The sequence below is a fragment of the Streptomyces sp. NPDC053079 genome (genome assembly GCF_044546695.1).
Classification (GTDB): Bacteria; Actinomycetota; Actinomycetes; order Streptomycetales; family Streptomycetaceae; genus Streptomyces.
In genome coordinates this window covers 1-224,526 of the sequence record NZ_JBITZJ010000005.1, presented here as the reverse complement: position 1 = coordinate 224,526, position 224,526 = coordinate 1, and the positions used below count along the sequence as shown (strand labels likewise).

Annotated in this window: 201 protein-coding genes, 6 tRNA genes, 1 rRNA gene, 1 other RNA gene, 1 pseudogene and 1 riboswitch (1 of these 211 only partly in view); of the genes and pseudogenes, 78 read left to right on the top strand and 132 right to left on the bottom strand. The window is 72.0% G+C overall.

All coding sequences use genetic code 11. The features are described from left to right. The 4 genes from iolD to iolC all read right to left on the bottom strand — a co-directional run. Positions 1–341, bottom strand: partial view of a 3D-(3,5/4)-trihydroxycyclohexane-1,2-dione acylhydrolase (decyclizing) gene (iolD, locus tag ACIGXW_RS20030; RefSeq protein WP_071963558.1) — the start only. Its footprint begins 1,537 nt before the window's first position; the window shows 341 of its 1,878 coding nt (coding positions 1–341); the start codon lies at positions 339–341; the stop codon falls past the left edge of the window. Next, positions 338–1,225, bottom strand: coding sequence for a 5-deoxy-glucuronate isomerase (iolB, locus tag ACIGXW_RS20025; protein ID WP_399574229.1), 888 nt, complete (start codon positions 1,223–1,225; stop codon positions 338–340). The genes iolD and iolB overlap by 4 nt, the downstream gene beginning before the upstream one ends. Positions 1,226–1,382: 157 nt before the next feature. Next, positions 1,383–2,273 (bottom strand): deoxyribose-phosphate aldolase, encoded by an 891-nt coding sequence (locus tag ACIGXW_RS20020; protein WP_360909713.1) that lies wholly within the window; start codon positions 2,271–2,273, stop codon positions 1,383–1,385. Continuing rightward, the gene (iolC, locus tag ACIGXW_RS20015; RefSeq protein ID WP_399574227.1) at positions 2,270–3,295 is read right to left on the bottom strand and encodes a 5-dehydro-2-deoxygluconokinase; all 1,026 of its coding nucleotides are present in this window, start codon (positions 3,293–3,295) and stop codon (positions 2,270–2,272) included. The genes ACIGXW_RS20020 and iolC overlap by 4 nt, the downstream gene beginning before the upstream one ends. A 216-nt stretch (positions 3,296–3,511) precedes the next feature. Between iolC and ACIGXW_RS20010 the strand changes: the two genes are divergently transcribed. The 5 genes from ACIGXW_RS20010 to ACIGXW_RS19990 all read left to right on the top strand — a co-directional run bounded on the left by ACIGXW_RS20010 (position 3,512) and on the right by ACIGXW_RS19990 (position 7,315). Further along, entirely contained in the window at positions 3,512–4,438 is a 927-nt protein-coding gene (locus ACIGXW_RS20010) for a TIM barrel protein (protein WP_071963555.1), read from the top strand. A 35-nt stretch (positions 4,439–4,473) separates the two neighbouring features. After that, complete coding sequence (locus ACIGXW_RS20005) at positions 4,474–5,511, top strand: Gfo/Idh/MocA family protein (RefSeq protein WP_399574225.1); 1,038 nt, start codon at positions 4,474–4,476, stop codon at positions 5,509–5,511. A 66-nt stretch (positions 5,512–5,577) separates the two neighbouring features. Beyond that, positions 5,578–6,579 (top strand): Gfo/Idh/MocA family oxidoreductase, encoded by a 1,002-nt coding sequence (locus tag ACIGXW_RS20000; protein ID WP_399574642.1) that lies wholly within the window; start codon positions 5,578–5,580, stop codon positions 6,577–6,579. A 205-nt stretch (positions 6,580–6,784) separates the two neighbouring features. Then, complete coding sequence (locus ACIGXW_RS19995; protein ID WP_071963552.1) at positions 6,785–6,991, top strand: MerR family transcriptional regulator; 207 nt, start codon at positions 6,785–6,787, stop codon at positions 6,989–6,991. Positions 6,992–7,102: 111 nt separating this feature from the next. Then, entirely contained in the window at positions 7,103–7,315 is a 213-nt protein-coding gene (locus tag ACIGXW_RS19990) for a heavy-metal-associated domain-containing protein (protein WP_079273942.1), read from the top strand. A gap of 501 nt (positions 7,316–7,816) precedes the next feature. On the opposite strand, the gene ACIGXW_RS19985 is transcribed toward ACIGXW_RS19990, so the two are convergent. The 5 genes from ACIGXW_RS19985 to ACIGXW_RS19965 all read right to left on the bottom strand — a co-directional run bounded on the left by ACIGXW_RS19985 (position 7,817) and on the right by ACIGXW_RS19965 (position 14,978). Continuing rightward, positions 7,817–9,106 (bottom strand): citrate synthase, encoded by a 1,290-nt coding sequence (locus ACIGXW_RS19985; RefSeq protein WP_071963550.1) that lies wholly within the window; start codon positions 9,104–9,106, stop codon positions 7,817–7,819. 169 nt (positions 9,107–9,275) lie between these two features. Beyond that, on the bottom strand, positions 9,276–11,504 hold the full coding sequence (locus ACIGXW_RS19980) for an ATP-dependent RecD-like DNA helicase (RefSeq protein ID WP_071963549.1): 2,229 nt from the start codon (positions 11,502–11,504) through the stop codon (positions 9,276–9,278). Positions 11,505–11,830: 326 nt separating this feature from the next. Further along, positions 11,831–12,664 (bottom strand): sugar phosphate isomerase/epimerase family protein, encoded by an 834-nt coding sequence (locus ACIGXW_RS19975; protein ID WP_399574223.1) that lies wholly within the window; start codon positions 12,662–12,664, stop codon positions 11,831–11,833. Next, on the bottom strand, positions 12,661–13,812 hold the full coding sequence (locus ACIGXW_RS19970; protein WP_399574221.1) for a dihydrodipicolinate synthase family protein: 1,152 nt from the start codon (positions 13,810–13,812) through the stop codon (positions 12,661–12,663). The genes ACIGXW_RS19975 and ACIGXW_RS19970 overlap by 4 nt, the downstream gene beginning before the upstream one ends. Beyond that, the gene (locus ACIGXW_RS19965; RefSeq protein WP_071963546.1) at positions 13,809–14,978 is read right to left on the bottom strand and encodes a Gfo/Idh/MocA family protein; all 1,170 of its coding nucleotides are present in this window, start codon (positions 14,976–14,978) and stop codon (positions 13,809–13,811) included. The genes ACIGXW_RS19970 and ACIGXW_RS19965 overlap by 4 nt, the downstream gene beginning before the upstream one ends. 67 nt (positions 14,979–15,045) lie before the next feature. Between ACIGXW_RS19965 and ACIGXW_RS19960 the strand changes: the two are divergent. Beyond that, a pseudogene (locus ACIGXW_RS19960) lies at positions 15,046–15,828 on the top strand (sugar phosphate isomerase/epimerase family protein); the annotation flags it as partial. Here the strand turns inward: ACIGXW_RS19960 and ACIGXW_RS19955 are convergent. Next, entirely contained in the window at positions 15,710–16,684 is a 975-nt protein-coding gene (locus tag ACIGXW_RS19955; RefSeq protein ID WP_399574220.1) for an EamA family transporter, read from the bottom strand. The pseudogene ACIGXW_RS19960 and the gene ACIGXW_RS19955 sit on opposite strands and share 119 nt — an antisense overlap. Before the next feature lie 95 nt (positions 16,685–16,779). On the opposite strand from ACIGXW_RS19955, the gene ACIGXW_RS19950 reads away from it, so the two are divergent. The 3 genes from ACIGXW_RS19950 to ACIGXW_RS19940 all read left to right on the top strand — a co-directional run bounded on the left by ACIGXW_RS19950 (position 16,780) and on the right by ACIGXW_RS19940 (position 19,328). Further along, positions 16,780–17,685 carry a LysR family transcriptional regulator gene (locus ACIGXW_RS19950; RefSeq protein ID WP_399574218.1) on the top strand — a complete coding sequence of 302 codons (906 nt, stop codon included), beginning with the start codon at positions 16,780–16,782 and terminating at the stop codon, positions 17,683–17,685. Positions 17,686–17,744: 59 nt separating this feature from the next. Then, positions 17,745–18,386 (top strand): TetR family transcriptional regulator, encoded by a 642-nt coding sequence (locus ACIGXW_RS19945; protein WP_071963542.1) that lies wholly within the window; start codon positions 17,745–17,747, stop codon positions 18,384–18,386. Positions 18,387–18,695: 309 nt separating this feature from the next. Then, positions 18,696–19,328 carry a hypothetical protein gene (locus ACIGXW_RS19940; RefSeq protein ID WP_399574216.1) on the top strand — a complete coding sequence of 211 codons (633 nt, stop codon included), beginning with the start codon at positions 18,696–18,698 and terminating at the stop codon, positions 19,326–19,328. Between the two features lie 32 nt (positions 19,329–19,360). Here the strand turns inward: ACIGXW_RS19940 and ACIGXW_RS19935 are convergent, their stop codons facing one another. The 5 genes from ACIGXW_RS19935 to speB all read right to left on the bottom strand — a co-directional run bounded on the left by ACIGXW_RS19935 (position 19,361) and on the right by speB (position 28,689). After that, positions 19,361–20,791, bottom strand: coding sequence for a S28 family serine protease (locus ACIGXW_RS19935; RefSeq protein ID WP_399574214.1), 1,431 nt, complete (start codon positions 20,789–20,791; stop codon positions 19,361–19,363). Between the two features lie 66 nt (positions 20,792–20,857). Next, positions 20,858–21,442: a dihydrofolate reductase family protein gene (locus tag ACIGXW_RS19930; RefSeq protein ID WP_399574212.1), complete on the bottom strand. Its 585-nt coding sequence runs from the start codon at positions 21,440–21,442 to the stop codon at positions 20,858–20,860. A 36-nt stretch (positions 21,443–21,478) separates the two neighbouring features. Then, complete coding sequence (locus tag ACIGXW_RS19925) at positions 21,479–25,327, bottom strand: ABC transporter ATP-binding protein (protein ID WP_399574210.1); 3,849 nt, start codon at positions 25,325–25,327, stop codon at positions 21,479–21,481. Between the two features lie 138 nt (positions 25,328–25,465). Further along, positions 25,466–27,577 carry a potassium-transporting ATPase subunit KdpB gene (gene kdpB, locus ACIGXW_RS19920; protein WP_399574208.1) on the bottom strand — a complete coding sequence of 704 codons (2,112 nt, stop codon included), beginning with the start codon at positions 27,575–27,577 and terminating at the stop codon, positions 25,466–25,468. A 140-nt stretch (positions 27,578–27,717) separates the two neighbouring features. Further along, the gene (gene speB / locus ACIGXW_RS19915; RefSeq protein WP_190020641.1) at positions 27,718–28,689 is read right to left on the bottom strand and encodes an agmatinase; all 972 of its coding nucleotides are present in this window, start codon (positions 28,687–28,689) and stop codon (positions 27,718–27,720) included. 187 nt (positions 28,690–28,876) lie between these two features. Here speB and ACIGXW_RS19910 point away from each other — a divergent pair, with 187 nt between their 5' ends. Next, entirely contained in the window at positions 28,877–29,659 is a 783-nt protein-coding gene (locus tag ACIGXW_RS19910; RefSeq protein ID WP_399574206.1) for a phosphatase, read from the top strand. 76 nt (positions 29,660–29,735) lie between these two features. Here the strand turns inward: ACIGXW_RS19910 and ACIGXW_RS19905 are convergent, their stop codons facing one another. The 4 genes from ACIGXW_RS19905 to ACIGXW_RS19890 all read right to left on the bottom strand — a co-directional run bounded on the left by ACIGXW_RS19905 (position 29,736) and on the right by ACIGXW_RS19890 (position 32,946). Beyond that, positions 29,736–29,987 carry a hypothetical protein gene (locus ACIGXW_RS19905; protein ID WP_399574205.1) on the bottom strand — a complete coding sequence of 84 codons (252 nt, stop codon included), beginning with the start codon at positions 29,985–29,987 and terminating at the stop codon, positions 29,736–29,738. A 57-nt stretch (positions 29,988–30,044) separates the two neighbouring features. Continuing rightward, the gene (tesB, locus tag ACIGXW_RS19900; protein WP_399574204.1) at positions 30,045–30,932 is read right to left on the bottom strand and encodes an acyl-CoA thioesterase II; all 888 of its coding nucleotides are present in this window, start codon (positions 30,930–30,932) and stop codon (positions 30,045–30,047) included. Between the two features lie 48 nt (positions 30,933–30,980). Next, on the bottom strand, positions 30,981–32,189 hold the full coding sequence (locus ACIGXW_RS19895; protein ID WP_399574203.1) for an acyl-CoA dehydrogenase family protein: 1,209 nt from the start codon (positions 32,187–32,189) through the stop codon (positions 30,981–30,983). Between the two features lie 139 nt (positions 32,190–32,328). Then, positions 32,329–32,946 carry a TetR/AcrR family transcriptional regulator gene (locus tag ACIGXW_RS19890; RefSeq protein ID WP_071965806.1) on the bottom strand — a complete coding sequence of 206 codons (618 nt, stop codon included), beginning with the start codon at positions 32,944–32,946 and terminating at the stop codon, positions 32,329–32,331. 87 nt (positions 32,947–33,033) lie between these two features. On the opposite strand from ACIGXW_RS19890, the gene ACIGXW_RS19885 reads away from it, so the two are divergent. The 7 genes from ACIGXW_RS19885 (at position 33,034) to glmS (ending at position 42,132) form a co-directional block, all read left to right on the top strand. Continuing rightward, entirely contained in the window at positions 33,034–34,665 is a 1,632-nt protein-coding gene (locus ACIGXW_RS19885; RefSeq protein ID WP_071965805.1) for a carboxyl transferase domain-containing protein, read from the top strand. Between the two features lie 8 nt (positions 34,666–34,673). Further along, a complete protein-coding gene (locus tag ACIGXW_RS19880) occupies positions 34,674–36,752 on the top strand; it encodes a biotin carboxylase N-terminal domain-containing protein (RefSeq protein WP_399574202.1) in 2,079 nt (692 codons plus the stop codon). After that, a complete protein-coding gene (locus ACIGXW_RS19875; RefSeq protein ID WP_399574201.1) occupies positions 36,749–37,687 on the top strand; it encodes a hydroxymethylglutaryl-CoA lyase in 939 nt (312 codons plus the stop codon). Before ACIGXW_RS19880 ends, ACIGXW_RS19875 begins: the two co-directional genes overlap by 4 nt. A 9-nt stretch (positions 37,688–37,696) precedes the next feature. Continuing rightward, positions 37,697–38,857 carry an acyl-CoA dehydrogenase family protein gene (locus ACIGXW_RS19870; protein WP_399574640.1) on the top strand — a complete coding sequence of 387 codons (1,161 nt, stop codon included), beginning with the start codon at positions 37,697–37,699 and terminating at the stop codon, positions 38,855–38,857. A gap of 65 nt (positions 38,858–38,922) precedes the next feature. After that, complete coding sequence (locus ACIGXW_RS19865) at positions 38,923–39,843, top strand: DUF4429 domain-containing protein (protein WP_399574200.1); 921 nt, start codon at positions 38,923–38,925, stop codon at positions 39,841–39,843. A 96-nt stretch (positions 39,844–39,939) separates the two neighbouring features. Next, complete coding sequence (locus ACIGXW_RS19860; protein ID WP_071965213.1) at positions 39,940–40,215, top strand: hypothetical protein; 276 nt, start codon at positions 39,940–39,942, stop codon at positions 40,213–40,215. A gap of 102 nt (positions 40,216–40,317) precedes the next feature. After that, the gene (glmS, locus tag ACIGXW_RS19855; protein WP_399574199.1) at positions 40,318–42,132 is read left to right on the top strand and encodes a glutamine--fructose-6-phosphate transaminase (isomerizing); all 1,815 of its coding nucleotides are present in this window, start codon (positions 40,318–40,320) and stop codon (positions 42,130–42,132) included. A gap of 351 nt (positions 42,133–42,483) precedes the next feature. Here glmS and ACIGXW_RS19850 read toward each other — a convergent pair whose 3' ends face one another. Beyond that, on the bottom strand, positions 42,484–43,005 hold the full coding sequence (locus ACIGXW_RS19850) for a universal stress protein (RefSeq protein ID WP_071965807.1): 522 nt from the start codon (positions 43,003–43,005) through the stop codon (positions 42,484–42,486). A 334-nt stretch (positions 43,006–43,339) separates the two neighbouring features. On the opposite strand from ACIGXW_RS19850, the gene ACIGXW_RS19845 reads away from it, so the two are divergent. The 9 genes from ACIGXW_RS19845 (at position 43,340) to ACIGXW_RS19805 (ending at position 51,147) form a co-directional block, all read left to right on the top strand. Then, the gene (locus ACIGXW_RS19845) at positions 43,340–43,672 is read left to right on the top strand and encodes a hypothetical protein (RefSeq protein ID WP_399574198.1); all 333 of its coding nucleotides are present in this window, start codon (positions 43,340–43,342) and stop codon (positions 43,670–43,672) included. A 368-nt stretch (positions 43,673–44,040) separates the two neighbouring features. Continuing rightward, positions 44,041–45,378 (top strand): helix-turn-helix domain-containing protein, encoded by a 1,338-nt coding sequence (locus tag ACIGXW_RS19840; RefSeq protein WP_399574197.1) that lies wholly within the window; start codon positions 44,041–44,043, stop codon positions 45,376–45,378. A 5-nt stretch (positions 45,379–45,383) separates the two neighbouring features. Next, entirely contained in the window at positions 45,384–45,992 is a 609-nt protein-coding gene (orn, locus tag ACIGXW_RS19835; RefSeq protein WP_360909660.1) for an oligoribonuclease, read from the top strand. A gap of 98 nt (positions 45,993–46,090) precedes the next feature. Continuing rightward, positions 46,091–46,163: transfer RNA gene (locus tag ACIGXW_RS19830), tRNA-His, on the top strand. Positions 46,164–46,309: 146 nt separating this feature from the next. After that, positions 46,310–46,516, top strand: a complete 207-nt coding sequence (locus ACIGXW_RS19825) for a cold-shock protein (RefSeq protein ID WP_071965921.1) — start codon at positions 46,310–46,312, stop codon at positions 46,514–46,516. Further along, complete coding sequence (locus ACIGXW_RS19820; RefSeq protein ID WP_399574196.1) at positions 46,513–47,850, top strand: ABC transporter substrate-binding protein; 1,338 nt, start codon at positions 46,513–46,515, stop codon at positions 47,848–47,850. Before ACIGXW_RS19825 ends, ACIGXW_RS19820 begins: the two co-directional genes overlap by 4 nt. Continuing rightward, a complete protein-coding gene (locus ACIGXW_RS19815; protein ID WP_079273945.1) occupies positions 47,847–48,836 on the top strand; it encodes a carbohydrate ABC transporter permease in 990 nt (329 codons plus the stop codon). The genes ACIGXW_RS19820 and ACIGXW_RS19815 overlap by 4 nt, the downstream gene beginning before the upstream one ends. Positions 48,837–48,845: 9 nt before the next feature. Continuing rightward, complete coding sequence (locus ACIGXW_RS19810) at positions 48,846–49,712, top strand: carbohydrate ABC transporter permease (protein WP_071963563.1); 867 nt, start codon at positions 48,846–48,848, stop codon at positions 49,710–49,712. Positions 49,713–49,749: 37 nt separating this feature from the next. After that, entirely contained in the window at positions 49,750–51,147 is a 1,398-nt protein-coding gene (locus ACIGXW_RS19805; protein ID WP_399574195.1) for a GH1 family beta-glucosidase, read from the top strand. A 7-nt stretch (positions 51,148–51,154) separates the two neighbouring features. On the opposite strand, the gene ACIGXW_RS19800 is transcribed toward ACIGXW_RS19805, so the two are convergent. Continuing rightward, positions 51,155–52,036 carry a spermidine synthase gene (locus tag ACIGXW_RS19800; RefSeq protein ID WP_399574194.1) on the bottom strand — a complete coding sequence of 294 codons (882 nt, stop codon included), beginning with the start codon at positions 52,034–52,036 and terminating at the stop codon, positions 51,155–51,157. 31 nt (positions 52,037–52,067) lie between these two features. After that, on the bottom strand, positions 52,068–52,532 hold the full coding sequence (locus ACIGXW_RS19795) for a hypothetical protein (protein ID WP_399574639.1): 465 nt from the start codon (positions 52,530–52,532) through the stop codon (positions 52,068–52,070). 269 nt (positions 52,533–52,801) lie between these two features. Between ACIGXW_RS19795 and ACIGXW_RS19790 the strand changes: the two genes are divergently transcribed. Continuing rightward, a complete protein-coding gene (locus tag ACIGXW_RS19790) occupies positions 52,802–54,178 on the top strand; it encodes a tetratricopeptide repeat protein (RefSeq protein WP_399574193.1) in 1,377 nt (458 codons plus the stop codon). Between the two features lie 26 nt (positions 54,179–54,204). Here ACIGXW_RS19790 and ACIGXW_RS19785 read toward each other — a convergent pair whose 3' ends face one another. After that, complete coding sequence (locus tag ACIGXW_RS19785; RefSeq protein ID WP_360909646.1) at positions 54,205–54,798, bottom strand: histidine phosphatase family protein; 594 nt, start codon at positions 54,796–54,798, stop codon at positions 54,205–54,207. Between the two features lie 207 nt (positions 54,799–55,005). Between ACIGXW_RS19785 and ACIGXW_RS19780 the strand changes: the two genes are divergently transcribed. The 7 genes from ACIGXW_RS19780 (at position 55,006) to ACIGXW_RS19750 (ending at position 61,362) form a co-directional block, all read left to right on the top strand. Continuing rightward, positions 55,006–55,995 carry a phosphatase PAP2 family protein gene (locus ACIGXW_RS19780; RefSeq protein ID WP_399574192.1) on the top strand — a complete coding sequence of 330 codons (990 nt, stop codon included), beginning with the start codon at positions 55,006–55,008 and terminating at the stop codon, positions 55,993–55,995. Beyond that, a complete protein-coding gene (locus ACIGXW_RS19775; protein WP_399574191.1) occupies positions 55,916–57,112 on the top strand; it encodes a hypothetical protein in 1,197 nt (398 codons plus the stop codon). The genes ACIGXW_RS19780 and ACIGXW_RS19775 overlap by 80 nt, the downstream gene beginning before the upstream one ends. Then, complete coding sequence (locus tag ACIGXW_RS19770) at positions 57,103–58,689, top strand: hypothetical protein (protein WP_399574190.1); 1,587 nt, start codon at positions 57,103–57,105, stop codon at positions 58,687–58,689. The genes ACIGXW_RS19775 and ACIGXW_RS19770 overlap by 10 nt, the downstream gene beginning before the upstream one ends. Continuing rightward, positions 58,686–60,038 (top strand): AAA domain-containing protein, encoded by a 1,353-nt coding sequence (locus tag ACIGXW_RS19765; RefSeq protein WP_399574188.1) that lies wholly within the window; start codon positions 58,686–58,688, stop codon positions 60,036–60,038. Before ACIGXW_RS19770 ends, ACIGXW_RS19765 begins: the two co-directional genes overlap by 4 nt. Before the next feature lie 109 nt (positions 60,039–60,147). Continuing rightward, complete coding sequence (locus tag ACIGXW_RS19760) at positions 60,148–60,516, top strand: hypothetical protein (RefSeq protein WP_071963630.1); 369 nt, start codon at positions 60,148–60,150, stop codon at positions 60,514–60,516. Between the two features lie 134 nt (positions 60,517–60,650). Then, the gene (locus ACIGXW_RS19755; protein ID WP_399574187.1) at positions 60,651–61,232 is read left to right on the top strand and encodes a bifunctional DNA primase/polymerase; all 582 of its coding nucleotides are present in this window, start codon (positions 60,651–60,653) and stop codon (positions 61,230–61,232) included. A gap of 56 nt (positions 61,233–61,288) precedes the next feature. Next, positions 61,289–61,362, top strand: a tRNA-Lys gene (locus tag ACIGXW_RS19750). Positions 61,363–61,432: 70 nt separating this feature from the next. Here ACIGXW_RS19750 and ACIGXW_RS19745 read toward each other — a convergent pair. Continuing rightward, positions 61,433–62,674 carry a M6 family metalloprotease domain-containing protein gene (locus ACIGXW_RS19745; RefSeq protein ID WP_399574637.1) on the bottom strand — a complete coding sequence of 414 codons (1,242 nt, stop codon included), beginning with the start codon at positions 62,672–62,674 and terminating at the stop codon, positions 61,433–61,435. A 430-nt stretch (positions 62,675–63,104) separates the two neighbouring features. Here ACIGXW_RS19745 and ACIGXW_RS19740 point away from each other — a divergent pair, with 430 nt between their 5' ends. Beyond that, on the top strand, positions 63,105–64,862 hold the full coding sequence (locus tag ACIGXW_RS19740) for a putative bifunctional diguanylate cyclase/phosphodiesterase (protein ID WP_399574186.1): 1,758 nt from the start codon (positions 63,105–63,107) through the stop codon (positions 64,860–64,862). Between the two features lie 9 nt (positions 64,863–64,871). Here ACIGXW_RS19740 and ACIGXW_RS19735 read toward each other — a convergent pair whose 3' ends face one another. Beyond that, positions 64,872–65,981, bottom strand: a complete 1,110-nt coding sequence (locus ACIGXW_RS19735; protein WP_399574184.1) for an LLM class flavin-dependent oxidoreductase — start codon at positions 65,979–65,981, stop codon at positions 64,872–64,874. Between the two features lie 248 nt (positions 65,982–66,229). On the opposite strand from ACIGXW_RS19735, the gene ACIGXW_RS19730 reads away from it, so the two are divergent. The 5 genes from ACIGXW_RS19730 (at position 66,230) to ACIGXW_RS19710 (ending at position 69,378) form a co-directional block, all read left to right on the top strand. Continuing rightward, positions 66,230–66,988: an IclR family transcriptional regulator C-terminal domain-containing protein gene (locus ACIGXW_RS19730; protein WP_071963568.1), complete on the top strand. Its 759-nt coding sequence runs from the start codon at positions 66,230–66,232 to the stop codon at positions 66,986–66,988. Positions 66,989–67,097: 109 nt separating this feature from the next. Next, a tRNA-Lys gene (locus ACIGXW_RS19725) sits at positions 67,098–67,171 on the top strand. Between the two features lie 108 nt (positions 67,172–67,279). Beyond that, entirely contained in the window at positions 67,280–67,708 is a 429-nt protein-coding gene (locus ACIGXW_RS19720) for a hypothetical protein (protein WP_399574183.1), read from the top strand. Positions 67,709–67,783: 75 nt separating this feature from the next. After that, positions 67,784–68,548: a DsbA family protein gene (locus ACIGXW_RS19715; RefSeq protein WP_079273947.1), complete on the top strand. Its 765-nt coding sequence runs from the start codon at positions 67,784–67,786 to the stop codon at positions 68,546–68,548. Further along, a complete protein-coding gene (locus ACIGXW_RS19710; RefSeq protein ID WP_071963571.1) occupies positions 68,545–69,378 on the top strand; it encodes a cytochrome c biogenesis CcdA family protein in 834 nt (277 codons plus the stop codon). The genes ACIGXW_RS19715 and ACIGXW_RS19710 overlap by 4 nt, the downstream gene beginning before the upstream one ends. Positions 69,379–69,444: 66 nt before the next feature. On the opposite strand, the gene ACIGXW_RS19705 is transcribed toward ACIGXW_RS19710, so the two are convergent. Next, complete coding sequence (locus ACIGXW_RS19705; RefSeq protein WP_399574182.1) at positions 69,445–70,035, bottom strand: lytic polysaccharide monooxygenase; 591 nt, start codon at positions 70,033–70,035, stop codon at positions 69,445–69,447. Positions 70,036–70,181: 146 nt separating this feature from the next. Continuing rightward, positions 70,182–70,949 (bottom strand): C40 family peptidase, encoded by a 768-nt coding sequence (locus tag ACIGXW_RS19700; RefSeq protein WP_399574180.1) that lies wholly within the window; start codon positions 70,947–70,949, stop codon positions 70,182–70,184. A gap of 180 nt (positions 70,950–71,129) precedes the next feature. Between ACIGXW_RS19700 and ACIGXW_RS19695 the strand changes: the two genes are divergently transcribed. The 3 genes from ACIGXW_RS19695 (at position 71,130) to ACIGXW_RS19685 (ending at position 75,357) form a co-directional block, all read left to right on the top strand. Continuing rightward, positions 71,130–71,203 (top strand) — tRNA-Lys (locus tag ACIGXW_RS19695). A 336-nt stretch (positions 71,204–71,539) separates the two neighbouring features. Then, positions 71,540–73,396, top strand: a complete 1,857-nt coding sequence (locus ACIGXW_RS19690) for a glycosyltransferase family 2 protein (protein ID WP_399574179.1) — start codon at positions 71,540–71,542, stop codon at positions 73,394–73,396. Next, the gene (locus tag ACIGXW_RS19685; protein ID WP_399574178.1) at positions 73,393–75,357 is read left to right on the top strand and encodes a galactose oxidase-like domain-containing protein; all 1,965 of its coding nucleotides are present in this window, start codon (positions 73,393–73,395) and stop codon (positions 75,355–75,357) included. Before ACIGXW_RS19690 ends, ACIGXW_RS19685 begins: the two co-directional genes overlap by 4 nt. Before the next feature lie 36 nt (positions 75,358–75,393). Here ACIGXW_RS19685 and ACIGXW_RS19680 read toward each other — a convergent pair whose 3' ends face one another. From ACIGXW_RS19680 to ACIGXW_RS19655, 6 genes are all read right to left on the bottom strand, one after another. Then, positions 75,394–76,443, bottom strand: a complete 1,050-nt coding sequence (locus ACIGXW_RS19680; protein ID WP_399574177.1) for a glycoside hydrolase family 6 protein — start codon at positions 76,441–76,443, stop codon at positions 75,394–75,396. Between the two features lie 141 nt (positions 76,444–76,584). After that, entirely contained in the window at positions 76,585–77,250 is a 666-nt protein-coding gene (locus tag ACIGXW_RS19675) for a class F sortase (protein ID WP_071963581.1), read from the bottom strand. 31 nt (positions 77,251–77,281) lie between these two features. Continuing rightward, complete coding sequence (locus tag ACIGXW_RS19670) at positions 77,282–77,941, bottom strand: hypothetical protein (protein ID WP_399574176.1); 660 nt, start codon at positions 77,939–77,941, stop codon at positions 77,282–77,284. A gap of 121 nt (positions 77,942–78,062) precedes the next feature. Then, positions 78,063–78,842, bottom strand: a complete 780-nt coding sequence (locus ACIGXW_RS19665) for an HAD-IIA family hydrolase (protein ID WP_399574175.1) — start codon at positions 78,840–78,842, stop codon at positions 78,063–78,065. A 136-nt stretch (positions 78,843–78,978) separates the two neighbouring features. Continuing rightward, a complete protein-coding gene (locus tag ACIGXW_RS19660; RefSeq protein WP_399574174.1) occupies positions 78,979–79,821 on the bottom strand; it encodes a hypothetical protein in 843 nt (280 codons plus the stop codon). 104 nt (positions 79,822–79,925) lie between these two features. Beyond that, positions 79,926–81,074 carry an ROK family protein gene (locus ACIGXW_RS19655; RefSeq protein ID WP_399574173.1) on the bottom strand — a complete coding sequence of 383 codons (1,149 nt, stop codon included), beginning with the start codon at positions 81,072–81,074 and terminating at the stop codon, positions 79,926–79,928. A gap of 57 nt (positions 81,075–81,131) precedes the next feature. Between ACIGXW_RS19655 and ACIGXW_RS19650 the strand changes: the two genes are divergently transcribed. Continuing rightward, positions 81,132–82,238 carry a Gfo/Idh/MocA family oxidoreductase gene (locus tag ACIGXW_RS19650; protein ID WP_399574172.1) on the top strand — a complete coding sequence of 369 codons (1,107 nt, stop codon included), beginning with the start codon at positions 81,132–81,134 and terminating at the stop codon, positions 82,236–82,238. On the opposite strand, the gene ACIGXW_RS19645 is transcribed toward ACIGXW_RS19650, so the two are convergent. The 4 genes from ACIGXW_RS19645 to ACIGXW_RS19630 all read right to left on the bottom strand — a co-directional run bounded on the left by ACIGXW_RS19645 (position 82,235) and on the right by ACIGXW_RS19630 (position 85,011). Then, a complete protein-coding gene (locus ACIGXW_RS19645) occupies positions 82,235–83,107 on the bottom strand; it encodes a polysaccharide deacetylase family protein (RefSeq protein WP_399574171.1) in 873 nt (290 codons plus the stop codon). The two genes, ACIGXW_RS19650 and ACIGXW_RS19645, sit on opposite strands and share 4 nt — an antisense overlap. A 17-nt stretch (positions 83,108–83,124) precedes the next feature. Beyond that, positions 83,125–83,397 carry a DUF6255 family natural product biosynthesis protein gene (locus ACIGXW_RS19640; protein WP_399574170.1) on the bottom strand — a complete coding sequence of 91 codons (273 nt, stop codon included), beginning with the start codon at positions 83,395–83,397 and terminating at the stop codon, positions 83,125–83,127. Beyond that, a complete protein-coding gene (locus tag ACIGXW_RS19635; protein ID WP_399574169.1) occupies positions 83,394–83,690 on the bottom strand; it encodes a hypothetical protein in 297 nt (98 codons plus the stop codon). Before ACIGXW_RS19635 ends, ACIGXW_RS19640 begins: the two co-directional genes overlap by 4 nt. A 109-nt stretch (positions 83,691–83,799) precedes the next feature. After that, positions 83,800–85,011: a helix-turn-helix domain-containing protein gene (locus ACIGXW_RS19630; protein ID WP_399574168.1), complete on the bottom strand. Its 1,212-nt coding sequence runs from the start codon at positions 85,009–85,011 to the stop codon at positions 83,800–83,802. A 109-nt stretch (positions 85,012–85,120) separates the two neighbouring features. Here ACIGXW_RS19630 and ACIGXW_RS19625 point away from each other — a divergent pair, with 109 nt between their 5' ends. From ACIGXW_RS19625 to ACIGXW_RS19615, 3 genes are all read left to right on the top strand, one after another. Further along, a complete protein-coding gene (locus tag ACIGXW_RS19625; protein ID WP_177337959.1) occupies positions 85,121–85,522 on the top strand; it encodes an AraC family transcriptional regulator in 402 nt (133 codons plus the stop codon). 62 nt (positions 85,523–85,584) lie between these two features. Beyond that, positions 85,585–85,995 carry a VOC family protein gene (locus ACIGXW_RS19620; protein WP_071963591.1) on the top strand — a complete coding sequence of 137 codons (411 nt, stop codon included), beginning with the start codon at positions 85,585–85,587 and terminating at the stop codon, positions 85,993–85,995. A gap of 48 nt (positions 85,996–86,043) precedes the next feature. Continuing rightward, positions 86,044–86,346 (top strand): hypothetical protein, encoded by a 303-nt coding sequence (locus ACIGXW_RS19615; protein WP_399574167.1) that lies wholly within the window; start codon positions 86,044–86,046, stop codon positions 86,344–86,346. A 19-nt stretch (positions 86,347–86,365) separates the two neighbouring features. Here the strand turns inward: ACIGXW_RS19615 and ACIGXW_RS19610 are convergent, their stop codons facing one another. The 7 genes from ACIGXW_RS19610 to ACIGXW_RS19580 form a co-directional block, all read right to left on the bottom strand. Further along, positions 86,366–87,712, bottom strand: a complete 1,347-nt coding sequence (locus ACIGXW_RS19610; RefSeq protein WP_399574166.1) for a choice-of-anchor A family protein — start codon at positions 87,710–87,712, stop codon at positions 86,366–86,368. Positions 87,713–87,802: 90 nt separating this feature from the next. Then, positions 87,803–88,660: a fumarylacetoacetate hydrolase family protein gene (locus tag ACIGXW_RS19605; RefSeq protein WP_071963594.1), complete on the bottom strand. Its 858-nt coding sequence runs from the start codon at positions 88,658–88,660 to the stop codon at positions 87,803–87,805. Between the two features lie 150 nt (positions 88,661–88,810). Continuing rightward, positions 88,811–89,590: a YidC/Oxa1 family membrane protein insertase gene (locus tag ACIGXW_RS19600; protein WP_399574165.1), complete on the bottom strand. Its 780-nt coding sequence runs from the start codon at positions 89,588–89,590 to the stop codon at positions 88,811–88,813. Positions 89,591–89,730: 140 nt separating this feature from the next. After that, on the bottom strand, positions 89,731–90,036 hold the full coding sequence (locus ACIGXW_RS19595) for a DUF6412 domain-containing protein (RefSeq protein WP_071963632.1): 306 nt from the start codon (positions 90,034–90,036) through the stop codon (positions 89,731–89,733). Positions 90,037–90,090: 54 nt separating this feature from the next. Further along, positions 90,091–91,572, bottom strand: a complete 1,482-nt coding sequence (locus ACIGXW_RS19590) for a sodium:solute symporter (protein ID WP_399574635.1) — start codon at positions 91,570–91,572, stop codon at positions 90,091–90,093. A 41-nt stretch (positions 91,573–91,613) separates the two neighbouring features. Further along, positions 91,614–91,814, bottom strand: a complete 201-nt coding sequence (locus ACIGXW_RS19585; RefSeq protein ID WP_399574164.1) for a DUF3311 domain-containing protein — start codon at positions 91,812–91,814, stop codon at positions 91,614–91,616. Positions 91,815–91,875: 61 nt separating this feature from the next. Beyond that, entirely contained in the window at positions 91,876–93,156 is a 1,281-nt protein-coding gene (locus ACIGXW_RS19580) for a DUF445 domain-containing protein (RefSeq protein ID WP_399574162.1), read from the bottom strand. A gap of 263 nt (positions 93,157–93,419) precedes the next feature. On the opposite strand from ACIGXW_RS19580, the gene ACIGXW_RS19575 reads away from it, so the two are divergent. Next, entirely contained in the window at positions 93,420–94,745 is a 1,326-nt protein-coding gene (locus ACIGXW_RS19575; protein ID WP_399574161.1) for an SGNH/GDSL hydrolase family protein, read from the top strand. Positions 94,746–94,773: 28 nt separating this feature from the next. On the opposite strand, the gene ACIGXW_RS19570 is transcribed toward ACIGXW_RS19575, so the two are convergent. From ACIGXW_RS19570 to ACIGXW_RS19555, 4 genes are all read right to left on the bottom strand, one after another. Continuing rightward, positions 94,774–95,460 carry a DUF1707 domain-containing protein gene (locus ACIGXW_RS19570; protein ID WP_399574160.1) on the bottom strand — a complete coding sequence of 229 codons (687 nt, stop codon included), beginning with the start codon at positions 95,458–95,460 and terminating at the stop codon, positions 94,774–94,776. Positions 95,461–95,491: 31 nt separating this feature from the next. Further along, on the bottom strand, positions 95,492–96,457 hold the full coding sequence (locus ACIGXW_RS19565; protein ID WP_399574159.1) for an ATP-binding cassette domain-containing protein: 966 nt from the start codon (positions 96,455–96,457) through the stop codon (positions 95,492–95,494). 38 nt (positions 96,458–96,495) lie between these two features. Continuing rightward, positions 96,496–97,260, bottom strand: a complete 765-nt coding sequence (locus tag ACIGXW_RS19560; RefSeq protein ID WP_079273957.1) for an ABC transporter permease — start codon at positions 97,258–97,260, stop codon at positions 96,496–96,498. Between the two features lie 79 nt (positions 97,261–97,339). Beyond that, entirely contained in the window at positions 97,340–98,143 is an 804-nt protein-coding gene (locus tag ACIGXW_RS19555) for an ABC transporter permease (RefSeq protein ID WP_399574158.1), read from the bottom strand. Positions 98,144–98,454: 311 nt separating this feature from the next. On the opposite strand from ACIGXW_RS19555, the gene ACIGXW_RS19550 reads away from it, so the two are divergent. Then, positions 98,455–100,797, top strand: a complete 2,343-nt coding sequence (locus ACIGXW_RS19550; protein ID WP_399574157.1) for a transglycosylase domain-containing protein — start codon at positions 98,455–98,457, stop codon at positions 100,795–100,797. Position 100,798: 1 nt separating this feature from the next. On the opposite strand, the gene ACIGXW_RS19545 is transcribed toward ACIGXW_RS19550, so the two are convergent. From ACIGXW_RS19545 to ACIGXW_RS19535, 3 genes are all read right to left on the bottom strand, one after another. Next, a complete protein-coding gene (locus tag ACIGXW_RS19545; RefSeq protein WP_360909556.1) occupies positions 100,799–101,119 on the bottom strand; it encodes a multidrug efflux SMR transporter in 321 nt (106 codons plus the stop codon). A 32-nt stretch (positions 101,120–101,151) separates the two neighbouring features. Continuing rightward, positions 101,152–101,217, bottom strand: a riboswitch (guanidine-III (ykkC-III) riboswitch). A 44-nt stretch (positions 101,218–101,261) separates the two neighbouring features. Beyond that, entirely contained in the window at positions 101,262–101,564 is a 303-nt protein-coding gene (locus ACIGXW_RS19540) for a co-chaperone GroES (RefSeq protein ID WP_048831771.1), read from the bottom strand. A gap of 112 nt (positions 101,565–101,676) precedes the next feature. Beyond that, a complete protein-coding gene (locus tag ACIGXW_RS19535; protein ID WP_071963603.1) occupies positions 101,677–101,997 on the bottom strand; it encodes a DUF3618 domain-containing protein in 321 nt (106 codons plus the stop codon). A gap of 144 nt (positions 101,998–102,141) precedes the next feature. Between ACIGXW_RS19535 and bcp the strand changes: the two genes are divergently transcribed. Next, entirely contained in the window at positions 102,142–102,609 is a 468-nt protein-coding gene (bcp, locus tag ACIGXW_RS19530; RefSeq protein ID WP_399574156.1) for a thioredoxin-dependent thiol peroxidase, read from the top strand. Here the strand turns inward: bcp and ACIGXW_RS19525 are convergent. Further along, on the bottom strand, positions 102,590–103,882 hold the full coding sequence (locus ACIGXW_RS19525; protein WP_399574154.1) for a sensor histidine kinase: 1,293 nt from the start codon (positions 103,880–103,882) through the stop codon (positions 102,590–102,592). The genes bcp and ACIGXW_RS19525 overlap by 20 nt on opposite strands. Beyond that, complete coding sequence (locus tag ACIGXW_RS19520) at positions 103,882–104,412, bottom strand: hypothetical protein (RefSeq protein ID WP_399574153.1); 531 nt, start codon at positions 104,410–104,412, stop codon at positions 103,882–103,884. The genes ACIGXW_RS19525 and ACIGXW_RS19520 overlap by 1 nt, the downstream gene beginning before the upstream one ends. Before the next feature lie 206 nt (positions 104,413–104,618). On the opposite strand from ACIGXW_RS19520, the gene ACIGXW_RS19515 reads away from it, so the two are divergent. Then, positions 104,619–104,702 (top strand) — tRNA-Leu (locus ACIGXW_RS19515). A 52-nt stretch (positions 104,703–104,754) separates the two neighbouring features. Here ACIGXW_RS19515 and rdgB read toward each other — a convergent pair. The 4 genes from rdgB to ACIGXW_RS19495 form a co-directional block, all read right to left on the bottom strand. Next, positions 104,755–105,357 carry an RdgB/HAM1 family non-canonical purine NTP pyrophosphatase gene (rdgB, locus tag ACIGXW_RS19510; protein ID WP_399574152.1) on the bottom strand — a complete coding sequence of 201 codons (603 nt, stop codon included), beginning with the start codon at positions 105,355–105,357 and terminating at the stop codon, positions 104,755–104,757. A 52-nt stretch (positions 105,358–105,409) separates the two neighbouring features. Next, a complete protein-coding gene (locus tag ACIGXW_RS19505; protein ID WP_399574151.1) occupies positions 105,410–105,802 on the bottom strand; it encodes a hypothetical protein in 393 nt (130 codons plus the stop codon). Between the two features lie 95 nt (positions 105,803–105,897). Continuing rightward, on the bottom strand, positions 105,898–106,629 hold the full coding sequence (gene rph, locus ACIGXW_RS19500; RefSeq protein ID WP_071963606.1) for a ribonuclease PH: 732 nt from the start codon (positions 106,627–106,629) through the stop codon (positions 105,898–105,900). 100 nt (positions 106,630–106,729) lie between these two features. Continuing rightward, positions 106,730–106,963, bottom strand: coding sequence for a PTS glucose/sucrose transporter subunit IIB (locus ACIGXW_RS19495; RefSeq protein WP_071963607.1), 234 nt, complete (start codon positions 106,961–106,963; stop codon positions 106,730–106,732). Between the two features lie 193 nt (positions 106,964–107,156). Between ACIGXW_RS19495 and ACIGXW_RS19490 the strand changes: the two genes are divergently transcribed. Both ACIGXW_RS19490 and ACIGXW_RS19485 read left to right on the top strand, forming a co-directional pair. Continuing rightward, positions 107,157–108,470, top strand: a complete 1,314-nt coding sequence (locus tag ACIGXW_RS19490; RefSeq protein WP_399574150.1) for a PTS transporter subunit EIIC — start codon at positions 107,157–107,159, stop codon at positions 108,468–108,470. A gap of 195 nt (positions 108,471–108,665) precedes the next feature. Next, positions 108,666–109,946, top strand: coding sequence for a PTS transporter subunit EIIC (locus ACIGXW_RS19485; RefSeq protein ID WP_071963609.1), 1,281 nt, complete (start codon positions 108,666–108,668; stop codon positions 109,944–109,946). Positions 109,947–110,026: 80 nt separating this feature from the next. Here ACIGXW_RS19485 and ACIGXW_RS19480 read toward each other — a convergent pair whose 3' ends face one another. The 8 genes from ACIGXW_RS19480 to clpS form a co-directional block, all read right to left on the bottom strand. After that, positions 110,027–110,779, bottom strand: a complete 753-nt coding sequence (locus ACIGXW_RS19480; protein WP_071963610.1) for an MBL fold metallo-hydrolase — start codon at positions 110,777–110,779, stop codon at positions 110,027–110,029. Positions 110,780–111,141: 362 nt separating this feature from the next. Then, positions 111,142–111,261: a hypothetical protein gene (locus ACIGXW_RS19475; RefSeq protein ID WP_360909538.1), complete on the bottom strand. Its 120-nt coding sequence runs from the start codon at positions 111,259–111,261 to the stop codon at positions 111,142–111,144. Between the two features lie 109 nt (positions 111,262–111,370). Continuing rightward, complete coding sequence (locus tag ACIGXW_RS19470; protein ID WP_399574149.1) at positions 111,371–112,321, bottom strand: PLP-dependent cysteine synthase family protein; 951 nt, start codon at positions 112,319–112,321, stop codon at positions 111,371–111,373. Then, complete coding sequence (locus ACIGXW_RS19465) at positions 112,321–112,608, bottom strand: MoaD/ThiS family protein (RefSeq protein ID WP_399574148.1); 288 nt, start codon at positions 112,606–112,608, stop codon at positions 112,321–112,323. Before ACIGXW_RS19465 ends, ACIGXW_RS19470 begins: the two co-directional genes overlap by 1 nt. Before the next feature lie 165 nt (positions 112,609–112,773). Beyond that, on the bottom strand, positions 112,774–113,196 hold the full coding sequence (locus tag ACIGXW_RS19460; RefSeq protein ID WP_399574147.1) for a Mov34/MPN/PAD-1 family protein: 423 nt from the start codon (positions 113,194–113,196) through the stop codon (positions 112,774–112,776). Positions 113,197–113,275: 79 nt separating this feature from the next. Next, positions 113,276–114,724, bottom strand: coding sequence for an amino acid permease (locus ACIGXW_RS19455; RefSeq protein WP_399574146.1), 1,449 nt, complete (start codon positions 114,722–114,724; stop codon positions 113,276–113,278). Positions 114,725–115,057: 333 nt separating this feature from the next. After that, a complete protein-coding gene (locus ACIGXW_RS19450) occupies positions 115,058–115,657 on the bottom strand; it encodes a DUF2017 domain-containing protein (protein WP_399574145.1) in 600 nt (199 codons plus the stop codon). Further along, positions 115,657–115,968, bottom strand: coding sequence for an ATP-dependent Clp protease adapter ClpS (gene clpS / locus ACIGXW_RS19445; protein ID WP_071963615.1), 312 nt, complete (start codon positions 115,966–115,968; stop codon positions 115,657–115,659). The genes ACIGXW_RS19450 and clpS overlap by 1 nt, the downstream gene beginning before the upstream one ends. A 96-nt stretch (positions 115,969–116,064) precedes the next feature. On the opposite strand from clpS, the gene ACIGXW_RS19440 reads away from it, so the two are divergent. Beyond that, positions 116,065–117,393: a nicotinate phosphoribosyltransferase gene (locus tag ACIGXW_RS19440; protein WP_399574144.1), complete on the top strand. Its 1,329-nt coding sequence runs from the start codon at positions 116,065–116,067 to the stop codon at positions 117,391–117,393. 108 nt (positions 117,394–117,501) lie between these two features. Further along, positions 117,502–118,095: an isochorismatase family protein gene (locus tag ACIGXW_RS19435; protein ID WP_071963620.1), complete on the top strand. Its 594-nt coding sequence runs from the start codon at positions 117,502–117,504 to the stop codon at positions 118,093–118,095. A gap of 17 nt (positions 118,096–118,112) precedes the next feature. Here the strand turns inward: ACIGXW_RS19435 and ACIGXW_RS19430 are convergent, their stop codons facing one another. Together ACIGXW_RS19430 and ACIGXW_RS19425 are read right to left on the bottom strand one after the other, a co-directional pair. Continuing rightward, complete coding sequence (locus ACIGXW_RS19430) at positions 118,113–118,439, bottom strand: hypothetical protein (RefSeq protein WP_071963621.1); 327 nt, start codon at positions 118,437–118,439, stop codon at positions 118,113–118,115. A 136-nt stretch (positions 118,440–118,575) separates the two neighbouring features. Next, positions 118,576–120,996, bottom strand: a complete 2,421-nt coding sequence (locus tag ACIGXW_RS19425) for an immune inhibitor A domain-containing protein (protein WP_399574143.1) — start codon at positions 120,994–120,996, stop codon at positions 118,576–118,578. Positions 120,997–121,399: 403 nt separating this feature from the next. On the opposite strand from ACIGXW_RS19425, the gene ACIGXW_RS19420 reads away from it, so the two are divergent. After that, the gene (locus ACIGXW_RS19420; RefSeq protein WP_399574142.1) at positions 121,400–121,609 is read left to right on the top strand and encodes a hypothetical protein; all 210 of its coding nucleotides are present in this window, start codon (positions 121,400–121,402) and stop codon (positions 121,607–121,609) included. On the opposite strand, the gene ACIGXW_RS19415 is transcribed toward ACIGXW_RS19420, so the two are convergent. Both ACIGXW_RS19415 and ACIGXW_RS19410 read right to left on the bottom strand, forming a co-directional pair. After that, positions 121,595–122,245, bottom strand: coding sequence for an RDD family protein (locus ACIGXW_RS19415; protein WP_071963617.1), 651 nt, complete (start codon positions 122,243–122,245; stop codon positions 121,595–121,597). The two genes, ACIGXW_RS19420 and ACIGXW_RS19415, sit on opposite strands and share 15 nt — an antisense overlap. Before the next feature lie 68 nt (positions 122,246–122,313). Next, the gene (locus ACIGXW_RS19410; RefSeq protein WP_399574141.1) at positions 122,314–123,687 is read right to left on the bottom strand and encodes an RDD family protein; all 1,374 of its coding nucleotides are present in this window, start codon (positions 123,685–123,687) and stop codon (positions 122,314–122,316) included. A 321-nt stretch (positions 123,688–124,008) separates the two neighbouring features. Here ACIGXW_RS19410 and ACIGXW_RS19405 point away from each other — a divergent pair, with 321 nt between their 5' ends. Further along, positions 124,009–124,425 carry an SsgA family sporulation/cell division regulator gene (locus ACIGXW_RS19405; protein WP_399574140.1) on the top strand — a complete coding sequence of 139 codons (417 nt, stop codon included), beginning with the start codon at positions 124,009–124,011 and terminating at the stop codon, positions 124,423–124,425. Here ACIGXW_RS19405 and ACIGXW_RS19400 read toward each other — a convergent pair. Together ACIGXW_RS19400 and hppD are read right to left on the bottom strand one after the other, a co-directional pair. Continuing rightward, positions 124,422–125,789 carry an FAD-binding oxidoreductase gene (locus ACIGXW_RS19400; RefSeq protein ID WP_399574139.1) on the bottom strand — a complete coding sequence of 456 codons (1,368 nt, stop codon included), beginning with the start codon at positions 125,787–125,789 and terminating at the stop codon, positions 124,422–124,424. The genes ACIGXW_RS19405 and ACIGXW_RS19400 overlap by 4 nt on opposite strands. A gap of 68 nt (positions 125,790–125,857) precedes the next feature. Then, positions 125,858–127,000 (bottom strand): 4-hydroxyphenylpyruvate dioxygenase, encoded by a 1,143-nt coding sequence (hppD, locus tag ACIGXW_RS19395; protein ID WP_071963625.1) that lies wholly within the window; start codon positions 126,998–127,000, stop codon positions 125,858–125,860. Between the two features lie 124 nt (positions 127,001–127,124). Here hppD and ACIGXW_RS19390 point away from each other — a divergent pair, with 124 nt between their 5' ends. Next, the gene (locus tag ACIGXW_RS19390) at positions 127,125–127,589 is read left to right on the top strand and encodes an Lrp/AsnC family transcriptional regulator (RefSeq protein WP_399574138.1); all 465 of its coding nucleotides are present in this window, start codon (positions 127,125–127,127) and stop codon (positions 127,587–127,589) included. Between the two features lie 21 nt (positions 127,590–127,610). Here the strand turns inward: ACIGXW_RS19390 and ACIGXW_RS19385 are convergent, their stop codons facing one another. The 3 genes from ACIGXW_RS19385 to ACIGXW_RS19375 all read right to left on the bottom strand — a co-directional run bounded on the left by ACIGXW_RS19385 (position 127,611) and on the right by ACIGXW_RS19375 (position 131,363). Beyond that, complete coding sequence (locus ACIGXW_RS19385; RefSeq protein ID WP_399574137.1) at positions 127,611–128,438, bottom strand: S16 family serine protease; 828 nt, start codon at positions 128,436–128,438, stop codon at positions 127,611–127,613. A 156-nt stretch (positions 128,439–128,594) separates the two neighbouring features. After that, positions 128,595–129,236, bottom strand: a complete 642-nt coding sequence (locus tag ACIGXW_RS19380) for a helix-turn-helix domain-containing protein (protein ID WP_360909501.1) — start codon at positions 129,234–129,236, stop codon at positions 128,595–128,597. 339 nt (positions 129,237–129,575) lie between these two features. Continuing rightward, positions 129,576–131,363 carry a DEAD/DEAH box helicase gene (locus ACIGXW_RS19375; RefSeq protein ID WP_399574135.1) on the bottom strand — a complete coding sequence of 596 codons (1,788 nt, stop codon included), beginning with the start codon at positions 131,361–131,363 and terminating at the stop codon, positions 129,576–129,578. A 387-nt stretch (positions 131,364–131,750) separates the two neighbouring features. Here ACIGXW_RS19375 and ACIGXW_RS19370 point away from each other — a divergent pair, with 387 nt between their 5' ends. Beyond that, a complete protein-coding gene (locus ACIGXW_RS19370; protein WP_399574134.1) occupies positions 131,751–132,359 on the top strand; it encodes a hypothetical protein in 609 nt (202 codons plus the stop codon). Between the two features lie 70 nt (positions 132,360–132,429). Here the strand turns inward: ACIGXW_RS19370 and ACIGXW_RS19365 are convergent, their stop codons facing one another. The 3 genes from ACIGXW_RS19365 to ACIGXW_RS19355 form a co-directional block, all read right to left on the bottom strand. Beyond that, positions 132,430–133,503, bottom strand: a complete 1,074-nt coding sequence (locus ACIGXW_RS19365) for a YeiH family protein (protein ID WP_399574133.1) — start codon at positions 133,501–133,503, stop codon at positions 132,430–132,432. Continuing rightward, positions 133,503–134,060 (bottom strand): cysteine dioxygenase family protein, encoded by a 558-nt coding sequence (locus ACIGXW_RS19360; protein WP_360909491.1) that lies wholly within the window; start codon positions 134,058–134,060, stop codon positions 133,503–133,505. Before ACIGXW_RS19360 ends, ACIGXW_RS19365 begins: the two co-directional genes overlap by 1 nt. A 98-nt stretch (positions 134,061–134,158) precedes the next feature. After that, on the bottom strand, positions 134,159–135,064 hold the full coding sequence (locus tag ACIGXW_RS19355) for a LysR family transcriptional regulator (protein ID WP_360909489.1): 906 nt from the start codon (positions 135,062–135,064) through the stop codon (positions 134,159–134,161). Positions 135,065–135,151: 87 nt separating this feature from the next. Between ACIGXW_RS19355 and ACIGXW_RS19350 the strand changes: the two genes are divergently transcribed. Then, positions 135,152–136,006, top strand: coding sequence for an alpha/beta fold hydrolase (locus ACIGXW_RS19350; protein ID WP_399574132.1), 855 nt, complete (start codon positions 135,152–135,154; stop codon positions 136,004–136,006). A 113-nt stretch (positions 136,007–136,119) separates the two neighbouring features. After that, positions 136,120–136,191, top strand: a tRNA-Cys gene (locus ACIGXW_RS19345). Positions 136,192–136,197: 6 nt separating this feature from the next. Here ACIGXW_RS19345 and ACIGXW_RS19340 read toward each other — a convergent pair. Further along, the gene (locus ACIGXW_RS19340; protein ID WP_399574131.1) at positions 136,198–136,605 is read right to left on the bottom strand and encodes a hypothetical protein; all 408 of its coding nucleotides are present in this window, start codon (positions 136,603–136,605) and stop codon (positions 136,198–136,200) included. A 124-nt stretch (positions 136,606–136,729) separates the two neighbouring features. Beyond that, a complete protein-coding gene (locus ACIGXW_RS19335; protein ID WP_399574130.1) occupies positions 136,730–137,428 on the bottom strand; it encodes a rhomboid family intramembrane serine protease in 699 nt (232 codons plus the stop codon). 145 nt (positions 137,429–137,573) lie between these two features. Between ACIGXW_RS19335 and ACIGXW_RS19330 the strand changes: the two genes are divergently transcribed. Next, entirely contained in the window at positions 137,574–138,332 is a 759-nt protein-coding gene (locus ACIGXW_RS19330; RefSeq protein ID WP_399574129.1) for a DUF4190 domain-containing protein, read from the top strand. 24 nt (positions 138,333–138,356) lie between these two features. Then, on the top strand, positions 138,357–138,704 hold the full coding sequence (locus ACIGXW_RS19325; protein WP_399574128.1) for a hypothetical protein: 348 nt from the start codon (positions 138,357–138,359) through the stop codon (positions 138,702–138,704). Here ACIGXW_RS19325 and ACIGXW_RS19320 read toward each other — a convergent pair. Then, positions 138,689–138,925, bottom strand: coding sequence for a DUF6255 family natural product biosynthesis protein (locus ACIGXW_RS19320; RefSeq protein ID WP_399574633.1), 237 nt, complete (start codon positions 138,923–138,925; stop codon positions 138,689–138,691). The genes ACIGXW_RS19325 and ACIGXW_RS19320 overlap by 16 nt on opposite strands. A gap of 1 nt (position 138,926) precedes the next feature. Next, positions 138,927–139,424, bottom strand: a complete 498-nt coding sequence (locus ACIGXW_RS19315; RefSeq protein WP_399574126.1) for an ATP-binding protein — start codon at positions 139,422–139,424, stop codon at positions 138,927–138,929. A 290-nt stretch (positions 139,425–139,714) separates the two neighbouring features. Here ACIGXW_RS19315 and ACIGXW_RS19310 point away from each other — a divergent pair, with 290 nt between their 5' ends. The 3 genes from ACIGXW_RS19310 (at position 139,715) to ACIGXW_RS19300 (ending at position 141,236) form a co-directional block, all read left to right on the top strand. Next, a complete protein-coding gene (locus ACIGXW_RS19310; RefSeq protein ID WP_399574125.1) occupies positions 139,715–140,566 on the top strand; it encodes a helix-turn-helix domain-containing protein in 852 nt (283 codons plus the stop codon). Between the two features lie 14 nt (positions 140,567–140,580). Continuing rightward, entirely contained in the window at positions 140,581–140,775 is a 195-nt protein-coding gene (locus ACIGXW_RS19305) for a hypothetical protein (RefSeq protein WP_399574124.1), read from the top strand. A gap of 98 nt (positions 140,776–140,873) precedes the next feature. Further along, a complete protein-coding gene (locus tag ACIGXW_RS19300) occupies positions 140,874–141,236 on the top strand; it encodes a cupin domain-containing protein (RefSeq protein ID WP_399574123.1) in 363 nt (120 codons plus the stop codon). A 316-nt stretch (positions 141,237–141,552) separates the two neighbouring features. On the opposite strand, the gene ACIGXW_RS19295 is transcribed toward ACIGXW_RS19300, so the two are convergent. From ACIGXW_RS19295 to ACIGXW_RS19230, 14 genes are all read right to left on the bottom strand, one after another. Then, the gene (locus ACIGXW_RS19295; RefSeq protein ID WP_399574122.1) at positions 141,553–142,134 is read right to left on the bottom strand and encodes a hypothetical protein; all 582 of its coding nucleotides are present in this window, start codon (positions 142,132–142,134) and stop codon (positions 141,553–141,555) included. Continuing rightward, on the bottom strand, positions 142,127–144,013 hold the full coding sequence (locus ACIGXW_RS19290; protein WP_399574121.1) for an alpha/beta hydrolase: 1,887 nt from the start codon (positions 144,011–144,013) through the stop codon (positions 142,127–142,129). Before ACIGXW_RS19290 ends, ACIGXW_RS19295 begins: the two co-directional genes overlap by 8 nt. Before the next feature lie 9 nt (positions 144,014–144,022). Continuing rightward, on the bottom strand, positions 144,023–144,433 hold the full coding sequence (locus tag ACIGXW_RS19285; RefSeq protein WP_399574120.1) for a hypothetical protein: 411 nt from the start codon (positions 144,431–144,433) through the stop codon (positions 144,023–144,025). Between the two features lie 37 nt (positions 144,434–144,470). Then, positions 144,471–145,538, bottom strand: coding sequence for a type VII secretion-associated serine protease mycosin (gene mycP, locus ACIGXW_RS19280; protein WP_399574631.1), 1,068 nt, complete (start codon positions 145,536–145,538; stop codon positions 144,471–144,473). 1,758 nt (positions 145,539–147,296) lie between these two features. Then, complete coding sequence (locus ACIGXW_RS19275) at positions 147,297–147,770, bottom strand: hypothetical protein (protein ID WP_399574119.1); 474 nt, start codon at positions 147,768–147,770, stop codon at positions 147,297–147,299. Positions 147,771–147,855: 85 nt separating this feature from the next. Then, positions 147,856–150,240, bottom strand: coding sequence for a xanthine dehydrogenase family protein molybdopterin-binding subunit (locus ACIGXW_RS19270; RefSeq protein ID WP_399574118.1), 2,385 nt, complete (start codon positions 150,238–150,240; stop codon positions 147,856–147,858). Further along, positions 150,237–152,027, bottom strand: a complete 1,791-nt coding sequence (locus ACIGXW_RS19265; protein ID WP_399574117.1) for a 2Fe-2S iron-sulfur cluster-binding protein — start codon at positions 152,025–152,027, stop codon at positions 150,237–150,239. Before ACIGXW_RS19265 ends, ACIGXW_RS19270 begins: the two co-directional genes overlap by 4 nt. Then, on the bottom strand, positions 152,024–152,938 hold the full coding sequence (locus tag ACIGXW_RS19260; RefSeq protein ID WP_071961974.1) for an FAD binding domain-containing protein: 915 nt from the start codon (positions 152,936–152,938) through the stop codon (positions 152,024–152,026). The genes ACIGXW_RS19265 and ACIGXW_RS19260 overlap by 4 nt, the downstream gene beginning before the upstream one ends. Before the next feature lie 305 nt (positions 152,939–153,243). Continuing rightward, complete coding sequence (locus ACIGXW_RS19255; RefSeq protein WP_399574115.1) at positions 153,244–154,875, bottom strand: beta-N-acetylhexosaminidase; 1,632 nt, start codon at positions 154,873–154,875, stop codon at positions 153,244–153,246. A gap of 2 nt (positions 154,876–154,877) precedes the next feature. Beyond that, positions 154,878–155,720 (bottom strand): carbohydrate ABC transporter permease, encoded by an 843-nt coding sequence (locus tag ACIGXW_RS19250; protein WP_399574114.1) that lies wholly within the window; start codon positions 155,718–155,720, stop codon positions 154,878–154,880. Further along, a complete protein-coding gene (locus ACIGXW_RS19245; RefSeq protein WP_399574113.1) occupies positions 155,717–156,634 on the bottom strand; it encodes a carbohydrate ABC transporter permease in 918 nt (305 codons plus the stop codon). The genes ACIGXW_RS19250 and ACIGXW_RS19245 overlap by 4 nt, the downstream gene beginning before the upstream one ends. Next, complete coding sequence (locus ACIGXW_RS19240) at positions 156,631–157,959, bottom strand: extracellular solute-binding protein (protein WP_399574112.1); 1,329 nt, start codon at positions 157,957–157,959, stop codon at positions 156,631–156,633. Before ACIGXW_RS19240 ends, ACIGXW_RS19245 begins: the two co-directional genes overlap by 4 nt. Positions 157,960–158,136: 177 nt before the next feature. Next, positions 158,137–158,427, bottom strand: a complete 291-nt coding sequence (locus ACIGXW_RS19235) for a DUF3039 domain-containing protein (protein WP_109281359.1) — start codon at positions 158,425–158,427, stop codon at positions 158,137–158,139. Between the two features lie 30 nt (positions 158,428–158,457). Further along, positions 158,458–159,051 (bottom strand): YqgE/AlgH family protein, encoded by a 594-nt coding sequence (locus ACIGXW_RS19230; protein ID WP_071961971.1) that lies wholly within the window; start codon positions 159,049–159,051, stop codon positions 158,458–158,460. A 262-nt stretch (positions 159,052–159,313) separates the two neighbouring features. Here ACIGXW_RS19230 and murA point away from each other — a divergent pair, with 262 nt between their 5' ends. Continuing rightward, positions 159,314–160,654 carry a UDP-N-acetylglucosamine 1-carboxyvinyltransferase gene (gene murA / locus ACIGXW_RS19225; RefSeq protein ID WP_399574111.1) on the top strand — a complete coding sequence of 447 codons (1,341 nt, stop codon included), beginning with the start codon at positions 159,314–159,316 and terminating at the stop codon, positions 160,652–160,654. Between the two features lie 295 nt (positions 160,655–160,949). Here the strand turns inward: murA and ACIGXW_RS19220 are convergent, their stop codons facing one another. The 13 genes from ACIGXW_RS19220 to ftsE form a co-directional block, all read right to left on the bottom strand. Further along, positions 160,950–161,231 carry an HU family DNA-binding protein gene (locus ACIGXW_RS19220; RefSeq protein ID WP_071961969.1) on the bottom strand — a complete coding sequence of 94 codons (282 nt, stop codon included), beginning with the start codon at positions 161,229–161,231 and terminating at the stop codon, positions 160,950–160,952. A gap of 273 nt (positions 161,232–161,504) precedes the next feature. Next, a complete protein-coding gene (locus ACIGXW_RS19215; protein ID WP_399574110.1) occupies positions 161,505–162,938 on the bottom strand; it encodes an NAD-dependent malic enzyme in 1,434 nt (477 codons plus the stop codon). A 425-nt stretch (positions 162,939–163,363) separates the two neighbouring features. Next, positions 163,364–165,700, bottom strand: coding sequence for a HelD family protein (locus ACIGXW_RS19210; RefSeq protein ID WP_399574109.1), 2,337 nt, complete (start codon positions 165,698–165,700; stop codon positions 163,364–163,366). Positions 165,701–165,826: 126 nt separating this feature from the next. Continuing rightward, positions 165,827–166,546 carry an anti-sigma factor family protein gene (locus ACIGXW_RS19205; RefSeq protein ID WP_399574108.1) on the bottom strand — a complete coding sequence of 240 codons (720 nt, stop codon included), beginning with the start codon at positions 166,544–166,546 and terminating at the stop codon, positions 165,827–165,829. Beyond that, positions 166,543–167,082: a sigma-70 family RNA polymerase sigma factor gene (locus ACIGXW_RS19200; protein WP_071961965.1), complete on the bottom strand. Its 540-nt coding sequence runs from the start codon at positions 167,080–167,082 to the stop codon at positions 166,543–166,545. The genes ACIGXW_RS19205 and ACIGXW_RS19200 overlap by 4 nt, the downstream gene beginning before the upstream one ends. Positions 167,083–167,222: 140 nt before the next feature. Next, positions 167,223–167,819, bottom strand: a complete 597-nt coding sequence (locus ACIGXW_RS19195) for a CGNR zinc finger domain-containing protein (RefSeq protein WP_399574107.1) — start codon at positions 167,817–167,819, stop codon at positions 167,223–167,225. A 109-nt stretch (positions 167,820–167,928) separates the two neighbouring features. Continuing rightward, positions 167,929–168,900 (bottom strand): LysR family transcriptional regulator, encoded by a 972-nt coding sequence (locus ACIGXW_RS19190; RefSeq protein ID WP_399574106.1) that lies wholly within the window; start codon positions 168,898–168,900, stop codon positions 167,929–167,931. Positions 168,901–168,961: 61 nt separating this feature from the next. Then, positions 168,962–170,128: a hypothetical protein gene (locus ACIGXW_RS19185; protein WP_399574105.1), complete on the bottom strand. Its 1,167-nt coding sequence runs from the start codon at positions 170,126–170,128 to the stop codon at positions 168,962–168,964. 222 nt (positions 170,129–170,350) lie between these two features. After that, positions 170,351–170,720, bottom strand: a transfer-messenger RNA (tmRNA) gene (gene ssrA, locus ACIGXW_RS19180). Positions 170,721–170,821: 101 nt separating this feature from the next. Continuing rightward, positions 170,822–171,325 (bottom strand): SsrA-binding protein SmpB, encoded by a 504-nt coding sequence (smpB, locus tag ACIGXW_RS19175; RefSeq protein ID WP_071961961.1) that lies wholly within the window; start codon positions 171,323–171,325, stop codon positions 170,822–170,824. Positions 171,326–171,343: 18 nt separating this feature from the next. Continuing rightward, complete coding sequence (locus ACIGXW_RS19170; RefSeq protein ID WP_399574104.1) at positions 171,344–172,564, bottom strand: S41 family peptidase; 1,221 nt, start codon at positions 172,562–172,564, stop codon at positions 171,344–171,346. Between the two features lie 89 nt (positions 172,565–172,653). Continuing rightward, positions 172,654–173,565 carry a permease-like cell division protein FtsX gene (ftsX, locus tag ACIGXW_RS19165; RefSeq protein ID WP_071961959.1) on the bottom strand — a complete coding sequence of 304 codons (912 nt, stop codon included), beginning with the start codon at positions 173,563–173,565 and terminating at the stop codon, positions 172,654–172,656. Positions 173,566–173,584: 19 nt separating this feature from the next. Beyond that, positions 173,585–174,274 (bottom strand): cell division ATP-binding protein FtsE, encoded by a 690-nt coding sequence (gene ftsE, locus ACIGXW_RS19160; protein ID WP_071961958.1) that lies wholly within the window; start codon positions 174,272–174,274, stop codon positions 173,585–173,587. 275 nt (positions 174,275–174,549) lie between these two features. On the opposite strand from ftsE, the gene ACIGXW_RS19155 reads away from it, so the two are divergent. After that, complete coding sequence (locus ACIGXW_RS19155) at positions 174,550–174,744, top strand: hypothetical protein (protein ID WP_399574103.1); 195 nt, start codon at positions 174,550–174,552, stop codon at positions 174,742–174,744. Between the two features lie 81 nt (positions 174,745–174,825). On the opposite strand, the gene ACIGXW_RS19150 is transcribed toward ACIGXW_RS19155, so the two are convergent. From ACIGXW_RS19150 to ACIGXW_RS19135, 4 genes are all read right to left on the bottom strand, one after another. Further along, on the bottom strand, positions 174,826–175,842 hold the full coding sequence (locus ACIGXW_RS19150; RefSeq protein ID WP_399574102.1) for a hypothetical protein: 1,017 nt from the start codon (positions 175,840–175,842) through the stop codon (positions 174,826–174,828). A gap of 252 nt (positions 175,843–176,094) precedes the next feature. Beyond that, entirely contained in the window at positions 176,095–177,201 is a 1,107-nt protein-coding gene (gene prfB, locus ACIGXW_RS19145; RefSeq protein WP_399574101.1) for a peptide chain release factor 2, read from the bottom strand. A gap of 158 nt (positions 177,202–177,359) precedes the next feature. Continuing rightward, positions 177,360–178,727 carry a serine/threonine-protein kinase gene (locus tag ACIGXW_RS19140; protein ID WP_399574100.1) on the bottom strand — a complete coding sequence of 456 codons (1,368 nt, stop codon included), beginning with the start codon at positions 178,725–178,727 and terminating at the stop codon, positions 177,360–177,362. A 171-nt stretch (positions 178,728–178,898) separates the two neighbouring features. After that, complete coding sequence (locus ACIGXW_RS19135) at positions 178,899–180,695, bottom strand: serine/threonine-protein kinase (protein ID WP_399574099.1); 1,797 nt, start codon at positions 180,693–180,695, stop codon at positions 178,899–178,901. Positions 180,696–181,163: 468 nt separating this feature from the next. Here ACIGXW_RS19135 and ACIGXW_RS19130 point away from each other — a divergent pair, with 468 nt between their 5' ends. From ACIGXW_RS19130 to ACIGXW_RS19115, 4 genes are all read left to right on the top strand, one after another. Next, positions 181,164–184,358, top strand: a complete 3,195-nt coding sequence (locus ACIGXW_RS19130; protein ID WP_399574629.1) for an FtsK/SpoIIIE domain-containing protein — start codon at positions 181,164–181,166, stop codon at positions 184,356–184,358. Positions 184,359–184,515: 157 nt separating this feature from the next. Then, positions 184,516–185,925 carry an ABC transporter substrate-binding protein gene (locus ACIGXW_RS19125; protein WP_399574098.1) on the top strand — a complete coding sequence of 470 codons (1,410 nt, stop codon included), beginning with the start codon at positions 184,516–184,518 and terminating at the stop codon, positions 185,923–185,925. 18 nt (positions 185,926–185,943) lie between these two features. Continuing rightward, on the top strand, positions 185,944–187,290 hold the full coding sequence (locus tag ACIGXW_RS19120; RefSeq protein ID WP_399574097.1) for a carbohydrate ABC transporter permease: 1,347 nt from the start codon (positions 185,944–185,946) through the stop codon (positions 187,288–187,290). Further along, positions 187,290–188,174 carry a carbohydrate ABC transporter permease gene (locus ACIGXW_RS19115; protein WP_399574096.1) on the top strand — a complete coding sequence of 295 codons (885 nt, stop codon included), beginning with the start codon at positions 187,290–187,292 and terminating at the stop codon, positions 188,172–188,174. Before ACIGXW_RS19120 ends, ACIGXW_RS19115 begins: the two co-directional genes overlap by 1 nt. Before the next feature lie 100 nt (positions 188,175–188,274). On the opposite strand, the gene ACIGXW_RS19110 is transcribed toward ACIGXW_RS19115, so the two are convergent. After that, positions 188,275–189,723 carry a glycosyltransferase family 39 protein gene (locus ACIGXW_RS19110; RefSeq protein ID WP_399574095.1) on the bottom strand — a complete coding sequence of 483 codons (1,449 nt, stop codon included), beginning with the start codon at positions 189,721–189,723 and terminating at the stop codon, positions 188,275–188,277. Positions 189,724–189,928: 205 nt separating this feature from the next. Here ACIGXW_RS19110 and ACIGXW_RS19105 point away from each other — a divergent pair, with 205 nt between their 5' ends. Continuing rightward, complete coding sequence (locus ACIGXW_RS19105) at positions 189,929–191,575, top strand: glycosyltransferase family 2 protein (protein WP_399574627.1); 1,647 nt, start codon at positions 189,929–189,931, stop codon at positions 191,573–191,575. 101 nt (positions 191,576–191,676) lie between these two features. On the opposite strand, the gene ACIGXW_RS19100 is transcribed toward ACIGXW_RS19105, so the two are convergent. The 6 genes from ACIGXW_RS19100 to ACIGXW_RS19075 form a co-directional block, all read right to left on the bottom strand. After that, positions 191,677–192,831, bottom strand: coding sequence for a glycosyltransferase (locus ACIGXW_RS19100; RefSeq protein ID WP_399574093.1), 1,155 nt, complete (start codon positions 192,829–192,831; stop codon positions 191,677–191,679). Continuing rightward, positions 192,828–195,656 carry a CDP-glycerol glycerophosphotransferase family protein gene (locus ACIGXW_RS19095; RefSeq protein ID WP_399574092.1) on the bottom strand — a complete coding sequence of 943 codons (2,829 nt, stop codon included), beginning with the start codon at positions 195,654–195,656 and terminating at the stop codon, positions 192,828–192,830. The genes ACIGXW_RS19100 and ACIGXW_RS19095 overlap by 4 nt, the downstream gene beginning before the upstream one ends. Positions 195,657–195,664: 8 nt before the next feature. After that, the gene (locus ACIGXW_RS19090) at positions 195,665–196,909 is read right to left on the bottom strand and encodes a glycosyltransferase family 87 protein (RefSeq protein WP_399574091.1); all 1,245 of its coding nucleotides are present in this window, start codon (positions 196,907–196,909) and stop codon (positions 195,665–195,667) included. Continuing rightward, positions 196,906–198,399 (bottom strand): hypothetical protein, encoded by a 1,494-nt coding sequence (locus tag ACIGXW_RS19085; RefSeq protein ID WP_399574090.1) that lies wholly within the window; start codon positions 198,397–198,399, stop codon positions 196,906–196,908. The genes ACIGXW_RS19090 and ACIGXW_RS19085 overlap by 4 nt, the downstream gene beginning before the upstream one ends. A 15-nt stretch (positions 198,400–198,414) precedes the next feature. After that, the gene (locus tag ACIGXW_RS19080) at positions 198,415–199,251 is read right to left on the bottom strand and encodes a polyprenol monophosphomannose synthase (RefSeq protein WP_399574089.1); all 837 of its coding nucleotides are present in this window, start codon (positions 199,249–199,251) and stop codon (positions 198,415–198,417) included. Positions 199,252–199,332: 81 nt separating this feature from the next. After that, a complete protein-coding gene (locus ACIGXW_RS19075) occupies positions 199,333–200,412 on the bottom strand; it encodes a sugar phosphate nucleotidyltransferase (RefSeq protein WP_399574088.1) in 1,080 nt (359 codons plus the stop codon). A 117-nt stretch (positions 200,413–200,529) separates the two neighbouring features. Between ACIGXW_RS19075 and ACIGXW_RS19070 the strand changes: the two genes are divergently transcribed. Then, positions 200,530–201,084, top strand: a complete 555-nt coding sequence (locus ACIGXW_RS19070; protein WP_399574087.1) for a GtrA family protein — start codon at positions 200,530–200,532, stop codon at positions 201,082–201,084. Here ACIGXW_RS19070 and ACIGXW_RS19065 read toward each other — a convergent pair. From ACIGXW_RS19065 to ACIGXW_RS19050, 4 genes are all read right to left on the bottom strand, one after another. Then, the gene (locus ACIGXW_RS19065) at positions 201,012–202,169 is read right to left on the bottom strand and encodes a hypothetical protein (RefSeq protein WP_143170298.1); all 1,158 of its coding nucleotides are present in this window, start codon (positions 202,167–202,169) and stop codon (positions 201,012–201,014) included. The genes ACIGXW_RS19070 and ACIGXW_RS19065 overlap by 73 nt on opposite strands. Before the next feature lie 83 nt (positions 202,170–202,252). Further along, positions 202,253–207,223 carry an NAD-glutamate dehydrogenase gene (locus ACIGXW_RS19060; RefSeq protein WP_399574085.1) on the bottom strand — a complete coding sequence of 1,657 codons (4,971 nt, stop codon included), beginning with the start codon at positions 207,221–207,223 and terminating at the stop codon, positions 202,253–202,255. A 328-nt stretch (positions 207,224–207,551) separates the two neighbouring features. After that, entirely contained in the window at positions 207,552–208,214 is a 663-nt protein-coding gene (locus ACIGXW_RS19055; protein WP_399574625.1) for an HAD family hydrolase, read from the bottom strand. 49 nt (positions 208,215–208,263) lie between these two features. Further along, positions 208,264–208,767 carry a DUF6912 family protein gene (locus tag ACIGXW_RS19050; RefSeq protein ID WP_399574084.1) on the bottom strand — a complete coding sequence of 168 codons (504 nt, stop codon included), beginning with the start codon at positions 208,765–208,767 and terminating at the stop codon, positions 208,264–208,266. A 294-nt stretch (positions 208,768–209,061) separates the two neighbouring features. Between ACIGXW_RS19050 and ACIGXW_RS19045 the strand changes: the two genes are divergently transcribed. Continuing rightward, entirely contained in the window at positions 209,062–209,502 is a 441-nt protein-coding gene (locus ACIGXW_RS19045; RefSeq protein WP_071964885.1) for an Rv3235 family protein, read from the top strand. A 66-nt stretch (positions 209,503–209,568) separates the two neighbouring features. On the opposite strand, the gene secA is transcribed toward ACIGXW_RS19045, so the two are convergent. Next, the gene (secA, locus tag ACIGXW_RS19040) at positions 209,569–212,391 is read right to left on the bottom strand and encodes a preprotein translocase subunit SecA (RefSeq protein ID WP_399574083.1); all 2,823 of its coding nucleotides are present in this window, start codon (positions 212,389–212,391) and stop codon (positions 209,569–209,571) included. 224 nt (positions 212,392–212,615) lie between these two features. On the opposite strand from secA, the gene ACIGXW_RS19035 reads away from it, so the two are divergent. Both ACIGXW_RS19035 and ACIGXW_RS19030 read left to right on the top strand, forming a co-directional pair. Beyond that, a complete protein-coding gene (locus ACIGXW_RS19035; protein WP_399574082.1) occupies positions 212,616–213,209 on the top strand; it encodes a GNAT family N-acetyltransferase in 594 nt (197 codons plus the stop codon). 44 nt (positions 213,210–213,253) lie between these two features. After that, a complete protein-coding gene (locus tag ACIGXW_RS19030) occupies positions 213,254–214,480 on the top strand; it encodes a winged helix-turn-helix domain-containing protein (protein WP_399574081.1) in 1,227 nt (408 codons plus the stop codon). 5 nt (positions 214,481–214,485) lie between these two features. Here the strand turns inward: ACIGXW_RS19030 and ACIGXW_RS19025 are convergent, their stop codons facing one another. From ACIGXW_RS19025 to mtnA, 7 genes are all read right to left on the bottom strand, one after another. After that, on the bottom strand, positions 214,486–215,229 hold the full coding sequence (locus ACIGXW_RS19025) for a response regulator transcription factor (RefSeq protein WP_360909380.1): 744 nt from the start codon (positions 215,227–215,229) through the stop codon (positions 214,486–214,488). 226 nt (positions 215,230–215,455) lie between these two features. After that, complete coding sequence (gene hpf / locus ACIGXW_RS19020; protein WP_071964881.1) at positions 215,456–216,145, bottom strand: ribosome hibernation-promoting factor, HPF/YfiA family; 690 nt, start codon at positions 216,143–216,145, stop codon at positions 215,456–215,458. Positions 216,146–216,482: 337 nt separating this feature from the next. Next, complete coding sequence (locus ACIGXW_RS19015; RefSeq protein ID WP_071964882.1) at positions 216,483–217,208, bottom strand: phosphoribosyltransferase family protein; 726 nt, start codon at positions 217,206–217,208, stop codon at positions 216,483–216,485. Between the two features lie 140 nt (positions 217,209–217,348). Next, entirely contained in the window at positions 217,349–219,178 is a 1,830-nt protein-coding gene (locus ACIGXW_RS19010; RefSeq protein ID WP_399574080.1) for an LpqB family beta-propeller domain-containing protein, read from the bottom strand. Further along, positions 219,162–221,216 carry an MtrAB system histidine kinase MtrB gene (gene mtrB, locus ACIGXW_RS19005; RefSeq protein WP_399574079.1) on the bottom strand — a complete coding sequence of 685 codons (2,055 nt, stop codon included), beginning with the start codon at positions 221,214–221,216 and terminating at the stop codon, positions 219,162–219,164. Before mtrB ends, ACIGXW_RS19010 begins: the two co-directional genes overlap by 17 nt. Before the next feature lies 1 nt (position 221,217). Beyond that, a complete protein-coding gene (gene mtrA / locus ACIGXW_RS19000) occupies positions 221,218–221,895 on the bottom strand; it encodes a two-component system response regulator MtrA (protein ID WP_055539974.1) in 678 nt (225 codons plus the stop codon). After that, entirely contained in the window at positions 221,892–223,022 is a 1,131-nt protein-coding gene (mtnA, locus tag ACIGXW_RS18995; protein ID WP_399574078.1) for an S-methyl-5-thioribose-1-phosphate isomerase, read from the bottom strand. Before mtnA ends, mtrA begins: the two co-directional genes overlap by 4 nt. A 196-nt stretch (positions 223,023–223,218) precedes the next feature. Here mtnA and ACIGXW_RS18990 point away from each other — a divergent pair, with 196 nt between their 5' ends. Beyond that, entirely contained in the window at positions 223,219–224,292 is a 1,074-nt protein-coding gene (locus ACIGXW_RS18990; RefSeq protein WP_399574076.1) for a glycerophosphoryl diester phosphodiesterase membrane domain-containing protein, read from the top strand. A 141-nt stretch (positions 224,293–224,433) separates the two neighbouring features. On the opposite strand, the gene rrf is transcribed toward ACIGXW_RS18990, so the two are convergent. Next, positions 224,434–224,526 (bottom strand): 5S ribosomal RNA (gene rrf, locus ACIGXW_RS18985); the annotation flags it as partial.

Sequence of the window (224,526 nt, the reverse complement as noted above, 5' to 3'; positions counted from 1 at the left end):
AGCAGGAGCACCGGCAGGCGGTTGATCGTGGCGAGGGCGGCGCCGGTGACGAGGTTGGTGGCGCCGGGGCCGATGGAGGTGGTGACGGCGTGGGCGGAGAGCCGGTCGCAGTGGCGGGCGTAGCCGACGGCGGCGTGCACCATGGCCTGCTCGTTGCGGCCCTGGAGGTAGGGGAGCGCGTCCCCGGTCTCCAGCAGCGCCTGGCCGACGCCGGCGACGTTGCCGTGGCCGAAGATGCCCCAGCAGGCGGCGATCAGGCGCCGGCGGCGGCCGTCGCGTTCGGTGTACTGGTGGGCCAGGAACTCCACCAGGGCCTGGGCGACGGTGAGACGGCGGGTCATCGTCCTCGTTCTCCCTCGGGGTACAGGGGCAGCCGCGGGTCGACCGGCGTGTCCGGCCATGTGGTGCGGATCCAGGCGTGGTCGGGGTGGTCGCGGATGAGCCACTCCCGCTCGCCGGGCCCGGCCATGACGTTGAGGTAGTACAGGGTGTGGCCGGGCGCGGCGATGGACGGGCCGTGCCAGCCGTCGGGGATCAGCACGGCGTCGCCGCTGCGGACCTCGGCCAGGACGTCGGTGCCCTTCTCGCGGGACGGCGAGACCCGCTGGTAGCCGAGGCCGGGCCGGCCGCCGGGCGCGTCGGCGACCTCGAAGTAGTAGATCTCCTCCAGCTCCGACTCCTCGCCGGGGCAGGGCTCGTCGTGCTTGTGCGGAGGGTAGGAGGACCAGTTGCCGCCCGGTGTGAGGACCTCCACCGCGATGAGCCTGTCGCAGGCGAAGACGTCGGCGGCGGCGAAGTTGTTGACCTGCCGCGAGCAGGTGCCGGTGCCGCGCAGTTCGACGGGGACGGCGGAGGCGGGAACGTAGCGCGCGGGCAGGGCCTGCTCGCAGCGGGCCCCGGTGAGCGCGAAGCGGCCGCCGCCTGCGGAGGTCACGGTGGCGTGGGCATCGCGCGGCAGGTAGGCGAAGTCGGTGACGGCGGTGAAGACGCTCTCGCGGCCCTCCAGTTCGAGGGTCACCTCGTCGGTGACGACGGTGCAGCCGCCGTTCAGCGGCAGCACGATCCATTCGCTGTCGCCGGTGGAGAAGGTGTGGCTGCCGCCGGGCGCGAGGGTCAGCACGCGCAGGGAGGAGTAGGCCCAGCCGGCGCGCTCGGGTGCGACGTCCAGGTCGTACGCGCCGCCGGCGGCGGTGCCGGCCGGTAGGTGCCGGTCACTTCGTGTCATAGCTTCCTCGTCTTCCGGTGCCCGGTGGTCCTCAATCTCCCCCAGCTAACGCTGGGAGGTGCCCCCCAGACGGGCTCGGTTCGAGCCCGTCCGGCGATTGAGGACAGGAAATGGTGAAAGGGCGGGTAGGGGAAGGATCCGCCCGGCACGCGGCCGCTCACAGCAGTCCCACCGCCGTGTCCACCGCCGTCGCCACATCGCCGTCCGGCGGGTACAGCAGGGCCCGCCCCACCACCAGCCCCCGCACGGTCGGCAGCCGCAGCGCCGCGCGCCAGCGTTCGTACGCGGCCTCCTGCCGGGCCGCGTCGCCGCCGACGTCGCCGCCGAGCAGCACCGCCGGGAGCGTCGACGCCTCCATCACGCGCTCCATGGCGGCGGGGTCGTCGGTGACCGGGACCTTCAGCCAGGTGTACGCGGACGTGGCGCCGAGCCCCGAGGCGATGGCGAGGGAGGTGGTGACGGCCTCCGCGCCGAGGTCGTTGCGGACCGTGCCGCCGACGCGCCGGGACAGGAACGGCTCCACGAAGACCGGCAGCCGGCAGGCGGCCATCTCGTCGATGGCGCGGGCGGCGGACTCCATCGTGGTCAGGGAGCCGGGGTCGTCGTAGTCGATGCGCAGCAGCAGCTTGCCGGCGTCGAAGCCGCGCCGGACGAGGTCGTGCGCGCGGGGCCCGGTGAAGCGGTCGTCCATCTCGAAGGAGGCGCCGAGGAGGCCGCCGCGGTTCATGGAACCCATGACGACCTTGTTCTCGAGGGCGCCGAGCAGCAGCAGGTCGTCGAGGATGTCGGCGGTGGCGAGCACGCCGTCGACGCCGGGGCGCGAGAGGGCGAGGCAGAGCCGCTCCAGCAGGTCGGCCCGGTTGGCCATCGCCAGGCTCCGGCCGGCGACGCCGAGGGCGCCGCGCGCGGTGTGGTCGGCGGCGATGATCATCAATCGGCCGCTGTCGCCGAGCAGGGGCCGGCGCCCGCGCCGCGCGGCGGCCTCGGCGATGGCCTCGGGGTGCCGGCTGCGCACCGTCGGCAGGTCGGCGATACGGATGGGCGTCACGAGGTGCCCTCGGCTTCCATGGGGCGGTCGGGTCGGTCGGCGAGGAGGACGGCGACCTCGTCGTCCGTCGGCATGGCGGACGAGCACGCCAGCCGGGAGGCGACGATCGCGCCCGCCGCGTTGGCGTAGCGCACGGCGCGCTCCAGGTCCCAGCCGGCGAGCAGCCCGTGGCACAGCGCGCCGCCGAAGGCGTCGCCCGCGCCCAGGCCATTGACGACCTCCACCGGCACGGGCGGGACCTGCGCGGTGGTGCCGTCGCGGTGGACGGCGAGGACGCCCTGGGGGCCCTGCTTGACGACGGCGAGCTCCACGCCCGCGGCCAGCAGTGCCCGGGCCGCGGCGTACGGTTCGCGCTCGCCGGTGGCGACCTCGCATTCGTCGGCGTTGCCGACGGCGACGGTGGCGTGGGCGAGGGCCGCGGCGTAGTGGGGCCGGGCGGCGGCCATGGCGGCCGGGCCGGTGGCGCCCCCGGCGCCGGAGGCGCCGCCCTCGCCGCCCCAGAACATCGGCCGCCAGTCGAGGTCGAAGACGGTGGTGCCGCGCTTGGCCCGCGCCGCGAGCGCGGCGAGGGTCGCCGACCGGCTGGGCTCCTCGCTCAGGCCCGTACCGGTCACCCAGAAGATCCGGGCCGCCCGGACGGCGTCCAGGTCCAGTTCGGCGGCGTGGATCTCGAGGTCGGGCGCCTTGGGGCGGCGGTAGAAGTACAGCGGGAAGTCGTCCGGCGGGTGGATCTCGCAGAACGTCAGGGGCGTGGGGTAGGCGGCCACGGGCGTCACCCAGCGGTCGTCGACGCCGAAGTCGCGCAGCGCCCGGCGGACGTAGCCGCCGAAGGGGTCGTCGCCGGTGCGGCTGATCAGGGCGGTGCGGCGGCCCAGCCGGGCCGCGGCGACCGCGACGTTGGCCGCCGAGCCGCCCAGGAACCTCCCGAACGTCTCGACCTCCGCCAGCGGCACCCCGGTGCGCAGGGGGTAGAGGTCCACCCCGGCCCGGCCCATGGTGACGAGGTCGTACGGACCGGTCATGATCTCCCCTCCGCCCTTCGGTTCCGGGCTCAGGTCTAGCCGGGGGCGCACGGCGGTGTCAAGCATTTGTCCTTACATAAGGACGTCGCGGGGCGGGTATTGACGTTACGTCTATATGTCCGGACGAAACCTTGACACTCCCGGCCCGCACCAGGAAGCTACGGGCATCCCCAGCCTTGCCCGGTCAACGCCGACCGGCGAGAGGAGAGCCGCCGCATGGACGCCGCCGCCCCATCGCCCCTGTCCCCCGTCCTGAACCGGATCCGCGTCGGCTCCGCACCGGATTCGTGGGGCGTCTGGTTCGCCGACGATCCGGCGCAGGTTCCCTGGGAACGCTTCCTGGACGAGGTGTCCGAGGCCGGCTACGAGTGGATCGAGCTGGGCCCGTACGGCTATCTGCCCACCGACCCGGCCCGGCTGCGTGACGAGACCGGCCGCCGGGGCCTGAAGGTCTCCGCCGGTACGGTCTTCACCGCCCTGCACCGCGGCCCCGCCGTCTGGGACGAGACGTGGGCGCAGGTGGCCAGAGTGGCCGAGCTGACCCGGGCCACGGGAGCGCACCACCTCGTGGTCATCCCCTCCTTCTGGCGCGACGACAAGACGGCCGAAATCATCGAGAGCCCCGAGCTCACCGCCGAGCAGTGGCGCCATCTCAACACCGGCATGGAACGCCTGGCGCGCGAGGTCATGAGCAGGTACGGGCTCTCCATCGCCGTCCACCCCCACGCCGACACCCACATCGACACCGAGGCGCACGTCGAGCGCCTCCTCGACGCCACCGACCCGGGCCTGGTCAACCTCTGCCTGGACACCGGGCACTACGCCTACTGCGGCGGCGACAGCGTCAAGCTCATCAAGACCTACGGCGAGCGGATCGACTACCTCCACCTCAAGCAGGTGGACCCGGCGGTCCTGGCCGACGTGCGCGCCCAGGGCATCCCCTTCGGCCCGGCCGTGCGGCAGGGCGTGATGTGCGAACCGCCGCGCGGCATCCCTGCGCTGGAGCCCGTCCTGGCCGCCGCGCAGGGGCTCGGCGTGGACCTGTTCGCCATCGTCGAGCAGGACATGTACCCCTGCCCGCCCGAGGCGCCGCTGCCCATCGCCCGGCGCACCCGCGCCTTCCTGCGCTCCTGCGGCGCCTAGCGACGACACCCACCGAGGACCAGCGAGGACCAGCGATGACGCGAGACGGAACACTCGGCGTGGCCGTGATCGGCACCGGCAGGATGGGCTCGGACCACGTCCGGCGCCTCGACGAGGTCATCAGCGGGGCACGGGTGGCCGCCGTCGTCGACATCGACGGCGAGCGCGCCAAGACGGTGGCCGCCCGCGTCGACGGCTGCACCGCCTACACCGACCCGGCCGCCGCCATGGCCTCCGCCGACGTCGACGCCGTGCTCGTCGCCTCCCCCGGCCCGGCCCACGAGGCCGCGCTGCTGGAGGCGTTCGCGCACGACCTGCCCGTGCTGTGCGAGAAGCCGCTCACCCCGGACGCCGCGTCCGCCCTGCGGGTGGTCCAGGCGGAGGAGCGGCTGGGCCACCGGCGGGTGCAGGTGGGCTTCATGCGCCGCTACGACGCGGAGTTCGCCCAGCTGAAGGCGCTGCTGGACGCGGGCGGGCTCGGGCGGCCGCTGATGCTGCACTGCACCCACCGCAACGCCTCGACGCCGCCGGGCTTCACCAGCCGCATGATGATCAACGACTCGGTGGTGCACGAGATCGACGTCACGCGCTGGCTGCTGGAGCAGGAGATCACCGCCGTCACCGTCCTGCGGCCGGCCCCCTCCTCTGCCGCGCCCCAGGCCCTGAGCGACCCCCAGCTCGTACTCCTGGAGACCTCCGGCGGCGCGGTCGTCGACGTCGAGATCTTCGTCAACTGCGGCTTCGGCTACCAGGTGCGCTGCGAAGCAGTCGGCGAGAGCGGCACCGCGCGGGCCGGCGACGCCCACGGGCTGTACGTCAACGCTGCCGGGCGGTGGGGCGGGGAGATCGCCCAGGACTACGTGGTGCGCTTCCGGGACGCCTACGACCGCCAGGTGCAGGCCTGGGTGGACGCCACCCGGCGCGGTGAGACGACCGGCCCGAGCGCCTGGGACGGTTACGCGGCGGCGGCCGTCTGCGAGGCGGGCGTACGGGCCCAGGAGAGCGGCGGGCGCACGACGGTCGCGCTCGCCGAACGCCCGGCCCTGTACGCGCCGGGCCCCGCCGGGCGGTGACCGCCACCGCGAGCCGGCCGCAGCGACGACCATGGAACGGACGGGGAGACCATGACCGGTGACCGCCTGCGCGTCGGCCTGCTCGGCGCGGGCCGGATCGGATCGTTCCACGCGGGGGCGCTGGCCGCGACGGAAGGGGTCGGCGAGCTGGTGATCGCCGACGCCGAGCCCGCCAGGGCGCGGGCGCTGGCGGGGCGCGTGGCCGGAGCCCGTGCCGTCGGGTCGGCGGAGGAGGTCCTCGCGGCGAGCGACGCCGTGGTCATCGCCACCGCCACCAGCGCCCACGCGGAGCTGATCACCCGGGCGGCCCGGGCCGGGCTGCCCGCCTTCTGCGAGAAGCCGCTGGCGCTGGACCCGGCGGGCACGGCCGCCGCGCTGCGCGAGGTGGAGGCGGCGGGCACGCTGCTGCAGATCGGCTTCCAGCGCCGCTTCGACGCCGGCTTCAAGGCGGCGCGCCAGGCGCTGCGGTCGGGGGCGCTGGGGCGGGTGCACACCATCCGGTGCGTCAACTCCGACGCCGTGCCGCCGCCGGCGGAGTTCGTGCCGCTGTCCGGCGGGCTGTTCCGCGACTGCCTGGTCCACGACGTCGACGCCGTGCGCTGGATGACGGGCCGTGAGGTGGTGGAGGTGTACGCGCGGGGCTCGAACGGCGGCGCGGCCTTCTTCCGGGAGGCGGGCGACGTGGACACCGCCACCGCCCTGCTCACCCTGGACGACGGCACGCTGGTGACGGCGACCGCCACCCGTTACAACGGCGCGGGGTACGACGTGCGGATGGAGCTGTCGGGCGAGCGCGACCAGTGGGTGGCCGGGCTCGGCGCACGGACGCCCATGACGTCGGCGGAGCCGGACGGTCCGGCGGGGCCCGAGCGGCCCTGGCCCAGCTTCCTGGAGCGGTTCGCGGACGCCTACCGCGCGGAGCTGGCCGCGTTCGCCCGGGCCGCGCGGGGGATGGCCGGCAACCCCTGCCCGGGCCGGGAGGGGCTGCGGGCGCTGCTCGTCGCGGAGGCCTGTGAACTCTCCCGCCGGGAGAACCGGCCCGTGCGGGTGGAGCCGTTCGCCGGCTGAGGCCCGCCGCCTGCTGTTACCGAGTCACCTTCCCGTCACGGTCGTCACGCCCGCGCGAGCTTTCCGTCACAGAAGGCCGACAGCGCTCCGCCACAGTCACTCTCCGTCGTTGTCCGGGGACAGGCTAGCGATCAAGAACGGCCGCGCCGCAGCTCCCCCAACGGACCCCCCTCCGTGGCTGCGGCGCAGCGGAGAGGCGCGAGAGATGACCGACCGTCGACTCTGGTCCTACAAGGAAATCGCGGCACACATCGGCGTCCAGACCGATACCGTGCGCTCGTACCGCAAACACGGGATGCTGCCCGCTCCCGATCTCACCGAGGGCGGCAGACCGTTCTGGTTCGCCGACACCATCCGGACGTGGGTGACGCAGCGTCCCGGCCGCAACGGCCGTGCGCGCGGCAGGTCCTGACCCCGAAGAAACCTTAAATCCCTGCCCTTTACCCTCCGGGGAATACCCCCGGGGGGTAAAGTGCTGTCCGCACCAGAAAGCACGGCACGACACTTTCCGAGGAGTACGCCCATGACCACCACCGTCTACAAGGTGACCGGCATGACCTGCGGCCACTGCGAGTCCGCGGTCACCAGCGAGATCTCCGCGATCGGCGGCGTCACCTCGGTCGCGGCCGTCGCCGCCACGGGCGAGGTCACCGTGGTCTCCGAGGCCCCGCTGGACGACGCGGCCGTCCGCGCCGCGGTGGACGAGGCCGGCTACGAGCTCGTCGGGCAGGGCTGAGCCGGACCGATTTTCACGCAATCCCTACAAGTAGGGTCTTGCCCTTTTACGTCCACTTGCTCCGGGAGACCTAGATCACAGCGATTGGGAGGTAACCATCGCGGGGGGACATTGGTCTAACCAGGCAGTGCTGGGTCGTCTTGGGGGACGGACCGGCCACGCGTGGCCGGGGCACGTACCCGGGGAGCTTTGAGCGGCCCTCCCGTACGTACGCGTCCCGGCAGATCGCGTCCGTCCGCTCCCGGCCGGATCCCGTGGGGGGAATCCGTGCCGGGGCAGGAAAGCGCCTCGCTCCGACCCGTGGGGGGATCGGTGTCGGGGCGCTTTTCACATGCTGTGTACACATATGACCGGTACACACAGGGCGGGCGGTCGCGGCGGGCGACGTCTGCGGACGGCTCCCCCACACGCGGACACGCGAAGGCGCCCCGCACCGGTGAGGTGCGGGGCGCCTTCCTGCGTACGGGCCGCGGGCGGCCTCCCGGCGGTGGCCGGGGAGGGTCAGCGCTCCTCGACGGGGACGAAGTCGCGCTCGACGACGCCCGTGTAGATCTGGCGCGGACGGCCGATGCGGGAGCCGGGCTCCTTGATCATCTCGTGCCACTGGGCGATCCAGCCGGGGAGCCGGCCGAGCGCGAAGAGCACGGTGAACATCTCGGTGGGGAAGCCCATCGCCCGGTAGATCAGACCGGTGTAGAAGTCCACGTTGGGGTAGAGGTTGCGCGAGACGAAGTAGTCGTCGGAGAGCGCGTGCTCCTCCAGCTTCAGCGCGATGTCCAGCAGCTCGTCGGACTTGCCGAGCGCCGAGAGGACGTCGTGCGCCGCCGCCTTGATGATCTTCGCCCGGGGGTCGAAGCTCTTGTAGACGCGGTGCCCGAAGCCCATCAGGCGGACGCCGTCCTCCTTGTTCTTCACCTTGCGGATGAAGGAGTCGACGTCGCCACCGTTGGCCTGGATGCCCTCGAGCATCTCCAGCACCGACTGGTTGGCGCCACCGTGCAGCGGGCCCCACAGGGCGCTGATGCCCGCGGAGATCGAGGCGAACATGTTCGCCTGCGAGGAGCCCACCAGGCGCACGGTCGAGGTGGAGCAGTTCTGCTCGTGGTCGGCGTGCAGGATCAGCAGCTTGTCCAGGGCGCTGACGACGACCGGGTCCAGCTCGTACTCCGCGGCGGGCACCGAGAAGGTCATGCGCAGGAAGTTCTCGACGTAGCCGAGGTCGTTGCGCGGGTAGACGACCGGGTGACCGATCGACTTCTTGTACGCGTAGGCCGCGATCGTCGGCAGCTTGGCGAGCAGCCGGATCGTGGACAGGTGGCGCTGCTTCTCGTCGAACGGGTTGTGGCTGTCCTGGTAGAAGGTGGACAGCGCGCTGACCACGGACGACAGCATGGCCATCGGGTGGGCGTCACGCGGGAAGCCGTCGTAGAACCGCTTGACGTCCTCGTGCAGCAGCGTGTGCTGGGTGATCTCACCCTTGAACGCCGCCAGCTCGTCGACGGTCGGCAGCTCACCGTTGATCAGCAGGAACGCCGTCTCCAGGAACGAGCTGCGCTCGGCGAGCTGCTCGATCGGGTAGCCGCGGTAGCGCAGGATGCCCTGCTCGCCGTCGAGGTAGGTGATCGCGGACTTGTAGGCGGCGGTGTTGCCGTAGCCGGAGTCCAGGGTCACCAGACCGGTCTGCGCACGGAGCTTGCCGATATCGAAGCCCTTGTCGCCGACGGTGCTGTCGACCACCGGGTAGGTGTATTCGCCGTCCCCGTACCGCAGTACTACAGAGTTGTCGCTCACGTCATCCCTCACCGACGTTGTGCCTCTTCTTCGAGGTGCCCTGACTACCCCTACCTTCCCCCATTTGGACGATGTACGTGCACTCGGGGTCGGCCATAGGGCCTAAAGACGGCACTGAGTGCCGTCCAGCCTGCCCATCCTGCCCCGTTCGCCCTGATTGGTAAACCGGTCAGAGACGAACACCACCTCCACCGCCCCCCGCGAGCCGGTGATCCAGGGCCGTGAAGCGCCTGCCCGCCGAGACCGTGCGCACCGCCTGGGCCAGGGCGCGCCGCGAGCCGACCAGCACCACCAATCGTTTCGCCCTGGTAACGGCGGTATAGAGAAGATTGCGCTGCAGCATCATCCAGGCACCGGTGGTGACGGGGATCACCACGGCCGGATATTCACTTCCCTGGGAGCGGTGGATGGTCACGGCATAGGCATGGGCGAGTTCGTCCAGTTCGTCGAAGTCGTAGTCGACCTCCTCGTCCTCGTCGGTGCGCACGGTCAGCCGCTGCTCGACGGCGTCCAGGGCCGTGACCACGCCCACCGTGCCGTTGAAGACGCCGTTCCGCCCCTTCTCGTAGTTGTTGCGGATCTGGGTGACCTTGTCGCCCACCCGGAAGACCCGGCCGCCGAAGCGCCGCTCGGGCAGATCGGGCCGTGCGGGCGTAATGGCCTGCTGCAGGAGGCCGTTGAGGGTGCCCGCGCCGGCCGGGCCGCGGTGCATGGGGGCCAGCACCTGCACGTCCCGGCGCGGGTCGAGCCCGAACTTCGCGGGGACGCGCCGGGCGGCCACGTCCACGGTGAGCCGGCCGGCCTCCTCGGTGTCCTCCTCGGGGAAGAGATAGAAATCCGTCATCCCTTGAGTGATGGGCTGCACCCCGGAGTTGATGCGGTGTGCATTCGTCACCACGCCGGACTGCTGCGCCTGCCGGAAGATGCGGGTGAGCCGGACCGCGGGGACGGGGCTCTGCGGGGCGAGGAGGTCGCGCAGCACCTCCCCGGCCCCCACCGACGGCAGCTGGTCCACGTCCCCCACGAGCAGCAGGTGGGCGCCCGGCGGCACGGCCTTGACCAGCTTGTTGGCGAGCAGCAGATCGAGCATGGAGGCCTCGTCGACGACCACCAGGTCGGCGTCCAGCGGTCTCTCCCGGTCGTACGCCGCGTCGCCGCCGGGCTTGAGCTCCAGCAGCCGGTGCACGGTGGAGGCGTCGGCACCGGTGAGCTCGGACAGCCGCTTGGCGGCCCGGCCGGTGGGCGCGGCCAGCACCACCTTGGCCTTCTTGGCCCGGGCCAGCTCGACCACGGACCGCACGGTGAAGGACTTGCCGCAGCCCGGTCCGCCGGTGAGGACCGCGACCCGGCTGGTGAGCGCGAGGCGCACCGCCTCCTGCTGCTCGGGCGCCAGCTCGGCGCCCGTGCGGCCGGCGAGCCAGAGCAGGGCCTTGTCCCAGTCGACGTCGGCGAAGGCGGCCAGCCGGTCGTCCTGCGTGCGCAGCAGCCGCGTCAGCTGCCCCGCCAGGGAGAGCTCGGCGCGGTGGAAGGGGACGAGGTAGACGGCGGTGACCGGCTCCCCGCCGTCCGGCCCGGGGACGCTCTCGCGGACCACGCCCTCCTCCTCGGCGGCCAGTTCGCCGAGGCAGTCGATGACGAGCCCGGTGTCGACCTGGAGCAGCTTGACCGCGTCGGCGATCAGCCGCTCCTCGGGCAGGAAGCAGTGGCCCTGGTCGGCGGACTGGGACAGGGCGTACTGCAGTCCGGCCTTGACCCGCTCGGGGCTGTCGTGCGGGATGCCGACGGACTGGGCGATGCGGTCGGCGGTCAGGAAGCCGATGCCCCACACGTCGGCGGCCAGCCGGTAGGGCTGGTTGCGGACGACGGAGATCGAGGCGTCGCCGTACTTCTTGTAAATGCGCACGGCGATGGAGGTGGAGACGCCGACGCCCTGCAGGAAGACCATGACCTCCTTGATGGCCTTCTGCTCCTCCCAGGCGGCGCCGATGGACTTGGTGCGCTTGGGCCCCAGGCCGGGCACCTCGATCAGGCGCTTGGGCTCGGACTCGATGACGTCGAGGGTGTCGGTGCCGAAGTGACTGACGATGCGGTCGGCGATGCGCGGCCCGATGCCCTTGATCAGGCCGGAGCCCAGGTAACGGCGGATGCCCTGGATGGTGGCGGGCAGGACGGTGGTGTAGTTCTCCACCGTGAACTGCCGCCCGTACTGCGGGTGGGAGCCCCAGCGGCCCTCCAGGCGCAGCGACTCGCCCGGCTGCGCGCCGAGGAGCGAGCCGACCACCGTGAGGAGGTCGCCGCCGCCGCGGCCGGTGTCGACGCGGGCGACGGTGTAGCCGCTCTCCTCGTTGGCGTAGGTGATCCGCTCGAGGACCCCTTCGACCACTGCCAGTTGCACCATGCCCCGACGGTACCGCCGGGGTCCGACAGGGCGTTCGGGCCTGTGGGCAGCCGTGGTTCCGCTTCCTGGGCCGCCATCTGCCGGGCCGGTCCCGGCCCCCTCCCGCGCCCGGGCGGAAAACATTCCGACCGGACCGGTTCGCAATGATTCGAGGGGCCCGGTCCGACGACCGAGCCCCTCGCGTTCCCCCCGGAACCGGCTTCCCCGAATCCCCCCGGATCCCTCCCCGGGAAGCCTGATGCCCATAACGACCCACCTGGGCCCCGAAGGGTTGCAGCGATTCCGAAGCGTTATCGTTCCGTTACATGACGTGTGGAACCCGCAGTTCACTGCACATGGGCGCGATAACGGTCGATCACCTCCGCCAGCACCTCCGCTCCGGGCCGCCGCCACAGCCCCGGATGGAAGATCTCCACCTCGGCCGGGCCCGCGTAGCCCACCGCGTCGAGGCGCCGGCGGAACCACCGCAGGTCCACGCACCCGTCCCCGAGCTGCCCCCGCCCCAGCAGGACGCCCTCGGGCAGCGGGGTGACCCAGTCGGCGAGCTGGAAGGCCGCGACGCGCCCGCCGCGGCCCGCCCGTTCGAGCTGCTCGGCGACCGTGTCGTCCCACCACAGGTGGTAGGTGTCCACGACGACGCCCACCCGGTCGGCGGGGAACCGCTCGGCGAGGTCGAGGGCCTGGCGGAGGGTGGAGACCACACAGCGGTCGGAGGCGAACATCGGATGCAGCGGCTCGATCGCCAGCCGCACCCCGTGTCCGGCCGCGTACGGGGCCAGCTCGGCGAGGGCGTCGGCCACCCGCTCGCGGGCGCCGGCCAGGTCCCGGCTGCCGGGCGGCAGGCCGCCGGAGACCAGCACGAGCGTGGCGGTGCCGAGAGCGGCCGCCTCCTCGATCGCGGCGCGGTTGTCGGCGAGCGCGGCGGTGCGGCCGGCCGGATCGGACGCCGTGAGGAAGCCGCCGCGGCACAGGCTGCTGACGGCCAGTCCGGCGTCGCGTACGAGCCGGGCGGCGGCCCGCACCCCGTACTGCCGCACGGGCTCCCGCCACAGCCCGACGGCCCGCACCCCGGCGGCCGCGCAGCCCGCCGCCAGCTCGGGCAGCGACCACTGGCGCACCGTCTGCTGGTTCAGGCTCAGCCGCTCCGGCGGCCGCGTCACCGCCCGACCCCGTGGACCGCCAGCAGAGCGGCCATCCGGGCCTCGGCCGCCGCCGGGTCCGGGAACAGGCCGAGGCCGTCGGCCAGTTCGTAGGCCCGCGCCAGGTGCGGCAGCGGGCGTGCGGCGTGCAGGCCGCCGGCCATCGTGAAGTGCCGCTGGTGGCCGGCGAGCCAGGCCAGCAGGACGATGCCCGTCTTGTAGCAGCGGGTCGGCGGCTCGAAGAGGTGCCGGGCCAGGGGGACGGTCGCGTCGAGGGCGGCCCGGTAGCCGGGCCCGTCACCGGCGTCGAGCAGGCGCACGGCGTGGGCGGCGAGCGGGCCCAGCGGGTCGAGGGCCCCCAGCAGGGCGTGGCTGTGCGCGTGTCCGTCGCCCTCGAGGAGAGCGGGGTAGTGCAGGTCGTCGCCGGTGTAGCAGCGCACTGCGGCGGGCAGCCGTCGCCTCAGTTCTCGCTCGCGCCCGGCGTCCAGCAGCGACACCTTCACCCCGTCGACCTTGTCCGGGTGGGCCGCCACGATCCGCAGGAGGGTCTCGGTGGCCGCCTCCGGGTCGCCGCTGCCCCAGTAGCCCTCCAGCGCGGGGTCGAACATGGGGCCGAGCCAGTGGAGGATCACCGGTTCGGCCGTTTGGCGCAGCAGCCGGCCGTAAACCTCCTCGTAGTGCTCCGGCCCGGTGGCGACGGCGGCCAGGGCGCGCGAGCCCATGACGACGGCCCGGGCACCCGCCGCCTCCACCACCGCCAGCTGTTCCTCGTAGGCCGCCACGACGGCCTCCAGACGGCCGTAGGGCGGCTCCAGCTGGTCCGTGCCCGCCCCGCACACCAGGAGGCCGCCCACGGCCCGCGCCTCGGCGGCGGAGCGCCGCACGAGCTCGGCGGCGGCCGGCCAGTCCAGGCCCATGCCGCGCTGGGCGGTGTCCATCGCCTCGGCCACCCCGAGGCCGTGCGCCCACAGGTGGCGGCGGAAGGCGAGCGTGGCGTCCCAGTCGAGGCCGGCCCGGCCGAAGGGGGTGGTGTCGCCGAAGGGGTCCACGACGATGTGGGCGGCCGCGTAGAGCGTGCGGCTCGCAGGAGGCGGCCCCGGTGGCACGGGCGCCGCGGGACGGGGCTCGTACGGGCGCAGCGCGCCGGTCGCGTCCGGCAGCCGGATCACGGCGCGGACTCCGGCACGGCCACCCGGCGCCCCTCGGCGGAGGACCGCCGGGCCAGCTCCGCCAGCTGCACCCCGCGGGCGCCCGCGTGCAGGTCGAAGCGCCAGGGCTCGCCGAGGGCCACATGGCGCAGGAACAGCTCCCACTGCGCCTTGAAGGCGTTGGGGTGCACGCCGTCGTCCCCGCCGTCCCCGTTGTCCGGCACTTCCTGCCACTGGGCGCGGAAGTCCTGGCCGGCGGGCAGGTCGGGGTCCCATACGGGCCTGGGGGTGGCGGAGCGGTGCTGCGCGCGGCAGGTGCGCAGGCCCGCGACGGCCGAGCCCTCGGTGCCGTCGATCTGCAGTTCCAGCAGCTCGTCGCGGTGCACCCGCACCGCCCAGGAGGAGTTGAACTGTGCGATGGCTCCGCCCTCCAGTTCGAAGACCGCGTAGGCGGCGTCGTCGGCGGTCGCCTCGTAGGCGGCGCCCCGTTCGTCCCAGCGGCGCGGAATGTGGGTGACCAGCCGCGCCTGGACGGCCCGTACGGGTCCGGCCAGCTCGCGCAGGACGTACTCCCAGTGGGGGAACATGTCGGCCGCGATGCCGCCGCCGTCGTGGGCCCGGTAGTTCCACGAGGGCCGCTGCGCGGGCTGCCAGTCGCCTTCGAAGACCCAGTAGCCGAACTCGCCGCGCACGGACAGCACCCTGCCGAAGAAGCCGCCGTCGGCGAGTCGCTTGAGCTTGCGCAGGCCGGGCAGGAAGAGCTTGTCCTGGACGACTCCGTGCCGCACCCCGGCCCGTTCGGCGAGGCGGGCCAGGGCGAGGGCGCCCGCGTGGCCGGCGGCGGTGGGCTTCTCGCAGTAGACGTGCTTGCCCGCCGCTATGGCCTTGCGCACGGCGGCCTCGCGGGCGGCGGTGACCTGGGCGTCGAAGTAGACCTCGACGGCCGGGTCGGCGAGGACGGCGTCGAGGTCGGTGGACCAGCAGCTGATCCCGTGGCGGGCGGCGAGCGCCGCCAGCTTGCGCCCGTCGCGGCCCACGAGAACCGGATCGGGCCACAGCCGCACGCCGTCGCCGGCGTCGATGCCGCCCTGTTCGCGCAGGGCGAGGACGGAGCGCACGAGGTGCTGGCGGTGGCCCATGCGGCCGGTGACGCCGTTCATGGCGATGCGTATGTTCCTGACCGTCATCTGCCCGGATCCTCCCGTCTTCGGCACCAGGGGCATTTCCCACCGCGTAACGGGGAAACCGATCAGCATGAAGCTGGCCTTCTCCACTCTCGGTGTGCCCGGAACGTGCCTGAGCGACGTCGTACGGCTCGCCCGTGCGCACGGCTACGACGGGGTCGAGCTGAGGGCCGACCCGGAGGAACCCGTGCACCCGGGCATCGGCCTCGCGCAGCGGGCGGCGACGGCCGAGCAGTTCGCCGGGGCGGGAGTGGAGATCCTGGCGCTGGCCGGGTACGCCCAGGTCGCCGCGCCGGGGCCCGACGAGCCGGTCCTGGCCGAGCTGGACGCCCTGATCCGGCTCGCCTCGGACCTTGGGGCGCCGTTCGTGCGGGTGTTCCCCGGCGGCGGGCGACAGCCGGCGGAGGAGGCCGACGCGGTCGCGGCGCGCCGCCTGGCCACCGTCGCGCCGCTCGCCGCCGACTCGGGCGTACGCGTTCTGCTGGAGACCCACGACTCGCACCGCAGGGCCCAGGACGCGGTGCGGATCCTGGGTCCGGTGGGGCACGGCAGCATCGGTGCGCTGTGGGACGTGCTGCACACCTGGCTGGGCGGGGAGGAGCCCGCCGTCAGCTTCCCGGCCCTGGCCCCGCACCTGGGCTACGTACAGGTCAAGGACGTCGCCTCGGCGCAGGAGAGCGCGCCGCTGCCGCTGGGCTCGGGCGTGCTGCCGCTGGGCGCCTGCGTGGGGGCGCTCAGCCGTGCCGGCTGGGACGGCTGGCTGTGCTGGGAGTACGAGAAGCGCTGGCATCCGCAGGCGGCCGAGTTCGCTCAGCTGGCGGGGCCGGGAGCGGAGTATCTGCGGGGGCTGGTCGCCGCCGCCCCGCCAGCGAGGTGACCGCGACGCCGCCCACCAGCAGCACCGCCGCGCACCACCGCAGCGGGCTCACGCCCTCGCCCAGCAGCAGCGCCGCCGAGGACATACCGAAGACCGGCACGAGCAGGGAGAACGGGGCGACGGCCGAGGCGTCGTAGGTGCGCAACAGGAAGCTCCAGGCACCGAAGCCGAGCACGGTGCTGACCCAGGCGACGAACAGCAGGGCGCCGACGCCGCTCCAGTCGAGGGAGCGCAGGGCCTCGGCGTCGGCGGCCGGGCCCTCGAAGACGAGGGAGAGCAGCAACAGCGGCAGCACCGGGACGGTGCTGATCCACACGGTGAAGCCCAGGGCGTCCTCCGGCGCGGCCTTGCGGGTCAGGATGTTGGACACGCCCCAGAAGGCCGCCGCGATCACGACCAGGGCGAAGCCGAGCAGAGGCCCGGAGGCGCCCTCGTCGACGGCGGCCACCGCGATGCCCGCCAGAGCCACGGCCATGCCCGCCAGCCGTACCCTTCCCGGGCGTTCGGCGAGGGCGGCCATGGCGAAGAGGGCGGTGAAGACCGCCTGCGCCTGCAGGACCAGCGAGGACAGCCCGGTCGGCATCCCCGCGTGCATGCCGACGAACAGCAGCCCGAACTTGCCCACTCCGAGCGCCAGTCCGACCCCGATGATCCACCGCCACTTCACCGACGGCCGCCGCACGAGGAAGACCGCGGGCAGTGCGGCCGCGAGGAAGCGCAAGCCGCAGAAGAGCAGGGGCGGGAAGTGTTCGAGCCCGACGTGGATGACGACGAAGTTGACGCCCCACAAGGCCGCGACGGCGACGGCCAGGGCTATGTGCAGTGGTCGCATGCCAAGAGGATCACGTGCACCCACCATGTAGCACCAGCGCGCACTTCTTCATGATGGGATTCAGCAACACTCAACAATGGGGGGTTCGGAAGACCATGTTGGACCTGTCCCGCCTGCGGGCCCTGCACGCCGTGTCCGTCCACGGCTCGGTCAGCGCCGCCGCAGTCGCCCTGGGGTACACCCCCTCCGCCGTCTCCCAGTCGATCACCAAGCTGGAGCGCGAGACCCGCACCACCTTGCTGGAGCGCCGGGGGCGCGGAGTGGCGCTGACCGACGCGGCGGTCCGGCTGGCGGACACCGCGCAGGAGCTGCTGGCGATGGTCGAGCGGGCGGAGACCGCTCTGGAGGAGCAGCGCGGGGTGCCGGCGGGGCGCCTGGTGATCGGGGCGTTCGCGTCGGCCGCACGCGGCCTCCTGCCGGGCGTGCTGGCCGCCCTGGCCCGCGAGCACGCCGCCCTGGACGCCCGCCTGGTCGAGGTCGACCCTCACCTGTCCGTCGGCCTGGTGGCCCAGGGGGTGCTCGATCTGACGGTCACCTTCGAGTGGGACATCGCGCCGCTGCCCGCGCCGGAGGGGCTGGGCCGGGCGCGGATCGGCGACGACCTGTGCGACGTGCTGGTGCCGCGGGGTCACCCGCTGGCCGGGCGGGAACGGCTGAGCCACGCGGACCTGGCGCACCAGCGCTGGATCTGCCAGCCGCCCGACACGGTCTGCCACGACTGGCTGGTACGCACCCTGCGCGCCGGCGGCAGCGAGCCGGACCTCGCCTACCAGGCCGCCGAGAACCACACCCAGCTCGCCCTCGTCGCGGCGGGCCTGGGCATCGCGCTGCTGCCCCGCCTGGGGCGGGGCCCGATTCCCGACGGCGTGCTGGCCGTGCCGCTCGAACCCGTCCCCGTACGGCGGCTGTTCACCTACTGGCGCACGGGCGCGGCCCGCCGGCCGGCGATCAGCGAGACCGTGCGGCTGCTGCGTGAGCAGTGGCCGGCGCGGTCGCTGTGACCAGTCCTTTTGACCAGTCGCTTAAACCGTATGATGAACCCTCTTCGAGAGGGCGGCACATGTCGGTGGAGACCAAGGAACGGCTGATCACCGCGGCGGGCACAGTCCTGCGTACGCAGGGGTACGGCAAGGCGAGCGCACGGACGATCGCCAAGGAGGCCGACGTCAACTCGGCGTTGATCTTCTACCACTTCGGGGGCGTCGACCCGCTGCTGCTCGCGGCGCTCGACCGCTCGTCCGCCGAGCGGATGGAGCGGCACACCGCCACCGTCGCGGACGCGAGGACGCTGGAGGAGCTCGCCGAGCGCGCCACCCGCATCTACCGCGACGACCTCGAGGGCGGCCACATCACGCTCCTGTCCGAGCTCGTCGCCGCCGCGGTCGCCAAGCCCGAGCTGCGCGAGGAGATCCGCAGCCGGGTGGAACCGTGGCTGGCGTTCATGGAGGAGACCCTGGAGCGGGTCATCGGCGGCACGCCGCTCGCCCGGCTCACGCCCCCGCGCGACCTGGCCAACGCCGCGGTCACCTTCTATCTGGGCGTCAACCTCTTCACCGTGCTGGACGCCGACCGCTCCCGCACGGAGTCGGTGTTCGCGATGGTCCGCCGGCTCGCCCCCCGCGCGAAGCTGCTGACCCTGCGCTCGCCGGTGCGGTTCGGCAGGGCGCGCGGCTTCGGCAAGGCCCGCGGCGCCACGGGTTAGGCCGGCCACCGCGGAACCGCTCCGGCGCGCGGCCCGTCACACAGGCGTGCTGCCGCTGGGATTCCGCAGAGCGGTACCGGCTCCGTTCGCTGACCGCGGGGCCGGCCACCCCTCTCCGCCGCCTGCGGCCGGCAGCCCGCCGCCGCCGGTGCGCACCCCTCCCGCTGCGCCGGCGGCGGACCGCCGGGTCGGCGGGAGGACGGCAGGCCAGGGGCGTGCGGTCACCCTCCGCGAACCCTCCCGCACGCCTGGCGTGCGCTGGTGGCCGTCGGGTAACTGTGGACGCTCGTACGGCGGTTGGGGGAGAAGATGCGCCATAGCGCGCTGCCGGAGGCGCTGTTCGCGCTGGCGGTCCTGTACGGGTCGTGCGTGCTCACCGGCTGCCATGCCCCGGGCCGCACAGGGGCGGAGAGCGTCAGCCAGGGCGAGGGGGCGGCCCTGTCCCCGTCCGCTCCGGGGGGCGGTGCGACGTTCCTGGGCCGGGGCTCGTGCGCCGGCCGGGGCCGGCCGGCCTTCGGGGAGGTGGACTGCGCGAGCGAGCAGGCCACCGCGACGGTCCTCGCCCGCTATTACGGCCCGCGGGCCGGGGGCCCGCGCTGCCCGGAGACCACGGACTTCGTCCTGCACATCACGGCGGTCAACACCGGTACGTCGGAGTCGGAGAGCGCCCCGGAGGGCTACGCCTGCATGCGCAATCTGCGCGCCCCGCACCCGGGCGACCCCGGCCGGGGCGGCGGCCCGCTGACGGTGGTGGGCGACTGCGTGTACACCGAGCGGCACGGGGTGGTGAAGGAGACCGCCTGCGAGGGTCCGGCGGCCCGGGCCCCGGAGTTCCGCGTGGAGGAGGCGGTCCGCACCCGCGACGACTGCCCGCCGGATACGGACCTGTACGTACAGGTGGGCGGCGGGGCACCGGTGGGGTGCGCCCGCCGCCTGTCCTGAAAGGCGTACGGCCCGAAGGCGTGGCGGGCGGCCTACGGACGCAGCATGGACTTCTGCTCCACGGAGCGGTCGAGCTTCGCGTCGTAGGGCGCCAGCGGCTTGGCGTGCCGGTCGTCCTTCTGCACGGTCGCGGGTGCGACGCCGGCCCAGCGCAGGACTTCGGCCGTGGCCTTGGCCCGCTCGTCGGCCACCAGATCGGCGATCTTGGTGCCGTGGTTGCCGCCCGGCGCGTAGAACCGGTAGTCGTGCCGGGCCTCGGCGTTCTTGCCGAGGCGGAACGGTTCGGCACTCCACGGGTCGTTCTGTCCGTAGACGAACAGCATCCGCTTGCTGTCCTCGCGCACCCAGCGGTCGACGTCCGCCATCGCGTTGTTGCGGAAGGTCATCGATATGTCGCGCGGCACGTAGTTGCGCGGCTGGTAGATGCCCGGGTAGCGCAGCAGGCCCTTCAGGTGCGGGGACTTGAAGGTCGGGGCGCCGAGCTCGGTGCCCGCCTGGTAGTAGTACGGCGTGAACTGCTCCAGGCCCTGGTCGGTGTAGGCGTCGAAGCCGGAGATCTCGTCGACGAACTTGTAGAGGTCGTCCGTGGACGCCTTCGTCGCCGGGACGGTCTTGCAGTCGCTCTGCAGGTGGTACTGCCAGAACGCCCACATGAGGTCGAGGACGACGTTCTCGTAGGCCTTGTCGGCGCTGCCGACGACCTTGAAGGTCTTGCCGTTGGCGTCGGCCCACTTCTGGTAGCGGCCGACGATCTCGTCGCGGCGTACGAGCGCCTCGCGCTGCACCGACTCCAGCTGGGTGCGGCAGGCCTTGTCGCCGACGCCCGCGAAGAACCGGTCGTAGGCCGAGTCCTCGTTGTTGACCACGTCGTTGGGCGCGACGTAGGCCACGGTGCCGTTCATGTCGTTCGGGTAGAAGCGGCGGAAGTAGGTGGCGGTCATGCCGCCCTTGCTGCCGCCGGTGGCCAGCCAGTTCTTGCCGTAGACCGGCTTGAGGGCCTGGTAGAGGCGGTGCTGGTCGCTGGCCGCCTGCCATATGTCGAGCTTGGACCAGTCGGCCGGCTTCGGGCGGGACGGAGTGAAGAAGCGGTACTCCATCGACACCTGGTTGCCGTCGACGATCCGGGCCGGCTCGCTGCGGGACGGGTTGGTGGAGACGTTGTAGCCGGAGGTGTAGAAGACGGTGGGCCGGTCCGTGGCCTTGTGCAGCAGCGTGAAGCGCTGCTGGAAGGTGCCCTTGGCCGGGTTCTTGTGGTCGACGGGCTGCTGGTAGTTCAGCACGAGGTAGCGGTAGCCCTCATAGGGCTTCTCCTCGACGAAACTCATCCCCGGAATGCTCAGGATGCGTTGCTTGATGTCCGGCACGGTGTCGGTGGTCGTGGCCGCACCTGCCGCCGCGCTGCCGGCACCGACCGTCCCGATGGACATCGTCAGTGCCAGCAGTGCTCTGAGAGCCTTGCGCATGCGCCCTCCCCTGGGTTCGCAAAGGTCGCCGCGAACCTACCCGGGGCACCATCCGCCACGCCAGAGTCAGACGGTTGTGATCTTGGTGTACCGGGCCACGATGGCGCCGTTCTTGAAGGTGCGCGAGTCCTTCAGCTCGTACCGCTCGGGGGAGAAGTCTCCGGAGAACAGCCGGATGCCGTCCCCGGCGACGAACGGGTAGATCTTCAGCACCAGCTCGTCGATCTCCTCGCGCAGCTGGCCCGCGAGGTTCCCGCCGCCGCACAGGTAGATGCCCTTGCCCTCCTGCGCCTTGAGCTCGCGGACGAGCTCCACCGGGTCACCGGCGAAGACGGTCACGGCCGGGTCGGGGCTCTCGGTGAGGGACGTCGAGACCACGTACTGCTTCATGTGCGGGTACGGGCTGGCGAAGCCCGCCTTCAGGCCCGGCTCGTACGTGCCGCGCCCCATGACGACCGTGTCGAAGTCACGGTTGTCGGGCCCGAGCCCGACGTGCGGGCGCACGTGGCCGGGCAGGGCGTCGGGGTGGCTGGCGACGAGCGCGGCGGTGAAGTCCTCGTCGAGGACCGGGTACATGAAGTCGTACTCACCGTCCGGGCCGGCGATGCACCCGTCGAGGGTCGTGGAGATGAAGTACGTGAGCTTGCGCATGGGTCCCCCGCTCAGCCGGCCAAGATCGTTCCTTGGTCAACCTACGGCACCCACCTGCCGGGCCGGAACAGTCGCACCCGTGAAAGTACGCCACAGTCGCGCGTACCGCCCGTCGCTCGCCAGCAGTTCGTCGTGCGTCCCGTCCTCCACCACGCGGCCGTGGTCCAGGACCACCACCCGGTCGGCGCGGGCCGCCGTGGTCAGCCGGTGCGCCACCACCAGCGTCGTCCGCTTGCCGGCGAGCCGGTCGGTGGCCTGGTTGACCAGCGCCTCGGTGGCCAGGTCCAGCGCGGCCGTGGCCTCGTCCAGCAGCAGGATGTCCGGGTCGACGAGCTCGGCGCGGGCCAGGGCGATCAACTGCCGCTGTCCGGCGGAGAGGTTGCGGCCGCGCTCGGTGACCGGGTGCAGATAGCCGCCGTCCAGTGTGGCGATCATCGCGTGCGCGCCCACCGCCCGGGCCGCCGCCTCGACCTCCGCGTCGCTCGCGTCGGCGCGCCCGTAGGCGATGGCGTCGCGCACCGTGCCGGGGAAGAGGTACGGCTCCTGGGGGACGACGCCGAGCCGGTGGCGGTAGCCGACCGGGTCCAGCTCGCGCAGGTCGTGGCCGTCGACCAGGACGGCCCCGGAGGTGGGGTCGTAGAACCGGGCGACCAGCTTCACCAGCGTGGACTTGCCCGCGCCGGTCTCGCCGACGAAGGCGACGGTCTGGCCGGCGGGGATCGTCAGCCGGATGCCGGAGAGCGCGGGCTCCTCGCCGTCGGAGCCGTAGTGGAACCGCACGTCGTCGAAGACGACCTCACCGCTCAGCTCGCGGACCGGACGCGGCCGCTCGGCCACCGGCGTCGATGTCGGCTCGCGCAGCAGGTCCTGCACCCGGCCGAGGGAGACCGTGGCCTGCTGGTAGCCGTCGAAGACCTGCGAGAGCTGCTGGACGGGCGCGAAGAACAGGTCGATGTAGAGCAGGTACGCCACCAGCGCGCCCGCCGTCAGCGTGCCGTCGCTCACCCGGCCCGCGCCCACGATCAGCACGGCAGCCGCGGCGACGGACGAGAGCAGCTGGACGAACGGGAAGTACACCGATATCAGCCACTGGCCGCGCACCCGCGCCTGCCGGTAGGCGTCGCTGCGCGCGGCGAAGCGCCGGGCGCCGGCGCCCTCGCGGCGGAACGCCTGCACGATGCGCAGGCCGGCGACGCTCTCCTGCAGGTCGGCGTTGACCACGCCGACGCGCTCGCGGGCCAGTTCGTAGGCCTTGACGCTCTGCCTGCGGAAGTAGAACGTGCCCAGGACGAGCGGCGGCAGCGTGACGAGGACGACCAGGGCCAGTTCGACGTCGATGACGAGGAGCGCGACGAGTATGCCGAAGAACGTCAGGACGGAGACGACGGCCGTGACCAGGCCGGTCTGCAGGAACGTCGACATGGCGTCGACGTCGGTCGTCATCCGGGTCATGATCTTGCCGGTGAGCTCGCGCTCGTAGTAGTCCAGGCCGAGCCGCTGCAGCTGGGCGAAGATCTTCACGCGCAGCGCGTACAGCACGCGCTCGCCCGTCCGCCCGGTCATCCGCATCTCCCCGAACTGCGCGGCCCACTGGCCGAGCACGACGAGCAGCGCGAGGGCGGAAGCCGCCCACACCGCGCCCAGGGCCATGCGCTGGACGCCCTGGTCGATGCCGTGCCGGATCAGTACGGGCAGCAGCAGGCCGGCGACCGCGTCGACGGCCACGAGCAGCAGGCTGACGAGCAGCGGCCCCCGGAACCCGCGCAGCAGCTGCCGCAGGCCGTAGGACTCCTCGGGCCGCGCGGAGCGCTCCTCGTCGACGTCCGGGGTGTCGTCGGCGGGCGGCAGGGCGTCCACCTTGGCGAGCAGCTCGGGCGTGGCCGGCATCCCGGCGAGGACGCCGTGGCCGTGCCCGGGGACCTCCGAGCTCTCCCTGCGCACCCACAGCGCGGGGGTGACGCCGTCGACGACGGTGCGGTCCACCGTGACGGGCGCGTGCGGGTCGGTCGCCGCCACGAGGTCCTGGTCGGGCGCCTCCCGCTCCACCAGGCCCGTGGCCGACGCCTCGCCGTCGAAGCCGCCCGCCAGGGCCGGCTGCGGCCCCGGGGTGAGCGCCCGGCCGGCGGGGTCCTTGGCCACGCCCGCCAGCTCCTCCGGGTCCGTGAGCAGCCGCCGGTACAGCGCGCACCGGCCCTGCAGCTCCTCGGCCGTGCCGAGGTCGGCGAGCCGGCCGCCGTCCAGCACCGCGATCCGGTCGGCCAGCGCCAGCGTCGAGGCCCGGTGGGCGATCAGCAGCGTCGTACGGCCGGCCATGACGCCCCGCAGCGCCTCGTGGATCTCGTGCTCCACGCGGGCGTCGACCGCCGAGGTCGCGTCGTCCAGGAGGAGCAGCCGCGGGTCGGTCAGGATGGCCCGCGCGAGGGCGAGGCGCTGGCGCTGGCCGCCGGAGAGCGTCAGACCCTGCTCGCCGACCTTGGTGTCGTAGCCCTCGGGGAGGTCGCGGATGAAGCCGTCCGCCTGTGCGGCCCGGGCCGCCGCCCGGACCTGTTCGTCCGTCGCGTCGGGCAGGCCGTAGGCGATGTTGTCGCGGACGCTGTCGGAGAACAGGAAGCTGTCCTCGGGCACGAGTCCGATGGCCGCGCGCAGCGAGGGGAGCGTCAGCTCGCGCACGTCGTGGCCGCCGACGCGCACCGTGCCGGAGGTGACGTCGTAGAAGCGCGGCAGCAGCAGCGCCAGGGTCGACTTGCCGCTGCCGGAGGCGCCGACGACGGCCACCGTCTCGCCGGGCTCGATGCGCAGCGAGAGGCCCTCGAGGACGGGGTGCTCGGGGTCGTAGCCGAAGCCGACGTCGTCGAACTCGACCGTTGCGGGGGCGTCCGCGGGAAGCTCGTGCGCCTGGTCGCGCTCCTTCACCACGGGCTCGGTGTCGATGAGCTCGAGGACGCGCTCGACGCCGGCGCGCGCCTGCTGGCCGACCGTCAGGACCATGGTCAGCATGCGCACGGGCCCGACGAGCTGCGCGAGGTAGGTCGAGAAGGCGACGAACGTGCCGAGCGTGACCTGGCCGCGCGTGGCCATCCAGCCGCCGAGCGCCAGCATGGCGACCTGTCCGAGCGCGGGCACGGCCTGCAGGGCGGGGGTGTAGCGGGAGTTGAGCCGGACCGTGCGCATCCGTCCGGCGAACAGCCCGCGGCTGACCTCGCGGAGCTTTCCGGCCTCCTGTGCCTCCTGCCCGAAGCCCTTGACGACGCGCACGCCCGTGACGGCGCCGTCCACGACGCCCGCGACGGCGGCGGCCTGGCCCTGGGCGTACCAGGTGGCGGGGAAGACCTTGGTGCGGCTGCGCTGGGCGAGGAACCAGATCGCCGGGGCGACGGCGAGCGCGACGACGGTGAGCAGCGGTGAGAGGACCGCCATCACGATGAGCGAGATGACGAAGAGGAGGATGTTGCCGATCATCATCGGCAGCATGAACAGCAGGCTCTGGATCAGCTGGAGGTCGCTGGTCGCCCGGCCGACGACCTGTCCGGTGGAGAGCTCGTCCTGCCGCTTGCCGTCGAGGCGGGCGATCGAGGCGTACATCTCGGTGCGCAGGTCGTGCTGGACGTCGAGCGCGAGCCGGCCGCCGTAGTAGCGCCGGACGTAGGTCAGCGCGTAGACCACGACCGCGGCGACGACCAGGAGGGTGGCCCAGGGGGCGAGGGGACGCTGGCGGGAGCCTATGACGTCGTCGATGATCAGCTTGGGTATGAGGGGGACGAGCGCCAGGACGGCCATGCCGGCGAGGGAGGATCCCAGCGCGAGCAGTACCGTGCCGCGGTACCGCCAGCAGTACGACGTGAGCCTCCTGGCCCACCCCTGACCGGTTGTTTCCGTCGCCGCCACCCGAGACCTCCCGCTGCCCCGCTCCCCTGTTCTGACGGAAGGCCCCAACGCCGCGGGCTGCGGATTTCATCCCGCCGTTACGGAACGTCCTGGTCGGACAGGCGTCGGAGGGCGTGTCGAATCGGTGCAGGACCGGTGTCACATGCCCGGTACGTACTGGATCAGCAGGTCGATGATCTTGATGCCGATGAAGGGGGCGACGAGGCCGCCCAGCCCGTACAGGCTCAGGTTGCGGCGCAGCAGCGCGTGTGCGGAGGAGGGGGCGTAGCGGACGCCGCGCAGGGCCAGCGGGATCAGGGCGACAATGACGAGCGCGTTGAAGATGATCGCGGAGGCGATGGCCGAGGTCGAGCTGTGCAGGCCCATGACGTTGAGCTTCTCCAGGCCCTCGTAGCCGGCGACGCCGCCGAACATGGCGGGCACGATGGCGAAGTACTTGGCGACGTCGTTGCAGATGGAGAAGGTGGTCAGGGCGCCGCGGGTGATGAGCAGCTGCTTGCCCACCTCGACGATCTCGATGAGCTTGGTGGGGTCGGAGTCGAGGTCGACCATGTTCCCGGCCTCCTTGGCGGCCGAGGTGCCGGTGTTCATGGCGACGCCGACGTCGGCCTGGGCGAGGGCGGGGGCGTCGTTGGTGCCGTCGCCGGTCATGGCGACGAGGTTGCCGCCGGCCTGTTCCTCCTTGATGCGGGCCAGCTTCTGCTCGGGCGTGGCCTCGGCCAGATAGTCGTCGACCCCGGCCTCGGCGGCTATGGCCTTGGCGGTGAGCGGGTTGTCGCCGGTGACCATGACGGTCTTGATGCCCATGGCCCGCAGCTCGGCGAAGCGCTGGGCGATGCCGGGCTTGACGACGTCCTTGAGGTGGACCGCGCCCAGCACCCGGGGGCCGTCGGCGTCCTCGAGGGCGACCAGCAGCGGGGTGCCGCCGCCCGCCGCGATGGAGTCGGCGATCCAGCCGGCCTCGGCGGGGACGTGGCCGCCGCGCCGGGCGACCCAGTGGGTGACCGCGCTCGCCGCGCCCTTGCGGATGCGGCAGAAGTCGCCCTCGAAGGCGAAGTCGACGCCGCTCATCCGCGTCTCCGCCGTGAAGGGCACGAAGCGGCCGTGGGAGAGCTCGCCCTCGGCGCGTTCGATGCCGTACTGCTGCCCGGCGAGGGCGACGATGGAGCGGCCCTCGGGCGTCTCGTCCGCCAGCGACGACAGCTGGGCGGCGTCGGCCAGGAGCTCGGCCGAGACGCCCTGGACGGGCACGAAGGAGGCTGCCTGGCGGTTGCCGAGGGTGATGGTGCCGGTCTTGTCGAGAAGGAGCGTGTTGACGTCCCCGGCGGCCTCGACGGCACGGCCGGACAGGGCGAGGACGTTGCGCTGCACCAGGCGGTCCATGCCGGCGATGCCGATGGCGGAGAGCAGGGCGCCGATGGTGGTCGGGATGAGGGTGACCAGCAGGGCGACCAGCACCGTGATGGTCTGCGGGGCGCCCGCCCAGGCGGCCATGGGCTGGAGCGAGACCACGGCCAGGATGAAGATCACCGTCAGCGAGGCCAGCAGGATGTTGAGGGCCAGCTCGTTGGGCGTCTTCTGCCGGCTGGTGCCCTCGACCAGGGCGATCATGCGGTCGAGGAAGGTGTTGCCGGGCCGCGAGGTGATCCGGACCACGATCCGGTCGGAGAGCACGGTGGTGCCGCCCGTGACGCCCGAGCGGTCGCCGCCGGGCTCGCGGATGACGGGCGCGGACTCGCCGGTGATCGCCGACTCGTCGATCGACGCGATGCCGTCGACGACCTCGCCGTCGCCGGGGACGATCCCGCCCGCCTCGACCACCACGAAGTCGTACGGCCGCAGGTCACCCGCCGGAACGTGCTCCTCCGCCCAGTCCCGGCGGTCCATGCTCACCCGCCAGGTGCGCAGCCGGCGCGCGACGGTCGTGCTGCGCGTGCGGCGCAGCGTCTCGGCCTGGGCCTTGCCGCGGCCTTCGGCGACGGCCTCGGCGAGGTTGGCGAAGACGACGGTCAGCCAGAGCCAGACGCTGATGAGCCAGGTGAAGACGGACGGGTCCAGGAGCGCGGAGAGCGTGGTGAGGACGGCACCGCTCTCCACGACGAACAGCACCGGGTGCTTGACCATCACCCTCGGGTGCAGCTTGCGGACCGCCTCCGGGAAGGAGGCGATCAGCTGCTTGGGGTCGACGAGGCCGCCTGCGACCCGGCGGTGGCTGTGGCGGGTGCGGCGTTGCGGGGCACGATAGAGCACCCGCTCAGCCAACCGGCTCGGACACGAACCGTGATCGCGTCCTTACGGGCCCTTGTCGCCGGGGGCGTCTCGCCTTACGCGGTCTTTACGCCGGACGGGCTTCATTTCAGCCCGTCCGGCGATTGAGGACGCGGGATCGGTCAGCCGCGGGAGGCGGCGATCTGCCGCGACATGATCGTCGTCAGCTCGTACGCGGCGTGCGAGGCCGCCACGGACGTGATCTCGGCGTGGTCGTAGGCCGGGGCGACCTCGACCAGGTCCGCGGAGACCAGGTTGCAGGAGGACAGGCCGCGGATGATCTCCAGCAGCTCGCGGGAGGTCAGACCGCCCGCCTCCGGCGTGCCGGTGCCGGGCGCGTGGGCCGGGTCCAGGACGTCGATGTCGATGGAGATGTACAGCGGGCGGTCGCCGACGCGCTGGCGCAGCTGGTCGGCGATCTCGTCGACGCCACGTCGCATGACGTCGGCGGAGGTGACGATGCCGAAGCCCATCTTCTCGTCGTCGGTGAGGTCCTTCTTGCCGTACAGCGGGCCGCGCGTGCCGACATGGGAGAGCGCCTCGGTGTCGAGGATGCCCTCCTCGACGGCCCGGCGGAACGGCGTGCCGTGGGTGTACTCGGCGCCGAAGTAGGTGTCCCAGGTGTCCAGGTGCGCGTCGAAGTGCAGCAGGGCGACGGGGCCGTGCTTCTTGGCCACCGAGCGCAGCAGCGGCAGGGCGATGGTGTGGTCGCCGCCGAGGGTCATCATGCGGGCGCCGGTGCCGAGGAGGTCGTCGGCCGCGGCCTCGATGGTCTCGACGGCCTCGTCGATGTTGAACGGGTTCGCGGCGATGTCACCGGCGTCCGCGACCTGCGCCAGGGCGAAGGGCGACGCGTCCTGGGCCGGGTTGTACGGGCGCAGCAGGCGCGAGGCCTCACGGATGGCGTTGCCGCCGAAGCGGGCGCCGGGGCGGTACGAGACGCCGGTGTCGAAGGGCACGCCGACGACGGCGACGTCGGTGGTGCCGACCTCGTCGAGGCGGGGCAGCCGGGCGAAGGTCGCGGGGCCCGCGTAGCGGGGAATGCGGGAGGAGTCGACGGGGCCGCGCGGTTCACGGGGGGCGGGGGTGCTCATGCTGAAGGCCTCTCGGATCACGGACGGGGCGCCGACGGGTCACGTTCACGTCAACGTCGGAGCAGCGGCGATGGACGTACCCGAGGGTAGGCAGGGAGGCGGATTCCGCACATGTACGGAACTGAAGGGTCCGGCTTCGCCATATGGACATGGCGTCCATCGCGCACTCCAGGGGGAGAATGAGCCCATGCCGATACCACCCAGCCGTACCGAACTGATCGACCACCTCGTCCGTACGCGTATCGCGGGCCTCGTCGCCACTCCCCGCGAGAACAACCTCGACCACTACCGCAGGCTCGCGCAGGGCGACCGGCTGTACTGGCTGGGCCTGGAACTCGGCGACCGCTGGACCGACACCCAGGACGTCCTGGCCGTCATGGCGGAGCGCTGCGGCGTCAGCGACGACCTCGAGCACCGCGCGGGCCAGGACACGATCGACCCGGAGCTGACGGTGGCCGGCCTGGAGCGGATGGCCGCGTTCCTGCGCAAGGCGGCGGAGGGCGGGCAGCGGGTGCTGTTCGCCACCGGTCACCCGGGCGGCCTGCTGGACGTGCACCGCACGACGGCGGCCGCGCTGCGGGCGGCGGGGTGCGAGATCGTCTCGATCCCCAGCGGGCTGCGGGCGGACGACGGCTCGGTGTACCAGGTCGCCGACGTCGCGGTGTACGAGCGCGGCGCGACGCTGTGGCACACCCACTCCCCCGCGCCGATGGCGGCGATCCTCGACGGCCTGCAGCGCGAGGGCCGGCCGCTGCCGGACCTGGTGGTGGCCGACCACGGCTGGGCCGGCTGTGCGGCGCAGCGCGGCATCGACGCGGTGGGCTACGCCGACTCCAACGACCCGGCGCTCTTCCTCGGCGAGGCGGAGGGCACCCTGCAGGTGGCGGTGCCGCTGGACGACCACGTCCTGGACCCGCGCTTCTACGAGCCGATGACGGCGTACCTGCTGGAGGCGGCGGGCCTGCTGTAACCGGCCCTCGGACGCCGGGCGGGCCGCAAGGACAGCCCGTCCGGCGATTGAGGACAAGAGACGGTGAGAGGGCGGGCTAGGGGAGGGAAGTCTCCGTCTGCGGGCGGCCGTTCCATCCCCGCACGCAGCACCACGTCCCCGCCCAGACCAGGGCGGCCTCGACGGCCCGCAGCCCCAGCCGGGCGGCCAACCACGTCGTCCCGGTCAGGTCGACGACCTTGTTGTGCGCGAAGAACAGCGCGGCGATACCCAGAACGATCAGTACCACCCCGCCGCCGACCAGCAGCGCTCTGAACGCCATCCCCATGGGCGCGGACGCGCGCGTCATCCCGTTCCTCCCCCTACGTCTTCTGACGGTCGCTCAAGAGCGTAACCGCACGCCCCCTCAGTCCCGTGGAACGCGCACAACTCCCTCCTGAATGACCGAAACCGCCAGCCTCCCGTCCGCGGTGAAGATCCGTCCCCTGGCGAGCCCCCGGCCGCCCTGGGCCGTGGGGCTCTCCTGGTCGTAGAGCAGCCATTCGTCGGCCCGGAAGGGGCGGTGGAACCACATGGCGTGGTCCAGGCTCGCCCCGACGACGTCGCCGACGGCCCAGCCGCCGCGCCCGTGGGCGAGCAGGACGGAGTCCAGGAGCGTCATGTCGGAGACGTAGGTGGCCAGGCAGATGTGCAGCAGCGGGTCGTCCGCCAGTTTGCCGTTCGTGCGGAACCAAACCTGCGAAGTGGGCTCGCGCGGCTCGCCGATGCTGGCGAACGGCGGTGCGTCCACGTACCGCAGGTCGACCGCGCCTCGGGCCTCCAGGATCCGCTCGACGACGTCCGGGCCGCCGAGCAGTTCGGCGTGCTGGGCGAGCATCTCGGCCGGGGCGGGGAGGCTGAGCGGGTCCGGCGCGGCCGGCATGGGCTCCTGGTGCTCCAGCCCCTCCTCGTACGCCTGGAAGGACGCGGAGAGGTGGAAGATCGGCTGGCCGTGCTGGACGGCGACCACGCGCCGGGTGGTGAAGGAGCGGCCGTCGCGGATGCGGTCGACGGTGTAGACGATGGGCACCCGGGGGTCGCCGGGACGCAGGAAGTAGGAGTGCAGGGAGTGGGCGGGGCGGTCGTCGGGGACGGTGCGTCCCGCGGCGACCAGTGCCTGAGCGGCCACCTGCCCGCCGAAGACCCGCGGCACGAGCACGGGCCGGCCGGTGGTGCCGCGGAAGATGTCCTTCTCGATGCGTTCGAGGTCGAGCAGACCGAGGAGGTCGTCCAGGGGGGTAAGAGGCTCGCTCATTGGCCGGTGGTCCTTACAGATGGTGGGGCGTGCGGGTGGGGCGGCGGATCACAGCCCCATCGACTTGGCGATGATCGAGCGCATGACCTCGCTCGTACCGCCGTAGATGCGGGTGACACGGACGTCGGCGTACAGGCGGGCGATGGGGTACTCCATCATGTAGCCGTAGCCGCCGTGCAGTTGGAGACACTTGTCGATGACGACGGCCGCGCGCTCGGTGGTGAACAGCTTCGCGGAGGCGGCGTCGGCCGCGGTCAGCTCGCCCGCGTCGAGCGCGTCCAGGGCGCGGTCCACGACGGCCTGCATCGCGTCGACCTCCGACCGGCAGTCGGCCAGGACGAACTTGGTGTTCTGGAACGAGGCCACGCTCTGCCCGAAGACCGTGCGGTCCCGCACGTACCGGGTGGCGAACCGGAGGGCGGCGGCGGACTGCGCGTAAGCGCTCACGGCGATGCCGAGGCGTTCCTGCGGCAGGTTGTGGGTGAGGTACCCGAACGCCTTGCCTTCTTCGCCCAGCAGGTCCCCGGCGGGCACCTTGACGTCGGTGAAGGAGAGCTCGGCGGTGTCGGAGGCCGTCAGGCCGAGCTTCTCCAGCTTGCGGCCGACGGCGAAGCCCTCGGAGGCGGTGTCGACGACGAGGATGGAGATGCCGCCGCGGCGGTCCTCGCGAGAGGCGGCCTGCGCGGAGCGCAGACCATCAGGGGTGGTGGTCGGGCGACGGGTGGGCGGGTCGGTACGGGCGCAGACGAGCACCCTGTCGGCCTGGACGCCGCCGGTGATGAAGGTCTTGGCGCCGTTGAGGACGTAGTGCGTGCCGTCCTCGGAGAGCTGGGCGGTGGTCTTCATGCCTGCCAGGTCGGAGCCGGTGCCGGGCTCGGTCATGGCGATGGCGGTCATCATGTCGCCGGTGACGAAGGGGGGCAGCCAGCGTCGCTTCTGCTCGTCGTTCGCGTACTTCAGGAGGTAGGGCAGGCAGAGCGCGGTGTGGACGCTGCTGCCGCCGAAGCTGACGCCGGCGCGGGCGCATTCCTCGGTGATGACGGCCTGGAACTTGAAGGTGCGCCGGCCGGCGCCGCCGTACTCCTCGGGCACCTCGATGCCGAAGACGCCGAGCTCGCCGAGTTTCTTGTAGAAGTCGCGCGGTGCGGAGCCCGCCTCGCGCCAGGCGTCGTAGTGCGGCACGACCTCGGCGGCGATGAAGTCGCGGACGGTCTCCCGGAAAGCCTCGTGATCCTCGCTGAAGACGGTGCGGCGCATGGCGTCCCCTCCCGGCTGTGTAAGCGCTTGCTCAGCGAAGTTACCGGCCGGTCATCGAGGCTGTCCAGATCCCGTTGGCGTGATCACGACGGTCCGCGGGCGCGCCCGCCCGACCCGGGCGGGCGCCGGGCGGGCGCCCTCAGTCCGACAGGGCGCCCAGCGCCCCCAGGGCGAGGCGGCGCAGCAGGGCGGCGGTGGCGGCCCTGCTGGGGAGCGCGCCGGGGCGGCCGAGGTGCGGGGTGGAGTTGAGCAGTCCGAAGACGGCGTGGACGGCGGTGCGGGCCTCGGCCTCCGCGGCTCCGGGGTGGAGCTTGCGGACCACGTCGACCCACAGCTCCACGTACTGGCGCTGCAGGGAGCGCACCAGCTTGCGGTCGCTGTCGCGGAGCTGGCCGAGCTCGCGGTCGTGCAGGGTGATGAGCGCGCGGTCGTCGAGGGCGAAGTCGATGTGCCCGTCGATGAGCGAGTCGAGCACGACGGCCGGCCCCGCGCCCGCCTCGGACGCCTCGGCGACCCGCTTGCGGCCGCCGGCGAAGAGCCGTCCGCTGATGCCGACCAGCAGCTCCGCGAGCATCGCGTCCTTGCCCGCGAAGTGGCGGTAGAGGCCGGGACCGCTGATGCCGACCGCGGCCCCTATCTCGTCCACGCCGACGCCGTGGAAACCGCGCTCGGCGAAGAGCCGGGCGGCCTCCTGGAGGATCTGCTCGCGGCGGGTGGGGGCGGGAGCGGTGGGGGGCCGGGTCGCTGCGTCTTTCACGAAGGTAATTCTAGACAGCCGCGTTAGTGGTCGTTAACCTGAAGGAAAGTGTTAACGCTCATTAACCGAGCAAGGGAGCTCGAGTACATGCAGCAGGCACCGGTGCTGGGGAGCGCCGCAGATCCGGCGTCCGACGCCTGGCGGGCGAACGAGGCCGCGCACCGCGAGCTGGCCGCGCGGCTGCGCGAGAAGCTCGCCGCCGCGCGGCTGGGCGGGGGCGAGGGCCCCCGCGCGCGGCACACCGCGCGCGGCAAGCTGCTGCCCCGGGACCGCGTCGACGCCCTGCTGGACCCCGGCTCGCCCTTCCTGGAGATCGCGCCGCTGGCCGCCGACGGGATGTACGGCGGGGCGGCGCCGGCCGCGGGCGTGATCGCCGGCATCGGCCGGGTCTCCGGCCGCGAGACGCTGATCGTCGCCAACGACGCCACGGTCAAGGGCGGCACGTACTACCCGATGACGGTCAAGAAGCATCTGCGCGCCCAGGAGATCGCGCTGGAGAACCGGCTCCCGTGCCTGTATCTCGTCGACTCCGGCGGCGCCTTCCTGCCCATGCAGGACGAGGTCTTCCCCGACCGCGAGCACTTCGGCCGGATCTTCTACAACCAGGCCCGGATGTCCGGCGCCGGCATCCCGCAGATCGCCGCCGTGCTCGGGTCCTGCACCGCCGGCGGCGCCTATGTGCCAGCGATGAGCGACGAGGCCGTGATCGTGCGCGGCCAGGGCACGATCTTCCTGGGCGGCCCGCCGCTGGTGAAGGCCGCCACGGGCGAGGTCGTCACGGCCGAGGAGCTGGGCGGCGGCGAGGTCCACTCCCGTGTCTCGGGCGTCACCGACCACCTCGCCGAGGACGACGCCCACGCCCTGCGGATCGTGCGGACCATCGTCTCCACGCTCCCCGGGCGCGGCCCCCTGCCCTGGTCCGTGGAGCCGGTGGAGGAGCCCAAGGCCGACCCCGCGGGGCTCTACGGCGCGGTGCCGGTCGACTCACGGACCCCGTACGACGTGCGCGAGGTCATCGCCCGGATCGTCGACGGCTCGCGCTTCGCCGAGTTCAAGGCCGAGTTCGGGCAGACGCTGGTGACCGGCTTCGCGCGCATCCACGGCCACCCCGTGGGCATCGTCGCCAACAACGGCATCCTCTTCTCCGAATCCGCCCAGAAGGGCGCCCACTTCATCGAGCTGTGCGACCAGCGCGGCATACCGCTGCTCTTCCTGCAGAACATCTCCGGCTTCATGGTCGGCCGGCAGTACGAGGCGGGCGGCATCGCCAAGCACGGCGCCAAGATGGTCACGGCCGTCGCCTGCACCCGGGTCCCCAAGCTCACGGTCGTCGTCGGCGGTTCGTACGGCGCGGGCAACTACTCCATGTGCGGCCGCGCCTATTCACCGCGCTTTTTGTGGATGTGGCCCAACGCGAAGATCTCGGTGATGGGCGGCGAGCAGGCGGCCTCGGTCCTGGCCACCGTCAAGCGCGACCAGCTCGAGGCGCGCGGCGAACAGTGGAGCGCGCAGGACGAGGACGCCTTCCGGGCCCCCATCCGCGAGCAGTACGAAACCCAGGGCAACGCCTATTACGCGACCGCGCGGCTGTGGGACGACGGCGTCATCGACCCCCTGGAGACCCGGCAGGTGCTGGGTCTGGCCCTGACCGCGTGCGCCAACGCGCCGCTGCCCCAAAGGGACCGCACGGCGCCCGGCTACGGCGTCTTCCGGATGTGAGGCGGAGCATGTTCGACACTGTCCTTGTCGCCAACCGAGGCGAGATCGCCGTACGGGTCATCCGTACGCTGCGCACGCTCGGCATCCGTTCCGTCGCCGTGTTCAGCGACGCCGACGCCGGTGCCCGGCACGTGCGCGAGGCCGACACCGCCGTCCGCATCGGCCCGGCGGCCGCCGCCGAGAGCTATCTGTCCATAGAACGGCTCCTGGACGCCGCGGCCCGCACCGGTGCGCAGGCCGTCCACCCCGGCTACGGCTTCCTCGCCGAGAACGCCGCCTTCGCCCGCGCCTGCACCGACGCCGGGCTCGCCTTCATCGGCCCGCCCGCCGCGGCGATCGAGCTGATGGGCGACAAGATCCGCGCCAAGGAGACGGTCCGGGCGGCGGGCGTGCCGGTCGTGCCCGGCTCGTCCGGCAGCGGCCTGACCGACGCGCAGCTGACCGAGGCCGCCCGGGAGATCGGGATGCCGGTGCTGCTCAAGCCCTCGGCGGGCGGCGGCGGCAAGGGCATGCGGCTCGTCCGCGACGAGGCGCTGATCGCCGAGGAGATCGCCGCCGCGCGGCGCGAGGCGCGCGGCTCCTTCGGCGACGACACGCTGCTCGTCGAGCGGTGGGTCGACCGGCCCCGGCACATCGAGATCCAGGTGCTCGCCGACGGCCACGGCAACGTCATCCACCTCGGCGAGCGCGAGTGCTCGCTGCAGCGGCGCCACCAGAAGATCATCGAGGAGGCGCCGAGCGTCCTGCTGGACGAGGCCACCCGTGCGGCGATGGGCGAGGCCGCCGTCCAGGCCGCCCGCTCCTGCGGCTACACCGGGGCGGGCACGGTGGAGTTCATCGTCCCGGGCGACGACCCGGCCTCGTACTTCTTCATGGAGATGAACACCCGCCTGCAGGTCGAGCACCCGGTGACGGAGCTGATCACGGGCCTGGACCTGGTGGAGTGGCAGGTCCGGGTGGCCGCGGGCGAGGTGCTGGGCCCCACGCAGGCGGAGGTGACCCTGACCGGTCACGCCGTGGAGGCCCGCATCTGCGCGGAGACGGCGCGGGTCAGCGGCGACCGGGTGGACTTCCTGCCGTCGGCGGGCAGGGTGCGGGCGCTGCGCGAGCCGGCCGGTGAGGGGGTGCGCGTCGACTCGGGGCTCTTCGAGGGCGCCGAGGTCGGCACGTCCTACGACCCGATGCTCGCGAAGGTGATCGCGCACGGCCCCGACCGGGCCACCGCCCTGCGCCGCCTGCGGGCGGCCCTCGCGGAGACGGTCGTGCTGGGCGTCGACACCAATGCCGGCTTCCTGCGCAGGCTGCTGGCGCACCCGGACGTCGTGGCGGGCGACCTGGACACGGGGCTGGTGGACCGGGACGCGGCGTCGCTGGTGCCGACGGAGGTGCCGGACGAGGTGTACGCGACGGGTGCGTTGCTCCGGCAGCGCCGCCTGTCCCCCGAACCCGCCCCCTCCCCCACCTGGGTGGACCCCTTCTCGCTCCCCACCGGCTGGCGCCTGGGCGGCACCCCCGCCTGGGCGGCCCACCACTTCCGCGTACCGGGGCACGCCCCGGTGACGGTGCGCGTGCGCGGCGAGCTGTCCGACGCGGAGCTCCTGCTGCCGGCGCCGGGAGAGGGTGCGGCCGACACGGGCACGGCAGGCTCCGCCGGCCCGGCACCCCGCAGCGCGAAACTGCTGCCCGCCCAGGGGGCCGGGGAGCGGCTCACGCTCGACCTCGACGGCCGCACCCACGCCTTCACAGCCGCCCCCGGCCCGGAGGGCACCTGGCTCGCCCGCGACGGCGACACCTGGCACCTGGCCGACCACGACCCCGTCGACGCCGGCGGCGGCACCGCCGCCGCCCACGCGGGCGCCCTCACCGCCCCCATGCCCGGCACGGTCACCGTCGTCAAGGCGGCCGTCGGGGACGAGGTCGCGGCCGGGCAGAGCCTGCTGGTCGTCGAGGCGATGAAGATGGAGCACGTCATCGCCGCCCCGCACGCCGGCACCGTCACCGAGCTCGACGTGAGCGCCGGTGCCACCGTGGCGATGGACCAGGTCCTGGCCGTCGTCACCCCGGCCGCGCCCCTGGAGGAGTCATGACCGGCCGACTGCCCATGGTCGTGCCCGACCCGGCCCTGCCCACCCACGTCCGCATCCACGAGGTGGGCCCCCGCGACGGCCTGCAGAACGAGAAGGCGGTCGTGCCCGTCGAGGTGAAGGCGGAGTTCATCCGCCGCCTCGCCGCGGCGGGCCTGTCCACCATCGAGGCCACGAGCTTCGTGCACCCCAAGTGGGTGCCCCAACTGGCCGACGCCGAGCAGCTGATGCCGCTGCTCGACGGCGTCGGGGCCCGCCTGCCCGTGCTGGTGCCCAACGCGCGGGGCCTGGAGCGCGCCCTCGCGCTCGGCGTCCGCGAGGTCGCCGTCTTCGGCAGCGCGACGGAGTCGTTCGCCAAGGCCAATCTCAACCGCACGGTCGCCGAGTCGCTGGAGATGTTCGCACTGGTCGTCGAGACGGCCCGCGAGGCGGGACTGCGGGTGCGCGGCTATCTCTCGATGTGCTTCGGCGACCCCTGGGAGGGCCCCGTCCCCATCGAGCGGACGGTCCGCGTCAGCCGCCGCCTGCTCGACCTCGGCTGCGACGAGCTCAGCCTCGGCGACACCATCGGCGTGGCCACCCCCGGCCACGTCGCCGCACTGCTGGCCGCGCTGGACGAGGCCGGGGTGGCCGCCGGGCGCCTCGCGGTGCACTTCCACGACACCTACGGCCAGGCCCTCGCCAACACCCTCGCCGCCCTGCGGCACGGCGTGACCACCGTCGACGCCTCCGCCGGCGGCCTCGGAGGCTGCCCGTACGCGAAGAGCGCGACCGGCAATCTCGCGACCGAGGACCTGGTGTGGATGCTCGACGGACTCGGCATCACCACCGGGGTTGATCTTGGTCTCCTGTCCGCCACTAGCGTGTGGATGGCCGGCCGCCTCGGCCGGCCGAGCCCGTCCCGCACTGTTCGTGCCCTCTCCCACCAGGAGCCCTGAACCATGTCGTTGGACCACCGCCTCACCTCCGAGCACGAGGAACTCCGCCGCACCGTGGAGGAGTTCGCACACGACGTCGTCGCCCCGAAGATCGGCGACTTCTACGAGCGTCATGAGTTCCCGTACGAAATCGTGCGGGAGATGGGCCGCATGGGGCTGTTCGGGCTGCCGTTCCCCGAGGAGTACGGCGGCATGGGCGGGGACTATCTCGCCCTCGGCCTCGTCCTCGAGGAGCTCGCCCGGGTGGACTCCTCGGTGGCGATCACCCTGGAGGCGGGCGTCTCGCTGGGCGCGATGCCCATCTACCGCTTCGGCACGGAGGAGCAGAAGCGCGAGTGGCTGCCGCGGCTCTGCTCCGGCGAGATGCTGGGCGCCTTCGGCCTGACCGAGCCCGACGGCGGCTCCGACGCGGGCGCCACCCGCACCACCGCGCGCCTGGACGAGGCCACGGACGAGTGGGTGATCAACGGCACCAAGTGCTTCATCACCAACTCCGGCACGACCATCACGGGCCTGGTCACCGTCACCGCCGTCACCGGCCGCAAGGAGGACGGCAAGCCGCTGATCTCCTCGATCATCGTGCCCTCGGGCACGCCCGGCTTCACGGTCGCGGCCCCCTACTCCAAGGTCGGCTGGAACGCCTCGGACACCCGCGAGCTGTCCTTCTCCGACGTCCGGGTGCCGGCGGCCAACCTCCTGGGCGAGCAGGGCCGCGGGTACGCCCAGTTCCTGCGGATACTCGACGAGGGCCGGATCGCGATCTCGGCGCTGGCCACGGGCCTGGCCCAGGGCTGCGTCGACGAGTCGGTCGCCTACGCGAAGACCCGCGAGGCCTTCGGCCGGCCGATCGGCGCCAACCAGGCCATCCAGTTCAAGATCGCCGACATGGAGATGCGGGCCCACACCGCCCGCGTCGCCTGGCGCGACGCGGCCTCCCGCCTGGTGCACGGCGAGCCGTTCAAGAAGGAGGCGGCGCTGGCCAAGCTCTACTCCTCCGAGATCGCGGTCACCAACGCCCGCGAGGCCACCCAGATCCACGGCGGCTACGGCTTCATGAACGAGTACCCCGTGGCCCGGATGTGGCGCGACTCCAAGATCCTGGAGATCGGCGAGGGCACCAGCGAGGTCCAGCGGATGCTCATCGCCCGCGAGCTCGGCCTCACGGACTGATCGCGGCGCGGGGCCGCCCGCCGGACGGCCCCGCAGAACAAGATCAACCTGAGAGAATCCCGTGCATGGCTGAGATCCTCCAGACGGATGGCACATGGGCATTCGACGGCGGCACGATACGCATCGTGCCCGGCCGGGAGCGCGGGGTGCACCTGCTCCGCCAGACCCTCGGCGAGCTGGCCGTCCCGCTGACGGCCGTGGCGGGCATCGCCTTCGAGCCCGGCCGCAAGAGCGGCCGGCTCCGGCTGCGGCTGCGCGACGGCGCCGACCCCCTCTCCCAGGTCACCCGCGGACGGCTGTCGGAAGCCGCCGATCCGTATCAGCTGACCGTCGATCCGGACCGCGCGGGCGTCGCGGAGTACTTCGTGGACGAGGTGCGCAACGCCCTCCTGCTGGAGCAGGTCCCCTCCGGCCCCACCGACCGCTATCTGCTGCCGGGTCCCGCCCTTCCGCTGTCGGTGGGCGCCGGGGACGGGACGGCCTCGTTCGACGGCGAGCGGGTGCGGCTGGAATGGAACTGGAAGACGGAGGAGGGGAAGAAGTCGGCCGGTACGCGCCTGCTGCCCCTGCGGGACATCTCCTCGGTGGAGTGGCAGCCCTCGGTCGGCCTGGAGAACGGCTACCTCCGCTTCGCTCTCCCCCAGGTGCCGACCAGCGCCCCGCCCAAGCACGATCCGCACGCGATCGAGCTCTACGGCTTCAAGAAGGACCCCCTGATGGCGCTGGTGGCGGCCGCCGTCGCGGCCCGGCTGCCGCACCCGGCCGCCCCCGGCCGCGCCCCCAAGGCCCTGCACGGCGCCGGCCACGCCCCGGCCGCCGTCCCGCCGGAGGGCGCCGCCGAGGCGGCCCCGGCGGCGCCCTCCGGCGGCGACGATCACGACGCCCTGCTGCGCCGGCTGCGCGAGCTGGGCGAGCTGCACCGCGCGGGCGTCCTCACCGACGAGGAGTTCACCGCCGCGAAACAGGCCATCCTGCGTCGTTTCTAGGCGTTTCCCCACGATTCACATCACATTCGCTGGCACTCCTGCCCGAAATCGGGCAGGATTCTTGCGAAAGGCACTCGTTGCCCTCAGTATCGACGGGTGCTCGAACGCCGCATGTCACACGACGACCTGGTCGACCACCTGGTGCGCAGCACGCCGCTACAGCGCGGCGAGGCAGCCCGGGTGGTGCTCGACGTGCTGGCGTACTTCGACGAGACGGCCGAGGAATTCGTCCGCAGACGCCACCGCGAGCTCCAGTCCGGCGGACTGAACAACGCGGAGATCTTCGAGCGGATCGCGGCCGAGCTGCCGCACCGCGCGGTGGCGCCACCACAGCTTTCACTGCGGCAGCTGCGCCGCATCGTCTACGGCTGACCGGCCGGGACGACCTCGACGGGTGAGGCGGCCCGCACGCCGCTCCACCGCCACCGTCGTCGCCTTCGGGCACCCCTGAACGTCTACCTGGGAGGGTCACCTATGTGCGGAATCGTCGGATACATCGGCAAGCGTGATGTCGCGCCGCTGCTGCTCGAGGGCCTGCAGCGCCTGGAGTACCGCGGCTACGACTCCGCCGGCATCGCCCTGCACGGCAAGACCGGTGGCCTGAAGTCCGCCAAGGCCAAGGGCCGCGTCCGCGAGCTGGAGTCCCGCCTGCCCAAGCGCTTCGCGGGCACCACGGGCATCGCCCACACCCGCTGGGCCACCCACGGCGCGCCGAACGACGTCAACGCCCACCCGCACCTGGACGCCGAGGAGAAGGTCGCCGTCGTCCACAACGGCATCATCGACAACGCCTCCGACCTGCGCGCCAAGCTGACCGCCGACGGTTTCGTCTTCGTCTCCGACACCGACACCGAGGTCCTCGCCCACCTCATCGCCCGTTCCGAGGCCGGAACGCTCGAGGAGAAGGTCCGCGAGGCCGTCAAGCACATCGAGGGCACGTACGGCATCGCCGTCCTGCACGCCGACTTCCCGGACCGCATCGTCGTCGCCCGCAACGGCTCCCCGGTCGTCCTGGGCATAGGCGAGAAGGAGATGTTCGTCTCCTCCGACGTCGCCGCGCTGGTCAGCCACACCCGCCAGGTCGTCACCCTCGACGACGGCGAGATGGCCACCCTCCGGGCCGACGACTACCGCACGTACACCACCGAGGGCTCCTCCACCTCGGCCCAGCCGACCACCGTCGAGTGGGAGGCCGAGTCGTACGACATGGGCGGCCACGACACGTACATGCACAAGGAGATCCACGAGCAGGCCGAGGCGGTCGACCGCGCGCTGCGCGGCCGGATCGACGACCGCTTCTCCACCGTGCACCTGGGCGGCCTGAACCTCGACGCCCGCGACGCCCGCGCCGTGCGCCGGGTGAAGATCCTCGGCTGCGGCACCTCGTACCACGCCGGCCAGATCGGCGCCCAGATGATCGAGGAGCTGGCCCGCATCCCCGCGGACGCCGAGCCGGCCTCCGAGTTCCGCTACCGCAACCCGGTCGTGGACCCCGACACCCTCTACATCGCCGTCTCCCAGTCCGGTGAGACCTACGACGTGCTCGCCGCCGTCCAGGAGCTCAAGCGCAAGGGCGCCCGCGTCCTGGGCCTGGTCAACGTGGTCGGTTCCGCGATCGCCCGTGAGACCGACGGTGGCATCTACGTCCACGCCGGCCCCGAGGTCTGCGTCGTCTCCACCAAGTGCTTCACCAACATGGTGGTCTCCTTCGGCCTGCTCGCCCTGCACCTGGGCCGCACCCGCGATCTGTCCGTCGCGGACGGCAAGCGGATCATCGAGGGCCTGCGCAAGCTCCCCGGCCAGATCGAGGAGATCCTGGCGAACGAGGCGCAGATCGAAGAGCTGGCCAAGGAGTACGCCGAGGCCAAGTCGATGATGTTCATCGGCCGTGTCCGGGGCTACCCGGTGGCCCGTGAGGCCTCGCTGAAGCTCAAGGAGGTCTCGTACATCCACGCCGAGGCCTACCCGGCCTCCGAGCTCAAGCACGGTCCGCTGGCGCTCATCGAGCCCGCGATGCCGACCGTCGCGATCGTCCCGAACGACGAGCTGCTGGAGAAGAACCGCGCCGCGCTCGAGGAGATCAAGGCCCGCAGCGGCCGCATCCTCGCCGTCGCGCACCAGGAGCAGGAGAAGGCCGACCACACGATCGTCGTGCCGAAGAACGAGGACGAGCTGGACGCGATCCTCATGGGCATCCCGCTGCAGCTCTTCGCCTACTACACGGCGAAGGCCATGGGCCGCGACATCGACAAGCCGCGCAACCTGGCGAAGTCCGTCACGGTCGAGTAGGACCCGCCCGGGCCCGCCGGCGGCGGGCCCCCACGACCTCTCGGACCTGTCCGCACCTGTCCGCGACAGGTACGAGAGGACGGCTCTCTCCGCGCGTGCCACCACGCGCGCGGAGAGAGCCGCCTCCCCTGTGCCGGCGCCGCCCTCGCGCCGGCGTGATGCCGCCGGTCCCGGGAACCGTCACCTCCCGTCCGGCAGCACGACAGCGTCGTGTGCCGGAGTTTTACCCGCCTCCAGGGCGCCATCCACCTCTACGCGCGAGTAGATTTCGCGGACTGTCAAGCCGGTCGCGGCGCCAACCCCGTTTCGGCGCAAGCGCGTTGACGTTCGACCGGGGCGTGTCGAGGCGCCCTACGGGATGACGACCACCGGTCGCTGCGCCCGGCGCGCCAGCCGCCCGGCCACCGAGCCGAAGATCCGCCCGACCAGACCGTGTGTGGAGCCGACCACGATCGCGTCGGCGGCGTACTCCCGCCCGACTTCTTCGAGTTCGTGGCAGATGTCCCCGCCGCGTTCTACCAGAATCCATGGCACTTCGGACAAATAGTCCGCGCAGGCGAGCTCCAGGCCCAGCACCTCGGTGCGGTGATCGGGTACGTCCACGAAGACCGGCGGTTCACAGCCCGCCCAGACGGTCGTCGGCAGCCGGTTGGCCACATGGACGATGATCAGGCCCGAGCCCGAGCGCCGGGCCATTCCGATTGCATACGCAAGCGCTCGTTCGCTCGACATGGAACCGTCGAAGCCCACCACGACGCCGTGCTGGAACGCCGGATCGCAGGAATGACGTGTTTCTTCCGCCGCTTCGGGATGCGCTGTCTGATCGGCGATCCGCTTGCGGTCCGCGGGTTCGGAGAATTCGTGACCGGCCATCGGTGTCTCGGCGAAGGATGCCTCTTGTCGAGGGGAACGGCGGTGGACTGGTTGGAGTTGTCGGGGGATGCGCCCGACGATGGATCATGGACGGTGAAATCCGTCCGGGATTCATCTTTTCAAGGGCTTACCCCCCAGGGTACGGCGACACTCGCCGCCTGCCCAGAGGCTGCCCGGCGGGCCGACGGCCCCGTGGACGTTCCCCGGAGCATGCACGAGCGCGGCGCGTAGCGCAATGGCCCCGGCTCCGCCCCCCGCCGCTCCCCGTCCAGTGACCCCTGCCCCCGGCTCGCCGTTGTAATACCGCCAGCAGCCGCCAGCAGGGAGCCGTTCCGTGCCCGGAACCCGTGATTACGCCCGCGAGGACGCCGCCGAGGGGGCGTCCCCCGATCCGGTGAGCGACGTGGTCCGCTGGGCGGCGTTCAGCTGCGCCCTGGTCCCGGTCGTCCTGCTGATGTGCGGTCAGTCCTTCGGCGGCGCGGCCGGCACCGCGGCCGGTCTGGTGGCCCTCACCTGCGCCTGCCACGCCCTCCTGCGCCAGTCCGCGCGCAGCGCCGCCCGGGCCGTGGCGGAGCAGTCGGTTCCGCACCGCGGGAGGCATGGCCGGACGGGCGGCGGAAGCCACCGCGGGGCTCGCCATCCGGGCTCCGGCACCCCCCTCGACTGACCCCCTCGCACGCCTGGACCCATATGTTTTCGGCCAAGTTCAGGCCGAACTTCATACCTTGGCCGGAGGCCCCTCCAACAGCCGGTCGACCAGCAAGGAAAGCACCGTGGAGGGCGGTTGCCGCCTACGGACAGTGGGCATGGGCGAGAGGCGTACTTTTCACCGGAGCCTGCAAGTGCAACGCTTCGTGATCGAACGCTTCGCGCCAAGTTGTCATGTCGACTTAGAGGCGGGTGGTGAACTGGTCACCGCGTCTCCAAGTGACGCAGTAGATTCGATCTTGGCCATGACCGGCGGGGGAACCGTTCAGGACCGAGGGGAAACGTGCAGGACCGAGAGGACTCGACCGCCGAGGGGGGCTTAGCGCCATGAGCCAGGACTCCACGACCGTACCGGAGGCCGCGCGCAAGCTCTCCGGACGCCGCCGCCGGGAGATCGTCGCCGTACTTCTTTTCAGCGGCGGCCCCATCTTCGAAAGCTCCATCCCGCTCTCCGTGTTCGGAATCGACCGACAGGACGCAGGAGTTCCCCGCTACCGATTGCTGGTGTGCGCGGGCGAAGATGTGCCATTGCGAACAACCGGCGGCCTGGAATTGACCGCACCGTACGGCCTGGAGGCGCTCTCCAGGGCCGGCACCGTCGTCGTACCGGCCTGGCGGTCGATCACACAACCGCCACCGGCCGCCGCGCTCGACGCGCTGCGCCGGGCCCATGAAGAGGGCGCCCGCATCGTCGGACTGTGCACCGGGGCCTTTGTACTGGCCGCCGCGGGCCTGCTCGACGGCAGGCCCGCCACCACCCACTGGATGTACGCGCCCACGCTCGCCAAGCGCTATCCGTCGGTCCACGTGGACCCGCGGGAGCTCTTCGTGGACGACGGCGACGTACTGACGTCCGCGGGCACCGCGGCAGGCATCGACCTGTGCCTGCACATCGTCCGCACCGACCACGGCGCCGACGCCGCGGGGGCCCTGGCCCGCCGCCTCGTCGTACCGCCGCGCCGCACCGGCGGACAGGAGCGCTACCTCGACAGGTCTTTACCGGAGGAGATCGGCGCCGACCCGCTGGCCGAGGTCGTCGCCTGGGCGCTGGAGCACCTCCACGAGCAGTTCGACGTGGAGACCCTGGCCGCCCGCGCGTACATGAGCCGTCGCACCTTCGACCGGCGGTTCCGTTCGCTCACCGGGAGTGCCCCGCTGCAGTGGTTGATCACTCAGCGGGTCCTCCAGGCGCAGCGTCTCCTGGAGACCTCGGACTATTCCGTGGACGAGGTCGCCGGGCGCTGCGGCTTCCGCTCGCCGGTGGCCCTGCGCGGCCACTTCCGGCGGCAGCTGGGGTCCTCCCCCGCCGCCTACCGGGCCGCCTACCGGGCACGCCGGCCGCAGAGCGGCCCGGTGGACCGGCCGGAGCGGGGCGAGAGGGCGGAGCGCGCGGAGCGGAGCGAGAGGTTCGACCGGCCCGAGCCGGTCGAGCCCCGGTCCGGGGAGACGCTCATGTCGATGCGGCGTACGGCCATGGCCCCCGCCCATGCGGTGACGGGCGCGCCCCTGGGCGCTCCTTCACCTCATAGCGGACATAGTGGCCATATCGCCCATGTGCCGGGTCATGGTGGTGGTCCGGGGATCAATGCCCCGGATCCGGGCAAGCCGGATTCCGACCTCTACGCCCCACGCCTGCCCGGTCAGCGGGAACGCCCCGTAGGGTGAGACGTATGAACGATCGCATGGTGTGGATCGACTGCGAGATGACCGGGCTCTCGCTGTCGGACGACGCGCTCATCGAGGTGGCCGCCCTGGTCACCGACTCTGAGCTGAACATCCTCGGGGACGGCGTGGACATCGTCATCCGTCCGCCCGCCGAGGCACTCGTCACCATGCCCGAGGTGGTGCGCCAGATGCACACGGCCTCCGGGCTGCTCGCGGAGCTGGACGGCGGGACGACGCTCGAGGAAGCGGAGCGGCAGGTCCTGGCGTACGTCCGCGAGCACGTCCCGGAGCCGGGCAAGGCCCCGCTGTGCGGAAACTCGGTCGGCACCGACCGTGGATTCCTGCTGCGGGACATGCCCGCTCTGGAGAGCCACCTGCACTACCGGATCGTGGATGTGTCCTCGGTGAAGGAGCTGGCCCGCCGCTGGTTCCCGCGCGCGTACTTCGCCAGCCCCAAGAAGAACGGCAACCACCGGGCACTGGCCGACATCCGCGAGTCGATCGCCGAGCTCCGCTACTACCGCGAGGCGATCTTCGTGCCGCAGCCCGGCCCGGACTCCGACACGGCGAAGGCCATCGCGGCCAAGCACGTCCTGCCCGCTCAGACGGTGTGACGCAGCTCGCTCCCGGCACGGCCGAAAGCCGGGAGCGAGCACCCCCGAAGACCCTGTACACTTTTTCTCGTCCGGTGGGAAACACACCGAACAACATGGTGGGTATAGCTCAGCTGGCAGAGCACCTGGTTGTGGTCCAGGATGTCGCGGGTTCAAGTCCCGTTACTCACCCTGATCGACAAGAGCCCGATCCGCGCAAGCGGGTCGGGCTCTTGTCGTTTTGTAGTCCCCAGGGGTGACGCACGGCGCGTACGGGGGAAGTTCACCCCGGGTCCGGGGAATGCTGAGGTGCGGCACCGGACGAAGGGTCATGACCAATGGCAACAGGCAAAGTGAAGTGGTTCAACGCCGACAAGGGCTTCGGCTTCATCGCGCAGGACGACGGGGGCCCGGACGTGTTCGTCCACTTCTCCGCGATCCAGAGCACCGGCTTCAAGGAGCTGTACGAGGACCAGAAGGTCTCCTACGACGTCGTCCAGGGACCGAAGGGACCGCAGGCTGAGAACGTCGTCGTCGAGACGTGACCCCGGCCTGGTCGAGCGGCCCCTACCGGCGCCGGGCCCTGCTGCTCGTGGCCGCCGCCGCGCTCGTCCTCGGCGTCAGCGTGCTCGACGGCTGCGCCAAGGACGGCCCGGACGGTGAAGCGGACCGCCCCGGCGGCAACGGCAGGACCACGGTCACCATCGGCACCTTCGGTGTCTTCGGCTATAAGCAGGCGGGGCTCTACGAGGAGTACGAGCGGCTCCACCCGGGCGTCACGATCAAGGAAAGCGTGATCGAGCGCAACGACGCCTACTTCCCCCAGCTCCTCACCCACCTCGCGGCGGGGAGCGGGCTCGCCGACATCCAGGCCATGGAGGTCGGCAACATCCACGAGGTGGCGGCCGCCCAGGGCGATCTGTTCGTCGACCTGGGCAAGGCCAAGGGCGTCCGCAGAAGCGACTGGCTGCCGTGGAAGTGGGCCCAGGCCACCACGCCGGACGGCCGGACCATCGGTCTCGGCACCGACATCGGCCCGATCGCCGTCTGCTACCGCAAGGACCTCTTCCGGCAGGCCGGACTGCCGACGGACCGGGAGGCGGTCGGCCGGCTGTGGGCCGGGGACTGGCAGAAGTACATCGACACCGGCAGGGCCTACGCGCGGCGGGCCCCGGCCGGCACGGTCTTCACCGACTCGGCGGCCGGGATCTACAACGCCTCCGTCCACGCCTACCCCGAGCGCTACTACGACCGGCGGGGCAGGCCGGTCTATACGAAGAGCCCGGCGGTCAGGGCCTCCTGGGGCCTGGCCATGCAGGCCGTGCGGGGCGGGCTGACCGCGCGGCTCAAGCAGTTCGAGAAGCCCTGGGACCAGGCGTACGCCAACGGCCGCTTCGCCACCGTCGCCTGCCCGCCGTGGATGCTCGGATACATCAAGGAGAAGTCGGGTGCCGCGGGCAAGGACAAGTGGGACGTGGCCGCGGCCCCCCGGCCCGCCAACTGGGGCGGCTCCTTCATCGGCGTCCCGAAGGCGGCCCGGCACAAGGCCGCGGCGATCGAGCTCGCGGTCTGGCTGACGGCGCCCGCCCAGCAGGCCAGGCTCTTCGAGCGGCAGGCCGGCGTCCCCTCCACCCCGGCCTCGTACGCCATGCCGCAGGTCAGAAACGCGCGCAATGCCTACTTCGGCGGCGCCCCCATCGGGGCGATCTATACGGAGGCGGCCCGCTCCATCCCCACGCTGGTCTTCGGTCCCCGGGAGGCGCAGATGGGGACGGCGTTCACCGACGTCGGCATCCCCCAGGTCGAACAGCAGGGCAGGTCCGCGCGCGCGGGCTGGAGGGCGGCGCAGAAGGAGATCGAGAACGCGGTGGACGAATGACCGCCACGACCACCGTGGTGGAGGGCTCGCCGGCCGGCGAGGCCGGGGAGCGCAGCCGCGGCCGGGCGGGCCCGGGCCCCTGGCGCAGCCGTCTGTACCGCTGGGACCTGCGCTACAGCCCCTATGCGTTCGTCGCCCCGTTCTTCCTCTTCTTCGTGGCATTCGGCCTCTTCCCCCTCCTCTATACGGGCTGGGCCTCCCTGCACCGCGTGGAGCTGACGGCCCCGGACCGGATGCAGTGGGCGGGCCTGCACAACTACGCCCGGCTCCTGGGCAACGACTTCTTCTGGAACGCCCTGCGCAACACCTTCACCATCGGCGTCCTGTCGACCGTGCCGCAGCTGCTGATGGCGCTGGGCCTGGCGCATCTGCTCCACTACCGGCTGCGCGCCGCCACCTTCTGGCGGGTCGCGCTGCTGACCCCCTACGCCACCTCGGTCGCCGCCGCCACGCTCGTCTTCGTCCTGCTCTACGGGCGGGACTACGGCATGGTGAACTGGGCGCTGGGCGCGCTGGGGATCGGCCCGGTCGACTGGCAGAGCGGCACCTGGTCCTCGCAGTTCGCGGTCTCCTCGATCGTGATCTGGCGGTGGACGGGCTACAACGCGCTGATCTACCTGGCCGCCATGCAGGCGGTCCCCGACGAGCTCTACGAATCGGCGGCGCTGGACGGCGCCTCGCGCGGGCGGCAGTTCCGGCACATCACCGTGCCCGCGCTGCGGCCGACGATCCTCTTCACGGTCGTCGTCTCGACGATCGGGGCGACCCAGCTCTTCGGCGAGCCCCTGCTGTTCGGCGGGGCGGGCGGCCAGAAGGGCGGCGCCTCGCACCAGTTCCAGACCCTGGGCCTCTACCTCTACGACCAGGGCTGGTTCAACTACCACCTCGGGCGCGCCTCGGCCGTCGCCTGGACGATGTTCCTGATCCTGCTGCTGATCGCCGCCGCCAACGGGCTGATCGCGCGACGTCTGCGGAAGGACCGGTGAGCCGCTGCCGTGCCGCCCCTCAGCCCCAGGCCCCCGGCCCCGGCCCACCGCGCGGGACGGCAGCTGCACGCCGGGCCCGTCGCCTATGCCGTGCTGACGGTGTTCACCATCGGCTCGCTGTTCCCGCTGGTGTGGACGGCGGTGGCCGCCTCGGGCGACAGCGCCCGGCTGGCCCGCACCCCGCCGCCCTTCTGGTTCGGCGGCCGGCTGCTGAAGAACCTCGGTTCGGCGTGGAGCGACGCCAACATGGGACTCGCGCTGTTCAACACGGCGCTGGTCGCCGGGACGGTCGCGCTGGGCACCGTGCTCTTCTCCACCGTCGCCGGCTTCGCCTTCGCCAAGCTGCGGTTCCGCCTCAAGAGCGCCCTGCTCCTGCTGACCGTCGGCACGATGATGGTCCCGCCGCAGCTGAGCGTCGTCCCCCTCTTCATGGTCGTCGCCGGCCTGGGCTGGACCGACCAGCTGCAGGCGGTGGTGCTGCCCACCCTGGTCAGCGCCTTCGGGGTCTTCTTCATGCGGCAGTACCTTCTCGAGGCGCTGCCCACCGAGCTGATCGAGGCGGCCCGCGTGGACGGGGCGAGCAGCTGGCGCGTGGTGTGGCACATCGTCCTCCCCGTCGCCCGGCCCGCGATGGCCGTCCTGGGCATGCTCTCCTTCGTCCAGGCGTGGAACGACTTCTTCTGGCCCGTCATCGCCCTGACCCAGGAGAACCCGACCGTGCAGGTGGCCCTCACCGGGCTCGGCCGCGGCTACGTACCCGACCAGGCCGTGGTCATGGCCGGTGCGCTGCTGGGCACCCTGCCGCTGCTGCTCGCCTTCACCCTGTTCGGCCGACAGATCGTCGGCGGCATCATGCGGGGCGCGGTCAAGGGCTGACCTTCGCACGTTCCCTCTCCCCCCTCGGAGCGTCTTGATGACCATGACCTTCCCGCCCGGCTTCCTGTGGGGCGCCGCGACCGCCGCGTACCAGGTCGAGGGCGCGGCCGCGGAGGACGGCCGCACCCCTTCCATCTGGGACACGTTCGCCCGCACGCCCGGCCGGGTGCTGGGCGGCGACACCGGTGACACCGCCACCGACCACTACCACCGCCGCCGCGAGGACGTCTCCCTCATGGCGGAGCTGGGCCTGGGCGCGTACCGCTTCTCCGTCTCCTGGCCGCGCGTCCAGCCCACCGGCCGCGGGCCCGCGTCCCGGCGCGGGCTCGACTTCTACCGGGCGCTCGTCGACGACCTCCTCGCCCGGGGCATCCGGCCCGTGCTGACCCTCTATCACTGGGACCTCCCCCAGGAGCTGGAGGACGCGGGCGGCTGGCCCGAGCGTGAGACCGCGCACCGCTTCGCCGACTACGCGCACCTGGTCGGCGAGGCGCTGGGCGACCGCGTCGGGCTGTGGACCACCCTCAACGAACCCTGGTGCAGCGCCTTCCTGGGCTACGCCTCCGGGGTGCACGCGCCGGGCCGTACGGACGACGCGGCCGCCCTGCGGGCCGCCCACCACCTCAACCTGGCGCACGGCCTGGGCGCCCAGGCGCTGCGCGCCGTCGTGCCCGCCGGGGCGCGGCTGTCCGTGGCGCTCAACCCCGGCGCCGTACGGGCCCGCACCCCCTCCCCCGGGGACGTGGACGCTCAGCGCCGCATCGACGCCCTGTCCACCCGTATCTTCACCGAGCCCATGCTGCGCGGGACGTACCCCGCCGACCTGCTGGCCGACACGGCGGCGATCACCGACTGGTCGTTCGTCCTCGACGGCGACATGGACGTCATCAAGCACCCCCTCGACGCGCTGGGCATCAACTACTACGCACCGTCAGTGGTATCAGCCGCCACTGACAACCGGCCCGTCCGCGCCGACGGCCACGGCGGCGAGCGCTCGCCCTGGCCGGGTGCCGGAGGCGTCGCCTTCCACCGGCCGCCCGGCAAGCAGACCGCGATGGACTGGTCCGTCGACCCGACCGGCCTCTACGACCTGCTGATGCGCTTCACGCGCGAGGCCCCGGGCCTGCCGCTGATCGTCACCGAGAACGGCGCGGCCTACGACGACAAGCCGGGCGCCGACGGCACGGTGCACGACCCCGAGCGCATCGCCTACCTCCACGCCCACCTCGAGGCCGTGCTGCGGGCCCTGACCGACGGCGCGGACGTGCGCGGCTACTTCCTGTGGTCGCTACTGGACAACTTCGAATGGGCGTACGGCTACAGCAAGCGCTTCGGCGCGGTGTACGTCGACTACGCCACCCAGGCGCGTACGCCCAAGTCCAGTGCGCACTGGTACGCGCGGCTGATGCGGACGGGCCAGCTGCCGCCCCGCTGAGCGGCGGCTATTCGAAGACGGAGGGCGGCGGCGCCGGCGACGGACGGGCGTCGGCGTCCGTGACGGGCGCCGCGCCGCCGGTGAAGTCGGCCAGGGCCTTGCCGTGTTCGACGCGCCCCTGGTGCGGATCGGTGGCGGCCCGCCGCGTCAGCTCGGCGACCGGCAGCTCACGGTCGGCGGCGAGCAGGACGGCGTTGCCGAAGCGGCGCCCGCGCAGCACCGCCGGGTCGGCGGTCAGGCACAGCTCGGGGAAGACGGTCCGTACGGTGGCTATCTGGGCCCTGACGTGGGCGAGCGGAGGTCCGTCGGCGAGGTTCGCGGCGTAGAAGCCGCCCGGCCGCAGCGCCCGGCGCACCTCGCCCGTGAACTCCGTGCTGGTCAGGTGGGCGGGGGTGCGGGCGCCGCTGAACACATCGGCGATGATCAGGTCCGCCCAGCCGTCCGGCACCTTGGCGAGCATCTCGCGGGCGTCGCCGCCGCGCACCCGTATGCGCCAGGTGCCCTCCAGGGGCAGCTCGCTGCGCACGAACTGCACGAGCGGTCCGTCGATCTCGGCGATCTGCTGGGTGGAGCGGGGCCGGGTCGCGGCGATGTAGCGGGCGAGCGTGAACGCCCCGCCGCCCAGGTGCAGCGCCTGGATGGGCTTTCCGGGCGGTGCGACGAGGTCGGCGATGTGGCCGAGGCGGCGCTGATAGGCGAAGTCGAGGTAGGCGGGGTCGTCGAGGTCGACGTGGGACTGCGGGGCCCCGTCTATCAGCAGGGTGCGGCCGCGCGGCCGGTCGCGGTCGGGGACGAGCTCCGCGAGACCGCCCGCCACCTGCGCGGATATCGGTTCCGCGGCGCGTCCGCGCCCCTGCTTCTGTTTGTCTCCTGCTACCCGACGTGCCACCCGTCCAGTATCGCCGCTCCCACGCGGGGGGCTAACGGCAGCGGTCGACGGCCTCGATCGTGCGGGCCGCCTCGCCGAGCGCGGCACGCAGCACGGCGGGGTCGGTGGCGGCGCCGTAGGCGGCGTCGGGCGCGACCAGCCAGCCGGTGCCGGTGACGGGCGGCTCGGCGAAGGCTCCGGTGCGCAGCCCACGCCCGTAGGTCTGGGTGCAGGCGCTGCCCGGCAGGTCCCAGCCGTCCGCCGTGCCGGGGGGCACGAGGAAGCCGAGGGTGTCGCAGTCGCCGTCGTGCAGGACGGGGCCGACGCCGTCGCGCAGCCGCAGGATGTCGACCGCCTCCAGGCCCTGGCGGGCGGGCACGGTCACCAGGTCGCACGGCCGGCCGGTGTCCTCGTGGCCGGGCGGCGGGTAGGGGGACCGGCTGCGGTCCTGACGCGGCTGGTGCAGCGCCACCGTCGTTCGCGAGCCGCCGCCGATGTCCAGTCCGGCCTCCGCCACGGGAAACCCCTCCTCACGCCGTGCCCACTCCGCGTCGAGCGTGCTCACGCTCTTCACGGTTCAACGTCCGCGGGGCGTCAACGGCTACGGCGCCATGCCGCCGCAAAGGATGGCAGTTCATGGCGGATGACAGGTGGGATATCCGGTTTGTAGGCAAACAGGATGTAGTGGCCTCGCCACAGCCGGTACGGTCATCACGCCACACGGCAGCACAGCCGCCCGCCCCGCGGGTTGCCCGAGGGGCGGCTCGCCAGGGAGAGGGTCCGGCCATGGCGTCGCACCGCGCGTCCTCGTCACCGCGTCCGAACACCGCCTTCCGGGAGCTGCGGGGACAGCGCTCACCAGGCGAGTTCGCGGCGGCCGTGCGCCGTGCGGCTCGTGAGATCGGCGAGCACGTCTCGTGCGACGCGCGCTACATCGGGCGCGTCGAGTCCGGCGAGATCCGCTGCCCCAACTACGCCTACGAGCGGGTGTTCCGGCATATGTTCCCCGGCCGGGAACCGGCGGACATGGGCTTCGCACCGCGCGAGACAGTGCGCGGACGGGGGGCGCGCGGGAAGGGCCACGCGCCCTCCGGGCCTGCCGAGAGCCCGGCCGAAAGCCGTACCCCCGGTGCGGTGGACGGCTCCTTCGACAGCACCGAGGAGAGCGACGTGTTGCGTCGCGCGTTCATGACCACGGGCACGGCCGCCATGGCCGCCGCCTCCCTGGGCGGCGCCCCGGCCGCCCGTGCCCAGCGCCGCGCCGGCGCGACCGAGGCCGCCGCCGTGGAGCAGGCGGTGCGGCGCATCCGGCTGCTCGACGACCGGCACGGCGCCGACGGCCTCTACCGGCGTGCGGGCCGGCCGCTGAAGGCGGCGTACGACCTGCTGGACGCACAGGCGCTGCGGCAGTCGGTGGCGGACCGGCTGCACGCGGGGGCCGGCGAACTCGCCATCTCCGTGGGCTGGCTGGCGCACGACTCGGGCCGCTTCGCCGACGCCCGCTCGCACTACGCGGAGGCGCTGGCGACCGCGCGCGTCGCGGGGGACGCCGGTCTGGAGGCGCACGCCTTCTGCAACACCGCGTTCCTCGCGCGGGACGCCGGGCGGCCCCGGGAGGCGGTGCGCGCCGCGCAGGCGGCCCAGCGGGCGGGCCGGCAGCTGGGGTCGGCGCGGCTGATGGCGCTGCTGACGCTGCGGGAGGCGGGCGGCTGGGCACGGCTGGAGGACCGGGCGGCGACCGAGGAGGCGCTGCTGCGGGCGCGGACGCTGTTCGGGCGGGGGGCCTGCGAGGCGGATCCGGAGTGGATGAGCTTCTTCGGTGAGGCGGAGCTGGAGGGGCTGGAGGCCCAGTGCTGGTCCGCGCTCGGCGACTGGCGGCGCGCGGCGGAGCACGCGGAGCGCGCGGTCGCCCTGCAGGACCCGCACTTCGCGCGGAACATCGCGCTCTACACCGCCCAGCTGGCCGGCGACCTGGCCCGGGCCGGTGCCGTGGACGAGGCGGCGGCCGCGGGGGGCCGCGCCCTGGCCCTCCTGGACCAGGTGCAGTCGGCCCGTATCCGCACGATGCTCACCTCGACGGCCCGCATGCTTCGGCGGCATGCGGCGCATCCGTCGGTGGCCACGTTCCTGGCCCGCCACGAGTCGGCCGCGCAGTCGGCCTGAGCGGGGCCCGCCGTGGGCCGCGGCGGTCAGCCGAGGTGGCCCGTGTCGTTCCAGCGCTCGAGGGCGGGGGCGCCGTAGGCCCAGCCCAGGACGGACAGCGAGGTCGGGTCGAGCCGGATGCGGGAGCCGAAGAAGATGTCCTCGCCCAGCCAGCGTGCGGCGATCGTGCGCAGGATGTGGCCGTGGGCGAAGATCAGGACGTCGCGGTCGGCCGAGCGGGCCCACCGCACGACCTCGTCCGCGCGCGCCGTGATCGCCTCCCGGCTCTCGCCCTCGGGGACGCCGTCCCGCCAGATCAGCCAGTCCGGGCGCCCCGCCTTGATCTCGGCGGGGGTCATGCCCTCGTACGCGCCGTAGTCCCACTCCATCAGCGCGTCCCAGTCGGTGGCCCGGTCGCCGAAGCCGGCCAGCTCACAGGTCTCGCGGGCGCGCACCAGCGGGCTCGTGCGGATCTCCACGTCCGGCAGGGCGTTCCAAGGGGCCCGGTGCAGTCGCTCGCCCAGCAGCTTGGCTCCGCGCCGCCCCTCGTCGAGCAGCGGGATGTCCGTGCGGCCGGTGTGCTTGCCGGACAGCGACCACTGCGTCTGTCCGTGCCGGGCCAGCAGGATGCGCGGTGCCATGGTGAGGCCCCTTCGGGATTTCGGTGACTTTCCGCGTCCATCATCACTCACGTCACCCCGAGGCAACCCTTCGGCCATTCCCGGCGTCTCCTCCCCAGCACCGTGGGGTTTGTGTGAAGGCCGGGGCGGTGTGCGAGCAATGTGGCGTACACCGTACGGTTGCTAGCGCGCTTGTTTGGTCGCCTGAGCATATGGAGAGCCGTCCCGATGTACCGCACCGCACCACAACGGCAGCGGCCGCGCTGGTGGACCGAACTGCCACTGATAGCCGTGGTGTACGGGCTGTACTCGGCGGGCCGGCTGCTGGTCAGAGGCAATGTGCAGACCGCCGTCGATCACGGCCTGTCGATCCTCGATCTTGAAAAAACGTTTCGAATAAACTTCGAACACCCGCTCAACCGGCTGTTCACCGACCATGCCTCCATCGGCATACCCGCCGATTTCGCCTACGCCGCGCTGCATTACCTGCTCACCCCCGCGCTGCTGGTCTGGCTCTTCAAGCGCCGCCCCGACGAGTACCGCCGGATGCGGACCTGGCTGATGATCTCCACCCTCATCGGCCTCATCGGCTTCACCCTCATGCCCACCTGCCCGCCGCGGCTGCTCGACCCGGCCTACGGCTTCGTCGACACGATGCACCAGTACTCGGAGTACGGCTGGTGGGGAGGCGACGCCAGCGCACCGCGCGGGCTGGGCGGGCTCACCAACCAGTACGCGGCGATGCCCAGCCTGCACGTCGGCTGGGCCCTGTGGTGCGGTGCCGTGCTCTGGCGCCAGGGGCGCGCCACCTGGGCGAAGATCGCGGCTGTCGCCTACCCCCTCGCCATCACCCTCATAGTGATGGGCACCGCGAACCACTACTTCCTGGACGCCGTCGCCGGCGCCGCCGTGATGGGCGTGGGCTATCTGCTGGCGCGGCCCGCGCTGCGGCTCGCCGAGCGGATCCGCGGCCTGCTCACCCGGAGCGAACCCGTGGAAACCCCCGGGACGCCCGCGATTGTCAGTGCCGGATGCGAGACTTCGGCGGGTACAGCGCTTCCCCGGACGTCCTTCCCCGGCTCCCCGGCCGGAGCCGGCCGCCCGGGGGCGCCGGAGAGACTTCGCGAGGCGGACGCCAGTGACCAGATCCCTCGACAGCAGGCCCGGGGCGAGGCCGGGGACAGCCGCACCGACGGCGCTGCGACAGCGGCTCGCTGAGCTGCGCGGCCCCTCCGTCGCGCCGCTCCCCCTCGACGCCCGCGCGCTCGCCGCGCTCGCCGCCAACCCCGGCTGCCATCGCCGCGCCCTGCTCGACGGCGCCGGCGTGGACAAGGCCGCGCTGGCCCGGGCCCTCGGCGCACCGGCGACGTTCGGGCAGTCCCAGTTCGCGTTCGTCCGCGGCCACGCCTTCGAGGCGCGGGTCAAGGGCGACGGCGGCGCGGAGCTGATCCGCCTGCTGCACGCGCGGCTGGCCGAAGCGGGCGACCCGCCACCCGGGCCGCAGGACGTCGACCGGCCCGACCTGTCCGCCGCCGGCCCCGAGGGCCGCACCGCCCGCACGGCCCTGGCCCTGCGCGAGGCCACCGCCGCCGGCCGGTGGGCCCTGCTGGACCATCCCCTGCTGGCCCTGACCGTCGCCGGGACGCCCAGCTATCTGGAGCCGGACGCGGTCGTCGTGCACCCCGACGGCAGCTGGACGGTCGTCGAGATCAAGTCCTTCGCGATGGTCGACGGGGCGGCCGACTCCGCGAAGGTGGGCGCCGCGGCGCGGCAGGCGGCGGTGTACGCCCTCGCGCTGGAGCCCGTGGCCGCACGCGTCGGGAAAGGCGCGTCGGTGCGCCATCACGTCCTGCTCGTCTGCCCCAAGGACTTCTCCAACCTCCCGGACGCCGCCCTCGTCGACATCCGCAAACAGCTCGCCACGACCCGCCGCCAGCTCGAGAGGCTCACGGGCGTGGCGGACATCGCCGCCGCCCTGCCGGACGGCACGAGCTTCGACCTCCGCCTGGCCGACGACGGCCGCACCCCGACCCGTCCCGCGCACGAGCTGGCCGGCGCCGTCGACGCGGTGGCGGCGGCGTACGCCCCCGAGTGCCTGGCCGCGTGCGAGCTGGCCTTCCACTGCCGCGAGCGCGCGCGGGCGGCGGACCGCGTCCAGGTCCTGGGTCGCGGGGTCCGTGCCGAGCTGGGCGGGCTGACCACCGTCGAGGCCGTCCTCGCCGCGGCGGCCGGCGAGGACGGCGACCCCGGGGACCCGACGGTCGCCGCGCTGCGCCGGGCGGCGGCGCTCAGGGCGGAGGCAACGGCGGAATCGGGGGCGGCGGCATGTCTTTGATCAGCACGCTGGCGCGGCTGGAGGCCGTACGGGAGGGCCGCGCGCGGCCCCTCGCGACCGTGCGGCACCGGCATCTGTCCGGCGATCCGCTCGTGTTCGTGCCGCTGACGACCGCCGGCGAGGCGGGCGCGCCGCTGGGCGCGATGGTGGGCACCGACCGGGACGCACCCCGGCTGCTCGTCGTGGCCCAGCCGCGCGACCGTGACCTGCGGTTCGCCTTCCTCGCCGAGCTGGCCGCCGAGATGCTGCCGTACGTCGAGGGCTACAGCGAGGACGTCGAGCGCGAGGAGCGCAAGGAGACCGATCCGGAGACCGGGAAGAAGGTGCCGGTCGAGGTCGAGCTGTGCGCGGACGCGCCCCAGCTGCTGGTGCCGAGTGCGGCCGGCGTGGAGTACGTCCGGCTGCTCGGCCGCTCGATGCGCTTCCGCCGCACCGCCGAACAGGACCCCGAGGCCGCCCACCCCGCTCCCCCGCGCGTACCGCTGCTGGGCCGCTGGCTGACGCACTATGGCGAGCGGGCGCACGTACCGGGCTCGTCGCTGCTGCTGTCCATGACGCAGGCGCTGGGCCGGCACTGGGCGACGGGCCAGAGCGTGCTGGAGGACCAGCACCTGGGGGCGCTGCTCGCCTGGATCGACCCGCCGGAGGGGACGTCCGGCGCGCAGGCGGCCCTGCGGGCGGAGCTCGAGCGCGACGCGGACGGCCTGCCGGTGACCCCGCCCGCGGGCCCCGCCACGGACCCGGTCTTCGACAACAGACTCCTGGCCCCGGCCGTCGCCCGCTACGACCGCGCCCGCGCCGAGGCCCTCCAGGCGCCGCCGCACCGCGTCGCGGCCGCGCACGCGGCACTGGCCGGCGCCGAGCGTGCCGTCCGCGAGTTGCTCGAGTCCCAGCTGCGCCCCACGTGGGACGCCGTCTGGCACGGCGTCGACCTGCTGCGCGCCCTCCCCGAGGGCGCGCACGTGTCCGAGCGCTGGAAGCGCGACCGCTGGTCGTACACCGCGCACCGCGACCGGGTCCGCGCCGGCGAGCCCCCGCAGCCCCGGCGGGACGACGCCGTGACGGCGGCCCGCAAGCTCGCGGCCCGCGAGAGCGCGCAGGCGCGGCTGGACGCACAGGAGGCGCTGGACGATCCGCTGGTGATGGCCGGGCGGCGGCTGGCCGGCGAGGCGTTCGCCGGCGAGGTCACCGAGGTGGTGATGGCGTATTCGGAGGCGAAGGTCCCGCGCCCCCGCCCGCTGGTGACCCTCCGTACGTCCGACACCCCGCACCTGTCCGACGGCGTGAAGCTGCACCGTGTGCTGCCGGACGGCAAGGCGCAGCCCGCCGAGTTCGTGGCGTACGAGCCGGACGGCGCCCTGACCGTACGACTGACCGGCGGAATGGGGCGCGGCAAAGTGCCCGACACGGGCTCCGTGCCCGGGCCGGGCGACCGCGTGTGCTGGACACTCTTCGAACACGCGCCCAGGGGCGGCCCCGAGCTGCCGGATCCCGAGCGGACCCCCTGGACCCACGGCGGCCCGCCGGCCGCCCCGGCCGAAGCCCCCGACCCCGTGACCGCGGAGGACCGTCTGTGACCGTACGTCTGGCGCGGGGCCGCGCCTTCGACCCCGCCGGAGCCGCGGCGGCGGCCACGGACGCCATCCTGCGCGACACCCTGCACAGCCCGCACCGCGGTGTGGTCGTGGACTCCCCGCCGGGCGCGGGCAAGTCGACGCTGGTCGTGCGGGCGGCGCGTGAGCTGGCGGGCGCGGGCCGCCCGCTGATGATCGTCGCGCAGACCAACGCGCAGGTGGACGACCTCGTGCTGCGGCTGGCGGAGCAGGAGCCCGAGCTGCCGGTCGGCCGGCTGCACAGCAACGAGCGGCACCCCTACGACCCGGCGCTCGACGCGCTCGACCAGGTCGTGCCGTCGGCGAAGGCGGCGGATCTGGCCGGGCTGGACGTCGTGGTCTCCACGGCCGCGAAGTGGGCGCACACCAAGGTCGCCGAGCCGTGGGGGCACGCGATCGTCGACGAGGCGTACCAGATGCGCTCGGACGCGCTGCTCGCGGTGGCGGGGCTGTTCGACCGGGCGCTGTTCGTGGGCGATCCCGGGCAGCTGGACCCCTTCAGCGTGGTGGGGGCCGAGCAGTGGGCGGGGCTGTCGTACGACCCGTCTGCGAGCGCGGTGAGCACGCTGCTCGCGCACAATCCCGGGCTTCCCCAGCACCGGCTGCCGGTCTCCTGGCGGCTGCCCGCCTCGGCGGCGCCGCTGGTCTCCGACGCGTTCTATCCGTACACGCCCTTCCACAGCGGCACCGATCACGGCGACCGCCGGCTGGCGTTCGGGGTGGCGTCCGACGGCTCGGGCCCGGACCGGGTGCTGGACGAGGCGGCCGTCTCCGGCTGGGGCCTGCTGGAGCTGCCCGCGCGCCATACGCCGCGCACGGACCCGGAGGCGGTCGGTGCGGTGGCCCTGGTCGTGCGGCGCACACTGGACCGGGGCGGGGCCGTGACCAGCGAGCGCTCGCCCGACCCGGTGCCGCTGACGGCGGACCGGATCGCGGTCGGCACGGCCCACCGCGACCAGGCCGCGGCCGTGCGCGCGGCGCTCGCCGACCTGGGCGTCGAGGGGGTCACGGTGGACACGGCCAACCGGCTCCAGGGCCGGGAGTTCGACCTGACCGTGGTGCTGCACCCCCTGTCGGGCCGCCCGAACGCGACGGCGTTCCACCTGGAGACCGGGCGCCTGTGCGTCCTGGCCTCGCGCCACCGGCACGCGTGCGTGGTGGTGTGCCGGGCGGGCGTCGACCGCCTGCTGGACGAGCACCCCTCGACGGAACCGGTGCAGCTGGGGGTCACGGTGAAGTTCCCGGACGGCTGGGAGGCCAACCACGCGGTGCTCTCCCACCTCGCCGAGCACCGCATCACGTGGCGGCCCTGAACCGCGGCGCTCCGCGTCGGGGCGGGCCGGCGCGAAGCCGGGGGGCGGGGGCGCACTTGCGCGCGGCAGGACAATGGATGACGGTGCAGACGATTCTGGAGGTATGTACATGTGCGAGCCGAAGCAGGCTCCCGGCGCGCAGGACAGTGCTCCGCGCCGCCTGAAGCCCGCGCAGCTGCTCTTCGAGCCACCCGAGGCCGTCGCCGATCCCGAGCATTTCTTCGACCTCGAGTCGATCGAGGACCCGCGTGAGTTGCTGGCCCGCTCCACGGAGCTGGCGCTGGCCTTCCGCGCGGCCGCGGACCGGGCGACGGAGTTCCAGGCGGTGGCGGCGGCTCAGCTCGCCGATCCCCGGCGCTTCGACCGGCTGCCCCCGGCAGTGATCGCGGCGCGCGCCGAGTGGAGCGAGGACTACGCGAAGAAGATGGTCGAATTCGGCCGCGAGCTGCTGCGCGGCAGCAGCACCCCGGTCGACTGACCCGTACGGCCCATGATCTCGATCATGGGCCGTTGGCATATGCGGCGCACAAGGTAGCGCACCGCACCGCGCCCTGTCCCGATTTCCGGCAACTACCGCAGGCGGACCCCATGGCGCCGCCGACCATAGGGGCCATGAGCTCCTGGCCGCACCCTCCGCGCCCCGTCCGCCACCGGCCCGCCGCCCCCTGCGTCACGCTCGCCGGGGCCGACTGGCTCGCCTCCGCCAGCCGGTCCCCCGGCGGCGTCCACGCCCTGTGGGCCGACAACGCCACGGCCCCGGCCGTCCTGCCCTGCGGCAAGGTCTTCGACGTGATCGGCGCGCCGACGCTGTTCGGCCGCCGGATGCTCGACCACCTGTGGTCGCCCGCCGGGCCGGGCTCGGGCCCGGTGGCGGCCCAGCGCGGCAGGCTGCTGCTGTTCGCCGCGCCCGGCACGGCCCAGCGGCTGCCCGCCCTGCTGGCCTGGGAGGAGTGGGGCGAGGACGCGGAGGGCGGCCGGGCCCTGCCCCCGCTCCTGTCCTACGGCACGGGCGACGCCGTGACCGTCCCCCCGCTGTATCCGCTGCCCGACGAGACCGGGCTCGCCCCCACCGCGCCCCGCTGGCTGGTGGCCCCGGAGACCCGCCACCCCTGGCTGCCGGGCGCGGACGCCCTTCTGTGGGCCTGTGTCCGGGCGGCCAGGGCAGCCTCGGTACCCATGTCTGTGCGGGGCTGAAACATACGGATTTTCGTTCCACCGGATCAGGGTGCTAAAGTCTTCCACGTCAGCAGGCGCCGCTAGCTCAGTTGGTTAGAGCAGCTGACTCTTAATCAGCGGGTCCGGGGTTCGAGTCCCTGGCGGCGCACAGACAGTCGAAGGGCCTCATCGAAAGATGAGGCCCTTCGTCGTATGCGCAGGTGGCAGGGGTCCTCGTCTCAACCCCGTCGCACCTTCACCGTCCAGGCCCCGGTCGCCGTGTGGCCGCGCACCTCCACGCGGACCCCGTCCGCGGCCGAGCCCAGGGACTCCCCGGGGCCGAGCGGCGCGTCCGCCAGGGGCGGATAGACGGACTGGCCCCAGCAGGCGTGCCCGCCCGGATGGCCGTCCAGCACCTGGATGGGCCCGCCGCCCGAGGCGGTGTCGCTGCGCACCCGGTAGACCAGCACCCCCTCGGTGCAGGTGGCCGAGTCGTTGCCGCTGGCGCCGCGCGCCTCGACGACGATGGCGCTGGTCGCGCCCGTACGGACCACGACCATGCGGGTGCGGGAGTCCGTGCCGGGGTGCATCGGGGCCTCAAGGGGCTGGAGGGTGTGCAGGGAGGCGCCGGGGCCGTTGACGCAGTCGACCTGGCGCGCGGACAGCCAGCCCAGTTTCCACTTGTGCCAGCCGAAGGGATCCGAGGCCAGTCCGAACTGGCTGCCCATGAGGTCCCAGTCCCCGACGTGGGTGTCCCAGTCGCCCTTGCCGTCCGTGGGCCGGTGGTAGAGGTCGGGCAGGTCCAGCACGTGGCCGGTCTCGTGGGCGAGGACGTTGCGGTCCGGCGGGTGGTGCTCGAAGACGGTGACGACGCGGCGCAGGTCGCTGCCGTCGACCCGGATGGGCTCCTCCAGGTTGACGACCTTGGTCGCGTCGGAGTCGACGCCGGGGGCGTCGGGGTCGGCGACGAGGTAGACGAGGTTGTAGCGCCGGAAGTCCACCGTGCGGTCCGCGGCGGCGATGGCGTCGCGCAGATAGGCCGAGCGCCGCTCGCCGTCCCAGTCGCGCTGTATGTGGTACTCGCCGGAGGTGCGGGGCATCTGGAACCAGTGCTTCACCGGATGGACGCGCAGCGTGAACCGCCCGTAGGAGGCCCGCTCGAAGAAGCGGGAGGTGCCGGGGAAGTGGTCGGCGGCCAGCCGTTCGGGGGTGACGGCGGGCCGGGAGTCCGGGAAGGACAGGAAGATCATGACGGCGTCGAGCCGGCCGACCGGGCGCGGATAGTCCGGATTCCAGGTGTCGACGCCCTCGGAGTGATGCGCCTGACTGCGCGGGAGCGCGCAGGGGCCGCCGGGCCCCGCCGCGTGCGCCGGGGCGGCGACGACGGTCGTGGCGATGGCGCACAGACAGGTGAGCATCGCGCCCAGGCGGCGCAGCCGGGAGCGATCCCCGCGGCGCGGCCGCGGCCGGTCCACTCCCATGGGTGTCAGCGGACGCACCACGTCGACCTCCTGGGACGGAATCGGGAGACCTCACCCACCCTCTTGTTATTTGCGGTGTTATGCCCCGTTTCACTACCCCAGTCGAGTGACTAAGCCGACTTCTGGGTACATCACACTCGGTCACGGATGGTCAATCGACAATGTCAGCCGAAAAGAAACGCCCGGCGGGCTCAGGCATGAATGCGCACCGACGCGCATGGACGCACAGAAACGGTCGGACCCACGCCGACGGCTCCCCCACTCGCGGCCGGGCCGCTGGAACGGTCCCTGCGCGGGCTCTATGCTCGCCACACTTCGAGCACAGAATCCCCCTACAGGCGGCCATTTACCGCCTTTTCCACCACGCGTACGAGACACACGAAACCCGCACGGGATTCCGTGCGGAACGAATGCCACGCGGGAGCGAACGTTGAGCGGAACACTCGACGGCCAGGGCACCACGCCCGATTCGAAGCCGCCAGTCGTCACGCAACGTCACGTCACTTCGAATGAGTTCCGCGCTGCCTTCCGTGCCGCGCACCTCGGTATGGCCGTCGTCGGCCGCGACGGCCTCGTACGCACCGCCAACGACGCCCTCGGCGCCCTGCTGGGCACCGATCCCGCGCATCTGCAGGACTCCCCCGCCGCCGAGTTCACCGGCCTGCGCGAGGACTCCCGGACCTGGAGCGCCTACCGGGAGGTCCTGCTCGGCCGCCGCGACCGGCTGCACTGCACCCGCAGGCTCAGACAGTCCGGCGGGCAGGGGCTGTGGGCCGAGGTGACCGTCACCCCGCTGCCGGAGACCCCGGACGCGCTGCTGTCGGTCGCCGACATCAGCGACCGGCGCGATCTACGGGCCCGGTTGCGGCACCTGCGGATGCACGACCCGGTGACCGGGCTGCCCAACCGCAGCCTGTTCTTCGAACGCCTGGCCACCGCGCTGGCCGCGGCGGCCGTCGACCGGGGAGGCGGCCGGATCGGGCTGTGCTACCTCGACCTGGACGGCTTCAAGGCCGTCAACGACACCCTCGGCCACCGGGCCGGCGACCGGCTGCTGGGCGCGGTGGCCAGGCGCCTGACGGAGTGTGCGGCGCCCGGCGGCCACCTGGTGGCGCGGCTGGGGGGCGACGAGTTCGCGCTGCTCGTCGAGGAGTCCGCGGGCACCGAGCAGCTGATCGACCTCGCCGCGGCCGTCCAGGCCGGGCTCGCCCGGCCGTTCGAGGTGGCCGGGCAGCGGCTGGCGGTGTCGGCGAGCATCGGCGTGGTCGAGCGCCCGGCGGCCGGGACGCACGCCACCGAGCTGATGCAGGCGGCGGACACCACGCTGTACTGGGCCAAGGCGGACGGCAAGGCCCGCTGGACCCTCTTCGACCCCGAGCGCAACGCCCACCGGATGACCCGCCAGGCCCTGTCGAGCACCCTGCGGCCCGCCGTCGACCGCGAGGAGTTCGCCCTGCAGTACCAGCCGCTGGTCGGCCTCGGCGACGGCGTCGTACGGGGCGTGGAGGCGCTGGTGCGCTGGCACCATCCGCAGTTCGGCACGCTCGCGCCGAACCGGTTCATCGGACTGGCCGAGGAGACCGGCGCCATCGTGCCGCTGGGCCGCTGGGTACTGGCGACCGCCTGCCGCCAGGCCCGCCGCTGGCAGCTCGACCACCCGGACGAACCGCTGGTCGTCAGCGTCAACGTGGCGGTGCGCCAGGTGTGGGACTCCGACCTCGTCGCGGACGTGGCCGAGATCCTCACCGATACCGGGCTGCCGCCGAGCCTGTTGCAGCTGGAACTCACCGAGTCGGCGGTCATGGGCTCGGCGGGCCGGCCACTGCAGCAGCTGCAGGCGCTCAGCGACATGGGCGTCGCCATCGCCATCGACGACTTCGGCACCGGCTACTCCAACCTCGCCTACCTCAGCCGGCTACCCGTCTCCACCCTCAAGCTCGACGGGTCCTTCGTCCACGGCTTCCGCACCGAGGAGCATCCCAACCCCGCCGACGAGACGATCGTCGAGGCGCTCGTGCAGCTCGCGCACCGGCTGGGGCTGACGGTCACGGCGGAGTGCGTGGAGAGCGCGGAACAGGCCGAGCGGCTCGGGCGGATCGGGTGCGACACCGGCCAGGGGTGGTTCTACTCCCGGCCGGTGCCGGCGGACCGCATCTCCGCGCTGCTGAGCGCGGGGGTGCGGCCCTAGGCGCCCCGCTTACGCTCCCTGCGCGCTCCCCGGCAGCCCGTACGCGTCGGCGATCAGCTCGTAGCTGCGCAGCCGCGCCTGCGGGCCGTGGACGTTGGCCGTGATCATCAGCTCGTCGACTCCCGTCCGCTTCACCAGGGCGTCCAGCCCCTCCCGTACCTGCTCCGCGGTGCCGAAGACGACGTTGCGCAGCCAGTCGGCGACGAACTCCTGCTCCGCGAGCCCGTAGGCGTACCGCTCCGCCTCCTCCGGCGAGGGCACCAGGCCCGGGCGCCCGGTGCGCAGCCGCAGCATCGACAGGGCGCCGGTGAGGACCTGGCGGCGGGCCTCCTTGGGGTCGTCGGCCGCCAGGGCCTGGACGCCGATCTTGGCGTAGGGGCGGTCGAGGACGGCCGAGGGGCGGAAGGACTCGCGGTACAGCTCCAGCGCCGGAAGGGTGTTGGCCGAGGAGAAGTGGTGCGCGAAGGAGAACGGCAGGCCGAGCAGCCCGGCCAGGCGGGCGCTGAATCCGGAGGAGCCCAGCAGCCACAGGGAGGGGCGGTCGGCCCGCTGCACCCCGCCGGGGACCCGGCCCTGGACGGGCCCGGGCACGGCGTGGATGCGGGCGTAGGGGTGGCCGTCGGGGAAGTCGTCGTCCAGGAAGCGCGTCAGCTCCGCCAGCTGCTCGGGGAAGTCGTCGGCGCCCTCGGCGAGCCGGTCCTGGCGGCGCAGCGCGGCGGCGGTGGCGCCGTCCGTGCCGGGTGCGCGGCCGAGGCCGAGGTCGACGCGGCCGGGGGCGAGGGCCTCGAGGGTGCCGAACTGCTCGGCGATCACCAGCGGTGCGTGGTTGGGCAGCATCACGCCGCCGGAGCCGAGGCGGATGCGGTCGGTGTGGGCGGCGAGGTGGGCCAGGAGGACGGCCGGGGAGGAGCTGGCGACGCCGGGCATGGAGTGGTGCTCGGCGACCCAGAAGCGGTGGAATCCGCGCCGTTCGGCCAGGCGGGCCAGCTCGACGGTGGTGCCGAAGGCCTGCCGGGCGGTCCGGCCGCTGCCGACGGTCGCGAGGTCCAGTACGGACAGGGGCACGGGGGCGGCGCCGAGGGGTTTCGCCCGGATGATGTCGTCCTGTACGTCGGCCACGGTGGCCCGCCTCCCTGATTCGGCTGAGTGTGCGCCGGAGCGCCGGTGCGCCCCGACCGGACACAACCGGAGTCAATCTCCGCTTATTCCGGCAGCCGTTTCCATGACGGCGGCATATGCCAAGGTGGCGAGGCCCAGGACAGAGGTACGAGCGCGCGGCCGATTCTGCTCAACACCCTCTCCGCGCCCCCTCTTTCGCCCTTATCGTGGGCAGTGGTAGACCCACCGGAAATCGCTAGGGGGAGACCGTGGCGCTCAGGCCCGAGCCGACCGCACCGTTCCATTCGGTGCAGTACGCCTTGCGCGTGCTGGAGACGGTCGCCAAGTACACCGGCGGCGTGAGCGAGGCCCAGCTCGCCCGCGAGACCGGGCTGCCCGCCGCTCAGCTCACCCACCTGCTGCTGATGCTCCGCCGCGAGGAGTACGTGGAGCGCACCGGCGACGGCGGCTACGTCACCGGCGAGTCCCTGGTCCTGCTGGGCGCCGGCGGGGACCGCAAGAAGGCCCTGGAGCGCAAGCTCCAGCGCTCCCTGACCGCGCTGCGCGACCGGGTCGGCGCCGCCGTCTACCTCAGCAGCTATGTCGACGGCGAGATCCGGATCACGCAGTACGCGGACGGGCCGCGCACCCCCAAGGTCCACGAATGGGTCGACTTCCGCTCCGCCGCCCACGCGATGGCGCTCGGCAAGTGCCTGCTCACCCAGCTCGACCTCGACGACCGGCGCGACCACCTCTCGCGCCACCGCACGGCCCGGCTCACCTCCAAGACGATCACCAACGAGAAGGTCCTGTTCAGCAAGCTGGACGCCCAGCCCGTGAGCGTGCCCGTCCTCGACCTCCAGGAGTACGCGGTGGGCACGGTCTGCGCGGCCGTCCCGATCACCGCGGGCCGCTCGGTCGGCTCGCTGGCGCTGTCCCTGCCCGTCCAGCACGCCCACCGGCTGCGGCAGGCGGCCGACACCCTGAACCGGCACGCCGCCCCGATGCTGCTGTCGATGGCGCTCTGACGCCGTCCGGCACCGGCCGGCACAGCCCCCGCACCGCGTCGCCAGGGGCCGGTGTGACGGGTGGTTCGGAGCACCCCGCGACATCAGGTAGAGTTTTCTCTGTCAGCAGGCGCCGCTAGCTCAGTTGGTTAGAGCAGCTGACTCTTAATCAGCGGGTCCGGGGTTCGAGTCCCTGGCGGCGCACAGACAGACGAAGGCCCTCACCGATCGGTGAGGGCCTTCGTCGTTCGGCCCGTAGCATGGAAGGCCGCGCCCGGCAGGCGCGCCGCAGACCGGAGAGGAGAAGCACACGTGCCACAGCGTCGCCGCCCGACGGCAGCCGCCGTGCTCCTGCTCCTCCTCGCCGTCGTCTTCGCCCCCGCCCTCAGCGGCGCCGGCCCCTCCGCCGCCGCGCCGGCCGGCACCTCCGCCTTCACGGCTTTCACCCCCTTCGCCAAGACCCACGCCCCCGGCCCCGAAGCGGCAGCCGCCGGCTCGCTGTCCGAGGTCCGCCCCCGCGCGGACGCCGGGGACACCGGTGGCGCCTGCCGCCAGCAGGACGTGCCCCTCAAGGGCGCCGAGATCGCCGTCGCCTCCGGCCACGGCGACCCCCTCACCGGCCCCGGCGCCACCGCCCGCGTCGCCCTCCCCCAGGCCGAGGTCCCGCAGGCCGGCCCGGCCAGGGCCCCGCCCGCACCGCTCGCCGGCTGCGCCGAGCTGCTCCCCGTCCTGCGGATCTAGACACGCCCGCCACGGCCCCGCACGGGCCGTGCTCCGGCATGCCCAGATTCCGTACGACCCATGGAGCTCCACCTCATGTCCGCACGCACCTCCACGCCCTCCCGTCGCATAGCGGCCGTCGGCGCCGTCCTCGCCCTCATCGTGGCGCTCGTCGCCGCGGGCATCGCCATCGGCAAGAGCGCGGGCGGGTCCGGCAAGGACAAGCCCTCCGCCGCCGACCAGCCGGCCTTCGACCCGCAGCAGCCGGTCTACGACCAGATGGAGAAGGCCACCAGCCGCCGCAAGGACGGCGACCCGCTCGCCGTCGGCAGGACGGACGCGCCCGTCGTCCTCGTCGAGTACGCCGACTACCAGTGCTCCTACTGCGGCCGCTTCACCCGCGAGACCCAGCCCGAACTGATCAAGAAGTACGTGGACGAGGGCGTGCTGCGGATCGAGTTCCGCAACTTCCCGATCTTCGGCAAGGACTCCGAGCGGGCCGCCCGCGCCTCCTGGGCCGCCGGGCAGCAGGGCCGCTTCTGGCAGTTCCACCACGAGGCGTTCGCCAAGCTCCGCAAGGGCGACGCGCTGGCCGAGGACAAGCTGGCCGACCTGGCCGGCACGGCCGGCGTGAAGGACCTCGAGAAGTTCCGCGCCGACATGAACGGCTCCGACGCCGCCGCCGCGGTCAAGAAGGACCAGGAGGAGGGCTACTCCCTCGGCGTGCAGTCCACCCCGACCTTCCTCGTCGGCGGCCGGCCGCTGGCCGGCGCCCAGCCGATGAAGGAGTTCGAGGCGGCCATCGCCCGGGCCAAGGCCGTCCAGGCGACCCGGTCCGACGCCGGGAAGAGCGGCAAGTGAGCGACATCGGCTACCTCGCCGCCTTCCTCGGCGGCGTCCTCGCCCTGGTCAGCCCGTGCAGCGCGCTGCTGCTGCCCGCGTTCTTCGCCTACTCGCTCGCCACCCCCGGCAAGCTCCTCGCCCGCACCGGCGTCTTCTACCTGGGGCTCGCCACCACGCTCGTCCCGCTCGGCGCGGCCTCCACCGCCGCCAGCCGGCTCTTCAACGGCCACCGCGACGCACTGATCACCACCGGCGGCTGGGTGGTCGTCGCGCTGGGCGTCGCACAGATCCTCGGCCTGGGCTTCGCCTCGAAGCGGGCCCAGGCGGCGGCCGGGCGCATCACCCCCCGCTCGGCGGCGTCCACCTTCCTGCTGGGCTGCGTCTACGGGCTCGCGGGCTTCTGCGCCGGCCCGATCCTCGGCGCGGTGCTGACCGTGACCGCCGTCGACGGCAACCCGGTGTACGGGGCGTCGATGCTCGCCGTCTACGCGCTGGGCATGGCGCTGCCGCTGTTCGTGCTGGCGCTGTTCTGGGACCGCTTCCGGCTCGGCAGCCGGGGCTGGCTGCGCGGCAGGGAGCTGCGCCTGGGCCGGCTGCGGCTGCACACCACCTCCCTGGTGTCGGGGCTGTTCTTCATCGGGATCGGGGTGCTCTTCCTCGCCTACGGCGGGACCACCGGGCTGCCGGCGGTCGTGGACGCCGAGCAGGAGTTCAAGCTGGAGGAGTTCGCCTCCCGGGTGGGCAACGCGGTGCCCGACTACGCCCTGCTGGCGGTCGTCGCCCTGGTGGTGGCGGGGGTGCTGGGGCGCATCGCGCTGCGGCGTGATGCGGAGTCCGAGGACGACTGAGGCGCGGCGGTGACCGCGCGCGGGCCTGCCCGCGCGCGGCCGCCCCTTCGCGGAATCGGACGTCTTTCAGAACCGGACGTCGGAACAGGCGTAGAACGCGTTGCCCGTGTCGGCGATGGTCCACACGGCCACGACCAACTGCTTGCCGGCCCTCCCGGAGGGGAGGGTGCCCTGGTGGGTGACGGTGGCGTCGGGTACCCGGCCGCCGTAGGGGACGGTCAGGAACGGCTGGGTGTCGAGTGCCGCGCGGGTGAGCGGCTTGGTGGGGTCGTAGCCGCTATGGGTGAGGTAGTAGCGGAAGTCGGTGGTGGCGTGGCGGGCGGTGAGCTTCCAGCGGAAGTCCAGCTTCTGGCCCGCCGTGACCTGGGTGGCCGGCCAGTTGCCGGCGCGAGGGTCGTCGAGTTCGGCGAAGCGGCTGTTGCCGCCCGCACAGATGGTGCCGTCGGCGGGGCCGCGGGCCGGGAAGCCCTTGGGGCCCTCGACGGACTGGGGCTCCCACTGGATTTCGCCACAGTTCTGCACCGTGCCCTTGGCACAGAACACCTGGCGGCTGGTGGGCGAGTCGGTGTAGCCGTGGCTGCCGGCGCTCGTGGTGGAGAAGAGCGAGACACAGGCGACGCCTAAGCCGATGAGCGCCGCACTGATCTTTTTGCGCATACGTCACTCCTCGAGAACGTGGGGGGTTCTGTGAGTCGAGTGGACTGCGGTCTAGACCAAGGCGGAGGCTAGTACCGGCCGATAGTCATGTCCAGGCCAAAAGCGCGCCCTTGACACGCTTCGTTACCCCATCGCCGCGCGGTGGCTCAGCGTACGGGCCGGTTCTTCGCCGGCTTGGGCCGGACGGGTGACGGCCGGCCGTACATATGGGCGTCGTAGAAGGAGAAGCCGGAGACGCGGACCTTGGTCCCGGGGCGCGCCGCCTCGATGTACCGCCCGCCGCCCACGTAGATCGCCACGTGGTGGACGCCGGACGCCCGGCCGTTGGTGGACCAGAAGACGAGGTCGCCCCGGCGCAGCGCGCTGCGCGGGATGCGCAGGGTGGCGCGGTACTGGTCGGCCGCCACGCGCGGCAGCCGGATGCCCGCCCGGCGGTAGGCCTGCTGGACGAGCCCGGAGCAGTCCCAGCGCTGCGGGCCGTCGCCGCCGTAGCCGTACGGTTCCCCGATCTGGCGGAGGGCGAAGGCGATGGCGCGCTCCAGGTCCCGCGCGGCGACCTCGTCCGGCGCGTCGGCCGCTTCCGCGGCTTCAGGCCCTTCCGGCTCTTCCACCACGTTCAGCACGTCGACCTCGTCCGGCAGGTCCACCACCTTGGGCTCTTCGGGGGCCCCGGGGACCTCCTGCGCACCGGTAGCCTCGCGCGTCTCGTGCATCCCGGGAGCAGCGGTCTCGCCGGGTTCCTGGCTCGGGGTGGGGGTGGGATCGGGCGGGTCGGCGGTCGCCGGGGTGGCGCCCGAGCCCGCGATCACCGCGGCGCCCACGGCCGCGACCAGGGCGCCCCGTGCGCCGCGCGGCCGCCGCCGGGCGCCCTCGCCGGGCATCTCTTCCGGTATGTCGTCTATGTCGTCGGGCATCTCCCTGCTGCCTTTCCGTCGGTCCACCCCCTCCGGCATCGCTCGGCACAGCTTCTCAACGGCCGAAACAGACCGCATGTCGCCTATTGATTACCGTACGTAAGGATTGTCCGGGTAAGGGTCCCGGGAAGGTGGTCCGGAGCACCCCCGGGAATCAGGTAGAGTTTTCTCTGTCAGCACGCGCCGCTAGCTCAGTTGGTTAGAGCAGCTGACTCTTAATCAGCGGGTCCGGGGTTCGAGTCCCTGGCGGCGCACGCGAGACTCAGGGCTCCTCATCGATGATGAGGAGCCCTGAGTCGTTCTCTGAGCGATGCGAACACACAAGCGTGTCAGATGTGACCACTTAAGCAACGTTCGTACGCATCTTCGTTCGACGTACCGCTTTGCCCGGTAAACACCTTGTTTCACCCTTGCGATCATGATGCGCGGTCCGAGATCCTGAAACGCACAGCTACACCCAATGTCACGTGATGACCAGTGAGTTGGGTGGTGCCGGGGGGAGCCGGCACCGGCACGCCCGTACGGTCAAGGGGGGTCGGCGGGCATGAACTGGCACACACGCACTCACCATGCGTGCGGGGGGATGACTCATGACGTCCATGCCTGCCGACGCCCGGCAGCAGACTTACGATCCATCGGTGACGACGCGCGTGCGCGTCCCCTCCCCGGCCTCCCCGGCCGGCGCGGGAGACCGCCCGCAGCAGCCGGAGCCGCCCCGGACCCCGCCGCCGCACCATCGCGAGCCGCTCCCGCGCTTCGACTACGAGCACTACAGCCGTCTGGCCGGCCCGCTGACCGACCCCGACCCGGGCCCCGGCCCCTACCGCGTCCGCTACCGCAGCCTGCTGGCGGACGAGCCGCACCGCATCCAGGCTGCGCTGCTGCTGGGGGCGGCGCCCGTGGTCTCGCTCGCGCTGCTGGTGTGGCTGATGCAGCCCTCGCACTGGACCCAGCGGGAGAACGGCTCCCTGCTGATGCGGGTCCTGGACACCGTGATGCTGGTGTCCATCGGACTGATCGAGCTGTTCCGCACCATGAACGTCACCTCCAACGCCCATGCCACCCTGGTGGCCCGTGATCCGATACCGGTGGTCCCCGAGACCGGCACCAAGGTCGCCTTCCTGACCTCCTTCGTGCCCGGCAAGGAGCCGATCGAGATGGTCACCAGGACCCTCGAGGCGGCCGTGCGCGTGCGCCATCGCGGCCCGGTCCACGTCTGGCTGCTGGATGAGGGGGACGACCCCGAGGTCAAGGCCGTCTGCGCACGGCTGGGCGTGCGCCATTTCTCCCGCAAGGGCATCGCGAAGTGGAATCAGCAGAAGGGCCCGCACCGGGCGAAGACCAAACACGGGAATTACAACGCCTGGCTCGACGCCCACGGCGACGAGTACGACTTCTTCGCCTCCGTCGATACCGACCACGTCCCCCTTCCCAACTTCCTCGAGCGGATGCTCGGTTACTTCCGTGACCCCGATGTCGCCTTTGTCGTTGGACCTCAGGTGTACGGGAACTACGACGCGGCGGTCACCAAGGCCGCCGAAAGCCAGCAGTTCCTCTTCCACGCCCTCATCCAGCGCGCCGGCAATCGCTATGGCGCGCCCATGTTCGTCGGCACCAACAACGCCGTGCGCATCAGCGCGCTCAAGGGCATCGGCGGTCTGTACGACTCGATCACCGAGGACATGGCCACCGGCTTCGAGCTGCACCGGCACCGCAATCCCGGCACGGGCAGGAAGTGGCGCTCGGTCTACACCCCGGACGTCCTCGCCGTGGGCGAGGGGCCGAACGCCTGGACGGACTTCTTCACCCAGCAGCTGCGCTGGTCCCGGGGCACGTACGAGACCATCCTCAAGCAGTACTGGAAAGGCCCCTTCAGCCTCTCCCCGGGGAAGTTCCTCAACTACACCCTGATGGTCATCTACTACCCCATGACGGCGATCAACTGGATGCTCGGCGCTCTCAGTTGCGCCCTCTTCCTGGGGATGGGCGCCTCCGGCATCTCGATCAATTCCGAGATCTGGATGATGCTCTACAGCGACGCGGCGGCCCTGCAGATCGGCCTCTACATCTGGAACCGCCGGCACAACGTCTCCCCGCACGAGCCCGAGGGCTCGGGCGGGCTCGCCGGCATGGTGATGTCCGCGCTCTCCGCGCCGATCTACGCCCGTTCGCTCACCGACGCCCTGCTGCGCCGCAAGAGCAGGTTCGTGGTGACCCCCAAGGGCGACTCGGCCAGCCCCGACACCCTCTTCGGCACCTTCCGCATCCACCTCTTCTTCTTGCTGGTCTTCGGCGGGTCGCTGGTGGCGTCCTTCGTCCTCGGCCACACCCATGTCGCGATGCGCACCTGGGCGTCGCTGGCGCTGGCGGTCACCGTGGCCCCGATCCTCGCGTGGTGGTGGACCGTGTACCGCGCCAAGCATCCCGAGGGGGCCCGCCGGTCATGAGATTCCAGCCGAGCCGCCGCACCCGCCGCACAGCGGTCGGTGCGGCGGTCTTCATCGTCCTGGCGGGCATGAACGGGCCGGCGATCTGGGGATACGCCGCCACCCGATACCACGATTACAAAATCAATCAGACCGCTTACAAGGCGAAGAACGGCCACTGGGACGTCGTGGACGTCCCCAGGGAATACCGGATCAACACGATTCACGCGGCGCTGCTGCACACCGGCAAGGTGCTGCTGGTGGCGGGCTCCGGGAACAACGCCGCGAATTTCAAGGCCAAGTCCTTCCGCACGGTCCTGTGGGACCCGCGCAAGGACACCTTCAAGAACATCCCCACGCCCAAGGACCTGTTCTGCGCCGGCCACACCCAGCTGGCCGACGGAAAGCTCCTGGTGGCCGGCGGCACCCAGCGCTACGAAAAGCTGGACGGCGACGTCACCAAGGCCGGCGGCCTGATGGTCGTCCACAACGAGAACCCCGACAAGCCGATGACCTTCCCGGCCGGCACCCGCTTCACCGGCAAGGCCAGCCGCAAGACCTTCGAGTCCAAGGACGCCGTGCTCGTGCCCCGCGCCAAGAAGGAGGGCGAGGGCGACCAGGTCAAGGTCACGGCCAGCACCGCACGCGTCTATGTGGAGGCGCTGGAGAAGGGCCACGAGTACGAGACCGGGGCCACCGACAATTTCCGTATCGAGGGGCTCTCCGGCGCCGACGCCCAGAACTCCTACGGCATCGCCAACAAACTCTCCTTCGACAAGAAGGACTTCCAGGGCATCAGGGACTCCTTCGAATTCGATCCGGTCGCCGAGCGCTACGTCACGGTCGACCCGATGGAGGAGGCCCGCTGGTACCCGACCCTGACGACCCTTCAGGACGGCAGGGTGCTGTCGGTCTCCGGGCTGGACGAGATCGGCCAGGTCGTCCCCGGCAAGAACGAGATCTACGACCCGGCCACCAAGAAGTGGTCCTACCTGCCCAAGGAGCGGTTCTTCCCCACCTACCCCGCCCTCTTCCTCGCCGGCAAGGACAAGGTCTTCTACACCGGCTCCAACGCGGGCTACGGCCCGGCCGACAAGGGCCGGGTGCCCGGCCTGTGGGACGTGGCGAGCAACGAGTTCACCGAGGTGCCCGGCATCAGCGACCCGCAGATCCTGGAGACCTCGATGTCCGTGCTGCTCCCGCCCGCCCAGCAGCAGCGGTACATGGTGCTCGGGGGCGGCGGCGTCGGCGAGGACCGCAAGTCCACCGCCAAGACCCGCATCGTCGACCTGCGCGACGAGAAGCCCCGCTTCCACGACGGACCCGACCTCTACGCCAAGGTCCGATATCCCAGCAGCGTCATCCTGCCCGACGACACGGTGCTGACCACCAACGGCTCGGGCGACTACCGGGGCCGCAGCGACTCCAACGTCCTGAAGGCCGAGCTCTACGACCCCAGGACCAACTCCACGCGCCCGGTCGCCGACCCGCTGGTGGGCCGCAACTACCACTCCGGGGCGCTGCTGCTGCCCGACGGGCGCGTGATGACCTTCGGCTCCGACTCTCTGTTCGGGGACGCCGACAACACCAAGATGGGGACGTTCCAGCAGCAGATCGACCTCTACACCCCGCCCTACCGCTTCCGCGAGGCGCGCCCCGAGATCAAGGACACCGGGCCCCGGACCGTGGGGCTCGGGGAGCGGACCACGTACCGGACCAGCGATCCGAAGGGCATCTCCAGGGCGCGGCTCATCCGGCCGGGATCGTTCACCCATGTCACCAACATCGAGCAGCGCTCGATCGCCCTGGACATGGAGAAGTCGGCGAACGGCGTCACCCTCACCGTCCCCAAGGACCCGTCCCTGGTGCCCCCCGGCTGGTACATGCTCCATGTGATCGACGGGAAGGGGACGCCCTCGGAGGCGGTGTGGGTCAAGGTCCCGGTGGCCGAGAGCGCTCCGGTGGCCGAGGAGACGTCCTGAGACAGGGAGACGTCCCAAGGGTGGGGGCCGGCGGGCTCAGCGGGCGTTGCGGGCCAGTTCGAGGGCGTAGGTCTCCCACCACTGGCCGGCGTCCGGGCCGCCCTTGCAGGCGCCGTCGGACTCCCCCGGCCGCTTGACCCACAGATAGGCGTCGACCTGGGCGTCGCCGGTGCGGGTGGTCGGGGGCTCGCCCAGGGCCCGGCCGGAGGGGTTGCACCAGGCCTTCTCGTGGTCGGCGCCGGACAGCGGGCCGTTGCCGTTGCGGCTGGTGTCGATGACGAAGTGCTTGCCGCCCACGAGGCGGGAGAGCCGGTGGCCGTATTCCTTGCTGTCGGCGGTGGTCTGGAAGTTGGAGACGTTCAGCGCGAAGCCGTCGGCCTGCTCGATGCCGGCCCGTCGCAGCGGCTCGGCCATGCGGTCGACGGGGGTGACCCAGCTGGGGTTGCCGGCGTCCAGATAGACCTTGGTCCTCGGCAGCGCCTTCAGCTTGCCGACGGCGTCCTTGAGGAGGGCGAACCGCTCCTCGTGGTACTCCTGCGGTGTGCAGCCGTCCTCCATGTGCGGCAGGGCGTCCGGCTCCAGGACGACGGTGGCGGCGCGGTCGCCGATGCCCCTGACCGCCCGGTCCAGCCAGGCGCGGTAGGCGTCGCCGTCGGAGGCGCCGCCCTGGGAGTACTGCCCGCAGTCGCGGTGCGGGATGTTGTAGAGCACCAGCAGGGCGTCCCGGTCGGCCTTGGCGGCGGCCTCGGTGAAGCCGCGGGTCTGGCTCTCGGGGTCGTCGATGCCCACCCACTCGGCCACCGGCTGGCTCGCGATCTTCTGGAGCAGCTCGGCGTCGCCCTGCTGGCCCTTGCCGTGCAGCCGGGCGGCCTCCCGGGCCGCCCTGCCGTCCGGGTTCACCCAGAACGGTGAGCGGGCCTTGGGCTGCTGGGAGGGGGCCGTGGGGGCCGAGGGCGCGGCCTTCTTCGGCTCGTCGTCCGAGGAGGAGCAGCCGGCGACCGCGAGGAGCAGGAGCACCCCTGCCGCCGCCGTGCGGGCCAGCGCCCTGCGGCTGCGGCGCCTGGGGCCGGTGTTGCTGCCGTACATCCACTCCCCCTTGGGTGTACTGCCGGTGGAGGTGCCGTTGGAGGTGCTGTCCCATGCTGGCACAGACGTGCCCACGGCCGTGGGCGGTCATGCCACGACACGGGCCGTGGTCGCCCTCTTGGGCGACGTCCGTTCGACTCCTCACCGGGACCGGGAGACGCCGGTCAGATAGGCGGAGACGACGATGTTGGCGCTGTAGGAGCGGCGGGCACGGTCGTAGTCGCCGCCGCAGGTGATCAGGCGCAGCTCGGCGCGGCCCTGTTCGCGGGGGCCGTAGACCTTCGCGGCGTCGAAGCGGTCCTTGGTGAAGACGGAGACGTCCTCGACGGTGAACTCGGCCGTGGTGCCGTCCGCGCGGTCGACGCCGATCCGCTGGCCGCGCCGGAGGGTGCCCAGTTCGTAGAAGACGCCGGGTGCGCGGTCGGTGTCCAGGTGCCCGACGAGGACGGCCGGGCCCGGGGCGCCGGGTGCCGGGCCGTCGCGGTACCAGGCGACGGCGGCGGCGCGCTCGTACGGAGGCGGCTCGACGGCGCCCGCGCGGTTGAGGCCGTGTTCCTCGACGGCGGCGCGGACGTTGGTCGCCTTGATGGTCAGGTGCTCCGGGCGGGCGGTGGTCAGGGGCCGGTGGGGCGGGGGCAGGGCCGCGCCGGCCGGGCGGCCCACGGCGGCGACGTCCCCGGTCGTGGGGGAGACGGCCAGCGGCACTTCGGTGATGTCCCGGCCCCACAGCCACAGGGCCACCAGCAGTGCGGCCCAGGCCGCCCCGGTCAGGAGGCGGCCGGCTCCGCTCGTAGGGGCTTCGGACATGGCAACGGGTCGCTTTCCTGGTCGCGGGGGCTCACCGCTGTGTCGCGTTGGTGCGCCGCCGGTACCAGATCAGGGCGCCGGCGATGGCCGCGGTGGTGCCGGCCAGGACGAGGCCGGGGGTGTCGGGGGCCTCGGCGGTGGCCCCGGGGGCGGTGCCGCCGGCTCCGGCGGGGACGGGGGCGATGGGTGAGGAGTGCGCGTAGGGGTCCCGGCCGTCCTGATCGCCGCGCTCACCACGGTCGTGGTCACGTCGGTCGTGGTCGGTACGGCCATCGGAGTGGTCGGAGCCGCCCATGTGGTCGCCGCGGGCGTCGGAGCGGTCGCTGATGTCGCTGCCGTCGGTGACGACGGTCAGCTTGCCGACGGCCGTGGCGTCGTAGCCGTCGCAGTGGACACGGACCGGGTAGGTCCCGGCGGGCACGGTCTCGCGGACGGTGGCCTCGGCGAACATGCCGGCCGAGTCCTTGGCGAGCTTGGCGTCGGCGACGAACGCCTCGGAGGTGGCGGTCGCCCGTTGGCTCGCGCAGCCCGAGACGCGCAGCTGCACCTCGGCGCCGGGTCTGCTGGTGACAGGGGTGAGCTCAATGGTTCCGGACATGGTGACGGGGCCGTCATGGGCATGGGCGGGAACCGCGCAGACGGCGGCGGCGGCCGTCAGGGCGCCGCAGAGGGCGAAGCGGACTGAAGCCATGGTGAACCTCCTGATATCCAGAGGTTCACCGGCGGGGCGGGGGCTCGCATCCGCTCCGTAGCGCTATTGCTCCATTTGGCGACCGCCGGAGGCCCTTCGGGCCTCCGGCGGTCCGGCGGGCTCAGATCAGCTCGACGAGGTCCGCGATGGAGTCGACCACCCAGGACGGCCGGAAGGGGTGGAGGTCGACCTCCTCGGCCCGGGTCAGGCCGGTCAGGACCAGGAACGTCTCCATGCCCGCCTCCAGTCCGGCCAGGATGTCGGTGTCCATCCGGTCGCCGATCATGGCGCTGCTCTCGGAGTGGGCGCCGATGGCGTTGAGCCCGGCGCGCATCATCAGCGGGTTGGGCTTGCCGACGAAGTAGGGCTCGCGGCCGGTCGCCTTGGTGATCAGGGCGGCGACGGAGCCGGTCGCGGGCAGCGCGCCCTCGGCGGAGGGGCCGGTCTCGTCGGGGTTGGTGGCGATGAAGCGGGCGCCGGCGTTGATCAGCCGGATGGCCTTGGTGAGGGCCTCGAAGCTGTACGTGCGGGTCTCCCCGAGCACCACGTAGTCGGGGTCGGCGTCGGTGAGGACGTAGCCGATGTCGTGCAGGGCCGTGGTCAGCCCGGCCTCGCCGATGACGTAGGCGGTGCCGCCGGGGCGCTGGTCGTCCAGGAACTTGGCAGTGGCCAGGGCGGAGGTCCAGATGTTGGCGACCGGCACGTCCAGGCCGATGCGCTGGAGGCGGGCGTGCAGGTCTCGGGGGGTGTAGATCGAGTTGTTGGTCAGCACGAGAAAGGGCTTGCCCGACTCTCGGAGGCCCTTGATGAAGGCGTCCGCACCGGGCACCGGAATGCCCTCGTGCATCAGGACACCGTCCATGTCGGTGAGCCAGGACTCGATCGGCTTGCGCTCTGCCACTGCGGGACTCCTGCCGTGCTGTGCCCATCGCTGGGACCCGGGGACGCCGGGACGGCACAGCTCGTGCGCCGTCCCGACACCCCCAGCGTAAACAGTGGTCCGTGCGGGCCTTCCGGGTGACGGCCGGTGGCCCGGTTCAGCGGGGGCGGCGGGCCAGCCGGCGGGCGCCGAGCACCAGCGCCGAGCCGCCGGCCAGCAGGGCGCAGGCGGTGGCGCCCAGGCCGGCCAGGGGCAGGGAGTCGCCCGTGTCGGCGAGGACGGGTGGGGCGTCGTCGTCGTGCCGGCCGGTCGCGGGGGCGCCGGGCGCCGACCGGGCGGTGCCCTCGGGGCGGGCGGCGGGGGCGGGCGCCACCTGCTCGACGGCGAAGGTGTAGTCGTCGGACTCCCCCACCCAGGCGCCGTCGTCCCCGCGCTTCTGCACCGCCGTGACGTTGGCGGTGACCGGGCCTTCGGGCGCCTTGTCGGTGAAGGTCAGCCGCAGCGGGACGGTGACGGCGCCGTTCGGGGGCACGACGAAGCCGGGGAAGCCGGCGGAGTCGGCGGCGCCGGGCGAACGGCCGTCCAGCACCCCGACGTTCTCGGCCTCGTCGGTCCGCTCGAAGGCGACGGGCAGCCAGCGCGAGCTGCCCGGGTCGTAGAAGTCCAGGTGGAAGTGGGCGGGTTCGAGCGCGCGGCCCTTGTCGGCGAGGACGGCGACGGGGTGCACGGCCCGGCACTCGGCCGCCGTGGCGTTGCGCAGCTCCAGCTGCCAGGTCCGCGGTGCGCCGCCGCGCGCGTACACCTCCGGTCCGCCGCTCAGCCGTGAGGTGATGGGGAATTGCGCGCTGCGGGGGTCGCCGCAGTGCGGCTGCGGGGTGTCGGCGGGGGTGCGGGCGGCGCCGGCGGCCGCGCCGAGCGTCAGGACGGCGGCGGCGATGAGGAGGGCTCGCCGGAGGGGCCCCGGCAGGCGGGGCGGGGACAACGCGGACATCGCAGCCATCGCGGGACCTTTGCGGGTGGGGGCTCCGGCGGTCGTACGGGCTCATCCCATCCGCTCGTACCGGCCGCCCGTCGCGCCGCGCGGCGCGTGCGTCCGACCGGGCGTCAGATGCCACCCGGTAGGCCGATTGTCGTTTCATCCGGCCGGGGGCCCGTGGTGGCGGGGGCCGGTCCGGGGCGGCCGAACAGCGGGGCGAGGACGAGCTCGGCCGCGCCCTCGACGACGGTGCGCTCCGCGGCGGGGGTGACCGCCACGGGGACGCCGGCGGGGAGTTCGGCGCGCACGCCCTCCACGTAGCGCCCGGCGTCGGCCAGGACGGTGCGGCCGCCGAGCAGGACGAGGTCGATGTCCAGCAGCTGGACGAGGTTGGCGGCGGCGACGCCCAGGAGGCGGGCGGCGCGGGGGGTGTCGCCCTCGGCGACGGCCCGCAGGCACAGGACCTCGACGCAGCCGCGCCGGCCGCAGGGGCACAGGGGCCCGTCCAGCCGCAGCACCTGGTGTCCGAACTCCCCCGCCGCGGTCCTGGCTCCCCGGTGGACGTCGCCGCCGAGGACCAGGCCGGCGCCGAGGCCGGTGCCGAGGTGGAGGTAGGCGAAGGAGCCCGCGCCGCGGTCGCCGGCGTGGGGGCGGCGCAGGAGGCCGAGGGCCGCGGCGTTGGTGTCCTTGTCCAGGACGACGGGCAGGCCGAGGCGGCGGGCGAGGGCGTCGCGCAGCGGGAAGCCGTCCCACTGCGGGAAGCCGGTGACGCGGTGCAGCACCCCGCAGCGGTGGTCGAGGGGGCCGGGGGCGGCGACGCCGACGCCCAGGACGTCCGGGGCGGCCGCCGGTGCCGGCAGGGCGCTCACCTCGGCCGCCACCGCGTCGAGCACCGCCGGTGCGCCCGCGCCGAAGGCCAGCGGTGCGGTGCGGGTGGCGACGGGGGCGCCCGCGAGGTCGACCAGGGTGGCGGTGACGGTATCGCGGTCGAGGTGGAGGCCGATGGCGTGCGCCGCGCCGGGCAGCAGGCGCCAGGCGGTCGCCGGCTTGCCGCCCGTGGAGGTGCGGCGGCCCGCCTCGGCCGCGAGGCCGTCCGCCCGCAGCCGGGCGCTGATCTTGCTGACGGCCTGGGGGGTCAGTCCGGCGCCCGCGGCCAGCTCCGCCCGGCTGGCGCCGCGCTCGCCGGCGTCGCGCAGCAGCCCGAGCACGACGGCGGTGTTGTTCTCGCGCAGGGCGGCGAGGTTGGCGCCGGGACGGCCGGTGCGGAGGATGTTCACACCGGCCATTCTCCCCTCCGCTTGCACTTACGCAACACTGTTGCCAAAGTGAGGTTCATGGACGACACCACCGGCACCCCGCATGCCCCCTTCCGCGTCGGCCTCATCGGCTACGGCCTCGCGGGCTCGGTCTTCCACGCCCCGCTCATCGCCGCGGCGGACGGGCTGGTCCTCGACACGGTGGTGACCTCCAGCCCCGAGCGCCAGGAGCAGGCCCGCGCCGAGCACCCGCGGGTGCGTACCGTCGCCGGCACCGACGAGCTGTTCGCCCGCGCCGGCGAGCTCGACCTGATCGTCATCGCCTCCCCCAACCGCACCCACGTGCCGCTCGCCCGCACGGCCCTCGAGGCCGGGCTGCCGGTCGTCGTCGACAAGCCGCTCGCCGCGACCGCCGCCGAGGCCGATTCGCTGGCCGCGCTCGCCGACAGCCGCGGCCTGCTGCTCAGCGCCTTCCAGAACCGCCGCTGGGACAACGACTTCCGCACCGTCTCCCGGCTCGTCGCCGACGGCGCGCTCGGCGAGGTCCAGCGCTTCGAGTCCCGCTTCGAGCGCTGGCGGCCCCGCCCCAAGGGCGGCTGGCGCGAGTCCGGCGACCCGGCGGAGATCGGCGGCCTCCTCTACGACCTGGGCAGCCACCTCGTCGACCAGGCCCTGACCCTCTTCGGCCCGGCCACCGGCGTCTACGCCGAGACGGACGTGCGCCGGGCGGGCGCCGAGACCGACGACGACACCTTCATCGCGCTCACCCACCGCGGCGGCGTCCGCTCCCACCTGTGGATGAGCGCCACCACCGCCCAGCTCGGCCCCCGCTTCCGGGTGCTCGGCGACACCGCCGGCTACGTCAAGTACGGGCTCGACCCGCAGGAGGGCGCACTCCGCGAGGGCCTGCGGCCGGACGGCGCCACGCCCTGGGGCGTCGAGGCCGACTCCTCCTGGGGACGCCTGGGCGCGGGCGAGTCCCCGCTGACCGGCGGCGGCGAACCGGTGCCGACCCTGCCGGGCGACTACCCCGCCTACTACGCCGCGATCGCCGAGGCGCTGCGCACCGGCGGCCGGCCCCCGGTCACCGCCCGCGAGGCGGCGGCCGCCCTGCGCGTCCTGGAGGCGGCCAAGGCCTCGGCGGAGCAGGGCCGCACGATCGTCCTGGACGGGCCCGAGGCCTAGGCCGCCGGCCCGGCGGTCGTACGGGCGTAGTGCTCGGCGATCTCGTCGCTGGTCGTCAGCCACACCCCGGGGTGGCCGGCGATGTGCTCGAGTGCCTGGTCCAAGTACTTGTGCCGGAACGGCTGGTTGATGACGAACGGGTGCAGGACCAGCGACATCACCCGGCCGCTGTCCGCCGCGTCGGCGTACAGCTGCTCCAGCTGGTCCTTGACTATCTGTACGAAGTCCGGCCCGCTGAGGCTCTTGCCGACGAAGAGGCTGATGTCGTTCACCTCTATGGAATACGGCACGCTCAGCATCCCCGGTACGTTCAGCCGGTACGGCTGGTCGTCGTTCGACCAGTCCATCACATAGCTCAGACCGAGCTCGGCGAGCAGCTCCGGCGTCCGGAAGGTCTCGGTGAGCGCCGGCCCCAACCAGCCGCGCGGCCGGCGGCCGGTGGCCTTCTCGATGGTGCCGACCACCTCGGCCAGATAGGCGCGCTCCTCCTCGGCCGTCATGTCGGCCTGGAAGACCGAGTTGTTCTTGCCGTGCGCGGCCCACGCCCAGTCCCGGTCCCGGCCCGCCCGGATGATCTGCGGATAGCGCTCGGCGACGTCGGAGTTGAGCATCACGCTCGCCCGCATCCCGTGCCGGTCGAGGCTCTCGATGAGCCGCCAGATGCCCACCCGGGGCCCGTAATCGCGCCAGCCGTAGTTCAGCGGGTCGGGCGCCAGGTGCGCGGTGCCGGGGAAGATGCTCGTCGAGGGGCGGTCGACCTGGTAGTGCTCGACGTTCAGCCCGACGTAGAAGGCGACGCGGGCGCCCCCGGGCCAGTGGACCGGCTCGCGCTCGACGATGGGGCTGTAGGGGAAGAGTGCGTTGTCCATGTCCCCATGCTCGAACCTCACATTGGTGTGAGGGTCAAGGCGGGACGCCGACGCGACGATGCGGTGGCCATGGCCGCCGCCGCGTTGCGGTCCGCTGCGCGGCGGGCGGCGGGTGACGGGGTGACCGCGGCGGGCAGCCCGGAGGGGCGGAGGGCGGCGTAGTCCTCGAAGCGCCGGGTTCCGCAGCGGTCGCAGCGCGACTCGCCGCCGGTGCGGGTCCATCCCACGAGGTGGGGGCAGTTGCTCACGAGCCGCCCGGTGGCGCGGGCGGTGGCGGTACGGCGGCTCATCGGGCACGCCCGCCCGGCAGCAGGTGCGCGTCGCGGAAGTGCCGCCGCACGGCGATCGTGGCGTCGTCGGCCTCGCCGGCGTCGCCCCCGGCCACGGCCTCCCGCCGCGCCGCCTCCAGCTGCGCGCACTCCCCGCACCCGACGGGCGAGCGGGCCGCACTGCCGCGCAGACCGGCGGCGTCCCGCCCCTTGCCGCTGCGCCCGTTGACCTCGCGCACTTTCGCCCGGAGCTCCGCATCGCGCTCCTGCGGGGCGAAGGCGTGGCTGCTCGTCGGTTCGTCGGCGCTGTGCATGGCTGCTCCCCGGAGATCGGTGTTGATCGCCTGAACACGATGCGGCCTGGTGCGTCCCCGGGCCAGGGACGCGGTGTGCGAGTCGCCGGCGGGACTGGGACAGGGCGTCCTAGTCCTCGACCTCCAGCCGGAGGGCCAGGTCCTTGATGGGCGAGGTGCGGCGCAGCTCCCGCCCCCGCAGCTCGGCCACGAGGTGGCGGGAGGAGCCGTGGTAGCGCATCCACTCCGGCGCCGTCCGTTCCGCCGCCAGGAGGGCGCGGGTGGCGTCGCCGTCGCGGTTCATCTCCGCGTAGGCCTGGGCGCGGTCGAGGTAGTGCCGCGCGAGCCAGGTGGGCGGCAGGCCGGACAGGCCGGGGATGCGTGCGGCGTGGGTCAGGGCCTTGTCCGGCTTGCCCATGTCCACATAGGCGTTCACCGTGGCGACGCCGGCGTTCGTCGGGCCGAACGGGGTCGCGTAGTCAAGGCGGTCGGTGCCGATGCGGGCCGCCGCGGCGGAGGCGAGGGACAGCAGCTCCTCCGCCGTGTCGCCGCGGTCCGCCCGCACCGCGGCCGTCGCGCCGCGGAGCAGCAGGATGCCCCAGAGCGCGAGGTCCAGGGGAGCGGACCGGAAGCCCGGCTCGATGCGTTCCGCCATCCGCACGGCCACGCGCTCGGCGTCGGCGACGCGGCCTTGCTTGCAGAAGATCCACGACAGGGTGGAGATGCCGATGGCCTCCAGGTGCGGGTCGTCGGAACGCGCCGCGGCGTCCATGGACCGCTCCAGGGCGGTGTAGGCCGCGTCCTCCTTGCCGAAGGCGGTCAGGGTCGTGGCCGCGACCTGATACGCCTCGGCGAGCACGGCGTACGCGGCCGAGCGGTCCTCGCCCGTGAAGTGGCGCACCGCGGCGCGGCCGTCGGCGAGCAGCGTGGGGAGCAGGGCCGTGATCTTCGTCAGCTCGCCCCGACGGCGCACGCCCTCGGTGGTGCGGATGCTGCTGCGCAGCTGCCCGACCGTGGGCGGCGGGGTGTCGTCGTCCTCCCCGAGGCCGGGGAAGCCTGACAACGGGGTCACCGCCTGTCGCAGCGCGAGGATGCTGGGCGGCTCGGCGCCGGCGGACGACTCCAGCACGGCGGGCGGTCCGAGGAGGGCGGACGTCTCGATGTCCAGGGCGCGGGCCAGGCTGTTGAGGGTGGCCATGCGCGCCGTGAACCGCTGGTTCTGCTCCAGCTTGCGCACCGTGTCCACGCTGAGCCGGGCCTTCTCGGCCAGCCCTTCCTGGGTCAGCCCGCGCCGCACGCGCAGTTCGGCCAGCCGGTCTCCGAGGGTCGCCGCCACCGCCATGTCCCTGTCTGTCGGGAGAGTTGAACAGCCTCGACCCACAGTACGCCCGGCACGGGACGCGGACCGGCCCCTCACGGACCGGTCACCGGCAGGGCCGAACCGTGGTGTGATGGGCGCCGTGAACCGCGCCGTGGAAGAGACCAACCGCCGCATGCTGCGGGCCCGGGACGCGATGGACCGTGCCTACGCGCAGCCGCTGGACGTCCCGGCCCTGGCCCGGATCGCCCATGTGTCCCCGGCGCACTTCGCGCGGACCTTCCGGGCCACGTTCGGCGAGACACCGCACCGCTACCTCCAGCGCCGCCGTGTCGAGCGGGCGATGTTCCTGCTGCGGGAGACCGACCGCAGCGTGACGGACATCTGCTTCGAGGTCGGCTTCGGCAGCCCCGGCACCTTCAGCCGCACGTTCCGCGACATCGTCGGCCGGTCGCCGAGGGCGTACCGCAAGGAGGCGGCGCCCGTGGGCGTACCGACGTGCTTCACGATGGCGTGGACGCGGCCGAGCGCCTGACGACTGACGACTGAGCAGTTTTGGATAAGTTTCCGGCCGCCCCGCCCCGTAGCGTGATGCACATGTTCAACGCCATCACGCAATCGCAGATATACGTCCTCGACCAGGACGAGGCCCTCGACTTCTACGTCGGCAAGCTCGGCCTGGAGGTCGGCGCCGACGTCGACATGGGCTTCATGCGCTGGCTGACCGTCAGCGTCCCCGGCCACCCGGAGCGCCAGATCCTGCTGGAGAAGCCGGGCGCTCCGGCGATGTCCGAGGAGACGGCGCAGCAGGTCCGCGAGCTGGTGACCAAGGGGGCGATGGGCGGCTGGCTGATCTTCACCACGGACGACTGCCGCAAGACGTACGAGACGCTGCTGGGCCGGGGCGTCGAGTTCACCGAGGAGCCCACCGAGCGCCCGTACGGCATCGACTGCGGCCTCCGTGACCCCTTCGGCAACCGCATCCGCTTCACCCAGCCGAAGGGCTGAGGGCCTGAGGGGCCTCCCCGGAAAAGGGATGAACCATCCGGGGCCCTCATGCGTACACCTCACGTCTGGACCACCTGCGCCGAGACCGGCGCCGATGTCCCCGTCATCCGTGAGATCACCCTCGCGGCCTTCGAGACGCCTCTGCAGGCCGCCAAGGACAGGGGCGAGCGGTACGTCACCGTCCTCGGGCACCCGGCGTACTATCCGCGGTTCGGCTTCGGCCGGGCCTCGGCGTACGGCATCGGGGTGAGCTTCGACGTTCCGGACGAGGCCCTGATGGCCCTGGCCCTGGACGAGGCGCACCCGCTGCCGAGCGGCATCGTCCGCTACGCGGCCCCCTTCGGGATCTAGCGGTACGGGCGGCGGCCGGTCACTCCCAGTCCGGCCGCCGCTGCCGGTGCAGGACCAGCAGGGCCAGTCCCGCGCCGGCGGTCATGAGGGAGGCCCCGATGATCATCTCGGTGCTCATCGGCGGGCCGCCCCGGGCCAGCTCGTGGCCGTCGCCGGCGACCGAGGCGCCGGGGGAGGGGGCGATCGCCGGGGCGCCGCCCCAGCCGTCCGGCACGGGAACGTCGAGAAAGTCGTCGTCAGGGTCCGCGGCCCCGGCCTCGGGCGAGGGGCCCGTGCCGCAGTCGGGGAGGCGGCCGGTGAAGGGGTAGGCGTGGAGGGTCTGGCCGGTGGTGCCCGCGGCGGACTCGTGGACGAGGGAACCGGCGGTGAACAGGCGCCCGTTGACGCCCGGCAGGCTCACGTGGGTGAGGCCGGCGCGGCGGCCGACGAGGACGGAGCCGTCGAGCTGGCCGGTGCCGGCCAGCTGGACCTCCTTGGCGTCGGGGAAGTTCCACAGCAGCCGGTCCCGCCGCACGCCCGCGATCCGGGCGGTGGAGGTGTTGAGGGTGTGCACGTCGTTGCCGGAGCCGGCAAGGTTGATGAGCACGGTCGCGTCGGCGGGGATGCGCTGGAAGGTCAGGTTCTGCGGTCCACCGCCGGGGGCGGTGAGGTCGAAGGGGACGCTGAAGACCTGGAGGGCGGAGGAGCCGTCGCCGGTGAAGACGGTGGCGGGGCCCTGGTTGACGGCGGTGCCCGTGGTCTTGCGGGAGACGCCCTTGTCGTAGGCGTAGCAGGTGCTGGCGGAGGTCAGTTCCTCGCGCAGGCCCTGGTCGGCGGAGACGGCGGAGACGTCGTGCGCCGCCTTCGGGCTCACCGTGCCGGGGCCCGGGTGGTTGCCTGCGTAGGTCACGCTGCCGCTGACGGGCCCCTCCTCCGCCACCAGCCGCTGGCCGGCCGCGAGCTTGAGGTCGCCGCCCACGCGCAGGAACGCCGATCCGTTGTCCGGGGGCACGCGGGAGCCGAGGCCGACGACCCCCACGTTGTAGGCGGGGGGCGCCCCGGCGGCCTTGGCCAGGTCGAAGCTGCCGAGGACGACGATCCGGCCCTCGGCCCCGGCGGCCGCCTGGCGCACGGCGTAGTCGCCGCCGACGAAGACATTGACGCCGTTGTCCCGGCCGGCGAGCTGACCGCTGTTCGGGTCGGGGTACGAGCGCGGGCACGTACCCGGCACGCACGGGCCCGGCCCGGCCGGCTCCGCTTCGCCGCGGTCCAGGTTCGGCGCGGTGAACGCGCCGGCCAGCAGCGTGCCCCCGATGGCGGCCAGTGTGGCCAGGACGGTGGCCGCCGGACGGGACACCCGGCGGCGCCTGCACCCGTTCTGAGACATGTCGGACAATATGCCTAAGCGCGGGGGAGGAACCCGGCAGCACACGCGCTCCTCCCCCGGACGGCCCACGGCGGGCGTGGGCCGGTCGGGTCAGGCGTCCTTCAGCAGCTGCCTCTGCCGTCCCAGCCCGTCGATCTCCAGCTCCACCACGTCGCCCGCCCGCAGGTACGGCTTGGGCTCGGGCCGCCCGACCGCCACTCCCGCCGGCGTGCCGGTGTTGATGACGTCGCCCGGGTACAGGGTCATGAACTGGCTGACGTAGCGCACGAGGTGGGCGACCGGGAAGATCTGCCGCGCCGTGCTGGAGTCCTGCATCAGCTCGCCGTTGACCCACAGCCGCAGACCCAGGGCCTGCGGGTCGGGGATCTCGTCGGCGGTCACCAGCCACGGCCCGAGCGGGTTGAACGTCTCGCAGTTCTTGCCCTTGTCCCACTGTCCGCCGCGCTCGTTCTGGAACGCGCGTTCGGAGACGTCGTGCGCCACCGCGTAGCCCGCCACCGCGGCCAGCGCCTCCTGGTCCGTGCGCAGATAGCGGGCCGTGCGCCCGATGACGACGGCCAGCTCGACCTCCCAGTCGGTCTTCTCGCTGCCGCGCGGCACGAGCACCGTGTCGTCCGGGCCGACGACCGTGTCGGGCGCCTTCAGGAACACCACCGGCTCGGCGGGCGTGCGCACCCCGGCCGCGGCCACCAGGTCGTGGTAGTTCACCCCGATGCCCACGATCTTGCCGATCCGGGCGAGCGGCGGGCCGATCCGCAGCCCCGTCGCGTCCAGGGCGGGCAGGATGCGGGCCCCGACCGCCGCCCGGATCCGCGACAGCGCGGACTCGTCGGCCAGCAGTGCTCCGTCCACGTCCGGCACGAGCGCCGACAGATCGCGCAGCGTCCCGTCCTCGTCCAGCAGCGCCGGGCGCTCCGCACCGGCGGGCCCGACTCGCAGCAGTCTCATCGCTCCAACTCCCGAAGTCTCCAGTCGGCCCCGGATGATCGTCCAAGAACGGAGGGTCTCTCCGCAAGACCCGTTTCGGTCTGCGGACCCCCGGATGGCAAAAGACCGCCCCTCCGCCCGGCCCGGGCCACCCCTCCGCCCGGCCCGGGCTTACCCCTTGGGCCGTGCCGTGGTCTTCGCCTTCTGCCCCGCCTCCGCCGGAGTGCGCAGCGGCTGCAGGTACGCCCGCTCCACCGCCGACCACGTCGTGGTCGTCACCAGGTACAGGCCCGCCGCCAGCGGCACCACGGCGGCGGTGACCAGCGTGCCGAAGGAGAGCAGCGGCATCACCTTCGCCATCGCGGCCATGCCCGGCACCGGGGTGTCCCCCGCATCCGGCAGCGGCAGCGCCGCCGCGGCCTTGCGGTTGCGCACGTACGTCCAGGTGGCGACGGCGGCCACCAGCGCGAACAGGCCCAGGTAGACCAGCCCGTGCGGCCCCACGAGCCCGCCGTCGCCCAGCGCGTCCGCCCACCGGTCGCCCAGCGGCGCGCCCAGCAGCGTGTGCTCCAGCAGATTCCCCCCGTCGTCGCCGCTCGAGAACAGGTGGTACATCACGTAGAAGACCGGCAGCTGGGCCAGCATCGGCAGACAGCCGGCCAGCGGCGACGAGCCGGCCTTCGCGTACATCTCGGCCGCCTCCCGCTGCAGCCGCTCGGGATTCTTCGCGTGCTTGCGCTTGAGCTCGGCCAGGCGCGGCGCGAGCTCGGCGCGCGTCCGCTCGCCCCGGGCCGCCGACCGGCTGAGGGGATGCAGCGCGAGCCGCACCAGGCAGGTGAACACCACGATCGCGGCGGCTGTCGACGAGGCGCCGAAGGCCACGTCGAGCCCGTCCGCGAGGTGAGTGAGCAGGGAACCGAGGGAGGTGAACAGGGGCGAGAAAAGGGACATGGTGGGTGAGCCCTCCACGGGTCTCGTCGTGCCGAAGGAGCGAGAAGCAGGGAATTCGGCGTGACGAGCCGCGCGGGCGGCGCAGCCCTGGGGAGAAGCCCACACGGGGGCAACCCCGGGAAACAGGGAAGCGGGAGCGCCTACGCGGCCGTCGGGACGAGACGACCGGGCGCTCGGGGCCGGCGACGGCCCTGGGCGTCGGGATCGCGCTGGGCCAGGAAGGCCGTGCGCAGCTCCCGGTCCCGTATCGCGGTGCGTATTCGGGTCGGCGTCAAGGGGCCGGCCGTACGCGCGGCGGCGACCGCGCACAGCAGCAGGGCGGCCGTGGCCGCGACGGCGGCGGTCGCGGCGAAGGCGACGGCGCTCAGCAAGCTGTTCTGCGCGAGCAGCAGTTCGCAGAGCAGGAGAAGGAGCACGCTCATGTACGTACGGACGATGTGCCGCATCATGCCCCTCCCCTCTGCCCGTTGAATCTGTCCGTTCAATCGTTCGTACCGATGTTAGACCGAACCACTGACAGCGGTCTTCCCCGGGGCCGTCTCCGGCCCCGGATCCGCCGCCAGCACCTCCTCGTCGGGGCGCGTGTCCGCCGGCTTCGGCCCCCACCACGACACCGCCACGGCCACCGCCACGTTCACGGCCAGCGCCGGCGCGCCCGCGTTCACCCCCCACACCGGATCGTGCTCGGTGAAGACCAGGGCGCACACCAGCGCACCGCCCGCCACCAGCCCGCTCACCGCGCCCCACAGCGTCAGCCGCCGCCACACCAGCCCCAGCAGGATCATCGGTACGAGCTGCGCCATGCCCTCGTACGAGATGAGCGACAGCCGCACCAGCGTGTTCGGCTCGGTGTACGTCAGCACCAGCGCCAGCGCGCCGGACACCACGACCACCACCTGCGCCGCCGCCTTCTGCCGGTCCGGCCGCCCGGCCAGCGCCGGCACCGCCCCCAGCACGCTCCTGCCCCACATCGTGCCGATGACCAGCATGAACACCGCCATCGGCACGATCGACGACAGCGCCGCCGCCACCCCGATCACCCCGACCGCCCAGGCCGGCAGCGAGTCGACGACCAGCTTGAACAACGCCAGGTTCGACCCGGCCCCCGTCAGCCCCGGCACCACGAAGAGCGCCGCCAGACCCAGCAGCATCGGCACGAACAACAGCACGTTGTAGAACGGCAGCAGCATCGCGTTGCGCCGCAGCGCATCGGCGTTGCGCGCGCTCAGATAGCCCGCCACGGTCGTCGGGAAGATGACGACCGTCAGGGAGTTGAGGAAGCTGGTCGTGACGAACCAGGTGCCGCCCAGCCCGCTGCCGCCGTGCCCGGTGAACGTCAACCAGTCCGGCTTCTCCGCCACGATCCGGTCCAGGAACGGCCCGTAGCCGTCGAAGTAGTGCACCGGAACGTAGATCGCCAGGAAGCCCAGCGTGGCGATGACCAGCACGTCCTTGAGCACCGATACCCACGCGCTGCCGCGCAGCCCGCTCACCACCACGAAGCCCGTCGTCACCGCGAAGGCGATGAAGTAGGCCCAGTTCAGGCTGATCGCCCCGTACGAGATCGTCGAGACGACGACCCCCATCCCCGTGATCTGCAGCTGGATGTACGGCAGCAGGCACACCGTCGCCAGGACGGCCACCACCGCGCCGAGCCACGGCCTGTCGTAGCGGTGCGCCACCATGTCCGTGATGTTCACCAGGCCGTGGCGCCGGGCGTACGCCCAGAGCATCGGGCCGACGACGTAGCCGATGGCGTAGCCGCAGGAGAGGTACGCGATGACGTACAGCACGGGCGCGCCGTGGTTGTAGCCCCAGCCGGCCGCGCCCAGGTAGCTGAAGCTGGTGTAGCCCTCGCCGGCCATCAGCACCCAGATGAAGACCGTGCCGAGGCTGCGGCCGCCCACCGACCACTCCGCGAGCCCGCCGCCCGCCCCACGGCCGCGTACGGCCAGGAGGCCCAGGGCGACGGTGAGGACCATGAAGCCGCCGAAGATCGCCGACGCGACGGCGGCGTCGGCGCTCACGCCCGGCCCCGCTTGCGGTCGCCCCGCCAGGCGAGGAGGACGGCCGCCGGGGTGAGGAGGGTGGCCAGCAGGAGCCAGAAGAAGAGGAAGGGCAGGCCGAGGACGGTGGGGTGGACGCGGTCGGCGAGGGGCAGCGCCGCCAGGTAGAGCACGTAGGGGGCGAGGAGCCACAGCAGGGTGGGACGTTTCTTCAACACGGCGTCGACCCTAGGTCGTGACCGGCGGTTCGCTCCCCCACCGCACGCGCCGGCGGGGGCCCTACGCCCCCAGCAGCCTCGACGCCGAGTAGATCAGCAGGCCCGCCAGCGCGCCCACCACCGTGCCGTTGATGCGGATGAACTGCAGGTCCCGGCCGATGTGCGCCTCGATCTTGCGGGAGGTCTGCTCGGCGTCCCAGCCGGCCACCGTGTCCGTGATCAGGGACGTGATCTCGTCCCGATAGGTCGTCACCACATAGACGGCCGCGTCCTCCAGCCAGCCGTCGACCTTCGACCGCAGGCGCTCGTCGGCCGTCATCCGCGCGCCCAGCGAGAGGATCGAGGCCCGCGCGCGCAGCCGCAGCTCGCTGCGCTCGTCCTCCGCCGCGGCCACGATCATCGCGCGGACCGAGGACCACGCCGAGACGATGATGTCCTGGACCTCGCCACGGCCCAGCACCTCGGCCTTGAGCCGCTCGACGCGCGCCCGCGTGTCGTCGTCGGTCTGCAGGTCCTGTGCGAAGTCGGCGAGGAAGCGGTCGACGGCGCCCCGGGCCGGGTGGTCGGGCATGTCGCGCATCTCGGTCACGAAGCGCAGCAGTTCCTTGTAGACGCGCTCGCCGACCTTGCGGTCGACGAAGCGGGGCGTCCAGCCGGGGGCGCCGCCCGTGACCGCGGCCATCACCGAGTCGCTGTGCAGGACGAGCCAGTCGTGGGCCCGCACGCACATCAGGTCCACCACCTTGCGGTGGCCGCCGTCGGCGACGACCTTCTCCAGCATCGTGCCGATGCCGGGCGCGACCTCGGCGGCCTCCGCCCGGCGGGTGATGGCCTCGCCGACGACGGCCTGGACGTCGGAGTCGCGCAGCACCCTCAGCGCGCCGCGCAGCGCCGTGGCCAGCTCGGCGGTCACCCGGTCGGCGTGGGCCGGTTCGGCGAGCCAGAGCGCGAGGCGGGAGCCGATGCCGACCGCGCGCAGCCGCAGCCGCACCACGTCGCCGGAGAGGAAGTTCTCGCCCACGAAGTCGCCCAGGCTCTGGCCGAGCTGGTCCTTCTTGGTGGGGATGATGGCCGTGTGCGGGATCGGCAGGCCCATCGGGCGCCGGAACAGCGCGGTGACGGCGAACCAGTCGGCGAGCGCACCCACCATGCCCGCCTCCGCCGCGGCCGCCACAAAGCCGGCCCAGCCGCCCGAGCCCGAGGTCTGCGCCCACTTGGCGAGGGCGTAGACGGCCGCGACCGCGAGCAGCAGCCCGGTCGCCAGCGCCTTCATCCGGCGCACACCGCGCCGCTTCTCCTCGTCCGCCGCGCTGTAGGTGAATCCACCGGTCCGGGCGGGCATCACCCCATCGGCGGCAATCGCCTCGCCACCAGCGGCAGGCGGCTCCTGTCCATGGGAGCGTTTCATCCACACCACCACCCGTTCCGGCTGTCCTCACGTGCATTGTCCCTACCCGACCGACTCGGGGAACGGCCGAAGAGTTCCCCGCGTCTGACAAGTCGCCCATGACATGTCACGAGCACGCGCTGCGAGGCTCTCGTCCTCCCGGCCCGCCAGGCCACCCGGAGCGGTACGCTCCGCCATTCCCCAGGAGACATCCGCCCATGAACAGGCCACCTCTGTCACGCGGTGCGGCATACGCCGTGCTCGCCGCACTGGCAGCCGTGGTGACCGCTGTCACGGCGGTCATATGCGTCGGGGCCGGCGGCCACGGCGGCCGGCCCGGGAGCGGGCCGCACGAGACGCCCGGCTCCGCCGCGCCCGCCGCCTCCGGCAGCTGGGTGGGCGCCTGGTCCACCTCTCCGGCGGCGGCCGAGCCGAACACCGCCCGGGGTTACGCCGGACGGTCCATCCGCAACGTCGTACGCGGCACCCTGGCCGGCACCAGGGCCCGCATCCACCTCTCCAACCTCTTCGGCGACAGGCCCCTGACCATCGGCCACGCCTCGATCGCCGTCGCCGCCGGCCCCACCACTCCCGCCGCCGCGCCCGGCAGCATGCGGGCGCTGACGTTCGGCGGCCGGCCCGCGGTGACGATCCCCGCCGGCCGGGCGGCCGTCAGCGACCCGGTCCGGCTGACGGTCGACCACGGTGCGGACCTGCTGGTCACCACGTACTCCCCCACGCCCTCCGGGCCGGTCACCTACCACCCGCACGCCCGCCAGGTCTCCTACCTCGCACAGGGCGACCGGACCGAGAACCGCGACGGCAACGCCTACACCGCCCGGACCCCGTACTGGCGCTACGTCACCGGCGTCGACGTGTGGAGCACGGAGGCGCAGGGCTCGGTCGTGGTCGTCGGCGACTCCATCACCGACGGCGTCTCCTCCACCGTGGGCGCCAACCACCGCTGGACCGACTTCCTCGCCCGCCGGCTGCGCGAGGAGCCGGGCGCCCCGCGCTACGGCGTCCTCAACCAGGGCATCAGCGGCAACCGCGTCCTGCTGGGCGGCGTGGGCGCCAACCCCCGGAACAACCCCAGCGGCCTAGAGCGCTTCGACCGCGACGTGCTCTCGCGCACGGGCGTACGGGTCGTCGTGGTCGAGCTCGGCGTCAACGACATCATGCGCCGCCCCCGGCAGACCGACCCGGCCCGGATCACGGCGGGGCTGCGGGAGCTGGTCGCCCGGGCGCACGCGCGCGGGCTGCGGGTGATCGGCGCGACGCTGGCGCCGTTCGGCGGGCGCACGGGCCTCGGGCGGGAGCAGGAGCTGGTGCGGCAGGGCGTGAACGCCGAGATCCGGCAGGGCGACGTCTTCGACGAGGTCGTCGACTTCGACCGGGCGCTGCGCGACCCGGCGAACCCGCTGCGGCTGCTGCCCGCGTACGACTGCGGCGACCACCTCCATCCCAGCGACGCCGGCTACCGGGCGATGGCGGACGCCCTGGACCTCGACGCGCTGCGGGGCCGCGCGGCGGCGGAGCTCTGAGCCCGGCGGCGCGGGCCGGCAGAAACGATCAGTCCAGCTCCTTGCGGCCGCCGCGGCGCTCCTCCCGGTTCAGCCGGCGCTCCTCGCGCCGCTCCTCCCGCAGCCGCTTGCGCTCGGCCTTCGTCTGCTTGCGCTCGACGCCCACGCCGCCCCAGAAGGCGACGCCGGTGATGCGCACCCGGGGCGAGCCCGGCGAGCCCGGGCCGGTGGCCTTGTCGTCGAAGCCGCCCATGATGCCGATGCCGCCGACCTCCACCTCGAGGTCCGGCGGGACGAGGACCTGCATCCCGCTCATGACGGCGATGCACCGCACGACCACCTCGCGGTCCTCGAAGCGGGCCTCGCGCAGGTCGATCTGACCGCCGCCCCAGAAGGTGAAGGCCGTGAACACGCGGGGCACCGTCCAGCCGCCGCGGCGCTGGAAGCCGCCCATGACGCCGACGGCGCCCTTGGACGTCGGCCGGCCGCCGATCCGTCCCTCCCAGCCGCCGTCGCCCACAACCGGGGCCGCGGGGGCGGCCGCCCGGGCCGGCACCGGCAGGTCCCGTACGAGCGGCTCCAGCTCGGCGTGCGTACGGGCCTTGTACGCGGCCTCCAGGCGCTCCCCGAACTCCTCCATGTCCAGCCGCCCCTCGGCGGCCGCCTCGCGCAGCGCCTCGGCGATCCGCTCGCGCTCCGCGTCGGAGGCTCGCATCTCAGGAAGTTCGCTCATCATGGCGAACAGCCTAGGGCCCGCTGACGCGCGCCTACAGCGCCTGGCCGCCCGCGTACATCTTGGCGATGACCTCTTCGATGTCCGGTTCGCGGACCGAGAGGTCGACCAGCGGATAGCGCCCGGCGACCTCCGCCACGATCGGCGCCGCGCTCTGCGTGGCGGCGAACGCCAGCCACTGGCGCGGCCCTTCGACCTTCACCGTGCGGGCGCCTTTTACACCGTCAATGGGCGGAAGCTCTCGTTCCAGATCGATGACGAGCATCCGCTCGCTCTCCCCCACCGCGTGCAGGCCGTCCAGCCCGCCGTCGTAGACCAGCCGCCCCCGGTCGATGACCATCACCCGCTTGCACAGCTGCTCGATGTCGGTCAGGTCGTGCGTGGTCAGCAGCACGGTCGTGCCCCGCTCGGCGTTCACCTCCCGCAGGAACTCGCGCACCTTCGCCTTGCTGACCACGTCGAGACCGATCGTCGGCTCGTCGAGGTAGAGCACCTCGGGATCGTGCAGGAGCGCAGCCGCGATGTCCCCGCGCATCCGCTGCCCCAGCGACAGTTGCCGCACCGGAACGTCCAGCAGCCTGCCCAGGTCGAGGAGTTCGATGCACCGCTCGAGATTGGCGCGGTAACGGGCGTCAGGAACGCGGTACATGCGGCGCACCAGACCGTAGGAGTCGCGCAGCGGCAGGTCCCACCACAGCGTGGTGCGCTGCCCGAAGACCACCCCGATGCGGCGGGCCAGCCGCGCCCGGTCCCGCGAGGGGTCGATGCCCGCGACCCGCAGCCTGCCGCCGCTGGGCACCAGGATGCCGGTGAGCATCTTGATGGTGGTGGACTTCCCGGCGCCGTTGGGGCCGATGTAGCCGACCATCTCCCCGCGCGGGACACGGAAGCTGATGCCGTCCACCGCCCGCACCTCGCGCCGCTCACGACGCAGGAAACCCGCCCTGCGCCGCACGTCGAAGACCTTCTCGACACCGTCGAGCTCGATGAAGTCGTCCACCGCCGAACCGCCCCTTCGCCCGCCGCCCGCCGCGGCCGTCAACTTCCCGTACTCCGGTACCCGCGCAGCCCCGCCCGCCAGGCCAGCCCCGCCAGCGCACAGCACGCCAGCGCCACCAGCGGTGAGGCGAAGTCCACCCACCCCGGCAGCCCCAGCGGATCGTCCCGGCCCAGGATCCGCAGCGCCGGCAGCCAGTTGACGAAGGCCAGCGGGACGACGAACGTCACCCCGCGCACCAGGTCCGTGGCGAACACCGTCGGCGGGTACTGCAGCATCGTCGTACCGCCATAGGTGAAGGCGTTCTGCACCTCCGAGGCGTCGTTGGCCCGGAACTGGAACGCCGCCCCCGCCACGAACACCGCACCGAAGATCACCGCACCGCTGACCAGCATCACCGGCACGAGCAGCACCGACGCCGGCGTCCAGGCCACGTCCAGCCGGTACAGCGCCCACGCCAGCAGCACCGCGCCCTGGGTGACCCGGCCGAGCCGGCGCAGCGCGAACCGGTCGGCGGCGACCTGCGCGAGCACCGGCACGGGCCGCACCAGCAGGGTGTCCAGCGTGCCGTCGCGCACCCGGCGGCCGACGCGGTCCATGTTGCCCAGCACGAGGTCGGCCAGGCCGAAGGCGGTGCTCGTGGTGCCGTACAGCAGGGCCACCTCCGGCAGCGTGAAACCGCCCAGCACGTCGACGTGCGAGAACATGATGACGATGGCGACGAAGTCCAGTGCCGTCGCGGCGAAGTTGCCCAGCGCCATCATCACGAAGGACGTGCGGTAGGCCATCGTCGACCGCACCCACATTCCGACGATCAGGCCATAGGCACGCGTGCCCTCGTACGCGCGCGTCACCGGACCCGCGAGCGGGCCGGACACGGGGACGTCAGCCACCCTGGACCACCACCTTCCGCGTGGCGAGCGTCTGCACCGACCGCCCCACCGCCAGCAGCACCACCGCCCACGCCGCCTGGAACCCCAGCGCCCCGGCCGTGCCCACCGCACCGCCGTGCCGGCCCAGCAGCACGTCCGCCGGCACCTGCAGCATCGCCGCCCACGGCAGCAGCCGCACGACCTCCCCGAACGCCCCCGGAAAGACGGTCAGCGGCAGCAGCGTCCCCGAGAAGAAGATGCACAGCAGACCGCTCAGCATGTTCACCCCCGAACCGTCCAGCAGCCAGAAGGCGCACAGCCCCACCAGATAGCGGATCCCGAACCCCACGACGACGCCGAGGAAGACCGACAGCAGGAAGAACAGCCACACCAACGGATCGCCCGGCAGCGTCAGTTCGAAGGCCAGCGCCCCGACCGTCAGCGGCACCACGCCCCGCCCCAGCAACTGGAAGGCCGCCCGCCCCAGATCGCTCGCCAGCCACCACCACTGCAGATCCGCCGGGCGGTACAGGTCCACGGCGATGTCACCGGAACGGATCCGCTCCTGCAACTCCTCCTGGAACCCACCGCCGATCAGACACGAGGCCCCCAGCAGCGCCTGGGTCACCCACACGAACGTCAGCGCCTGCGACTGGTCGTAGCCGCCCAGATGGGGACGTTCGTTCCACAGGGCAATGAAGGTGTACGCGACGATGAAGCCGAACACCGTATTGGTGAAGACCCCCGCCGCGGTGGCGACCCGGTAGGTCGCGTAGCGCCGGAAACTGCTCACCGCGACAGCCGGATACAACCGCATCCCCCTCGCCTCCCCACCCTTGAGAGCCCCGTCGAACCCCACCCGCCCACCGCACCGACCCACCGCGCCCCGAAGCGCAGGAGCCTAGCCGCACGCCTCGGCCCGGAACCACGGATTTTCACCCCATGGAGTGGTCCGCCTGGCCCGAACGGCCCTTACGGAGCTGCTTAAACGTGCGCTACGCCCTTCAGCCGGAACGCATGATGCGACAGTGTCTTCCGGGGCCTACGACGCAGGTCGGAACCGCCCGACACGACACCGCTCCGCCGCGGCCGCACAACCCCGGCGGCGGCCGAGGAGTCCCAGGAGACATGAGCGACGAGCAGTCACAGCAGCGGCGTCCCGCTGGTGGCGGCCAGGCGCCGCCGGGCTGGGCGCCGAGGACCACCGGCGCGCCCGGAGCGGGCGGCCCTGCCGGAGCTCCCCGCACGCCCACCGCCCACGGCCGCGGCGGCCGTCCCCGGCGCACGGGCTGGCGCCGGCTCGTACCCACCTGGCGCATGGTCCTCGGCGGATTCCTGCTGATCGTCCTGATCATCGTCGGCGTCCTGGTCGCCGGCTACCTCCTGGTCGACATCCCCCCGGCCAACAAGGCCGCCGTCGCCGAGAGCAACGTCTTCCTCTACGCCGACGGCAGTCAACTCGCCCGCGACGGCGAGATCAACCGCGAGAGCGTGCCCCTGAGCAAGGTGCCCAAGGACGTCCAGCACGCCGTCCTCGCCGCCGAGGACCGCGACTTCTACTCCGAGTCCGCCGTCAACCCCGAGGCCATGCTGCGGGCCGCCTGGAACACCGCCACCGGCAAGGGCAAGCAGTCCGGCTCCACCATCACCCAGCAGTACGTCAAGAACTACTACCTGGGCCAGGAGCAGACCATCAGCCGCAAGGTGAAGGAATTCTTCATCGCCATCAAGCTGGACCGCGAGGAGAGCAAGAACGACATCCTCGAGGGCTACCTCAACACCAGCTACTTCGGCCGCAACGCCTACGGCGTCCAGGCCGCCTCCCAGGCGTACTACAACAAGGACTCCGACAAGCTCACCGCGGCCGAGGGCGCCTACCTCGCCACCCTCCTCAACGCCCCCAGCGCCTACGACGTCGGCGCCCACCCCCAGAACAAGCAACGCGCCCTGGCCCGCTGGAACTACGTCCTCGACGGCATGGTCAAGAAGAAGTGGCTGGGCACCGCCGAACGCGCCGCGATGCAGTTCCCCATGCCCGGCAAGGCCAAGCCCCGCCTGAGCATGACCGGCCAGCGCGGCTATCTCGTCGAGGCCGTCAAGGACTACCTCACCAGCAACAAGATCGTCGACGAGACGACGCTGGCCACCGGCGGCTACCGCATCGTCACCACCATCGACCGCAAGAAACAGGACGCGTTCGTCGACGCCGTGCGCCGGGAGCTGATGGACAACCTCAGCGACGACCGCGAAGTCGACCGGTACGTACGCGCCGGAGGCGCCTCCATCGACCCCCGGACCGGCAAGGTCGTCGCCCTCTACGGCGGCATCGACTACACCAAGCAGTACGTCAACAACGCCACCCGGCGCGACTACCAAGTCGGCTCCACCTTCAAGCCGTTCGTGTTCACCTCGGCCGTCGACAACGACTCCTCCACCCAGGACGGCCGCACGATCACCCCCAATACCCTCTACGACGGCACCAACCGGCGCCCCGTACAGGGAAGGAGCGGCCCCGTCGGCTACGCCCCCGAGAACGAGGACGGCAAGTCCTACGGCCCCATCACCGTCACCAAGGCCACCGACCTCTCCGTCAACGCCGTCTACGCGCAGATGGCCCAGGACGTGGGCCCCGGCAAGGTCAAGGACACCGCCGTCGCCCTCGGCGTGCCCGCGGGCACCCCCGACCTCACCGCCACGCCCTCCATCGCCCTCGGCGTGGCCACCGCCAGCGTCCTCGACATGACCCAGGCGTACGCCACCCTCGCCAACCACGGCCGGCACGGCCCCTACACGCTCGTCGAGAAGATCTCCAAGGCCACCGAGGACGTCCAGCTGCCGGACCGCGACGAGACCAAGCAGGTCGTCTCGCGCACGGCCGCCGACACCACCACCTCGATCCTGCAGAGCGTCGTCGAGAGCGGCACCGGCCGCCGGGCCCAGGCCGCGGGACGGCCCGCCGCCGGCAAGACGGGCACGGCCGAGGAGGACAAGGCCGCCTGGTTCGCCGGCTACACCCCCGACCTGGCCACCGTCGTCGCCGTCATGGGCCAGGACCCCGACACGGGCACCGAGAAACCGCTGTACGGGGCCGCCGGCGAACCCCGCGTCAACGGCGGCGGCTTCCCGGCGCAGATCTGGGCGGCCTACACCGCCGACGCCCTCGAGGGCACCGACCCCACGGAGTTCGACCTGGAGCTGGAGAGCGGCGCGGGCGTCCCCATGCTGGAGCCCTCCCCGACCACGGCCCCGCCGAGCCCCACCACCGCGCCGCCCACGACGCTCCCGCCGACCGCCCCGCCCCCGACCTTCGGCCCGCCGGAGCCCCCGACGATCCCGGCACCCCCGCCGCCGGTCACCCCACCGGGCTTCCCCACCCGGCTGCCCACCTTCGGACCGCCCCCGCCGAACGAGGACAAGGAACGCCACTCGGACCGCCGGGGCGGCGGGGACCTCCTGGGGTACGACTACTGATTCAGTGGCCCGACGTCGCCTTCAGACCGACCACGGCCACCAACAGCAACGCAATGAAGAAGACCCGCGCGGCGGTCACCGGCTCGCCCAGCAGCGTCATGCCGAGCACCGCCGCACCGGCCGCGCCGATGCCGACCCACACGCCGTACGCCGTACCGATCGGCAGCGTCCGCGCCGCCTGCGCCAGCAGCACCATGCTGGCGACGATGCCGGCCACGGTGAACACGCTCGGCCACAGCCGCGTGAAACCCTCGGTGAACTTCATGCCGATCGACCAGCCGACCTCGAGCAGACCGGCGACAGCGAGCAGGACCCATGCCATGACGGCACCTCCGGTGGAAACGACTCTCCAGGGGTGCGTCGTCTTGTCCTGACCCGGTACGGCGCGTCTCGTCGGGTTACCTACGACCGTAGCAAACCCACGACAGCGGGCCCGGTCGCCGACCGGGCCCGAAACGTCACACTCAGAGATACAGCCCCGTGGAGTCCTCCGACCCCTCCAGGCGCTCGGCCGCCACCGCGTGCAGATCCCGCTCCCGCATCAGGACGTACGCGACCCCGCGCACCTCCACCTCGGCGCGGTCCTCCGGGTCGTACAGCACCCGGTCGCCCGGCTCCACCGTCCGCACGCTCTGACCGACCGCGACGACCTCGGCCCAGGCCAGCCGGCGGCCCACCGCCGCCGTCGCCGGAATGACGATGCCGCCGGTGGACCGGCGCTCGCCCTCGGGAATGTCCGTCCGCACCAGAACACGGTCGTGGAGCATCCGGATGGGCAGCTTGTCGTGCGTGGTATTCGTACTCACGCCACGACCGTACCTGCCCACGCCGGGCACCGAGGCCACAGGGCCGTCATCCGTGCCCGCCGAGCCGACGCCGTTACGACTTGCGGTGACGCGAGGAAGCGGCCAGCAGCCCCACGAGGCCCACCGCCACCATCGCCACCGGAACGATCCGCTCCAGCCGCGGCGTACCGTCCTCCGCCACGAACCGCGAGCGCACCTCGGACACCACACGGTTGGCCGCCACGTACGCGCGCCCCGCCGTCTGGTCCACCTTCGACGCCACCTTGGCCCGGGCGTCCCCAATGATCGTCTTCGGGTGCATCCGCACCCCGATCTCGTCGAGCGTCACGGCAAGCTCCTGCCGCCGGCGGACGATGTCCGCCTCGATCTGCGCAGGGGTCCTGGCTTCCGCCACCGCGCTGCCTCCGTCTCGTCGAAAAGAATGAAGAGTGATGACTACAGTCTGTCAGCTCCCCCGGCCCGGCGCCCCGCGGCACCCCCGATCCACGACCTGGCTACCCTCGGGACCGTAACCGACCACACCACGAGGAGAGCCGCGATGAGCGAGCGACTGCAGCCCGGCGACACCGCCCCCGCCTTCACCCTGCCCGACGCGGACGGCAAGCAGGTCTCGCTCGCCGACCACAAGGGCCGCAAGGTCATCGTCTACTTCTACCCCGCCGCCCTCACCCCCGGCTGCACCAAGCAGGCCTGCGACTTCACCGACAACCTCGACTTCCTCGCCGGCCACGGCTACGACGTCATCGGCGTCTCCCCCGACAAGCCGGAGAAGCTCGCCAAGTTCCGCGAGCAGGAGTCCCTGAAGGTCACCCTCGTCGGCGACCCCGACAAGAAGATCCTCGAGGCCTACGGCGCCTTCGGCGAGAAGAAGCTCTACGGCAAGACCGTCACCGGCGTCATCCGCTCCACCGTCATCGTCGACGAGGACGGCAAGGTCGAGCGCGCCCTCTACAACGTCAAGGCCACCGGCCACGTCGCCAAGATCATCAAGGACCTGGCGCTGTAGCCCCCGGCACCACCGCGCCCCGGCGCACCGGACGGTCACCCTCCGGCCCGTCCTCGGCCTCCGGCAGGTCGAGGACGGCCATGGCCCCGCCGCCCTCCGCCTTCCCGAACGACAGCCGCGCACCCAGCACCGCCGCCTGCCCCACCGCGATCGTCAGCCCCAGACCGTGCCCCGTACCGCGCTCCGGCGCCGCCGTACGGAACCGGCGCGGCCCCTGGTCCACCAGCCCCGGCGGAAAACCGTCCCCGTGGTCCCGGACGACGATCCGGGTGCCCTCGACCGTCACCTCGATCGGCGGCCGCCCGTGCTTGGCGGCATTGGCCAGGATGTTCACCAGGATCCGCTCCACGCGCCGGGCGTCGGTGGCCACGATCCGCCCCTCACCGATCACCTCCACCGCCACGTCGTCCACCCCGCGCTGGCCCCGCGCCCGCTTGACGATGCCCCGCACCAACGACGGCAGCTCCACCTCGTCCAGCTGCGCGCTCTCCACCCCGGCGTCCAGCCGCGAGACCTCCAGCAGGTCCTCCACCAGCGCCCGCATCGTCTGCGCCCGCTCCTGCACCATCTCCACCGCACGCGGATGCGGCAGCAACTCCGCCGACGCCACCAGACCCGCCACCGGCGTCCGCAGCTCGTGCGCCACGTCCGCCGTGAACTGCCGCTCCGCCGACACCCGCCCCGCCAGCGACGTCGCCATGTGGTGCACCGACCGGCCCAGCTCCGCGACCTCGTCCCGGCCGCCGATGTCCAGCGCGTCCGCGTCCGGCGCCTCGCCCGCCGCGATCCGCCGCGCCGCCGCGGCACTGAGCCGCAGCCGCCGCGACAGGCTCTGCGCCACGAACCACGCCACCACCGCCATCAGCGCCACCGTCGCGGCACCCGCCACCACCAGCGCCTTGTCCAGCGCCGTCTGCAACGGATCACGGTCCGGGTACGACGCCGAGATCGACAACACCTTGTCGTCCCCGACCCCCGTCGCCGCCCACACCCGCGGATCCTCGCCACCGCTGATGTACGTGCCCGACTCGCCCTTCGCCACCGCCTGCGACAGCGCGAACGGCAACGTCGAATCGTCCAGCTGCGCACCCAGCGCGAGGGTGCCGTCCCGCTGGTAGATCTGCAGCGCCGAGCTCAGCAGCCCGTCCTGGTACGCCATGGCCTGGCGGTCACGCTCCAGGCCCGAGATGTGATGCACGGCCACGCCCAGGACCACGACGGCCAGGGCGGTGACGAAGGAGATCGCGAACGCGATCCGAGCACGGATACCCATCACGCGATCGGAAGGACCTCTCGGGATTCCCCCGCCGGAGTGGCCCCCACGTACTTGACCTCGAGCGCCGTGAACGCCACCGAACCGTCCACTTCCTTGGGCCCGTACAGCCGCAACCGCACCGGGAACGACTTACCCGCCGCCGCACCGGCCGCATTGGTCGACACCTGCACCACACCACTGCCGGCCGCGCCGTCCGCGGCGTAGGCCTCCCACCGGATGCCGCTGGCCACGCGCCCCGAGGTGTTGCAGTCCAGCGTGATGATGGTCGGCTCCGGCACCGGCTCCCCCACCCCGCAGTCCCGCACCCCCGGCAGCTCCCGCGACCCCGAATCCTCGAGCTCCACCTGCGACTGCTGCGCAGACCCCGTCCGCTGCGCCGCCGCCGTCCTGGGCGCCTTGTTCACCACACTCGCCCGGTCCGTGGCATCCCCCAGCCACACCCCGCCGAGCACCAGCCCGGACACCCCCAGAAAGATCGCCACCACGGTGCGCAGTCGGACCCCACGGGCCACGGCACGGTCGGTCATCGGCTCTCTTCCTCGATCACGTGCGGATCCTGCTTTCACAGGTCTGTCCCATTCCCCGCTCTGAGGGACGGTGAAAACAGGCGGTGCGTTCCCTCGGTCTGTCAACGGCTTGCCGTTCCGGGCGCGCCAAGTGACCCGGTTCCGTACGGTTTCCGGGCGGGCTCTGGCCAACTGCCCGGCGTCGGCCAGTACGATGGGCCTGCCGGGCGGCCGTGATGGAATTGGCAGTCATGCTGGGTTTAGGTCCCAGTGGGTTCACACCCGTGTGGGTTCGAGTCCCACCGGCCGCACACAGGAAAGGGCCACCCCCGCGTTCAGGGGGCGGCCCTTCTTCGTGTCCGTTCAGCCCAACAGCTCCCGCACCACCGGCACCAGCCCCCGGAACGCCTTCCCGCGGTGGCTGATCGCGTTCTTCTCCTCCGGCGTCATCTCCGCGCAGGTCCGCACCTCGCCCAGGGGCTGGAGGATCGGGTCGTAGCCGAAGCCGCCCGTGCCCGAGGGGGCGTGGCGCAGGGTGCCCTCCAGGCGGCCCTCGACGACGCGTTCCGTGCCGTCCGGGAGGGCGAGGGCCGCGGCGCAGGCGAAGTGGGCGGCGCGGTGTTCGTCGGCGATGTCGGAGAGCTGGGCGAGGAGGAGGTCGAGGTTGGCCTTGTCGTCGCCGTGGCGGCCGGCCCAGCGGGCGGAGAAGATGCCGGGGGCGCCGTTCAGGACGTCGACGCACAGGCCCGAGTCGTCGGCGACGGCCGGGTGTCCGGTGGCGCGGGCCAGGGCGTGGGCCTTGAGGAGGGCGTTCTCGGCGAAGGTGACGCCGGTCTCCTTGACGTCGGGGATCTCGGGGTAGGCGTCGGCGCCGACGAGTTCGACGTCGAGGCCCGCGGCGGCGAGGATCGCGTGGAGCTCGGTGACCTTGTTGTAGTTGCGGGTGGCGAGGATCAGGCGCTTCATGGGTGGGATTATCCCGGGTCGCCCGTCCCCGCCGTCGTGCCCGCCCCCGGCCCTACTTCGAGGTGCACACCTTGGTCAGCTCGCCCGCCGCGTCCTTGAGCGGCGCCAGGTCGGGCGCCTTGTTCTGGCGCACGGACTCCCGGGCGTTGGCGACCGCCTGCTGGAGGTGGTCGAGGGCCTTGCCGACGTCCGCGTTGCCGGTCTTGTCCTTGAGCTTCTTCGTGTCCTCGTCGAGGGTGTCCAGGGCCTTGTCCGCCTGGCCGAGGTCGTTCGCCGCGTCCGTGACGGCCCGCTGGAGCTTGTCGACGTCGTTGGTGATCTCGACGCCCAGCCGGGCGCAGTCGACGGCCTTCTGGGCGGTGGAGCAGCCCGCCGCCAGGGGCACGGCCAGGAGGGCGGCGGCGAGGGCGGTGAGGGTCGTGGTGCGGCGGCGGTGCGCGGACATGGACGGCCTTCCGGTATGGGCGGGGCGGGCGTACGGCCCGGATTCTGCCGGACCGTACGTCTCTGTCAACGCTCGCGCCACGCCCTACGGTTGCGTCACAGCGTGCGGGCGAGGGCCTCGCGCTGGGCGGCGTCGAGGGAGGCGCAGCCGGCGACCGCGAGGTCGAGGAGGCTGTTGAGCTCTTCGCGGGCGAAGGGCTCGGCCTCGGCGGTGCCCTGGACCTCGACGAAGCGGCCGTCGCCGGTGCAGACGACGTTCATGTCGGTGTCGGCGCGGACGTCTTCCTCGTAGCAGAGGTCGAGGAGGGGGACGCCGCCGACGATGCCGACGCTGACGGCGGAGACGGTGCCGGTCAGCGGCTGGCGGCCGTGCTTGATGAGCTTCTTGCCCTGGGCCCAGGTGATGGCGTCGGCCAGGGCGACGTAGGCGCCGGTGATGGCGGCGGTGCGGGTGCCGCCGTCGGCCTGGAGGACGTCGCAGTCCAGGACGATGGTGTTCTCGCCGAGGGCCTTGTAGTCGATGACGGCGCGCAGGGAGCGGCCGATGAGGCGGGAGATCTCGTGGGTGCGGCCGCCGATCTTGCCGCGTACGGATTCGCGGTCGCCGCGGGTGTTGGTGGCGCGGGGGAGCATCGAGTACTCGGCGGTGACCCAGCCTTCGCCGGAGCCCTTGCGCCAGCGGGGCACGCCCTCGGTGACGCTGGCGGTGCAGAAGACCTTGGTGTCGCCGAAGGAGATGAGTACGGAGCCTTCCGCGTGCTTGCTCCATCCGCGCTGGATGGTCACGGGGCGGAGCTGGTCGGGGGTGCGGCCGTCGATGCGAGACATGGTGATGAGCCTATCGGGACGACAGAGGGCCCCGTTCCGGTTGGCGTCGTGTACGCGACAATCGGAACGGGGCCCTCCGGGAGGAGCCCGGTGGCTCAGCTCACAGCATGTCCTCGATCTCGCCGGCGATCGGGTCGGCGTCGGTGCCGATGACGACCTGGATGGCGGTGCCCATCTTCACGACGCCGTGGGCGCCGGCGGCCTTGAGGGCGGCGTCGTCGACGAGGGAGGGGTCGGAGACCTCGCAGCGAAGGCGGGTGATGCAGCCCTCGACCTCTTCGATGTTCTCGATCCCGCCGAGGCCGGCGACGATCTTCTCAGCCTTGCTGGCCATGTGCACTCCTGGTTGTCTCAGCCCTTCGGCGGTTCCGCCGACCGGCTTTCACACGGTAACCCACGTATAGCCCAACTATGCGGGCGTATGTCCACCATCTGTCGAAGGATGGCGAGCACCCGGCACTGCCCCCGGGAGTCCACACCGCACCGCAAGTGGTCTACACCAGTATGCCAGCAGCCGGAGGACGCAGATGAGTTCGATCGCCGCGGCGGCCCCGCGGAAGAAGAAGCGCCTGCACGGCCTCTTCCAGGGCCTGCAGAAGATGGGCCGCAGCCTGCAGCTGCCGATCGCGGTGCTGCCGGCGGCGGGCATCCTCAACCGGCTCGGCCAGCCGGACGTCTTCGGTGCGGACGGCCTGGGCTGGACGGACGTCGCCAAGGTGATGGCCGGTGCGGGCGGGGCGCTGCTGGACTCCTCGCTGGGGCTGCCGCTGCTGTTCGCGGTCGGTGTGGCGATCGGCATGGCGAAGAAGTCGGACGGCTCGACGGCGCTCGCGGCGGTGGCGGGCTTCCTCGTCTATTACGCGGTGCTGCACCAGTTCCCGCTGGACTGCCCCGCCGGCTCCAAGCACACGCCGATCGGCCTGCTGGCCGGGGTGTGCGTGACCGCGGCCGGGGAGCCGTCCGCGGCGGGGTACCAGAACCCCGGCGTCTTCGGCGGCATCGTGATGGGCCTGCTGGCGGCCTGGTTCTGGCAGCGCTACCACCGGGTGAAGCTGGTGGACTGGCTGGGCTTCTTCAACGGACGCAGGCTCGTACCGATCATCATGGCGTTCGTGGGGATCGCGTTCGCCGCGCTGTGCCTGTGGATCTGGCCACCGGTGGGCGACGCGCTGACGAGCTTCAGCAAGTGGCTGTCCGACCTGAGCGCCACCGGCGCGGGCATCTTCGGCGTCGCGAACCGCGCGCTGCTGGTGATCGGGCTGCACCAGTTCCTGAACGTCTTCGTGTGGTTCCAGTTCGGCGACTACACCAAGCCGGACGGCACGGTGGTGCACGGCGACATCAACCGTTTCCTGGCGGGTGACCCCACCGCCGGTCAGTTCACCTCGGGCTTCTTCCCGATCATGATGTTCGCGCTGCCGGCCGCAGCGCTGGCGATCACGCACTGCGCGCGGCCGCAGCACCGCAAGACGGTGGGCGGTCTGATGCTCTCGGTGGGCCTGACGTCGTTCGTCACGGGCATCACCGAGCCGATCGAGTACTCCTTCCTCTTCATCGCCCCGCTGCTGTACGTGGTGCACGCGCTGCTGACGGGCGTCTCCATGGCCGTGACCTGGGGGCTGGGGGTGCACGACGGCTTCAGCTTCTCGGCGGGGCTGATCGACTACGTGATCAACTGGGGGCTCGCGACCAAGCCATGGCTGATCATTCCGATCGGGCTGTGCTTCGCGGTGCTGTATTACGTGGTCTTCCGCTTCGCGATCACGTTCTTCGACATTCCGACGCCGGGGCGGGAGCCCGAGGCGCTGGCGGAGGAGATCGAGCAGGAGAACGTGAAGTAAACGTCAAGTAAGGGTGGCGTGACGCAGCGCAGAGCGCTCACGCCACCCTTGCGTGTGTGCGCGAGAGCACTTGGAACGATGGATTCCTTTATGCCCGACTCACGTGCTACAACAGGTCTAAACCAGTAGTGGTGTAGACCAAATCGCGGGCCGTCCCCCCTTTTCCCGAGCGCCCGCCTCACCTGGAGGAATCCGATGAGTACGGCAGCCAAGGCGGCAAAGGCGGCGCCTGAAGAGGCGGCACCGGAAAAGAAGAAGCGCGGCGCCGGCGCCATGGCCGTCGCGCAGCGCATCGGCCGCAGCCTCATGCTGCCGGTCGCGGTCCTGCCCGCGGCCGCGCTCCTGGTCCGGCTGGGCAACAACGACATGCTCGGGCGCGACTCCTTCCCCGAGTTCATAACCAAGATCGCCGGCTATATGGCGGCGGGCGGCAACGCCCTGCTCGGCAACATGGCGCTGCTCTTCGCCGTCGGCGTGGCCATCGGCTTCGCGAAGAAGTCGGACGGCTCCACGGCCCTGGCCGCGGTCTCCGGCTACCTGGTCTTCAAGGAGGTGCTCGCCACCTTCACCGACAAGAACCTGCCGAAGGTCGCCGCGGTCGTCGACGGCAAGATCGTCATGAATGAGGCGCCCGTCAACGCCGGCGTCCTCGGCGGTGTGGTCATGGGCCTGGTCGTGGCGCTGCTCTACCAGCGCTACAGCCGCAAGAAGCTCCCCGACTGGCTGGGCTTCTTCGGCGGCCGCCGCCTCGTCCCGATCCTCTCGGCCTTCGCCGGCCTGGTCATCGGCATCCTCTTCGGCCTCATCTGGCCGGTCCTCGGCACGGGTCTGCACAACTTCGGCGAGTGGCTGGTCGGCTCCGGCGCCGTGGGCGCGGGCATCTTCGGCGTCGCCAACCGTGCGCTGATCCCGGTCGGCATGCACCACCTGCTCAACTCCTTCCCGTGGCTGCAGGCCGGTGACTTCAACGGCAAGCACGGCGACATCGCCCGCTTCCTCGCCGGTGACCCCGACGCCGGCCAGTTCATGACCGGCTTCTTCCCGATCATGATGTTCGCGCTCCCGGCGGCCTGCCTGGCGATCGTGCACTGCGCCCGCCCGGAGAACCGCAAGGTCGTCGGCGGCATGATGGGCTCGCTGGCGCTCACCGCGTTCGTCACCGGTGTGACCGAGCCGATCGAGTTCACCTTCATGTTCATCGCTCCGGTCCTCTACGCCATCCACGCGCTGCTCACCGGTGTCTCGCTGGCGCTGACCTGGGCGCTGGGCATGAAGGACGGCTTCGGCTTCTCCGCCGGCGCGATCGACTTCCTGCTGAACCTGGGCATCGCCACCAAGCCGTGGATGCTGGCCGCGGTGGGCCTGTGCTTCGGCGCCCTGTACTACGTGGTGTTCCGCTTCGCGATCACCAAGTTCAACCTCCCCACCCCGGGCCGTGAGCCCGAGGGTCAGCTGGAGGACACGGGCAAGGCCTGATCCTCGAGGCCGCATGCGAAGGCCCCCGGAACCGCTCGGTTCCGGGGGCCTTCGGCTGTGTCCGGGGGCCGCCCCGCCGCCTACAGCTCGTACACGGCTCCCGCGTGGGCCAGTTCCGCGGGGCCGTCGTAGACCGAGCGGGCGTCGCGCAGGTTGGTGAGGGGGTCCGTCCACGGGGGGATGTGGGTGAGGACGAGGCGGCCGGCGCCGGCCCGGGCGGCGCATTCGCCGGCCTGGAGGCCGTTGAGGTGGAGGTCGGGGATGTCCTCCTTGCCGTGCGTGAAGGACGCCTCGCACAGCAGCAGGTCGGTGTCCAGGGCCAGCTCCTGCAGGGCGTCGCAGGGGCCGGTGTCGCCCGAGTACACCAGCGAACGGCCCCCGTGCTCGACCCGGAAGGCGAAGGCCTCGACGGGGTGGCTGACCCGGTCCGTGCGGATCGTGAAGGGGCCGAGGCCGAAGCTGCCCGGGGTGAGGGTGCGGAAGTCGAAGACCTCGCTCATGCAGGCCTCGTCGGGCACGTCGCCGTACGCCGTCAGGAGCCGCTTCTCGGTGCCCTCGGGGCCGTGGACGGGTATGGCGTCGGCCCGGCCGCCGTCGTGGCGGTAGTAGCGGGCCACGAAGTAGCCGCACATGTCGATGAAGTGATCCGGGTGCAGATGCGACAGGAGCACGGCGTCGAGGTCGTAGAGACCGACGTGGCGCTGCAGCTCGCCGAGGGCGCCGTTGCCCATGTCGAGGAGGATCCGGTATCCGTCGGCCTCCACCAGATAACTCGAGCAGGCCGATTCCGTGGACGGGAACGAGCCCGAGCATCCGACGACGGTGAGCTTCATGCGGGCCTGAACCTCCGTGGGCTGGTTACGGGGGGCCATGCGGTGCAGTCGAGGGTAAGGCGAGAAACGGGCGGTGACTCCTCCGAGAGGGTGGCGTGTGGGCGGAATCACCAGGACGGACCTGGCCCGCAGCGCGCAGGCCCCGGCCCGCGCCCGGAAGGAGGAGCGCGGTCGGGGCCTGCGGGCCGGGGTGCGGAAGAGGAGGTCGGGACGGCCGGTGCCGCACGTCCTACAGCGGCTTGTGCCGCTCGGCGCGGTCCAGGGTGTCCATGAAGCGCTGGAAGCGCTCGGCCGACTCCTTGCTGCCGGCCGTCACGGTGAACACCTCGGGCGTCATGAATGCTGCTAGCCGCTCACGTGTCTCAGGAGCGAGCGCATCCCACGCCGCCCTGTCCAGCCGTGACTGCGCCGCAGTTTCCGCACTGCCAGTTTCCATTGTTGAGTTGCCTCATGTCCGAAGATCCACATGCGGGACAGTTCATGTGCGTCTCCTACGGGATGATGTCAGCCGCTTGCCAACATCGGTAGTAGCAGTTCACCCGTGCACAGTTCTGTTTTTTACGGACCGGCGCGGACAGGCGGCGCATCGCGCTAGGCCCACAGCTGGCCGTGCAGTGTCTCGACGGCCTCTTCGGTGGTGGCCGCGGTGTAGACGCCGGTGGAGAGGTACTTCCAGCCGCCGTCGGCGACGATGAAGACGATGTCGGCGCTCTCCCCCGCCCGTACGGCCTTACGGGCGACGCCGAGCGCGGCGTGGAGCACCGCGCCGCTGGACACGCCCGCGAAGATGCCCTCCTCGGCGAGGAGTTCACGGGTGCGCCGGACGGCGTCCTCGGAGCCGACGGAGTAGCGGGTGGTGAGCACGCCCGCGTCGTAGAGCTCGGGGACGAAGCCCTCGTCGAGGTTGCGCAGCCCGTAGACGACGTCGTCGTAGCGGGGCTCGGCGGCCACGATCTGCACACCGGGCTTGTGCTCGCGAAGGTACCGGCCGACGCCCATGAGGGTGCCGGTGGTGCCCAGGCCGGCCACGAAGTGGGTGATCTCGGGGAGGTCGGCGAGGATCTCGGGGCCGGTGGTGGCGTAGTGGGCGCCGGCGTTGTCGGGGTTGCCGTACTGATAGAGCATCACCCAGTCGGGGTGCTGCCCGGCCAGCTCCTTGGCCACCCGTACGGCCGTGTTCGAGCCTCCGGCCGCGGGCGAGGGGATGATCTCGGCGCCCCACATGGCGAGCAGCTGCCGCCGCTCCTCGCTGGTGTTCTCGGGCATCACGCACACCATGCGGTAGCCCTTGAGCTTGGCGGCCATGGCGAGGGAGATGCCGGTGTTGCCGGAGGTGGGCTCGAGGATGGTGCAGCCAGGGGTGAGCCGGCCGGCCTTCTCCGCCTGCTCGATCATGTGCAGGGCAGGGCGGTCCTTGACCGAGCCGGTGGGGTTGCGGTCCTCGAGCTTGGCCCAGACGCGGACGGTCTCCGACGGGGACAGGCGCGGCAGGCGGACGAGCGGGGTGTTGCCGACCGCCGCGAGCGGCGACTCGTAGCGCATCAGGCCATTCCGCCGGCGACGGCCGGGAGGATGGTGACGCTGTCGCCGTCGGCGAGCTCGGTGGCGATGCCGGCCAGGAAGCGGACGTCCTCGTCGTTGAGGTAGACGTTGACGAAGCGGCGCAGCTCCCCGCCGGCGGCCTCGTCGACCAGGCGCTCGCGGATGCCGGGGTGGCGGGCCTCCAGGTCCTTGAAGAGCTCGTCGATCGTGGCGCCGCTGCCCTCGACGGCCTTCTTGCCGTCGGTGTAGGTGCGCAGGATGGTCGGGATGCGGACCTCGATGGCCATGGGTGTGCTCCTGTTGGAGTGCGGGGTCGGTTCGTGTGGAACGCGGAGGCTCACATCGTGGGAACCATGGGGCGCATGGTATCGATTCCCTGTGCGCCGCCCGGAAATTCGTCCCGGTATGCGGACGATCCTGTCTCAGAACTGCTCGGTACGGCCCGATGCGGCTCAGTAGGCCTGGACGACCCGAACGTCCTCCTCGGTGACCTGGCCGTCGACGATGCGGTACGAGCGGAACTGGAAGGGCCCGGCGCCGTCGGTGTCGGCGGTGGAGACCAGGACGTAGTGGGCGCCGGGTTCGCTGGCGTAGGTGAGGTCGGTGCGCGAGGGGTAGGCCTCGGTGGCGGTGTGGGAGTGGTAGATGACCACCGGCTCCTCGTCGCGGTCGTCCATCTCGCGGTAGAGCTTGAGCAGGTCGGTGGAGTCGAACTCGTAGAAGGTGGGCGAGCGGGCGGCGTTGAGCATCGGGATGAACCGCTCGGGACGGCCGCTGCCCTCCGGTCCGGCGATGACGCCGCACGCCTCGTCGGGGTGGTCGGCGCGGGCGTGCGCGACGATCCGGTCGTAGAGGTCCTGTGTGATGGTCAGCATGCGCAAAAGAATATGCACGGAGCCCGCCGCATACCGAGGTCGGTATGCGGCGGGCTCCGTGGTGGTGCGGCCTGAAGGACTACTTGCTGAGCGAGTAGTCCTTGCGCTCGAAGGCCTGGGGGTTGCGGGACTTGAGCACGAGGTACGAGACCCACATGATCGCGCCCCAGACGGGTGCGCAGTACAGCGAGATGCGCGCGTCCTTGTCGATGCCCATGAGCACGATCACCATGAAGATGAAGGCCAGGGCGAAGAGGCTGGTCCAGGGCGCGCCCGGGGCCTTGAGCTCGGACTGCGGCAGCTCGCCGCGGTCCGCCTTGCGGCGGTAGCGCAGCTGGGCGACGAGGATCATGATCCAGGCCCACATGCCGGAGATGGTCGCGAAGGAGACGACGTAGTTGAACGCCTCGCCCGGCCACTGGTAGTTGATGAACACGCCGACGAGCATCAGCGCGGCCGAGAAGGTCGTGCCGCGGAACGGCAGGCCCTTCTTGGACAGCTGACCGAAGAACTTCGGGCCCTGACCGTTGAGGGACAGGTCGCGGAGCATACGGCCGGTGGAGTACATGCCGGAGTTGCAGGACGACAGCGCCGCGGTGAGCACCACGAAGTTGACGATGCCGGCACCGGCGGGCAGGCCGATCTTGGCGAAGGCCGCCACGAAGGGGCTGACGCCGGGCATGAACTCGGTCCAGGGAACGATCGACAGGATGATGATGAGCGCACCCAGGTAGAAGACGGCGATGCGCCACGGCACGGTGTTGATGGCCTTGGGCAGGGTCTTCTTGGGGTCGGCGGCCTCGCCCGCCGTGACGCCGACGAGCTCGACGGCGAGGAAGGCGAACATCACGATCTGCAGGGTCATCAGCGTGCCGCCGATGCCCTTCGGGAAGAACCCGTCGTGGCTCCACAGGAGGCTGAAGGAGGCGGTGTCACCGGCGTCGGAGAAGCCGAGCGTGATGACGCCGATACCGATCAGGATCATGCCGATGATGGCGGTGACCTTGACCATCGAGAACCAGAACTCCAGCTCACCGAAGAGCTTCACGGAGATCAGGTTGATGAAGTAGAGAATGACGGTGAAGACCAGCGCCGATGCCCATTGTGGAATCGACTTGTTCCAGTACTGCACATAGGTGGCGGCCGCGGTGACCTCGGTGATGCCGGTGACGACCCAGAAGAGCCAGTACGTCCATCCGGTCACATAGCCCCAGAAGGGACCGAGGAACTCTCGGGCGTAGTCCGAGAAGGAGCCCGACACCGGGCGGTACATGAGCAGCTCACCGAGCGCTCGCATGATGAAGAAGATGACCAGGCCGGCTATCGCGTAGGCCAGGATCAGGCTGGGTCCGGCCTTCGATATCGCCTTGCCCGCGCCCAGGAACAGGCCGGTGCCGATGGCGCCACCAATGGCGATCATCTGAATCTGTCGGTTACCGAGTCCCCGCTCGTAACCCTCGGAAGCATCCTTGCCGCTTCCCTCTCCGTCCCGCACTGCGGTGCGGTCGGCGACCTGCTCAGAGGTCATGGTGGTGCGCCTTTCTCCATACCGATCCGGTTGCTCCGGATCGGGTTCCGATCCCCCCGGATGGAGTCCTGCTCAGCGCCGACGGTCGGTCGGCTAGCGCTTCCGCTGCGACAGGGGTGGCGTCGCAGAGGCAGGTCGGCAAGAAGTATCACGTGTAAAGATGAGATCATCGGCGCGCTTGTGGCGCACGGCACAAAAAAATCCGGACACAAGTGATCTGGGACACCAATAGCCGCGACCACGGTGACTCGATCGTTATCCGGATTTGCGGGTCCGCTGAGCGAACGGGGCCGGAACGGCCCCGGAACAGCTTCTTCCCCTTGATTCGGGCCGTCAGGCCATGAGCGCCTCGACGAGCGTCTCCTGCAGACCGCCGAGCCAGAGGTAGGCCATCACCATCGGCTTGCGGGGGTCCTCGTCCGGCAGCCGGAAGAGTGCTTCGCCGTCGTCCTCGTCGGTGATCTCCAGCCGGGCCCCGATGGTCAGCCGGAGGTCGTTCAGCGCGCCGAGCCACTGCCGGCAGCCCTCGGGGGTCAGCCGCAGCACCGCGTCGCCCGCCTCCTGGTCGCCGCCGCCGAGGGCGTCGAGCGAGCGGACCACGCCGAGCGCGTCCTCGCGCTTGCGCTCGCGCAGGTCGTTCTCGGTGTAGCGGCGGAATTCGGAGGCGTACGCGCGCTCCTGCCGGTCCTGCTCGGCGCCGGGGGTGCCGTAGGCGTCCGGGAACAGCCGGGCCAGGGCGGGGTCGGCCGGGGGCTCGCTGGGGCCCTCCGCGAACAGCCGGGCCAGCGGATCGGCGGCCTCCGGGCCGTGCGTCTCCCCCGGGCCGATCAGCTCCAGGAGCTGTACGGCCAGGCTGCGCAGGATGGAGATCTCGACCTCGTCCAGGGCGACGGCCGCCCCGCCGCCGGGCAGCGGCTCGAAGTGCCCGGCCATCAACGGTCCTGCGACAGCGTCGCCCAGAGCCCGTAGCCGTGCATCGCCTGCACGTCGCGCTCCATCTCCTCGCGGCTGCCGCTGGAGACCGTGGCACGGCCCTTGTGGTGGACGTCGAGCATCAGCCGGTGCGCCTTGTCCTTGGGGTAGCCGAAGTAGGCCTGGAAGACATACGTCACATAACTCATGAGGTTGACGGGGTCGTTATGGACCAGGGTCACCCAAGGGACGTCGGGTTCGGTCACCGCGAAGGGCGACTCGCCCGTTTCGGGCCGTTCGATCTCGACCGGTGCAACACTCACGCTTCCCATGCTGCCACTCGGCGACTTCCCGTGCACAAACGGGGGCCCCAACTCCGCGCGCCCAGAAATCGTCACTCTGACGAGTAGGGGGGTAGCATCTGGACCATGAACGCTGCGGACCTGAGGCTCCCGGTCGACGTTCCATCGACGGCCCTCTTCACCGACCGGTACGAACTGACGATGCTGCAGGGTGCGCTGCGGTCCGGCACCGCCGGCCGGCGCTCGGTCTTCGAGGTCTTCACCCGCAGGCTGCCCGAGGGCCGCCGCTACGGCGTCGTCGCGGGCACCGGCAGGGTCCTGGACGCCGTGGAGAACTTCCGCTTCGACAGCGGCGTCCTGGACTTCCTGGCCGAGCAGCGGATCGTCGACGGGCCGACCCTCGCCTTCCTCGCCGACTACCGCTTCCGCGGCGACATCTGGGGCTACCCCGAGGGCGAGGTGTACTTCCCCGGCTCGCCCATCCTGCGCGTCGAGGGCACCTTCGCCGAGGCGGTCCTGCTCGAGACGGTGATCCTCTCGATCCTCAACCACGACTCCGCCGTCGCCGCCGCGGCCTCGCGGATGGCGGTGGCGGCCGGCGACCGGCCGCTGATCGAGATGGGCGCGCGCCGCACCCACGAGCTGGCGGCCGTCGCCGCCTCGCGCGCCGCCTACGTCGGTGGCTTCAGCTCCACCTCCGACCTGGCGGCCGGCTTCCGCTACAACATTCCGACGGTCGGCACCAGTGCGCACGCCTTCACCCTGCTGCACGACAGCGAGCGCGAGGCCTTCACCGCCCAGGTCGACTCCCTCGGCGGAGGCACGACGCTGCTCGTGGACACCTACGACGTGGCCGAGGCCGTTGCGATGGCCGTCGAGATCGCCGGGACGGACCTGGGCGCCGTCCGGATCGACTCCGGCGACCTGCTGCTGCTCGCGCACCGGGTGCGCCGGCAGCTGGACGAGCTGGGCGCCAAGGACACCCGCATCGTGGTCACCAGCGACCTCGACGAGTACGCCATCGCCTCGCTGGCCGCCGCCCCCGTGGACGCCTACGGCGTGGGCACCCAGCTGGTGACCGGCAGCGGGCACCCCACCTGCTCGATGGTCTACAAGCTCGTGGCCCGCGCGGACGCCGCCGGGCCCGACGCGCCGCTGCGCCCGGTCGCCAAGAAGTCCATGGGCGGCAAGTCGTCGGTCGGCGGCCGCAAGTGGGCCGCGCGCCGCCCGGACGCCGCCGGGGTGGCCGAGACGGAGGTCGTGGGCACCGGCGAGGTGCCGGCGGAGCTCGTGGACCGGCAGCTGCTGGTCGAGCTGGTGCGGGCGGGGGAGGTCGTGGCCCGTGAGCCCCTGGACGCGGCGCGTGACCGGCACAGGGCGGCGCGCGCGGCGCTGCCGATGTCGGCGACCCAGCTGTCGCGCGGCGAACCCGTGCTGCCCACGGAGTACCTCTGAGCGGGCGCCCGAGTGCCCCTCCCGTAACGCAATCCGAGTCACTACCCTCGGTCACACAGGGTTGATCCGCACAGTCGGCCGAGAGCCCCTCACCTAAGGATCTGCACCATGAACCGTGCACTGATCATCGTCGACGTGCAGAACGACTTCTGCGAGGGCGGCAGCCTCGCGGTGGCCGGCGGCGCCGACGTGGCAGCTGCCATAACCGACCTGGTGGGAGAGGCCCCCGCCGGATACGCGCACGTCGTCGCCTCGCGCGACATGCACACCGACCCGGGCGACCACTTCTCCGACCAGCCGGACTACGAGACCTCCTGGCCGCGGCACTGCGTGGCGGGCACGGAGGGCAGCGGCTTCCACCCCAACCTCTCCCCCGCCATCACCTCCGGGGCGGTCCAGGCCGTCTTCGACAAGGGCGCCTACGCCGCCGGCTACAGCGCCTTCCAGGGCGCCGACGAGAACGGCACCGGGCTGGCGGACTGGCTGCGGGCACGCGACGTGACCGACGTGGACGTGGTCGGCATCGCCACCGACCACTGCGTACGCGCCACCGCGCTGGACGCCCGCCGGCAGGGCTTCGGCACCCGCGTCCTGCTCGACCTCACCGCGGGAGTGGCCCGGGAGAGCACCGAGCGGACCCTGGAGGAGCTGCGGGAGGCGGGCGTGGAGCTGAGCGGGAAGCCGATCGTCCAGGGCGGCTAGCGCGGCCTGGAGCCCCTTCAGGTGGCGGGGGCCGGGCGCAGCAGGCTGGCGATCGGGTGCCAGGACTCGGTGTCGTCGTCCGGCGCCGCCCGCCACACGACCCCGTCGGGGTGGTGCAGCACGGCCGTGATCTCGTCCGGAGACGGCGGATGGCTGTTGCCGCGCAGGTAGACGGCGCGCAGCCCGAGGTTGCGCAGCCGGGTGAGGGCCCGCTGGCGGTTCGCGGCGTGGACGAGCACGCGGACGCGCTCCCCGGGGCGGACACCGCCGTCGGGCGGCCCGGCCAGGGACAGGGCGACGACCACGCTGCCGTCGGGAAGCCTGGCGAATCCACCGCCTGCCATGCGCCTCACTTCTCCCCTGCGCGTAAGGGTGTCAATAAGACCATCATGGGAGGCATTGTCGGCGCGAACGGCCGCCGCCCGCTAGGGGGCGACGGCCGATACGCGCGTGACCTGCGGCGATGCCGCTACTGACGGGTCACTTGGTGGAGGGGCCCACCTGGATCGTCATCGTGGAGCCGGTGAGGGCCTCGGTGAGGATCTTGATGCGGGTGTTGGTGTCGGTCAGCTTGACCGCGCCCGTGGGGTTCGCCTCGTCGTAGTAGGTGTTCTTGTGGTCGTCGAAGACCGGAACGCCCATCTTGCCCTTGACGCGGGTGGCGACGCCGTCCTTGTGGACGGTGTAGCCCTCGGTCGGGTACCAGCTGAAGGTCGAGTCGTACGCCTGGAAGCGGTTGCGCATGAGCGAGCCGTCCGACCACTTCTCGGCCTTCGGGTGCGCGTCCACCGGCAGGATGCGGCCCGAACCCGGGTGCTCGCCGACGTTGTTGTCCTTCTGCGAGGTGTCCCACAGCCAGACCAGCAGGCCGTTCTGGTACGGGAAGTGCTCCACCCAGCCCGGCTTCGCCGTGCGCCAGCCGAAGTTGTACGGGCCGACCTTGAGGGTCTTGTCGTACGACACGTACTGGCGGTTCTCGGCGATGTAGTACTGCGGGTACTCCTTGGTGAAGGAGGCGCCGATGCGCGAGAAGCCCTTCACCGTCCAGCCGTTGTCGTCGCCCTCGGCGCCGTCGGTGACCAGGGCCTTGCCGTCGGCGGTCAGGGTGATGGCGTCGGCCGTGAAGCCCTTGCCGCCGGCGCCGCCGTCCGTCTGGTAGCGGAAGCGCACGTCGATCTTCTTGCCCGCGTAGGCGTCGAGCGGGAAGGAGAGCTTCTTGTACGCGCCCGAGACACCGGTCAGGGCCGGCTTGTCGCCGCCGTCACGGGTGATGGTCTTGCCGTCGGCGGTGCCGTCGACGGGCGTCCAGTTGGCACCGCCGTCCGTGGAGACCTCGGTGTAGAGGTAGTCGTAGTTCTCCTCGATGTCCCACCAGCCGGACAGGTCCAGGGAGGCCTTGGACTTGCCGGTGAGGTCGACGGACCGGGAGAGGGTGTTCTTCAGGTCGTCGCCGGCGCCGCTCCACCACTGCTTGGCGCCCTCGGCCGGCTTGACGACCTCGGTGGTGACCTTCTTGGCGGGCAGGTCGACGACGACCGCCTGCTTGTCCTTGGTGTTGTACTCGGCGACGCCCAGCTTGTGGGTCGACTTCGTCGCGGCCTTGGCCTTGCCGTAGTTGAGCCAGCCGAGCTGCAGCTTGTCCCAGGCGCTCATGTCGCCGGGCAGGTCACCGATCGTGTCCTTGCCCCGGCCGAGCCAGGAACCGGAGGACATCAGGGACCAGAAGTCGACGGAGGACTCACCGGTGCCGGTGGTGTCGTACTCGTCGGGCAGGCCCAGGTCGTGGGCGTACTCGTGGGCGAAGACGCCGAGTCCGCCGTTCTCGGGCTGCATGGTGTAGTCGCCGACCCACAGACCGGTGTCGCCGATCTGGGTGCCGCCGGCCTTGTTGTTCGCCGGGCCGGTCTTGCCGGCGTCGGAGCCGTAGGCGTACCAGCGGTGCGCCCAGATGGCGTCCTTGCCCTGGGCGCCGCCGCCCGCGGACTCGTCCTCGCCGGCGTGCACGATCTGGAAGTGGTCGATGTAGCCGTCGGGCTCGTTGAAGTTGCCGTCGCCGTCGAAGTCGTTGCGGTCCCACTGGTCGAACTTCGCCAGCTCCGCCTTGACGTCCGCGTCGCTGCGACCGGCGGCCTTCTGGTCCTTGACCCACTGGTTGACGCCGTCGCGCACGAGGTCCCAGGCGCTGGGGCAGTTGGTGGAGCCGCAGTAGTTCGAACCGTAACGGGCCTCGTTGGGCTGCACCTTCACCCAGTCGGTGACGGTGCCGTCGACGGAGTAGCGGCCGGACGACTGCTTCTCGTAGTACTTGGCCAGGGACTCCTTGTTCTCGTCGTGCGAGAAGTAGAGGTCCTGGAAGTACTCGCGGTTGTAGTCCTTCTGCCAGGCCGTGCTGTTGTCCTTCGCACGGTCCGGCTGGACTATCTGGTTGTGGGCGGGGCCGGGCTTGCCGCCGTACTTCTTGACGGGCGGCTTCGGGCCGTCCGGCCCGTCCGGGTCGTACATGGTGGTGTCGTCGACCTTGTCGCCGAAGTCGACCAGGATCGTAAAGATCTTGTCGGTCTTCTCGCGGCCGAGCTCGACGTACTTCCCCTTGCCGAGCTGGACGACCTTCGACGCGCCGCGCTGCTCCGTCTTCGCATCCCCTGCGACGAGCTGCTGCAGTGCCGCCTTGCGCTGCTCTTCCTGCTTCTTGCTGAACGGGCCCTTGAGGTCGTGCTCCGCGCCACGCTTGACCTGCGCCGGGTCCTGACGCTGGATGGAAGCGGGTCCCTGGTCCGCGCCGGACGGGCCGGTCACGCCCGCCGCCTGCGCGGTTCCCGCCGCCACGGCGCCCGTGCCGAGGGCCGCGATCACCACGGCCACAGCGGCGGATCGGGCGACCCTCCGTTGACTGATCTTCACTTGTGAATGTCCTCCCCAGTAACAACTGTGGAGGTATTTGACCGGAGGGAGACAAGAAAAAACAGACCTTGACTGAGGCGATCAGAGGAAGTACGTTATCCGGCCTTTACGTTACGGATATCGGGCGACAACGGGCGCGCCGGTCTCATTTCCTGACGGGGCGATGACCCCGTGCGCCCCTGATGCTCCCAGTACCGTGGGTTAGGTCACGCTTACCGCCAGTTCCCCTCGGGCAGAGAGCACCGTAGAGTCGATTGCGGTATGTACCAACGGTACGTACCAGCCGACTCCGCACTCCCCCCATACCGTTGCCCTTGCCTTGAGGACGGATCCCGCCATGCCGCGTCCGACTCCTGCACAGATCGCTTACGGATCGGCCACCGTAGTCTTCTCGACCCTCGCCATGCTGCTGCTGTCGCAGGCCAGGTCGGGGATCGCCGTCGCGGCCGTCGCACTGACCGCTCTCGCGCTCGGCCTGACCGTCGCCATGACCGTACGCACGCCACGCCAACGGGCGTCCGCCACGCCCCCGTTGCCCGAACGGCGCACGCCCGCGCACGCGGGCCGGGCCGCCGCGGGCGCGGGCGTGGGGGAGCACTCACTGCACGGTTGAGACCACCACGGTCTTGGCCGCCTTGTCGTGAATGCACTGGTGGTACGGCTGGTCCCACGTGCACCACAACACGTTCACCAGCCAGAACACAAAGCCGCAGCACGGCACGATCTCGGGCAGGGAGTAGACGGCGGCGCGCGTCCAGCCGGGCTGGCCCTCGGGAATGGCGCCGTTGTCCAGCATCGCTACCCGGATCTTCATCGCCATCTTGCCCAGCGTCTGACCGCGCGTGGTCAGCATCAGGCCCTCGTAGACGAAGTAGACGACCGCGATGATGATGGACAGGCCCGTGGACTTGCCCTGGTCGTTCCACGGGTTGTAATTCCAGGTCGCCAGCGAGAAGACCACGCTGACCGGGATGCTGACGATGAGCCCGTCGATGATCCGCGCGATCAGCCGCCGGAAGCGGCTGGCCAGCGGCGGCATCCCCGCCAGCGGGTCGGCGGCACCGAACTGGTCCCCGTAGGGATTGCCGGGACCGCCACCGCCGTACGGAGCGCCGCCCTGGGGGCCGCCGGCGCCGCCGTACGGGCCGCCGCCGCTCCCGGAGCCCGGGTAGGGCGGCGGCTGGGAGGATTCCGGCCCCGGAGGCCGCTTCTGGAAGGGGTCGTCGCCCTGCGGCTGGTCGGTGCTCATGGCCCCAGTGGACCGCAGGCCCGCGGTTCCCGCATCCGGCCGTATGCCGTTCGAGTCAGCCCGGCGCGTCAGCCCTTCGCCGCCGCCACGAACGTACGGGCCGCCTTGTCGTGCCAGCACTGCCGCCATGGCCGGTCGAACAGGCACCACAGCACGTTGAAGGCGCCCACGGCGAGCACGCCCAGCACGCCGTAGACCAACCACCTGCGCAGCGCGGCCCCGAAGCGGACCGTGTCGTGGGACTCGATGTCCAGCACGCGCACCCCGAACAGCTTCTTGCCCAGCGTGCGCCCCCACTTGGCCGTCGGCAGCGCTTCGTAGAGCACGCCGCCGACCAGCAGGACCGCCAGCACGATCGCCAGGTAGGTGCCCGTGGTGCCGTCGAGCAGCCAGACCGTGACGGTCTCGCCGCTCTGCCGGGCCTCCTCGAGCTTGGCGTCGATGTGCTCGACCGACTTGCCCCACAGCGGAGCGGCGACGGCCCCCACGGCACCGCCGAGGACGACCGTGTCGAGCAGCCGGGCGGCCAGGCGCCGGCCGAGCGCGGCGGGCCGGCCCTGGGCCTGCGCGGCCAGCAGGAAGGGGTCGTCCTTGGGCGGCTTCCAGGCCAGGGCCGCCTCGGCCCCGCCGGGCGGCTGCTGCTGGGCGAGCTGCTGCACCTGCTGGGCCCAGCCCACCTGGCGCGGCCGGTCGGCGGGGACGGGGGCGGACTCCCGGCGCCGGGCCGGGAGGGAGGCGGCCTCGGGCTCGGCCGGCGCCTCCTGGGCGCGCGGGCCGTTCCACGCCGTCGGGGCGGCCTGTGCGGCGGCGGGGGCGGCGGCCGGGCGCGGCTCCGCCGCGGGCAGGGGCGCGGGCGGGCCGCCGGCCGCGGCGCCGTGGGGCTTGGGCCGCAGCGTGAGGGTGCCCTGACCCGGGGCGCCGGTCCCGCCGGCGGGAGGCGCCGCGGCCTCCTTGGCGGGCGTGTCGGGCAGGCGCGGGTCCCGGGCCTTGGGCAGCACGGGGGCGGGGCCGTTGCCGTCCTTGCCACCGCCGTCGCCCTGTCCCTCGGGGGTGCCGCCCCAGGAGACGCGGCGGTCCTTCTCGCCGCCGAAGCCGTCCTGCCGGGCGGCGTCCGCCTGCCAGACGGCGGGGGCCTCGGCGCGGGCCGGGGCGGGCTCCGGCTCCTCGTCGAGGAACACCGGGCCCGTCTCGTCCGGGGCCTGGCCGCCCGTCGCCCGCGGGGCCGGCCGCGGCGTCGGCGGCACGGGCGCCGCGAGCGCGGGCAGCGGCGCGGCGGCCACCGAAGCGGGCGGCGCCGGCATGGGCTCGCCCTCGGCCGGGGCGGGCCGGCTGGTGCCGGGCACCCAGGCCGTGCCGCTCCAGTAGCGGATGTAGCCGGGAATGGACGGGTCGGGGTAATAGCCTTCGCGAGGGGTGTCCCCGGGGCCGTCAGGAGAGGTCATCAATGCCCCAAACTCCGTTCATGTACAACACACTTGACCTATCCGCCGTCTCCGGCTCCCACAGCGTCCGGGCGGACACCTCCGTCCGCCCCTGCATGACACTAACGAAGAGCGGAGCCGCCGGAAGAAGGAGACCGCAAGAAAGACTGCCTTCGGGCGAAGCCCCAGGGGTTCCGCCGCCGGACGCACGACACCCGAACGAGATACGCGCGAAAGAACGTACGAACATGCGGATCGCGAAGAAATCGCGCGAAGTCGCGTCATGACGGCCGCCCCGGCCCCTCTCTCCTGGTGTCGATCCCGAGGAGAGAGGGCGCACACATGCACACCGTGGTGGAACGCGAACTGATGCTGGACATGGTGCTGTCGCCGGAGCGCAGCACGCCGGTCGCCGCCCGGCTGGTCTATCGGACCGAGGACCCCTACGCCGTCCACGTCACCTTTCACATCACCTCGCAGAGGCCGGTGACCTGGACGTTCGCCCGTGACCTGCTGCGGGAGGGCACCCACCGGGCCGCCGGGGAGGGGGACGTGCGGGTGTTCCCCGTGCGGGACCGGGGGCATGCCGTGGTGTGCGTCGCCCTGTCCTCGCCGGAGGGCCAGGCGCTGCTCAAGGCCCCGGCGCGGGTGGTCTGGGGGTGGCTGGGCCGCACCCTGAGGACCGTGCCGCCGGGCGAGGAGCGCAAGTGGCTCGACCTGGACGAGGCCCTGCGGGAGCTGCTGGCCTCGGACGTCTAGAGGACCTTGCCGGGGTTGAGCAGGCCGAGCGGGTCGAAGACGGCCTTGATGCCGCGCTGCATCTCCATGGCCACCGGCCCGGCCTCCCGGGCGAGCCAGTCCTTCTTCAGCAGGCCCACCCCGTGCTCGCCGGTGATGGTGCCGCCCAGCTCCAGGCCCAGGGCCATGATCTCGTCGAAGGACTCACGGGCCCGGCGCGCCTCGTCGGGGTCGCCCGGGTCGAAGCAGACGACGGGGTGGGTGTTGCCGTCGCCGGCGTGGGCGCAGACGGCGATGGTCAGCCCGTAGGCGCGCCCGATGGCGGCGGTGCCCTCCAGCATGGCGGCGAGCCGGCCGCGCGGGACGCACACGTCGTCGATCATCGTGGCGGGCCGGAGCCGCTCGAGCGCGGGCAGGGACAGCCGGCGGGCCTGCAGGAGCAGTTCCGACTCGGCGGGGTCCTCGGCCGGTACGACCTCGGTGGCACCGGCGGCCGTGCACACCGCGGCGACGGCGGCGAGGTCGGGCGCGGGGTCGGGGGTGTCGAACGCGGCGAGCAGGAGGGCCTCGGTGGATTCCGGAAGGCCCATCTTCGCCATGGAGTTGACGGCCTTGACGGTCGTGCCGTCCATCAGCTCCAGCAGTGAGGGGGCGTGTCCGCGCTGCATGATCTGCCGTACGGCCTCGCAGGCGGCGGCGACGGAGGGGAACTCGGCGGCCAGCACCAGCTGTTCGGCCGGGGCGGGCCGCAGCGCCAGGACGGCCCGGACGACCACGCCCAGGCTGCCCTCGGAGCCGACGAAGAGGCGGGTGAGGTCGTAGCCGGCGACGCCCTTGGCGGTGCGGCGGCCGGTGGTGAGCAGCCGCCCGTCGGCGAGGACGACGTCCAGGCCCAGGACGTACTCGGCGGTCACGCCGTACTTGACGCAGCACAGTCCGCCGGAGGCGGTGCCGATGTTGCCGCCGATGGTGCACTGTTCCCAGCTGGAGGGGTCGGGCGGGTAGCACAGGCCGTGCTCGGCGACGGCCCGGGACAGGACGGCGTTGACGACGCCCGGCTCGACGACGGCGATCCGCTCGACGGGATCGATCTCGATGATCCGGTCCATCTTGAGGAGCGAGAGCACGATGCAGCCGTCGCTGGCGTTGGCCGCCCCGGACAGCCCGGTGCGGGCGCCCTGCGGGACGACGGGCACGCGCAGCGCGGTGGCGGTCCGCATGACGTGCTGCACCTGCTCGACGGTGCGGGGCAGGACGACGACGGCGGGGGTGCCGGCCTCGCAGAAGCCGGCCATGTCGTTGGCGTACGAGGCGGTGACGTCGGGGTCGGTGACGAGGGCCTCGGCGGGGAGCCCTTCGCTCAGTAGCTTGATCAGTTCGCCCATGGCCTCAGCCTGTCACCGGACGGGCGGGAAATCAGCCCGTCCGGCGTTTGAGGACGCCCCCGGCAGGGTCAGAGGTTGCCGCGCTTGTCCTGCTCGCGCTCGATGGCCTCGAACAGCGCCTTGAAGTTGCCCTTGCCGAAGCCCATGGAGCCATGGCGCTCGATCATCTCGAAGAAGACGGTCGGGCGGTCCTGGACCGGCTTGGTGAAGATCTGCAGCAGATAGCCGTCCTCGTCGCGGTCGGCGAGGATCTTCAGCTCGCGCAGGGTCTCGACGGGCACCCGGGTCTCGCCGACCCACTCGCCGAGCGTGTCGTAGTAGGAGTCCGGGGTGTCCAGGAACTGCACGCCCGCGGCCCGCATGGCCCGTACCGTGGCGACGATGTCGTTCGTGGCCAGCGCGATGTGCTGCACGCCGGGGCCGTTGTAGAACTCCAGGTACTCGTCGATCTGCGACTTCTTCTTGGCGATGGCCGGCTCGTTGAGCGGGAACTTCACCTTGCGGGTGCCGTCCGCGACGACCTTCGACATGAGCGCGGAGTACTCGGTGGCGATGTCGTCGCCCACGAACTCCTTCATGTTGGTGAAGCCCATGACGTTGTTGTAGAAGGCGACCCACTCGTCCATCTTGCCGAGCTCGACGTTGCCGACGCAGTGGTCGATGGCCTGGAAGCGGCGCTCGCCGGGCTCGACGATCGGGTCAGCGGCGACGTAGCCGGGCAGGTACGGGCCGGTGTAGCCGGAGCGCTCGACGAGGGTGTGGCGGGTCTTGCCGTAGGTGGCGATGGAGGCGAGGACGACCGTGCCGTGCTCGTCCTTCAGCTCGTACGGGGCCTCCAGGCCGGTGGCGCCGTGCTCGACGGCGTAGGCGTACGCGGCACGGGCGTCCGGCACCTCGATGGCGAGGTCCACGACGCCGTCGCCGTGCTCGGCCACGTGCTCGGCGAGGAAGCGGCCGTGGTCGGTGACCGGCTTGATCACGGTGGTGAAGACGAACCGGGCGCCGCCGGACTCCAGGACGTAGCTCGCGGTCTCACGGCTGCCGTTCTCCGGCCCGCGGTAGGCGACGCGCTTCATGCCGAAGGCGGTGGAGTAGTAGTGCGCGGCCTGCTTGGCGTTGCCGACGGCGAAGACGACCGCGTCCATCCCCTTGACCGGGAAGGGGTCCGCCTGCCGTGCGGTGTGAGGGGTGTGATCCGTGGTCTGAGTCATGGCCGCAGCGTCTCGCCGATCCACAAGGTGCGCAATAGTTTGTGTATTCACTGGGCATTGTGTACAGCGTTCGCGCGGTAACACCGGGCGTTGTGTGCAGGATGACTATGGGAGGCGGGCCACGGTGATCGATCGTTTGGACGGCAGGCTGCTGGAGCTGCTCGCGCACGAGCCCCGCATCGGGGTCCTGGAGGCCTCGCGGCGCCTGGGCGTGGCGCGCGGGACGGTGCAGGCGCGGCTGGACCGGCTGCAGTCACAGGGGGTGATCCGCGGTTTCGGGCCGGACGTGGACCCGGCGGCGCTGGGCTATCCGGTGACGGCGTTCGCCACGCTGGAGATCAAGCAGGGGCAGGGCGCGGACGTGCGCAGCCACCTGGCGACGGTTCCCGAGGTGCTGGAGCTGCACACCACGACGGGGCACGGCGACATGCTGTGCCGGCTGGTGGCCCGCTCGAACGCGGACCTCCAGCGGGTGATCGACAAGGTGGTGGGCTTCGACGGCATCGTCCGGGCCTCCACGGCGATCGTCATGGAGAACCCGGTGCCGCTGCGGATCATCCCGCTGGTCAAGCAGGCCTCGCAGGACTGAGCCGGCCGGGCCCGCCGGCGCTCAGCAGGTGGGCACCCGTCCGCCGGAGGCCAGCGCCCGCAGGGAGATGACCGCGTCCTTCAGCTCGGTCACCGGAACCAGCTGCAGCCCCTTGGGCAGCTCGGCCTGCGCCTCCGAGCACTCCCCCTTGGGCACGAGGAAGACGGTGGCGCCGTCCCGCCGGGCCGCCTGCGTCTTGAGCGAGACGCCGCCGACCGCGCCGACCGTCCCGTCGGGCTCGATGGTGCCCGTGCCCGCGATGGTCCGGCCACCGGTCAGGTCGCCGCCGCGGCCGTCGCCGTCGAGCTTGTCGACGACGCCGAGCGCGAAGAGCAGCCCGGCGCTGGGGCCACCGACGTCGGCGAGGCTGAGCTCCACCTTGACGTCCTTGGGCGACCGGTGCAGATATGCCAGGGCGGCCTGGGCGGCGGAGTCCTGCGACTTCTTCATCTCGGCGACGTTGTGCCGCTCGATCTCCTCGTCGGACTGACCGGCGGGGTAGACGGAGCCGTATGGCATCACGGCCCGGTCGGTGCGGAACCAGCTGCTGATCACGGTCTTCAGGCTGATGTCGGTGTCCGGGCCGGTGGCCTCGATGGTGGTCATGCGCAGCTGCCCGCTGGTGCCGCGGGTCTTCGCACCGGTGATCGTGATCACCGGCTTGTTCTTGTGCTCGCCGAGGACGTTCGCCGTCGTCGACCCCGGCTGGGCGATGACGAAGGGCAGCGGAACGAGCGCGGCGACCGCGAACAGGGCGACGACGGGCGCGGCGCAGAGGGCGAGGGTCCGGGTACGCGCCGTCTTGGCGGGCGACGCGGACGGCGCGGACGAGGTGGCGGCAGCTGGCATGCTGCGAATCTAGTTCACACGAGCGATGACGGGGGCACGCGGGCCGCGTGGGGGGTGGGCGCCGGACCGGATGCTCCGCGCGGGGATCCCGCGGCGCGGGGCCGGGCCGGGCCCGGCCGGGCGCCGCGGGGACCGTCCATGGTGCGCTCCGCGCGCCTAGCGCAGGGCGTCGGCCACCTCCTTCGCGGCTTCCATGACCCGGGTCCCGACCCGCTGGGGCACCGAGTCGGCGAGCATGACCACTCCCACGCTGCCCTCGATCCCGGACACCCCGAGCAGCGGTGCGGCGGCCCCGCTCGCCCCGGCCTCCAGCTCGCCGTGGGTGAGCGCGTACCCGGGGTTGTCGACCTCGCCCCGGCGGGCGGCGAGGATCGCCCGTCCTGCCGCACCACGGTCCAGGGGGTGTCGGAACCCGGTGCGGTAGGCCACGTGGTAGTCGGTCCAGGTCGGCTCGACGACGGCGACCGCGAGCGCCTCGGCGCCGTCGACGAGCGTGAGGTGTGCGGTGGCCCCGAGGTCCTCGGCCAGCGACCGCAGGGCGGGCAGGGCGGCCTCCCGCACGAGCGGGTGCACCTGCCGTCCGAGCCGCAGGACCCCGAGCCCCACCCGGGCCCGGCCGCCGATGTCCCGGCGTACGAGCGCGTGCTGCTCCAGGGTGGCCAGCAGACGGTAGACGACCGTGCGATTGACGCCGAGCTTGGTGGACAGCTCGGTGACGGTCAGACCGTGATCGGTGTCGGCGAGCAGTTTGAGGACGCGCAGTCCCCTGTCGAGCGTCTGCGAAGTCTCCGCGGTCACGACGCCCCTCCTCCGATGAGTGGCGGCCCTCGCCGCGGTGGGGGTGCGCCGCCGGTCCCGTCCGGCAGCGCGCGAGGAGAGGCCGCCGGCCGTTGACGCATGATCCGGCTGCGCTCCGCGGCGGCGCTGCCACGGGGCGTGTGCGTGACCGGCACCGTAGCGCCGCCGGTCCGCTCAGCGGAAGGGTCTGCCCACAATCCGGGCACCGCAGGGGGGATTTGGGAGTGGTGCTGCCGGTTGTCCGACTCCGGCGGACCGGACGACGACGGTGGCGAGGGCGACGGGACGACAACGGGGCCCGGACCCCAGGTCCGGACCCCGCTTACTGCTTCATCCGCGTCACTTCATCCGCGTGGCCCACTCGCGCACCTTCTTGATGCGCTCGTTCAGCTGCCCCGCGGTCGCCTCGGCGCTCGGCGGTCCGCCGCAGACGCGGCGCAGCTCGGTGTGGATCACGCCGTGCGGCTTGCCGCTCTGGTGGACGTACGCGCCGACGAGCGTGTTCAGCTGCTTGCGCAGCTCCAGCATCTCCTTGTGCGTGACCACCGGCCGCCGCTCCGCCGGGAGCTCCAGCAGGTCGACCTCGGCGTCGGGCCGCTTGCGGCTGTGCGCGATCTGCCGGGCCTGGCGCTTCTGGAGCAGCAGCTGGACCTGGTCGGGTTCGAGCAGGCCGGGGATGCCGAGGTAGTCCTGCTCCTCCTCGCTGCCGGCGTGGGCCTGCATGCCGAATTCGGCGCCGTCGTAGAGGACGCGGTCGAAGACGGCCTCGGACTCGAGGGCCTCGAAGGAGAGCTGGTCGTTCTCGCCGGTGTCCTCGTCCTGCTGCTTCTCGGCCTCGGCGAGCTCCTTCTCGGACTCGGCGTACGGGTCCTCCTCGCCCTCCTTCTTGGGCTTGTCGAGGACGTGGTCCCGCTCGACCTCCATCTCGTTGGCGAAAGTCAGCAGAGTCGGGATCGTGGGCACGAAGACGGACGCGGTCTCGCCGCGCCGGCGCGAGCGCACGAAGCGGCCGACGGCCTGGGCGAAGAACAGCGGCGTGGAGATCGTCGTCGCGTACACGCCGACCGCCAGCCGCGGCACGTCCACGCCCTCCGACACCATGCGGACGGCGACCATCCAGCGGTCGTCGGAGTGGGAGAAGTCGTCGATGCGCTGCGAGGCGCCGGAGTCGTCGGACAGGACGAGCGTGGCGCCCTCGCCGGTGATCTCCCGGATGAGCTTGGCGTAGGCGCGGGCCGACTCCTGGTCGGAGGCGATGACGAGGGCGCCCGCGTCGGGGATGGACTTGCGGACCTCGGACAGCCGCTTGTCGGCGGCGCGCAGCACGTTCGGCATCCAGTCGCCGCGCGGGTCCAGGGCCGTGCGCCAGGCCTGGGAGACGGCGTCCTTGGTCATGGGCTCGCCGAGCCGGGCCTCCAGCTCGTCGCCCGCCTTGGTGCGCCAGCGCATGTTGCCGCTGTAGGAGAGGAAGATGACCGGCCGCACGACGCCGTCGGAGAGGGCGTTGCCGTAGCCGTAGGTGTAGTCGGCGGAGGAGCGGCGGATGCCGTCGTTGCCCTCTTCGTAGGTGACGAAGGGGATGGGGTTGGTGTCGGAGCGGAACGGCGTGCCGGTGAGGGCGAGCCGGCGGGTGGCCGGCTCGAACGCCTCCAGGCAGGCCTCGCCCCAGGACTTGGAGTCGCCGGCGTGGTGGATCTCGTCGAGGATGACGAGCGTCTTGCGCTGCTCGCAGCGGTTGCGGTGGAGCATCGGGCGTACGCCCACGCCGGCGTAGGTGACGGCGACGCCGTGGTACTCGCGGCCGAGCGGCCCGGCGCTGTACTCGGGGTCGAGCTTGATGCCTATGCGGGCCGCGGCCTCGGCCCACTGCTTCTTCAGGTGCTCGGTGGGCGCGACCACGGTGACCTGCTGGACGACGTGGTGGTGCAGCAGCCACGAGGCGAGGGTGAGGGCGAAGGTGGTCTTTCCGGCGCCCGGGGTGGCGACGGCCAGGAAGTCACGCGGCTGGGCCTGGATGTACTTCTCCATGGCGCCCTGCTGCCAGGCGCGCAGCTTGTTCGCGGTACCCCAGGGGGCCCTGCCGGGGAAGGCGGGCGAGAGATGGTGATTGGCGGTGGTGGTAGTCACGGTCTCCGTCGGCTGACTCGGCGATCGGCAACCGCGTCAGCCTACCCGCGTCCGCGGCGGCTCCCGTGTGGTACGCCCCGGGCTCACCCAAGGGTGGGACCGAGGTCACACGCCTCCGGATCAGGCCCGCCGGGCGACAAAAACAGCCCGCCCGGCGTTTGAGGACCGGGGGTCCGGGGGCGGAGCCCCCGGTTACGGGAAGGGGCGGGGTGGGGGAAAGACCCTCACCCCCGAGGCCGCAGCCGCCCCGTGCCGGAGGTCACGCTGGACAAGTCCGCCATGTCCATGACTGTAGACTGGACTAGACCACTTACCGGCGGCGCATTGTGCTGACGGCTGGTCAACTTACGCACGTCGCACGCCCATCGGGCCGTGCAGCATCATTATTTGGGGAACATCATTTCCATCCGGCACGTTTTCGCCACCGCTCTGTTCGTCTCGGCCGCACTGGGGCTGACCGCCTGCGGACCCGAGGACGACAAAAGCGCCGAGTCCGGTTCCGAGCCCTCGCAGGTCGCCGAGGCGCCCCAGCAGTCCGACCAGGGCGCGCGTCCTGGCGGCCGCCGGAACGACCGGGGCGCCAACGGCAACAGGGGCAACTGCCCGACCCTCGCCGAGGGCCACAAGGTCATCTGGGTCGGCAACGTCGAAGGCGCGATGAACAACGTCATCGCCAAGGACTCCAAGTGCAACCCGACGGCGAGCGGGGCCGCCTACCGTCCGGAGGGGGCGCTGAAGACCTTCTCGTTCTCCCCCGACGCCAAGGTCACGGTGATCACGAAGGACCAGGGCCAGCAGGCCCGCACCGACAAGGAAGGCCCGAAGACCGGCATCGCGCACGTGAAGACGTGCGCCGACCCGGACGGCAAGCAGTACGACGGCGGGCAGGCGCAGAAGACGAAGGGCGACGAGTTCTGCTGGGGAGCGAACTTCTACGACGTCGCCGTCGGCTCCGGCAACAAGATCACGGAGATGACCGAGATCTACGCGCAGTGAACCCGGCGGGGCCCGGCGCACGGCCGGGCCCCGTCCCCTCCTGGGTTCCCCCCTCGTTTCGCGGCGGACCTCAGGTGGTGAGAAGGACTCCGCCGTACGACGCGCCGGCGATGACGATCCACGAGCACAGCCCCAGCGCGGCGACCCGTCCGCCGGTGCGGGTCAGGGTCGGCAGGTGCACCGCGCTGCCGAGGCCGAAGAGGGCGGCGGCGAGGAGCAGTTCCTGGGCGTGCTGGGCGAGGTCGAGGGCGCTGCCGGGCAGCCGGCCGGTGGTCCGTACGGCCACCATGGCGAGGAAGCCGAGCACGAAGAGCGGCACGAGCGGCGGCCGCTTGCCGGACGCCTTCCCGGCACCGGCCCCCGTAGCACCGCCCCCGGCGCGGCGGGCGCGTACGGAGACCACCACCGCCGCGACCAGCGGGGCGAGCAGCGCCACCCGCATCAGCTTGACCAGCACCGCGTCGGCGAGGGCCGCCGGGCCCGCGGTCTGGGCGGTGGCCACGACCTGCCCGACGTCGTGCACGCTCGCCCCGGCCCAGCGGCCGAACTGCGCGTCGCCGAGACCGAGCGGATGGTGCAGCAGCGGCAGGACCGCGATCGCGAGCGTGCCGCACAGCGTCACCAGCGCCACGGACGTCGCCACGTCCTCCTCGTCGCTGCCCGAGACCTCGCTGACCGCGCCTATCGCGGAGGCACCGCATATCGAGTAGCCGGTGGCGATCAGCAGCGGCTGGTCGCCGCGCAGCCCCAGCCGGCGGCCGAGCCACAGCGTCCCGAAGAACGTCGCGGCGACCACCGCGACCACCATGACGACGGTGGCCCAGCCCAGCCCGAGGACGTCGTCCAGGCTGAGCTTGAGCCCGAGCAGGACGATGCCGACGCGCATGAGCCGCTTGCCGGCCAGCGTCAGGCCCGGCTTGCCGATGCCGCGCACCCGGGCCCGTACGCCGGGCAGGTGCGCGGCGGCGATGCCGAGGACGACGGCCGCGGTGAGCATGGGGACGGCGGGTACGAGCCGGTGCACCGCCCAGGCGAGGGCGACGCCGGCGGCGGCCATGGCGAGGCCGGGCAGCTTGCCGGGGGTCGGGGCGGGAGTCGTCCGGGTGGGCGCCGCGGTGTTCCGCTGCGAGCTGAGGAGCGCCATCAGAGCTCGTCGGCGGGCAGGTCGTAGACGCGCCGGACGCTGGAGCCGAGGCGGGCGATGTCGGCGCCGTAGATGTGGATCGAGATGGCTACGGACGAACAGGCGTTGCGCACCCGGTGGATGTCGCCGGGCGGTGCGAAGCCGCAGACGTCGCCCTGGTGGTTGACCACGTCCTCCGTAGCCACGAGGCGCGCGGTCGTCCCCTCGGGGACGAGCCGGTAGCGGCGCTCGCTCTCGGTGCCCTGGTGGACGCCGGTGACGCACCAGGAGACGTGGTCGTGGATGGAGGTCTGCTGACCGGGCAGCCACACGAGCGCGACGACGGAGAAGCTGCCGTCCCGCTCGGCGTGCAGCACGTGCTGGCGGTAGCGGTCGGGGTCGCCCTCGCACTGTTCGGCGGTGAGCAGGTCCGCGGCGCCGAGGTGGGTCGCGAGCCGCTCGCCGACGAGGTACGCCGTCGTGTCGGGCGGCAGGCCGCGGCCTACGGCCTCCCGGACGTCGCCGACCAGCCGGCCGAGGCGCGCGGTCGTCGGGGGTGCGGCGGTGGGTGTGGTCATACGTGCAGAGTCGGGGCCGCTGATCCATCACGTCCAACGACAGTTCTTTGCCGGGTCGCGAACGTACGCTTATGGATGGGGCGGGCGCGGGCCCGCGGTCAGCAGCCGACCCGGCGCGCGGCGACGGCCTTCAGCTCGTCGAGCACGAGCGCGGTGGCGGGGATGCGGAGGTGCTCGCGCAGCACGTAGGCCGAGACCTGACGGCGGCAGGCCGGGTCCAGGGCCCGTCCGGTGATCTTGTCGTGCCGGAGGAAGGACAACACCAGCCCCGGCATCATCGCCACGCCGAGCCCCTCGGCCACGAGGGACTGCACGACGAGGTTGTCGTCCGTTGTGAATGCGATGTCGGGTGCGAAGCCCTGCTCGGCGCATTCGTGGAGGAAGTTGGTGCGGCAGCGCAGACAGCCGGCGATCCAGCGCTCCTCGGCCAGGTCGGCGAGCTTGACGGCGCGGCGGCGGGCGAGCGGGTGTCCCACCGGCAGCAGAACGGTCAGCTGGTCCTCGAACAGCGGTATCTCGACGAGCTCGTCGGGCACCTCTTCGTGCAGGCCGGGATAGGTGAAGGCCAGGGTGATGTCGCATTCGCCGCGCACCAGCCGGCGCAGCGAGTCCGGCGGCTCGCCCTCCTGCAGCTCGACCCGTACGCCCGGGTGGTCGGCGGCGAGGCGGGCCAGCGCCTCGGGTATGAGGGTGGCCCCGGCACTGGGGAACGCGCACACGCGCACCCGTCCGGCGCGCAGCCGGGTCAGCGAGCTCATTTGCCGTTGCGCAGCGGTGAGGCTGTCGAGGATCACCTCGGCGTGCCGGGCGAGCGCCTCGCCGGCCTCGGTCAGCCGCATGCGCCGTCCGACGCGGGTGAACAGCGGGGTGCCCACCGCGCGTTCCAGCGCCTTCATCTGCTGGGTGATCGCGGGCTGGGTGTAGCCGAGGGCGCGGGCGGCAGCGGAGTACGACCCCGCGGCGACGACCGCGTGGAAGGTCTTGATGTGCCGGGAGTCGAACACGCCGAAATCATAAGCGGAATTTGGGTTCGGGGCCGGTCACGGCTGGGTTGCTTCTGGATCAAGGGAGATATCCGGCATGGTGGCTTTATGCCTCACTACGTCTCATACGACGCAGCAGAATTGCACTACCGGGTCCTGGGGGACGGCGCCGGACCGCCCCTGGTCTGCCTGGCGGGAGGACCGGGGCGGGACGCCGCGTACCTGGGGGACCTGGCGGGCCTGTCCGCGCACCACACCCTGATCGTCCCCGACAGCCGCGGCACGGGTGCCTCTCCGTCGCCGGGGAACCCGGCGGCGTACGCCTTCCCGGCCCTGGCCGACGACCTGGAGTCGCTCCGCGACCACCTGGAGCTGGACCGCTTCGCCCTGCTCGCCCACGACGCGGCCTGCGCGACGGCCCAGGCGTACGCGGCCGCGCACGGCGAATACCTGACCCATCTGGTCCTCGTCGCCCCCGGCTCCCGCCTCCAGGGCGAACTCCCCACGGACGCCGAGGAGATCTTCGAGTCCCGCGCCACGGAGGAGTGGTGGGTCGACGCCTACGTGGCCGTCCACTCCCTGGCCGCCGCCACCGACCTGGCCGAGGTCCGCTCCCTCCTCCTGCGCGCGGCCCCCATGGCGTACGCCCGCTGGACCCCCACCCAGCGCGCCCACGCCGCCGGCGAACCCGACCAGCTCAACCCGGTCCCCCGCGCCGGCTTCTGGCAGGGCGTCGACGAGACGGCACGCCTGGACCTGCTGCGCGCGCTGCGGGACGTACGGTGCCCGGTGCTGGTCGTCACGGGTGACCGCGACGCGGTGACGGGCATGCGCGCGGGCGAGGCCGTGGCCGCCTCCTTCCCGCGCGCGGTGGTGCGCCCGCTGCACGAGGTGGGGCACTACCCGTGGGTGGACGAGCCGGACATGTTCCGCCCGCTGGTGGAGTCGTTCCTGGGGACGTGAACAGCGCATGTCGGCCATATGGCAGGGCTGAAAGCCCCATTGAAGCGGGGCGGGGAGGACCGTAGGGTCATGGTCGTCGGAAGGTCGTCGGAAGCAAGAGACGACGTGAACACGGCCGTGTGCCCGAGTGGCTTAGGGGCTCGCCTGCAAAGCGAGTTACGTGGGTTCGATTCCCGCCACGGCCTCTACCGCTAGCCCGCGGAGCAGAGACCGTCGTTCGGGCAGAACATCGCCCACGTGAAGTTGTAGCCGTTCTGCACGGTCACGGGATTCGGCATGGGGCCGAAGTTGACGTAGGACCCCGGGTCGGGGGTGGCGGTGAAGGTGACCGTCGTTCCGACCTCGAAGCTCGCGGTGCAGGCGCCGGTCGGGTTCTCCGGCGGGTCATTGCCCGAGTACGGGTCCCATGCCGTCGTGTGACAGTTGATTCCGGCGGGCTGGCTGGTGACGGTTCCGCCGCCCCAGCCGTCGGTGATCCATGCTGACAGTTGCGCGGTGGGCTGAGCCTGCACCGGGGTGGCGGAGACGATCGCGGCGGCCGTGGCGAATGCGGTGACGACTCCCGCAGCGCGCCAGGCGCCCTTCCTGTTCTTCCTCATGGGAGGCTCCTCGGATCGAAGTAACTCGACCCCTGCGACCAGACTAGGAGCCCCTTCGGCGAGCTGCTACGGGAGCGGATGCCGTTCGCCCGGCCTCGGACGGTACCCGGTCTCTGCGCCCGGCTCAGAGCAGTCCGAGGTCGCGCAGTTCCTTGTGCAGGTCGGCGCGGGGATGGCCGGCGGGGCTGCTGCCGTCCGGGACGGCGGGGGCGGCGGCGGGGGCGACGGCAGGGGCCCGCCGGTCGCGGAAGACCCAGGCGCCGATGACGCCCCCGACCAGCCCGCCGAGGTGGCCGAGCCAGCTGATGCCGGGCGTGCCGGGAACGGTCAGGGTGAGGGTGTAGGCGTAGGAGGCCCCCATGACGACGCCGACGAGGCTGTCGATGAGGTGCCGGTCGAAGAACCCGCGGACGACGACGTAACCGAAGTACCCGAAGACCAGCCCGCTGGCTCCGACCGTGCCGACGCCGTCGCGCTCGAACATCCAGATGGCGAGGCCGCTGACGACGGCCACCAGCGCCGTCAGTCCGAGGAAGCGCGCCACCCCGCGATAGGCGGCCAGGAATCCGAAGACGAACAGCGGCCCGGAATTGCTCTCGATGTGCTCCCAGCTCAGGTGCAGGAAGGGGGCGGTGAGAATGTCGGGAAGGCTCCCGGTCCTGCCGGCGATCACGGCGAAGTCGCGGGCGAAGCGATAGTCGCTCCCCCAGTTGGCCAGCTGCACGACCCAGACCACGGCCAGGAAGCCGAACATCACGAAGAACGCCTTGCGCGCCTCGGCGATCACCGCTTCGGCGTCGACCGTCGCCACTCTCTTGCTCAACCCACTCGTCCCGATCAGTCGTGACAGGGCCTTCAGCGACCCCTTATGCGTACCTTACGTAGGGCGAACATGGGTACGACTACTCAGGCCGGTTTGAGTGAACGGGCGCTCCCGGGAGGGCCCGTGCGGCGTGTGTGATCAATGCATGAAGACGAAGCCGCTGCCGGACCTCCCCGACCTGATGCCGAAGCAGCCCAACGGCGTGGGCATGGCGTCGCTGGTGCTGGCCGTGCTGGCGGTCCTGGCCTCCCTGACACTCATCGGCATCCCCTTCGCCATTCCCATCGGACTGGCCGCCGCGATCTGCGGTCTGATCGGGCGGGGGAAGGTCAAGCGCGGCGAGACGGACGAGGGCGGACCGGCGCTCGCGGGGCTGATCGTGGGCACGACGGCGACGGTGGTCTGCCTCGGCCTGACGGCGTGGTTCGTCAACGGGCTCTCCCACCTCGACGACCGGCCCCAGGACCTGGTCTCGAAGGGCGCGAAGTACGGGGGCACCCCGCTCGGCCCGGGCGGAACGGCGCGCTACCGGGACGGCATGAAGGTGACGGTGGGCAAGGCCCGCCGTGTCCCGAACCTCCCTGGTGACGTCGCCCTGGTGAAGGGCGAACTGACCTACGAGTACACGGTGACGTACGTGAACGACCAGAAGAAGTCCGTTCGGCTGGCCTGGAACGGAATCGACATGGAAGAGAAGGTCCTGCCGGGGGATCTCACCCCCACCGGCCCGATGAGCCCGACGTTCGACCGCGAGAACCCCTGGTTCCCGAAGGAGCTCGCGCCCCACCAGAAGGTGACGGTGAAGTTGCACGTCAACGTCCCTCCGGGCTCGACCGCCCTGGACTTCACGGCGTCCCCGACGGACTACCGCGACGACGCCCACTGGCTCCTGCCGCTCAGCTAGCTCTCTGCTTGAAGGACACGTCTGATGTACAACGCTGTACCTGCGCACACCCCGACGCCGCCGCGAAACAACCGCCTCATGAAGATCCTGGCGGGGATTCTGTGGGCGATAGCGGTTCAAGCGACCGGCTTGTGCCTGGTGGTCGTGGCGATGATCGCCATGTGGGGAGCCGCGGAGGGCGACGGGACGGAGGCGGGTGGCTTCCTCCTCCAGGTGGCAGGAATCCTCGCCGCGGCCGCGGCGGTGCTGGCGGCGATCTGGTACGCCCTGAAGCGCATGGGCCTCGCCCCGGCCACCCGAGCGGTGGTGGTGGGCGCGCTGGCCTGTCCCGGCCCGGTGACCCTGGTGCTGAACGTCTACCTGGGGCGGTGAGCGCGGGGCGACGACCACCTGGCCACCCCCACGGCGAAGGCCACCTGCCGGGCGGCGGCCAGGTCGGCGGCTCTCCTCTCCGGCACGGAGGGCACGAGCGCGTGGGGCAACCCGCCGGGCCGGACGGCCCCGTAGTGCCGGAACCGCCGCACCCCGCAGCACCGGCACTGCACCTCACCGGGGCTGCCGACCTCGCTCCACCCGCCGCCGTGTGAGCACATCTCAAAGCGCGGCATAACGCTTCCCCGCCTCCCCGGGCACGACGACCCACAGCTTGCTCCCACTGAGCGGCTTCTCGGCAGCAGCGATCCCGACGACGCCCCCGCACCGACCCACGACGGCTTCGAGCGTTGCCAGCGCCTCCCGCCGATACGCCCGGCAGGCGCTCCCGGCACCGCTGCTCTCCGCATGCTCGGGATGCTCGTCGAACACGGTCACCCGCAGCACCCCGAACCGCCATCGCAGGTCGAGGCTGACGCCACGGTTCGGGGTGAACGCGAGGGCGTTGCCGAGCAGTTCGGAGGCGGCGAGGGATCCGAGCTCGGCCAGGTCGGCCAGTCCGTGCGCGTTGAGCACGCCTTTCACGGCGCCCCGGGCCATGCCCAGGCAGTAGGCACCGCCCGGCAGACCGAACGAGTAGTTGAGGTTGTGACGGCTGGGCGGGGACGGTGGCGCGATGCGCGCCGAACCGGCCGTCGAACAGAGTGCGTTGTTGCTCATGCGCGGACTCCAAGCGCGGTCATGTCGACAGACAGAGGGAGTTCTCGCACGCGGACAGCAACCGGTGGCCTGCCTCCCTGGGCGCGGACACACCCCACCCAGGGAAGGAGGGCATGCTCACGCGGTGCACTTCCGGCGCCACGGCGTGTGAGCGAAGTGGTACCGAAGGTAGCGCCTCGGGAAGCCCTGTGCTACCTACTCGCCGGAAACCGTGTGCTACCTACGGCTTCGCTGGATGTCATCGCCGCCTGCGGGCAGACTGTGTGCCAGTTTCAGCGAGAGGGCATCGCATGCCACCGAGAAGCAACCCGACGATCCGACAACGGCGTCTCGGCGCCGCGCTCCGCCAACTTCGCGAGCAGGCGGGGATGTCCGCCTCGGACGCGGCCGCCCTGTTGGGCGTGGACCGCACCCGCATCTCCAACACGGAAGCCGGCCGCTTCGGCATCAGCCCGACCCGCGTGCGCACGCTCGCCTGTAACTACCGCTGCCCGGACGCCACATTGGTCGACGCCCTCGCCGACATGGCACAGGACCACTCCAAGGGCTGGTGGGAGGAGTACAGAGGCTCGCTCCCCGCCTTCTTCCTGGACATCGCCGAGCTCGAGTGGCACGCCGCCAGGATTCGCAACGCACTGACGTCGCACATCCCCGGGCTCCTGCAGACGGAAGACCATGCCCGCGCGATCTTCGACCTGGTGATTCCCCGTCTCCCCGCAGGCGAGGTCGACCTCCGCGTCTCCCACCGCCTCCTGCGCCGCCAGGTGTTCGACCGCCAGGACGCTCCCGAGTACGACGCGATCGTCCACGAGAGCGCCTTACGGATGCAGTTCGGCGGCCGCGACGTGGCCCGCGCCCAACTCCGGCACCTGCTCGAAGTCAGCGAACATGACCGCGTCAGCCTCCGAGTCATCCCGTTCACGGCCGGCGGCTTCCCGGGCGCCGGGCAGACCATCCTCTACGCCTGCGGACCGGTCCGACAGCTGGACACCGTGCAGCTCGACACCTCTCACGGATCGGTCTTCATCGACTCCGACATGCAGCTGGCCAACTATCGCCAGCTCTTCGACGCGATGGAGACCTGCGCTCTTGACGAGACCAAGTCACGAGACTTCATTCGAACCGTCGCCCAACAGCTCTGAAAGGCCCACTCCCCATGCCCGAGATCCGCTGGCAAGCCCCCTTATGCGGCAACGGCGGCAACGCCTGCATCCAGATCGGCCACACCCCGGACGGCACGCCAATACTGCGCGAGACAACGCACCCGGACGAACTGATCCGCACCACCCCCCAAGGCCTCCGCAACCTGATCGAATCGGCCAAACGCGGCGAGCTGGACCACCTGCTCTGACCCCGCCGTCACTCGCCCGGCCCTCCACGTCTCGCAGCCAGCCGCACCCACGGCTAGCTTCGAGAGGGTGGCTGCCCGCTGCTCAAGGAGGAGTCTCCATGGCCGGTCTCGTACGCAAGAGCTTCGACTCACCGGAGGAGGTCCGCCCCTTCGAAGAAGGGAAGGGACGCCTCGAACTGGTGAATGTGGGCGCAGGCCCAGTCGGCCGGGCGACGTTCGAACCGGGCTGGAAATGGTCGAAGCACGTCAAGCCGATCGCGGGAACGGACAGCTGCGAGGCCTCGCACACGGGCTACGTCATCGGGGGCCGCATGAAGGTCGTGATGAACGACGGCGAAGAGGCGGAGTTTGGCCCGGGCGACTACATGATCTGCCCACCCGGCCACGACGCCTGGGTCCTCGGCGACGACCCCTGCGTCTTCATCGACTGGCAAGGCTTCGCCGATTACGCCAAGCGCTAGGCGCCCCGGAAAGAACCAGCTCGCACCGCCGTCAGAGCGCATCCACCTCACTCAAAGCAGCTCTGACGACGTCTCTCAACTCCGCGTCCGTCAGGTCGCCCTCTTCCCGGAACCTCGGGTCGATGGCAGCCAGCCAGAACTGCGCGAAGTGCGGTGCGCTGATTTTGCCGCCCCAGACAGGCTGCCATCAGGGATGGCTGTTCCAACGGGATAGGCCCTTCGGCCACGCCGCTCGGCGTCGCGCATGCCTGGCCGAAAGGCCGCAGAGAAGTCAGTGACGGCCTGAAAGTACTGACCGGTGCATCGGATTCTTCGGTTAGCCGTCACCCTTGTACGCAGGATCCACGTAACACGGCGAGTTCAAGTAGACGAACAGACCATCACGGCCGGCCTTCTCCCACTTTCCTGCGCCCTGATCCCGCGAGACGAAATCTTCCTCAATCGATACGGTGTGATGGAGCTTGAGGTCCTCGACGTCTAGTTGCATCTGCCGGGCCTTCGAATTCGCCTGCTCGAATCGGTAGGTTTTCCAGCCTCGCTTGGGAAGTTCGGCGTGAAGCCGCTCAAGGGCTTGGGTCAGGACTTCCCTAGATGGCCCAAATACCTTCCAGGAGTGACTGACACGGTATCCGTTCTCAACCTCTCCGCATCTGCTCACGACAGGCGCACCATTCGTTGTCTCGTACTTCAGACCTGAGACGTCAAGAATGAGACTGGACTGGCGTCGCACCAGCTCCTTTGCGTCATCTACTGCCATCTTCTCCGGCTCATAGCCAAGCCCTTTATTCACAGTGGATGCACATCCTGTCAAAGCGAGAACCGCAGAGCACACAAAAGCGGCGATCCCAGAAGGAATCCTATTACTTCGAGGAAGATAGCCCATCGGAGATTCAGTCATCTTCCAGCGTCACCTTGTCGTACTTACCAACGACGATACGAGCCTGATTGCGGATACTTTCAGACTCCATGTCCCAGTACCCACTGTGCCCCCTCGACTTACCCGTGGCAACTATGTTGGCACCGAATTCACGATCAGTGGGAGTGACTGTCGAAATCACACTCATTCCGTCACCGTCGACCCAAGACGGAAGCAGATCTACGTCGAGCTTCTTAGGCGCGTGCTTCCACCCACCAAGCTCTGGAACCGGGTCGCTCGTGATGAATGGGACATGGAAACCGCCATGTTTATCGTCCGCGAGCCCCGGGATCGCGACCGGCATACCCTTAAGGAAGGGGTTACTATCCGCCTCGGCCGCCCATACGTGATCCGCCTTGACGTCGAGCTTCGAAGCGTGGCCTACCTGCATACCAGGGCTCCCCTCAACAAATACATCATCCACGGGAAGGGTTCCCTGGCGAGCTGCCGAGCCAATCACAGTACTGCCGTAGCTGTGCCCGTCGACCGTCAAGTGGCTTGGCGCACCGTGGTGCGTGGTTCGAAGTCCATTCAGGAATTCATTCAGCTTAGGTCCGCCTTCATTTGCATACTTAGTCTCTGGCGAATTGACGGCAAGACTCTGCGGCGCGTCGTAGCCGAGCCAAGTAATGGTAGAAACACTTTGACCGTCTGCCATGTCCGTACTAGTCGACCAGAGCTTCTCCATGCGCTTGATATTACCTTCGATGTTACTAAGGCGGGAGGTGGTGCCAGGCACGTACACGGCCGTGTGGGCGGCCGTATCCGGATTTCCATTGGCGACAACAGCGTGGCCGATTCCCTTGGTGTCGAAGCCCAGCAGATACGCCTCGGGTACGGGACGTTCGCCAGGCTTTTCCACGTATGCAGATCGGCTCAAGCGACTCTCGATGTCCTCGATACCTTGCAGATGCTTCTTGAGGGAGTCGCGCTTATCTTTCCACTCGACCCACTCCGCACTGGTGGAGATGGACGGGCGTTCGCCACGACTAACAACGAGCTTCGTGGGCTCATGCCTTCCGAGCTCGTCTATCTTCTGCTTGATGTCGAGATGCGCCTCGGCAAGCACAACCCGATTTGCCTCATCGCGGACAACTGCAGGCAAGCCGTTCAAAGCACCGATGCTTGCCGGGTAAAGGGACACGAGTTCATCCCGCTCCGCCTGGGTACGTTTACTCCACCAGTCGGCGTTTTCCTTGGGGGACTTGCCCTTGGGTATCTTTGAGTCCGAGAAGTGTCGCCCTGCCGCAGCGCGCACGTCCTTGAGGTCTTGCGCGACGTCCGAAAGATCAGTCTTGTTCAGGTCTCCGTCGGCAATCAATTTTGTCAGAGCTCTGGCGTACCGTCCATCAATCTCGCTCGCTTCCTTGAGCGCTTCACCGATTCGATTGGCGATATCCTGGGCCTTCGCCTGATTCGGGTCCGGCGTACTGTCCGGATTCATCAATGCAGGCATTCCCCCCGGCGCGGCCGGTAGCGGGAGTGAGGGCGCCGGTGTCCCCGGGCTCTTGGGAAACTCAACCGAGCCGTTAGGCCTAACCGTGAACTTCAGCCCTTCCGCGTCCTCGAGAGCCTGTTTCAGCTTGCGTTGAGGAGCGACCAGCTCTTCGGCAAGGCCGCTGAGGGCTGTGCGGATGAGACCACACTCGGCGTGGATGTACCTGTAGTTCTTGCTGAGCCGGTCCAAGCTTCCCATAGCCGCCGTCGCAGCAGTACCTTTCTGGGTACTTCCGAGCTTTGCGATGATCTCGTGATCCACACGACCTCTCGCTGCGCTCGCACGGTTGCTGACTCGGCTCCACCCCTCGGCCGCCTTGGCGAACTTGGATGTGTCAAGGTTTCTCAGCTCATCGATAGTCACCACGGCAGGTCACCGCCACCGGCTGTATTCGTCGATCTTCGACCGACCGCCGGACGAGTCGAACGAAGCCTTCACCGCAGCCTCATTCTCACCAAAGTCGACTCCGGCCTTCTTCAGGGCGCCATCAAGCTTTTTGCACTCATCCCGGACAGCGCTCAAGCGAGCTTCCCAGCCGCTGAGGATTCCACTGAGGGCTGCTGCGCTGGCGAAACCGGCGGTGTCGGACTTAATGCCGTCGTGAGCGTGACCGAGGTCCCTGACCGCGGTGTCCATTCCCTGGTGCAGTTCGCCTGCGACACCTGCGGCGGCGGTCCAGGGACGGACGCTCGCCTTGTGAACGTCGCCTCCTCCGCCGGTGCCGGCGGAGGCCAAGGTTATTCGTGATTCCTGGCGCTGCTGGGGAGTTTGGGCATCCGTCATGGTGTGACCTCAAGTGCAGATGGCGGGAGGGGGGCGTCTACCGGGGCAGGTGCCTGCGGCGACGCGTGGCGAAGACGAGCAGAGGCACACCGACCACGGCGACGGCAGCCAGGGCGATGCTGACTGCGAGGACGTTGCGCTTGGACAGCACAGCGTTGTCGTCGCTCTTGTCGGCGCCGGCTTGCGGGGCGCCTTCGGCGGTGGGTGCCGGAGTGGCCGATGCTCCGGCCAGTTCGGGGAGCGGGCTCACGTTGGGTGGGCCGGGGTCGCCTGCGTTCTGCAGGGCGATGCGGGGACGGACTACGCCGTAGCCGATGGTGTCGCTGCGCTTCTCGCCGCTTTTGGGGCCGCCGGCGGTGTTGATGAGGACGCGCAGGACCTGGTTTGCCGTCCAGTCGGGGTGCGCGGACCAGATGAGGGCGGCGGAGGCGGAGGCTAGGGCGGTGGCGTCACTTGTGCCGTGGCCACGGCAAAGACCAGTGCCGCCCTTACAAGTGGAGACCATGTTGGCGCCAGGAGCCGCAAGGTCCACTTGAGCCCCTCTTTGGGATTCTTCCGTTGCTTTGATGTTTTGATCAACAGCAGCCACGCCTACGACCCCTGGGTACGCTGCCGGGAATTCGATCCGATTCTCCTTGTGCCCAGAATTTCCGACAGCAGCGAAGATCAGTTTCCCCTTGGAGATCGCATAGTCCACTGCCTCTGCCTGCTGCGAGCTCTCCGCTGGTCCGCCCATCGAGATATTAATGATCTTCGCGTCCGAATCCGCCGCGTATCGGATCGCCGACGAGACTGAGTCGCCCGGCAGCACCCTCGTGGCCGGTGCATGACTGTTAATTACCCGTAGCGGTAGAATCTTTACCCCGGGGGCAAGACCATATGATCCAGCTCCACCATTACTCTTCCCAGTCCCCGCAATAAGGACAGCCATACTCGTCCCATGACCGTCGTAGTCGGAGTGTGCGCCTCCCTCGATACCCGAGAAGTCCTCACCAGGAAGAACCTGGCCTTGAAGGTCTCCCAGCTCCGGATCCACACCGCTGTCAACGACAGCTATGGTCATCCCTGCACCTGTGCTGGTCTGCCACATCTCCTCGGCCCGCATCGCGTCCAAGTACCACTGTCGGGAACGGATCGAGTCGGCCTGAGCTGCCCCCGCAGAGGCAGCGAGCACGAGAAACGCCGCTACACCACAGGCAGCACGTTTCCGCCGCCGGCCATTTTCAGCTGAGCTGCAACGCATGTCTTTCTCCCGCCTCCGCCTGTGATCAATCGATGACGGGAGGTGCGACACGACGAGTCCCCTGGGACCAGGTCTCTTCTTCCTCCACCAGGTAGTCCGGGCGCTGCCCTTGCCGCGAAGTGCTGCGACCGGCGGCGGAGTTAACTCCTCCAGGACTTCTCACAAGACCCGACCCGCCAGGTGTGAAGGCCCGATCCCCCGATGCGCCGACTCGACGCTGGCCACTACCGCCGACGACCCCGCCAGGTTCGAAGGCCAATCGTCGACCGCTTCCTCCGCCTACGCGGCTAGTAGGGGGCGCGGAAGGCGCCGCGTGGGGCACCCCAAAGCCCATCGTTGTGCGTGCTTGTCCAGGCTCCGTACCGATGACTGTGCCTCGCGGTACCTGAGTCGGAACCTGAGCCGACGTACGGGGCACCGGCCGGCCGCCGACCACGCCATCTCGAGGCAATCCAGGCACCGAGCCGAGCCCGCCGACAAGGCCACGCCCCGGGATGCCCGGCACGGTTCCTTGGCGCTGTCCCCGAATGGGCCCCGTCGTCCCTCTGCCCAGTTCCGCAGGAACATGACCCATCGGCGGCACCGGGGGCCCCGCTACTGGTGTCACCGGCGAGGTGTTTGACGTGCCACCACCATGCGGCAAGTGTGCTGGCGCCCCGCCAGATGGCAGGGTCGCCACCTCGGGCATTGCAACTCCGCCGTCAACTTCCATGGAGACTGGCTGGGCACTCGGCTGAATTCCGGGCACGCCGCCACTGCTCCCTACTGCGCCAAAAATGCCTCTCGCCCCACCAGGCACGGATGCAACACTCTGCGCTCCGCCGCCCTGCGTCCCGGGTGACATGCCAGCAGGCCCAAAGGCAGCCCCAGCGCCCCCTCCGCTCCCTCCAGGAAAGGGGAGGTACTCCGGGTCTCGGTGGGGATCGCCCACCGGCGCATCCCCCGGCATCGGCGGAAACGTAGGCGCCCCCGCCCCCGAGATATTCCGCGCCGACCACGCATAGGACTCCGCCAGCTTCCGCATCAGCCGAGCCGCCTCAGCCCGATCGGCATCCAGCTGCGCCTGCGCCGCGTAAGCCTCCTTCTGCGAAGGCCCCGACGCCCCCTCCTTCTGCAGCCCCCCGCTCTGATCCGACAGCGTGGGCGCCGGCACCGCCCCCACCTGCCCCGGATTGCTGGCCTTGTAGGCGGCCAGCGTGGCCTGGGAGGTGGACGACACCGTCGGCATCGCGGACTGGACCCCGGCGAGAGTGGCCGCAGCGTGGGTCATCCACGAGCCCGCGTTCTTGCTGAAGTCACTCAGCCGCAGCGTCGCGTTGGCCATGTCCGCGACCCATTCGCGGAAGGCGTCGCCGCCCAGGCCCTCCCACTCCACGCCGGAGGCGTGTTCCTTCAGGCGCTCGCCGAGCTTGTTCATGGCACCGGCTGCGCTGGTGAGCTTGCAGCCCAGAGCGCTGGTCGACTCGGCGTCGGCGTGTTCGATCATCGCCTGCAGCTGCTCGTGCGACATCGACTCGAAGTCCGAGGTCGTGAACAAGCCGCTGCTGGGAAGGCGGCGGATGAGCGGGCTGACACCGCCACCAGCAGGGCCACCGGCAGGTCCAGGGGGAGTCGTCGTCATCAGATCTCTCCTTCGTTGCTGGCGTGCGGCTGCGGCTGCGGCTGCGGCTGGCTCTGCGGAGACATGTGCGCCCCCGCCCTCGTCCTCGCCGCCCTCGTGTTCGGGTCGAGCTTCGGGTTGTACAGCTCCTTGGTGCGGGCCTGGATCGCCCACATGCGGTCGCGCAGGTCCGCGTCGACGTTGGCGTAGCCGACGCGGGCGGCGTGGACGGCGGTGCCCAGGGCCTCGATCTGGTCGCTCAGGAGCTGGGCGAGGGTCTTCAGTTGGGCGTGGACCTCGTTGTACGCGCTGTAGAGGGAGTCGACCTCGGCGAAGTTGACGCCCAGCTGGGCCGGGACGAGGTGGGCGTCCGCCACCCGGTGCGGGGCCGCCTGGGAGGACTCGAGGTGGGTCAGGAGTTCTTCGACCTCGCCCCTGAAGCCTTTGAGTGTTGCCAGTTCCGCGTGCAGTCTCGCGTCCCCACCCGCGCCCACGTCCGTCCCGCCCCTCGCGTCAGCCCCGTAACAATGCCGCCCCAAGGTTACTGACAGGCAGTGACGTTCACCTGAGTACGGGTACTCAAACCCCCGGTGTGCCGCCCGGCGTGGCCGCCGCCGTCTGCGGGCGGATCGGCAGGCGGTTGACCGGGCGGCCCGTCGCGGCGCGGACCGCGCCCGCCACCGCCGCCGGGGACGTGACCACCGGCACCGCGCTGATCGCCTTCGCGCCGAAGGGGGCGACGACGTCGCGTTCCTCGACCAGTTTGACGATGCGGATGTCCGGCGCGTCGAGCGCCGTCGGCAGGGCGTACGCCGTGAGGTCCGGGCGGCGGACCTGGCCGGCGTTGGTGCGGAGGTTCTCCGTCAGCGCGGCGCCCACGCCCTGGGTGATGCCGGCCTCGATGCGGGCCCTGGCCTGGGCGGGGTTGAGAACGCGGCCGACGTCCTGGGCCACGGCCATCTCCACGACCCGTACCGAGCCCAGCTCCACGTCCACGTCCACGACCGCCCGCACCGCGCAGAAGGCGATGCCCACGAAGGCGTCGCCCTGGCCGGTGTCGTCGAGCGGTTCCGTCGGATGCGGGCGGCACTGGGCCGTCGCCCACAGTTCCTTGCCGTCCAGCGCCTCGGCGACCGTCGTGCTCAGCACCCCGTCGTACGAGGTGATCTTGCCGTCGGCGATCGTCAGCAGCTCCGTCGACATGCCGAACTGGTGGGCCAGCGGCTGCAGGAGCTGGGTACGGACCATCCGTGCCGCCCGCTCCACCGCGCCGCCCGAGACCCAGGTGTGGCGGCTGTGGGCCGCCGGGCCGCAAGGGGGCTGGTCGGTGTCGACGGGGGCCACGTATACCTCGTCGATGCCCAGGACGTCCTGGACGATCTGGCGGGCCAGGGTCGTAAAGCCCTGGCCGGTCTCCACGGCCGCGCAGATGACCGTGGCCACCGAGCCGCTGACCTTGACCGTGGCCGTCGAGACCTCGTCCGTACCCTCGGCGCCCAGCATGTGGACCATGCCCAGGCCGTAGCCGACGCCGCGCCGCACCGCGCCCGGCTCGCCGGCGCCGTCGGGGCCGCCCGGCAGCAGCCAGTCGTCCTCGGGGCCGTCCATCGGCAGGGCGGGCAGCGGGTAGTCGCGCACCGCGCGCAGGAGTTCGGCCACGGGGGCCGGGCAGGTCACCGTCTGGCCGGTCGGCAGCAGATCGCCCGTCGCCATGATGTTGCGCATCCGCAGCTCCGCCGGGTCCATGCCGAGCTTCGCCGCGAGCTTGTCCATCTGGCCCTCGTACGCGGCGCACACCTGCATCGCGCCCTCGCCGCGCACATGGCCCGACGGCGGATTGTTCGTGCGGACGGCCCAGCCCTCGACGAAGGCGTGCGGGACGACGTACGGGCCGCAGGCGAAGGCGACGGCCGCGGCCAGCGCCTCCGAGGAGGAGTCGGCATAGGCGCCCGCGTCGAGCAGGATCTGCGCCTCGACCTTCAGCAGCTTGCCCTCGGCGTCCGCGTGGTGGCGGTAGCGCAGCAGCGTGGGGTGGCGGTGGGCGTGGCTGAGGAAGGACTCCTCACGGGTCGCCGCCAGCTTGACGGGGTGGCCCGTGCGCAGCGCCAGCAGGCCCAGGGCGAGCTGGGTGCCGGGGTCCTCGCGGTCGCCCATCGCGCCCGGGACGCCCGTGACGACGACCTTCACGCGCTCGGGCTCCAGGCCGAAGCAGGCGGCGGCGAGGTCGCGGTCGGCGTGCGGGTCGGTGGAGGCGGTGTAGATCTCGACGCCGCCGTCCGGGCGGGGCACGGCCAGGCCGGCCTCGGCGCCGATGGGGGCCGGGTCCTGGCGGCCGATGCGGTACAGGCCCTCGACGATCACCTCGCCGACCACCTTGGGGTCGCCGAAGCGCAGCGGGATGTGGCGGATCAGATTGCCGTCGGGGTGCAGCGACTCGGCGGCGAACGCCTGCTCCGGGTCGGTGACCGGCTCCAGCACGTCGTACTTGACGGCGATGGCCGCCGCGGCGAGACGCGCGGTGTCGGGGTGGTCGGCGGCGACGGCGGCGATCGGCTCGCCGTGGTAGCGGACCAGGTCGGAGGCGAAGACGGGGCGGTCGGCGATGCGCCGGCCGTGGGCGGCGTCGCCGGGTACGTCCGCGTGCGTCACCACGGCCCGTACGCCCGGCATCGCGGCGGCGGCCGAGGTGTCGACCGAGAGGATGCGGGCGTGGGGGTGCGGGGAGCGCAGCACCGCGGCCCACAGCAGGCCCTCGGCCCACAGGTCGGCCGCGTACGGGAAGGTGCCCTGGGTCTTGGCGGCCGCGTCGGCCGCAGGGAGGGAGACGCCGAGGCCGCGGAGCGGGGCCTCGGGTGCGGCGGGCGGCGGCGCGACGGAGGCAGTGAGGACGGAGGCGGGAATGTCGCCCGCGCCCGCCGTGCCCCCCGTCCCGCCCATTCCGGCCGTCCCGCCCATTCCCGTCATGCCATCGCCCTTCCACTGCCGCCGGTGCCGTCGCTGCCGTCACCGTACGGACCCGCCTGGTGCGGGATGCGTGCCGTCTCCGTGTCCGCCTGCTGCTCCCGGTCCTCCTCCAGGGCCGCGGCGGCCTCGGCGCGCTCGTCGACGACCTGGCGCACCGCGTCGAGCACGCCCCGGTAGCCGGAGCAGCGGCAGAGGTTGCCGCAGATGGCCTGCCGGGTCTCCAGCTCGGTCGGGGCGTGGTTGCCCTCGAGCAGGTCGTGCACGGTCATGGCGAGGCCGGGCACGCAGAAGCCGCACTGCACGGCCCCGCACTCGGCGAGCGCGCGCTGCACGTCGGAAGGCTGTCCGCCCGCCGCCAGGCCCTCGACCGTACGGATCTCGGCGCCGGCCGTGGTCGCGGCCGGTACGAGGCAGGAGGCGACGAGCCGGCCGTCGACCTGGACGGAGCAGGCGCCGCACTCGCCCTGCGAGCAGCCGTCCTTGGCGCCGGCGAGGCCGAGGCGCTCGCGCAGGACGTACAGCAGGGACTCCCCGATCCAGGCGTCGGTGACGGGCCGGTCGGTGCCGTTGACGCTGAGGACGTACGAGGCGCAGGGGTGCTCGTCCTGCGGGCCGGCCTCCGGCTCGGGGTACGCCCCGGCCTCGGCACCGGCCGCCGCCAGGGTCTCCGTCGTCGGCTCCGGCTCCGCGTGGAGGTGCGGGTAGGCGGGGGCGTCCGGCTCGGCGGTGGGCGCGGGGACGGCCGTGGCTTCGGGCGCTTCCGGGGCCTCCGGGGTTCCGGTGTCCTCGGCGGCCGCAGGGGCCTCGCCGGGTCCCGGATGATCGACGGTGTCGATGCCGCCGATGCCCGCGTGGTGTTCGTGGTGCCCGGGGTGCTCGACCGCCTGGATACCGTCGGCCGGCTCGGGCTCGGGCTCCGGCTCCGTCACCGGCCCGGCCTGTGCCATGGCCTCGGGCGCCGCCGGAAGCCCGGCGCCGGCCGTCCACTCGGCGACGGGGCTTTCGCCCGCACCGGTGACCCCGTCGAGGGTGCCCAGGTCGTACTCGCCCGACTCGTCCACCGTGTCGCCGGGCGCGACCGGCACGGACCACTGGCCGCTCTGGTCGACATGACCGACGTGGCCGACGTGACCGGTGTGGTGGTCGAAGTGGTCGAGCCCGCCGACGTGCCCGGTGTCGGTGCCGTGCTGCTGCCCGGCCTGGTCGACCGGATCGACCGGATCGACCTGATCGGCCGGACCGGGCGCGCCCGTCTCGCGCAGGACGTACTCGCCGGACTCCTCCACCGAGTCGTCCCCGGCCGCCGGAACCGTCCACTGCTGCGTGGAGTCGGCGCCCTCGCCCGCGTCCGGGGCGAACGGCATCGGCCACTGCGCCGTCTCGGACATGCCGCCGTCGGACACGCCACCCACGGCGTGCGGATCGGCGGGGACGCCCTCGCCACCACCGGTCAGGTGCTGGCCGTGCTGAGCGTGCTGCCCGTAAGAGGCCTCGTACGCCCCGTCCCAGTGCCCCTGCTCCTGCGGCCCGCCCACCGGGACGGGCGCCGGCTCGGCGTAGGGCTCGGGGGCAGGGTGCGGCCAGGAGTCCGCGGCGGGCGGGGTGTACCCGGTGCCGGGGGCCGCCAAGGGGCCCCAGCCCGCGGAGCCCTGGTGCGCCAGGAGTTCGGGCGGGAGCTGGAGGAAGGTCGTGCCCTCCGCCTCGAGCCCGGCGCCCTGCGGAATGGGCTGCCAGCCGCCCGCGCCGGGCGCGGGCACATGGGTCTGTCGCTGCTGTTCGTCACTCACGCGAGTGCCCTCCCCAGTGCTCGGCGGGCCAGAGTCGCCACCGTACGACGCAGATGCAGCACGGCCGGCGGCAGGGTACCCGGCTCGGCGCCGTCCGTGGGGGACAGCGCGGACTGCGCGGGTGTCGGGTCGGGGATGCACGCCGCGGCCACGTACTCGCCGAAGGCGGCGCAGGCCTCGGGCGCGAGGGTGCGCTCGCCGTCCCAGTCGACGATCGAGGAGACCCAGCGCTCGGCGTCGAACGGGCGCAGCGGCATCGGCGCGACCGCGCCGACCGCGCAGCGCACGCTGCGGCGCGCCGGGTCCAGGACCACCGCCACGGAGGCGATCGCCCGGCCGGGGCCGGTGCGGCCGGTGGCCTTGAGGAAGGTCTGCGGGGCGTGCAGGAGCGGCACCCGGACGTACCCGATCAGCTCACCCGGCCGGAGCATGTCGAGCCCGGCGAGGAGGCGGCCGACGGGGATCTCGCGGCGGGTGCCGCCGGGGCCGGCGATGACGAGCGAGGCCTCGAGCGCGGCGAGGACGGGCAGCGCGTCACCGGTCGGCGAGGCGGAGGCGATGTTGCCGCCGAGGGTGCCGGCGTTGCGGATCTGGGGCGGGCCGGCGGCCCGGGCGGCGGTGGCGAGGGCGGGGATGAGGGCGGCGAAGTCCGGGCGGCCCATACGGGCGTGGGTGAGGCCGGCGCCCAGCAGGGCGGCGCCGTCCTGGTACTGCCAGCCGCGGATCTCGTTGATGCGGCCGAGGCCCACGAGCGCGGCGGGTCGCAGCAACCCGGAGTTGACGGCGGCCATCAGGTCGGTGCCGCCGGCGACGGGCACGGCGGTGGGCATGGCGGCCAGCGCCGCCACGGCTTCGTCGAGCGAGCCCGGCAACGTCACCGTGTGCGCCGCCTGCGGTGCGTGCGTGGTCAACCCAGCTGCCCCTTCCCCGGAGGTCCCGACTGTTCCGCCAGGTCTCGCCGTACGGTACGTGCTGTCGGCCCGGACGTGGCAACTCTGGCACATCTTCCGGAGCCGCCGTCGCGAGGGTCCGCGAACCGCCGGACCGTCCCCGCTCGGGAGGAAAGTCCGGGTTCGGGCACTCTCTCCGCTGTGAGCATTGTGGGCGCATTGCCATGCTTCGACGATCCTTGTGCGGCTTACGGCGGCTTACGGCAGTGTGTGAAGGACCACCGTGCCAGGGCCCCGCCACACGGTTCGTCACCTTCCGGCGCGGCTCACACGATCGGGGGCGCACCCTCGATCGGGCGTCCGAGCACGCCGGGGCGGCGCTGCCAGGGGCGCGGGCCGCCCGGCGGGCGGTAGTCGACGCCGAGGGCGTCGAGGCGGGGGTAGTGGGCGGCCATCCGGCGTTCGAAGTCCGCGTAGTCGCGCCGGCCGGGGGCGGGGAGGGTGGACCAGACCGTCTCGGCGAAGGCGGCCAGTCGCGGGAACGCCTGGTAGTCGACGCGCTGCTGGGTCTCCGTCACCTCGGTCCAGAGGTTGGCCTGGGCGCCGAGGACGTGGGCGGCCTCGGCCTGCGTCAGCCCGGGCGGTACGGCCTCGAAGCGGTAGACGTCCTCCAGGGTGCGGACGTAGCCGATGGGGACGGGCTCGTCGTCGCCGTCCGCCTGGCGGTGGTCGAGGTAGACGTGCTCCTGGGGGCACATGACGACGTCGTGGCCGGCCCGGGCCGCCGCGATGCCGCCCGCGTAGCCGCGCCAGGAGGAGACGGCGGCCCCCGGCGCCAGACCGCCTTCCAGGATCTCGTCCCAGCCGACGAGACGCCGCCCCCGCTCGGCCAGCCACCGGTCGAAGTGGCGGATGAACCAGCTCTGCAGCTCCTCCTCCCCCGTCAGACCCAGTTCCCCGATGCGGGCCTGGGCGGTGGCGGACGCCTTCCACTGGTCCTTGGGGCACTCGTCGCCGCCGATGTGGACGAAGGGGGACGGGAAGAGGTCGAGGACCTCGGTGAGGACGTTCTCGTAGAAGGCGAGGACGGTGTCCGTGGGGGCGAGCACGTTCGGGTTGACGCCCCAGGTGTCCCAGACGGACAGGGCGGTGGTGTCGACGACGTCGGTGTTGCCGAGTTCGGGGTACGCGGCGATGGCCGCCTGCGAGTGGCCGGGGACGTCGATCTCGGGGACGACCGTGATGTGCCGTTCGGCGGCGTACGCGACGATCTCGCGGATGTCGTCCTTCGTGTAGTAGCCGCCGTGCGGCCGTTCGTCCCACAGCGGGGACGCCCGGTGCCCGACCTTGGTCCGGGCCCGCCAGGCGCCTACCTCCGTCAGCCTCGGGTAGCGCTCGATCTCCAGGCGCCATCCCTGGTCGTCCGTCAGGTGGAGGTGCAGGACGTTGAGCTTGTGCGCGGCGAGCAGGTCGAGGTAGCGCAGCACGCCGTCCTTGGGCAGGAAGTGGCGGGCCACGTCGAGCAGGACGCCCCGCCAGCGGAAGCGGGGCGCGTCCTCGACGACGACCGTCGGCACGTGCCATGCGGCCCGCGGCCGGACCGGCGCCCGCCGGAAGGCGTCGGCTCCGAGCAGCTGACGGAAAGTCTGCGCCGCCCAGAAGACTCCGGCGGCGCTGCCCCCGTCGAGGCGCACGGCGTAGCCGTCGATGACGATGCGATAGCCCTCGGGGCCGAGCTCCCGCTCGACGGACGGGTCGACGCTCAGCACGATGCGATTGTCGTCGTCGCCCCCCGGCGCCAGCGGCAGACCGGTCGCCGCTCCGACCGTCGTGCGCAGCCAGTGCGCGACGCCCTCCGTACCGGGGCGCGCCTCGATCAGGGTTTCGTCGTCGAGGACGTACAGCCCGGGGGGCGGCACGTTGTGCATCCGCCGCGGGGCCGGGATCAGATCGGGCATCGTCAGTCCTTTACCGCTCCGCCCAGGCCCGATACGAGCCTGCGCTGTACGAGTACGAAGAACACCAGCACGGGGACCGTCATCAAGGTCGAGGCGGCCATGATGCCGCCCCAGTCGTTGCCCTCGTCCTTGAAGAAGACGAGGAGCGCCATCGGCAGGGTGGAGTTCTCGGTGGCGCTGATGATGAAGGACTTGGCGAAGAGGAAGTCGTTCCAAGCGGAGATGAAGGAGAAGACGCTCGTCGCCACCAGTCCCGGGAAGACGAGCGGGAAGAGGATCCGCCACAGGAACCGGCTCCGGCTCGCCCCGTCCAGATACGCCGCCTCCTCCAGCGCCTCGGGCACCGCCCTGACGAAGCCGCGCAGCATCCAGACGGCGAAGGGCAGGGAGAAGGCGATGTGCGGCAGGATCAGCGAGCCGAGGGTGTCCAGGCCGATGCCCGGCACGCTCTCCCCCAGGTCCCGCATCAGGAAGAAGAGGGGGATCGTCAGCGCCTCCACCGGCACCATCTGCGCGACGAGGAACATCACCAGCACGGTCGTACGGAAGCGGAACCGGAAGCGGGTCACCGCCGTGGCCGCGAGGAAGGCGATGAGCGCCGAGGCGAGGACCACGACGGAGGCGACCAGCAGGCTGTTGAGGAAGTACCGCCCGAAGTCCTGCTGGCCGAGGACGCGCCGGAAGGCGTCCAGGGACGGGTGCAGCGTCCAGGGGCGCGGCCGGTCGCTCTGCACCTCCCCCGCCGGCTTGACGGCGGAGAGCACCATCCAGAACAGCGGAAAGGCGACCACGGCGGCCGTCAGCAGCGCCACCGCCTCCGCCGCGAACCGCCACGGCCGGGTCATATCTCCTCCCCCTGGCGCCTGAGCAGCCACAGATATCCGAGCGTCACCGCCAGCAGGATCGCCAGCATCACCACCCCGATCGCCGAGCCGAGGCTGTACTGGGAGGAGGCGAACGCCTTCTGGTAGGCGTAGACGTTCAGGGTCAGGTTCTGTCCGGCGATGCCGCCGCCGTTGGTCATCACGTAGATCTGCGTGAACACCTTGAAGTCCCAGATGACCGACTGGAGGGTGACGACCACCAGGACCGGCCGCAGCATCGGCGCCATGACGTCGCGCCAGATCCGCCACCGCGAGGCCCCGTCCAGGGCCGCCGCCTCCAGCACGTCCTCGGGGATGGCCCTGATGCCCGCGTAGACGGTCACCATGACGAACGGGAACGAGCACCACACGACCTCGAGCAGGACGAGCGCGAAGGCGCTGTAGCGGCCGTACGTCCACGCGTACCCCTCGAAGCCGCTCAGCCCGAGCCCGGCCAGCAGCTTGTCGACGGGGCCGAAGTCCGGGTCGAAGAGGAAGACCCACACGGTCGACCCGGTGATGGCGGGCGTCGCCCAGGCCCCGAGGGCGGCGAGCATCAGCGCCAGGCGCGGCAGGGCCCGTATCCGCGTCAGCAGGACGGCCAGCGCGCAGCCGGCGACCAGGGTGGCCGCCACGCACGCTGCGGCGAAGAGGACGGTGGCCAGGAGGACCTGCCGGAACTGTCCGTCGCCCAGGATCGCGCGGTAGTTGGCCAGGCCCCGGAAGGCGGTCGGTTCGCCGCCGCTGACCTGGGCCTGGGTGTATTCGAGGAAGGAGATGAGGCCGAGCTGGTAGATGGGGTAGAACAGCAGGCCGCCGACGACGGTCAGCGCGGGGGCGAGGTACAGCCAGGGCGTCCAGGACTGCCGGGTCCGGCCCGGCGCCGGCCCCCTCACGACCGGAACGCCTTGTTCCGGAACGCGTCGTCCATCTTCCGCGCCGCGCTCGCCGCCGCCGCGTCCACGCCCCTCCGGCCGCTCGCGACCTCCTGGAGCATCGTCGGCAGCACCTGCCCCGCGTCGATGGCCGCCCAGGCCGGTGACGCCGGTACGGACCGGGCGCCGGCGGCCAGCGTGCGCACGAAGGGCTCGACGAAGGGCCGCGTCCGGGCGGCGTCGGCGCGGACGTCCGGGTACGTCGGCAGGAAGCCCATCGCGTCGAAGAGCCGGGCCTGGGTGCGCTTGCCGGTCAGGGACTTCATCAGGCCCACGGCCAGGGTGCGGTGCGCGCTGCTCCGCAGGACGCCGATGTTGTTCCCGCCTGCGAACGCCGGTGCGATCCGCCCCTCGCGCACTCCCGGCAGCGGGACGACCGCGTAGGCGCCCTTGACCTTGCCGTGCTCGACGGCCTGGTGGCTGAAGTCGCCGGCGATGGCCATGGCGGCCTTGCCGGACGCGAAGGCCTGGACGGTGTCGTTGCCGGTCATCCGCGCGCACCGGCTCGCGGGGCAGTTGTCGTCGCCGAAGAGGGCCGTGTACGCCTCGATGCCCCGCTTCGCCGCCGGGCCGTCGATCGCGGCGGCGTAGGAGCGGGCGCCCTTGCGCTCGGCGATCTCCCCGCCGTGCGCCCACACGAACGGCAGGGCGCCGTAGGTGTAGGCCCCGCCGACCACCAGCCCGTACAGCCCGGGCCGCTCCCGGTGGACGCGCCGGGCGGTGGCGGCCAGCTCGCCCAGGGTGCGCGGCGGCCGCAGGCCGAGCTCCGCGAAGACGTCCGTGCGGTAGTACAGCGCCCGTACGCCCACGAACAGCGGGGAGCCGTAGAGCTTGCCGTCCACGGTCACGGACCGCTTGGCCGCCGGGTCGGCGTCCCGGGCGTCCTCCCAGGCCGCGAGGTCGGCCGTGACGTCGGCCAGACCGCCGTCGCGGACGTAGCCGGCGGTGTCGGTGTTGCCGTACTCGATCAGGTCCGGCGCGCTCTTCGGATCGTTGAAGGCCGCCTTGATCCGCTGGGCGCGGGTCTCGACCGGGATGTACGTGACCTCCGCCCGCACCCCCCGGTGGGCCTTCTCGAAGGCGGCCACGGCCTCGGCGACGACCGCCGCCTTGGGCGCGTTGTCCACCTCCCGGAAGAGCCAGACGCGCAGCGTGCCGGTGGCGCGGTCACCGGACGGGCCGCCGGCCGAGGTGGCGGGCGCGCAGGCCGTGACGGCGCCGGGAAGCGTGGCGAGGAGCACCGCCCCGGCGAGCAGAGCGGCCGTTCGGAGCGGTGGTCGCGGCACGGGACCCCCTCAGCGGGCAGGCGTTGCAACATACGCAATGAGCGTTTCGCAGTGCACAACCGAACGAGGAGGAGGCTAGAGGCGGCCGACCCGTCCCGACAAGAGCAAACGGCTCCCGGGGCGCGTGATCGCGCCCCGGGAGCCGTCGAAAGCCCGGGTGGGACAGCCGGGTGGGGGCTACTTCTTGTCGCCGCCCTTGCCGCCCTTGTCGTCGCCGCCGGCGCCCATGCCGTCGAAGATCTCCTTGCACATCGGACAGACCGGGTACTTCTTCGGGTCGCGCCCGGGAACCCAGACCTTGCCGCAGAGAGCCACGACCGGCGAACCGGAGAGCGCGCTCTCCATGATCTTGTCCTTCTGGACGTAATGGGCGTAGCGCTCGTGGTCGCCGTCGCCGTGCGACACCTGCGGTGTCGGCTCTACGAGGGTGCCGGTACCTGCCCCGCGCTCGGGCTCGAGAGTGCTCATGGTCCCCAAGGGTACTGGGGCCGGCCCCCGTCAGTTGAGGCTCGGGTCGTCCGGATAGGTGGCGACCATCGCGAGTTCGTTGCGCTGACGGCGCAGTACGGCCCTCCACAGCTGCTGCGGGTCGGGCGAGGACACGTCGCCGGGCTCGGATTCCACCACGTACCAGGCGCCCTCCACCAGCTCGTCCTCCAGCTGGCCCGGGCCCCATCCGGAGTAGCCGGCGAAGATCCGCAGCGAGCCCAGGACGGTGGCCAGCAGCTCCGGCGGGGCCTCCAGGTCGACCAGCCCGATGGCCCCGTGCACCCGGCGCCAGCCCAGCGGGCCGTCGCCGGCCGAGGGGTCGCCGCCGCTCTCGCGGGGCTCCCCGGGCACCACGGCCACGCCCAGCGCCGAGTCCAGCGAGACGGGGCCGCCCTGGAAGACCACTCCGGGCTCGCCGGCCAGCGCGGCCCAGGACTGGAGGATGTCGCCGACCCCGACCGGGGTCGGCCGGTTCAGGACCACGCCGAGCGAGCCCTCCTCGTCGTGGTCGAGCAGCAGCACCACCGCGCGGTCGAAATTCGGGTCCGCCAGCGCCGGTGTCGCGACGAGCAGCCGTCCTGTGAGCGAGGACACCTCGGTCATGGCGCCATGATCCCGCATTCCGGGGCCCTGCGGGGAGTGGGCGGCGGTGATGGGCCGGGGGCGGCGAGGGGGCGTACGAGAGCAGCGCCCGCGCAAATGACCGGCAGCGACCCGGCGATAACCGGTAGCTACCATTCCATAAACGCAGAGTGTTGTGACAAACCCATGACGTACTTCCAAGCCCCTCAGGGCGGCAGAAGGGCCCTCCGGTCCCATTACCCTTTCTTCTTGCCCCCTGCCCAACTCCAGGAACGCGAGATCCATGACCGGCCCTGACGATGTCCTGCTTGTCCACGGCGGTACCCCGCTCGAGGGAGAGATCCGCGTCCGCGGCGCGAAGAATCTCGTGCCCAAGGCCATGGTCGCCGCCCTGCTCGGGCACGGCCCCAGCCGGCTGCGCAACGTCCCCGACATCCGTGACGTGCGCGTCGTGCGGGGGCTGCTGCAGCTGCACGGTGTAACGGTCCGCCCCGGCGACGAGCCCGGCGAGCTGGTCCTCGACCCCACGTACGTGGAGAGCGCCAACGTCGCGGACATCGACGCGCACGCCGGCTCCTCGCGCATTCCGATCCTGCTGTGCGGCCCGCTGCTGCACCGCCTCGGCCACGCCTTCATACCCGGCCTGGGCGGCTGCGACATCGGCGGCCGGCCGATCGACTTCCACTTCGAGGTCCTGCGCCAGTTCGGTGCGACCATCGAGAAGCGCGAGGGCGGCCAGTACCTGGAGGCCCCGCAGCGGCTGCGCGGCTGCAAGATCCGTCTGCCCTACCCCTCGGTCGGTGCGACCGAGCAGGTGCTGCTGACCGCCGTCCTGGCGGAGGGCGTCACGGAGCTGTCCAACGCGGCCGTGGAGCCGGAGATCGAGGACCTCATCTGCGTGCTGCAGAAGATGGGCGCGATCATCGCCATGGACACCGACCGGACGATCCGGATCACCGGTGTCGACAAGCTCGGCGGCTACAACCACCGCGCGCTCTCGGACCGCCTGGAGGCGGCCTCCTGGGCGTCCGCGGCGCTGGCCACCAAGGGCAACATCTACGTCCGCGGCGCCCAGCAGCGCTCGATGGTCGCGTTCCTCAACACCTACCGCAAGGTCGGCGGCGCCTTCGAGATCGACGACGAGGGCATCCGCTTCTGGCACCCGGGCGGCTCGCTCAACGCCATAGCGCTGGAGACGGACGTCGCCCCCGGCTTCCAGACCGACTGGCAGCAGCCGCTGGTCGTGGCCCTGACGCAGGCCTCGGGCCTGTCCATCGTCCACGAGACGGTGTACGAGTCGCGCCTGGGCTTCACCTCCGCGCTCAACCAGATGGGCGCGCACATCCAGCTCTACCGCGAGTGCCTGGGCGGCTCCGCCTGCCGCTTCGGCCAGCGCAACTTCCTGCACTCCGCGGTCGTCTCCGGCCCGACGAAGCTGCAGGGCGCCGACATGGTCGTCCCCGACCTCCGCGGCGGCTTCTCGTACCTGATCGCGGCCCTGGCCGCCGAGGGCACCTCGCGGGTCCACGGCATCGACCTGATCAACCGCGGCTACGAGAACTTCATGCAGAAGCTGAAGGACCTCGGCGCCAACGTGGAGCTGCCCGGCGGCTCGGCGGTCTGACCAGCGGCCGGCTGGGGGTCCGGGGGTCATCCCCCGGGTCAGTACAGCATGCAGAAGCTGAAGGACCTCGGCGCCAACGTGGAGCTGCCGAGCGGCTCCGACGCCCGATACGCAAAACCCCTGACGGCCCGTAGGGCCCGTTTCCGGGCCTCGAAGGCCCGTACGGGCCCTGACGGGCCGTTACGGGCTTCACGGGCCGTTCACAGGCCGTTTGCGCCGTGGTTACGCCGAAAGGGCGGCCACCCTCCCCGGGTGGCCGCCCTTTCGCGCTGGAGGCTTGTGGGCCCCTGAAGGCTTACTTGCCCTTCGCGGCTTCCTTGAGCTTGGAGCCCGCGGAGACCTTCACGCTGTAACCGGCAGCGATCTGGATCGGCTCGCCCGTCTGCGGGTTGCGCGCGGTCCGAGCGGCACGGTGGGTGCGCTCGAAGGTCAGGAAGCCGGGGATGGTGACCTTCTCGTCGCCCTTGGCGACAATCTCGCCGACGGTCTCGGCGAGGGCGGCCAGAACGGCGTCGGCGTCCTTGCGGGTCACCTCGGCGCGGTCGGCCAGAGCGGCCACCAGCTCACTGCGGTTCATGTTGTACTCCCGTGTTCTTCTTGCCATTGAGGCGTGAGATCGAAGCCGATGCTGCCAGGGCCCTCGGACAGTCCCCGGACCCGGGTCCGTTTGCCAGACCCTCGCGCCCGGTTACGCATCCTGCCCCCACCAGTGGCGGGAAAGCCAATCCGGCACCCTGGAGAGTCACACGGAAAGCGCCACAGCCTCGGATGCGGCCGCATTTCTGCGGCTGATTTCTGCCCGACACCTTATGGGGGGCCAAGTGGCGTCGCGCCACTCGACGCGCCGTGGTCAGACCGCCGTGGTGCCCGTCACAGCCGCCCCGGCGGCCTTCGCGGCCTCCCGGACGGCCCCGGCGACCGCTCCGGCGACCTTGTCGTTGAAGACGCTGGGGATGATGTAGTTCGCGTTGAGCTCGTCCTCGGCGACGACATCGGCGAGCGCGCCGGCGGCCGCGAGCATCATCTCGGTGTTGACCGTACGCGACTGGGCGTCCAGCAGACCGCGGAAGACGCCCGGGAACACCAGCACGTTGTTGATCTGGTTCGGGAAGTCCGACCGCCCGGTCGCCACCACCGCCGCGGTCTGGCGTGCCACAGCCGGCTCGACCTCGGGGTCGGGGTTGGCAAGTGCGAACACGATCGCGTTCTCCGCCATCGCCGCCACGTCCTCGCCACCGAGCACGTTCGGCGCCGACACACCGATGAACACATCCGCGCCCCGCACGGCCTGCTTCAGGGTGCCCGTCATGCCCTCGGGGTTGGTGTTGTCCGCGATCCACCGCAGCGCCGAACCCGGATCGGCCGACACCAGGTCCTCTCGACCGGCGTGCACGACACCGTGGATGTCGGCGACCACGGCGTGCTTGACACCGGCGGCGATCAGCAGCTTCAAAATGGCCGTACCGGCCGCGCCCGCACCCGACATGACGACCCGTACGTCACCGATGTTCTTGCCCACCACGCGCAGCGCGTTGGTCAGGGCGGCGAGGACGACGATGGCGGTGCCGTGCTGGTCGTCGTGGAAGACGGGGATGTCCAGCGCCTCGCGCAGGCGGGCCTCGATCTCGAAGCAGCGCGGGGCGGAGATGTCCTCGAGGTTGATGCCGGCGAAGCCGGGGGCGATGGCCTTGACGATCTCGACGATGGCGTCGGAGTCCTGGGTGTCCAGGCAGATCGGCCAGGCGTCGATGCCCGCGAACCGCTTGAACAGGGCCGCCTTGCCCTCCATCACCGGCAGGGCCGCCTTGGGGCCGATGTTGCCCAGGCCCAGCACCGCGGAGCCGTCGGTGACCACCGCGACACTGTTGCGCTTGATCGTCAGACGGCGGGCGTCCTCGGGGTTCTCCGCGATCGCCATGCACACCCGCGCCACACCGGGGGTGTAGACCATGGAGAGGTCGTCACGGTTGCGGATGGGATGCTTCGACGCCATCTCGATCTTGCCACCGAGGTGCATCAGGAACGTACGGTCGGAGACCTTGCCCAGCACCACACCCTCGATGCCGCGCAGCTTCTCCACGATCTCGTCCGCGTGCTCCGTCGACGTCGTCGCCATCGTGACGTCGATCCGCAGCTTCTCGTGACCCGAAGCGGTCACATCCAGACCCGTCACCGAACCACCCGAGGACTCCACAGCCGTGGTCAGCTGGCTCACGGCCGTACCGCCCGCGGGAACCTCGAGTCGGACCGTCATCGAGTACGAGACGCTAGGCGCCGTTGCCATGGCCGCTTTCCTCTGCTTTCGCTTGTTTCGCTCGTGGCGCGCGTCACGGAGACGCGAGACATCCGATCGTCCCACCTACCGGTCGGTAGGAGGTAACCAGGCCCTCATGCCGGAAGAAATCTTCCGGAATACGAGAAGGCCAAATGCCGACGGGCGCCCTCCCCGGCAGGGAAGGACGCCCGTCAGGACATCTGTGGCGGCACCGACCCGCCATGCTCGCCTCGCGGCAAGTGGTCGCTCGAAGCGACTAAGGTTGGGCCCGGGGGCTTGGATCGAGCCGGTGCCGTAACCAGGCTAACAAACAGCTCCGCGAAGTGATTCCGGTAGGGCACGTTCCGCTCTCGGAACGTCAGATCGGGCGCGGCCGCGTGCGCCGTTCGGCCCCCGGGGCGGCCGGAGCCGCCCCGTGCGGGACCGGTCGGGCGTCAGTCCCTGAGCAGGTCCGGCACCCCGGCGTCGTCCGGGTCGTCCTTCTGGCCCGAGAGCACCGTCAGCCGCTGGGTGGCCCGGGTGAGGGCGACGTAGAGCACCCGCAGACCGGCCGGGGACTCGTCGGCGATCTCGGCGGGCGAGACCACGACCGTCGCGTCGTACTCCAGGCCCTTGGCCTCCAGGCTGCCCAGCACCACCACGCGGTCGCCCAGGCCCGCCAGCCACTCGCGCGCCTGCGCCCGGCGGCCCATGGGGACGACCACGCCGACCGTGCCGTCCACGTCGGCCAGCAGGTGCGCCGCCTCCGCGCGCACGGACGCGCCCAGGTCCTCGCCCGCCACGGCGAACCGGGGCACGACGCCGGTGGAGCGCACCGCCCGCGGCGACCGCATGCCCGGCATCGCCAGGGCCAGCACGCGGCCCGCCAGCTCGGCGATCTCGGCGGGGTTGCGGTAGTTGACGGTCAGCTCGAAACGGCGGCGCTGGCGGGCGCCGAGCGCCTCGTCTCGGGCGGCGGCGGCCTCGTCCGGGTCGGACCAGGACGACTGCGCCGGGTCGCCGACGATCGTCCAGGTGGCGGTGCGGCCCCTGCGGCCCACCATCCGCCACTGCATGGGCGTCAGGTCCTGTGCCTCGTCGACGATGACGTGCGCGTAGTCGCGGCGCTCCTCCGCGAGGCGCTCGGCGCGCTCGCGGCGCGACTCCGAGCGCTGGGGCATCAGCTCCTCCAGCCCGGTGAGCTGGTCGAGCGGGTCCACCTCGCGCGGCTGCCGGGGGCGGAAGGGGACGCCGAGCAGCGTCTCCAGCTCGTCCAGCAGCGCCACGTCGTGCACGGAGAGCGGGCCGCGGCCCCCGGCGTCCAGGCGGCTCAGCGAGCGGGCCAGGCGGCGCACCTCGCGGGGGTTGAGGTCCCGGCGCGACCAGCGGCCCAGCCGCTTCTCGTCGGCCATGCAGGCCAGCACGCGGCGCGGGGTGAGCTCGGGCCACCAGGCGTCGAGGAAGTCGGTGAAGACGGTCTCGGTGGTGATGTCCTCGTCGAACGCCGCCCGTGCCTCGGCCGCGAGTTCGGGGTCGGTGTAGCGCTTGCGGCCGCCGGCGCGGGACCACAGGGCGTCGAGGATCAGCCGGCGGGCGCGCGGGCGCAGCAGGTTGACGGGCGCGGTCCCGCCGAGGGCGGCGTTGCGGATGCGGCGCAGCTCCTCGCCCTCCAGCTCGACGCGGGCGCCGAAGGCGACGACGCGCAGCCGGTCGGGCACCGCCCCGGCGCCCTGCGGCACCTCCAGCGCCCCGCGGGCCGCCTTGCGCAGCACCTTGAGCATGCGGGAGGAGCCCTTTATGCGGGCGACGGCGGGCTCGTCGTACGTGTCGGCCTCGGCGCCGTCGACGAGGGAGCCGACCGCGCGGATCGCGACCTGGCCCTCCTCGCCGAGGGAGGGCAGCACGCCCTCGGTGTAGGAGACGAGCAGCGGCGTCGGGGAGACGACGAGGATGCCGCCCGCGTAGCGCCTGCGGTCCTGGTAGAGCAGGTAGGCGGCGCGGTGCAGGGCCACGGCGGTCTTGCCGGTGCCGGGGCCGCCCTCGACCTCGGTGACCGAGGCGGCGGGGGCGCGGATGACCATGTCCTGCTCGGCCTGGATGGAGGAGACGATGTCGCGCATCGTGTGGCTGCGGGCCTGGCCGAGGGCGGCCATCAGGGCGCCGTCGCCGACGACGGGGAGCGCGGCCCCCTCCAGGGTGGTGGCCAGCTCCGGGCGCAGCAGGTCGTCCTCGACGCCGAGGACCTTGCGGCCCTTGGAGCGGATGACGCGGCGGCGTACGACCCGGCCGGGCGCCACGGGGGTCGCGCGGTAGAAGGGCGCGGCGGCCGGTGCCCGCCAGTCGATGACGAGCGGGGAGTAGTCGGCGTCCAGCACGCCGATGCGGCCGATGTGCAGCGTCTCGGCGATCTCGGCGCGGTCGTCGCGCACCGCGTCGTCGGCGGGCTCGACGGAGGTGTACGCGCCGTCCGGGCCCTTCTTGCCGTCCTTGCCGAGGAGCAGGTCGATGCGGCCGAAGAGGAAGTCCTCGAACTCGTTGTTCAGCCGGTTGAGGTGCACGCCGGCACGGAACACCTGGGCGTCCCGCTCGGCGAGTGCGCCGGGCGTGCCGACCTGGCCGCGCTTGGCGGCGTCGTCCATGAGGAACTCGGCCTCGTGGATCTTCTCCTCGAGGCGCCGGTACACCCGGTCCAGATGGTGCTGTTCGGCACCGATCTCGCGGTCGCGGACCCCGTCGGGCTCCTTCGCCCGTCCTGTCGCCACCTGCGCGTCTGTGGCGTTCTGCGCGGCCACCCAGGCCCCCTTCTGCTGTGCGTAGGGCAGCCGTCAACCGTACGCGAACAGGGGTAGTGAGCGCACCTGTCAGGACATGAGGGGTTTGCCACGAGTGTCGCCTGTTGACGGATCACCCGGGACCGCTCACATGGGCACCGTCGCCAGCCGCCTGCCGTCGAGCGTGCGCACCTCGAACCGGGCGATGTCGGCACGGTTGAAGGCCGCGCCGCCGTGCGTGTACAGGGGCTCCCTGCCCCACTTGGTGGCGGCGCCGGGCAGGCCGTAGCCGGACGCGGGGACGGCCCAGGTGGTGACGGTCTGCTCCTGGCCGTTCCTGCCGACGGCGACGAGGTCGCAGGTCAGCGGGCCCTTGACGTGGGCCAGCTTGAGGGCGACGTGGGTGCCCCAGGGCTTGCTCTGCAGGGAGACGGTCGCGTCGACGTCGGTGTCCGGGTCGACGGCGCCCTTCTTGTCGCCCTCCTCGTACATCTCCTTGGCGGCGCTGACGCTGCTGTGGTCGGGGGCGTCGCGTGCGGTCAGGGCGGCGCCCACCAGCGGCCCGGCGGCGATCAGCACGACGGCGGCGGCCACCAGCCACAGCCGGCGGGTGCGTCGTGCCCGGCGGGCGGCGCCGACGTCCTCGAGCAGCCGGTCCAGCAGCTCGGGGCGGGGCGCGGCGGTGAGGATCTCCGGGTCCGGCGTGGACTCCCCGAGTTCGCCGAGGAGCGGGGTGAGGCCCATGAGGTCGTCGAGCTCGGCGGCGCAGCGGGGGCAGCCGGCGAGGTGCTCCTCGAAGCGGGCGGCATCCGCGTCGTCGAGGACGCCGAGGGCGTAGGCGCCGACCGCCGTGTGCTCGGCGTTCATGCCGTCACTCCTCGTTCCTCGAGGGAGAGCTTCAGGGAGCGCAGCGCGTAGAACACGCGGGACCTGACGGTCCCGGCCGGAACGCCCAGCACGTCGGCCGCCTCGCTCACCGTACGTCCTTTGAAGTAGGTCTCTATCAGCGCCTCTCGGTGGGCGTCGGACAGGTCGCGCAGCGCGTCGGAGATCGTCATCAGGCGCAGCGCCCGGTCGATCTCGTCAGTGGCGGGCAGCAGTTCCAGCGGACCGGGGTCGACTTCGCGGGGCCGGGCCTGCCGGCTGCGGTGGTGGTCGATGACGATGCGGCGGGCGACGGTCACCAGCCACGGCCGTACGGATCCGGCGGCGCCGCGCAGCCGGTCGGCGTTGCGCCAGGCGCGCAGCAGGGTCTCCTGGACGACGTCCTCCGCGCGCTGGCGGTCGCCCGCCACCAGGCGCAGCACGAAGGCGAGCAGGGGGCCGGCGTGCTCGTCGTAGAGCGACCGCATCAGGTCCTCGTCCGGACTCGTCCTGTCAGCCACAGCGGCATCCTTGCGCAAGCCTTCCCCCTGGGTCGATAGCGCGGTTCGGTGGTTCCGGGTGCGCCGGGGTGTCAGGTGGGCGGTGCCCTCCGGCGGGGGGTACGGATCCGGCGGGCCGGGCGTTCAGCGCGGGGCGAGGTTTTTCGTGGCGGTCGCCACTAGCCGTTCAGGGCGCGGCCGTTGACGGGCTGGGCGCCGGCGCGGCGGCGGTGGCGGGCGACGCGTTCGCGGTTGCCGCACACTTCGCTGGAGCACCAGCGTCTGCGGCGGCCGCGGGATGTGTCGAGGTAGACCAGCGAGCAGCTCTCGCCTTCGCACTGGCGCAGCTGGCCCCGCGCGACGGGGTCGGTGAGCAGGTCCACTGCGTCGCGGGCGACCTGCCCCAGCAGCGCCCCGCAGTCGGGGGCGACGGCCAGGCTCCGCACGAGGAGGCCGCCCGGCCCCCGGACCGCCCGCGGGGCGGGCGGGGCGGTGGCGGCGAGGGCGTTGACGCGCTCCAGGTCGGGGTCGGCGGCGCGGCCGGCGATCTCGCCGTGCACGACGCGGTGCAGCAGGTCGCGGACGCCCTGGAAGCGTACGAGCCAGTCGGCGTCCACGGCGTCGAGCGGCGTGCCCGGCGGCACCGTGCGGGACCCCACCAGCCAGGACCGTAACCGCCGGGGGCCGTCGAGCCGCTCCGCGGGTTCCGCGGTGGCCACCAGGTCGAGGCAGAGCCGTCCGGTGTCGAACCGCAGCTCGTGGGAGGCCGCTGCCATGCGTCACCTTTTCCGTGTGGGTGGTTCCCCCGCACGTCCCAGGGTGCCGGTCCGCGCCCGCCGCCGGAAGCCCCGCCGTTTCCCTGGGCTCCGCCCCGGACCCCGGTCCTCAATCGGCGGACGGGCTCGAGAACACTGCCGCGTCGCCCGCCGGCAGCCACGCCCCGGCTGGCCGCTCCAGCCAGTCGTGTGCCGCGGCCAGCTCGCGGGCGGCGGTGCGCAGGGCGTCGAGCCCGGGGTGGCGCAGGCCGCGGCGCCACACCATCGCCACCGGCGACAACGGCACCGGGCCGGCCAGCGGCCGCAGCACCATGCCCGGGATCTCGATGAACTCGACGCTCGCCAGCACCGACCAGCCCCGCTTGCGCACGAGGCGGACGAACTCCTCCTTGCCCTCGATCTGCGGGAACGGCTCGGCGATCGCGATGCCGCGCCCTTCGAAGAGCCGCTCGGCGAGGTCGGTCCACTCGGCGGTGGCGGGGTTGCCGGCGGCCGCGTAGAGCGTCTCGCCGCGCAGCGCGCCCAGCTCGATCTCCTCGCGGTCGGCCAAGGGGTGGTCGTCCCGCAGGAGCACGGCCATCGGCTCCAGCCGTACGGGCTGGTGGCACAGCCCGGCCCGCAGCGGCTCCGGGAGGCCGCCGAAGCGGCCGAAGGAGACGTCGAGCCGGCCGTCGGCGAGACCGGCGGCGGCGCCCGTGAGGCCGCCGTGGTGACGGGCGACCAGCTCCGTCCCGGGCGCCGCGCGGCGGGCGGCCGTCAGCACGCGGTGCCCGGTGCTCACGGGGCCGCCGACGTCCACGAGCAGCGGCCGGTCCGCGCCCGCGCAGGCCGCCGCCAGCTCCTCGTGGGCGGCGAGCACCCGCCGTACGTACGGCAGCAGACGGGCGCCCTCCGCGGTGAGGGTCACGTTCCGGGTCGTCCGGACGAAGAGGTCGGCGCCCAGGCGTTGTTCGAGCCGGCGTATGTCGCGGCTGAGGGCCTGCTGGGCGATGAACAGGCGCCCGGCGGCCCGGGTGAAGTGGAGCTCCTCGGCGACGGCGGCGAACGCCCTGAGCAGCCGCGGCTCTATGTCGTGTGGCACGCCCGGCAGTCAACATCGCCCGGCGGTGCGGCGCCACCCGCACCAGTGATGCGCGCCCGGCTCAGCCGGCCGCCCGCGGCCCGCGGCGGCGCAGCAGCAGGGTCACGGCGCCCGCCGCCACCAGCGCCGCCGCGCCTCCCGCGCCCGCGATCAGCAGCGCACGGCCCGGGCCGCCGGGCCCCCCGGGCTTGCCGGTGGCGCCGGTGACCAGCAGGTGGCCGGTGCGCTTGACCCGGCCGTGGTGGCTGATGACGGTGACGGGGTAACGGCCGGACGCGAGGCCCGTGCGGACCCGGGCCGGCCCGACGTAGCGGGGCATCGCGCCGTCGGCCGCCTTGCTGTCGTCGCGCCGGAGCGGGACGGGGCCCTCGAAGGCCGGCGAGGTGGCCATCAGGCGCTCGTCCTCGCCCGGGTCGGGAGAGGCGTCGCGCCACAGAACGTTGACGCTGCCGCCCGCCGCGACCTTGTGGCCGTGCGTGCGGGCCGCGGCGGGGCGGCCCGCGGCGGCGAAGAAGGCCGGGCCGCGCGCCCTGCCGACGTAGTCGCGGTCGCCGGGCCGGGCGGCGCGGACCACGAGCGGCCGCTCCTGGACGGGGCTGCCGTCGGGGCCGGTGAGCGTGACCTTGTACGTACCGTCCTTGACGTCCAGGGGCAGGGCGACGAGCGCGGTGAACATCCGGGGGTTGTTCCAGTGCGGCCCCCGGGGGTCATGGGTCAGCCGCACCTTCGAGCGGAAGGCCGCCGAGGCGGCGGTGAAGGTCTCGCCGTGCGCGCCGGGGCGCAGGTCGTCGAAGGACAGGCCCAGCCGCTCGCCGGGCCGCAGCACGTCGTCCGGCGTGCTCACCCGGAACGTCGCCGGGCGCGGGGCCCGGACCTCCACGCGGTCCTCGGCCACGACCCGGCCGCCCGCGCGGACGGTGAGCGGATACGTACCGGGCTCGACGTCCCCCGCGATCGCCGGCCGCGCGTGGTGGCCGCGGTCGCCGTGCCCGTAGGGGACCAACTGCACCGGGTGACGGAAGACCGGCGAGGTGACGGTGACGCCGCCCCGCTCGCGCAGGCCCCGCACATCGATGTCGATCAGTTCACCGGGGCGGTTGTCGAAGGCGCCGTTGAGCAGGAGGTGCGCCGCGCCGGGGCTCTCGTCGGCGACGGCGGCCGGTGCCGCGCCCAGCCACAGGGCACCCGTGCCCACCGCGACGCCGGCCACTGTCCGTGTCCACTTCACCGGGCCCCCTCGGTCGCCCCCTGGTCCCCCTGTAAGAGGCCCGCCCCGCGCCATCGGTTGCCCGGGGGCGGCCGGAGGGAAACGACGAAGGCCCCACCGCCTGGGCGGTGGGGCCTTCGCCTCACATGAAACATGGGATGAGGGGGCCTGGGGGTCATGCCCCCAGAAATGGGACGGGTGGACCGTGCTCGCGCTCTTTGCGAGCACAGTCCGCCCGTCCGCCCGTGGAGATGGCGGGAATCGAACCCGCGTCCAACGGTGCAGAATCAGGGCTTCTCCGTGTGCAGTTCGCTGCGATTTTCTCGGCCCCGGAGATCACGCGAACAAGTCTCCGACGGGCTCAGTCACTGTTTGATTTCCCACCAGACCCCGTGACCGGGTCTAGTGGTTTAGTCCCCTAGCTGATGCCAGGATCCGGGTCGGGAACAGCCCCGGGCTGACACTTCGCAAGTCGCTACTTAGGCAGCGAGGGCGAAGGAATCGCGCTTGGTGTTGGCGATTATTGGTTGCGACATATGGTTTACGAGATCATTGCCGCTTCCTCGACACGCTTCCCCTGCTTCGACATCCGCTGTCGAAACCGATCATCCCCATGTTGTGTTTTCAAGCTGCGCACCGGTTACCAGCCGGTGTGCTGTGAGCCCATCGTACGTGACCAACGCACGAGGGTGCCAGCGAATTCCCCGGGAGGGGCTAGCCCCGCTGGGCCCGCTGGGCCTGCTGCCGCCGGCGGGCGGCGGCGATGGCACGGTTCGACTCGCGCGTGTCCTGCTTCTCGCGCAGCGTCTGCCGCTTGTCGTACTCCTTCTTGCCCTTGGCCAGAGCGATCTCGACCTTGGCCCGGCCCTCCTTGAAGTAGATGGCGAGCGGCACGATCGTGTGCCCCGTCTCCTGCGACTTCGAGTCGAGCTTGTCGATCTCCGCCCGGTGCATCAGCAGCTTGCGCTTGCGGCGCGCGCTGTGGTTGGTCCACGTGCCCTGGGCGTACTCGGGGATGTGGGCGTTGTGCAGCCAGGCCTCGCCGCCGTCGATCTGGACGAAGCCGTCCGCCAGCGAGGAACGACCCTGGCGCAGCGACTTCACCTCGGTGCCGGTCAGCACCATGCCGCACTCATAGGTGTCCAGAATGTGGTAATCGTGGCGCGCCTTCTTGTTCTGCGCGACCAGTTTGCGACCCGTCTTCTCTTTCTTAGCCATAGCGCGGCCATTCTCGCACTACGACCCACCCCCGAGGCCACCCAATACTGTGCGGGCCCGCTGCTCGGCGTCGTCGCGCGCCACGAGGTCGGGAGCGATTCCAAAGCCGTCGACCGAGCGTCCGGAGGGGGTGCGGTAGTGGCCGACGGTGAGCTCGGCGACCGAGCCCTCCGCGAGCCGGCTGGGCATCTGCACGGACCCCTTCCCGAAGGTGCGGGAGCCGACGACGACCGCCCGGCCGCGGTCCTGCAGGGCGCCGGCCAGCAGCTCGGCGGCGCTCATGGTGCCGCCGTCGACGAGGACGACCAGCGGGCGGCGGGTGTCGCCGCCCGGCTCGGCCCGCAGGACCCGCTGCCGGCCGTGGACGTCGTACGTGGCGACGAGGCCGCCGTCGAGGAAGGCGGAGGCGGTGGTGACGGCCTCGGCGAGCAGCCCGCCGGAGTTGCCGCGCAGGTCCAGCAGCACGCCGTCGCCGGGCGCCGCGGCCCGTACCGCGTCGCGGACGCGCTCGCCGGTGCCCTTGGTGAACGCCGCCACCTTGATCAGGGTCGCCGGGGTCCCGCCGGCTCCGGGCCCGCCCAGCCGGCCGACCTCGACGCTCTCGGTGGCCAGCCGCTCCCGGAGCATCGTCCGCTCCCACCGCCGGTCCCCGCGCTGCAGGCCGACGCGCACCGCCGTGCCGGGCGCGGCGGCGGGCCAGGCGGCGAGCGACCGGCCGTCGCCGCGCAGCAGGGAGACGACCTCGGTGACGGGGCGGCCGGTGACGTCGACGGCGTCGACGGTGCGGATCCGGTCGCCGGCCCGGACCCCGGCCCGCTCGGCGGGGCCGCCCGGCCGGACGCTGTCGACCTCCATCCGGCCGCCGCCCGCGCGCCGCGTGGTCAGGCCGACCCCGACGTACGCGCCGTCCAGGGCGAGCGCGAAGCCCTCGTACTCGCGGCGGCTGTAGACGGCGCCCCAGGCGTCACCGCTGCGGTCGAGGACCTCGGAGGCCGCCTCCGAACCGGACCGGCCGTCCTGCGCCGCCTCCTCGGCCGCGGCCTCCAGGGCGCTGCGGTCGACGGCCCTGGCGGCGGTACGGGGCGGGGTGTGCCGGCCCGGCGGAGTCCGGCCGTCCTGTGCCTCGTCGCCCCAGGAGCCCATGGCGGCACCCGCTGTCAGCACACCCACGAAGACCAATGTCAGGGCCGCCCCGCGGCGGACGCGGCGCGGCGGAACGAACATCGTCGGGCCGGGCATGCGCGTGAGTCTAGGACACCGAAGGGCGCCGCACGGGGAGTTGACCGCACGGCGCCCTTGGCATGTGAAGGTTGTTGAGGTAGCGGCGCTCAGACCTTGAGGTACTTCCGGAGGGCCGCGAAGGCCGCCAGGGCGGGCATCAGCAGGCCGATGGCCAGCACCAGCGGCAGCTTGGCCAGCACCGCGTCCCAGCCGATGAACTGGATGACGTCGATGTGGTGGGCGAGCCAGTTGTTCACCAGGAAGTACTGGCCGCCGACCAGCAGCACGCACGCGAAGCCCGCGCCGAGCAGACCGGCGAAGGCGGCCTCCATGATGAACGGGATCTGGATGTAGAAGCTGGACGCGCCGACCAGCCGCATGATCCCGGTCTCCCGCCGACGGCTGAACGCCGAGACGCGGACCGTGTTGACGATCAGCATCAGGGCCACCACCAGCATCAGGCCCATCACGCCGAGCGCCGCGTAGTTCATGCCGTTGAGCAGGTTGAAGAGGTTTTCGAGCAGGGTTTTCTGGTCCTGCACGACCTGCACGCCGGGGCGCTGCGAAAAGGCGCTGGAGATCACCTGGTATTTGGACGGGTCCTTGAGCTTGACGCGGAAGGACTCCTGCATCTGGTCCGGCGTGAGGGAGCCGGCGATCGGGGATTTCCCGAACTGCTCCTTGTAATGCTTGTACGCCTCGTCGGCCGTCTCGAACTGGACGCTCTGGACGACCGACATCTTCTGCAGGTCGGCCTTGATCTGTTTCTTCTGCTCGTCGGTCGCCACGCCCTTGGCGCAGGCGGGATCCGACTCGGCGTCGATCTTGTTGCAGAGGAAGATCGAGACATTGACCTTGTCGTACCAGTAGCCCTTCATCGTGCTGACCTGCTCACGCATGAGCAGGGAACCGCCGAACAGGGCGAGCGACAGGGCGACGGAGACGATGACCGCGAAGGTCATCGTGAGATTGCGGCGGAGACCGACGCCGATCTCCGACAGGACGAACTGGGCGCGCATGGCGTCCTCTCACTGCCTTTCAGTGCTGGTAGCCGTAGACGCCGCGCGACTGGTCGCGCACGAGACGGCCCTGTTCGAGTTCGATGACGCGCTTGCGCATCTGGTCGACGATCTGCTGGTCGTGGGTGGCCATGATGACCGTGGTGCCGGTCCGGTTGATGCGGTCGAGCAGCTTCATGATGCCGACGGACGTCTGCGGGTCCAGGTTTCCGGTGGGCTCGTCGGCGATCAGCAGCATCGGGCGGTTGACGAACGCGCGGGCGATCGCGACGCGCTGCTGCTCACCGCCGGAGAGCTCGCCGGGCATCCGCTCCTCCTTGCCGCCCAGCCCCACCAGCTCCAGGACCTGCGGGACGGCCTTGCGGATCTCACCGCGCGGCTTGCCGATCACCTCGAGGGCGAAGGCGACGTTCTGCGCGACGGTCTTGTTCGGCAGCAGCCGGAAGTCCTGGAAGACGGTGCCCAACTGGCGGCGCATCTGCGGCACTTTCCAGTTGGAGAGCCGGGCGAGATCCTTGCCCAGCACATGGACCTGGCCGTGGCTGGCCCGCTCCTCGCGCAGCAGCAGCCGCAGAAACGTGGACTTCCCGGAACCGGAGGAACCGACCAGGAAGACGAACTCGCCTTTCTCGATCTCGAGCGAGACGTCCCGGAGTGCCGGACGGTTCTGCTTGGGGTAGGACTTGGAGACGTTGTCGAATCGGATCACGAATGCACCACGCGTCGACCTGGAGAGCGGCACGGAACGCCGCGTTCACGGCGCCCGTCGGTGTGCGTGACCATACCGAACCGCCCGTGTACGCGCAGTCGGCATCCGGGGTTAGCGCCACCATTACCGGCACCATCGGGGACAAACCCTGGACAATTGGCCTCCGTTTCCCGGTTTGCGGGGCCGCACGCGCCGAACGGCGGGAAAGCTGGCACAGTGGTATGGGGAACCGCAGAGCGCTCCCGCGCGTTGGACGTACCGGAGGAGGACATCGCATGACATGCGACCGACTGGTGTGCGCCAACTGCGCGGCCCCCGTCAGCGAGGGCCGGTGCCCGGTCTGCCGGGCGAGCCGCGAGCGGCTGCAGCACCAGGAAGGCATCTTCGGCGGGCTGACCCCGACGGCACTGATCGTGCTGCTGGTGGCGCTCGTCGCGGTGATGGCGCTCGTTCGCGGTTTCGCGGGGTAGTGGAGCGACTGCATACGGCAAGGCCGAGGCCCGGAACGCGGAAGCGTCCCGGGCCTCGGGCGTGTGCGGTGCTCGCCGTCGTCAGGCGGCGGTGCTGCGGTTGATCAGGCGCGGCAGCATCCGGAAGCCGATGCCACCCGCGATCATCGTCGCGGCACCGGCCACGAGGAAGGCCGTCTGACCGGCGCCGGTCTGGGCCAGCTCACCGGTCTGGGCCAGCTCCTCCTTGGGCTTGCCCTGCTGAACGGGCTGCGAGCCGGCGCTGTCGGGGCTGGTGTTGCAGTTGCCGTCGGTGTCCACCGGGCAGGTACGGGCGTCGTCGCCGCCCTGGCCGCTGCCACCGCCGGTGCCGCCGCCGGCGACGGAGCCGCTGTGATCGCCGCCGGTCGAGCCGGTGGAACCGCCGGAGGTGCCGTGGTCGCCGCCGGTGGAGCCGCTGCCGCCGGTGGAGCCGCCACCGGTCGTACCGCCGCCCGTGGTGCCGCCACCGGTCGTACCGCCACCGGTGGTCTCGCCACCCGTCGTGCCGCCGCCCGTCGTACCGCCGCCGGTCGTGCCACCGCCCGTGGTGCCGCCGCCGGTGGTCTCGCCGCCGCCCGTCGTGCCGCCGCCGGTCGTACCACCGCCGGTGGTGCCGCCGCCCGTGGTCTCGCCACCGGTCGTGCCACCGCCCGTGGTGCCGCCGCCGGTCGTACCACCGCCGGTGGTCTCGCCACCCGTCGTGCCGCCGCCGGTCGTACCACCGCCGGTGGTGCCGCCGCCCGTGGTCTCGCCGCCGGTCGTGCCACCACCCGTGGTGCCACCGCCGGTCGTACCGCCACCGGTGGTCTCGCCACCCGTCGTGCCGCCGCCCGTCGTGCTGCCACCGGTCGTGCTGCCGCCCGTGGTGCCACCGGGAGTGGTGGGCTGCGGGATCTCGGTCGGGCCGGACGTCGGGTCGCCGGCGGCGGTGTGGACGTCCACACTCACGCCGAGCCCGGGAACGTCGACTCCGACACCGGCGGCCGAAGCCGCGCCGGCGGCCGTCAGCGAAGCGCCCGCGGCGATCATCGCGCCGGCCGCTATTCGCGCAACGCGCAGCCGCGTCTTGTTCGTCATTGCCTGCTACCCCCAGTAGCCGATCTCGTCAATGGAGCAGCTATGCACGGGGCGGTGGCGCTTCGGGGGCGGCGTGACCGAACCGGCCGTACGCAGTGCGTACGAGCCGGGGCGCTCGCCCCCCGCCACACGTGCCCCAGTGATACGCATGCCGCACGCCAGCCTTCCCAGTTTTGCGGGCAGCGTCAAGGAAGTTACGGGCGTGATGTCCGGCTACACGGGGGTTGATCGGGTTTGTCGACCCGGGGTGTCCTACTTCTCCTGCTGCTTACGCCAGCGGATACCAGCCTCGAGGAAGCCGTCGATCTCGCCGTCGAGCACGGACTGCGGGTTGCCGACCTCGAACTCGGTGCGCAGGTCCTTGACCATCTGGTACGGGTGCAGGACGTACGAACGCATCTGGTTGCCCCAGGAGCTGCCGCCGTCGCCCTTGAGGGCGTCCATCTTGGCGCGCTCCTCCTGGCGCTGACGCTCGAGGAGCTTGGCCTGGAGGACGTTCATGGCGCTCGCCTTGTTCTGGATCTGCGAGCGCTCGTTCTGGCAGGAGACGACGATGCCGGTGGGGATGTGCGTGATGCGGACCGCGGAGTCGGTCGTGTTGACGCCCTGACCGCCGGGGCCGGACGCGCGGTAGACGTCGACGCGCAGCTCGGACTCGTCGATCTCGACGTGGTCGGACTGCTCGACGACGGGCAGGATCTCGACGCCCGCGAAGGACGTCTGGCGACGGCCCTGGTTGTCGAAGGGCGAGATGCGCACCAGGCGGTGCGTGCCCTGCTCGACGGAGAGCGTGCCGTAGGCGTACGGCGCGTTGACGACGAAGGTGGTCGACTTGATGCCGGCCTCTTCGGCATACGAGGTCTCGTAGATCTCGGTCTTGTAGCCGTGGCGCTCGGCCCAGCGCAGGTACATGCGCTGCAGGCGCTCGGCGAAGTCGGAGGCGTCGACGCCGCCGGCCTCGGCGCGGATGTTGACGAGGGCCTCACGGGCGTCGTACTCGCCGGAGAGGAGGGTACGGACCTCCATCTCGTCCAGCGCCTTGCGGACGGAAGCCAGCTCGGCCTCGGCCTCGGCCTGGGTGTCCGCGTCGTCCTCGGCCTCGGCGAGCTCGAAGAGCACCCCGAGGTCGTCGATGCGGGCGCGCAGCGCCTCGGCCTTGCGCAGCTCCGCCTGGAGGTGCGACAGCTGGCTGGTGATCTTCTGTGCCGCGTCGGGGTCGTCCCACAGGGACGGGGCGGCCGCCTGCTCCTCGAGCACGGCGACGTCGGCCCTCATCCTGTCGAGGTCCAGAACGGCCTCGATCGACCCCATGGTCGAGGAGAGGGACTTCAGCTCTTCGGATACATCAACGACTGCCACGCACCCAGCCTAACGGCTGTGCCGGGTTCCCCGGTCCGAAGGGCCACGCCCTTCCGCTTCCGGCGGCGCCTTTCGCCTCACAGACCGGGCCGGGGGGCCGGGTTCCGCCCGGCCGCGGCGGTGATCCGCCACGGCGGCGCGGTCCGGCGGGGCCGTGGCTAGCGCAGGGGGGCCACGGAGCCCTGGGGCGGGTTCCGGTCCGGGGCGCCGGGGCCGTGGCCCGGGTCCGTACGGTGGACGCCGGGCTGCTTGCCGCCCGGCTTCGCGTCGCCCGCGTCGTCGCCGCCGGTGGCGAACCAGCCGCCGACCCCGGCGGCCGCGGCCAGGGCGACCGCCGCCGCGCCGAGCCTGATGCGGCGGCGCCGCACCTCCGCCGACGAGCGGTGCCGCGCCGAGCCGGCCCGGCGCTGCCCGGGCGAGCGCGGGGCACGTGCCGTGCCGTGCGCTCCGCCGGCCAGCTCCTCCGGGCCGGGCACGCGCATGCTGGTGTGGGTGTCGCGGCTGGAGTCGGAGACGGCGGCCGGTACGAGCGGCACCGCGCCCCGGCGGCGCGGCCCCGCGGCGGCGGCCGGGCCGGGCCCGGCGGCCCCGCTCTCGTACGCGCCCTCGCGCTCCGCGCCGTCCGCCGTGGCCTCTTCCGGCTCGTCGATGTCGAGCGGCGGGATCCCGGCCAGGCCGGGCAGCAGCTCGCGCAGCCGCGCCGCGAGCTCCGAGGCCCGCAGCCGGGACGCGGGCGCCTTCGCCAGGCACTGGACGACGAGCTGCCACAGCTCGTCGGGGATGCCGGGCAGCGGGGCCACGGTCTCCGTGACGTGCCGGCGCAGCACGGCGCCCGGGTGGCCGCCGCCGAAGGGCGTGAAGCCGGCCAGCAGCTCGTACAGGACGGTCGCCAGGGCGTAGACGTCGACGGACGCGCGCGGCGGCAGGCCCTCGATGATCTCCGGCGCGAGGTAGTCGGGGGTGCCGATGACGCTGCGGGCCGCGCCGGCCGTGCGCTCGGAGCGCTCCGCGCGGTCGCGGACGGGGCGCGGGAAGTCGACGAGGCGGGCGATGCCGAAGTCGGTGAGCAGCGCGGGGTGGGCGCCGCCGGGCCCGAGCGGGCCCTGCATGTCGAGGAGGACGTTCTCCGGCTTGACGTCGCGGTGGATGATGCCGGCGGCGTGCGCGGCGGCGAGGCCGTCCGCGACGTCGGCGACTATCGCGACGGCCGCCTCGGGGGCCAGCCTGCGCTCGCGGTCGAGCCGGGTGCGCAGGTCCGTGCCCCGGATGAGGTCCATGACCAGGGCGAGGTCGGCGCCGTCGACGACGAGGTCGCGGACGCCGACCACGTGCGGGTGGTCCAGGCCGAGGAGGGCCGCGCGCTCCTGCACGAAGCGGCCGACGAGCTCCTGGTCGGAGGCGAGGTCCTCACGCAGGAGCTTGATGGCGACCGGGCCCTCGGGTCCGTCGCCGAGCCACACCGTCCCGGCACTGCCGCGGCCCAGGACCTGGTGGGCGGTGTACCGGCTGCCGATCTTCCGTGCCAAGACTGTTCCCCGACTCCTCCGTCATCCGACAGGCTCGCTGGCGACCAAGCTACGCGGCCGAGGGGGCGTTGGGGACACCGATTCGGTGCCAACCGTCACTTCTGAGGCAGAAAACACCCGTCGGGTGTCGACATGTCGACCGGCCCACCCCTCGCCCGCGGGCCTGCCGGCCTAGCGGCTGGACACCAGATCCGAGATCCAGTCCTTCGTGTCGGTGACCCAGTCCCAGGTGGCGTCCCAGAAGCTCTTGCCGTCGGCGACCCAGTCCTTGAGCGGGGTGAACTCCCAGACCAGCCAAGAGCCGACCACCAAGACGACGATCATGAACAGGCAGCCCTTGAGGCAGCCGAGGCCCGGGATGCGCATGGGGTTCGCACTGCGCTGCCGCGGCGGACGCGGCTCCCGGCGCGGCGGGGCCGGCTCGGGCGCGGGCGGGGGTGCGTAGCGCTGGGGCGGCGGCGGTGCCTGCTGCTGGGGCGGCTGAGGCGTCTGATAGCGGGGCTGGGGCTGCTGCCGCTGCGGGGGCCGCGGCGGCGCGTAGTGCTGGGGCTGGGGCTGGGGCTGCGCCTGGGGCGCGTACGGCTGCTGCTGCCCGTACTGCTGCTGGCCGCGCTGCCGGCCCTGCGGCGGCTGCGGGGGCTGCTGGGGCGCGGGCCCCGGGCGGCGCGCGGGACGGCGCCGCAGCGGGTCCTCGCTCGGGTCGAGGTACTGCACCTGGGTCTGGTCGTTGCGGTCCCGGGCCGCGCGCATCTGAGTCTGCCAGGGGTGGGGGCTGTCGTCCCCACCCTGCTGACCGGGCTGTCCCTGCGGCACCGGCGGCATGGCCCGGGTGGGGTCGGCACCGGCGCCGTACGGGCCGGGGCCCGCGGGCAGGACCTGGGTGGGGTCGGCGTTGGGGCCGCCGCCGGGGCCGGGCGGGGTGCTCGGCAGGAGGCTGGTCGCGGCGTCGGGGTCGTACGCGCCGGGCGCGCCGGCGCCGGACGGCAGCACCTGAGTGGCGTCGGCGTCGCCGGTACCGGGCGCCGCGTTCAGGCCCGTACCGGGCACGTACGTGGGCTCCGGGTCGGGCGCGAGCAGCGCGGCGACGCCCAGCGCGGCCTCGGCCTGCGCCGGGGAGGCGTGCACGCCGACGCCGGCCGCGACCACGCGCAGGGCGCGGGCGAGGTTCTCGGCGCTGGGCCGCTCCTCGGGGCGCTTGCGCAGGCAGCGCTCGATGACCGTCCACAGCGGCTCGGGGACGGTCGTGGGGCGGCGCGGTTCGGCGCTGAGGTGCTGGTGGAGCACCTCGAGCGCGGTGCCGCCGCCGAACGGCGGACGGCCGGTGACCAGCTCGTACAGCAGGATGCCGGCGCCGTAGATGTCGACGGCGGAGGTCTGCGGGCGGCCCTCGGCCGACTCGGGCGCGACGTAGGCCGGGGTGCCCACGAACTCGTGGGTGCGGGTCAGGCCGGGGGAGTCCGCGAGGCGGGCGATGCCGAAGTCCGTGAGCATCGGGTGCAGCTGGCCGCCCTCGCTCTTGAGGAGGACGTTGGCGGGCTTGAGGTCCCGGTGGACGACACCGTCGGCGTGGCTGGCGGCCAGGGCGTCGGCGATCTGCGCGGTGATCAGCGCGGCCGCCACGGGGGTGAACGGGCCGTTCTCCCGGAGGTGGCGGTGCAGGTCCGGGCCGTCGACCAGGTCCATGACCAGCGCGAGCAGGTCGCCCTCGACGACGAGGTCGCGGGTGCGCACGATGTTGGGGTGGGTGAGCCGGAGCAGGACGGAGCGCTCGCGCAGGAAGCGCATCACGACGTCCGCGTCGTTGGCCAGCTCCTCCTTGAGGACCTTGATCGCCAGGGTCTCGCCCGGCTGTCCGGCCACCGCCGCCTCGGCTCCGGCCGTCTCGCGCTGGCGCGCACGCCAGACGGTGCCCGTGGCTCCGCGTCCGAGCGGCTCCTCGAGCAGGTATTTGCTGCCTACCGGCCGCACGTCATGCGCTCCCTGGTCGTGATCCGAGCTGTCTGGGGCCTTGCGATACCGCTTTCGCCTGCCGCCCACTGTAGTGCCGCAGCGCGGACCGCCGTTCTGGCGAATCCGGTGAGGCTCCAGGGAAAGACGCGGCCCACGGACGGATGGTTGCCGGGCGCGCCGGACTGTCGTAAATAACGGCAAGAAATGGGTCGAGACTGGACAACTCACAGAAGAATTCAGCCATCGCCCGACGGCGACCTGGAGCTTCCGCATACTCGGATGGTCTTTCAAGATCACGAATCGACTCTCGCCGGGCGAGTTGTCGGTGGCAGGTGCGAGGATGCTCGCAGCACGGATGCGCCGGGGAGGGAGCGGGAGACCCCCGCGTGACGTGGTGACCTGTACGTGCCGACGCGCCCGTGCCAGGTGGGGGAAGGCCGCCTGCCCCTGTCTTGCACCCGGGGCAGGAAGGGACCGTTGACGGCGATGCAGATCCGGCTGACCGTCCTCGGGCCGCTCAGCGGCCACACCACGTGCGCCTGCGATGTGCTCGTGACCGCCCCCTCGGGGACCGCGCTCGCCGCGGTGGCCAGCGGCCTCGCGGCCGCCGTGGCCGCGGCCGGCTCCGACCTCGGCAGCGGTGCCGTCGTCGTCCACGCGGGCGCCGAGCGGCTCGACGCGCAGCGCTGCGCGCTGGGCGAACCCCCGCTGATCGACGGCGCGGTGCTGTCCCTGGGCGCCCCCGCCGACCCCGAGCGGCACGCGGGCGTGCTTCCGTCCGGGATGCCGGACGCCGTCGCCAGCCTGCACGTCGTCTCGGGCCCGGACGCCGGCGGCGTCCATCTGCTGCACGGCGGCGAGGTGCGCGTGGGCCGCTCCAGTTCGGCGGACGTCCCGCTGGACGACCCCGACGTCTCGCGCCTGCACTGCGCCGTGACCCTCGCCGACGACGGCAGCGTCACCCTGCACGACCTGGGCTCGACGAACGGCACGACCCTGGAGGGCGAGAGCGTCGACGGCATGCCCGTCGCGCTGCCGCCGGGGGCGCTGGTGCGGGTCGGGGAGTCGACGCTGAGCCTGTACGGGACGAACGCCCCGGCACCGCTGCCGGCCGCCCCCGACGGCGAGGGACACCTGCGGGTGGGCCCGGCCGCCGCGGGCGCGGACCGCGGCCCGGCCGCCACGGCCGCCACCTCGAGCGCCACGGGCCTGGCCCGCTTCGGCGCCACGGCGGACCACGACCCGGCCCCCGTGGCCCCCGGCAGCACCTCCCACGCCGCCGGCTTCGCGCACCTCACCGACCCCTCGGCCGGCGACGGCATCGCCCGGGCGGCCGCTGCCGGCCCGGAGGCGCCGTCCACCGAGGGCAGGCGCCTGGGCCGCGGCATAGGGGCCTGGGCCCGCCGCCTGGCCGGCGGGCGCGGCGGCGACCGGCGCGGACCGGACGACGCCGTGGAGGGCCTCGTCCCCGGCGACGCCGTCGGCGGCGGGAGCGCCCTCACCACCGCCGCCGCGCTGCGCGAGCGCTGGCCGGACCCGGCCGCCGTCCTGCTGACCGCGCTCGGTCCCGGGCCCCGGCTGTGGGAGCGCGGCCCGGACCACCCGGACCTGCTCACCGTGCGGCTGGGCACGGCCGACCGCTACGGCCCCGACGGCAGCGGCCCGCTGCCGTCCGTGCCGGTGACGGTCTCCCTGCGCCAGGCCGGCGCGCTCGGCCTGGCCGGGCCCCGGGCCCGGCTGTCCGGGCTGGCCCGTTCCGTCCTCGCCCAGCTCGCCGCGCTGCACGCGCCCACCACGCTGGAGTACGTCCTGATCAGCGCGGACCGCTCGCGCCCGGTCGAGGAGCGGCTGGCGGAGTGGTCCTGGCTGGGCTGGCTGCCGCAGCTGCGCCCCGCGCACGGGCAGGACTGCCGGCTGCTGCTGGCCTACGACCGCGAGCAGGCCGAGGCCCGCACCGCCGAGCTCGTACGCCGCCTGGACGACGGCCCGCTGGGCCCGCACTGGACCACCGCCCCGCCCGAGGCCGTCGCCACGGCCGCCGCGGGCCACCGCGGGCCGTACACCGTCCTGATCGTGGACGGCGACCCCGGCTCGGCGGCGCTGCGCGAGACGGTCGCGCGGCTGGCCGTGGGCGGCCCGGCGGCGGGCGTCCATCTGCTGTGCCTGGCCGACGCCCCGGCCACCACCCCCGCCTCGCCCGTCTCCGCCACGCTCGCGACGGCCGAGGCGGCCTCCCCCGCCTTCCCGCACTGCGGCACGGTGGCGCTGCTGAGCGGCGACGTGGCCACGGTGGTCCAGGTCATCCACCGCACCCCCGCACCCGTACCGTCCGCCGGCGGGCCCGGCCAGGCCCCCCGGCCGATGGCCGCCGCCCCGGTCGGCGCCGCGGTCATCGGCGCCCTGGACGCGGTGTCCGGCGCCTGGGCCGAGCGGTTCGCCCGGGCGCTGGCCCCGCTGCGCAAGGCCGACGGCGCCGGCGACCCGCACGCCTCCCGCATCGCCGCGGCGCTGCCGCGCACGGCCCGGCTGCTGGACGAGCTGGGCCTCGCCCGCGCCACGCCCGCCTCGCTCACCGCCCGCTGGGCGGCCGCCACGGACCGGGGCGCACGGCCCGGGGGGCGGGCCGTCGCGGTGCTGGGCGCCGGTCCGCACGGGCCGCTCACGGTCGACCTGGCGGCGGACGGGCCGCATCTGCTGGTCGAGGGCGGCCCCGGCAGCGGCAAGACCGAGCTGCTGCGCTCGCTGGCCGCCTCGCTGGCGGCCGCCGACCGGCCGGACCGGCTCTCCCTCGTCCTGGTCGACGGCGCCGCCGCCGAGCGCGGCGAGGGCCTGCGGGTCTGCACGGACCTGCCGCACGTGTCGACCTATCTCGCCGCCGCCGACCCGGTGCGGATGCGGGAGTTCGCCCAGGCGCTCAGCTCGGAGCTCAAGCGCCGCGCCGAGCTGCTGGGCACCCTCGACTTCACCGGCTGGCACGACCGGAATCCGGTGCCGGCGCCCGCACCGGCCGTCGTCGCGCCCCGGCGGCCGTCGGACCCGGTCTCCGGCGACCTGGAGCCGGCCCCCAGCGGCACCCTCAAGCTCCGCACGCAGCGCGAGGCCCCGACGCGCACGGCCGACACGGCCCTGCCCCGCCTGGTCGTGCTCGTCGACGACTTCGACGCCCTCGTCGCGCCCGCGCTCGGCAGCACCGGCCGCCCGGCGGCCGGTTCGGTCGTCCGGGCGCTGGAGGCCGTCGCCCGGGACGGCGAGCGGCTCGGGGTGCACCTGATCGCCGCGTCGGGCCGCCCGGAGCGCACGGCGGACACGGCGGCGGTCGAGCGCGCGGGGCTGCGCGCGACGCTGGAGATCGCGCCCCCCATGCCCGACGCCCCCGCCGGGGCGGGCCCGGACGGCGGCTCGGGCGCGGGCGAACCCGCCCCGGGGCGCGGGAGGTTGCAGCGTCCGGACGACGCGGCGGCCACCCCCTTCCAGGCCGGGCGCGTGACCGGCCGCATTCCCCGCACGGCGACACAGCGCCCGACCGTGGTGCCGCTGGACTGGCAGCGCACGGGCGACCCGCCCACCCGCCGCCCGCTGCGCGAGCTGGGCAACGGCCCCACCGACCTGGCCCTCCTGGCCAGCGCCCTGCAGCGCGCCGCCCAGTCCGCGGGGGCACAGGCGGCTCCTCCGTTGCTGTAGCAGCGTCACAGCCCGGTCACGATAGGAGAGTTGACACCGGAGACGGTATTGCGGCGGGTCGTCACCGGGCGTAGGACTGTCGCACGGGAGTGCGGCCATACGCCGGGGCGACGTGCGGCAGGGCCGGCTACGGGGACCGGGCACGGGAGGTACGGCCATGCGCACGGCGACACGTACATCACTGGGCATGACCCGCGCGGCACGCGCGGCGCGCGGAACCATCGCACTGGCCGTGGCGGGGGCCCTGGCCCTGGCCGCCGCGGCGTGCGGCGGCGACGGCAAGGGCGACGGCGGCAAACAGCCGTCCTCGCCGGTGCCGGGCAAGTCCGACCTCATCTCCCATACGGTCCAACTCCCCAAGCTGGGAGGGCAGAAGCTCAAGGTGACCGCCGTCTGGACGGGCGCCGAGCAGAAGAGCTTCACCAAGGTCCTGGACGAGTTCGCCAAGCGCACCGGCGCCGAGGTCTCCTTCGTGCCCAGCGGCGACGACATGTCCTCCTTCGTCGGCTCGAAGGTGGCGGGCGGCGACCCGCCGGACGTGGCGATGCTGCAACAACCCGGCGTCCTGCGCGAATTCGCGCAGAAGGGCTGGCTCAAGCCGCTCGGCGGCGAGGCCACCGGACAGCTGGACAAGAACTTCGCCAAGGGCTGGCGGGACCTCGGCGCGTACGAGGGCAAGCAGTACGGCGTGTACTTCAAGGCGACCAACAAGTCCCTCGTCTGGTACAACACCAAGATCTTCAAGGCGGCGGGCGCCAAGGAGCCCAGGACCTGGCAGGAGTTCCTGGGCGCCGCCCAGGCCATCGCCGACTTCGGCGTCTCCCCCGTCTCGGTCGGCGGGGCGGACGGCTGGACCCTCACCGACTGGTTCGAGAACGTCTACCTCTCCCAGGCGGGCCGGGAGAAGTACGACCAGCTCGCCCAGCACAAGATCAAGTGGACGGATCCCTCCGTCAAGGAGGCGCTGACCACCCTCGGCCAGCTCTTCGGCAAGAAGGAGCTGCTGACGGGCGGCAACGACGGCGCGCTGCAGACCGCGTTCCCCGCCTCCGTCACGCAGACCTTCGCCGACGGCGAGAAGGCGAAGGCCGCCATGGTCTTCGAGGGCGACTTCGCCGCGGCCAACATCACCGGCGCCAAGGCGAAGATCGGCACGGACGCCAAGGTCTTCCCCTTCCCGGCGGTGGGCGGCCGCTCGCCGGTGGTGACGGGCGGCGACGTGGGCGTGGCGCTCAAGGACGGCCAGGCCGCGCAGGCCCTGCTGACGTTCCTGGCCTCCTCCGACGCCGCCCGGATCTGGGCGAGGGAGGGCGGCTTCGTCTCGGCCAACAAGAACCTCGACCTCGCCGCCTACCCCGACGACGTGCTGCGCTCCATCGCCAAGGCACTCGTCGCGGCCGGGGACGACTTCCGCTTCGACATGTCCGACCAGGCCCCCGCGTCCTTCGGCGGCAAACCCGGCCAGGGCGAGTGGAAACACCTGCAGGACTTCCTCCGCAACCCCCAGGACGTGGAGGGCACCCAGCAGCGGCTGGAGTCCGACGCGGCCAAGGCGTTCAAGAGCTGACGGGACGGGGCCGGCACCGTGACCACCGCGACGACCGCTCCCCCACCGCCCGCCGCACCGGCCGGGAAACCACGCAAGAGCGTGCTGGGCACCCGCCCCTGGGTGGCCGCCTGCTTCCTGCTGCCCGCGCTGGCGCTGCTCGGCGCCCTCGTCGTCTACCCCATCGGCTACTCCGTCTACCGCAGCCTCTTCGACGCCTCGGGCGACGGCTTCGTCGGCGTCGACAACTACCACGAGGTCTTCACCGACGAGCGCATCCGCACGGCCCTGAAGAACAACATCATCTGGGTCGTCGTCGCCCCCACCGTCGCCACCGCCCTCGGCCTGATCTTCGCCGTGCTGACCGAACGCGTCCGCTGGGGCACCACGTTCAAGCTGGTCGTCTTCATGCCGATGGCCATCTCGATGCTCGCCGCGGGCATCATCTTCCGGCTGGTGTACGAACAGAACCCGGACCGCGGCGTCGCCAACGCGGTGTGGGTGGGCGTCCACGACACCTTCGCCGCCCCCGCGCCCTACCCGGGCGCCCGCCCCCGCCCGACCGGGGACCTGGCGGCGAGCGGCGGCGGCGCGTACACCACGAAGACGGCGGCGCGGGCCGGCACGGCCGTCGCCCTGCCCCTGGTCGCCGTGAAACCGGAGGACGTGGGCGGCGCGAAGGAGGCGATCCCCGCGCGGGACGTGGCCGGGAAGGTCACCGGCACGGTGTGGATGGACTTCACCCGCGGCGGCGGGGGAACCGCCGGAAAGATCGACGCGGGCGAGCGGGCGCTGGCGGGCGTCACGGTGGAGGCGGTGAAGGACGGCAGGACGGTCGCCTCGGCCACGACGGCCTCCGACGGGACCTTCTCCCTGCCCCGCTCCGCGGACGGCGCCCGGCTGCGCCTGCCCGCCGCCAACTTCGCCGCGGCCTACAACGGCGTCGACTGGCTGGGCCCCTCCCTCGTGACACCGGCCATCATCGGCGCGTACATCTGGATGTGGGCGGGCTTCGCGATGGTCCTCATCGCGGCGGGCCTGGCGAGCGTGCCGCGGGAACTGCTGGAGGCGGCACGGGTCGACGGCGCCAACGAATGGCAGGTCTTCCGACGAGTCACGGTGCCGCTGCTGGCGCCGGTCCTCGCGGTCGTCGTCGTCACCCTCATGATCAACGTGCTGAAGATCTTCGACCTCGTCTACATCATCGCCCCCGGCTCCAGCCTCGACAACGCCAACGTCCTCGCCCTCCAGCTCTACCAGTCGTCCTTCGGCACCGACGTCAACCAGGGCGTGGGAAGCGCCATCGCCGTCTTCCTGCTGCTGCTTGTCACCCCCGTGGTGATCGTGAACATCCGCCGGATCCGCAAGGAGAGGGAGGGCCGGTGATGGCCGCCACCACGAACACGGTCGTACGGGCCGAACGGTCGCTGCCGGCCCGCGTCGCCGCCCGCCTCGGCGGGGGCGCGACGCGCGTCTTCCTCATCCTGGTCGCGCTGTTCTGGCTGATGCCCACGGTGGGACTGCTGCTGTCGTCGCTGCGCGACAAGTCCGACATCGCGGCCTCGGGCTGGTGGCAGGTCTTCAGCCACCCCGCCCAGCTGACGACGCAGAGCTACCGCGACCTCTTCGCCAACGACACCGTCATGCACTCCCTCCTGACCACCGCGCTGATCACCGTCCCGGCGACGGTCCTGGTGATCCTCATCGGCGCCCTCGCCGGGTACGCCTTCGCCTGGCTGGACTTCCCCGGCCGGGACTGGTGGTTCATGGTCGTCGTGGCCCTGCTGGTGGTCCCGGTACAGGTGGCCCTGATCCCCGTGGCCAAGCTCTTCAACACGCTGGGCATCTTCGAGTCCACGGTGGGCGTCGTCCTCTTCCACACCGCCTTCGGGCTGCCCTTCGCGGTGTTCCTGCTGCGCAACTTCTTCGCGGAGATCCCGCGCGAGCTCCTGGAGGCGGCGCGCCTGGACGGGGCGGGCGAGCTACGGCTGTTCACCCGCGTCGTGCTGCCGCTAGGCGGGCCGGCCATCGCCTCGCTCGGCATCTTCCAGTTCCTGTGGGTGTGGAACGACATGCTGATCGCCCTGATCTTCGCGGACAGCGGCAATCCGCCGATCACGGTCGCCCTGCAGCAGCAGGTCCGCCAGTTCGGCGACAACGTGGACATCCTCGCGTCGGGCGCCTTCCTCTCGATGATCGTGCCGCTGGCGGTCTTCTTCGCGTTCCAGCGCCAGTTCGTGAGCGGAGTGATGGCAGGCGCGGTGAAGTGACGAGGGGCTCCGCCCCGGACCCCGGTCCTCAATCGCCGGACGGGCTTGTCCTCGAGCCAGTCCGGCGCCTGAGGACACCACACATCCCCGTCCGGCGCCTTCAGCGCCGTACGTACGACGACACCGCCCCACCCCGCACGTACACGGCCGACTCCTCCCGGTACAGCGCCTCCAGCACCCGTACCTTCGCCATCTCCCCCCGCTGCGCCCGGAACCACCCCGTCCCGACTGTGGTCGCGTCCGCCACCACCCACACCCGCTGCCGCGCGGGCAGCCCCCGCAGTCGGCTCTCCAGCTCCCCCGCCCCCACCTCCTCCCCGAAGAGCGTGCCCGACGCGGCCGGCGACCGCCGGAGCGTGAGGTCGCGCAGCCCGCCGAACTCCCGCGGATACGCCAGGGCCGTACGGCGCTCATGCAGGGGCAGGAACAGCACCGCGTCGCCCGGCCGCGCCACCCGCCCGACGACCGCGGCGACCCGGGCGAGTTCGTCCCCCCGGGAGGCCGGCAGCCGTTCCCGTTCGTGGAAGGGCAGCTGCGCGACGAAGGCCGCCGCGACCGCGCCGGCTCCGGCGGCCGTCACCACCCGCCGCCACGGCAACGGCCCCAGGAGCCGCTCGGCTCCGGCCGCGGCGAGCAGCGGCACGCCCGCCAGGCTGAACAGCAGATAGCGGTCGAGGAAGAGCGGCTGCCGCTGGGAGGCGAGGTAGAGCAGGAGCGGCGGGACGAGGGCCAGCGGCAGGGCGACCGCGTTCAGCCGCAGCGGCCCGGTGCGGGGCAGCGGCGCGAGCAGGGCGACGGCCGCCAGGGCCACGGTGACGGTCAGCACGGCCTCGTCAGGGCCCGCGAAGGCGTAGAGGAGTGCCTTGAGCTGCTCGTACCCGGGCGTGCGGATCCACGAGACCTGCTCGCTCTGGCGCCGGGAGACCACCACCAGCGGTGCGAGCACCGCACCCACCGCGGCCGCCGCGCACCCCCAGCGGCGCAGGATGCGCCACGGCACCCGGGAGACGGCCAGCGTCACGGCGTGCGCGGCGAGCAGCAGGACCGCGAACTCGTGCAGCAGCGCCGTCACCGCGACCACCGCCCCGTAGGCCACCCAGCGGCCGCGGGGCGCGCTGTCCTCGGCTGCCCGTATCAGCAGCCAGGTGGCCAGCGCGGCGCCCGCCGCGACCAGGGCGTACGAGCGGCCCTCCTGGGCGTAGTGGCTGACGAACGGGGTCACCGCGTACAGCAGCCCGGCCCACAGGCCGACGCGCGGCCGGGCCAGTCGGCTGCCGATCGCGGCGACCAGGGCCGCGGTGGCGGCCGCCGCCACGACGGACGGCAGCCGCAGCACCGTCTCGTCGGCCCGCAGGGCCAGGACGGGGTGCATCAGGACGTAGTACAGGCCGTGCACGGCGTCGATGCTGCCGAGCAGATGCCCGATCTCCGGCAGAGAGCGGCGCGCCACCTGGAAGGTGGCCCCTTCGTCCCGCCACATCGTGCCCCGGTCCAGCCCCCACAGGCCCAGCACCAGCATGGCGCAAGCGGGCACGGCGGATACCAGCACGGCCGTCGCCCGCCCGGCGGACGTTCGCAGTGGCGTCTGTGGTGCCCGTGACGTCTGTGATGCCTGTAGCGCCTGTAGTGCCTGTGATGCCCGGCCCATCCCCGCCCCTTCCCCTCCCCGATCCCCGCCCCGCCCCGCCGTCCCCGCACGGGTGAAGAATGATCTGGTTTGTCGTACTAATTGGGTAAAGCTGAGTTCTGTGACAGTGAACGGGAGCGGAACCTCTGCCGCCGCGCAGGTCAGCGTGGTCGTCATCGGCTATGACGACGCCGCGCACATCGGGCATGCCGTCCGCTCCGCCCTCGGACAGGGCCCCGTCGTCGCCGAGGTCATCGCCGTGAACGACGCCTCCACGGACCGCACCGGCACGGTCCTCGACCGGCTGGCCGAGCGGGAACCCCGCCTGCGCGTCATCCACCGCACCGTCAACAGCGGCGGCTGCGGCACCCCCCGCAACGACGGCGTACGGGCCGCCACCGCCCCGTATGTGATGTTCCTGGACAGCGACGACGTGCTCCCCCAGGGCGCGGCGACCGCGCTCCTGAGGGCCGCGCTGCGGCATGACGTCCCCGTCGCGGCGGGCCTGTGCGTACGCCGTGAACTCCCCCGGCGCCGCGACACCCCCTGGCAGCACGCCCTCTACCGGCACCCCGCCGTCCACGCCTCCCCCGAGGCGCACCCCGCGCTGCTGCACGACACCCTGTGCGTCAACAAGCTCTACGCGCGTGCCTTCCTGACGGGGCACGGCATCGCCTTCCCCGAAGGCGCCTTCCCCTATGAGGACTTCGTCTTCACCGCCCGGGTCCTCGCGGCCGGGCCGCGCGTGGCGACCGTCCCGGACCCCGTCTACATCTGGCACGTGCGACGGGACGCCGCCAGGCCGTCGATCTCCCTCGACCGCGGCCGGGTCGCCAACTGGCAGGCCCGCGTCCTCGCCCACCAGCGCGGCGTGGAGGTCTTCCTCGACGCGGGCAGCAAGCCGCTCGCCCACGCGGCACGCGTGAAGTTCCTCGACCACGACCTGCGCATGTACGTCCGTGAACTGCCCGGCCACGGCCCCGCCCACCGGCGCGCCTGGTGGCGCGTGGCCCGGGCCGCTCTGGCCGCCTACGACGAGGCCGACCTGTGCGCCGCCCGCGCCCCGGCCCGCTGGATCGCCCGGGTCGTCCTGGCCTCCGCCGTCCCGCGCGACCTGGACCGCCTGGCCCAGCTCGCCGCCCGGCCCGCCCGGCTCCTGCCGCCGTATGCCGAGGCGGCGGGCCGGCCCGTCTGGGCACGCGACCTGCCCCAGGTGCCACTCGACGGTCTCACCGGGCCGGGCGCGAAGCCGGCCCGCCGGCTGCCGGTCACCGTCGACGCGACGCTGCGCACGGGGCGCGGCCCCCGCGCCGAGCTGCACCTGCGCGTCCACGACCTCTACGGCCGCCTGGCGGCGGCCCGGCCGCACACCGTCGACGTCGAACTGCGGCTGCGGGACGGGGGCACGGCCGTGGAGCGCGCCGTGCCGCTGGCCGCGGACGGCGCCGCCTGGACCGCGGGCGTCGGCTTCGGCCTCGGCACGCTGGCCGCGCTCGGCGGCCGCCGCCGCGCTCCGCAGGCGTGGGACGTGCGCGTGCGGATCCGGTGCGCGCACGGGGGCACGCTGCACACGGCCGTACGGGCGGTGCCCGCCGACGGCGCCACCGGCCTGCGGCCGGCCGTCCTGCCCAGCGCGCGCTACGGCGTGCTGCTGGTGCGGCCCTGCGCGACCGGGAGCGGGTCGCTCGCGCTGCGGCTGGCGCCCGGGGTGCGGTGCGCGCTCGGCATCGCACTGCGGAGGCTGCGCCGGCTGGGGCGCGGGCTTCTCCCCTGACCCGCCGCTTCCCCCAGCCGGGGCTCCGCCCCAAACCGCGCTCCACACACACCGGACGAGCCGAGTGATCGCCCGGACCGGCTGACGTCTCGCCCGCGCCATCAGCGGTCCACCTCCTCGAACAGCGCCTCCCACCGGTCCAGCACCGCCGGCAGGGCCAGCGGTGCGACATGCTCCCGCGCCGCCCGTCCGTAGCGGTCGCGCAGCTCGTCGTCGGCCATCAGCTCCGCCAGCGCGGCCCCGAACGCCGCCGTGTCGCCGTGCGGCACGAGGGTGCCCGTGCGGCCGTGCTCGACCAGTTCGCGCACGCCGCCCGACAGGTCGAAGCTCACGCAGGGCACTCCGCAGGCGGAGGCCTCCGCGAGGGCCATCGGGCGCCCCTCGCGCTCGCTGGTGAGGGCCACCAGCGACAGGTCCCGGTAGGCGGCGGCCATGTCGCGGACGCCGCCCCGGAAATGGACCCGGTCGCCGATGCCCAGGCGTGCCGCCCGGTCCCGCAGCTCCTGCTCGAGGGGACCCTCGCCCAGGAAGTGCAGCTCCCAGCCGGGGTGGTCGGGGCAGGCGGCGGCGAAGGCGTCGACGAGCCGGTCAAGGCGTTTGACCGGGTCGAGCCGCCCGACCGCGCCGACCCGCCGGGTCCGCAGGGGCGCGGCCTCGAGGGGGGTGAAGGGCAGGGGGTTGGGCATGACGGCGACGTTCGGCAGCCGCCTGCGGCGGAACTCCGCTGCGTCCTGCTCGCTGAGGAACACCGCCTTCTCCAGCGCCGGGTAGTACCGCAGGATCAGCCGGAGGTTGACGGAGTGGAGGGCCTGCAGGAACGACTCGTGGTACTGGCCGATCGCCCTGAGGTGCGGCGGCCACTCGACGGAGTCCAGCCACACCGCCGCCCAGGGCGAGCCGACGATCACCAGGCCCTCGGCGCCCTCGGGCACCGCGGCGAACCTCCGGACCAGCCGGCCGCGGGCGCGGCCGCGGGCCGCCCGCTCGCCGCGCGCCCGGCGCAGCCGGGCCGGACTCAGCCGCTCGGCCAGGGAGGCGGCCTGCCAGGCGGGCGGGGCGGGGGCGTCGTAGAGGGTGGTACGCCGGTACGCCGGGTCGGTGCGGTAGGTGTGGGGCTCCGGGCTGGGCCGGATGCCGATCAGCTCGGTGTGGTGGCCGCGCTCGGCGAAGCCCTGGGCGAGGGTGTGCAGCACGCGCTGGGAGCCGCCCATGGAGTCGACGTCGATGCCGACCAGGAACAGATGCCGTCGCTTCACCGGTCGCTCCCCTCGAAGAACAGGTCGACCACGGCCTTGCTCGACCGTCCGCTCTCATAGGGGTTGAACCTCGTCTGGAAGCGCGCGTAGGCCCCGGCCCACCGCTCGCTCAGCTCCGCCGGGTCCCTGAGCGCGGCGGCCAGTTCGCCCGTCGTGGCGAGCAGCGGTCCGGGCGCGATGTCGGCCAGGTCGTAGTACGTTCCGCGCGAGACGGAGCGGTAGTCGTCATAGTCGTCGGTGTAGAGCAGGATGGGGCGGCCGAGGTTGGCGTAGTCGAACATCACCGACGAGTAGTCCGTGAGCAGCGCGTCCGAGGCGAGCATCAGGTCGTTGAGGTCGGTGAACTCCCGGCCGTCGCGCAGCGCGTGGCCCAGCTCGCGCGGGACGGTGAACCGTTCGTAGTAGTGCGGCCGGACCACGATCGTCCATTCCTCGCCCGTGGCCCGCACCAGCTCTGCCAGGTCCACCCGGACGGACTCGCCGCTGCCGCGCGCGCCGTCGCGGAAGGTGGGGGCGTAGAGCAGGACCTTCCGTCCGTCGGGGATCTGCAGCTGTTCGCGGACCGCGGTCGCGCGGTCGCGCTGTTCGGGGTCGTTCCACCGGACGAGGACGTCGTTGCGGGGCAGGCCGGTGCGCAGCAGCTCGCCGGTGTAGGCGTTGGCGCGCACGAAGGTCCGCTCGAACTCCTCGCTGGGGGCGATGAGGGCGTCCCAGCGGGCGACCATCTCATGGTGCAGTCGCTGCCGTTCGGCGCCGGCGAGCCGCAGTTCGGGGGTGTCGAAGCCCATGTGCTTGAGCGCCTGGCCGTGCCAGGTCTGCAGATAGCGCGTGCCCGGCCGCTTGGTGAAGAGCACCGGGAAGCCGTGCGAGTCGACCCAGTAGCGGGCCCGGGCGACCGTGCGGACGTACTCCCAGCTGCCGCGTCGGACGAGTTCGACGCCCTCGGGGTAGGAGGAGCGGCTGCCGGAGTACGACCAGACAGCGCGCAGGGGGAGCCGGCGGCGTCGCAGTTCCTCGTGGATGTAGCGGGGGCTGTCGGCGTAGCCGCGGCCCTCCAGGGCCTCGAAGACGACCAGGGTGTCGTCGATGGGGAGCTTCTGCAGCTCGTGGTAGGTCAGGGCCTTGGCCCGGGGCCCGGTGACGCGGCGGGTCAATCGGTTCAGGCGGCGGCGTACGGGCTTCAGGCCGGGGGCGACGGTCTCGGCGCGCCCGAGGACGCCCGCACGCTCCCAGGTGAGTTCGAGCCGTCCCACCCCGTGTCCCTCGCAGGCGACGCGCACGGTGTGCAGTCCGGTCCGCGCCCGCAGGGCGGGCAGTGCGGCGGGGGCCAGCAGCGGGTCGCCGCGGGTGAGCCCCAGCCGGTTCAGCAGGATCAGCGGGTGGCGCCGCCCCCGGAACCCCTTGGGGCCGATGGGCACCCGGCGCAGGTCCAGTTCGACCTCGGCCGTGTGCACCCGTCCGGCCGGGCCGTCCTGGGCGGGGGCGTAGCGGAACGGCACGGTCAGCGGCTGGGCGGTGGTGGCGACGCGCAGTTCCGCGGAGACGGGCACGGTGCCCCCGAGCAGGCGCGCGGGGTCGTATGTGCGCAGCGAGATGCGCAGGGTCGGCCCCTCCGGGTCGAGCCGCGTCACCTCGTGCCGCAGGGGGACGGTGGCGAAGGGCTGGTTGTCCAGCCGCCATGTGCTGATGTCCAGTGCGGCGGCGGCCCGTTCGTCCTCGGGGAGGGTGCTCCCCCAGTAGGTCCGTCCGGCAGCGTCCCGCACGGCGTGGCGGGGGGCGAGCAGGGGCCGGTCCAGGGTGCGGGCGCACTCGGCGGCCTCGTCGAGGCGGCCCGCGCGCAGCAGGTACTGGCAGATCTGTTGTTCGCGCGGCACCGCGGTGAAGGCCTCCGCGGCGATGCCGTCGAGGTAGGGGGTGACCGCGGCGGCGAACGCCTCGGTCCAGGCGGAATCGCGGAAGGGCAGGTCGCCGAGGTGGAGGCGGAGGTCGTGGCCGAGGAACTTGGCGTCCTTCGCCGGCCGGAGGTCGGCGTTGCCGCTCTCCTGGAGGAAGGCGTCGACGAGCCGGGCCACGGTGACGCGGTCCGCCACGTTCTGGATCTTGTGGCGGCTGGAGGAGATGGAGGGGCCGGCGGCCGGGTCGCCGGCGAGCCGCCAGGTGTAGACGGGCCACGGGACGACGGCGAAGGTGCGCGCGAGGGTGAGGGCCCGGGCGCTGAAGAGCTGGTCCTCGTAGTGCACGTCCTCAGGGAAGCGCAGGCGGTGGCGGGCGATGAAGTCGGCGCGGTAGAGCTTGTTGGTGGAGAGGTGGTCCAGGAAGTACTCGGGTGCGGTGCGGATGCCGTGGACGAGGCGGGCGTCCCGGAAGAGCTCCGGGTACCACAGGCCGGTCGTGCCGCTCTCCTCGAAGAGCCGGGTGACCTCGCCGGTGACGAAGTCTGCGCCGCTCTCTTCGGCGGCCAGCAGCAGTGACTTGCAGGAGTGGTAGGGCAGTTCGTCGTCGCTGTCGAGGAACATCACGTACGGGGCGCGGGCGGCGTCGATGCCGGCGTTGCGCGGCGCGCCGCAGCCGCCGCTGTTGGCCGGCAGCCGAAGGCAGCGCACGCGGGGGTCGGCGGCGGCCAGCTCCCGGGCGGCACTGGGGGTCGCGTCGGTCGAGCAGTCGTCGACGATGATCACTTCAAGGCGGCGCAGTGACTGGCCGAGGACCGAGCGGACGGCACGCGGCAGGCGCTCGGCGTCGTTGTAGACGATCACGACGACGCTGACGTCGACGTCCGTGCGGGCGTCGGCGACGGCGGCGTCGGCAGCGGTAGCGGCGGACATGCCTCACCTCATTTCGGGTCCACGCGGGACGCGCGATCACTACACAGAGAGTAACCGTCGTCACTGACGGTGACAACCCTGTCCCTCCCCCACGGCCCCCACCGCCCCCGCCAGGCCGTCAGCGCCAGCACCGCGGCCAGCCCCCCGAACATCACGACGTCCCGGAACGCGTGCCGTTGCGCGGTGTCCAGCCCCGGCCACGGCACCCCCGCCAACTGGGGCACCAGCGGCATCCAGAACCACACCGACCGCACCGCCGCGCCCCGCTCCACCACCGAGGCGGCCAGCGAAGGGACCACGACCAGCGCATAGTTCAGGAACGACGGGCGCGAGACCACGAACGCCGCCAGCATCAGCAGCGACGCGCACTCCACCAGCCGCAGCCCCTCCTCGCCCCCGCCGCGCCACCGCATCCGCGCGAACGCCAGCACCGCCACCCCCACCAGCGCCGCCAGCGCGAACGCCAGCAGGTGCGGCACCCCCAGCCGGGGCAGGACGGACGGCCACGACGCGTCGTACGGGCGGGCGTAGGCGTCCTGGCCGTGCAGCAGGAACGGCAGCGTCCGGGTGAAGAACAGCCCCGGCCGGGGCATGGCCGACGCCGCCGCCAGGGAGATGCCGGCCGGCAGGGCCACCGCCCAGCCCAGCGCCCGCCACCGCCGGGCGAGGACGAACAGCAGCAGCAGCGGCACCAGCATCGGCTTCAGGGCGATCGCCGCCCCCACCACCGCCCCCGCCGCGGACCACCGCCCGCGCCGGGCCAGCAGCAGCGCCGCCGGGAAGGCGACCGCGGAGGCCGCCGTCCAGTTGCCCAGGATGACCAGGCTGTGGAACGGCAGGAAGAGCGCGATCCCGACCGCCACCGCCGCCGCCAGCCGGCTGTCCGCCCGGACGTCGAAGATCCGTAGCGCCAGCACCGCGCCCGCCGCCACCAGCACACCGGTGACCACGGGAACGGCGTAGAACAGCACCCGTCCGGAGAACACCGTCTGCGGCACGGCCGCGAACACCGCCCCCGGCAGGTACAGGAACCGCTTGTCCGCGTACGGCGAACCGCCCTCCAACAGCGCGCGGGCCGCCCGCACCACGACCGCGTTGTCGATCCCCGTGCGGTCCTTGGCGTACGCCCGGATCGAACTGAGCACGAACAGCAGCACCGCCGCGGTCAGCACCGGCCGCGGGGCGCGGCCGCGCAGCCATCCGGCGACGTCGGGGAAGCCGGCGCGGGGCACCGGGTCTACGGCTGCGGTCACGGTCGCACGACCTCCAGCAGGTCGAGCCTGCCCGGCCCCCGGGCCGCCTTCCTGAGCGCGGGGTCGTCCGGCGCCAGCCCCGCGCCGCCTCTCTTCTGCAGCACCCATCGCACGCCGTACTCCTTGAGGATGCCGAGCCGTTCGGCCCGGGAGGTGACAGGGGCGAAGTAGCGACGCGTCGCGTCCCGGCGCCGCCTCTCGTCGGGAAGGAACAGATCGGGGTAGGCGGGGGCGACCGTGTAGGGGCCGTAGGCGGGCAGTGAGCGCAGGGCGTAGTAGTCGTTCGTCATCACGGTGGCCCCCTTGGGCACGTGGGCCGCCGCCCAGCCGAAGCCCGGCCACAGGCCGATGGTGGGCGCCTCGCGCAGCACGGGCGGAACGGCGTCCTTGCGCAGGACGTAGCCCAGCACCCCGGCCTGCGTCCACGCCCCCGCCAGCAGGGCCGCCGCCGTCACCGCCGGCAGCAGGCGGCGCGGCCCGCCGCTCCCGGCCCCGGCGACCTCGAGGGCGACGGCGAGCTGGGCGGGCAGCAGCAGCGCCGGCAGGACGCGCCCCCAGGCGTAGTGCCCGCTCAGCCAGCCGGCGGCGAAGACCACGGCCCCGAGCGCGAAGAACAGGGCGAGCGGATCGCGGTGGTCGCGCCGCCAGCGCACGGCCAGCGCCGGCACGCCCACCGCCGCCACCAGGCAGAACCTCGGCAGCAGATCGCTGTAGAGGGGCTGGTGGACCGCGTCCAGCCCGCCCCCGCCCAGCAGGGCGAGGACCGGGTAGTACGGCCAGCACGGCAGCAGCGCCGCCGCCGGCAGGCCCCCCGCCCCCACCCGTAGCCACAGCTCGCGGTCCGGCCGGGGCCGCGCCCCGAGCAGCAGCGCCGCCACGCCCAGCACCGCGACGGCACCCGTGAACTGATGACTCAGCAGCACCACCGCCAGCAGCGCCCCCAGCGCCAGGAACCCCGGCACCCCCCACCGCTCCCGCAGCCCCTGGCGCAGCAGCGCCCACAGATGGAAGGCGAGGCCCAGAGCGAAGGTGCTCGGATAGGCCAGGGTCAGGCACAGCGAGCTCAGCCCGGGCAACCCGCTCCAGGCGAAGACGCGCACTCCGTACAGCAGCAGGACGCACAGCAGCGCGAGCGGGACGGCCGCCCGTCGGCGGGTGAACGTACGGACGAAGGCGGCGATGCCCGTGCCGAGCAGGACGAGGCCGGCGAGGCCCGCCAGCCGCAGCACCCCGAAGGTGCCCCAGCCGCTCACCGTCGCGACCAGGCCCAGCGCGACCGTCCACGGCGAGTAGTAGGCGCTGGCGGTGTCGGCGTCCACCAGGGGGTTGCCCGGGTGGAACAGGTCGCTGCGCAGCCGCTCCAGCACCGCGCCGTGCATCCCCAGGTCGCCGGACCAGGGCAGCCGGACCACCATGAGCAGCAGCAGGACCGCCAGCAGCAGGACCGCGACGGCGGCCGTCCGCCGCGGGAGGTGCGCCCTGAAGGCCATGGCCGCCTTCACCGGTCAGCGGGTGTGCTTGCCGGCGCCGGCCGCCGCGCGGAGGGTCTTGGAGCGCAGCCGCCAGGGCATGGCCACGGATTCGAGCTGGACGGCCAGGTTCATCTTGGACTCGCCCGCAGTGCGGTCCTCGAAGTGGATCGGCACTTCCATGACGGTGAAACCGGCCCGCAGGGCGCGGTATTTGGTCTCGACCTGGAAGCTGTAGCCGGCGCTGTCGACGCCGGCGAGCTCGATGGCGCGCAGCGCGTTCGCGCTCCACAGGTTGAAGCCGCTGGTGATGTCGCGCACGCGGGTGCCGAGGATGCCGCTGGCGTAGGCGTTGGCCCAGCGGGAGAGCAGCTTGCGGTGGGTCTTCCAGGCGTCGGAGAGCGTGCCGCCGGGGACATAGCGGCTGCCGACGACGACGTCCGCGCCGGTGGCCAGGGCGACGCCGAGCATCTCGGCGATCTTGTCGGCGGGGTGGCTGCCGTCGGCGTCCATCTGCAGCACGTAGGCGGCGCCTTCGGCCACGGCCCGTTCCATGCCGGCGGCGTAGGCGCGGCCGAGTCCGTCCTTGGCCGTGCGGTGCAGGACGCCCATGCGGACGCGGCCGGTCTCGTCGCGCCGTTCGGCCTCGTTGTACTTGTCGGCGAGCTGCTCGGCGACGGTGCCGGTGCCGTCGGGGCTGTTGTCGTCGACGACCAGCAGCCGCAGTCCTTCCAGGGGGAGGGCCATGAGGGCCTCCGTGATGGTGGGCAGGTTCTGTGCCTCGTTGTACGTGGGCATCACGACCGTCAGCGGCGTGCGGGCCCACTCGGCGGGCAGGGGTGGCGGGGCGGCGGGGGTGCGCGGAGAACTCATGGGCTGGTCCTTGTGAGGGAACGTGTGGGGGGAGAGTTCAAACGGCTGTTCAAAACGGCTGTTCAAAAATGGGGGTGGCGGTCACACGGCGGAGAAGCGGATGGCGGCGTCGGGGATGGCGGTGCCGCACCAGATGCGCGCGCCCTCGCGCAGTTCGTTGTCCGCGCCGATCTCGGAGTGGTCGCCGATCACCGCGCCGTCGAGCACGGTCCGGGGGCCCACCCGGGCGCCGGTGCCGACCATGGAGGCCCGTACCCGCGCCCCCGCCTCGACGCGGGCACCGTCCAGCACGACCGACCCCTCGATCTCGGCGTCCGCCGCGACGTGCGCGCCGGTGCCGACGACCGTGCCGCCGGTCAGCCTGGCCCCGCTCTCGACGTGGGCGCCGGGCAGCACGAGGTACTCGCCGGGCTCCCCGGGGACGGCCGGTGAGCGGACGATGCCGCGGACGAGGTCGGCGGAGGCCTGGACGAAGGAAGCCGGGCGGCCCAGGTCCAGCCAGTACGAGGAGTCGACCACGCCGTGCAGCAGCGCGCGACCGGCCAGCAGGGCGGGGAAGGTCTCCCGCTCGACGGAGACGGGCCGGCCGGTGGGGATGGTGTCGATGATCTCGCGGCGGAAGACGTAGCAGCCGGCGTTGATCTGATCGGTGACGATCTCCTCGGGCCGGCGCGGCTTCTCGGTGAAGGCCAGGACGCGGCCGTCGGCGTCGGTGGGGACGAGGCCGAAGGCGCGCGGGTCGGCGACGCGCGTCAGGTGCAGGGTGACGTCGGCCTGCGCCCGTTCGTGGCGCAGGAGCAGGTCCCGGATGTCGAGGCCGGTGAGGATGTCGCCGTTGAAGACGAGCACCGGCTCACCCGGCCGGGCGGTCAGAGCAGCGGCGGCGTGACGGATCGCCCCGCCCGTGCCGAGGGGCTCGTCCTCGTGGACGTACGTGAGCCGGATCCCGTGGGCGGAGCCGTCGCCGAAGTAGGGCTCGAAGACCTCGGCGAGGTAGGAGGTGGCCAGGACGACGTGCTGGACGCCGGCGGCTCTGGCGCGGGCCAGCTGGTGCGCGAGGAAGGGCACTCCGGCGGCCGGAACCATCGGTTTGGGCGTATGGATGGTGAGCGGCTGGAGCCGCGTGCCCTTGCCTCCGACGAGCAGTACCGCCTCTGTCATGCCAGATCCTCGCCCACTGTGGTCACCCTGTCGCACTGCATCAGTTTTTGCGGCAATTTACACTACAATCTGCTGTCTAAGTGAAATGTCCGCTACGCGTGGCGACCGTATCTGGAGATGCCCTTGCGACCGACGCACTCGAGGGGGAAGCGCCCGCCCGGCCGGACCCGCCTGGTGGCACTCGGACACGAGTTCGCCAAATTCGGCACGGTGGGCGGGCTGGGGATCTTCGTCAACCTCGGCGTCTTCAACGTGTGCCGAGGGGCCACCGGGCTCCCGGTGGTGCGGTGCAGTGTGATCGCGACGGTCGTCGCCATCGCCTTCAACTATCTGGGGCTGCGCTACTTCACCTACCGCGACCGCGACAAGAGCCACCGCAGCAGGGAGATCGCCCTCTTCGCGGTCTTCAGCGTCATCGGGCTGGTCATCGAGAACGGCGTCCTGTACGTCGCCACCTACGGCTTCGGCTGGGACGGCCCGCTGCTCGGCAACCTCTTCAAGTTCCTGGGCATCGGCACGGCCACGCTGTTCCGCTTCTGGTCCTACCGGGCCTGGGTCTTCAGGGCCCTGCCCGGCCGCGGCGCCCGGCACGGCTCCCGTCACGGCGACCCGTCGAACAGCACGAGCAACCCGGCCGCGTACCAACCCGAGACCACCGCACCTCCACCGTAGAGACAGATCCGCACCCCAAGCGGAGCACGCGCGAGCGGCCTGGCCACCAACAGCAGCAGAACCGGCAGGAACGGCAGGATGAAGCGTGGTTTGGAGTAGTGGGAGCTGGGCGTGCCCATCATCAGCACCCATGCCCCGGCGACCAGCACCACCAGCACCCGCGGCACGTCCCGGTCCAGCGCCAGGGCCAGCACCGCCACGGCCGTCAGCAGCACCACGGCGAGCACGGCGGCGTGCCGGATGTCCTCGGCCGCCGGGGCGTCGCGGTAGGTCAGGAGTTCACCGATGTAGCGCACCGTGCCGCTGCCGAAGTCGAAGGACTGCCCCCAGGCCCGTTCCGCCTCGAACCAGCCGTCCCAGCGGCCCACCCGGCTGCCCAGGTACAGCCAGCCGCCCAGGAGCCCCAGCGGCGCCAGGACGAGCGCCAGCCAGGGCCGCCAGCCGTCCCGGCCGCGCACCGCCGCCCAGCCGGCCGTCAGCAGCAGCGTCGCGATCAGCACCACCGCCGTCGGCCGCACGGCACCGGCCAGCAGGCACAGCACGCCGGCCGTCACCCACCGCCCCGCCACCAGCGCCACCAGCGTCCACACCAGCAGCGCGCTGAAGACCGCCTCCGAGTACGGCACCCACAGCGCGAAGGCGTACGGCGAACAGGACCACAGCGCCACGCACGCGTACCCCGCCCCGGACCCGCCCCCGGCCGACCGTACGAGCCGGTAGACGCCCGCCGCGGCCACCGCCGCCGCGCACCAGGAGATCAGCACCCCCGCATGGGCGAAGGACAGCCCCGTCAGTAAGTGGACGCCCCGGATCAGCGCGGGGACGAGCGGGAAGAAGGCCAGCCGGGTGTAGTCGGGCGTCCCGTCGGGGCGGTAGGGGATGAAACTCGGATAGCCCCGCTCGGCGACCCGCAGGTAGTTGCCGCTGTCCCAGCGGTACAGCAGCCACTCCACGTCGTGTCCGAGGTGACGATTGATCAGCAGGAGAACGGTGAAGCCGATGACCGACACCGCCAGATGGACGGCCACCGCGCCGGCCGTCTCCCGGCGCGCCGGGGTGGACACAAGCCGCGAAACGACTCTCATCCATCTCTCTTAGCATGCGAAAGGGGCGGCTCCGGGGGTTTTCCCCGGAGCCGCCCCTTTTACTTGAATATGGAGCCGACGCCTCAGGCGTGCGAACGCAACAGCGTGCGCATCGTCCTCATGGCCACCGACAGGTTGGCCAGGTCGAACGAGTCCGAACCGCGGATCTCGTCCAGCGTCGTCCGCGCACGGGTGAGGATCGCGGCGTTCTTCTCCTCCCACGTCAGGAACCGCTCCTCCGGGGTGGAGGTGCCGTTGCCGGCGGACAGGACCTCGGCGGTGAGCGCCGCGTGGGCGGAGTAGAGGTCCTCACGGATGGAGGCGCGGGCCATGGACTGCCAGCGGTCGGCCCGCGGCAGTTCGATGATCCGGTCCATCAGCTGGGAGATGTGCAGCCGGTCGCCCAGGTCGTAGTAGACCTCGGCCACGTCCAGCGGCGCCTTGCCCGTACGGTCCGCGGTGGCCACGATGTCCAGCGCCGGGAAGACCGACGAGAAGCCGGCGACCCGCGTCGCCAGGTCGTCGGGGACCCCGGCGGCGGTGAGCTCGTCGTGGATCGACTGCCACCACTCCATGTCGGCGCCGCGCAGCAGCTTGGGCAGCTCGCCCCAGACCGTGTCGACGTCGTCGCGGAAGAAGTCGATCGTCTCGGCCAGCTGCAGCGGCTGCGGCCGGTTGTTGAGCAGCCAGCGCGTGCCGCGCTCGACCAGACGGCGTGAGTGCAGCCGGATCTGGGTCTGGACGTCGGCGGCGACGACATTGTCGAGCGCCTCGACGGCGTCCCAGACGGCGTTCAGGCTGAAGATCTCACGGGCGGCGGTCTGCGCCCGGACGATCTCCTCCAGGGACGCCCCGCTCTCCTCCCGCAGACGGTGCAGGAAGGTCGAGCCACCGGAGTTGACCGTGTCGTTGACCAGGACGGTCGTGATGATCTCGCGACGCAGCGCGTGGTTGTCGATCTGCTCGCCGAACGACTGGCGCAGCGCCTGCGGGAAGTAGGCGTAGAGCAGTCGCTGCAGGTAGGCGTCGTCGGGCAGCTCGGTGGTGAGCAGCTCCTCCGCCGTGGTGATCTTGATGTAGGCGAGGAGGACGGCCAGCTCGGGCTGGGTCAGCCCGCGGCCGGCGGACAGCCGCTCGCGGATCTGCCGGTCGGAGGGCAGGAACTCCAGGGCGCGGTCCAGGTGGCCGTCGCGGGTGAGCCTGCGCATGATCCGCTGGTGGGCGTGGAGCAGGCTGGGGGCCTGGGCCACACCGTTGGCCAGCGCGACGTTCTGCGCGTAGTTGTTGCGCAGGACCAGCTCGCCGACCTCGTCGGTCATCTCCGCCAGCAGCTTGTTGCGCTGCTTGACGGTCATGTCGCCTTCGGTGACGAGGGCGTTGAGCAGGATCTTGATGTTCACCTCGTGGTCGGAGGTGTCCACACCGGCGCTGTTGTCGATGGCGTCGGTGTTGATCCGGCCGCCGGTGGACTCGGGCCCGCCGGTCAGGGCGAACTCGATGCGGCCGAGCTGGGTCAGGCCCAGGTTGCCGCCCTCGCCGACGACCTTGACCCGCAGGTCCTGGCCGTCGACGCGGATCGCGTCGTTGGCCTTGTCGCCCACGTCGGCGTGCGACTCGGTGGACGCCTTGACGTACGTACCGATGCCGCCGTTCCACAGCAGGTCGACCGGCGAGCTGAGGATGGCCTTCATCAGCTCGGCGGGGGTCATCTTGGTGACGCCCGCCTCGATGCCGAGGGCCTGGCGCACGTGCGCGTTGACCGGGATCGACTTGGCGGTACGGGGGTGGACGCCGCCGCCCGCGGACAGCAGGGAGGTGTCGTAGTCGGCCCAGGAGGAGCGGGGCAGCTCGAACAGACGGCGGCGCTCGGCGTAGGAGACGGCCGCGTCCGGGGTGGGGTCGAGGAAGATGTGCCGGTGGTCGAAGGCGGCCACCAGGCGGATGTGCTCGGAGAGCAGCATGCCGTTGCCGAACACGTCACCGGACATGTCGCCGACACCGACGACCGTGAAGTCCTCGGTCTGGGTGTTGTGGCCCAGCTCCTGGAAGTGGCGCTTGACCGACTCCCAGGCACCGCGGGCGGTGATGCCCATGCCCTTGTGGTCGTAGCCGGCCGAGCCGCCGGAGGCGAAGGCATCGCCGAGCCAGAAGCCGTAGGACTGGGCGACCTCGTTGGCGATGTCGGAGAAGGTCGCGGTGCCCTTGTCGGCGGCGACGACGAGGTAGGTGTCGTCCTCGTCGTGGCGCACGACGTCCTTGGGCGGCACGACCTCGCCGGCGACCATGTTGTCGGTGATGTCGAGCAGACCGGAGATGAAGGTCTTGTACGAGGCGATGCCCTCGGCCAGCCATGCGTCGCGGTCCACGGACGGGTCCGGCAGCCGCTTGCCGACGAAGCCGCCCTTGGCGCCGACGGGCACGATGACGGTGTTCTTCACCATCTGCGCCTTGACCAGGCCCAGGACCTCGGTGCGGAAGTCCTCGCGCCGGTCGGACCAGCGCAGACCGCCTCGGGCGACCTTGCCGAAGCGCAGGTGCACGCCCTCGACGCGCGGGGAGTAGACCCAGATCTCGAACGCCGGGCGCGGGGCCGGCAGGTCCGGGATGGCCTGCGGGTCCAGCTTGATCGACAGGTACGGGTGCGGGTTGCCCGCCGCGTCGCGCTGGAAGTGGTTGGTGCGCAGCGTGGCCTTGATGACGGTGAGGAAGGCCCGCAGGATGCGGTCCTCGTCCAGGCTGGCGACCTGGTCCAGGGCGCCGTCCAGCTCCTCCAGCATCCCGTCGATCAGCTCGTTGCCGGCGCGCTGGAGCGCGGGCGACATCCGGGCCTCGAACAGGTTGACCAGGAGGCGGGTGGTGTGGACGTTGTTGCTGAGGGTGTCCTCCATGTACGCCTGGCTGAACGGCGAACCAGCCTGCCGCAAGTACTTGGCGTAGGCCCGCAGCACCATGGCCTGGCGCCAGTCGAGGCCGGCCTTCAGCACCAGCATGTTGAAGTTGTCGTTCTCCGCCTCGCCGGTCCAGACGGCCGCGAAGGCCTCCTGGAAGCGGGTGCGCGCGTCGTCGCCCTCGATGCGCTCGGGCATCCGCAGGCCGAAGTCGTAGATCCAGGCGGTCGTCCGGTCCGAGCAGCGCAGCTCGTACGGGCGCTCGTCGACGACCTCGACGCCGAGCCGGTGCAGCACCGGCAGCACGGCGGACAGGGAGACCGGCTCACCCGTGCGGTAGATCTTGAAGCGTCGCTCGCCGGGGGCGGCGCCGACCGGCTCGTACAGGCTGAGCTCGAAGTCGTGGCCGCCGCCGGCCACGGTCAGCTTCTCCAGGTGACCGAGGTCGGAGACGGCGCCGCGCGGGGTGTGGTCGGCCTTGTAGCCCTCGGGGAACGCCTGGCCGTAGCGGCGCAGCAGCTCGGCGGAGCGCTCCTCGCCGACCTCGGCGGTCAGGGTCTCGGCGAAGCCGTCGGCCCAGGAGCGGGCGGCTTCCACCAGGCGGGCCTCGATGCGGTCGCCGTCGGCGTCGGTGAGGTCGGGCAGGGTGGCACCGGGCTCGACGCGGACGACGAAGTGCAGCCGGGAGAGGACCGACTCGGTGTTCCAGGCGGTGAAGTCGACGCTGGTGCCGCCGAGCTCCTCCTTGAGGATGTCGATCAGGCGCAGCCGCACACCGGTGGTGTAGCGGTCGCGCGGCAGGTAGACCAGGGCGGAGTAGTAGCGCCCGTACTCGTCGCGGCGCAGGTACAGCCGCAGCCGGCGGCGCTCCTGGAGGTAGAGGACGCTGGTGGCGATGGCCCGCAGCTGATCGGTGTCCGTCTGGAACAGCTCGTCGCGCGGGTAGGTCTCCAGGATCTGGAGCAGGTCGCGCCCGTCGTGGCTGTCGGGGCTGAAGCCGGCGTCGTCCAGGACCTTGGCGACCTTGCGGCGGATGACCGGGACACGGCGGACGGACTCGGTGTACGCGGCGGAGGAGAACAGGCCCAGGAAGCGCCGCTCGCCGATGACGTTGCCCTCGGCGTCGAACTTCTTGACCCCGACGTAGTCGAGGTAGGAGGGGCGGTGCACGGTGGCGCGGCTGTTGGCCTTGGTGAGGACGAGCAGCTTGTGCTCGCGGGCCTTGGCGCGGGCGTCCGCCGGGAGCCGGTTGAAGGACTGCGAGGAGGGGCGCGCCAGCGGCGCGTGGTGGCCGTCGTGGTGCCCGTCGGCGGTGTGGGAGGGGTCGGAGCGCAGGATGCCCAGGCCGGTGCCGGGAACGGCCGTCAGGACGTCCTCCTCGCCGTTCTCCGTGGCGGCCTTGGTCAGGTCGTACTCGCGGTAGCCGAGGAAGGTGAAGTGGTCGGCGGCCAGCCAGCGCAGCAGCTCGCGGGCCTCGTCGATCTCGGTGCCCGGGATGTCGTCGGTGGGCTCGTCGGCGAGGGTGTCGGCGATGCGCAGGGCGGCGTCGCGCATCTTGCCCCAGTCCTCGACCGTCTCGCGGACGTCGTTGAGGACGCGCAGCAGGTCGGCGGCGATCTGCTTGAGGTCCTCGCGGTCGGTCTCGCGGTCGATCTCGACGTGGATCCAGGACTCGATGAGGGCGTCGTGCGGCAGCTCGGCGTCCTTGCCGGCGCCGTGGGCGTCGCAGGCGGAGCCCAGGACCTCGAGGAGGCGGCCGGTCACATCGCGGCGGACGATCACCTGCGGGTGGATGACCAGGTGGATGCCGCGGTTCTGCCGGGAGAGCTCGTTGGTGACGGAGTCGACCAGGAAGGGCATGTCGTCGGTGACGACCTCGACCACGGAATGGCTGGAAGTCCAGCCGTTCTCCTCCACGGTCGGGGTGTGGACGCGCACGTTGGCCGTGCCCTGCGGCCGGTTCTCGGCCAGCCGGTAGTGCGAGATCGCCGCACCGTAGACGTCGACCGGGTCCCGTCCGGTGAGGTCCTCGGGAGCGGTGTGCAGGTAGTAGCGCTGGAGGTAGGCGGCCAGGGTCGCCCGGTCGAGCCCGCCCTCACCCTTCTCAGCGACCCGCGCCGCCCGCTCGAGCAATTCGGCCTTGGCTTCGTCCAGCTTGGTCTGCATGTCCTCTGGCTCCTGTCGCGCGCCGTTGCGTGACATAGGTGGTGATGGCTGCCCGTCGCGACGCGGGGTCTCCGGTCGTCATCGACGGTATGCCGGGATGAGGGGTTGCCGGGCGATTCTGGGAGAACTTCGTCATCCGTGCCCGGTTCCAGGGACCAGCGGCGACCCGGGCGCTGTGGCGGCCCGGGCGCAGGACAGAGGCATCGGCGCCCCTGCGGGATATCGCGCTGATCACCTGGTAAGGCTATCGCTCTTCCCCCCGATATCGTCACGGGCTGCTTCTGTACAAATCCGGGGGTCGAAATTTGACGCTCTGGACAGCGACGGCTCAGCCGACGAGACGCTCGGCCTCCGCGACGGCCTCCGCGAGCGTGTCGACGACCGGCACCCCCGCCTCCACCAGGCTCTCCCGGCTGTGGGAACCACCCGTGTACAGCACGGCGTGGGCGCCCACGTGCGCCGCGGCCACCGCGTCGTCCACCGCGTCGCCGATGACGACCGTGCGGCCGGCGGCGATGCCGCCGAGCCCGTCGAGATGGCGGGCCATGTGCTCGGTCTTGCTGCCGCCGGAAGGTCCCGTGCGTCCGTCCACCCGGATGAATCTGCGCTCGATGCCGAAGCCCCGGACCAGCGGGACCAGGTCCTCGTGCCCGTACATCGACATGATCGATTGGGTGCCGCCGGTCTCCTGCCAGCCGGCCAGCAGCGACTCCGCGCCGTCCGCGAGGCCGCAGCGTATGTGGTGGTCCTGGTAGTGGCGCTGGAAGACCAGGTCCATGTGGTCCCACTCGGCCTGCGTCGGCAGGCGGCCCATCAGCCGCTCGTAGAAGCGCGGGATCGGCACGCAGTACAGCGCGCGGTACCGGGCCAGGGTGATGGGCTCCAGGCCGATCTCCGCGAAGGCGGCGTTCGTCGCCGACATCACCGCGTCGATGTCGTGGAAGAGCGTGCCGTTCCAGTCCCAGACGATGTGCGCCGTGTGCTTGCCCATGTTGTGCGTCCCCATGCGTCGACGGTACCGGGCGGGTACGACAACGCGGTCAGAGGAGGTTCGGGATCTCCTGGACGCCGAACCACAGCAGCTCGTGGTCCTCGGCGCCGTCCACCGTGAACTGCGCGTCGTCGTCGCCCCGGTCCGCCGCGCCCAGCGCGGCCGCGGCGGCGGCCACGTCCTCCTCGGCGTCGCCGGAGTCGACGTGCACGGCCGCGGCCTTCTTCAGCGGCACCGGCTCCCGCAGCCGCACCGCGCCGAACTCCGACTGGTCCAGGCCGCGCTCCACCTCGGCGCTCACCGCGCCGTCCGGCACGTCCACCGCCACGACCACCCGTCGGCGCGGGGCGGCCGGCTCGGCGGCCAGCTGCCGCAGCGAGCCCAGGGCGGCCCGGCCGAGCGCCGCGTACTCCAGCTCCTCGATGTCGTCGGAGACGTACCACTCGCGCAGGGCCGGGGTGACGGCGTAGGCGTCCAGCGGGGCCGGGCCCAGCTGGCCCGCCTTGTGCGCCTCGGCGAGACCGTGGAGGGTCAGAGGGACGTAGACGCGCATGACCGCCGCTTTCCTGATTCCTGACGACTTACGGATGGTGGTGCCAGCATACGGGCGGGAGTACCCCTTCGAAGTGCCGGTCGGCCCCTGTGCGCGGGGCCGCCGGAGCCGGCCGTCACGCGCTCCGCCCGCCCGCCACGGCCCGCCACCCCCGGATAGGTGAACGCAGCCGGCCCCCGCGCGGCCGCCCGCTCCTGCTTGCCGCACGCCGGAGGACGCCGATAGAAGATCACCGACCGAAGCTACCGCCCGGTACGGCACGCCGACCGGGCCCGGCGACGCGGGGGCGATCGCATGTACAGGACCAGGGGACCGGCCGGCACCAGGCAGTACGGCCCGCCGCGGCGCACGGACGCCCGGCGCCCGGGAGCCGACCCCGCGGCCCGGCGCCACGAGCGGGAGCGGCGGCACCCGCGCTACTGGTTCGCCGAGCGGCTGCTGCTCACCCTCAGCGGACAGCGTCCGGTCCACTGGATGCTCGGACACACCCTCCCCCCGGCCTACGACCAGCTGGCGGAACTGGCGCCGGGAGCGCCCCTGCGCCCCGCACCTCCGCACCGCGCCACCCCGTTCGTACGCCACTGCGACGAGTTCCAGCCCCGGCCCGGGGTGATCGAGGCGTTCGCCCGCATCGCCTCCGGCGACCGGCTGCAGGCGCTGGCCTTCCGGCTGGAGCACTGCCCGGACCAAAAGTGGCGCTGCGCGGCCGTGGAGCTGGGCGGGGCGCGCACCTGAGCGGCACACGCCGAAGGGGGCGGGACACGTCCTGTGTCCCGCCCCCTTCCGGAGCCACTGCGGCGGTTACTTCCTGCGACGGCGGCCGCCACCGTTCTTCTGCGCCTTGCGACGCTCGGCGCGGGTCATGCCGTCGGCCTCGGAGCGGAACTCACCGGTGTCGTCGTTGGCGAAGTCGCCCTCGACCACGCCGCCCTCACCGTCGACCGTGGGGGCGGAGAAGTGCAGCCGGTCGGGCCGCTGCGGAGCGTCCAGGCCCTTGGCGCGGATCTCGGGCCGGGCGGCCGGCACGGTGTCCTGGACCTTCTGCAGGGAGGGAGCCTGCGCGCCCTCCTCGACCGGGACCTCCTCAAGCTGCTGGTCGACCTGGACCTCCAGGTTGAACAGGTAGCCGACGGACTCCTCCTTGATGCCCTCCATCATCGCGGTGAACATGTCGAAGCCCTCGCGCTGGTACTCGACCAGCGGGTCCTTCTGGGCCATCGCCCGCAGGCCGATGCCCTCCTGGAGGTAGTCCATCTCGTAGAGGTGCTCACGCCACTTGCGGTCCAGGACCGACAGCACGACGCGGCGCTCCAGCTCACGCATGATGTCGGAGCCGAGCTGCTCCTCGCGGGCCGCGTACTGCTCGTGGATGTCGTCCTTGACGGACTCGGCGATGAACTCGGCCGTGATGCCCGCGCGGTCGCCGGCCGCGTCCTCCAGCTCCTCGATGGTGACCTTCACCGGGTAGAGCTGCTTGAACGCGCTCCACAGCCGCTCCAGGTCCCACTCCTCCGCGAAGCCCTCGACGGTCTCCTGGCGGATGTAGTCGTCGATGGTGTCGTCCATGAAGTGCGTGATCTGATCCTGCAGATCCTCGCCCTCCAGGACCCGGCGGCGCTCGGCGTAGATGACCTCGCGCTGGCGGTTGAGCACCTCGTCGTACTTCAGGACGTTCTTGCGCGTCTCGAAGTTCTGCTGCTCGACCTGCGACTGGGCGGAGGCGATGGCACGGGTGACCATCTTGTTCTCGATCGGCACGTCGTCGGGCACGTTGGCCATGGCCATCACGCGCTCGACCATCTGGGCCTTGAACAGACGCATCAGGTCGTCGCCCAGCGACAGGTAGAAGCGGGACTCGCCCGGGTCGCCCTGACGGCCGGAACGACCGCGCAGCTGGTTGTCGATGCGCCGCGACTCGTGGCGCTCGGTGCCCAGGACGTACAGGCCGCCGAGCGACTTGACCTCCTCGAACTCGGCCTTGACCGCGGCCTCGGCCTTCTCCAGGGCGCTGGGCAGCGCCTGCGCCCACTCCTCGACGTGCTCCACCGGGTCCAGGCCGCGCTGGCGCAGCTCCGCCTCGGCGAGGTCGTCGGGGTTGCCTCCGAGCTTGATGTCGGTACCGCGGCCGGCCATGTTGGTGGCGACCGTGACGGCGCCCTTGCGGCCGGCCTGGGCGACGATCTGCGCCTCGCGCTCGTGGTGCTTGGCGTTGAGCACCTCGTGCGGGATGCCGCGCTTGGCCAGCTGCTGCGAGAGGTACTCGGACTTCTCGACCGAGGTGGTGCCGACCAGGATCGGCTGCCCCTTCTCGTGCTTCTCGGCGATGTCCTCGACCACGGCGGCGAACTTCGCGACCTCGGTGCGGTAGATCAGGTCCGACTGGTCCGCACGCTGCATCGGCCGGTTCGTCGGGATCGGCACCACGCCGAGCTTGTAGATCTGGTGGAACTCGGCGGCCTCGGTCATGGCCGTACCGGTCATACCGGACAGCTTGCTGTAGAGGCGGAAGAAGTTCTGCAGGGTGATCGTGGCGAGCGTCTGGTTCTCGTCCTTGATGTCCACCCCTTCCTTCGCCTCGATCGCCTGGTGCATGCCCTCGTTGTAGCGGCGGCCGGCGAGGATACGGCCGGTGTGCTCGTCGACGATCATGACTTCGCCGTCCATGACGACGTAGTCCTTGTCCTTCTTGAACAGTTCCTTCGCCTTGATGGCGTTGTTCAGATACCCGACCAGGGGGGTGTTGACCGACTCGTAGAGGTTGTCGATGCCCAGCCAGTCCTCGACCTTGGCCACACCGGCCTCGTGGATGGCGACGGTGCGCTTCTTCTCGTCGACCTCGTAGTCGCCGGTCTCCTCGACGCCCTTCTGCGGGTTGGCGGGCTCACCCTTGGTGAGCCGCGTGACCAGCTTGGCGAAGTCGCCGTACCACTTCGTGGCCTGGTCGGCCGGGCCGGAGATGATCAGCGGCGTACGGGCCTCGTCGACCAGGATGGAGTCGACCTCGTCGACGACCGCGAAGTTGTGGCCGCGCTGGACGAGCTCGTCCTGCGACCAGGCCATGTTGTCGCGCAGGTAGTCGAAGCCGAACTCGTTGTTCGTGCCGTACGTGATGTCGCAGCCGTACTGCTCGCGGCGCTGCGCCGGGGTCATGTTGGCCAGGATGCAGCCGACCGACAGACCGAGGAACTTGTGCACCCGGCCCATCAATTCGGAGTCGCGCTCGGCGAGGTAGTCGTTGACCGTGATCAGGTGCACGCCCTTGCCCGACAGCGCGTTCAGATACGCCGGGAGGGTACCGACGAGGGTCTTGCCCTCACCGGTCTTCATCTCCGCCACGTACCCCATGTGCAGGGCGGCGCCACCCATGAGCTGGACGTCGTAGTGACGCTGGCCGAGCACGCGCTTGGCCGCCTCACGGACGGTCGCGAACGCCTCGGGCATCAGGTCGTCCAGGCTCTCGCCGTCGGCGTACCGCTGCTTGTACTCGTCGGTCAGCGCGCGCAGCTCGGCGTCGGAGAGGTTCAGGAAGTCCTCTTCGATGGAATTGACCTGGTCCGCGATGCGGTGCAGTTTGCGCAGGATCTTGCCTTCTCCTGCACGCATGATCTTGCCGAAGACGGACACGTAGGCTGGCTCCTTGCCGGTCGGGCCTGTGCACGGTCGGGTGCGCGGGCACGACGGGACAGTCCCCGCCGCAACGGCCATCGTAAGCGAGGACCCCACCGCGCCGGGAGGTCCGTCGTCACCGAGGCCGGGTGTCACCCGCACGGAGAACGAACGCCGCGTCCGGAAAGTGCCGGGCTCCGATATTCGGACACGGTTTCCGCCGCCGAATCTAGACTCCGCCCATGGAGCCCGTACGTCTGACCACCGAGCGGCTGGTGCTGCGCCCCTTCACCTCCGCCGACGTCCCCGCCGTGCACGCCGCCTGCCAGGACCCGGACATTCCGCGCTACACCGGCGTGCCCTCCCCGTACACGCCGGAGGACGCCCGTGCCTTCGTCGAGGAGACGTGCCCGCGCGAGTGGGCCGAGGACTGCACGTACACGTTCGGCGTCTTCACCCGGGACGGGGAACAGCTGACCGGCTCGATGAGCCTGGTACGGCTCGCCCAGCTGCGCGCCCCCGAGCGGCAGGCGGAGCTCGGCTACTGGACGGCCAAGGAGCAGCGCGGCCGGGGCTACACCGTGGAGGCGGCGCACGAGGTGATCCGCTGGGCCTTCGAGGACCTGGGCGTCGAGCGACTGGAGTGGTACGCCGAGGCCGGCAACGAGGCCTCGCGCGGCGTCGCCCTCAAGGCGGGCTTCCGGATGGAGGGCACCCTGCGTTCGAAGATCCCCTACAACGGCACGCGCCGCGACGCCTGGATCGGCTCCCTGCTCCCCTCGGACCTGGGGATGCCGACGCGCGCCCCCTACCTGCCGTTTCCCGAGCGCGGCTGATCCTTTCCCGGGCGTTGTCAGTGGCCGCCTCTAGGGTGATCGGTATGACAACTGCCGTCACCGCCAAGGCCCGTACGGCCGGGGCTCCCCGCCCCCAGGCCCGGCTCTCCGCCGACGAGGCCCGCCGCCTGGCGCTGCGCGCCCAGGGCCTGCTCGGGGCCCCCGACCGGCGGGCGGGCGCCCGCGGGGTGCTGCGCCGGCTGGGCGCGGTCCAGCTGGACACGATCTCGGTGCTGGCCCGCTCGCACGAGCTGGTGCCGTACGCCCGCCTGGGCGCCCTGGGGCGCACCGCGGTGGAGTCGGCGTACTGGAGCGGCGACCACGCCTTCGAGTACTGGTCGCACGCGGCCTGCATCCTGCCGGTCGAGGAGTGGCCGCACTTCGCCTTCCGGCGCCGGGCCATGAAGGCGCGCGGCCACCGCTGGCACGTGATGCAGGACTCCGAGCGCTCGTGCGCGGCCGTGCGGGACCGGCTCAGGGCCGAGGGCCCCCTGACGGCAACGGAATTGGGCGGCGCCAAGAACGGCTGGGGGCACCTCCCAGCGGCAGCTGGGGGAGAGTGGTACGACTGGTCCGAGACCAAGATCGCGGTGGAGTGGCTGCTGGACACCGGCGAGGTGGTCTGCACCCGGCGGCGCGGCTGGAAGCGGGTGTACGACCTGGCCGAGCGGGCGGTCCCGGACGCGCTCCTGCACGACGACATCGACGACGGCGAGTGCATACGGCGCCTGGTCGCGCAGGCGGGCGCGGCGATGGGGGTGGCCACCCGGGCCGACCTGGCGGACTATCACCGGCTCAAGGGCGAGCAGGTCGACGCCGTCATAGCCGGTACGGGCCTGGTGCCGGTGGAGGTGGAGGGCTGGTCCAAGCCGGCGTGGGCGGATCCGGCGGCGCTGGCCGACGAGCCCCGGGGGCGGCATCGCACGACGCTGCTCTCGCCGTTCGACTCGCTGATCTGGGACCGGCCGCGCACCGAGCGGCTCTTCGGCTTCACGCACCGGCTGGAGGCCTACGTCCCCAAGGCGAAGCGGGTGCACGGCTATTTCGTGATGCCGCTGCTGACGGGCGGCCGGCTGGCGGGCCGGGTGGATCCGGCGCGCGACGGCGGGACGCTGGTGGCGCGGCAGGTGTCGATGGCGGGCCCCAAGGCCGTGGAACCCATGGCCCGGGCGCTGCGGGAGGCGGCCGAGTGGGTGGGCTGCGACGCCGTGCGCATCGAGCGCTGCGACGACGCGAAGCTGGCCGCCGCGCTGGTCCGCGCCCTGGGCTGATCCGCTCACCGGATCTCGAGGATCTTCTCCCTCATCGCATAGACCACCGCCTCCATCCTGGAGTGCAGCTGCAGCTTCTCCAGGATGTTGCGGACATGGTTCTTGACCGTGTTCTCGCTGATGAACAACTCCTTGGCGATGTCACGGTTGTTCATGCCGGTCGCGACGAGCTTGAGCACCTCCAGCTCGCGGTCGGTGAGCCGGGGCGCCGGCACCAGCCGGCGCTCGTCGGTGCGCTGGATCATCGACTTGAACTCGGTGAGCAGCTTGGACGCCATCGACGGGCTGATCTGGGACTGGCCGTCCGCCACCGCCCGGATCGCGGTCGCCACCTCGTCGGTGGAGATCTCCTTGAGGAGATAGCCGGTGGCCCCGGCCTTGATGGCGTCGTAGAGGTCGGCTTCCTCGTCGCTGATCGTCAGCATGATGATTTTCGCGCTGGGCGCCACCTCCTTGATGGAGGTGCAGGCCTCGATGCCGCCGCGCTTGGGCATCCGTACGTCCATCAGCACGATGTCCGGCAGCAGGTCGGCCGCCTTGTCCACCGCCTCCGCACCGTCCCCGGCCTCCCCCACGACCTGGATGTCCTCCTCGTGCGCCAGCACGATCTCCAGCCCCCGGCGGAAGAGGGCGTGGTCGTCCACGACCAGGACCCGGATGGGTTCCTCCCGCGTGGCGCCCCGGTCCGCGCGGGCGCCCTCGTCGTCGTCCTCGCCGGGCACGCTCACGGGCCCGAACCTGTCCGCCATCGTTCCTCCCCCAGAAGGCCATGGCCCCTTGCGGTTGCACTGTCTGCGCCGCGCCAACCCGTTCCGGCGGGCCGGTGGTTGGGCTCGACCATGATTTCATGCCGGACCGCTCTTCCATGGCCGCATGGATCGGTGCCCCGGGAGCGCGTCAGCGCTCCGAGGGCACCGGGACGGGCCGGCGGCTCACACGTGCCCCGGCCGCACACGGCGGCCGGGGCCTCGCGGATCAGCCGCCGAGCTCACCGCCCGCACCACCGGGCTCTCCGGTGTAGAAGGGGTCGCTGTTGAGACGGATGACGCCGTAGTCGTAGGCGTGCCGCCGGTAGACGACACTGGGCATCTTCGTCTCGGAGTCGACGAACAGATAGAAGTCGTGGCCGACCAACTCCATTTCGTAGAGTGCCTGGTCGAGCGCCATGGGGGCCGCGGAGTGCGTCTTCTCGCGGACCACCAGGGGGCCTTCGCCCCGGATCTCCAGCGGTCCCATATGGGTGACGGGCACCTCGCCCGGACCCTGCTCCGCGGTGAGTTCGCCCTTGTCGTTGAGTTCCGCCGCGCCGCTGACCAGCGCCCCGACACCGCTCGCCGGGATGCGTCCGTTGCCCCGGCGGGCGAGACGCTTGTCGTGCTGCTTGCGCATCCTCGCCTCGAGCTTGCTCGTGGCGAGATCGAGCGCGGCGTAGGGATCCGTCGCTGCGGCCTCCGCCCGGATCACCGGTCCACGGGAACGCACGGTGATCTCCACGCGGTCGGAGCGGTCGGACTGCCTGGGGTTGGGCTCCTTGGACACCTCCACGTCGAGGCTGATCACCTTGCCGTCGAGCTTCTGGATCTTGTCCAGCTTCAGCTTCTCGGCCACGTGCTTGCGAAACCGCTCGGGGACCTCTGTCTTGCGGCCCTTGACGACGATGTCCACGCAGAACTCCGTTCCCGGATCGCTCCGCCGAAGGTTGCGGAGCACATCCCTCTTGCATCAGGCCCCGGGGATACCCGGAACCACCGACTAGGCGGTTTTCACCTCCTCCTCCCCCGTCGACAAGATCTACACCCCATCGCTTCCCGGCTCTTCTCGCTTGTTCCAAGCTTCATCGAAGGCATACGAAGCGCGCCAATCGGAGATATGAGGCATAGCTCTTGCCATTCCTCACAACCGAACATATCTCGCTCGGAAGCCCGTCGGTACCCCCTACCGCAACGTACCTCCATTCAGGTGTTTCACGACCGTTTCCATCAGGAACGCAGGGCGTTCTCCGTCAGTTCCGGTTGGATTCGAAAGCTCGTGGAGCAGCAGCGACCACGGCCGCTCCCACGATGCGCCCGCCCGCGCCCGAGACCGCACGCGCGGCCTCCGCCAGCGAGGCTCCGGTCGTCATCAGATCGTCGACCAGCACGACCGGCCCTCCTTCCCTCCAGAGGCGGTCCACTCCCCCGGCTACCCCCATCGCCCCCGACACATTCGCCCTGCGCTGCCGGGCGTCGAGCCCCGACTGGTCCGCCACGGCCCGCCGCAGCCGCAGCACCGCCGCCACCCGCGCGGGCACTCCGGCCGCCCGCAGCACCCGGGCCGCCGCCAGCCCGATCCGCCGTCCCGCGTCGTGGCCCCGCCCGGCCACCGCACGCCGCGCGGAAGGCACCGGAACGAGCAGCAACGGCCCCCTGCGGGCCCTTACGCCCCGCCCCGCACCTGAGCAACCGGCCACCCGTACCGCGCCCGCCAGCGCGGCACCCAGAGGTTCCGCCAGTCCCAGGCCGCCCCGCTCCTTGTGCGCGAGCAGCACCGCCCGCACCGCGTCGCCGTACCGCGCGGCCGCGTGCACACGCGGCAAGCCCGCGGGCACCGGATCCGGCCACACCCGCCGCACCGCCCGCCCGCACAGCTCCTCACGGCACTCGTCGCACAGCACGACACGGGACCGTCCGCATCCCGCGCAGTCCGCCGGCAGCACCAATCCGGCGATCTCCTGCCACCACCCGCCCATGCATCCACTGTCCCGCCGCCGGCACGGGCCCGCCACCCCTGTGGATAACTCCCGCACGGGCTCATGACCAGCGGCTGTGCGCACGAGGCCGCGCGCCCGGCGGGGAGTCGCGTCCGTGCGTACGTCCCGTGCCCCGGCGCCTACCCCGGGTAGACCGGCGCCGAGCCTTCCTTGGTCACCAGCTTCCAGTTGGTGTCCGGCTGCAGCCGCACGATCCCGCCCTCGCCCTCGGCGACCAGCGTCTGGGCCTTGCCCGGGGTCTCAGGAGCGGCCACGCCGCGCACACCCGTGATGCCCGGCAGCCCCGAACCGTTCGGTTGGGAGCCATCCGTCTCGATGTACTGCAGCTGCTGCAGGCCACCCTGCTCGCTGCCCGCCACCAGCAGTCTGCTGGCGCCCGCCCACGAAACGGCGTTCACTTCCTCCAGCCGGGGCGCGACGGAGCGCAACTCCTGCACCGACAGACTCGGCCGCCCCGCGCTCCCCTGCCGCTCGACCCTGCCGAGCTTGAGGACCGTATGGTCGCCCTTCGTCACCAGCAACGCGATCCGCACCCCGTCCGCCGACACCCGCAACCCGGTGATCCGCCCGCCGTCGAGCCCGGGCACCCGGACCTCCTCCGGCGCGCCCGTACCGCCTGCCAGCCGCAGCAGCCGCGGCTTCTCCGGGTCCTGGTCCGCGACCCACAGGTCACCCAGCCCGTCCCAGCTCGGCGCCGTCAGCCCCGTCTTCGCGGACGTACCGCCCAGCACGCTCAGCCGGGCATCGCCCAGAGCCGCGCCCGACTGCAGGGAGGTGACGTACAGCGACTGTCCGTTGGCGGACACCGCCGCCGCCCGTCGCTCGGTCCGGTCCACCGCCACCGACCGCCACTGCACCGCACCGTCCGCGCCGAGGGGCCCCGCCACCCGGCGCGGCTCCTCGTCACCGTCGGCCAGGCTCACGATCCGGCGCTGCCCGTCCACGTAGTACTGCCGGTCCGGACGCCCGGACGTCTGGTCGGGCGCGTAGTACTTCGCCTGTTCCTTGCCGAGCGCACACAGCCGGGAGCCGTCCTTGCGCTGCAGCGTCACATCGGTGACCTTGGCCGACTCCTGCACCGTATAGAGCAGCTGCGCGGCCATCCGCAGGCACTGGTCCTGGTTGGCGCCCCCCGCCCGCTCGTTCAGCCGCACCTTCAGGGCGTTGGAGTCGTCGAGCGACAGCCGCTGGTCCTGCAGCCGCGTCCCCGTCGGGAAGGCCGTGCCGGCGACCGGGTCGAGCCACGTCGTCGGACCGTCCAGCAGGGCCTTCACCGTCGACGTCACGGGGTCTATCCGCTTGCGCAGATAGACGGGATCGGCGACGAGCACGTCGCGCGCCCTGCCGCCACCGGAGCCCAGCTCGGCAAAGTAGTACTTATTGACCGAACGGTAGATGCGCTGGAACTCGGACGCGCCCAGCACCAGACCCGGTTCGAGAGCGTCGATGCGCCACTCACCGTCCTCGCGCGCCAGGTGCAGCTGCGCCTTGTAGTCGCGCTCGTCCGGCTTGTACGCGTGTTTGGCGTCCACCACCGCGATCTGCTTGCCGGTGAGCGTGACGGTGTACGCCTGCTCCCGGTCACCGCCGACCCGCTCCACGCGCACCTGCGGCGTCTGGGCCAGCACGATGGTCGACGCCGACGGGTCCCACTGCCGCTTCACGGCCTTCGCCAGGTACATCCGGGCCGTGTCGTAGTTCGGGTCGTCGCTCGTGGTCGCCTCCAGGAAGCCCGCCACGAGCTCCAGCGGCTGCTCGTTCTTGCGCGGCGGCACCCCGTACACCCGCACCTGCGCGTCGGCGTCCGCGCGCTGGGAGGAGTCCACGGAATTGACCGAACCGCTGTCCGGCATGGAAGCGCAGCCCGCCAGCAGGCCGCCGCCGACCGCCAGCGCGAGGACGCCCGCCACCGGACGCGCGCGGCGAGTGCCCTTACCCCTGACCGTCACGGTCGCCTCCGGTCCTGCCTCCGCCGCGGGGCGCCCTGCCATCCGCCGAGCCGTCCGCCTTGCCGTCGGCCGCGCCGTTCGCGCCACTGCCGCCGGCCTCGTCACCGGACCGTTCGCCGGGCGCCTTCTCACCGCTCTTCTCGCCGCCCAGCGTGCCGCCCGGCCGCGTCACCACGCGCGCGCCGCTGCCCGGCAGAGCCGTCGGGTCGGCCGTAGGACGTACGTTCTTGTTCTGCACCGGTACGGGCGACCCCCGGCCCGGCAGCACCGGCGGCATGCCCGCCTCGTTCAGTCCGCGATTGCGCCGGGAGTCCTCGGGCTCGAGCGGGATCGGCGAACCGCGCAGCGGATCGCCCGCCGTGCGCGGCAGCGTCAGCCGGAACTGCGAACCGCCGCCCGGCTCGCCCCACGCCTGCAGCCAGCCACCGTGCAGACGCGCGTCCTCCACGGCGATCGACAGGCCCAGACCGGTACCGCCGGTCGTACGGGCCCGGGCGGGGTCGGCGCGCCAGAACCGGTTGAACACCCGCGTCGCCTCGCCCGGCTTGAGACCCACGCCGTAGTCGCGCACCGCGACCGCCACCGCACCGCCGGCCGTGGCCAGCCGCACGATCACGTCCCGGCCCTCGCCGTGCTCGACGGCGTTGACCACCAGGTTGCGCAGAATGCGCTCCACACGCCGCGCGTCCGCCTCGGCGATCACCGGCTGCTCGCTGCCGCGCACCAGCAGCCTGCTGCCCTTGCGGTCCGCCAGCGGCAGCGCGCCGTCCACCACGCGGTTCACCACGTCGCGCAGGTCTATCGGCTCGGCCTCCAGCGCCGCCGCACCCGCGTCGAAACGACTGATCTCCAGCAGATCGGCCAGCAGCGACTCGAAGCGGTCGAGCTGCCCGAACAGCAGCTCGGCCGAGCGCGCGGTGACCGGATCGAAGCCGTCGCGCGCCTCGTGAATGACGTCCGCCGCCATCCGCACGGTCGTCAGCGGTGTCCGCAGCTCGTGCGAGACGTCCGAGACGAACCGCCGCTGCATCCGCGACAGCTCCTCCAGCTGCTGAATCTTGACCTGCAGGTTCTGCGCCATCTTGTTGAAGGCTTCACCCAGACGTGCGATGTCGTCCTCGCCGGTGACCTTCATCCGCTCCTGCAGCACGCCCGCCGCGAGCCGCTCGGAGATGCTCGCCGCCATGCGTACGGGCGTGACGATCTGCCGCACCACCAGCCACGCGATGGCGCCCAGCAGCACCACCACGAACACCCCGGCGGTCGCCAGCGTGCCCTTGACCAGGCTGAGCGACTTCTCCTCCTGTGTGAACGGGAAGAGGTAGTAGAGCTGGTACGCCTTGCCGTTGACGTCGTAGAGCTGCTTTCCGACGATCAGCGCCGGCTCCCCCTCGTCGGAGGCGCTCCGCTTGATCGTCCCGGGCTTCTCGAACGTGCCCGGGCGACGGTCCAGCTGCTTGCGCAGGTCGGCCGGCACGCTGTGCTCGGGATCGATGTCCCCCGAGGCGCGCGGGCCGCCCGCACTGAGCGCCACCACGTGGTAGACGCCCTGCCCGCCACTGGCGAGCTGCTGCACGAGCGCCGTCAGCCACGCTCCGGAATCGGGGTTCCCACGCCCACCGGACTGCGAGCCGTCCTGGCCGCGCCCCTCGGCACCGGGGTCGGCGGCGTCACGCGCCGCCTTGAACCCGCCCTCGGCCTGGCTCTGCGAAGCGTGCCGCTTGGCGTCCAGCAGGCCGTTGCGCACCTGCCCGATCACGACCACACCGAGCAGCAGCACCACACCGAGCGACATCACCAGCGTGGTGGCGACCACCCGCAGCTGGATGTTGCGCCGCCACAGCCGCATCGCGGGCAGCAGCGGACGGCGCACCCAGCGCACATACAGGCGCAGCAACGGATGCACGGGCGCCGCGCCCGCGCCGTCGGACAGCATCCTTCCGGCGCGCCAGAGGCGACGGAAGATCGATATGCCGCCCGCCGCCGTGCCGACGGGCCGCCCCGCGTCCCGCTCCGGAGCGGCACCGTTGCCGGTCATGTCAGCTCGGCCCGGCCTTGTAGCCCACACCACGGACGGTCACCACGATCTCCGGCCGCTCGGGGTCCTTCTCGACCTTCGAGCGAAGCCGCTGCACGTGGACGTTCACCAGCCGCGTATCGGCGGCGTGGCGGTAGCCCCAGACCTGCTCCAGCAGCACCTCGCGGGTGAACACCTGCCACGGCTTACGGGCCAGCGCCACCAGCAGGTCGAACTCCAGCGGAGTCAGCGCGATCGACTGCCCGTCGCGCTTGACCGAGTGACCCGCCACGTCGATGACCAGGTCGCCGATCGCCAGCTGCTCCGGCGCCGGCTCCTCCGACCTGCGCAGGCGCGCCCGGATGCGGGCCACCAGCTCCTTGGGCTTGAACGGCTTCACGATGTAGTCGTCGGCGCCGGACTCCAGCCCGACCACCACGTCCACCGTGTCGCTCTTCGCCGTCAGCATCACGATCGGCACACCGGACTCGGCCCGGATCAGTCTGCACACCTCAATGCCATCACGGCCGGGCAGCATCAGATCGAGCAAAACAAGATCAGGTTTGACCTCTCGAAAAGCAGCCAGTGCCTTGTCGCCGTCCGCTACAAACGACGGCTCGAAACCTTCACCACGAAGCACAATTCCGAGCATCTCGGCCAGTGCTGTGTCGTCGTCGACGACAAGGACGCGTCCCTTCATATCGACATCATCCCATTACCCGATCGTGACCTGTCACACAGCTCCGCCAAACCCGCCTCCGTCACGGGGGAAACAACGCCGTTTTCCGTGACAATCGCGGTCACCAACTCGGGCGGTGTGACATCGAACGCAGGGTTGTACGCCTGAGTTCCGAGGGGCGCGACGGGCACGCCGGCCTCCGCACCGGGCAGCTCCGTCACCTCATGACCGGGTCGCTGTTCCACCTCGATGGCCGCCCCGTCGGCGGTCCCGAGGTCCACGGTCGTCGTCGGCGCGACGACGATGAACGGCACGTGGTGATAGCGCGCCAGCACGGCCAGCGGATAACTTCCCACCTTGTTGGCCACCGAGCCGTCGGCCGCTATCCGGTCCGCTCCTATCAGCACCGCGTCCACTTCGCCCGCCGAGAACAGCGAGCCCGCCGCATTGTCCGTGAGCAGGGTGTACGGCATTCCCGCACGCGCCGCCTCGTAGGCGGTCAGCCGGGCCCCCTGCAGCAGCGGCCGCGTCTCGTCGACCCACAGCCTGCGCAGCTCCCCGATCCGGTGCGCCGCGCCCACCACCGCCAGCGCCGTGCCCTCGCCGCCGGAGACCAGCGCGCCGGTGTTGCAGTGGGTCAGAACACGGAAGCCGCCGCCCGGCAGCAGTTCCTGCAGCAGGGCCAGGCCGTGCGCCGCCATGCAGGCGCTGGCCTCGGCGTCCTCGGCGTGCAGAGCCCTGGCCGCGGCCAGGGCGGCTGCGGCGGCCCTGCCCGCGTCACCGCCCCCCTTGAGGGCCCCCTGATAGGCCTCCAGGGCCCGCTGGACGCCGTAGGCCAGGTTCACGGCAGTGGGACGGGCGTGAGCGAGCAGTTCGGCCGCTCCGTCCACGTCGAAGCCCCGCGCGGCCGCGAGCGCGACCCCGTAGGCGCCGGCGACTCCGAGCAGCGGAGCGCCCCGTACGGCGAGGGTGCGGACGGCCTCTACGAGCGCGGGTACATCGGTGCAGACCAGTTCGATCTCGTCCGTGGGAAGCCGCCGCTGGTCGAGGAGGACGATCACGGGCCCTTCTGGCAGTTCCTCCCAGCGCAGAGCGGGGACGGTGGAAGTTCCGGTGAGGGACTGGGGTGCCGAGCGCTGATCAGCCATTAGTCCAGTCTGCCCCGCGTACACCAACTATTGAAGGGCTCCTCCGCCCCGCTCCCCCTTACGTGGCGCGCCACTCCGCCGTGGCGTTACGAGCCCGCTGGTGCCCGGGAGGCGCGTGACACGATGACCGCACTGGCAACCGGGCCCGGCGCCCGCCGCACGGCGAAGGAACGGGCATCAGAAGGAGCAGCAGAAAATGAACGACTCTCCGGGCCGGACCCCGTCCGGCCGGGACCGGGCGCGCGCCAACAGCAGCGGAGGCCCCGGCTGGGGCCAGGCGGGCGGCGGCTGGGGCAACAATCCCTGGCGGCCGGCGGTCCCCCCGGCGCCCCAGCCGGGCGTGATCCCGCTGCGGCCGCTGAGCGTGGGCGAAATCCTGGACGGCGCCTTCACCACCGCACGCAAGTACTGGCGGACCGCCCTCGGGGTGTCGCTGACGGTTGCCGTGGCGACCCAGGCGGTACGAACGGTGGTGACGGGCCTCTGGTTCCGCGATCTGGTGGACCTGAGCGCACTCCGCGACCAGGAGACGGCGAGCCTCGACGAGCTCGTGGAGGCCCTCAAGCAGGCATTGGGCGGCCTGGCGGCCGCTTCGCTGATCGGGCTCATCGGCTCGATCATCGCGGCTGCCATGCTGACCGTGGTGGTCAGCCGCGCCGTCCTGGGCCGTCCGGCTCCGGCAGGCGAGACCTGGGCGGCAGCCCGCCCCCGCCTGCTCTCCATGACGGGCCTGTTCTGCCTGGTCACGCTCCTGATCACCGGCTCCTTCGCCGTGGGGCTGGTACCGGGCCTGGCGCTCGTCGCGGCCGGAAACGAGAGCGGCGGAGTCGCGCTGACGGCCCTGGGCGGGCTGGCCGGCATGGCCGCGGCGGCATGGCTGTGGATTCGCTACAGCCTCGCGGCGCCGGCCCTGATACTGGAGAAGCAGGGCGTGATCGCCGCCATGCGGCGTTCCGGCAAACTCGTCAGCGGCTCATGGTGGCGGATCTTCGGAATACAGCTCCTGGCCACTCTCCTGGTTTTCGTGGTGAGTGCGATTGTCGAGATTCCGGCCGGCGTCATTGAATTGATCATGAACGGCGGTTCGCCGGATACCGTCCCGGTGACCTGGCCCTCTTTGATCATTAGCGGTATCAGCGCGACCATCAGCTCTGCGCTCACCCTGCCGATTACTGCCGGGGTCACCGCGCTGCTCTATATGGACCAGCGCATCCGCCGTGAATCGCTCGACCTCGAGCTGGCCCGTGCGGCCGGCCAGGGCAACGAGTAATAAGCCGTTTCGTCTCCGGGGATGCGGATGCATCCCCGGAGACCGGGCCGGAGACAACCTGTAACGGCTGGTTCCGGGCCGGAAATGCAAGAAAGCCCTGGCAGAGACCTTTCGGTCCCCACCAGGGCTTTCTGAATAATTGTTCGGCGGCGTCCTACTCTCCCACAGGGTCCCCCCTGCAGTACCATCGGCGCTGAAAGGCTTAGCTTCCGGGTTCGGAATGTAACCGGGCGT

Bases quoted from the DNA above. Each gene is read 5' to 3' on its own strand.
- iolB (WP_399574229.1), bottom strand. From the start codon at position 1,225: ATGACACGAAGTGACCGGCACCTACCGGCCGGCACCGCCGCCGGCGGC.
- iolC (WP_399574227.1), bottom strand. From the start codon at position 3,295: ATGACCGGTCCGTACGACCTCGTCACCATGGGCCGGGCCGGGGTGGAC.
- ACIGXW_RS20010 (WP_071963555.1), top strand. From the start codon at position 3,512: ATGGACGCCGCCGCCCCATCGCCCCTGTCCCCCGTCCTGAACCGGATC.
- ACIGXW_RS20005 (WP_399574225.1), top strand. From the start codon at position 4,474: ATGACGCGAGACGGAACACTCGGCGTGGCCGTGATCGGCACCGGCAGG.
- ACIGXW_RS19995 (WP_071963552.1), top strand. From the start codon at position 6,785: ATGACCGACCGTCGACTCTGGTCCTACAAGGAAATCGCGGCACACATC.
- ACIGXW_RS19990 (WP_079273942.1), top strand. From the start codon at position 7,103: ATGACCACCACCGTCTACAAGGTGACCGGCATGACCTGCGGCCACTGC.
- ACIGXW_RS19980 (WP_071963549.1), bottom strand. From the start codon at position 11,504: ATGGTGCAACTGGCAGTGGTCGAAGGGGTCCTCGAGCGGATCACCTAC.
- ACIGXW_RS19965 (WP_071963546.1), bottom strand. From the start codon at position 14,978: ATGACGGTCAGGAACATACGCATCGCCATGAACGGCGTCACCGGCCGC.
- ACIGXW_RS19955 (WP_399574220.1), bottom strand. From the start codon at position 16,684: ATGCGACCACTGCACATAGCCCTGGCCGTCGCCGTCGCGGCCTTGTGG.
- ACIGXW_RS19950 (WP_399574218.1), top strand. From the start codon at position 16,780: ATGTTGGACCTGTCCCGCCTGCGGGCCCTGCACGCCGTGTCCGTCCAC.
- ACIGXW_RS19945 (WP_071963542.1), top strand. From the start codon at position 17,745: ATGTCGGTGGAGACCAAGGAACGGCTGATCACCGCGGCGGGCACAGTC.
- ACIGXW_RS19940 (WP_399574216.1), top strand. From the start codon at position 18,696: ATGCGCCATAGCGCGCTGCCGGAGGCGCTGTTCGCGCTGGCGGTCCTG.
- ACIGXW_RS19935 (WP_399574214.1), bottom strand. From the start codon at position 20,791: ATGCGCAAGGCTCTCAGAGCACTGCTGGCACTGACGATGTCCATCGGG.
- ACIGXW_RS19930 (WP_399574212.1), bottom strand. From the start codon at position 21,442: ATGCGCAAGCTCACGTACTTCATCTCCACGACCCTCGACGGGTGCATC.
- speB (WP_190020641.1), bottom strand. From the start codon at position 28,689: ATGAGCACCCCCGCCCCCCGTGAACCGCGCGGCCCCGTCGACTCCTCC.
- ACIGXW_RS19910 (WP_399574206.1), top strand. From the start codon at position 28,877: ATGCCGATACCACCCAGCCGTACCGAACTGATCGACCACCTCGTCCGT.
- ACIGXW_RS19905 (WP_399574205.1), bottom strand. From the start codon at position 29,987: ATGACGCGCGCGTCCGCGCCCATGGGGATGGCGTTCAGAGCGCTGCTG.
- tesB (WP_399574204.1), bottom strand. From the start codon at position 30,932: ATGAGCGAGCCTCTTACCCCCCTGGACGACCTCCTCGGTCTGCTCGAC.
- ACIGXW_RS19895 (WP_399574203.1), bottom strand. From the start codon at position 32,189: ATGCGCCGCACCGTCTTCAGCGAGGATCACGAGGCTTTCCGGGAGACC.
- ACIGXW_RS19885 (WP_071965805.1), top strand. From the start codon at position 33,034: ATGCAGCAGGCACCGGTGCTGGGGAGCGCCGCAGATCCGGCGTCCGAC.
- ACIGXW_RS19880 (WP_399574202.1), top strand. From the start codon at position 34,674: ATGTTCGACACTGTCCTTGTCGCCAACCGAGGCGAGATCGCCGTACGG.
- ACIGXW_RS19875 (WP_399574201.1), top strand. From the start codon at position 36,749: ATGACCGGCCGACTGCCCATGGTCGTGCCCGACCCGGCCCTGCCCACC.
- ACIGXW_RS19865 (WP_399574200.1), top strand. From the start codon at position 38,923: ATGGCTGAGATCCTCCAGACGGATGGCACATGGGCATTCGACGGCGGC.
- glmS (WP_399574199.1), top strand. From the start codon at position 40,318: ATGTGCGGAATCGTCGGATACATCGGCAAGCGTGATGTCGCGCCGCTG.
- ACIGXW_RS19850 (WP_071965807.1), bottom strand. From the start codon at position 43,005: ATGGCCGGTCACGAATTCTCCGAACCCGCGGACCGCAAGCGGATCGCC.
- ACIGXW_RS19840 (WP_399574197.1), top strand. From the start codon at position 44,041: ATGAGCCAGGACTCCACGACCGTACCGGAGGCCGCGCGCAAGCTCTCC.
- orn (WP_360909660.1), top strand. From the start codon at position 45,384: ATGAACGATCGCATGGTGTGGATCGACTGCGAGATGACCGGGCTCTCG.
- ACIGXW_RS19825 (WP_071965921.1), top strand. From the start codon at position 46,310: ATGGCAACAGGCAAAGTGAAGTGGTTCAACGCCGACAAGGGCTTCGGC.
- ACIGXW_RS19815 (WP_079273945.1), top strand. From the start codon at position 47,847: ATGACCGCCACGACCACCGTGGTGGAGGGCTCGCCGGCCGGCGAGGCC.
- ACIGXW_RS19805 (WP_399574195.1), top strand. From the start codon at position 49,750: ATGACCATGACCTTCCCGCCCGGCTTCCTGTGGGGCGCCGCGACCGCC.
- ACIGXW_RS19790 (WP_399574193.1), top strand. From the start codon at position 52,802: ATGGCGTCGCACCGCGCGTCCTCGTCACCGCGTCCGAACACCGCCTTC.
- ACIGXW_RS19785 (WP_360909646.1), bottom strand. From the start codon at position 54,798: ATGGCACCGCGCATCCTGCTGGCCCGGCACGGACAGACGCAGTGGTCG.
- ACIGXW_RS19780 (WP_399574192.1), top strand. From the start codon at position 55,006: ATGTACCGCACCGCACCACAACGGCAGCGGCCGCGCTGGTGGACCGAA.
- ACIGXW_RS19770 (WP_399574190.1), top strand. From the start codon at position 57,103: ATGTCTTTGATCAGCACGCTGGCGCGGCTGGAGGCCGTACGGGAGGGC.
- ACIGXW_RS19760 (WP_071963630.1), top strand. From the start codon at position 60,148: ATGTGCGAGCCGAAGCAGGCTCCCGGCGCGCAGGACAGTGCTCCGCGC.
- ACIGXW_RS19755 (WP_399574187.1), top strand. From the start codon at position 60,651: ATGAGCTCCTGGCCGCACCCTCCGCGCCCCGTCCGCCACCGGCCCGCC.
- ACIGXW_RS19745 (WP_399574637.1), bottom strand. From the start codon at position 62,674: ATGGGAGTGGACCGGCCGCGGCCGCGCCGCGGGGATCGCTCCCGGCTG.
- ACIGXW_RS19715 (WP_079273947.1), top strand. From the start codon at position 67,784: ATGTCCGCACGCACCTCCACGCCCTCCCGTCGCATAGCGGCCGTCGGC.
- ACIGXW_RS19705 (WP_399574182.1), bottom strand. From the start codon at position 70,035: ATGCGCAAAAAGATCAGTGCGGCGCTCATCGGCTTAGGCGTCGCCTGT.
- ACIGXW_RS19700 (WP_399574180.1), bottom strand. From the start codon at position 70,949: ATGCCCGACGACATAGACGACATACCGGAAGAGATGCCCGGCGAGGGC.
- ACIGXW_RS19690 (WP_399574179.1), top strand. From the start codon at position 71,540: ATGACGTCCATGCCTGCCGACGCCCGGCAGCAGACTTACGATCCATCG.
- ACIGXW_RS19685 (WP_399574178.1), top strand. From the start codon at position 73,393: ATGAGATTCCAGCCGAGCCGCCGCACCCGCCGCACAGCGGTCGGTGCG.
- ACIGXW_RS19680 (WP_399574177.1), bottom strand. From the start codon at position 76,443: ATGTACGGCAGCAACACCGGCCCCAGGCGCCGCAGCCGCAGGGCGCTG.
- ACIGXW_RS19675 (WP_071963581.1), bottom strand. From the start codon at position 77,250: ATGTCCGAAGCCCCTACGAGCGGAGCCGGCCGCCTCCTGACCGGGGCG.
- ACIGXW_RS19670 (WP_399574176.1), bottom strand. From the start codon at position 77,941: ATGGCTTCAGTCCGCTTCGCCCTCTGCGGCGCCCTGACGGCCGCCGCC.
- ACIGXW_RS19660 (WP_399574174.1), bottom strand. From the start codon at position 79,821: ATGGCTGCGATGTCCGCGTTGTCCCCGCCCCGCCTGCCGGGGCCCCTC.
- ACIGXW_RS19650 (WP_399574172.1), top strand. From the start codon at position 81,132: ATGGACGACACCACCGGCACCCCGCATGCCCCCTTCCGCGTCGGCCTC.
- ACIGXW_RS19645 (WP_399574171.1), bottom strand. From the start codon at position 83,107: ATGGACAACGCACTCTTCCCCTACAGCCCCATCGTCGAGCGCGAGCCG.
- ACIGXW_RS19640 (WP_399574170.1), bottom strand. From the start codon at position 83,397: ATGAGCCGCCGTACCGCCACCGCCCGCGCCACCGGGCGGCTCGTGAGC.
- ACIGXW_RS19635 (WP_399574169.1), bottom strand. From the start codon at position 83,690: ATGCACAGCGCCGACGAACCGACGAGCAGCCACGCCTTCGCCCCGCAG.
- ACIGXW_RS19630 (WP_399574168.1), bottom strand. From the start codon at position 85,011: ATGGCGGTGGCGGCGACCCTCGGAGACCGGCTGGCCGAACTGCGCGTG.
- ACIGXW_RS19625 (WP_177337959.1), top strand. From the start codon at position 85,121: ATGGGCGCCGTGAACCGCGCCGTGGAAGAGACCAACCGCCGCATGCTG.
- ACIGXW_RS19620 (WP_071963591.1), top strand. From the start codon at position 85,585: ATGTTCAACGCCATCACGCAATCGCAGATATACGTCCTCGACCAGGAC.
- ACIGXW_RS19615 (WP_399574167.1), top strand. From the start codon at position 86,044: ATGCGTACACCTCACGTCTGGACCACCTGCGCCGAGACCGGCGCCGAT.
- ACIGXW_RS19610 (WP_399574166.1), bottom strand. From the start codon at position 87,712: ATGTCTCAGAACGGGTGCAGGCGCCGCCGGGTGTCCCGTCCGGCGGCC.
- ACIGXW_RS19605 (WP_071963594.1), bottom strand. From the start codon at position 88,660: ATGAGACTGCTGCGAGTCGGGCCCGCCGGTGCGGAGCGCCCGGCGCTG.
- ACIGXW_RS19600 (WP_399574165.1), bottom strand. From the start codon at position 89,590: ATGTCCCTTTTCTCGCCCCTGTTCACCTCCCTCGGTTCCCTGCTCACT.
- ACIGXW_RS19595 (WP_071963632.1), bottom strand. From the start codon at position 90,036: ATGCGGCACATCGTCCGTACGTACATGAGCGTGCTCCTTCTCCTGCTC.
- ACIGXW_RS19590 (WP_399574635.1), bottom strand. From the start codon at position 91,572: ATGGTCCTCACCGTCGCCCTGGGCCTCCTGGCCGTACGCGGCCGTGGG.
- ACIGXW_RS19580 (WP_399574162.1), bottom strand. From the start codon at position 93,156: ATGCCCGCCCGGACCGGTGGATTCACCTACAGCGCGGCGGACGAGGAG.
- ACIGXW_RS19575 (WP_399574161.1), top strand. From the start codon at position 93,420: ATGAACAGGCCACCTCTGTCACGCGGTGCGGCATACGCCGTGCTCGCC.
- ACIGXW_RS19570 (WP_399574160.1), bottom strand. From the start codon at position 95,460: ATGATGAGCGAACTTCCTGAGATGCGAGCCTCCGACGCGGAGCGCGAG.
- ACIGXW_RS19560 (WP_079273957.1), bottom strand. From the start codon at position 97,260: ATGTGGGTGCGGTCGACGATGGCCTACCGCACGTCCTTCGTGATGATG.
- ACIGXW_RS19555 (WP_399574158.1), bottom strand. From the start codon at position 98,143: ATGCGGTTGTATCCGGCTGTCGCGGTGAGCAGTTTCCGGCGCTACGCG.
- ACIGXW_RS19550 (WP_399574157.1), top strand. From the start codon at position 98,455: ATGAGCGACGAGCAGTCACAGCAGCGGCGTCCCGCTGGTGGCGGCCAG.
- ACIGXW_RS19545 (WP_360909556.1), bottom strand. From the start codon at position 101,119: ATGGCATGGGTCCTGCTCGCTGTCGCCGGTCTGCTCGAGGTCGGCTGG.
- ACIGXW_RS19540 (WP_048831771.1), bottom strand. From the start codon at position 101,564: ATGCTCCACGACCGTGTTCTGGTGCGGACGGACATTCCCGAGGGCGAG.
- bcp (WP_399574156.1), top strand. From the start codon at position 102,142: ATGAGCGAGCGACTGCAGCCCGGCGACACCGCCCCCGCCTTCACCCTG.
- ACIGXW_RS19525 (WP_399574154.1), bottom strand. From the start codon at position 103,882: ATGGGTATCCGTGCTCGGATCGCGTTCGCGATCTCCTTCGTCACCGCC.
- ACIGXW_RS19520 (WP_399574153.1), bottom strand. From the start codon at position 104,412: ATGACCGACCGTGCCGTGGCCCGTGGGGTCCGACTGCGCACCGTGGTG.
- rdgB (WP_399574152.1), bottom strand. From the start codon at position 105,357: ATGAAGCGCCTGATCCTCGCCACCCGCAACTACAACAAGGTCACCGAG.
- ACIGXW_RS19505 (WP_399574151.1), bottom strand. From the start codon at position 105,802: ATGTCCGCGCACCGCCGCCGCACCACGACCCTCACCGCCCTCGCCGCC.
- rph (WP_071963606.1), bottom strand. From the start codon at position 106,629: ATGTCTCGCATCGACGGCCGCACCCCCGACCAGCTCCGCCCCGTGACC.
- ACIGXW_RS19495 (WP_071963607.1), bottom strand. From the start codon at position 106,963: ATGGCCAGCAAGGCTGAGAAGATCGTCGCCGGCCTCGGCGGGATCGAG.
- ACIGXW_RS19490 (WP_399574150.1), top strand. From the start codon at position 107,157: ATGAGTTCGATCGCCGCGGCGGCCCCGCGGAAGAAGAAGCGCCTGCAC.
- ACIGXW_RS19485 (WP_071963609.1), top strand. From the start codon at position 108,666: ATGAGTACGGCAGCCAAGGCGGCAAAGGCGGCGCCTGAAGAGGCGGCA.
- ACIGXW_RS19480 (WP_071963610.1), bottom strand. From the start codon at position 110,779: ATGAAGCTCACCGTCGTCGGATGCTCGGGCTCGTTCCCGTCCACGGAA.
- ACIGXW_RS19475 (WP_360909538.1), bottom strand. From the start codon at position 111,261: ATGAACTGTCCCGCATGTGGATCTTCGGACATGAGGCAACTCAACAAT.
- ACIGXW_RS19470 (WP_399574149.1), bottom strand. From the start codon at position 112,321: ATGCGCTACGAGTCGCCGCTCGCGGCGGTCGGCAACACCCCGCTCGTC.
- ACIGXW_RS19465 (WP_399574148.1), bottom strand. From the start codon at position 112,608: ATGGCCATCGAGGTCCGCATCCCGACCATCCTGCGCACCTACACCGAC.
- ACIGXW_RS19460 (WP_399574147.1), bottom strand. From the start codon at position 113,196: ATGCTGACCATCACACAGGACCTCTACGACCGGATCGTCGCGCACGCC.
- ACIGXW_RS19455 (WP_399574146.1), bottom strand. From the start codon at position 114,724: ATGACCTCTGAGCAGGTCGCCGACCGCACCGCAGTGCGGGACGGAGAG.
- ACIGXW_RS19450 (WP_399574145.1), bottom strand. From the start codon at position 115,657: ATGGCCGGGCACTTCGAGCCGCTGCCCGGCGGCGGGGCGGCCGTCGCC.
- clpS (WP_071963615.1), bottom strand. From the start codon at position 115,968: ATGGGAAGCGTGAGTGTTGCACCGGTCGAGATCGAACGGCCCGAAACG.
- ACIGXW_RS19440 (WP_399574144.1), top strand. From the start codon at position 116,065: ATGAACGCTGCGGACCTGAGGCTCCCGGTCGACGTTCCATCGACGGCC.
- ACIGXW_RS19435 (WP_071963620.1), top strand. From the start codon at position 117,502: ATGAACCGTGCACTGATCATCGTCGACGTGCAGAACGACTTCTGCGAG.
- ACIGXW_RS19430 (WP_071963621.1), bottom strand. From the start codon at position 118,439: ATGGCAGGCGGTGGATTCGCCAGGCTTCCCGACGGCAGCGTGGTCGTC.
- ACIGXW_RS19420 (WP_399574142.1), top strand. From the start codon at position 121,400: ATGCTGCTGCTGTCGCAGGCCAGGTCGGGGATCGCCGTCGCGGCCGTC.
- ACIGXW_RS19415 (WP_071963617.1), bottom strand. From the start codon at position 122,245: ATGAGCACCGACCAGCCGCAGGGCGACGACCCCTTCCAGAAGCGGCCT.
- ACIGXW_RS19410 (WP_399574141.1), bottom strand. From the start codon at position 123,687: ATGACCTCTCCTGACGGCCCCGGGGACACCCCTCGCGAAGGCTATTAC.
- ACIGXW_RS19405 (WP_399574140.1), top strand. From the start codon at position 124,009: ATGCACACCGTGGTGGAACGCGAACTGATGCTGGACATGGTGCTGTCG.
- ACIGXW_RS19400 (WP_399574139.1), bottom strand. From the start codon at position 125,789: ATGGGCGAACTGATCAAGCTACTGAGCGAAGGGCTCCCCGCCGAGGCC.
- hppD (WP_071963625.1), bottom strand. From the start codon at position 127,000: ATGACTCAGACCACGGATCACACCCCTCACACCGCACGGCAGGCGGAC.
- ACIGXW_RS19385 (WP_399574137.1), bottom strand. From the start codon at position 128,438: ATGCCAGCTGCCGCCACCTCGTCCGCGCCGTCCGCGTCGCCCGCCAAG.
- ACIGXW_RS19365 (WP_399574133.1), bottom strand. From the start codon at position 133,503: ATGGCGCTCCTCAGCTCGCAGCGGAACACCGCGGCGCCCACCCGGACG.
- ACIGXW_RS19360 (WP_360909491.1), bottom strand. From the start codon at position 134,060: ATGACCACACCCACCGCCGCACCCCCGACGACCGCGCGCCTCGGCCGG.
- ACIGXW_RS19350 (WP_399574132.1), top strand. From the start codon at position 135,152: ATGCCTCACTACGTCTCATACGACGCAGCAGAATTGCACTACCGGGTC.
- ACIGXW_RS19340 (WP_399574131.1), bottom strand. From the start codon at position 136,605: ATGAGGAAGAACAGGAAGGGCGCCTGGCGCGCTGCGGGAGTCGTCACC.
- ACIGXW_RS19330 (WP_399574129.1), top strand. From the start codon at position 137,574: ATGAAGACGAAGCCGCTGCCGGACCTCCCCGACCTGATGCCGAAGCAG.
- ACIGXW_RS19325 (WP_399574128.1), top strand. From the start codon at position 138,357: ATGTACAACGCTGTACCTGCGCACACCCCGACGCCGCCGCGAAACAAC.
- ACIGXW_RS19320 (WP_399574633.1), bottom strand. From the start codon at position 138,925: ATGTGCTCACACGGCGGCGGGTGGAGCGAGGTCGGCAGCCCCGGTGAG.
- ACIGXW_RS19315 (WP_399574126.1), bottom strand. From the start codon at position 139,424: ATGAGCAACAACGCACTCTGTTCGACGGCCGGTTCGGCGCGCATCGCG.
- ACIGXW_RS19310 (WP_399574125.1), top strand. From the start codon at position 139,715: ATGCCACCGAGAAGCAACCCGACGATCCGACAACGGCGTCTCGGCGCC.
- ACIGXW_RS19305 (WP_399574124.1), top strand. From the start codon at position 140,581: ATGCCCGAGATCCGCTGGCAAGCCCCCTTATGCGGCAACGGCGGCAAC.
- ACIGXW_RS19300 (WP_399574123.1), top strand. From the start codon at position 140,874: ATGGCCGGTCTCGTACGCAAGAGCTTCGACTCACCGGAGGAGGTCCGC.
- ACIGXW_RS19295 (WP_399574122.1), bottom strand. From the start codon at position 142,134: ATGACTGAATCTCCGATGGGCTATCTTCCTCGAAGTAATAGGATTCCT.
- ACIGXW_RS19285 (WP_399574120.1), bottom strand. From the start codon at position 144,433: ATGACGGATGCCCAAACTCCCCAGCAGCGCCAGGAATCACGAATAACC.
- mycP (WP_399574631.1), bottom strand. From the start codon at position 145,538: ATGCGGGCCGAGGAGATGTGGCAGACCAGCACAGGTGCAGGGATGACC.
- ACIGXW_RS19270 (WP_399574118.1), bottom strand. From the start codon at position 150,240: ATGACGGGAATGGGCGGGACGGCCGGAATGGGCGGGACGGGGGGCACG.
- ACIGXW_RS19255 (WP_399574115.1), bottom strand. From the start codon at position 154,875: ATGCCCGATCTGATCCCGGCCCCGCGGCGGATGCACAACGTGCCGCCC.
- ACIGXW_RS19250 (WP_399574114.1), bottom strand. From the start codon at position 155,720: ATGACCCGGCCGTGGCGGTTCGCGGCGGAGGCGGTGGCGCTGCTGACG.
- ACIGXW_RS19235 (WP_109281359.1), bottom strand. From the start codon at position 158,427: ATGAGCACTCTCGAGCCCGAGCGCGGGGCAGGTACCGGCACCCTCGTA.
- ACIGXW_RS19230 (WP_071961971.1), bottom strand. From the start codon at position 159,051: ATGACCGAGGTGTCCTCGCTCACAGGACGGCTGCTCGTCGCGACACCG.
- murA (WP_399574111.1), top strand. From the start codon at position 159,314: ATGACCGGCCCTGACGATGTCCTGCTTGTCCACGGCGGTACCCCGCTC.
- ACIGXW_RS19220 (WP_071961969.1), bottom strand. From the start codon at position 161,231: ATGAACCGCAGTGAGCTGGTGGCCGCTCTGGCCGACCGCGCCGAGGTG.
- ACIGXW_RS19215 (WP_399574110.1), bottom strand. From the start codon at position 162,938: ATGGCAACGGCGCCTAGCGTCTCGTACTCGATGACGGTCCGACTCGAG.
- ACIGXW_RS19205 (WP_399574108.1), bottom strand. From the start codon at position 166,546: ATGAACGCCGAGCACACGGCGGTCGGCGCCTACGCCCTCGGCGTCCTC.
- ACIGXW_RS19195 (WP_399574107.1), bottom strand. From the start codon at position 167,819: ATGGCAGCGGCCTCCCACGAGCTGCGGTTCGACACCGGACGGCTCTGC.
- smpB (WP_071961961.1), bottom strand. From the start codon at position 171,325: ATGGCTAAGAAAGAGAAGACGGGTCGCAAACTGGTCGCGCAGAACAAG.
- ACIGXW_RS19170 (WP_399574104.1), bottom strand. From the start codon at position 172,564: ATGCCCGGCCCGACGATGTTCGTTCCGCCGCGCCGCGTCCGCCGCGGG.
- ftsX (WP_071961959.1), bottom strand. From the start codon at position 173,565: ATGCGCGCCCAGTTCGTCCTGTCGGAGATCGGCGTCGGTCTCCGCCGC.
- ACIGXW_RS19155 (WP_399574103.1), top strand. From the start codon at position 174,550: ATGACATGCGACCGACTGGTGTGCGCCAACTGCGCGGCCCCCGTCAGC.
- ACIGXW_RS19150 (WP_399574102.1), bottom strand. From the start codon at position 175,842: ATGACGAACAAGACGCGGCTGCGCGTTGCGCGAATAGCGGCCGGCGCG.
- ACIGXW_RS19130 (WP_399574629.1), top strand. From the start codon at position 181,164: ATGCAGATCCGGCTGACCGTCCTCGGGCCGCTCAGCGGCCACACCACG.
- ACIGXW_RS19125 (WP_399574098.1), top strand. From the start codon at position 184,516: ATGCGCACGGCGACACGTACATCACTGGGCATGACCCGCGCGGCACGC.
- ACIGXW_RS19115 (WP_399574096.1), top strand. From the start codon at position 187,290: ATGGCCGCCACCACGAACACGGTCGTACGGGCCGAACGGTCGCTGCCG.
- ACIGXW_RS19095 (WP_399574092.1), bottom strand. From the start codon at position 195,656: ATGTCCGCCGCTACCGCTGCCGACGCCGCCGTCGCCGACGCCCGCACG.
- ACIGXW_RS19085 (WP_399574090.1), bottom strand. From the start codon at position 198,399: ATGGCCTTCAGGGCGCACCTCCCGCGGCGGACGGCCGCCGTCGCGGTC.
- ACIGXW_RS19080 (WP_399574089.1), bottom strand. From the start codon at position 199,251: ATGAGTTCTCCGCGCACCCCCGCCGCCCCGCCACCCCTGCCCGCCGAG.
- ACIGXW_RS19075 (WP_399574088.1), bottom strand. From the start codon at position 200,412: ATGACAGAGGCGGTACTGCTCGTCGGAGGCAAGGGCACGCGGCTCCAG.
- ACIGXW_RS19070 (WP_399574087.1), top strand. From the start codon at position 200,530: ATGCCCTTGCGACCGACGCACTCGAGGGGGAAGCGCCCGCCCGGCCGG.
- ACIGXW_RS19065 (WP_143170298.1), bottom strand. From the start codon at position 202,169: ATGAGAGTCGTTTCGCGGCTTGTGTCCACCCCGGCGCGCCGGGAGACG.
- ACIGXW_RS19060 (WP_399574085.1), bottom strand. From the start codon at position 207,223: ATGCAGACCAAGCTGGACGAAGCCAAGGCCGAATTGCTCGAGCGGGCG.
- ACIGXW_RS19055 (WP_399574625.1), bottom strand. From the start codon at position 208,214: ATGGGCAAGCACACGGCGCACATCGTCTGGGACTGGAACGGCACGCTC.
- ACIGXW_RS19050 (WP_399574084.1), bottom strand. From the start codon at position 208,767: ATGCGCGTCTACGTCCCTCTGACCCTCCACGGTCTCGCCGAGGCGCAC.
- ACIGXW_RS19045 (WP_071964885.1), top strand. From the start codon at position 209,062: ATGTACAGGACCAGGGGACCGGCCGGCACCAGGCAGTACGGCCCGCCG.
- ACIGXW_RS19035 (WP_399574082.1), top strand. From the start codon at position 212,616: ATGGAGCCCGTACGTCTGACCACCGAGCGGCTGGTGCTGCGCCCCTTC.
- ACIGXW_RS19030 (WP_399574081.1), top strand. From the start codon at position 213,254: ATGACAACTGCCGTCACCGCCAAGGCCCGTACGGCCGGGGCTCCCCGC.
- ACIGXW_RS19025 (WP_360909380.1), bottom strand. From the start codon at position 215,229: ATGGCGGACAGGTTCGGGCCCGTGAGCGTGCCCGGCGAGGACGACGAC.
- ACIGXW_RS19015 (WP_071964882.1), bottom strand. From the start codon at position 217,208: ATGGGCGGGTGGTGGCAGGAGATCGCCGGATTGGTGCTGCCGGCGGAC.
- mtrB (WP_399574079.1), bottom strand. From the start codon at position 221,216: ATGACCGGCAACGGTGCCGCTCCGGAGCGGGACGCGGGGCGGCCCGTC.
- mtrA (WP_055539974.1), bottom strand. From the start codon at position 221,895: ATGAAGGGACGCGTCCTTGTCGTCGACGACGACACAGCACTGGCCGAG.
- mtnA (WP_399574078.1), bottom strand. From the start codon at position 223,022: ATGGCTGATCAGCGCTCGGCACCCCAGTCCCTCACCGGAACTTCCACC.
- ACIGXW_RS18990 (WP_399574076.1), top strand. From the start codon at position 223,219: ATGAACGACTCTCCGGGCCGGACCCCGTCCGGCCGGGACCGGGCGCGC.